241 protein-coding genes, 3 tRNA genes and 1 pseudogene (1 of these 245 cut by a window edge) are annotated in these 220081 nt (G+C 68.6%); 125 read left to right on the top strand and 120 right to left on the bottom strand.

The window, feature by feature from the left end:
• Positions 1 to 584 carry the 3' portion of an MFS transporter gene (locus ACFORO_RS23495; RefSeq protein WP_377868747.1) on the top strand. 334 nt of this gene lie to the left of the window's left edge, so 584 of the gene's 918 nt are visible here — the last part of the coding sequence; its start codon lies beyond the left edge, outside the window; the stop codon is at positions 582 to 584.
• On the opposite strand, the gene ACFORO_RS23490 is transcribed toward ACFORO_RS23495, so the two are convergent.
• Positions 507 to 1727: an MFS transporter gene (locus ACFORO_RS23490; protein WP_377868746.1), complete on the bottom strand. Its 1221-nt coding sequence runs from the start codon at positions 1725 to 1727 to the stop codon at positions 507 to 509. The genes ACFORO_RS23495 and ACFORO_RS23490 overlap by 78 nt on opposite strands.
• Positions 1728 to 1819: 92 nt before the next feature.
• Between ACFORO_RS23490 and ACFORO_RS23485 the strand changes: the two genes are divergently transcribed.
• Entirely contained in the window at positions 1820 to 2401 is a 582-nt protein-coding gene (locus tag ACFORO_RS23485; RefSeq protein WP_377868745.1) for a helix-turn-helix domain-containing protein, read from the top strand.
• On the opposite strand, the gene ACFORO_RS23480 is transcribed toward ACFORO_RS23485, so the two are convergent.
• Complete coding sequence (locus ACFORO_RS23480; RefSeq protein WP_344287762.1) at positions 2398 to 2943, bottom strand: TetR/AcrR family transcriptional regulator; 546 nt, start codon at positions 2941 to 2943, stop codon at positions 2398 to 2400. The two genes, ACFORO_RS23485 and ACFORO_RS23480, sit on opposite strands and share 4 nt — an antisense overlap.
• Before the next feature lie 183 nt (positions 2944 to 3126).
• Between ACFORO_RS23480 and ACFORO_RS23475 the strand changes: the two genes are divergently transcribed.
• The gene (locus ACFORO_RS23475) at positions 3127 to 3891 is read left to right on the top strand and encodes a nuclear transport factor 2 family protein (RefSeq protein WP_377868744.1); all 765 of its coding nucleotides are present in this window, start codon (positions 3127 to 3129) and stop codon (positions 3889 to 3891) included.
• 221 nt (positions 3892 to 4112) lie between these two features.
• Positions 4113 to 5153, top strand: coding sequence for an XRE family transcriptional regulator (locus ACFORO_RS23470; protein ID WP_377868743.1), 1041 nt, complete (start codon positions 4113 to 4115; stop codon positions 5151 to 5153).
• Positions 5154 to 5156: 3 nt separating this feature from the next.
• On the opposite strand, the gene ACFORO_RS23465 is transcribed toward ACFORO_RS23470, so the two are convergent.
• The 3 genes from ACFORO_RS23465 to ACFORO_RS23455 all read right to left on the bottom strand — a co-directional run bounded on the left by ACFORO_RS23465 (position 5157) and on the right by ACFORO_RS23455 (position 6881).
• Positions 5157 to 5942 (bottom strand): metal-dependent hydrolase, encoded by a 786-nt coding sequence (locus tag ACFORO_RS23465; RefSeq protein ID WP_354739054.1) that lies wholly within the window; start codon positions 5940 to 5942, stop codon positions 5157 to 5159.
• Between the two features lie 59 nt (positions 5943 to 6001).
• Positions 6002 to 6355, bottom strand: coding sequence for an STAS domain-containing protein (locus tag ACFORO_RS23460; protein ID WP_354738972.1), 354 nt, complete (start codon positions 6353 to 6355; stop codon positions 6002 to 6004).
• A gap of 220 nt (positions 6356 to 6575) precedes the next feature.
• Complete coding sequence (locus ACFORO_RS23455) at positions 6576 to 6881, bottom strand: WhiB family transcriptional regulator (RefSeq protein WP_009086013.1); 306 nt, start codon at positions 6879 to 6881, stop codon at positions 6576 to 6578.
• A gap of 147 nt (positions 6882 to 7028) precedes the next feature.
• On the opposite strand from ACFORO_RS23455, the gene ACFORO_RS23450 reads away from it, so the two are divergent.
• From ACFORO_RS23450 to ACFORO_RS23440, 3 genes are all read left to right on the top strand, one after another.
• Entirely contained in the window at positions 7029 to 7445 is a 417-nt protein-coding gene (locus tag ACFORO_RS23450) for an anti-sigma factor (protein WP_182893754.1), read from the top strand.
• Positions 7442 to 8218, top strand: a complete 777-nt coding sequence (locus ACFORO_RS23445) for a SigB/SigF/SigG family RNA polymerase sigma factor (protein WP_377868742.1) — start codon at positions 7442 to 7444, stop codon at positions 8216 to 8218. The genes ACFORO_RS23450 and ACFORO_RS23445 overlap by 4 nt, the downstream gene beginning before the upstream one ends.
• A 64-nt stretch (positions 8219 to 8282) precedes the next feature.
• Positions 8283 to 8702, top strand: a complete 420-nt coding sequence (locus tag ACFORO_RS23440) for an ATP-binding protein (RefSeq protein WP_354738976.1) — start codon at positions 8283 to 8285, stop codon at positions 8700 to 8702.
• Here the strand turns inward: ACFORO_RS23440 and ACFORO_RS23435 are convergent.
• Positions 8648 to 9166, bottom strand: a complete 519-nt coding sequence (locus tag ACFORO_RS23435) for a hypothetical protein (protein WP_377868741.1) — start codon at positions 9164 to 9166, stop codon at positions 8648 to 8650. The two genes, ACFORO_RS23440 and ACFORO_RS23435, sit on opposite strands and share 55 nt — an antisense overlap.
• 222 nt (positions 9167 to 9388) lie before the next feature.
• Here ACFORO_RS23435 and ACFORO_RS23430 point away from each other — a divergent pair, with 222 nt between their 5' ends.
• Positions 9389 to 10399, top strand: coding sequence for a helix-turn-helix domain-containing protein (locus ACFORO_RS23430; RefSeq protein ID WP_377868740.1), 1011 nt, complete (start codon positions 9389 to 9391; stop codon positions 10397 to 10399).
• Between the two features lie 28 nt (positions 10400 to 10427).
• Here the strand turns inward: ACFORO_RS23430 and ACFORO_RS23425 are convergent, their stop codons facing one another.
• The 3 genes from ACFORO_RS23425 to ACFORO_RS23415 form a co-directional block, all read right to left on the bottom strand.
• Complete coding sequence (locus ACFORO_RS23425; protein ID WP_377868739.1) at positions 10428 to 14144, bottom strand: S8 family peptidase; 3717 nt, start codon at positions 14142 to 14144, stop codon at positions 10428 to 10430.
• Positions 14145 to 14230: 86 nt separating this feature from the next.
• On the bottom strand, positions 14231 to 14884 hold the full coding sequence (locus ACFORO_RS23420) for an alpha/beta fold hydrolase (RefSeq protein ID WP_377868738.1): 654 nt from the start codon (positions 14882 to 14884) through the stop codon (positions 14231 to 14233).
• A gap of 13 nt (positions 14885 to 14897) precedes the next feature.
• Positions 14898 to 15557, bottom strand: coding sequence for an HNH endonuclease family protein (locus tag ACFORO_RS23415; RefSeq protein WP_344287735.1), 660 nt, complete (start codon positions 15555 to 15557; stop codon positions 14898 to 14900).
• 241 nt (positions 15558 to 15798) lie between these two features.
• Between ACFORO_RS23415 and ACFORO_RS23410 the strand changes: the two genes are divergently transcribed.
• From ACFORO_RS23410 to ACFORO_RS23390, 5 genes are all read left to right on the top strand, one after another.
• Entirely contained in the window at positions 15799 to 16836 is a 1038-nt protein-coding gene (locus ACFORO_RS23410) for a tetratricopeptide repeat protein (RefSeq protein WP_377868737.1), read from the top strand.
• Positions 16837 to 16911: 75 nt separating this feature from the next.
• On the top strand, positions 16912 to 17802 hold the full coding sequence (locus ACFORO_RS23405; RefSeq protein ID WP_377868736.1) for a hypothetical protein: 891 nt from the start codon (positions 16912 to 16914) through the stop codon (positions 17800 to 17802).
• A gap of 9 nt (positions 17803 to 17811) precedes the next feature.
• Positions 17812 to 18177 carry a glyoxalase gene (locus tag ACFORO_RS23400; protein ID WP_377868735.1) on the top strand — a complete coding sequence of 122 codons (366 nt, stop codon included), beginning with the start codon at positions 17812 to 17814 and terminating at the stop codon, positions 18175 to 18177.
• Positions 18178 to 18195: 18 nt separating this feature from the next.
• Positions 18196 to 18732 (top strand): helix-turn-helix domain-containing protein, encoded by a 537-nt coding sequence (locus tag ACFORO_RS23395; RefSeq protein WP_377868734.1) that lies wholly within the window; start codon positions 18196 to 18198, stop codon positions 18730 to 18732.
• A gap of 58 nt (positions 18733 to 18790) precedes the next feature.
• Positions 18791 to 19570, top strand: a complete 780-nt coding sequence (locus ACFORO_RS23390) for a class II aldolase/adducin family protein (RefSeq protein ID WP_377868733.1) — start codon at positions 18791 to 18793, stop codon at positions 19568 to 19570.
• A gap of 6 nt (positions 19571 to 19576) precedes the next feature.
• On the opposite strand, the gene ppk2 is transcribed toward ACFORO_RS23390, so the two are convergent.
• Entirely contained in the window at positions 19577 to 20467 is an 891-nt protein-coding gene (gene ppk2 / locus ACFORO_RS23385) for a polyphosphate kinase 2 (RefSeq protein ID WP_377868732.1), read from the bottom strand.
• A gap of 509 nt (positions 20468 to 20976) precedes the next feature.
• Here ppk2 and ACFORO_RS23380 point away from each other — a divergent pair.
• The 3 genes from ACFORO_RS23380 to ACFORO_RS23370 are packed head-to-tail and all read left to right on the top strand — an operon-like array spanning position 20977 to position 23187.
• A complete protein-coding gene (locus ACFORO_RS23380; RefSeq protein ID WP_377868731.1) occupies positions 20977 to 21216 on the top strand; it encodes a hypothetical protein in 240 nt (79 codons plus the stop codon).
• Complete coding sequence (locus ACFORO_RS23375) at positions 21213 to 21767, top strand: RNA polymerase sigma factor (protein ID WP_377868730.1); 555 nt, start codon at positions 21213 to 21215, stop codon at positions 21765 to 21767. The genes ACFORO_RS23380 and ACFORO_RS23375 overlap by 4 nt, the downstream gene beginning before the upstream one ends.
• A 1-nt stretch (position 21768) precedes the next feature.
• Positions 21769 to 23187: an EAL domain-containing protein gene (locus ACFORO_RS23370; protein WP_377868729.1), complete on the top strand. Its 1419-nt coding sequence runs from the start codon at positions 21769 to 21771 to the stop codon at positions 23185 to 23187.
• 3 nt (positions 23188 to 23190) lie between these two features.
• Here the strand turns inward: ACFORO_RS23370 and ACFORO_RS23365 are convergent, their stop codons facing one another.
• On the bottom strand, positions 23191 to 23790 hold the full coding sequence (locus ACFORO_RS23365; RefSeq protein ID WP_377868728.1) for a hypothetical protein: 600 nt from the start codon (positions 23788 to 23790) through the stop codon (positions 23191 to 23193).
• A gap of 79 nt (positions 23791 to 23869) precedes the next feature.
• Between ACFORO_RS23365 and ACFORO_RS23360 the strand changes: the two genes are divergently transcribed.
• Entirely contained in the window at positions 23870 to 24568 is a 699-nt protein-coding gene (locus ACFORO_RS23360; RefSeq protein WP_377868727.1) for a hypothetical protein, read from the top strand.
• Between the two features lie 172 nt (positions 24569 to 24740).
• Positions 24741 to 25298 carry a hypothetical protein gene (locus tag ACFORO_RS23355; protein WP_377868726.1) on the top strand — a complete coding sequence of 186 codons (558 nt, stop codon included), beginning with the start codon at positions 24741 to 24743 and terminating at the stop codon, positions 25296 to 25298.
• Between the two features lie 61 nt (positions 25299 to 25359).
• On the opposite strand, the gene ACFORO_RS23350 is transcribed toward ACFORO_RS23355, so the two are convergent.
• From ACFORO_RS23350 to ACFORO_RS23320, 7 genes are all read right to left on the bottom strand, one after another.
• Positions 25360 to 25433, bottom strand: a tRNA-Arg gene (locus ACFORO_RS23350).
• Between the two features lie 42 nt (positions 25434 to 25475).
• Positions 25476 to 25565, bottom strand: a tRNA-Ser gene (locus ACFORO_RS23345).
• A 66-nt stretch (positions 25566 to 25631) separates the two neighbouring features.
• Positions 25632 to 27341 (bottom strand): phosphatidylglycerol lysyltransferase domain-containing protein, encoded by a 1710-nt coding sequence (locus ACFORO_RS23340; RefSeq protein ID WP_377868725.1) that lies wholly within the window; start codon positions 27339 to 27341, stop codon positions 25632 to 25634.
• A 46-nt stretch (positions 27342 to 27387) separates the two neighbouring features.
• Positions 27388 to 29367 (bottom strand): acetoacetate--CoA ligase, encoded by a 1980-nt coding sequence (locus tag ACFORO_RS23335; protein WP_377868724.1) that lies wholly within the window; start codon positions 29365 to 29367, stop codon positions 27388 to 27390.
• The gene (locus tag ACFORO_RS23330; protein WP_377868723.1) at positions 29364 to 29972 is read right to left on the bottom strand and encodes a TetR/AcrR family transcriptional regulator; all 609 of its coding nucleotides are present in this window, start codon (positions 29970 to 29972) and stop codon (positions 29364 to 29366) included. Before ACFORO_RS23330 ends, ACFORO_RS23335 begins: the two co-directional genes overlap by 4 nt.
• 11 nt (positions 29973 to 29983) lie before the next feature.
• On the bottom strand, positions 29984 to 30874 hold the full coding sequence (locus ACFORO_RS23325; RefSeq protein WP_377868722.1) for a quinone oxidoreductase family protein: 891 nt from the start codon (positions 30872 to 30874) through the stop codon (positions 29984 to 29986).
• Between the two features lie 85 nt (positions 30875 to 30959).
• The gene (locus ACFORO_RS23320; protein WP_354739023.1) at positions 30960 to 31592 is read right to left on the bottom strand and encodes a dienelactone hydrolase family protein; all 633 of its coding nucleotides are present in this window, start codon (positions 31590 to 31592) and stop codon (positions 30960 to 30962) included.
• Between the two features lie 104 nt (positions 31593 to 31696).
• Between ACFORO_RS23320 and hisC the strand changes: the two genes are divergently transcribed.
• The gene (gene hisC, locus ACFORO_RS23315; protein ID WP_377868721.1) at positions 31697 to 32755 is read left to right on the top strand and encodes a histidinol-phosphate transaminase; all 1059 of its coding nucleotides are present in this window, start codon (positions 31697 to 31699) and stop codon (positions 32753 to 32755) included.
• On the opposite strand, the gene ACFORO_RS23310 is transcribed toward hisC, so the two are convergent.
• Together ACFORO_RS23310 and ACFORO_RS23305 are read right to left on the bottom strand one after the other, a co-directional pair.
• Positions 32748 to 33509, bottom strand: coding sequence for a sulfite exporter TauE/SafE family protein (locus tag ACFORO_RS23310; protein WP_377868720.1), 762 nt, complete (start codon positions 33507 to 33509; stop codon positions 32748 to 32750). The genes hisC and ACFORO_RS23310 overlap by 8 nt on opposite strands.
• 649 nt (positions 33510 to 34158) lie before the next feature.
• Positions 34159 to 34521, bottom strand: a complete 363-nt coding sequence (locus ACFORO_RS23305) for a VOC family protein (RefSeq protein WP_377868719.1) — start codon at positions 34519 to 34521, stop codon at positions 34159 to 34161.
• A gap of 77 nt (positions 34522 to 34598) precedes the next feature.
• Between ACFORO_RS23305 and ACFORO_RS23300 the strand changes: the two genes are divergently transcribed.
• Positions 34599 to 35297: a FadR/GntR family transcriptional regulator gene (locus ACFORO_RS23300; RefSeq protein ID WP_354739058.1), complete on the top strand. Its 699-nt coding sequence runs from the start codon at positions 34599 to 34601 to the stop codon at positions 35295 to 35297.
• Between the two features lies 1 nt (position 35298).
• Here ACFORO_RS23300 and ACFORO_RS23295 read toward each other — a convergent pair whose 3' ends face one another.
• Positions 35299 to 35703, bottom strand: a complete 405-nt coding sequence (locus tag ACFORO_RS23295; RefSeq protein ID WP_377868718.1) for a VOC family protein — start codon at positions 35701 to 35703, stop codon at positions 35299 to 35301.
• A gap of 82 nt (positions 35704 to 35785) precedes the next feature.
• On the opposite strand from ACFORO_RS23295, the gene ACFORO_RS23290 reads away from it, so the two are divergent.
• Positions 35786 to 36598: a class I SAM-dependent methyltransferase gene (locus ACFORO_RS23290; RefSeq protein WP_377868717.1), complete on the top strand. Its 813-nt coding sequence runs from the start codon at positions 35786 to 35788 to the stop codon at positions 36596 to 36598.
• A gap of 1 nt (position 36599) precedes the next feature.
• On the opposite strand, the gene ACFORO_RS23285 is transcribed toward ACFORO_RS23290, so the two are convergent.
• Positions 36600 to 37037: an AAA family ATPase gene (locus ACFORO_RS23285; RefSeq protein WP_377868716.1), complete on the bottom strand. Its 438-nt coding sequence runs from the start codon at positions 37035 to 37037 to the stop codon at positions 36600 to 36602.
• 5 nt (positions 37038 to 37042) lie between these two features.
• Positions 37043 to 37531: an FBP domain-containing protein gene (locus tag ACFORO_RS23280; protein WP_354739036.1), complete on the bottom strand. Its 489-nt coding sequence runs from the start codon at positions 37529 to 37531 to the stop codon at positions 37043 to 37045.
• A gap of 89 nt (positions 37532 to 37620) precedes the next feature.
• Here ACFORO_RS23280 and ACFORO_RS23275 point away from each other — a divergent pair, with 89 nt between their 5' ends.
• Positions 37621 to 39093 (top strand): adenylate/guanylate cyclase domain-containing protein, encoded by a 1473-nt coding sequence (locus tag ACFORO_RS23275; protein WP_377868789.1) that lies wholly within the window; start codon positions 37621 to 37623, stop codon positions 39091 to 39093.
• Here the strand turns inward: ACFORO_RS23275 and ACFORO_RS23270 are convergent.
• Positions 39090 to 39545 (bottom strand): MarR family winged helix-turn-helix transcriptional regulator, encoded by a 456-nt coding sequence (locus ACFORO_RS23270; RefSeq protein ID WP_377868715.1) that lies wholly within the window; start codon positions 39543 to 39545, stop codon positions 39090 to 39092. The two genes, ACFORO_RS23275 and ACFORO_RS23270, sit on opposite strands and share 4 nt — an antisense overlap.
• Positions 39546 to 39619: 74 nt before the next feature.
• Between ACFORO_RS23270 and ACFORO_RS23265 the strand changes: the two genes are divergently transcribed.
• Positions 39620 to 40810 carry an FAD-dependent monooxygenase gene (locus ACFORO_RS23265; protein ID WP_377868714.1) on the top strand — a complete coding sequence of 397 codons (1191 nt, stop codon included), beginning with the start codon at positions 39620 to 39622 and terminating at the stop codon, positions 40808 to 40810.
• 410 nt (positions 40811 to 41220) lie between these two features.
• Here the strand turns inward: ACFORO_RS23265 and ACFORO_RS23260 are convergent, their stop codons facing one another.
• Positions 41221 to 42219 (bottom strand): beta-ketoacyl-ACP synthase III, encoded by a 999-nt coding sequence (locus ACFORO_RS23260; RefSeq protein WP_354750867.1) that lies wholly within the window; start codon positions 42217 to 42219, stop codon positions 41221 to 41223.
• A gap of 204 nt (positions 42220 to 42423) precedes the next feature.
• On the opposite strand from ACFORO_RS23260, the gene ACFORO_RS23255 reads away from it, so the two are divergent.
• The 3 genes from ACFORO_RS23255 to ACFORO_RS23245 all read left to right on the top strand — a co-directional run bounded on the left by ACFORO_RS23255 (position 42424) and on the right by ACFORO_RS23245 (position 44308).
• A complete protein-coding gene (locus ACFORO_RS23255) occupies positions 42424 to 42894 on the top strand; it encodes an Lrp/AsnC family transcriptional regulator (RefSeq protein ID WP_344287678.1) in 471 nt (156 codons plus the stop codon).
• A gap of 165 nt (positions 42895 to 43059) precedes the next feature.
• On the top strand, positions 43060 to 43467 hold the full coding sequence (locus ACFORO_RS23250) for an SsgA family sporulation/cell division regulator (RefSeq protein ID WP_354750869.1): 408 nt from the start codon (positions 43060 to 43062) through the stop codon (positions 43465 to 43467).
• 208 nt (positions 43468 to 43675) lie between these two features.
• A complete protein-coding gene (locus tag ACFORO_RS23245) occupies positions 43676 to 44308 on the top strand; it encodes a DUF4232 domain-containing protein (RefSeq protein ID WP_377868713.1) in 633 nt (210 codons plus the stop codon).
• Between the two features lie 42 nt (positions 44309 to 44350).
• On the opposite strand, the gene ACFORO_RS23240 is transcribed toward ACFORO_RS23245, so the two are convergent.
• Positions 44351 to 45448, bottom strand: coding sequence for a S1 family peptidase (locus ACFORO_RS23240; protein WP_377868712.1), 1098 nt, complete (start codon positions 45446 to 45448; stop codon positions 44351 to 44353).
• Between the two features lie 388 nt (positions 45449 to 45836).
• On the opposite strand from ACFORO_RS23240, the gene ACFORO_RS23235 reads away from it, so the two are divergent.
• From ACFORO_RS23235 to ACFORO_RS23225, 3 genes are all read left to right on the top strand, one after another.
• Positions 45837 to 48608, top strand: coding sequence for an ATP-binding protein (locus ACFORO_RS23235; protein ID WP_377868711.1), 2772 nt, complete (start codon positions 45837 to 45839; stop codon positions 48606 to 48608).
• 90 nt (positions 48609 to 48698) lie between these two features.
• On the top strand, positions 48699 to 49373 hold the full coding sequence (locus tag ACFORO_RS23230) for a hypothetical protein (protein ID WP_344287670.1): 675 nt from the start codon (positions 48699 to 48701) through the stop codon (positions 49371 to 49373).
• Positions 49374 to 49416: 43 nt separating this feature from the next.
• Positions 49417 to 49737 (top strand): antibiotic biosynthesis monooxygenase family protein, encoded by a 321-nt coding sequence (locus ACFORO_RS23225; RefSeq protein ID WP_377868710.1) that lies wholly within the window; start codon positions 49417 to 49419, stop codon positions 49735 to 49737.
• A gap of 48 nt (positions 49738 to 49785) precedes the next feature.
• On the opposite strand, the gene ACFORO_RS23220 is transcribed toward ACFORO_RS23225, so the two are convergent.
• The 4 genes from ACFORO_RS23220 to ACFORO_RS23205 form a co-directional block, all read right to left on the bottom strand.
• Complete coding sequence (locus tag ACFORO_RS23220; protein WP_377868709.1) at positions 49786 to 50499, bottom strand: G1 family glutamic endopeptidase; 714 nt, start codon at positions 50497 to 50499, stop codon at positions 49786 to 49788.
• A 199-nt stretch (positions 50500 to 50698) separates the two neighbouring features.
• Positions 50699 to 51754, bottom strand: a complete 1056-nt coding sequence (locus ACFORO_RS23215) for an ABC transporter substrate-binding protein (RefSeq protein WP_354750877.1) — start codon at positions 51752 to 51754, stop codon at positions 50699 to 50701.
• 1 nt (position 51755) lies between these two features.
• Positions 51756 to 52634, bottom strand: a complete 879-nt coding sequence (locus ACFORO_RS23210; protein WP_377868708.1) for an ABC transporter permease — start codon at positions 52632 to 52634, stop codon at positions 51756 to 51758.
• Entirely contained in the window at positions 52624 to 53427 is an 804-nt protein-coding gene (locus ACFORO_RS23205) for an ABC transporter ATP-binding protein (protein WP_116200696.1), read from the bottom strand. Before ACFORO_RS23205 ends, ACFORO_RS23210 begins: the two co-directional genes overlap by 11 nt.
• 184 nt (positions 53428 to 53611) lie before the next feature.
• On the opposite strand from ACFORO_RS23205, the gene ACFORO_RS23200 reads away from it, so the two are divergent.
• Both ACFORO_RS23200 and ACFORO_RS23195 read left to right on the top strand, forming a co-directional pair.
• On the top strand, positions 53612 to 55204 hold the full coding sequence (locus ACFORO_RS23200) for a sensor histidine kinase (RefSeq protein ID WP_354750883.1): 1593 nt from the start codon (positions 53612 to 53614) through the stop codon (positions 55202 to 55204).
• Entirely contained in the window at positions 55201 to 55857 is a 657-nt protein-coding gene (locus tag ACFORO_RS23195) for a response regulator (RefSeq protein ID WP_344287659.1), read from the top strand. Before ACFORO_RS23200 ends, ACFORO_RS23195 begins: the two co-directional genes overlap by 4 nt.
• A gap of 50 nt (positions 55858 to 55907) precedes the next feature.
• Here the strand turns inward: ACFORO_RS23195 and ACFORO_RS23190 are convergent, their stop codons facing one another.
• Together ACFORO_RS23190 and ACFORO_RS23185 are read right to left on the bottom strand one after the other, a co-directional pair.
• Complete coding sequence (locus ACFORO_RS23190; RefSeq protein ID WP_377868707.1) at positions 55908 to 56564, bottom strand: hypothetical protein; 657 nt, start codon at positions 56562 to 56564, stop codon at positions 55908 to 55910.
• Between the two features lie 121 nt (positions 56565 to 56685).
• A complete protein-coding gene (locus tag ACFORO_RS23185) occupies positions 56686 to 57522 on the bottom strand; it encodes an SDR family NAD(P)-dependent oxidoreductase (protein WP_354750880.1) in 837 nt (278 codons plus the stop codon).
• A 66-nt stretch (positions 57523 to 57588) separates the two neighbouring features.
• Between ACFORO_RS23185 and ACFORO_RS23180 the strand changes: the two genes are divergently transcribed.
• The gene (locus ACFORO_RS23180) at positions 57589 to 58341 is read left to right on the top strand and encodes a trypsin-like serine peptidase (protein ID WP_377868706.1); all 753 of its coding nucleotides are present in this window, start codon (positions 57589 to 57591) and stop codon (positions 58339 to 58341) included.
• A 13-nt stretch (positions 58342 to 58354) separates the two neighbouring features.
• Positions 58355 to 58576 carry an RNA-binding S4 domain-containing protein gene (locus tag ACFORO_RS23175; RefSeq protein ID WP_354750882.1) on the top strand — a complete coding sequence of 74 codons (222 nt, stop codon included), beginning with the start codon at positions 58355 to 58357 and terminating at the stop codon, positions 58574 to 58576.
• A 453-nt stretch (positions 58577 to 59029) separates the two neighbouring features.
• On the opposite strand, the gene ACFORO_RS23170 is transcribed toward ACFORO_RS23175, so the two are convergent.
• On the bottom strand, positions 59030 to 59971 hold the full coding sequence (locus ACFORO_RS23170; protein ID WP_354743476.1) for an Ldh family oxidoreductase: 942 nt from the start codon (positions 59969 to 59971) through the stop codon (positions 59030 to 59032).
• 92 nt (positions 59972 to 60063) lie between these two features.
• Here ACFORO_RS23170 and ACFORO_RS23165 point away from each other — a divergent pair, with 92 nt between their 5' ends.
• Positions 60064 to 60345, top strand: coding sequence for a DUF2277 domain-containing protein (locus tag ACFORO_RS23165; RefSeq protein WP_354743478.1), 282 nt, complete (start codon positions 60064 to 60066; stop codon positions 60343 to 60345).
• Positions 60346 to 60353: 8 nt separating this feature from the next.
• On the opposite strand, the gene ACFORO_RS23160 is transcribed toward ACFORO_RS23165, so the two are convergent.
• From ACFORO_RS23160 to ACFORO_RS23150, 3 genes are all read right to left on the bottom strand, one after another.
• The gene (locus tag ACFORO_RS23160) at positions 60354 to 60566 is read right to left on the bottom strand and encodes a KTSC domain-containing protein (RefSeq protein WP_354743480.1); all 213 of its coding nucleotides are present in this window, start codon (positions 60564 to 60566) and stop codon (positions 60354 to 60356) included.
• A gap of 321 nt (positions 60567 to 60887) precedes the next feature.
• Positions 60888 to 61229: a hypothetical protein gene (locus ACFORO_RS23155; protein ID WP_377872917.1), complete on the bottom strand. Its 342-nt coding sequence runs from the start codon at positions 61227 to 61229 to the stop codon at positions 60888 to 60890.
• A 188-nt stretch (positions 61230 to 61417) separates the two neighbouring features.
• Complete coding sequence (locus ACFORO_RS23150; RefSeq protein ID WP_377872918.1) at positions 61418 to 61885, bottom strand: helix-turn-helix domain-containing protein; 468 nt, start codon at positions 61883 to 61885, stop codon at positions 61418 to 61420.
• A 165-nt stretch (positions 61886 to 62050) separates the two neighbouring features.
• Here ACFORO_RS23150 and ACFORO_RS23145 point away from each other — a divergent pair, with 165 nt between their 5' ends.
• The 9 genes from ACFORO_RS23145 to ACFORO_RS23105 all read left to right on the top strand — a co-directional run bounded on the left by ACFORO_RS23145 (position 62051) and on the right by ACFORO_RS23105 (position 66688).
• On the top strand, positions 62051 to 62311 hold the full coding sequence (locus ACFORO_RS23145) for a helix-turn-helix domain-containing protein (protein WP_377872919.1): 261 nt from the start codon (positions 62051 to 62053) through the stop codon (positions 62309 to 62311).
• On the top strand, positions 62308 to 63213 hold the full coding sequence (locus tag ACFORO_RS23140) for a YqaJ viral recombinase family nuclease (protein ID WP_377872920.1): 906 nt from the start codon (positions 62308 to 62310) through the stop codon (positions 63211 to 63213). Before ACFORO_RS23145 ends, ACFORO_RS23140 begins: the two co-directional genes overlap by 4 nt.
• Entirely contained in the window at positions 63210 to 64019 is an 810-nt protein-coding gene (locus tag ACFORO_RS23135) for a recombinase RecT (RefSeq protein ID WP_377872921.1), read from the top strand. Before ACFORO_RS23140 ends, ACFORO_RS23135 begins: the two co-directional genes overlap by 4 nt.
• The gene (locus ACFORO_RS23130; protein ID WP_377872922.1) at positions 64016 to 64384 is read left to right on the top strand and encodes a hypothetical protein; all 369 of its coding nucleotides are present in this window, start codon (positions 64016 to 64018) and stop codon (positions 64382 to 64384) included. The genes ACFORO_RS23135 and ACFORO_RS23130 overlap by 4 nt, the downstream gene beginning before the upstream one ends.
• Entirely contained in the window at positions 64381 to 64647 is a 267-nt protein-coding gene (locus ACFORO_RS23125) for a hypothetical protein (protein WP_377872923.1), read from the top strand. Before ACFORO_RS23130 ends, ACFORO_RS23125 begins: the two co-directional genes overlap by 4 nt.
• Complete coding sequence (locus ACFORO_RS23120; protein ID WP_377872924.1) at positions 64626 to 64964, top strand: hypothetical protein; 339 nt, start codon at positions 64626 to 64628, stop codon at positions 64962 to 64964. Before ACFORO_RS23125 ends, ACFORO_RS23120 begins: the two co-directional genes overlap by 22 nt.
• 91 nt (positions 64965 to 65055) lie before the next feature.
• Positions 65056 to 65292: a hypothetical protein gene (locus ACFORO_RS23115; RefSeq protein ID WP_377872925.1), complete on the top strand. Its 237-nt coding sequence runs from the start codon at positions 65056 to 65058 to the stop codon at positions 65290 to 65292.
• Complete coding sequence (locus tag ACFORO_RS23110; protein WP_377872926.1) at positions 65292 to 66176, top strand: helix-turn-helix domain-containing protein; 885 nt, start codon at positions 65292 to 65294, stop codon at positions 66174 to 66176. Before ACFORO_RS23115 ends, ACFORO_RS23110 begins: the two co-directional genes overlap by 1 nt.
• A complete protein-coding gene (locus ACFORO_RS23105) occupies positions 66173 to 66688 on the top strand; it encodes a zinc finger domain-containing protein (protein ID WP_377872927.1) in 516 nt (171 codons plus the stop codon). The genes ACFORO_RS23110 and ACFORO_RS23105 overlap by 4 nt, the downstream gene beginning before the upstream one ends.
• Here the strand turns inward: ACFORO_RS23105 and ACFORO_RS23100 are convergent.
• On the bottom strand, positions 66672 to 66926 hold the full coding sequence (locus ACFORO_RS23100; protein ID WP_377873047.1) for a hypothetical protein: 255 nt from the start codon (positions 66924 to 66926) through the stop codon (positions 66672 to 66674). The genes ACFORO_RS23105 and ACFORO_RS23100 overlap by 17 nt on opposite strands.
• Between ACFORO_RS23100 and ACFORO_RS23095 the strand changes: the two are divergent.
• The 8 genes and pseudogenes from ACFORO_RS23095 to ACFORO_RS23060 form a co-directional block, all read left to right on the top strand.
• Positions 66852 to 67316: pseudogene (locus ACFORO_RS23095) on the top strand (DNA cytosine methyltransferase); the annotation flags it as partial. The gene ACFORO_RS23100 and the pseudogene ACFORO_RS23095 overlap by 75 nt on opposite strands.
• On the top strand, positions 67204 to 68067 hold the full coding sequence (locus tag ACFORO_RS23090; protein WP_377873048.1) for a hypothetical protein: 864 nt from the start codon (positions 67204 to 67206) through the stop codon (positions 68065 to 68067). The pseudogene ACFORO_RS23095 and the gene ACFORO_RS23090, both read left to right, overlap by 113 nt.
• Before the next feature lie 20 nt (positions 68068 to 68087).
• Entirely contained in the window at positions 68088 to 68246 is a 159-nt protein-coding gene (locus ACFORO_RS23085; RefSeq protein ID WP_377873049.1) for a hypothetical protein, read from the top strand.
• Complete coding sequence (locus ACFORO_RS23080; protein ID WP_377873045.1) at positions 68246 to 68752, top strand: WhiB family transcriptional regulator; 507 nt, start codon at positions 68246 to 68248, stop codon at positions 68750 to 68752. Before ACFORO_RS23085 ends, ACFORO_RS23080 begins: the two co-directional genes overlap by 1 nt.
• 46 nt (positions 68753 to 68798) lie before the next feature.
• Positions 68799 to 69080, top strand: a complete 282-nt coding sequence (locus ACFORO_RS23075; protein ID WP_377872928.1) for a hypothetical protein — start codon at positions 68799 to 68801, stop codon at positions 69078 to 69080.
• A gap of 40 nt (positions 69081 to 69120) precedes the next feature.
• A complete protein-coding gene (locus tag ACFORO_RS23070) occupies positions 69121 to 69987 on the top strand; it encodes a hypothetical protein (RefSeq protein ID WP_377872929.1) in 867 nt (288 codons plus the stop codon).
• A 109-nt stretch (positions 69988 to 70096) separates the two neighbouring features.
• Positions 70097 to 70591: a helix-turn-helix domain-containing protein gene (locus tag ACFORO_RS23065; RefSeq protein ID WP_377872930.1), complete on the top strand. Its 495-nt coding sequence runs from the start codon at positions 70097 to 70099 to the stop codon at positions 70589 to 70591.
• A complete protein-coding gene (locus tag ACFORO_RS23060) occupies positions 70584 to 71846 on the top strand; it encodes a PBSX family phage terminase large subunit (RefSeq protein ID WP_377872931.1) in 1263 nt (420 codons plus the stop codon). Before ACFORO_RS23065 ends, ACFORO_RS23060 begins: the two co-directional genes overlap by 8 nt.
• On the opposite strand, the gene ACFORO_RS23055 is transcribed toward ACFORO_RS23060, so the two are convergent.
• A complete protein-coding gene (locus tag ACFORO_RS23055) occupies positions 71806 to 72084 on the bottom strand; it encodes a hypothetical protein (protein ID WP_377872932.1) in 279 nt (92 codons plus the stop codon). The two genes, ACFORO_RS23060 and ACFORO_RS23055, sit on opposite strands and share 41 nt — an antisense overlap.
• A 33-nt stretch (positions 72085 to 72117) precedes the next feature.
• Here ACFORO_RS23055 and ACFORO_RS23050 point away from each other — a divergent pair, with 33 nt between their 5' ends.
• Positions 72118 to 73716, top strand: a complete 1599-nt coding sequence (locus ACFORO_RS23050) for a phage portal protein (protein ID WP_377872933.1) — start codon at positions 72118 to 72120, stop codon at positions 73714 to 73716.
• A complete protein-coding gene (locus ACFORO_RS23045) occupies positions 73688 to 75565 on the top strand; it encodes a phage minor capsid protein (protein ID WP_377872934.1) in 1878 nt (625 codons plus the stop codon). Before ACFORO_RS23050 ends, ACFORO_RS23045 begins: the two co-directional genes overlap by 29 nt.
• 238 nt (positions 75566 to 75803) lie before the next feature.
• Here the strand turns inward: ACFORO_RS23045 and ACFORO_RS23040 are convergent, their stop codons facing one another.
• Together ACFORO_RS23040 and ACFORO_RS23035 are read right to left on the bottom strand one after the other, a co-directional pair.
• On the bottom strand, positions 75804 to 76085 hold the full coding sequence (locus ACFORO_RS23040; RefSeq protein ID WP_377872935.1) for a hypothetical protein: 282 nt from the start codon (positions 76083 to 76085) through the stop codon (positions 75804 to 75806).
• Positions 76082 to 76303, bottom strand: coding sequence for a hypothetical protein (locus tag ACFORO_RS23035; RefSeq protein ID WP_377872936.1), 222 nt, complete (start codon positions 76301 to 76303; stop codon positions 76082 to 76084). Before ACFORO_RS23035 ends, ACFORO_RS23040 begins: the two co-directional genes overlap by 4 nt.
• Positions 76304 to 76438: 135 nt before the next feature.
• Here ACFORO_RS23035 and ACFORO_RS23030 point away from each other — a divergent pair, with 135 nt between their 5' ends.
• From ACFORO_RS23030 to ACFORO_RS22930, 21 genes are all read left to right on the top strand, one after another.
• Positions 76439 to 77116, top strand: coding sequence for a hypothetical protein (locus tag ACFORO_RS23030; RefSeq protein WP_377872937.1), 678 nt, complete (start codon positions 76439 to 76441; stop codon positions 77114 to 77116).
• A gap of 17 nt (positions 77117 to 77133) precedes the next feature.
• A complete protein-coding gene (locus ACFORO_RS23025) occupies positions 77134 to 78138 on the top strand; it encodes a major capsid protein (protein WP_377872938.1) in 1005 nt (334 codons plus the stop codon).
• A complete protein-coding gene (locus tag ACFORO_RS23020) occupies positions 78138 to 78365 on the top strand; it encodes a hypothetical protein (protein ID WP_377872939.1) in 228 nt (75 codons plus the stop codon). The genes ACFORO_RS23025 and ACFORO_RS23020 overlap by 1 nt, the downstream gene beginning before the upstream one ends.
• Before the next feature lie 67 nt (positions 78366 to 78432).
• Positions 78433 to 78855: a hypothetical protein gene (locus ACFORO_RS23015; protein WP_377872940.1), complete on the top strand. Its 423-nt coding sequence runs from the start codon at positions 78433 to 78435 to the stop codon at positions 78853 to 78855.
• Positions 78846 to 79175: a hypothetical protein gene (locus ACFORO_RS23010; RefSeq protein WP_377872941.1), complete on the top strand. Its 330-nt coding sequence runs from the start codon at positions 78846 to 78848 to the stop codon at positions 79173 to 79175. Before ACFORO_RS23015 ends, ACFORO_RS23010 begins: the two co-directional genes overlap by 10 nt.
• A gap of 13 nt (positions 79176 to 79188) precedes the next feature.
• Positions 79189 to 79533, top strand: coding sequence for a hypothetical protein (locus ACFORO_RS23005; RefSeq protein WP_377872942.1), 345 nt, complete (start codon positions 79189 to 79191; stop codon positions 79531 to 79533).
• The gene (locus ACFORO_RS23000) at positions 79530 to 79958 is read left to right on the top strand and encodes a minor capsid protein (protein ID WP_377872943.1); all 429 of its coding nucleotides are present in this window, start codon (positions 79530 to 79532) and stop codon (positions 79956 to 79958) included. The genes ACFORO_RS23005 and ACFORO_RS23000 overlap by 4 nt, the downstream gene beginning before the upstream one ends.
• An 11-nt stretch (positions 79959 to 79969) precedes the next feature.
• On the top strand, positions 79970 to 80494 hold the full coding sequence (locus ACFORO_RS22995) for a phage tail tube protein (RefSeq protein ID WP_377872944.1): 525 nt from the start codon (positions 79970 to 79972) through the stop codon (positions 80492 to 80494).
• Positions 80494 to 81039, top strand: a complete 546-nt coding sequence (locus ACFORO_RS22990) for a DUF7426 family protein (protein WP_215548373.1) — start codon at positions 80494 to 80496, stop codon at positions 81037 to 81039. The genes ACFORO_RS22995 and ACFORO_RS22990 overlap by 1 nt, the downstream gene beginning before the upstream one ends.
• A gap of 186 nt (positions 81040 to 81225) precedes the next feature.
• Complete coding sequence (locus ACFORO_RS22985) at positions 81226 to 83631, top strand: phage tail protein (RefSeq protein WP_377872945.1); 2406 nt, start codon at positions 81226 to 81228, stop codon at positions 83629 to 83631.
• Positions 83631 to 84515, top strand: coding sequence for a hypothetical protein (locus ACFORO_RS22980; RefSeq protein WP_377872946.1), 885 nt, complete (start codon positions 83631 to 83633; stop codon positions 84513 to 84515). Before ACFORO_RS22985 ends, ACFORO_RS22980 begins: the two co-directional genes overlap by 1 nt.
• Positions 84516 to 84530: 15 nt before the next feature.
• A complete protein-coding gene (locus ACFORO_RS22975) occupies positions 84531 to 85730 on the top strand; it encodes a hypothetical protein (protein WP_377872947.1) in 1200 nt (399 codons plus the stop codon).
• Positions 85730 to 86860, top strand: coding sequence for a hypothetical protein (locus ACFORO_RS22970; protein WP_377872948.1), 1131 nt, complete (start codon positions 85730 to 85732; stop codon positions 86858 to 86860). The genes ACFORO_RS22975 and ACFORO_RS22970 overlap by 1 nt, the downstream gene beginning before the upstream one ends.
• The gene (locus ACFORO_RS22965; RefSeq protein WP_377872949.1) at positions 86860 to 87609 is read left to right on the top strand and encodes a hypothetical protein; all 750 of its coding nucleotides are present in this window, start codon (positions 86860 to 86862) and stop codon (positions 87607 to 87609) included. The genes ACFORO_RS22970 and ACFORO_RS22965 overlap by 1 nt, the downstream gene beginning before the upstream one ends.
• Before the next feature lie 36 nt (positions 87610 to 87645).
• Positions 87646 to 88023, top strand: a complete 378-nt coding sequence (locus ACFORO_RS22960) for a hypothetical protein (protein ID WP_377872950.1) — start codon at positions 87646 to 87648, stop codon at positions 88021 to 88023.
• Positions 88024 to 88049: 26 nt separating this feature from the next.
• Complete coding sequence (locus ACFORO_RS22955) at positions 88050 to 89042, top strand: glycoside hydrolase family 25 protein (protein WP_377872951.1); 993 nt, start codon at positions 88050 to 88052, stop codon at positions 89040 to 89042.
• Between the two features lie 2 nt (positions 89043 to 89044).
• Positions 89045 to 89353, top strand: coding sequence for a hypothetical protein (locus ACFORO_RS22950; RefSeq protein WP_377872952.1), 309 nt, complete (start codon positions 89045 to 89047; stop codon positions 89351 to 89353).
• 3 nt (positions 89354 to 89356) lie between these two features.
• Complete coding sequence (locus tag ACFORO_RS22945) at positions 89357 to 89707, top strand: hypothetical protein (RefSeq protein ID WP_377872953.1); 351 nt, start codon at positions 89357 to 89359, stop codon at positions 89705 to 89707.
• Positions 89694 to 89996 carry a hypothetical protein gene (locus tag ACFORO_RS22940; protein WP_377872954.1) on the top strand — a complete coding sequence of 101 codons (303 nt, stop codon included), beginning with the start codon at positions 89694 to 89696 and terminating at the stop codon, positions 89994 to 89996. The genes ACFORO_RS22945 and ACFORO_RS22940 overlap by 14 nt, the downstream gene beginning before the upstream one ends.
• Positions 89997 to 90007: 11 nt before the next feature.
• The gene (locus ACFORO_RS22935; RefSeq protein WP_377896626.1) at positions 90008 to 91051 is read left to right on the top strand and encodes a hypothetical protein; all 1044 of its coding nucleotides are present in this window, start codon (positions 90008 to 90010) and stop codon (positions 91049 to 91051) included.
• The gene (locus ACFORO_RS22930) at positions 91051 to 91668 is read left to right on the top strand and encodes a hypothetical protein (protein WP_377872957.1); all 618 of its coding nucleotides are present in this window, start codon (positions 91051 to 91053) and stop codon (positions 91666 to 91668) included. Before ACFORO_RS22935 ends, ACFORO_RS22930 begins: the two co-directional genes overlap by 1 nt.
• 8 nt (positions 91669 to 91676) lie before the next feature.
• On the opposite strand, the gene ACFORO_RS22925 is transcribed toward ACFORO_RS22930, so the two are convergent.
• The 6 genes from ACFORO_RS22925 to ACFORO_RS22900 all read right to left on the bottom strand — a co-directional run bounded on the left by ACFORO_RS22925 (position 91677) and on the right by ACFORO_RS22900 (position 96581).
• Positions 91677 to 92138 carry an NUDIX hydrolase gene (locus ACFORO_RS22925; RefSeq protein WP_377872958.1) on the bottom strand — a complete coding sequence of 154 codons (462 nt, stop codon included), beginning with the start codon at positions 92136 to 92138 and terminating at the stop codon, positions 91677 to 91679.
• Positions 92139 to 92218: 80 nt separating this feature from the next.
• Positions 92219 to 92860: a dTMP kinase gene (gene tmk, locus ACFORO_RS22920; protein ID WP_377872959.1), complete on the bottom strand. Its 642-nt coding sequence runs from the start codon at positions 92858 to 92860 to the stop codon at positions 92219 to 92221.
• Complete coding sequence (locus ACFORO_RS22915) at positions 92857 to 94317, bottom strand: B12-binding domain-containing radical SAM protein (protein WP_377872960.1); 1461 nt, start codon at positions 94315 to 94317, stop codon at positions 92857 to 92859. Before ACFORO_RS22915 ends, tmk begins: the two co-directional genes overlap by 4 nt.
• Positions 94295 to 95113 carry a hypothetical protein gene (locus tag ACFORO_RS22910; protein ID WP_377872961.1) on the bottom strand — a complete coding sequence of 273 codons (819 nt, stop codon included), beginning with the start codon at positions 95111 to 95113 and terminating at the stop codon, positions 94295 to 94297. The genes ACFORO_RS22915 and ACFORO_RS22910 overlap by 23 nt, the downstream gene beginning before the upstream one ends.
• Positions 95114 to 95187: 74 nt before the next feature.
• On the bottom strand, positions 95188 to 95574 hold the full coding sequence (locus tag ACFORO_RS22905; RefSeq protein WP_377872962.1) for a hypothetical protein: 387 nt from the start codon (positions 95572 to 95574) through the stop codon (positions 95188 to 95190).
• Between the two features lie 395 nt (positions 95575 to 95969).
• Positions 95970 to 96581, bottom strand: coding sequence for a hypothetical protein (locus tag ACFORO_RS22900; protein ID WP_377872963.1), 612 nt, complete (start codon positions 96579 to 96581; stop codon positions 95970 to 95972).
• Positions 96582 to 97247: 666 nt separating this feature from the next.
• Between ACFORO_RS22900 and ACFORO_RS22895 the strand changes: the two genes are divergently transcribed.
• Positions 97248 to 98264, top strand: a complete 1017-nt coding sequence (locus ACFORO_RS22895; RefSeq protein ID WP_377872964.1) for an XRE family transcriptional regulator — start codon at positions 97248 to 97250, stop codon at positions 98262 to 98264.
• Positions 98265 to 98267: 3 nt separating this feature from the next.
• On the opposite strand, the gene ACFORO_RS22890 is transcribed toward ACFORO_RS22895, so the two are convergent.
• Positions 98268 to 98825, bottom strand: coding sequence for an NUDIX hydrolase (locus ACFORO_RS22890; RefSeq protein WP_377872965.1), 558 nt, complete (start codon positions 98823 to 98825; stop codon positions 98268 to 98270).
• Positions 98826 to 98901: 76 nt separating this feature from the next.
• On the opposite strand from ACFORO_RS22890, the gene ACFORO_RS22885 reads away from it, so the two are divergent.
• Positions 98902 to 98990: transfer RNA gene (locus ACFORO_RS22885), tRNA-Ser, on the top strand.
• Between the two features lie 323 nt (positions 98991 to 99313).
• Here the strand turns inward: ACFORO_RS22885 and ACFORO_RS22880 are convergent.
• Positions 99314 to 100234 carry a tyrosine-type recombinase/integrase gene (locus tag ACFORO_RS22880; RefSeq protein WP_377872966.1) on the bottom strand — a complete coding sequence of 307 codons (921 nt, stop codon included), beginning with the start codon at positions 100232 to 100234 and terminating at the stop codon, positions 99314 to 99316.
• Positions 100235 to 100440: 206 nt separating this feature from the next.
• A complete protein-coding gene (locus ACFORO_RS22875) occupies positions 100441 to 100932 on the bottom strand; it encodes a MarR family winged helix-turn-helix transcriptional regulator (RefSeq protein ID WP_377872967.1) in 492 nt (163 codons plus the stop codon).
• Positions 100933 to 101446: 514 nt separating this feature from the next.
• Between ACFORO_RS22875 and ypfJ the strand changes: the two genes are divergently transcribed.
• The gene (gene ypfJ, locus ACFORO_RS22870) at positions 101447 to 102379 is read left to right on the top strand and encodes a KPN_02809 family neutral zinc metallopeptidase (protein ID WP_377872968.1); all 933 of its coding nucleotides are present in this window, start codon (positions 101447 to 101449) and stop codon (positions 102377 to 102379) included.
• Between the two features lie 20 nt (positions 102380 to 102399).
• Positions 102400 to 103377: an NAD(P)H-quinone oxidoreductase gene (locus tag ACFORO_RS22865; RefSeq protein ID WP_377872969.1), complete on the top strand. Its 978-nt coding sequence runs from the start codon at positions 102400 to 102402 to the stop codon at positions 103375 to 103377.
• Between the two features lie 55 nt (positions 103378 to 103432).
• Here ACFORO_RS22865 and ACFORO_RS22860 read toward each other — a convergent pair whose 3' ends face one another.
• Complete coding sequence (locus tag ACFORO_RS22860) at positions 103433 to 104632, bottom strand: cysteine desulfurase-like protein (protein WP_354743486.1); 1200 nt, start codon at positions 104630 to 104632, stop codon at positions 103433 to 103435.
• Positions 104633 to 104734: 102 nt separating this feature from the next.
• Between ACFORO_RS22860 and ACFORO_RS22855 the strand changes: the two genes are divergently transcribed.
• The gene (locus tag ACFORO_RS22855) at positions 104735 to 105316 is read left to right on the top strand and encodes a bacterial proteasome activator family protein (protein ID WP_354743488.1); all 582 of its coding nucleotides are present in this window, start codon (positions 104735 to 104737) and stop codon (positions 105314 to 105316) included.
• Positions 105317 to 105373: 57 nt separating this feature from the next.
• Here the strand turns inward: ACFORO_RS22855 and ACFORO_RS22850 are convergent, their stop codons facing one another.
• The 4 genes from ACFORO_RS22850 to ACFORO_RS22835 all read right to left on the bottom strand — a co-directional run bounded on the left by ACFORO_RS22850 (position 105374) and on the right by ACFORO_RS22835 (position 108847).
• Positions 105374 to 105853 carry an SMI1/KNR4 family protein gene (locus ACFORO_RS22850; protein WP_377872970.1) on the bottom strand — a complete coding sequence of 160 codons (480 nt, stop codon included), beginning with the start codon at positions 105851 to 105853 and terminating at the stop codon, positions 105374 to 105376.
• A gap of 99 nt (positions 105854 to 105952) precedes the next feature.
• Entirely contained in the window at positions 105953 to 107104 is a 1152-nt protein-coding gene (locus tag ACFORO_RS22845; protein ID WP_377872971.1) for an epoxide hydrolase family protein, read from the bottom strand.
• A gap of 43 nt (positions 107105 to 107147) precedes the next feature.
• Positions 107148 to 108113 (bottom strand): spore coat protein, encoded by a 966-nt coding sequence (locus tag ACFORO_RS22840; protein WP_377872972.1) that lies wholly within the window; start codon positions 108111 to 108113, stop codon positions 107148 to 107150.
• Entirely contained in the window at positions 108110 to 108847 is a 738-nt protein-coding gene (locus tag ACFORO_RS22835; protein ID WP_377872973.1) for a cytidylyltransferase domain-containing protein, read from the bottom strand. The genes ACFORO_RS22840 and ACFORO_RS22835 overlap by 4 nt, the downstream gene beginning before the upstream one ends.
• 63 nt (positions 108848 to 108910) lie before the next feature.
• Between ACFORO_RS22835 and pseB the strand changes: the two genes are divergently transcribed.
• Together pseB and ACFORO_RS22825 are read left to right on the top strand one after the other, a co-directional pair.
• A complete protein-coding gene (pseB, locus tag ACFORO_RS22830; RefSeq protein WP_182893700.1) occupies positions 108911 to 109894 on the top strand; it encodes a UDP-N-acetylglucosamine 4,6-dehydratase (inverting) in 984 nt (327 codons plus the stop codon).
• Entirely contained in the window at positions 109887 to 111023 is a 1137-nt protein-coding gene (locus ACFORO_RS22825; RefSeq protein ID WP_377872974.1) for a DegT/DnrJ/EryC1/StrS family aminotransferase, read from the top strand. The genes pseB and ACFORO_RS22825 overlap by 8 nt, the downstream gene beginning before the upstream one ends.
• Before the next feature lie 162 nt (positions 111024 to 111185).
• Here ACFORO_RS22825 and ACFORO_RS22820 read toward each other — a convergent pair whose 3' ends face one another.
• Genes ACFORO_RS22820 through ACFORO_RS22800 form a run of 5 tightly spaced genes read right to left on the bottom strand, consistent with a single transcriptional unit; the run spans position 111186 to position 114280 of the window.
• Positions 111186 to 111632 (bottom strand): DUF4345 domain-containing protein, encoded by a 447-nt coding sequence (locus tag ACFORO_RS22820; RefSeq protein ID WP_377872975.1) that lies wholly within the window; start codon positions 111630 to 111632, stop codon positions 111186 to 111188.
• Positions 111633 to 111642: 10 nt separating this feature from the next.
• The gene (pseI, locus tag ACFORO_RS22815; protein ID WP_370932554.1) at positions 111643 to 112692 is read right to left on the bottom strand and encodes a pseudaminic acid synthase; all 1050 of its coding nucleotides are present in this window, start codon (positions 112690 to 112692) and stop codon (positions 111643 to 111645) included.
• A gap of 23 nt (positions 112693 to 112715) precedes the next feature.
• Positions 112716 to 113177: a GNAT family N-acetyltransferase gene (locus tag ACFORO_RS22810; RefSeq protein ID WP_377872976.1), complete on the bottom strand. Its 462-nt coding sequence runs from the start codon at positions 113175 to 113177 to the stop codon at positions 112716 to 112718.
• On the bottom strand, positions 113174 to 113617 hold the full coding sequence (locus tag ACFORO_RS22805; protein ID WP_344281683.1) for a hypothetical protein: 444 nt from the start codon (positions 113615 to 113617) through the stop codon (positions 113174 to 113176). Before ACFORO_RS22805 ends, ACFORO_RS22810 begins: the two co-directional genes overlap by 4 nt.
• Positions 113618 to 113650: 33 nt before the next feature.
• A complete protein-coding gene (locus ACFORO_RS22800; RefSeq protein ID WP_377873046.1) occupies positions 113651 to 114280 on the bottom strand; it encodes a hypothetical protein in 630 nt (209 codons plus the stop codon).
• Positions 114281 to 114435: 155 nt separating this feature from the next.
• On the opposite strand from ACFORO_RS22800, the gene wzm reads away from it, so the two are divergent.
• The 4 genes from wzm to ACFORO_RS22780 all read left to right on the top strand — a co-directional run bounded on the left by wzm (position 114436) and on the right by ACFORO_RS22780 (position 118309).
• Entirely contained in the window at positions 114436 to 115389 is a 954-nt protein-coding gene (gene wzm, locus ACFORO_RS22795) for a galactan export ABC transporter permease subunit Wzm/RfbD (RefSeq protein WP_354743506.1), read from the top strand.
• Between the two features lie 3 nt (positions 115390 to 115392).
• Positions 115393 to 116208 carry a galactan export ABC transporter ATP-binding subunit Wzt/RfbE gene (gene wzt, locus ACFORO_RS22790; protein ID WP_344281688.1) on the top strand — a complete coding sequence of 272 codons (816 nt, stop codon included), beginning with the start codon at positions 115393 to 115395 and terminating at the stop codon, positions 116206 to 116208.
• Complete coding sequence (gene glfT1, locus ACFORO_RS22785; protein ID WP_344281691.1) at positions 116208 to 117116, top strand: galactofuranosyltransferase GlfT1; 909 nt, start codon at positions 116208 to 116210, stop codon at positions 117114 to 117116. The genes wzt and glfT1 overlap by 1 nt, the downstream gene beginning before the upstream one ends.
• Positions 117117 to 117214: 98 nt before the next feature.
• Positions 117215 to 118309: a toll/interleukin-1 receptor domain-containing protein gene (locus ACFORO_RS22780; RefSeq protein WP_377872977.1), complete on the top strand. Its 1095-nt coding sequence runs from the start codon at positions 117215 to 117217 to the stop codon at positions 118307 to 118309.
• Between the two features lie 58 nt (positions 118310 to 118367).
• On the opposite strand, the gene ACFORO_RS22775 is transcribed toward ACFORO_RS22780, so the two are convergent.
• The 4 genes from ACFORO_RS22775 to ACFORO_RS22760 all read right to left on the bottom strand — a co-directional run bounded on the left by ACFORO_RS22775 (position 118368) and on the right by ACFORO_RS22760 (position 121434).
• Complete coding sequence (locus tag ACFORO_RS22775) at positions 118368 to 119555, bottom strand: hypothetical protein (RefSeq protein ID WP_377872978.1); 1188 nt, start codon at positions 119553 to 119555, stop codon at positions 118368 to 118370.
• Entirely contained in the window at positions 119552 to 119974 is a 423-nt protein-coding gene (locus tag ACFORO_RS22770; RefSeq protein WP_377872979.1) for a hypothetical protein, read from the bottom strand. The genes ACFORO_RS22775 and ACFORO_RS22770 overlap by 4 nt, the downstream gene beginning before the upstream one ends.
• A gap of 32 nt (positions 119975 to 120006) precedes the next feature.
• Positions 120007 to 120774, bottom strand: coding sequence for an ESX secretion-associated protein EspG (locus ACFORO_RS22765; RefSeq protein ID WP_354743513.1), 768 nt, complete (start codon positions 120772 to 120774; stop codon positions 120007 to 120009).
• 81 nt (positions 120775 to 120855) lie between these two features.
• Positions 120856 to 121434: a TetR/AcrR family transcriptional regulator gene (locus tag ACFORO_RS22760; RefSeq protein WP_377872980.1), complete on the bottom strand. Its 579-nt coding sequence runs from the start codon at positions 121432 to 121434 to the stop codon at positions 120856 to 120858.
• A gap of 116 nt (positions 121435 to 121550) precedes the next feature.
• On the opposite strand from ACFORO_RS22760, the gene ACFORO_RS22755 reads away from it, so the two are divergent.
• Together ACFORO_RS22755 and ACFORO_RS22750 are read left to right on the top strand one after the other, a co-directional pair.
• Complete coding sequence (locus ACFORO_RS22755) at positions 121551 to 122390, top strand: NAD(P)H-binding protein (protein WP_377872981.1); 840 nt, start codon at positions 121551 to 121553, stop codon at positions 122388 to 122390.
• 78 nt (positions 122391 to 122468) lie between these two features.
• Positions 122469 to 122711: a hypothetical protein gene (locus ACFORO_RS22750; protein WP_344282872.1), complete on the top strand. Its 243-nt coding sequence runs from the start codon at positions 122469 to 122471 to the stop codon at positions 122709 to 122711.
• Here ACFORO_RS22750 and ACFORO_RS22745 read toward each other — a convergent pair.
• The 3 genes from ACFORO_RS22745 to ACFORO_RS22735 all read right to left on the bottom strand — a co-directional run bounded on the left by ACFORO_RS22745 (position 122708) and on the right by ACFORO_RS22735 (position 126163).
• Positions 122708 to 123706 carry an acyl-CoA dehydrogenase family protein gene (locus ACFORO_RS22745; RefSeq protein ID WP_377872982.1) on the bottom strand — a complete coding sequence of 333 codons (999 nt, stop codon included), beginning with the start codon at positions 123704 to 123706 and terminating at the stop codon, positions 122708 to 122710. The genes ACFORO_RS22750 and ACFORO_RS22745 overlap by 4 nt on opposite strands.
• A gap of 76 nt (positions 123707 to 123782) precedes the next feature.
• Positions 123783 to 125690: a glycosyltransferase gene (locus ACFORO_RS22740; RefSeq protein WP_377872983.1), complete on the bottom strand. Its 1908-nt coding sequence runs from the start codon at positions 125688 to 125690 to the stop codon at positions 123783 to 123785.
• Between the two features lie 5 nt (positions 125691 to 125695).
• Positions 125696 to 126163: a GtrA family protein gene (locus tag ACFORO_RS22735; RefSeq protein WP_377872984.1), complete on the bottom strand. Its 468-nt coding sequence runs from the start codon at positions 126161 to 126163 to the stop codon at positions 125696 to 125698.
• Positions 126164 to 126308: 145 nt separating this feature from the next.
• Here ACFORO_RS22735 and ACFORO_RS22730 point away from each other — a divergent pair, with 145 nt between their 5' ends.
• From ACFORO_RS22730 to ACFORO_RS22720, 3 genes are all read left to right on the top strand, one after another.
• Positions 126309 to 127682, top strand: a complete 1374-nt coding sequence (locus ACFORO_RS22730; RefSeq protein ID WP_377872985.1) for an FAD-binding protein — start codon at positions 126309 to 126311, stop codon at positions 127680 to 127682.
• Positions 127679 to 128434 carry a decaprenylphospho-beta-D-erythro-pentofuranosid-2-ulose 2-reductase gene (locus tag ACFORO_RS22725; protein WP_377872986.1) on the top strand — a complete coding sequence of 252 codons (756 nt, stop codon included), beginning with the start codon at positions 127679 to 127681 and terminating at the stop codon, positions 128432 to 128434. Before ACFORO_RS22730 ends, ACFORO_RS22725 begins: the two co-directional genes overlap by 4 nt.
• A 92-nt stretch (positions 128435 to 128526) precedes the next feature.
• Positions 128527 to 129177, top strand: a complete 651-nt coding sequence (locus tag ACFORO_RS22720; RefSeq protein WP_377872987.1) for a VC0807 family protein — start codon at positions 128527 to 128529, stop codon at positions 129175 to 129177.
• Here ACFORO_RS22720 and ACFORO_RS22715 read toward each other — a convergent pair.
• Positions 129174 to 129422, bottom strand: a complete 249-nt coding sequence (locus ACFORO_RS22715; RefSeq protein WP_354743528.1) for a helix-turn-helix domain-containing protein — start codon at positions 129420 to 129422, stop codon at positions 129174 to 129176. The two genes, ACFORO_RS22720 and ACFORO_RS22715, sit on opposite strands and share 4 nt — an antisense overlap.
• 182 nt (positions 129423 to 129604) lie before the next feature.
• Here ACFORO_RS22715 and ACFORO_RS22710 point away from each other — a divergent pair, with 182 nt between their 5' ends.
• From ACFORO_RS22710 to ACFORO_RS22695, 4 genes are read left to right on the top strand one after another with little or no spacing between them, the layout of a single operon-like run.
• Positions 129605 to 130003, top strand: a complete 399-nt coding sequence (locus tag ACFORO_RS22710; protein ID WP_377872988.1) for a hypothetical protein — start codon at positions 129605 to 129607, stop codon at positions 130001 to 130003.
• Positions 130000 to 130614: a DUF3558 domain-containing protein gene (locus ACFORO_RS22705; protein WP_377872989.1), complete on the top strand. Its 615-nt coding sequence runs from the start codon at positions 130000 to 130002 to the stop codon at positions 130612 to 130614. Before ACFORO_RS22710 ends, ACFORO_RS22705 begins: the two co-directional genes overlap by 4 nt.
• Position 130615: 1 nt before the next feature.
• Positions 130616 to 131908 (top strand): hypothetical protein, encoded by a 1293-nt coding sequence (locus ACFORO_RS22700; RefSeq protein WP_377872990.1) that lies wholly within the window; start codon positions 130616 to 130618, stop codon positions 131906 to 131908.
• The gene (locus ACFORO_RS22695; protein WP_377872991.1) at positions 131905 to 132615 is read left to right on the top strand and encodes an ESX secretion-associated protein EspG; all 711 of its coding nucleotides are present in this window, start codon (positions 131905 to 131907) and stop codon (positions 132613 to 132615) included. The genes ACFORO_RS22700 and ACFORO_RS22695 overlap by 4 nt, the downstream gene beginning before the upstream one ends.
• Here ACFORO_RS22695 and ACFORO_RS22690 read toward each other — a convergent pair whose 3' ends face one another.
• Positions 132616 to 132987 (bottom strand): MerR family transcriptional regulator, encoded by a 372-nt coding sequence (locus ACFORO_RS22690; RefSeq protein WP_377872992.1) that lies wholly within the window; start codon positions 132985 to 132987, stop codon positions 132616 to 132618. It abuts the gene before it with no gap.
• Between the two features lie 108 nt (positions 132988 to 133095).
• Between ACFORO_RS22690 and ACFORO_RS22685 the strand changes: the two genes are divergently transcribed.
• Positions 133096 to 133788 (top strand): SDR family oxidoreductase, encoded by a 693-nt coding sequence (locus ACFORO_RS22685; protein WP_377872993.1) that lies wholly within the window; start codon positions 133096 to 133098, stop codon positions 133786 to 133788.
• A gap of 36 nt (positions 133789 to 133824) precedes the next feature.
• Here the strand turns inward: ACFORO_RS22685 and ACFORO_RS22680 are convergent, their stop codons facing one another.
• The 4 genes from ACFORO_RS22680 to glf all read right to left on the bottom strand — a co-directional run bounded on the left by ACFORO_RS22680 (position 133825) and on the right by glf (position 137398).
• On the bottom strand, positions 133825 to 134499 hold the full coding sequence (locus ACFORO_RS22680) for a hypothetical protein (protein WP_377872994.1): 675 nt from the start codon (positions 134497 to 134499) through the stop codon (positions 133825 to 133827).
• Between the two features lie 115 nt (positions 134500 to 134614).
• Complete coding sequence (locus tag ACFORO_RS22675; protein ID WP_377872995.1) at positions 134615 to 135667, bottom strand: decaprenyl-phosphate phosphoribosyltransferase; 1053 nt, start codon at positions 135665 to 135667, stop codon at positions 134615 to 134617.
• Positions 135664 to 136182, bottom strand: a complete 519-nt coding sequence (locus ACFORO_RS22670) for a phosphatase PAP2 family protein (RefSeq protein ID WP_344281746.1) — start codon at positions 136180 to 136182, stop codon at positions 135664 to 135666. Before ACFORO_RS22670 ends, ACFORO_RS22675 begins: the two co-directional genes overlap by 4 nt.
• Complete coding sequence (gene glf, locus ACFORO_RS22665) at positions 136175 to 137398, bottom strand: UDP-galactopyranose mutase (RefSeq protein WP_377872996.1); 1224 nt, start codon at positions 137396 to 137398, stop codon at positions 136175 to 136177. Before glf ends, ACFORO_RS22670 begins: the two co-directional genes overlap by 8 nt.
• An 89-nt stretch (positions 137399 to 137487) precedes the next feature.
• Between glf and ACFORO_RS22660 the strand changes: the two genes are divergently transcribed.
• Positions 137488 to 139500, top strand: a complete 2013-nt coding sequence (locus tag ACFORO_RS22660) for a DUF6541 family protein (protein WP_377872997.1) — start codon at positions 137488 to 137490, stop codon at positions 139498 to 139500.
• A 39-nt stretch (positions 139501 to 139539) separates the two neighbouring features.
• On the opposite strand, the gene ACFORO_RS22655 is transcribed toward ACFORO_RS22660, so the two are convergent.
• Entirely contained in the window at positions 139540 to 140427 is an 888-nt protein-coding gene (locus ACFORO_RS22655) for an LLM class flavin-dependent oxidoreductase (protein WP_377872998.1), read from the bottom strand.
• 57 nt (positions 140428 to 140484) lie between these two features.
• Between ACFORO_RS22655 and ACFORO_RS22650 the strand changes: the two genes are divergently transcribed.
• Positions 140485 to 141309 (top strand): HAD family hydrolase, encoded by an 825-nt coding sequence (locus tag ACFORO_RS22650; RefSeq protein WP_377872999.1) that lies wholly within the window; start codon positions 140485 to 140487, stop codon positions 141307 to 141309.
• Between the two features lie 233 nt (positions 141310 to 141542).
• On the opposite strand, the gene ACFORO_RS22645 is transcribed toward ACFORO_RS22650, so the two are convergent.
• A complete protein-coding gene (locus tag ACFORO_RS22645; RefSeq protein ID WP_377873000.1) occupies positions 141543 to 142274 on the bottom strand; it encodes a lysophospholipid acyltransferase family protein in 732 nt (243 codons plus the stop codon).
• 64 nt (positions 142275 to 142338) lie between these two features.
• Positions 142339 to 143856 (bottom strand): hypothetical protein, encoded by a 1518-nt coding sequence (locus ACFORO_RS22640; protein WP_377873001.1) that lies wholly within the window; start codon positions 143854 to 143856, stop codon positions 142339 to 142341.
• Between the two features lie 223 nt (positions 143857 to 144079).
• Here ACFORO_RS22640 and ACFORO_RS22635 point away from each other — a divergent pair, with 223 nt between their 5' ends.
• The 3 genes from ACFORO_RS22635 to ACFORO_RS22625 all read left to right on the top strand — a co-directional run bounded on the left by ACFORO_RS22635 (position 144080) and on the right by ACFORO_RS22625 (position 149372).
• A complete protein-coding gene (locus ACFORO_RS22635) occupies positions 144080 to 145969 on the top strand; it encodes a DUF6541 family protein (RefSeq protein ID WP_377873002.1) in 1890 nt (629 codons plus the stop codon).
• Between the two features lie 278 nt (positions 145970 to 146247).
• Positions 146248 to 147786, top strand: coding sequence for a tachylectin-related carbohydrate-binding protein (locus ACFORO_RS22630; RefSeq protein ID WP_377873003.1), 1539 nt, complete (start codon positions 146248 to 146250; stop codon positions 147784 to 147786).
• 41 nt (positions 147787 to 147827) lie between these two features.
• Positions 147828 to 149372 carry a tachylectin-related carbohydrate-binding protein gene (locus ACFORO_RS22625; RefSeq protein ID WP_377873004.1) on the top strand — a complete coding sequence of 515 codons (1545 nt, stop codon included), beginning with the start codon at positions 147828 to 147830 and terminating at the stop codon, positions 149370 to 149372.
• A 66-nt stretch (positions 149373 to 149438) separates the two neighbouring features.
• Here ACFORO_RS22625 and ACFORO_RS22620 read toward each other — a convergent pair whose 3' ends face one another.
• From ACFORO_RS22620 to ACFORO_RS22585, 8 genes are all read right to left on the bottom strand, one after another.
• Complete coding sequence (locus ACFORO_RS22620) at positions 149439 to 150455, bottom strand: lysylphosphatidylglycerol synthase transmembrane domain-containing protein (protein WP_344281775.1); 1017 nt, start codon at positions 150453 to 150455, stop codon at positions 149439 to 149441.
• Between the two features lie 14 nt (positions 150456 to 150469).
• The gene (locus tag ACFORO_RS22615) at positions 150470 to 151714 is read right to left on the bottom strand and encodes an acyl-CoA reductase (protein ID WP_377873005.1); all 1245 of its coding nucleotides are present in this window, start codon (positions 151712 to 151714) and stop codon (positions 150470 to 150472) included.
• Positions 151711 to 152763 carry a LuxE/PaaK family acyltransferase gene (locus ACFORO_RS22610; RefSeq protein ID WP_377873006.1) on the bottom strand — a complete coding sequence of 351 codons (1053 nt, stop codon included), beginning with the start codon at positions 152761 to 152763 and terminating at the stop codon, positions 151711 to 151713. The genes ACFORO_RS22615 and ACFORO_RS22610 overlap by 4 nt, the downstream gene beginning before the upstream one ends.
• Positions 152760 to 154166: an AMP-binding protein gene (locus tag ACFORO_RS22605; RefSeq protein WP_377873007.1), complete on the bottom strand. Its 1407-nt coding sequence runs from the start codon at positions 154164 to 154166 to the stop codon at positions 152760 to 152762. Before ACFORO_RS22605 ends, ACFORO_RS22610 begins: the two co-directional genes overlap by 4 nt.
• Positions 154163 to 154897 carry an SDR family NAD(P)-dependent oxidoreductase gene (locus tag ACFORO_RS22600; RefSeq protein WP_354743569.1) on the bottom strand — a complete coding sequence of 245 codons (735 nt, stop codon included), beginning with the start codon at positions 154895 to 154897 and terminating at the stop codon, positions 154163 to 154165. The genes ACFORO_RS22605 and ACFORO_RS22600 overlap by 4 nt, the downstream gene beginning before the upstream one ends.
• Positions 154894 to 155133: an acyl carrier protein gene (locus tag ACFORO_RS22595; protein WP_344281790.1), complete on the bottom strand. Its 240-nt coding sequence runs from the start codon at positions 155131 to 155133 to the stop codon at positions 154894 to 154896. The genes ACFORO_RS22600 and ACFORO_RS22595 overlap by 4 nt, the downstream gene beginning before the upstream one ends.
• A gap of 66 nt (positions 155134 to 155199) precedes the next feature.
• Complete coding sequence (locus tag ACFORO_RS22590) at positions 155200 to 155793, bottom strand: HAD family hydrolase (RefSeq protein ID WP_377873008.1); 594 nt, start codon at positions 155791 to 155793, stop codon at positions 155200 to 155202.
• Complete coding sequence (locus tag ACFORO_RS22585) at positions 155772 to 156842, bottom strand: hypothetical protein (protein ID WP_344281796.1); 1071 nt, start codon at positions 156840 to 156842, stop codon at positions 155772 to 155774. The genes ACFORO_RS22590 and ACFORO_RS22585 overlap by 22 nt, the downstream gene beginning before the upstream one ends.
• Positions 156843 to 157032: 190 nt before the next feature.
• Here ACFORO_RS22585 and ACFORO_RS22580 point away from each other — a divergent pair, with 190 nt between their 5' ends.
• Both ACFORO_RS22580 and ACFORO_RS22575 read left to right on the top strand, forming a co-directional pair.
• Complete coding sequence (locus tag ACFORO_RS22580) at positions 157033 to 158139, top strand: DegT/DnrJ/EryC1/StrS family aminotransferase (RefSeq protein ID WP_354743573.1); 1107 nt, start codon at positions 157033 to 157035, stop codon at positions 158137 to 158139.
• The gene (locus tag ACFORO_RS22575; RefSeq protein WP_354743575.1) at positions 158136 to 159089 is read left to right on the top strand and encodes a Gfo/Idh/MocA family protein; all 954 of its coding nucleotides are present in this window, start codon (positions 158136 to 158138) and stop codon (positions 159087 to 159089) included. Before ACFORO_RS22580 ends, ACFORO_RS22575 begins: the two co-directional genes overlap by 4 nt.
• Here ACFORO_RS22575 and ACFORO_RS22570 read toward each other — a convergent pair whose 3' ends face one another.
• From ACFORO_RS22570 to ACFORO_RS22530, 9 genes are all read right to left on the bottom strand, one after another.
• Positions 159090 to 159827, bottom strand: a complete 738-nt coding sequence (locus ACFORO_RS22570) for a hypothetical protein (protein ID WP_354743577.1) — start codon at positions 159825 to 159827, stop codon at positions 159090 to 159092.
• On the bottom strand, positions 159824 to 160324 hold the full coding sequence (locus ACFORO_RS22565; protein ID WP_344281808.1) for a SigE family RNA polymerase sigma factor: 501 nt from the start codon (positions 160322 to 160324) through the stop codon (positions 159824 to 159826). Before ACFORO_RS22565 ends, ACFORO_RS22570 begins: the two co-directional genes overlap by 4 nt.
• Before the next feature lie 76 nt (positions 160325 to 160400).
• On the bottom strand, positions 160401 to 160610 hold the full coding sequence (locus ACFORO_RS22560) for a hypothetical protein (RefSeq protein WP_354743579.1): 210 nt from the start codon (positions 160608 to 160610) through the stop codon (positions 160401 to 160403).
• The gene (locus ACFORO_RS22555) at positions 160576 to 160866 is read right to left on the bottom strand and encodes a Uma2 family endonuclease (RefSeq protein ID WP_377873010.1); all 291 of its coding nucleotides are present in this window, start codon (positions 160864 to 160866) and stop codon (positions 160576 to 160578) included. The genes ACFORO_RS22560 and ACFORO_RS22555 overlap by 35 nt, the downstream gene beginning before the upstream one ends.
• An 8-nt stretch (positions 160867 to 160874) precedes the next feature.
• A complete protein-coding gene (locus tag ACFORO_RS22550) occupies positions 160875 to 161447 on the bottom strand; it encodes a Uma2 family endonuclease (RefSeq protein WP_354743581.1) in 573 nt (190 codons plus the stop codon).
• 84 nt (positions 161448 to 161531) lie between these two features.
• The gene (locus ACFORO_RS22545) at positions 161532 to 162149 is read right to left on the bottom strand and encodes an acyltransferase (protein WP_344281814.1); all 618 of its coding nucleotides are present in this window, start codon (positions 162147 to 162149) and stop codon (positions 161532 to 161534) included.
• The gene (locus ACFORO_RS22540; RefSeq protein ID WP_354743583.1) at positions 162149 to 163333 is read right to left on the bottom strand and encodes a glycosyltransferase family 4 protein; all 1185 of its coding nucleotides are present in this window, start codon (positions 163331 to 163333) and stop codon (positions 162149 to 162151) included. Before ACFORO_RS22540 ends, ACFORO_RS22545 begins: the two co-directional genes overlap by 1 nt.
• Before the next feature lie 70 nt (positions 163334 to 163403).
• Complete coding sequence (locus ACFORO_RS22535; RefSeq protein WP_354743585.1) at positions 163404 to 164333, bottom strand: NAD-dependent epimerase/dehydratase family protein; 930 nt, start codon at positions 164331 to 164333, stop codon at positions 163404 to 163406.
• 26 nt (positions 164334 to 164359) lie between these two features.
• Positions 164360 to 165508 (bottom strand): DegT/DnrJ/EryC1/StrS family aminotransferase, encoded by a 1149-nt coding sequence (locus ACFORO_RS22530; RefSeq protein WP_377873011.1) that lies wholly within the window; start codon positions 165506 to 165508, stop codon positions 164360 to 164362.
• A 114-nt stretch (positions 165509 to 165622) separates the two neighbouring features.
• Here ACFORO_RS22530 and ACFORO_RS22525 point away from each other — a divergent pair, with 114 nt between their 5' ends.
• Together ACFORO_RS22525 and lhgO are read left to right on the top strand one after the other, a co-directional pair.
• Positions 165623 to 168709 (top strand): BTAD domain-containing putative transcriptional regulator, encoded by a 3087-nt coding sequence (locus tag ACFORO_RS22525; protein WP_377873012.1) that lies wholly within the window; start codon positions 165623 to 165625, stop codon positions 168707 to 168709.
• Positions 168669 to 169955 (top strand): L-2-hydroxyglutarate oxidase, encoded by a 1287-nt coding sequence (gene lhgO, locus ACFORO_RS22520; protein ID WP_354743630.1) that lies wholly within the window; start codon positions 168669 to 168671, stop codon positions 169953 to 169955. Before ACFORO_RS22525 ends, lhgO begins: the two co-directional genes overlap by 41 nt.
• A 96-nt stretch (positions 169956 to 170051) precedes the next feature.
• On the opposite strand, the gene ACFORO_RS22515 is transcribed toward lhgO, so the two are convergent.
• Together ACFORO_RS22515 and serS are read right to left on the bottom strand one after the other, a co-directional pair.
• Positions 170052 to 171053 (bottom strand): DUF3558 family protein, encoded by a 1002-nt coding sequence (locus tag ACFORO_RS22515; RefSeq protein ID WP_377873013.1) that lies wholly within the window; start codon positions 171051 to 171053, stop codon positions 170052 to 170054.
• Positions 171054 to 171247: 194 nt separating this feature from the next.
• Positions 171248 to 172516, bottom strand: coding sequence for a serine--tRNA ligase (gene serS / locus ACFORO_RS22510; RefSeq protein ID WP_377873014.1), 1269 nt, complete (start codon positions 172514 to 172516; stop codon positions 171248 to 171250).
• Between the two features lie 152 nt (positions 172517 to 172668).
• Between serS and ACFORO_RS22505 the strand changes: the two genes are divergently transcribed.
• Positions 172669 to 173949, top strand: a complete 1281-nt coding sequence (locus tag ACFORO_RS22505) for an aspartate aminotransferase family protein (protein ID WP_377873015.1) — start codon at positions 172669 to 172671, stop codon at positions 173947 to 173949.
• Positions 173950 to 174253: 304 nt separating this feature from the next.
• Here ACFORO_RS22505 and ACFORO_RS22500 read toward each other — a convergent pair whose 3' ends face one another.
• From ACFORO_RS22500 to ACFORO_RS22485, 4 genes are read right to left on the bottom strand one after another with little or no spacing between them, the layout of a single operon-like run.
• The gene (locus tag ACFORO_RS22500) at positions 174254 to 175168 is read right to left on the bottom strand and encodes a haloalkane dehalogenase (RefSeq protein WP_354748598.1); all 915 of its coding nucleotides are present in this window, start codon (positions 175166 to 175168) and stop codon (positions 174254 to 174256) included.
• Positions 175169 to 175205: 37 nt separating this feature from the next.
• A complete protein-coding gene (locus ACFORO_RS22495; protein WP_344281850.1) occupies positions 175206 to 175658 on the bottom strand; it encodes a DUF350 domain-containing protein in 453 nt (150 codons plus the stop codon).
• 54 nt (positions 175659 to 175712) lie between these two features.
• A complete protein-coding gene (locus ACFORO_RS22490; protein ID WP_377874070.1) occupies positions 175713 to 176879 on the bottom strand; it encodes a glutathionylspermidine synthase family protein in 1167 nt (388 codons plus the stop codon).
• Positions 176880 to 177500, bottom strand: coding sequence for a hypothetical protein (locus ACFORO_RS22485; RefSeq protein WP_377874071.1), 621 nt, complete (start codon positions 177498 to 177500; stop codon positions 176880 to 176882).
• A 97-nt stretch (positions 177501 to 177597) separates the two neighbouring features.
• Between ACFORO_RS22485 and ACFORO_RS22480 the strand changes: the two genes are divergently transcribed.
• The 4 genes from ACFORO_RS22480 to ACFORO_RS22465 all read left to right on the top strand — a co-directional run bounded on the left by ACFORO_RS22480 (position 177598) and on the right by ACFORO_RS22465 (position 180843).
• The gene (locus ACFORO_RS22480) at positions 177598 to 178578 is read left to right on the top strand and encodes a septum formation family protein (RefSeq protein ID WP_377874072.1); all 981 of its coding nucleotides are present in this window, start codon (positions 177598 to 177600) and stop codon (positions 178576 to 178578) included.
• Between the two features lie 3 nt (positions 178579 to 178581).
• Positions 178582 to 178932 (top strand): metallopeptidase family protein, encoded by a 351-nt coding sequence (locus ACFORO_RS22475; protein ID WP_344281862.1) that lies wholly within the window; start codon positions 178582 to 178584, stop codon positions 178930 to 178932.
• Between the two features lie 153 nt (positions 178933 to 179085).
• Positions 179086 to 180327, top strand: coding sequence for an MFS transporter (locus ACFORO_RS22470; RefSeq protein WP_377874073.1), 1242 nt, complete (start codon positions 179086 to 179088; stop codon positions 180325 to 180327).
• 57 nt (positions 180328 to 180384) lie between these two features.
• Positions 180385 to 180843, top strand: coding sequence for a hypothetical protein (locus ACFORO_RS22465; RefSeq protein ID WP_377874074.1), 459 nt, complete (start codon positions 180385 to 180387; stop codon positions 180841 to 180843).
• A gap of 27 nt (positions 180844 to 180870) precedes the next feature.
• Here the strand turns inward: ACFORO_RS22465 and ACFORO_RS22460 are convergent, their stop codons facing one another.
• The 3 genes from ACFORO_RS22460 to pheA form a co-directional block, all read right to left on the bottom strand.
• Entirely contained in the window at positions 180871 to 181536 is a 666-nt protein-coding gene (locus ACFORO_RS22460) for a DUF4232 domain-containing protein (protein WP_377874075.1), read from the bottom strand.
• Between the two features lie 150 nt (positions 181537 to 181686).
• Positions 181687 to 182304, bottom strand: coding sequence for a histidine phosphatase family protein (locus tag ACFORO_RS22455; protein ID WP_377874076.1), 618 nt, complete (start codon positions 182302 to 182304; stop codon positions 181687 to 181689).
• Complete coding sequence (gene pheA, locus ACFORO_RS22450; protein WP_377874077.1) at positions 182301 to 183206, bottom strand: prephenate dehydratase; 906 nt, start codon at positions 183204 to 183206, stop codon at positions 182301 to 182303. Before pheA ends, ACFORO_RS22455 begins: the two co-directional genes overlap by 4 nt.
• Positions 183207 to 183304: 98 nt before the next feature.
• Here pheA and ACFORO_RS22445 point away from each other — a divergent pair, with 98 nt between their 5' ends.
• The 4 genes from ACFORO_RS22445 (at position 183305) to ACFORO_RS22430 (ending at position 186897) form a co-directional block, all read left to right on the top strand.
• Positions 183305 to 183928 carry a macro domain-containing protein gene (locus ACFORO_RS22445; protein ID WP_377874078.1) on the top strand — a complete coding sequence of 208 codons (624 nt, stop codon included), beginning with the start codon at positions 183305 to 183307 and terminating at the stop codon, positions 183926 to 183928.
• 133 nt (positions 183929 to 184061) lie between these two features.
• Positions 184062 to 184997, top strand: coding sequence for a type I pantothenate kinase (gene coaA, locus ACFORO_RS22440; RefSeq protein WP_354748620.1), 936 nt, complete (start codon positions 184062 to 184064; stop codon positions 184995 to 184997).
• Positions 184998 to 185159: 162 nt separating this feature from the next.
• On the top strand, positions 185160 to 185309 hold the full coding sequence (locus tag ACFORO_RS22435) for a hypothetical protein (protein ID WP_344281886.1): 150 nt from the start codon (positions 185160 to 185162) through the stop codon (positions 185307 to 185309).
• Positions 185310 to 185343: 34 nt separating this feature from the next.
• Positions 185344 to 186897 carry a hypothetical protein gene (locus ACFORO_RS22430; protein ID WP_377874079.1) on the top strand — a complete coding sequence of 518 codons (1554 nt, stop codon included), beginning with the start codon at positions 185344 to 185346 and terminating at the stop codon, positions 186895 to 186897.
• Here ACFORO_RS22430 and ACFORO_RS22425 read toward each other — a convergent pair.
• A complete protein-coding gene (locus ACFORO_RS22425) occupies positions 186894 to 187856 on the bottom strand; it encodes a hypothetical protein (RefSeq protein ID WP_377874080.1) in 963 nt (320 codons plus the stop codon). The two genes, ACFORO_RS22430 and ACFORO_RS22425, sit on opposite strands and share 4 nt — an antisense overlap.
• A 108-nt stretch (positions 187857 to 187964) precedes the next feature.
• Here ACFORO_RS22425 and ACFORO_RS22420 point away from each other — a divergent pair, with 108 nt between their 5' ends.
• The gene (locus tag ACFORO_RS22420; protein WP_354748625.1) at positions 187965 to 188285 is read left to right on the top strand and encodes a nucleotide pyrophosphohydrolase; all 321 of its coding nucleotides are present in this window, start codon (positions 187965 to 187967) and stop codon (positions 188283 to 188285) included.
• On the opposite strand, the gene ACFORO_RS22415 is transcribed toward ACFORO_RS22420, so the two are convergent.
• Positions 188274 to 189692 (bottom strand): 3'-5' exonuclease, encoded by a 1419-nt coding sequence (locus ACFORO_RS22415; protein ID WP_377874081.1) that lies wholly within the window; start codon positions 189690 to 189692, stop codon positions 188274 to 188276. The two genes, ACFORO_RS22420 and ACFORO_RS22415, sit on opposite strands and share 12 nt — an antisense overlap.
• Positions 189693 to 189885: 193 nt before the next feature.
• Between ACFORO_RS22415 and ACFORO_RS22410 the strand changes: the two genes are divergently transcribed.
• Both ACFORO_RS22410 and ACFORO_RS22405 read left to right on the top strand, forming a co-directional pair.
• Positions 189886 to 190719 (top strand): thermonuclease family protein, encoded by an 834-nt coding sequence (locus tag ACFORO_RS22410; protein WP_377874082.1) that lies wholly within the window; start codon positions 189886 to 189888, stop codon positions 190717 to 190719.
• Positions 190720 to 190780: 61 nt separating this feature from the next.
• A complete protein-coding gene (locus ACFORO_RS22405; RefSeq protein WP_354748631.1) occupies positions 190781 to 191407 on the top strand; it encodes a response regulator transcription factor in 627 nt (208 codons plus the stop codon).
• 1 nt (position 191408) lies between these two features.
• Here ACFORO_RS22405 and ACFORO_RS22400 read toward each other — a convergent pair whose 3' ends face one another.
• Positions 191409 to 192365 carry a helix-turn-helix transcriptional regulator gene (locus tag ACFORO_RS22400; RefSeq protein ID WP_377874083.1) on the bottom strand — a complete coding sequence of 319 codons (957 nt, stop codon included), beginning with the start codon at positions 192363 to 192365 and terminating at the stop codon, positions 191409 to 191411.
• Between the two features lie 59 nt (positions 192366 to 192424).
• Between ACFORO_RS22400 and ACFORO_RS22395 the strand changes: the two genes are divergently transcribed.
• Positions 192425 to 193564, top strand: coding sequence for an epoxide hydrolase family protein (locus tag ACFORO_RS22395; protein WP_377874084.1), 1140 nt, complete (start codon positions 192425 to 192427; stop codon positions 193562 to 193564).
• A gap of 1394 nt (positions 193565 to 194958) precedes the next feature.
• On the opposite strand, the gene ACFORO_RS22390 is transcribed toward ACFORO_RS22395, so the two are convergent.
• From ACFORO_RS22390 to cutA, 5 genes are all read right to left on the bottom strand, one after another.
• Entirely contained in the window at positions 194959 to 196140 is a 1182-nt protein-coding gene (locus ACFORO_RS22390; protein ID WP_377874085.1) for a GAF domain-containing sensor histidine kinase, read from the bottom strand.
• Positions 196141 to 196210: 70 nt separating this feature from the next.
• Positions 196211 to 199504 (bottom strand): thiol reductant ABC exporter subunit CydD, encoded by a 3294-nt coding sequence (gene cydD / locus ACFORO_RS22385; RefSeq protein ID WP_377874086.1) that lies wholly within the window; start codon positions 199502 to 199504, stop codon positions 196211 to 196213.
• Positions 199505 to 199554: 50 nt separating this feature from the next.
• Complete coding sequence (cydB, locus tag ACFORO_RS22380; protein ID WP_377874087.1) at positions 199555 to 200556, bottom strand: cytochrome d ubiquinol oxidase subunit II; 1002 nt, start codon at positions 200554 to 200556, stop codon at positions 199555 to 199557.
• A gap of 507 nt (positions 200557 to 201063) precedes the next feature.
• Entirely contained in the window at positions 201064 to 202581 is a 1518-nt protein-coding gene (locus ACFORO_RS22375) for a cytochrome ubiquinol oxidase subunit I (protein WP_377874088.1), read from the bottom strand.
• A gap of 132 nt (positions 202582 to 202713) precedes the next feature.
• A complete protein-coding gene (gene cutA / locus ACFORO_RS22370) occupies positions 202714 to 203034 on the bottom strand; it encodes a divalent-cation tolerance protein CutA (RefSeq protein ID WP_354748644.1) in 321 nt (106 codons plus the stop codon).
• 173 nt (positions 203035 to 203207) lie between these two features.
• Between cutA and ACFORO_RS22365 the strand changes: the two genes are divergently transcribed.
• Entirely contained in the window at positions 203208 to 203807 is a 600-nt protein-coding gene (locus ACFORO_RS22365) for a TMEM165/GDT1 family protein (RefSeq protein ID WP_377874089.1), read from the top strand.
• A 107-nt stretch (positions 203808 to 203914) separates the two neighbouring features.
• Positions 203915 to 204583, top strand: coding sequence for a DUF998 domain-containing protein (locus ACFORO_RS22360; RefSeq protein ID WP_377874090.1), 669 nt, complete (start codon positions 203915 to 203917; stop codon positions 204581 to 204583).
• On the opposite strand, the gene ACFORO_RS22355 is transcribed toward ACFORO_RS22360, so the two are convergent.
• Together ACFORO_RS22355 and ACFORO_RS22350 are read right to left on the bottom strand one after the other, a co-directional pair.
• A complete protein-coding gene (locus ACFORO_RS22355; RefSeq protein ID WP_354748650.1) occupies positions 204580 to 205215 on the bottom strand; it encodes a helix-turn-helix domain-containing protein in 636 nt (211 codons plus the stop codon). The genes ACFORO_RS22360 and ACFORO_RS22355 overlap by 4 nt on opposite strands.
• Positions 205212 to 206066, bottom strand: a complete 855-nt coding sequence (locus ACFORO_RS22350; RefSeq protein WP_377874136.1) for a hypothetical protein — start codon at positions 206064 to 206066, stop codon at positions 205212 to 205214. Before ACFORO_RS22350 ends, ACFORO_RS22355 begins: the two co-directional genes overlap by 4 nt.
• Positions 206067 to 206307: 241 nt before the next feature.
• On the opposite strand from ACFORO_RS22350, the gene ACFORO_RS22345 reads away from it, so the two are divergent.
• Positions 206308 to 207108 carry a DUF2470 domain-containing protein gene (locus ACFORO_RS22345; protein ID WP_377874091.1) on the top strand — a complete coding sequence of 267 codons (801 nt, stop codon included), beginning with the start codon at positions 206308 to 206310 and terminating at the stop codon, positions 207106 to 207108.
• 58 nt (positions 207109 to 207166) lie between these two features.
• Here the strand turns inward: ACFORO_RS22345 and ACFORO_RS22340 are convergent, their stop codons facing one another.
• A complete protein-coding gene (locus ACFORO_RS22340; RefSeq protein ID WP_377874092.1) occupies positions 207167 to 207634 on the bottom strand; it encodes a PPOX class F420-dependent oxidoreductase in 468 nt (155 codons plus the stop codon).
• Positions 207635 to 207656: 22 nt separating this feature from the next.
• On the opposite strand from ACFORO_RS22340, the gene ACFORO_RS22335 reads away from it, so the two are divergent.
• The 3 genes from ACFORO_RS22335 to ACFORO_RS22325 all read left to right on the top strand — a co-directional run bounded on the left by ACFORO_RS22335 (position 207657) and on the right by ACFORO_RS22325 (position 210462).
• A complete protein-coding gene (locus tag ACFORO_RS22335; RefSeq protein WP_377874093.1) occupies positions 207657 to 208490 on the top strand; it encodes a CPBP family intramembrane glutamic endopeptidase in 834 nt (277 codons plus the stop codon).
• A 61-nt stretch (positions 208491 to 208551) separates the two neighbouring features.
• Positions 208552 to 209748: an arginine deiminase gene (locus tag ACFORO_RS22330; RefSeq protein ID WP_377874137.1), complete on the top strand. Its 1197-nt coding sequence runs from the start codon at positions 208552 to 208554 to the stop codon at positions 209746 to 209748.
• A gap of 162 nt (positions 209749 to 209910) precedes the next feature.
• The gene (locus tag ACFORO_RS22325) at positions 209911 to 210462 is read left to right on the top strand and encodes a ferritin (RefSeq protein WP_344281950.1); all 552 of its coding nucleotides are present in this window, start codon (positions 209911 to 209913) and stop codon (positions 210460 to 210462) included.
• Between the two features lie 68 nt (positions 210463 to 210530).
• On the opposite strand, the gene ACFORO_RS22320 is transcribed toward ACFORO_RS22325, so the two are convergent.
• From ACFORO_RS22320 to ACFORO_RS22300, 5 genes are all read right to left on the bottom strand, one after another.
• Positions 210531 to 211115: a dihydrofolate reductase family protein gene (locus ACFORO_RS22320; protein ID WP_377874094.1), complete on the bottom strand. Its 585-nt coding sequence runs from the start codon at positions 211113 to 211115 to the stop codon at positions 210531 to 210533.
• Positions 211116 to 211211: 96 nt separating this feature from the next.
• Positions 211212 to 212039 carry a hypothetical protein gene (locus ACFORO_RS22315; protein ID WP_354748660.1) on the bottom strand — a complete coding sequence of 276 codons (828 nt, stop codon included), beginning with the start codon at positions 212037 to 212039 and terminating at the stop codon, positions 211212 to 211214.
• Positions 212036 to 212599: a SigE family RNA polymerase sigma factor gene (locus tag ACFORO_RS22310; protein WP_377874095.1), complete on the bottom strand. Its 564-nt coding sequence runs from the start codon at positions 212597 to 212599 to the stop codon at positions 212036 to 212038. The genes ACFORO_RS22315 and ACFORO_RS22310 overlap by 4 nt, the downstream gene beginning before the upstream one ends.
• 124 nt (positions 212600 to 212723) lie before the next feature.
• The gene (locus tag ACFORO_RS22305; RefSeq protein ID WP_377874096.1) at positions 212724 to 213077 is read right to left on the bottom strand and encodes a DUF952 domain-containing protein; all 354 of its coding nucleotides are present in this window, start codon (positions 213075 to 213077) and stop codon (positions 212724 to 212726) included.
• Between the two features lie 68 nt (positions 213078 to 213145).
• Positions 213146 to 214021 carry a DUF5926 family protein gene (locus ACFORO_RS22300; protein WP_377874097.1) on the bottom strand — a complete coding sequence of 292 codons (876 nt, stop codon included), beginning with the start codon at positions 214019 to 214021 and terminating at the stop codon, positions 213146 to 213148.
• 77 nt (positions 214022 to 214098) lie between these two features.
• Here ACFORO_RS22300 and ACFORO_RS22295 point away from each other — a divergent pair, with 77 nt between their 5' ends.
• Positions 214099 to 215253 (top strand): cytochrome P450, encoded by a 1155-nt coding sequence (locus ACFORO_RS22295; RefSeq protein WP_377874098.1) that lies wholly within the window; start codon positions 214099 to 214101, stop codon positions 215251 to 215253.
• A gap of 468 nt (positions 215254 to 215721) precedes the next feature.
• Here ACFORO_RS22295 and mca read toward each other — a convergent pair whose 3' ends face one another.
• A complete protein-coding gene (gene mca / locus ACFORO_RS22290) occupies positions 215722 to 216537 on the bottom strand; it encodes a mycothiol conjugate amidase Mca (protein ID WP_377874099.1) in 816 nt (271 codons plus the stop codon).
• Positions 216534 to 217874 (bottom strand): MDR family MFS transporter, encoded by a 1341-nt coding sequence (locus ACFORO_RS22285; protein ID WP_377874100.1) that lies wholly within the window; start codon positions 217872 to 217874, stop codon positions 216534 to 216536. The genes mca and ACFORO_RS22285 overlap by 4 nt, the downstream gene beginning before the upstream one ends.
• Before the next feature lie 101 nt (positions 217875 to 217975).
• Between ACFORO_RS22285 and ACFORO_RS22280 the strand changes: the two genes are divergently transcribed.
• Complete coding sequence (locus tag ACFORO_RS22280) at positions 217976 to 218578, top strand: TetR/AcrR family transcriptional regulator (protein ID WP_377874101.1); 603 nt, start codon at positions 217976 to 217978, stop codon at positions 218576 to 218578.
• Here the strand turns inward: ACFORO_RS22280 and ACFORO_RS22275 are convergent.
• Entirely contained in the window at positions 218575 to 219456 is an 882-nt protein-coding gene (locus tag ACFORO_RS22275; RefSeq protein WP_377874138.1) for a DUF4328 domain-containing protein, read from the bottom strand. The two genes, ACFORO_RS22280 and ACFORO_RS22275, sit on opposite strands and share 4 nt — an antisense overlap.
• Between the last annotated feature and the right edge of the window lie 625 nt (positions 219457 to 220081).

Genomic DNA, 220081 nt, shown 5'->3' with positions numbered 1-220081 from the left:
GGGCGATCACCGTCCACAGCGCCGTTTCGAGCCTGTTCCAGTCGATGTTCATGGCGGTCTCGGTGGTGTTCTCGGTCCGCGACCTGCACCTCGAACCGTTCATGATCGGATTGGTCAGCACGGTCTCGCTGACCGGAGCATTGCTGGCCAGCCTGGTCGCCCAACGGCTCGGTGCCCGCTTCGGCGCGGCGCGGGCGCTGTACATCGGCGGTGCCGTGTACAGCGTTTCGTTCCTGCCCAACGCTTTCGCGACGCCAGGATGGGGTGTCGCGTGGTACATCGCCGGTGGGATCGCGTCGAGTTTCGGGATCATCGTGCTCGGTGTTTTCGAGACGAGTTTCCGGCAGGCGATCACCCCGCACGAACTGCTCGGCCGGGTCTCGTCGGTGTCGCAGACGGTCATCTTCGGCATCGCCCCGCTCGGCAGCCTCCTCGGCGGCTTCATCGCCGAACTCACCACAACCCGGGTCACGCTGTACGTGTCCGGCATCGGAATCCTTGCGGCGTCAGCGATTCTGATCGCTTCGCCGCTTCGCAAGATGCGCGACCTGCCGCTCGCTGAGGGCACGGTCAAGAACGATTAGGGGAACCGCAAGCGCGGCGAGGACGGCTCCGATGAGGCTGACCCAGGTGAGGGATTGGGTGAGCGCGGCCGCTGCCAGGACGGGAGTGGCACTGATTCCCAGCTGAAAAGCCGACACCGTGGTCGCCCCGGCGAGCGTGGGAGCGTCGGCCGCGATGGCGAAGACGCGGCCGTAGATCGCGGGATTCACCACGAAAGCCGCGATCCCGAGAAGGAACACCGTGGGAATCACCGCCCACGCGCGGTCGATCGCGAAGACCATGCCGACCGAAAGCGCCACGATCGCGACAGCTCCGGCGAGGAGCGCGGCGTGCGGTCGCTGGTCGGAGACGCGGCCGCCGATGGACAGACCTGCGAAGGCGCCGATTCCGAAGAGCGCGAGGATCGCCGGGATCCACACCGTGGGGACGCCGGTGATCTCGGCGAGCATGGCCGAGAGGTAGTTGAACGTGATCATGTACGCCGCCGTGGTCAGGATCGTGATCCCGAAAATGCCCCAGAGCCGCGGTTCCCGAATCGTAGCCAGCTCTCGCGCCACGCTTGGTCGCGCCGCCGATCGGTTCGCCGCGGGGATGCCGAGCGAGCAGGCGACGATTCCGGCGAGCGTCAGTGCGACCACGGCCCAGAATCCGCCGCGCCACTGGGTGAAGTGGCTGAGCAAGGTGCCCGCCGGTCCGCCGGCGACCATGGCCACGCTCAGGCCGCTGACCACGACCCCCGAGGCGCGGGCGTTGCGGTCCGGGGTGACCAGGCTGATCGCGGTCACGGAAGCGACGGCGAAGAAACCGGCGTAGGCAACGCCCGAAACCGCCCGGCTCACCAGCAGGACCTGGTAGTCGCCCAGCAGCCCGGCGGCGACGCTGACCGCGAACACTCCTTGCGTGGCCAGCAGCGCGGTGCGCCGGGGCCAGCGCAAGCTGAGCGCGGCGAACGGCGGCCCGCCGAGGACGACACCGAGCGCGAACGCGGTGATGAGAAATCCGGCGGAGGACAGCGAAACCTGGAGATCGTCGGCCACTGCGGGGAGCACGCCCGCAAGAAGGAACTCGGCACTGCCCATCGCGAACAGGCTGAAGGCGAGCAGGTACACGCCGACGGGCAGCCGTGCGGAGCGCCGGGGTGTTTCGACAGTCTTGTTGGTCATTAAAAGCCACCTCCACGACCAGCATCGGAAGGCTCGACCGGAAGCGGCAAGAAACGTTGCCGTTTCCGGGACGCATTGGTTGACTGCGCCGCATGAGCGACCACCCCGCCGTCGACGGCGTGCTCGAGCAGATCGCGCCCCGGCTGCGGCGTGCCCGGGACAACCGGGGCGTCAGTCTCGCCGAGCTGTCACGGTCCACGGGCATCTCGACCAGCACGCTGTCCCGGCTGGAATCCGGGCAGCGCAAGCCGAGCCTCGAACTGCTGTTGCCGATCACCGCCGCGCTGGGCGTCCCGTTCGACGAGATCGTCGCCGCGCCCCGGATAGTCGACCCGCGCGTGCCCCAGCAGGCCGCCAAGCGGGACGGGCGCGTGCTGATCCCGCTGTCCCGGCACCAGGGAGAACTCCGTGCCTACAAACAGATCATCCCGGCACGCGACGAAGAGCCCCATCCGCGTAGCCACGACGGGCACGAATGGCTCTACGTACTTCGCGGGCGGCTACGCGTACGCCTGAGCGATCATGACTTCATCATGGGACACGGCGAAGCAGCCGAGTTCGACTGCCACATTCCGCACTGGTTCGGTGCCGCGGGCAAGGGCGACGTCGAAATCCTCAGCCTCTTCAGCAAATCCGGCGAACGCATCCACCTACGCGTCGGACGCCGCGACTAGACCTTGCGCAGACCGTCGAGCAGTACGCGCACGAGATGCCGACTGTCCGGCGTAAACCGCTCCACCGCAAGCGCGCCGACGATGAGCGCGCGCAGGTCTTCGCCGTCGATGTCGGCGCGTACAGCGCCTACGGCTTGCGCGCGCTCTAGCAGCGCGGTGAGATTCACGCGAAACCGCTCCGCCGCTTCGGCCTTGTACGCGGAACCGCTTGTCTCACCGAGTGCTTCGCAGATCGCACGGTTACGCGACGCCTGTTCGATGACGCGCGTGAAGTAGTCGTAGAACGCTTCGCCCGGCACGTCGGAGTCAATCAGCTCCTGCGCCTCGACGCCGTACTGCTCCAGCCGCTCCACCACGACAGCCTGGAACAGCGCTTCCTTGCTGGGAAAGTGCCGATAGACGGTGCCCGCACCGACGCCGGCCAGCCGCGCGATGTCGTCGAGCGGCACCGAGAGGCCGTCGACGGCGAAGGCCGCTTCGGCGGCAGCCAGCACCCGGGCGCGGTTCCTCCGCGCGTCCGCGCGGAGCGCAGGCTTCTCCACCGGCTGTCTCCTCTGCTTTCAAAGTGGTGCGGTCGTCCGATTCTTCCCTGGAACGATCGCCGCCGCTTCTGACCGTGTCCCAGATCTCCAGGCCGCCGTTGACAACCGGAGTACGAACTCCGTATTGTCGAACGCGGGTGCCCCGTTCCGATTATCCGCCCGTCTTCCCGAATGAGGTTTCTGATGCCCCGCACCGTGTCCGAAGTGGCCGAGATCGTCGCGAACGCGCTGAGCGCCTTCGACGCCGCGCCGTTCGCTGACGTCCTCGCCGAGGACGCCGTCTACGAAATCCCGTTCACCGGCCACCGCTCGGCCGGCCGGGACGCCGTGCTGGCCACGCTCGGCGCCGGCAGCACCGTCGCGGCCCGGATCGGCCTGGAGAAAGTCGAGGTCACCACTACCGAAACCGCGGACGGGTTCGCCGTCGAACTCGTCGCCGAGGGCCGCAATCCGCACAGCGGCCACCACTATCGGATCCCGTCGTCCGCCGGGCTGCTGACCGTGCGGAACGGCGAGATCACCCGGTACCGCGACTACCCGAACCACGGCGCGTCGAGCACGCTGCACGGGACGAAGGACGTGTTCCAGCGCTTCCTCGACGCGGCCGTCGACAACCGCTGGGACGACCTCGCCGACCTGTACTCCGAGGACGTCGTGATCGAAATCCCGTTCGCGCCGGCCGGCGTACCGAAGGTGACGCGCGACCGGGAGGAGTTGCGCAAACGCTTTCACGAGGCAGGACAGCGTCGCCGGATCACCAAGTCGGACCGGGTGGTCGTGCACGAGACCGGCGATCCGGAGGTGCTGGTGGCGGAGTACGACCTGCACGGGGAGTTCGAGGGCAAGCCGTACGTGTCGACCTACGCGATGGTGCTGACGGTGCGCGACGGGCGGATCGTGCACTCCCGGGACTACTCGGGCGCGCCGGTGTTTTCCGGGACGGAGTGAAGCTGAACCCGGCAGTCAATGAACGGCAAGTTCCCAGGCGTGGTTGCTGTGGGGCTGATCGAACCAGACGACATGCGCCTCAGTCGTGACAGTGAGTCCTCGGTCTGCCCGCTGAAGCGTTCGGCCTTGCGAGCGGGTCGGCCGAACGGCCTGCCTCCCCTGTGAGAACCGAATCCGCTCCTAGGGTGAGTCACGACCTGAGCCAGGAAAGGGATGATCCGGTGCGACGACGCGCATTCCTGCTCGCTGCGAGCGGCGGCATTGCCGGTACCGCGTTCAGCGCACCGCGCGCTTCGGCTGCCGACGGGATAGAAGTCGACCCGGCCGCATTCCTGACCCGTCGCCTCCAAGGCGTTCTCCTCGGCACCTCCCCAGCGGCCGAACCAATCCCGGTCGCCAGGCTTCAAGCCGTGTTGACGAGCGCGCAGGCTGACTTTCGCGCCTGTCGCTACCTGGAGCTGGCCGCACGGCTGCCCGAGTTGATCACCGCTGCCGAAGCAGCGCACGGACGAAGCAGTGCGCCGGCCTCGGCAGGCATCGTGACGCAGTCGTACAACCTCGCCACCCGTGCGTTGATCAAGTTGGAGGCCAGCGGCCTGGAGTGGATCTCCGCAGACCGGGCCATTCGCGCCGCGGCTGATGCGAACGACCCGTTGGCCTTGGCCGAAGCGCAGCGGCTGCTCGGTTCAGCATGCCGGCGGGCGGGCGACTACGGCCGGGCCCGGGAACTCACCCTGACCGCCGCCGATCAGCTGGACCTCCGCGGGAAGAGCCCCGAACCGAGGCATCTGGCCTTGTACGGGGTGCTGATGTGCTCGGCGGGCTACGCCGCCGCCCGGGCCAGCGACCACGACCGCGCCAGCGATCTCCTGAACGAGGCCAGTGCGACCGCGACCAGGCTCACCGACAGCTCAGCCCGGCAAGCGCTGGCCGCCAATGTGGTCAGCCACCGGGTCTCCGCCGAGTATGTGCTGGGCAACGCCGGTTCTGCCCTGCAGCACGCCCGCATCGCGCGGCTCGGCCAGTTCGCCGACACCGAACGACGTGCCCGGTTTCTCGTCGATGTCGCTCTGTGTTTCGCGCAATGGAACAAGCCCGACCGCGCATACCGGACCCTGCTGGCTGCCGAACGGACCGCGCCCGGTGAAGTCCGCACCCGCGCGGCTGTCCGCCACCTGGTCAGCGAGCTGCTGCAGCATCCCCGGCAGGCATCGCTGCCCGGTCTGCGTCAGCTCGCTATTCGGACTCACGCACTGGCCTAGGCACTACTGAGTCGCGGTCTGGGAAGCCCCCGGGGTGAACAAATGCTCCACCGTAGCCACGGTCCAATCCCACACCCCCGGCACCAGCAGCACCCCCACCAGCGCGAACACCGGGAACACCAGCCGCGTCTCCACCTTCTTCCCGGTGTGCAGCCGGAGCGGCTTCGGCGGGCGGAGTTCGTACCAGGTCTCCCCCGCGATCGGCAGCGGGAACAGGAACGGGCAGCCCGACTCGGTCAGCGAATCGCCGAGGCAATGGACGAAACAGCCCGCCGCGACGGCTGCCCCGAGCCAGCCGGAGATGTCCGCCAGCTGGGCCACCCGGTCGTCTGGCGCGGTGAAGTACCACCAGGCCACCGCGCCGCCGTAGGGCAGCAGCAGCCAGTCGCCGAGAGCGGCGACGGCGAGCAGGAGTCCGAACAACAGCACGCCCAGCACGGCCCAAGCTCCGCCGGCCGAACAGCCGGCGGAGGTAGCCGCGCCGAGGGCGACAGCGAACAGCAGGGTGTGCGAGAGGTGCCGGTGCGTGCCGGTCACCTTTTCGTCTCGCGGGCCCTTCGTCAGGGCGTATACAGCTGCAGACACTCGGCGCAGCAGCCAGGACAGCGCGCCGGTCAGCCAGCCGAAGAGGCGGGTCGCGCTGGCGCTGGGATGGTCAAGGTCCGGCAGCAGCGCGAACCCGGCCGTGGTGGCCGCGAAGACCACCGCCTGGTGCACCGTGCCGACGCCGACCGCGGGTGCCAGGGCGAGCCCCGCGCACCAGCCGGTCAGGGCGTGCGTGCGCCCCATCATGATGGTTATCCCCCAGGTCGCGGACCACTTTCAATCCGCGCGACCGTATCGGGAGATCAGGCCGGAGGTTCCTCCGACACGCTCAGGTGTTCGGCCACGCCGGTGAGCTCGATCACCCGGCTGACCGCCGGGCTCGGCACGACCTCGAGTTCGACGTGCTGTTCCCCGGCCTGCCGCTGGGCGTGCAGGACGACGTTCAGCGCCGAAGAATCGAAGAAGGTCACCCCGGTGAGGTCGGCAACCACGCGACGGGAATTCTTGTCCGCGATCAACCCGGCAAGAGCTTCCTGCAGCTGCGGGCTGGTGAGCAGATCGAGTTCACCCGTGACCACCACCCTCGGCTCGGCGGCCGCGGTGTCCAGCGTGATGCCGAATCCGGGCGGAGTGGCGTTCTGGTCGGCTGCGGGCATGCAGTTTCTCCTCGTCAGGCGCTGCTCCTGCGCCGGTACGCGCCTGTAGTACTCAAGCGGCAACCGTGTCACGGTCCCAAGCATCTGGAGACTCAACCCTAACCCAGTGGGTGACTGAGTCCGCGTCGGCACTTGGCTACACCTTGGTACGCGAGAGACCGGCGGACGCACAACACCCCGCGCACCGCAGGTGGGCGCGCGGGTCGTGGGGTCGGAGCGCTCAGGCGGACACCGTCTTGCGCTTCGCTCGCCGTTCGCGCATGAACAGCTCACGGCGCTCGATCTCGCCGAGCCCGCCCCAGATTCCGTACGGCTCTTCGACGGTCATCGCGTGCTTGCGGCACTGCGCCAGCACCGGGCAGGTGTGGCAGATCGCCTTCGCGCGGGACTCGCGGCGCTCGCGCGCGGAGCCGCGCTCATTGTCGGTATGGAAGAACAGGCTGCTGTCCGCCCCTCGGCACGAGCCTTGAAGCTGCCACTCCCACTCCTCGGCCACCACGTTCGGCAGTCGGCTCACGTCAGCCATGTCGTCCCCACCTTTCCCGGGATGCACTCGACCGCTACATGCCCGCCGGTCGCGGCGGTCAAACCCGGGTTTGGTTTGCTCACCCCCCGGGCATGTGGCAGATCGGGCACGAAAGACTGGCGTGGCACGCCGGAGAGAGGACAGCACGTGGAGGAGAACGCCCCGCTCGAGCGCGAGGACGCACAGCTCATCGAGGTGCGGACGGCGGCTATCCCGCACGTGGTGCCCACTCTGCGCACCATCGTCGCCGACATCGCCATGCGGCAGGACTTCGACCTGGACGCGGTCGAGGACCTGCGGATGGCTGTGGACGAGGCCTGTTCGATGCTGCTGCCCTCGGCCGCTGACGGCAAGCTGACCTGCGTGTTCTCCTGGCTCGAGGGCCGGATCGAGGTCACTGTGTCGGTGGTCTCCGACCGCGCCGACCACGGCGACGAGACCGGTCTGTCCTGGCAGCTGCTGACCGCGCTCGCGACCTCCGCGCGGCGCACCGTGACCCCGGCCAACGGCCGGTACCTCTCCCGGGTGCAACTGGTCCGGGAGAGTGAGGCGGCCAGCTCGTGACGAACCCCGCCGGCGGCGACAAGCCCACCGACGTGGCAGCACTGTTCCACGAGCTGACGCAGCTGCCCGACCGTTCGCCCCGCCGCGAGGAGATCCGGGACCGGCTGGTGCGCGAGCACCTCGAACTGGCGCGCAACCTCGCCCGGAAATTCCGCAACCGCGACGAGGCGATGGACGACCTCGTGCAGATCGCGACCGTCGGCCTCATCCACGCGGTGGACCGCTACGACCCCACGCAGGGCACGGACTTCCTGGCCTTCGCGGTGCCGACGATCTCCGGCGAACTGCGCCACCACTTCCGCGACAACAGCTGGTCGGTCCGGGTGCCGAGACGGCTCAAGGAACTCAACGCGACAATCTCGGCCGCGCGCGAGGAGCTGACCGTGCGGCTGTCCCGCGCGCCGAAGCCCAGTGAGATCGCGCGCCATCTCGGCGTGCCGATCGAGGACGTCTACGAGGGTCTGCGGGCCGGGCAGGGGCGTTACGGGGCCTCGCTGGACAACCTGCTGGAGAACTCCGCGCACACGCGCTTCGGCGCGCCGGACGCGAACCTCGGCCAGGCCGAACTGCGCGAGGCGCTGCGGCCGATGCTGGACAGTCTTCCCGAGCGCGAGCGCAAGATCGTGGCGTTGCGATTCGGGTCCGGGATGAGCCAGTCGGACATCGCGCGCCGCGTCGGGGTTTCGCAGATGCAGGTGTCCCGATTGCTGGCGGCGACGCTGAAAAAGCTGCGTACCGGACTGGCCGAGACTGACATCACCGAGGGCACCTGATTCGCCTTCGGCCGAGTTGGGTAAACACCACATGCGAGCACAGCGGTCGGGAGGTGCGAAAGCCATGACGACGTCGAGGATGCCAACCAGGAGCACCGGGGCGGCCGCCGCTACCGTGCGCCTGGAGCTCCCGGACGACGTCACCGCGCCCGCCATCGCGCGAGCCCAGGTCCGCGCCGCGCTCGCCCAGCTCGACGTTCCCGCCCAGGTGTGCGACGACGTGCTGCTGGCGACCTCCGAGCTCGTCACCAACGCCTTCGAGCACGGCGACCGGCCGGATCGGCTGGAGCTCCGGCTCGAGCACGGCGAACTGATGGTGCGGGTCTTCGACACTTCCGCCGCCATTCCGCAGCTGAAAGAACCGGCCGCCCCGTCCGCGGCGCGCAGCCGGGGACTGCAGCTGGTGCGCGCGCTGTCCCGGCGCTGGGGCTACGACCCGGCCGAGGGCGGGAAGTGCGTGTGGGCGGCGTTCGGCATCGGCTGACGACGCCCGCCCACCGCGAGCCCGGCCGCGCCGAGTGCGCCCAGTCCGACGCCGAGCCAGCCCGCGATCATCCGCGGCCGTTCGGCCGCCGCGCAGCCGTCCTCGCCGTGCGCCTCGGCGATCAGCCAGCCCTCCGGAGCGCTAAGCGCCGTGCCGCAGCCGATCCGGACGCTCGTGGTGTCGATCGGCGGATCGCCTTGGCCGAACATATTCGCCGGCAGTCCCAGCATCTGGTCGCTGCGCGTTCCGTAGATCGTCCGGACGTCGGTGGGGTTTCCGTTGCCGTCGAGGTAATAAAGGGCAGTCACCGGCAGCAGGAAGAACACGATCCCGGCGACGAAGGCCGCCGCGCTCGCGAGCCCGATCCACCGCGCCGGACGCCGGGCGAGGGCCGTCCGCGGTTCCCCGGGGAATGCCTGGTGAGCCGGGCCGGGGAACGGCGTGGGGCGGGGATCGTCGGTCATCGTCGAGCCTCCTGATCGGGAGTTGCCGACCCGGTTGTAGTCCGGTCCGCCGGGACGGGTCCCCGGCTCGCCCCGCGCCGCGAAAGTCCGTGAGGGGAACCCTGAGGGACTCTGATTCCCTCAGGGTTCCCCTCACGAACATCAAGCATTCGCACGCCAGCAGGGCGGCGCTGTCCGGTTTTGTCTCGTTCGCTCCCGTTGCCGGTGCCTTACGCTCGCCGGATGCTGGACGCAATCGGGGTGACTGGGGACGAGGAGCGGGTCTACCGGCTCCTCGTCGGGATGTTCGACGCCGGACCGCGTCAGGTGGCCGAGCAACTCGGGCTCAGCCCGGCGCAGGTGTCGGCGATCCTGCGTTCGCTGCACGCCAAGGGGCTGGTCAGCCTGGTCGCCGGGGATGAGCCGAAGTACGCGCCGTCGCCGCCGGACGTCGCGTTCGGGCCGTTGCTGATGCGCGGGCAGGAATCGCTGGAGTGGGCGCGCACCGCGGTGAGCCGGATGGCCGAGGAGTACCGCGGGGGCGCGCGGCGGCGGGACGCGACGCAGCTGGTCGAGGTGATCACCGGCAGCGCGGCGATCCGGCAGCAGCTGACGAACATCCAGGTCGGCGCCCGGCACGAGCTGCTGTGGTTCTGCCGGGCCGGGCACATCGCGATGGCGTCCGGCGAGAACGCCGACGAGTACGACGCGCTCGCCCGCGGCGTGCGGTACCGGGTCGTCTACGCGCGGGCGATGCTGGAAGAACCCGGCATGATCGAGAACGTCGCGCACGGGATCCGGCACGGCGAGGAGGCGCGGTCGTCGACCGTCGTTCCGGTGCGGCTGGCGATCGCCGACGGCACCATCGCGTTGTGCCCGCTGGTACAGAACCTCGACGGCTCCGGCGAACCGACCGCCGCGCTGATCCGCGACAGCAGCCTGCTGGCCGCGCTGATCGCGTTGTTCGAGAGCTATTGGGAACGCGCGTGGCCGCTGCGCGCGGACGGCACTCCGCAGGACGCCGAACGAACACCCGGCGGTTCCGGGCCGGATCGGGACGAGCTGCATCTGTTGTCGCTGCTGGTCGCGGGGGTCACCGACAAGGCGATCGCGACCCGGCTCGCGGTGAGCCAGCGGACCGTGCAGCGCCGGATCCACGACCTGATGACCCGGATGAACGTGCAGACCCGGATGCAGCTGGCGTGGGAGGTCAGCAGGCAGGGCTGGCTCGACGAGCCTGCGGCAGCCGGATAACCGCGAGGGTTATCCGGCTGCCTCTTTCTCAGGAGAGCCCGTAGGCCCGGATCACTGTCTGCTGCACCGCGTTCCCGTCGGCGTCGGACCCGTGCACGCGCAGGGAGACGAAGCCGTTGGTCCGGTCCAGCCGCGGATGGTCGACCACGGCGCGGAAACGGCCGTCGCCGATGCCGTCCACCCGCTTGACGTTCGTCCACGTGCGACCGTCGTCATAGGACACTTCGACGGTCAGCCGCGGATTCTTCGGCACTGCCATGCCGTCCTGGTTGCGGACGGTGAACTCGACCGGAAGCGAACGTCCGGCGCGCGCCTTCTGCGTCAGGTCCGTCTGCACGCCGTAATCCACCTGCAGCAACGGAAGCAGGTCCGTTTTGCCTTCGGCGGGCCGCTTCGACCCGAAGGTCCACGACGTTTCGGTGTGCGTGCCGTACGCCCAGTCCGGAGTGGACTTGGTCAGCGACAGGTCGAGCCGGTACTTCGCCGGGTCCGCCGAGGCCGGGAACTTGCCCCACGCCGCCGGGCCTTCCTTGACGAGATTTCCGTCCTGGTAAAGCTTCGCGCTCACCTGGTCCGGTTCGTCATCGCCGATACCCGATTCGGAAAACGCGTAATGCGACGTTTCCGGGTCGGCGAACTCCGGGATGCGGAAGGCGAACGTGTCGCCGGTGCGCGACGTTTCCAGTCCCGCGCCGCGCGGGATCGCCGGCCGGACCACCGGCGCGTACCAGTTTTCCGTCGCCCGCTGCCCGGCCTTGAACGTGTGCGGCTGTTCGAGCATGCCGACCGCGAGCGGCTGGAAAGTGTCCCAGCTGAGCTTGTTGTTCACCCGGTGCTGCCAGATCGTCTCGTCGGTCGAAACGATTTCCTCGCGGGCCGTTCCAGTGTGCGCGTACCGCTGGTACTGGTTGATCGCGGTCTTTTCCCAAGGCCGCCAACCGAAACGCTGTTCGGAAAGCCACTCGTCCTTGCCGGTCGCCCGGTAATTCGCGGTGACCGTCGCACTGTTGCGGTCGCTGACCTGATAGACGATCTTCTGCGGAATCTGGTCGTGCGTCACCTGCATGATGTCGTACAGGTACGGGCTCACCGGCGTGCCCTGCAGGAACATGCTGGTGAAACCGTATTGGGCGCGGTCAGCCAGCTTCATGCCTTGGTCGTTCGTGATCAGCACGGCGGGAATCGGCAGGCGATTGCCGCGCGGCTGCCAATGCCCGTACGTGTGCTCGTCGGGCAGGCTGACGACCATCACCATCGCGGCGCCAGCGGCAGCGGCCTGTTTTGCGGCGGTATCCGGGTTGGTGCCGTCCTTCGCGGGGGTCACCAACGCGATTTTCCCGCGCGCCTTGGCGTATTGTTCCGGTTTGTCGGCAGCGACCGGGACGACGCCCAGCCACTTGAACCCGGAAATCGCCGGGGACGACGCGTAGTAGAACAGTTCGGTCTTGATTCCCAGCCACGGCAACGTGGTCGCGGTCAGCATCGGCGCGGTGAGCTGCCACCGGGTGCCGAATTCGAACGTCCCGTTCTTCACCTTGTCCGTCGGCGTCACGTAGATGTGCCGGACGCCGGGGAATTCCATGACGTAGTTCGAGATCTTGCGCGAGCCGAATTCGCGGTGCGCGTAGCTGCTGATGATGTTTTCCAGCGTCGACGGCCGCGGCGTCTTGATCTCCACCGGCACCGCGCTCCGCGCGTCCATCACCAGGTTCAGGTCCCCGGTCAGGGAGAACTCGGGTTTGAGCACGATCGCGAGTTCCTCGTCCGGAGCCCGTCCGGTGTGGAACATCGCGCGGGCGTAGTAGGTGCCCTCCGGCAGTTCGGTGACGAACGGGTGATCGCTGACGACGTCCCGCACGATGTCGTAGCGCATGTCGTCGCCGAAGATCTGGAGATCCATCGGATACGCCTTGCCGTCGCGGCCGATGCCGGTGACGCTCACCTTGTGCTTCGGCGGTTCCTTCACCAGGCCGACCGTCGTGTGCACCGCGCCGACGAGAACGCTGCCGGTGTAGTTGCCCGGCACCAGCGCGGCCGAGTCGACGGTGATCGCGACCGTCGCGGTCCCGTTGGCCGGTACGTCCACAGTGGACTTTTCGAGCTTCACCGCGGCACCCGGCGTGGCACCGTCGCCACGGCGCAGGTCGAGCTTCGGGGTGATGGTGACCGGTGCGGAAGTCGTGTTGGTGTAAGTGATTTCCTTGCGCACCGGGCCACTGCCGCTGGTGACCGGGCCGAGGTTCAGCGTGCCGGTCGCGAAGACGCCGGGATGCACGGCCGCGGCAGCGACGTCCACTCGGCCGCCACCCTGCTGGAAGGCGTTAAGCCCCGCAGACGGTTTCGACGTACTGGCCAAGCCATCCTTGAGCTGCTGCGCGGTCCATTGTGGATACCGCTGCGCCAGAATCGCCGCCGCGCCAGCAACATGCGGCGTCGCCATCGACGTGCCGGACGCCGCGGTGTAGTACTGGTCCACCACTTCACCGAGCGAGGTGCCAGCCGCGCGCGCCGCGACGATTCCCACGCCGGGCGCGGTGATGTCCGGCTTCACGGCCTGGTCGCCCTGCCGCGGTCCCATGCTGGAGAACGGGGCCAATTCGTCCTTGCGGTCCACCGCACCGACGGTCAGCGCGGAATCCGCGGTGCCCGGCGCGCCGATGGTCGACGCGCCGTTCTGGCCGTCGTTGCCCGCGGCGACCACGAACAGCGCACCGGTGCGAGCAGTAAGTTCGTTGAGGCCGACGCTGAGATCGTCCGTGCCGTCGGTCGCGTCGCCGCCGAGGCTCATGTTGATCACCTTGGCGCCGGAGTTCGCGGCCCACTCCATCCCTTGCAGGACTTCGGAAGACGAGGCCGTGCCGTCGTCGCCGAGCACCTTGCCGACGTACAGCTTCGCGCCCGGAGCCGCGCCCTTGCGCGTGCCGCCCGCGGCCGCGCCGCTGCCCGCGATGGTCGCCGCGACGTGCGTGCCGTGGCCGAACCGGTCGATGACGTCCGGGCTGGTCGAGAAGTTTTCCGACTTCGCGACCTTGCCCGCGAGGTCCGGGTGATGGGGGTCGTAGCCGGTGTCGAGCACGGCCACCGCGACGCCGGATCCGTCGAACCCGGCCGCCCACGCCTCCGGCGCCCCGATCTGCGGGACACTGCGGTCGAGCGACGCGTGCACCTTGCGATCCAGGGTAATCCGTTCCACCGCACCGGAAGCCGCGCGCGGACCGGTGAAGGACTGCCAGAACTCGCCGGCGCGCTTCTTGTCTTCCCGCAACGCGCGGCCGTTCACACTGGGCAGTTCGGCGCCCTGCGCGGTGGCCGTGAACGCCGGCGCGGCCGCGATCGAGACACCCTTGGCGTAGTGCGCGATCATCGGCACCGTCGGGCTCGACTCATCGGCGTAGCCCTGCGCGATCAGGTCGGTGACGTTGAACAGCGCTTTGTCGAGGCGTTTGTCCGCCACGAGCGACACCGCGTCGGCCGGGATGACCTGCAGCTTTCCGTCCACTTCGGACTGCGTGAAGCGGATGTTCTCCCGCCCCTTGCCCGGTCGGACTGTCGCGATCTGCCGTCCGCCTTGGACGCTTTCGACTTGCACGACGTCACCGGTGAGCAAGGTGACCGTGTGCCGCTCACCGGGACCGGATGCCGGTGAACCGCTCGCAGGCTCGGCCGCCGCGGGCACCGCTTGGCCGAGTGTCGCGACCAGTGCGCCCGTGCAGCCGAGAGTGATGGCTCGTGATCTCCACGTCATCGCACAAGATTCGGGGCGAGCCGGGGTTCACGTCACTACCTCTCGGTGTCGCGGTTGTGACATGTCGCAACTGGGACAACGCCTGGTTAGCCAGCCACTGTCGCGTAATAGGCCATTAGGCGGTCTGCCAGTTCGTCCGGACGGCTCAGCAGCGCGAGATGGGATCCCGCCATCTCGTCCGCGTCGATCCCCAGCCGCTCGCGCGCGACGCGGCGCAGCAGGTCGGCGGAGAAGAACCGGTCGTCGCGGAAGAGCAGCACTTTTGTCGGCACGTCCGGCAAGCGCTCGCCCGGCCACGCCGCGCTGTACTCGGCGCTGTTCTGATCCCGGCCGCGGCGCTCGTTCTCCGCCGCCAGGTCGGCCGGGAGGTCCGCCATGAACTGCTCCGTGACGCTCAGCCCCTCGGCCGACTCGAAGCCGACATTTCCCCACCACTCGCCGGGAGCCTCGCCCGGCGCGGGCACCATCCCGGCGACGAACACGAGAAGCCGCGCGCCGACCCGTTCCGCCACGAGCGGCGCGGTGAACCCGCCGTAGGAATGACCGGCCACGACGACGTCCCGCGCATCGCCGATCGCCGAGACGACAGTGTCGGCGAAGTCGGCGAGCGTGGCCTGCGGGTTCTCGATCGGCAGATCCGGGGCCACGACGTCGTGCCCGGACGCCTTGAGCCGCTCGGCGACCAGGTGCCAGTCCCAGCCGCTGCCGCCGCCCCCGTGGATCAGTGCGAAAGTCGCCATGTCGCCCAGCTTGTCACGCAGGGCAGCGCTTGAGCATGTCCTGCAGCGCGTTCTTCTCCATGTCCGTGATCGTCAGCCCGTAGAAGTGCTTCACGGTGACCCAGTCGGTCGCGTACGTGCACCAGAACGACACCAGCGGCGGCTTCCACTCGTCCGGAGCCTTGTCGCTCTTCTGGCGGTTCACGCTCGCCGTCACCGCGAACAGCTGCGGCCGCGTGAGGTCGTTCGCGAACTGCTCGCGCTTCTCCTGCGTCCAGTCGCGCGCGCCGCTCACCCAGGCCTGGCCGAGCGGGACCATGTGGTCGATGTCGAGCTGAGTCGCCTTGGTCCAGGTCTGGCCGTCGTACACGCTGACCCAGGTGCCCGCCGTCGGCTTGCAGTCGCTGCCCGCCTTGACGTCCTTGCCCGCGCGCTTGAGGACGACCTCGCGCGTGTCGCAGCTGTCGCCCTGGCTGTCCCAGTGCTTGAACTTGTCTCGCGAATAGCCGGTCATATTGCCGCGGGCGCCGATTTTCAGCTCGGACAGCTGCTTCGTCGCGTCCGCCGCGGACGCCGGTGCGGCCTCGGACTTGGTGTCGCCGACTTCGCGCTGGCCGTACCAAAACCCGACGACAGCGATGAGCAGCACGACCGCGAGCAGCACGGTGCGCTTGGTGGGGAACGGCCGGGCCATGGTGCGCGGGATCCTCTCGGGCGGGGAGTTCGGGGAGCCGGAGTATGCCTGTCGCCGGGCCGGTAATCGCGCAGACACTCTCGGCAGTGCCCGAGGCGTGGCAAGGACCACGTCGGACCAGTTGTTGGCCGCCAACGAAAAAGACCTGATCAGCGGGGGTGGATAACGCTCCCGAAGGTGTCACGTCCGCGACGGGCGAAACGACTGTCTTGGCAGGGGGCCGGAAAGGAGCGGGTCCGAGATGCCCGGGCGGCTGCGGAAGTGGAACACACGCGTCGATGACTACCTGCGCCGGAAGGCGGCGGAGGGCGGCAACGTCGTCGCGATGGCGCGCGTCGCCGCTGACCTGCGCGAACGCGGCGATTCAGCGGAGGCCGAGGAGTGGTACCGCCGAGCCGCGGCGGGCGGCGACCGCATCGCCATGACCGCGCTGGCGCATCTGCTGGCCGAACGCGGCGCCGAGGACGAGGCCGCCCGCTGGTACCACGAAGCCGCCCAGGCCGGTGAGCCGCACGGGATGCTCGGCTACGCGCGGACCTGCGAAAACCAAGGTCACCTCAACGACGCCGAGCACTGGTATGCCGCCGCGTTCCAAGCCGGTGCGACGGAAGCGGCCGGGCTGCTCGGCCATTTGCTCGTCGAAGACGGCCGGTACTCCGATGCCGAGGGCTGGTGCCGCAACGCCGCGGAAGACGGCGACTCGACGGCGATGTTGGACCTCGGCCTGGTCCTGCGAGAACTCGGCGCGCCCGACGAGATGGCGCGCTGGTGGCGGGCCGCGGCGGACGCGGGCGAACTCTCCGCGACCTGCCTGCTGGGCCGGGAAGCCGAGCGGGCCAACCGAGAAGGCGACGCCGAACGGTGGTTCCGTCGCGGTGCGAAAGGCGGCCACATCGAGGCGAAGGTGCGGCTGGGGCTGCTGCTGCATCGCCGGGGCGACCTCGAAGAGGCGGAGAACTGGTACCTCGAAGCCGCCGAGGCGGGCGACGCGGCGGCGATGACCAACCTCGGCGTCCTCGCCCGCAACCGCCGCGACGACGGCGAGGCCGCGGCCTGGTACCGCAAGGCCGCCGAGCACGGCAGCATCCCCGCGCTCACCAACCTGGGACATCTCGCCGAATCCCGCAGCGACCTGGCACAGGCCGAACGCTGCTTCCGGGTCGCCGCCGAGACCGGCGACGTGCAGGGAATGCTGAGCCTCACCCGGATGCTGCGCGCCCGCGGCGCGACCGCCGAGGCCGACCACTGGCAGGCACTCGCCGCCGACCGTCCACAGTAGACACAGTTTTCCCGGGGTCGATCTCCGGGATCTTCCCGGATGTCCCCCAGCACGTGCGCGGCTAGCGTCGATCGGGTGTTCAGACGCGTGCTTCTCGCCGTCCTCGCCGGGATAGCGGTGTTCCTGGTGCCGTGGACCGTCTACCTCGGACTGACCCTGCCCGAGCACTTCGACACGAGTCAGTGGCGAGTCGCCTGGGTCGGCTTCGACATCGTCCTGCTGCTGTGTTTCGCCGCGTCCGTGCTGCTCGGGATGCGCCGAAGCCGCGCCGCCGTGCCGATGCTGGCCGCGACCGCCGCGCTGCTGTGCTGCGACGCCTGGTTCGACGTCGTCCTCGACTGGGGCGGCTCCGACCAGTGGGCCAGCCTCGGCACCGCGCTGCTCGCGGAAGTGCCGATCGCGGTGTTCCTGATGCTGCGTGCGCGCGCTCTGCTCGCCGGCAACGCTCGACCGCGGCCGCTGACCATGAACGACATCACGGTGCGCACGAACCCGAACTACCAGCGGGTGCTTCGGCTCCTGCCCGCCACTTCGGCCGAACTGCGCGCGCAACTCCCCTCGATCGACGTCCCGGCCGCGCTGCTCACCCTGACCCACGCCGGGTACACGCGGCGCACCCGCGACGGCCGCTGGCACCCCGTGCCGCAAAGCACGAACGAGGCGAAGCTGGAGGACTACCCCGAGGAGGACCGGCCGAGGCTGGCCGCCTACCTGGACGCGAAGTACGACCACGAAGTGCGTTTGATGGCCTGGGCGGTCGAGCACCGCGACACCTTCGACGACTGGACCGCCGGGAGCCGCGCCGGGATGCGCCTGAGCTACAAGGACTTGAAGGAGTTCGAGGCGGAGTACCTGGAACTGGTGCACCGCTACGCCGCCCGCAAACCCGGACCGTCCGACGAAGCGCGTGACCTGGCCGTGCGGTTCTACGCTTTCCCGGAACCGAAACCCGCTGAGCTGGCGTAGTTTCGAGGCATGATCCATCACGTGCAGGTCGCCTGCCCAGCGGGCGCGGAGGACGACGAGCGCGCGTTCTACACCGGTGTGCTCGGCTGGCCGGAACTGCCGAAACCGCCGCTGCTGGCGGCACGCGGCGGTTGCTGGTTCCGGGTTCCCGGCGTCGGCGGCCCGGACGGCGAACTGCACGTCGGTGTCGAGGCGGATTTCCGTCCGGCACTCAAGGCGCACCCGGCTTTCGTCGTCGACGTGGACGGCGTCGCAGCCGCGATCGAAGCCTCCGGACGGTCCGTGACCTGGGCCGATCCGGCGGAAATCCCCGGCAGGCGGCGGTTCCACACCTTCGACCCGGTCGGCAACCGGCTGGAGTTCCTCGCCGGCTGAGCCGCCTACAGTGTGGGGATGGGCCAGGAGGCGGAAGAAGCCGAGCAGCGGATCACGCGACGTTTGCGTGAGCTCCGCCTGGAACGCGGGCTCACGCTGGAGAAAGCCGCCGCCGCTGCGGACATCACCCCTGGCTACCTGTCGCGCGTCGAGAGCGGACAGCGCGTGCCCAGCCTCGGCACGCTCGTGGTGCTCGCGCGGGTGCTGGACGTCAGCGTCGCCGATCTCGCTGCTTCCGAGGAACGCCGGTCGCCGATCGTCCGGCGCGCGGACGCCATCACGTACGGCACCAGCGGCGCGTCCATGACCCACTTGTCCCCGCCGTCGTCTGGCGTTGAGGCGACACTGGTGACCCTGCGTGGCAAATCCGTCCCGCCGCGCCCCACTCAGCACCGCGGCGAAGAGTGGCTGCACGTGGTCAGCGGCCAGCTCGAACTGACCCTCTCCGGCGAAACCCACCTGCTCACGGCTGGTGACTCGGCCCAGTTCCCCGGCACCACCGAACACACCCTGCGCGGCGCCCCCGACGCGGAAGTGCTCGTCGTCATCGCTTGACACCCATTGTGCCTCAGAGGCACCCTTATTGCCAGACAGGCAATAGTGGGAGATGCTGATGACCGACGCCCCGGTAGCCGAACTCGACCTCGACACGCTGCCCGAGCAGCTGGATTCCGTCGCCGCCGAACGAGCGCAGCGCAAACGCCAGCTCGCCGTCGCCTTCCGCCTGTTCGCCCGGTACGGGTTCGACGAGGGCATCGCCGGGCATCTCACCGCGCGCGATCCCGAGTTCCCGAACCGGTTCTGGGTCAACCCGTACGCGGTGCACTTCTCCCGGATCAAGGTCAGCGACCTGCTTCTCCTTGACGAGAACGGAAAAGTGGTCGAAGGAACGCGGCGCACGAACAAGGCCGCGTTCGCGATCCACTCGACCATCCACGAGGCACGCGAGGACGTCGTCGCCGTCGCGCACGCACACACGATTCACGGCCGCACCTGGTCGGCGTTGAATCGTTTGCTGGACCCGATTGTCCAGGAATCCTGTGCCTTCTACGAAAACCACGTGCTTTTCGACGAGTACAAAGGCCTGGTCCTGGAGCGAGACGAAGGCGTGCGCATCGCCGCGCGGCTCGGGTCCAAACGCGCCGCGATCCTTCGCCACCACGGATTGCTGACCGTCGGACGCAGCGTCGGCGAGGCGGCGTGGTGGTTCATCACGATGGAACGCGCCTGCCAGATGCAACTTCTCGCCGAAGCCGCGGGTACGCCTCGCGTCATGACCGCTGAGGAAGCAACACTCGCCGCCCGCCAGTTCGGCAGCGCGAACATGGCGCGCAACAACTTCCGCCTGCTGGAGGACCTGATCGTCGAACAGGAACCGGACGTGCTGGACTGACCGGGTTCAGTCTCCGACCGCTTCCCGCCCGCGCTTCACGATCAGCGGATCCGGTTCCCCGACCACGTTCGCGTCCTTGCCCTCATACTCGAAGCGCGACAGGAAATAGCGCATCGCGTTGATCCGCGCGCGTTTCTTGTCGTTGCTCTTGATCGTGATCCACGGCGCGAGATCGTTGTCCGTGCGGACGAACATCGCTTCCTTGGCCGCGGTGTAGTCGTCCCACTTGTCGAGCGACTGCAGGTCCATCGGGGAGAGCTTCCACTGCCGCACCGGATCGACCTGCCGGATGATGAACCGCGTGCGCTGTTCGGCCTGCGTCACGGAAAACCAGAACTTCGTGACCGTGATCCCGCTCTCCACCAGCATTTCCTCGAACAGCGGCACCTGGTGCATGAACTGCTCGTACTGATCCGGCGAGCAAAACTCCATCACCTGCTCGACCCCGGCCCGGTTGTACCAGGACCGGTCGAACAACACCATCTCGCCCGCGGTCGGCAAATGCTGGACGTAGCGCTGGAAATACCACTGATGCGCTTCCCGGTCGCTGGGCTTGGCGAGCGCGACCGTCCGGGCGTGCCGCGGATTGAGGTGCTCCATGAACCGCTTGATGGTGCCGCCCTTGCCCGCGGCGTCACGCCCCTCGAAGAGAATGACGTGGCGGCTGCCGGTCTCGCTGATCGAGTTCTGCAGCTTGAGCAGTTCGACCTGCAGCAGGTATTTCGACTCGTCGTACTCCTCGCGCGGCATGCGCTCGGCGTACGGATAGTTCTCCCGCCAGGTGTCGACCGCCTTGCCGAACGCGTCGATCAACACGGGATCGTCGTCGTGATCCTCGCCGACCGAATGCCCGTCGATCTCGAGCCGATCGATGTACTCCCGCACGTCCCGCAACATGCGGCCGACCTTAAGCAGGGCAGGTGAACGGGAGGTGTCTAGACGACGGCCTGTCCCCATGCCCGGGACTTAAGGCGGCGCTGCGGGCGCGGTTTGCCCAGGTCGAAGGACTTGAGCCGGGTCAGACGTCCGTGAGGGGAACCCTGAGGGACTCAGAGTCCCTCAGGGTTCCCCTCACGGACGTCCAGCAAGCGGTCATATGGCCATAAGTCGGGCGTTCCGGCGGCACTGGCGTCCTTTGTGGACTGTCGGCGGGCGTGGGTCGCGCCGCTTAAGTCCCTGGCATTGCAACCTGTCCCTGTGCCGACCAATGGGAGAAAGGGAAACCTTGGCGGAATGCCAAGAGCGCGACCATTAACTGCCAGCATGCCCGTCCGCAACTGGCAACGGAAGACACACCACACATCCGAGTGATGTTTCCCTTCACTTAAGCAAGTTCCGACGTCTACCCAGCGATGGGTTTGGCCACCGGGCCTCACCCCGGTCCCCTCTGGAAGGGAGCCCAGCCGGTGTTCTACCTGGTGGTCGCAGCCGCTGCCTCGGCAGCGACGGCTGCCGCACGCCCGATGTGGTGCCTGTTTCGGTTATCGGCTTGCGTGCTGGTCCGCCTGGTCGAACAGAAACGGGCGGTGCGTCTCGCCGAAGCCGTGCTGGAAAGCGGTCGCGACGACGGTGACTGGCAGGTGCGCGCGGGCGGGCTGGACGTCTCGATCCGCCGCCGCGACCAGGACGAGGTCGGCGGAGAGTGACCGATCACGTTCCGCCGGGCGCGATCCAAGATCCTCGCGACGTCGCGGCGTTCACGCAGTTCGTGCGCGAACATCACTCGTCACTGCTGGGGCTGGCGCGCACGATCTATCCCACCGGCGACTACGAACTCGCGGTCAGCGACGGACTTCTGCGCTTGTGCAGGCACTGGCACTCCGTTACCGGTGATCGGGTCGCGTGGACGAAGACCGTAGTCCGAAGGCTGGCCATCGACCTGCGCCGGCGGAGCCGCGAGGAAGCCACGGAACTTCACGAGCACGATCCGCCGCTGTGGGCGGCCGCGACGCCGATCGACGGGCGGCTCGAACTGAACGAAGTACTGGAACTGCTGCCGACTCTGCCCCCGCGAGAACAGGCCGCGCTGCTGTGGAGCGCGTTCGGCTACCAGAACTCGGAAATCGCTGATCGGATGACCATCTCCGAAGCTTCCGTCCGATCTTATCTCGCTCATGCCCGGAAGCGCATTCGCGAAGGATTCAGCCGTCCTCCGCAGACACGCTCGAGCCGCCTCGCCACCGAGAAGGAGATCTAAAGTGGACAGTCGATCTTCTTCCGGTCCGCTCAACGCGATCAATCCCGGAGACCTTGGGCTTGCCGCGCTCGCCAGCGCGCTCTCCGCTCCGGTCAGCGAAGCCGAGCTTGCGTTTGTCCAGGCGATAAACGACGAACTCGCCGCGGAGTCACACTGGGGCCTGGTGCTCGTGGTTCGCCTGCCACACCACAGCGATCCGGAGAACGGACTTACCCCTGAGCTGACAGTCGAGTTGCATGAAGCCTTCTCCCGGCGAATAAAGGGCGTGCTCTACGAACACCCGAAGACAAGCGTGCACTCAGATGGCGCTGATCTGCTCGTGTACGTTCCCGACGCCGGCGCGGAACTGGATCTGACCACCGCCGCGGAGCAACTGTCCCCTGCCTTGAACGCACCCATGTCGCTCGACGACCAGACTGCCGTGTTCAAGCCACCGTTCGGAATCGCCGTCGCACGTCCTGGTTCAGACCTCGGCGAACGCGCCGCCACAGCCAGGACGGGCCTCCCGGACAAGGTAAAGATCCATTGGCCGAACGCACGCGGCACAAAGAACGTCTTACGGCCCGCCACGCTTCTCAGCCAAGCCAGGGAAGCCATCGCATCCGGCAGACACACAGTCCGCTACCAATTCATCGAGGACATCGGTTTCTCCGGCGCGATCGGTGTACGCGCGGTCGCGTGCTGGCTCGGCACCGCCAATACCCCGCATCCGCTGAGCGAGCTGAGTTCGCTCAGCGACTCGACCCAGCTGGCACCAGCCTTGTTCGACCTCGTGCTTCCCGAGATCTGCGAGACTCTCCGGACCTGGCGTGCTCAGCGGCGTGCCGCGGACCCGCTCCTGCTGCTCGAACTGCCGGTCAGCGTCGTGGCCGACCAGACCTTCGCCGACTCGCTGGCCGAGCACCTGCACCAGGTGCGGGTGCCCGCGCGAATGCTGCACCTCGGCATCCCGTGCGAAGCGCTCGCGTCTCCGCGGATCGACGAACAACTGTTCCGTCTGGCGGACACCGGAGTCAACCTGGCCTTGACCAACTACGGCACTCCCTCCACTCCGCTCTGTCCTCCCGACCGCCACCCGTGGTCGCTCGCTGTAATCCCGCGTTCGGGCGTCCCGGCCTCAGTGTTCGGACGGTCCTTGGACGAAGCGGATCGCCGTACCTTCAGCTGGCTGGAGAAAGCGGCGGAGCACCTCGACGCCCGGCTTGTCGTGGAGGGCGTCGAGCTTGCCCATGCGCGGAAATTGCTGCCCCGCGGTTGTTTGTACATGCCCTCCCGCGACCTGAAAGTCGCCCAGGCGCAGCTCGCGGGCACGGCGTGGAAAGGGCCGGGGCACGCTGAGCTGGTCCGGAAGCAGGCGCTGGCTGACCAACGCGCCGCGTCGGATTCGGATCCCGCTACTGTGCCCCGCCCTCGCGGCTGAGCCTTAGCCCAGGAACTTCAGCAAGTCCGCGTGCGCCGTCTCGGGTTGTGGCAGTTGCCAGACCCGCAGGCGGTGCAACTGCTCGACCGTGAGCGGTTTGGTGAAGTCCACTCCGTACTCTTCGCCGCTGATTCCGTTGAACCGCAGTCCTTCTGGCGGAAACCCAGTCCCGAGCACAACGAGATTCGCCTGATCGCTCACGGCAAGCCACGCCCCGGCGAAGTGCAGGACAGCCGCCTCGACCTTGGTGTCCCGCACCGTCCAGCGCACTCGCGGCCACTCCGCTCTGCGCTCGGCCTGTTCGGTGAGGTGCCGCCACACCGCCGCGCCGACGCGACTGCGGTCCGGCATCGTGCCTACCGGCTCAACGATGTTCATCAACTGCCCGAGCGGCCAGCGGAGTTCCAGCCGCGGTGTCGTTCCGACAAGCGCCGCCCGGTCGCCTTCTTCCGTCCGGTGTCCCAGCCAGTAGACCCCGCCGGTCGGAGTGCCGTCGACCGTCGCGATCCATCGGCGGTGCTGCTGCGGCCATTCGATATCGAAGACCTCGCCGCTCGCCGCGGCTGCGCCTTGTGCGGATCCGTCGAGCCGTTCTGCCTGCATAGCTGAAGTTTATTCGCCTCGGCGATATAGTCGGGCGGAGCCAGGTTACGGTGCCCGGTTCGCCGGGCGGAGGGCTGGGATGACCGACAACGAACCGCCCACGAATCCCTTCCCCGCGAGTGGTTACCCGCCGCCTGCGAAACCCCGGCGAACCGGCTGGATCGTCGGCGGGATCGCCGCGCTGGTGGCCGTGCTGGGAATCGGGATCGCCGTCGGCGTGGTCGCCGGACAGTCCTCGGAGCGCCCGCCGGAACCGGCCGCCGCGCCCGGTTATTCGATGGACCACGTCGGCAATGCCTGCGATCTCGTCGATCCCGCTCCGCTGCGGAAGTGGTCGCCCACCCCGAAAGGCCCGCCCGAGCACAAGGAACTCCGCCCGAGCAAGCTCGACGCAGGCAGTCTGAGCTGCCAGCTGCGCTACTCCAGCGGCAATTCCCTGGACACCGCCGAGGTCATCCTCGACGTCAACTTCACCAACGGAACCGCGCCGTCTTTCTATGACAACTGGAAACGCGGCAACGCCGCCAAGACCGGCGAGGGAAAGGCATCCGGCCCGATCACCGGAATCGGGAGCCAGGGCTTCTGGCACTCCGAGGTCTACGGCGATCTGGTCGCGGACACTCGCTACGTCCTTTGTGTACTGGACGGCAACGTCTCGGTCCGCGTCCGGCTCAACTTCAGCCGCAGCCGCGACGTCGCCCAGGTGCACCGCACCGAAGTCCAGCCGATCGCCGAAGCACAGGCCCGCAAGGCGTTGAGCGGGCTGAAAGGGAACTAGATTTTCCATGCAGCAACCCGGATACGGCTACCCGCGGCCGCCAAAACCCGGCCCCAAAACGGGATTGATCGTAGCCGGTGCGATCGGACTGGTCGTCATACTCGGCGTCGGAATCGCGATCGGCCTCTCCCTCAGCGGCAGCTCATCCCCTGTTAAAGCCCAACCGGCCCGGGTGACCCCGGCCCCGTCCGCCACGCCGTCGCCCACCGCGCCGCCGGGCAAGTACTCGATGAGCGCGATCTCCAACGCCTGCGACCTGCTGGACCCGAAACCGCTGGCGAAATGGTCCTCGACCCCGATCCCGCCGACCCACCGGGAAAACCAGCCAAGCGGCGGCTACGGCGGCGGCCTGACGTGCAGTCTCCGCTACACCAGCACCTCCGCGACCGACGGCGTCGCCACCAACGAGGCCGGAATCGGCGTCCAGGTCGAGTTCACGTCGGCGGGCGAGCCCCCGGCCTACGACAAGTGGAACACCGGCCCGTCGAAGGGCTGGACCGCCGGCACGACCGCCGGACTCGGCACGCGCAATTACTGGCGCGCCGGTGCGGTCACGGAGCCGGGGCCGGGTGCGAGTTACGTCGTCGGGGTGCAGGACAGCAATGTCTCGGTGGAGATCCAGGTTGCCGTCCACCGCGCCCCCGGCGAGGCCCCGCTGAAGATGGACGATCTTTCGTCGATCGCGCAATCCCAGACCCGCGCGGTGCTGGATCGGCTGAAGAAGGCGTAAATGCACAACGGTCCGGGAGCCAAAAGCTCCCGGACCGTTGTTTACTGTCTCGACCAGACAGTGCGCCCAAAGGGATTCGAACCCCTGACCTTCTGATCCGTAGTCAGATGCTCTATCCAGCTGAGCTATGGGCGCGTGTTCAGTTGTTAGCTTAGCACCTGCCGAAACAGGCACCAGCGGAGGCTCCGGGATTTGAACCCGGGAGGGGGGGTTACCCCCAACCGCATTAGCAGTGCGGCGCCATAGACCAGACTAGGCGAAGCCTCCTGGGTCCCAACGACCACTGCTCAGATAGGTTACACACCCCTCCGCCTCCTCCGGAAGGCACCCCCCTCAACGGTGCAGCACCCTCCGTAACCAGGGCGAACGGCCGCCGAGGCCCTCGGCCTCGAAGGTCGCGATGCCGACGCGCGGCAGGGACCCGACGCCCGGGTACACGAGGTAGCGCGGGACCCACCGGGGCTGGAACTTGGCGTTGAACCGGTAGAGGCTCTCGATCTGGATCCAGCGCGAGAAGAAGTGCAGGACCTTCGCCGAGAGGCGCGCGACCGGGCCCGCGCCGATGCGCTGGCCCTGTTCCATCAGGGCTCGGAAGGCGGCGAAGTTCAGTGACACCTGGTCAATGCCGTGCTCGCGGGAGTACAGCAGCAGCTCCGAGATCATCAGCTCGTTGACACCGTTGTCGACGGTGCGGTCCCGGCGCATCACGTCCAGTGACAAGCCCCGCTCGCCCCACGGCACGAACTGCAGCACGCCTCGCACGCGGCCGCCCTGTTCCGCGGTGACGATCACCGAACCGGGGTCGCCCATGCGGCCCAGCGCCATCGAGAATCCGCGTTCGGTCTCGGTGCCACGCCAGGTCGCGGCCAGGTGCACCAGCTCGGACAGCTCGCCGGGGCGCAAGTCCTCCGCCCGGCGCACCAAGACCTTGTAACCAGCCCGCTTCGTCCGCGACGCTGCCTGTCGCACGCCGCGCATCACGCGGCCCTCGAGCGTGAACGTCTTCGTGTCGACGACGGCCTCGTCGCCGATTTCCAGTACCTCCAGGCCAAACCGGGCCCACACCGTCGCGCCCAGCTCGGACGCGCCCATCGCGGCGGGCACCCAGGCGTTGCGCTGGCAGATGTCCAGGTACTCCTCGATCGCGCCGGGCCAGGCCTCGTGGTCGCCGAGCGGGTCGGCGGACGTCAGCGCGACCCCGGCGATCACGCGGAACGTGACGGCCGCCTTGCCGGTCTTGGAGAAGACCGCGAACTTGTCGCGGCGCAGCGCGAAGTAGCCCAGCGAGTCCCGTTCCCCGTGCTGCTTCAGCAACTCGTGCAGCCGCGCCAGTTCGTCGTCGGACAGTTCCGGCGCGGGTTCGGCCGAGCGCAGCAGGAAGTACGCCGACACCAGCACGCCGGTGATGCTGAAGACCAGCCCGATCGACGCGGACAGATCCTCGAACCACATCTCGTGGAACACTGCGGGCCCGCTGACGCCGGTGAGCGCGAGCGCGGACTGGGACAGCCGGTCGACGAAGCTCAACGGATCGAGCATCCGGACGGGCGCGACCGACAGCAGCGCGAAGTTGAGCACGAAACCGGCCAGCACCAGTTGCAGCAGCACTCGCAAAGCGCGCCAGCGGCCGACGGTCGGGTCCGGCCGGGCGATGAAGTACCGCCGCGTGCCGAGAAGTCCGGCGAGCAGCACCATGGACACGACACCGGCACCGAACACATGCCGAAGTCCGAGGTGTGACAACGCCAACAGCGCCGCGAAGCCGACCGCCAGTTGCCAGGCGCGGCGTTTGCGGCGGCGGAGCCCGGCGGCGAGCATGATCAGCAACACACCGGTGACCAGCGCCACAGCGGCCGCGGCAGTGGTGGCTTCGCTCGGCAGCTCCAGCCATTTGGCCACGTGCCCGCGCACGTCGCGGCCCACCGGTACGACCGTGGACACGACCGTCAGCAGGCCAGCGAGCCTGGTTATCCATGTGATCGCGACGACCGACGTGACGCCGGCCGCCTGCCAAGTGTGCTGCGCGCGTGTCCCCGTCACCACGCGTGCAACACGTACGGCCCTGCCATGCTTCCCCCCGTTGGCGCGTTCAGTGCGCGGCGAGCTCCACAAAGGGGGCCAGCGCGGCCGGGTTGGCCAGCGCGTCCCTGCTCACCGCCCTCTCCGGCGCGACTCCGGAGAGGATCCGCTTCACTGGTACTTCGCACTTCTTACCGTTCAACGTACGGGGAATCTCGGAAACGACCATGAACCGATCGGGTACGTGTCGTGGCGACAGTGCGTTGCGAAGCTCTTTCCGCAGGTCAGGCTCCACTTCTTCGAGCGTGGCACCGGCGGTGAGTACTACGAAACACAGCAGTTGCCCGTCGTCGTTGCCCGCCGCGGACGTGTCGATGACCAGCGAGTCGGCGACCTTGGCGAATCCTTCCGCGACCCGGTAGAACTCGGCGGTGCCCATCCGGACGCCGCCGCGGTTGAGCGTCGAATCGCTGCGGCCGTAGACCACCGCCGAACCGCGGCGGGTGATCCGGACCCAGTCGCCATGCCTCCAGATACCCGGATAAGTCTCGAAGTACGCCTCGCGCAGCCGGGATCCGTCCGGGTCGTTCCAGAACGAGACCGGCATCGACGGCATCGGCTCGGTGATCACCAGCTCGCCGACCTCCTCGACCACGGGCTCGCCGTCGTCGTCGAACGCCGCCGCGGCCACGCCGAGCGCGCGGCACGACAGTTCGCCGAGCCACACCGGCACGTCCGGCGCGGCCGCGACGATCGCCGCGCACAGGTCGGTGCCGCCGGAGACCGAGCAGATCTGCACGTCCCGGCCGATCGCGTCGGCGATCCAGCGGAATCCCTCCGAGGACAACGGCGAACCGGTCGAGCCGACCACGCGCAGCGCGCTGAGGTCGTAGCGCTCGGACGGGGCCAGGCCCGCTTTGAGGCAGCTCTGGATGAACGGCGCGGAGGTGCCGAAGTAGGTGACGCGGTGCTGTTCGGCCAGATGCCACAACGCGTTCAGGTCCGGATGGCCGGGACTGCCGTCGTACAGCACGATCGTCGCTCCGACGAGAAGCGCGGAGGCGACGAAGTTCCACATCATCCAGCCGGTGGTGGTGAACCAGAAGAACCGGTCGCCCGGCTCGAGCCCGCTTTGCAGGCCGAGCGCTTTGAAGTGCTCGACGACGATGCCGCCGTGGCCCTGCACGATGCCCTTCGGCAGCCCGGTCGTGCCCGAGGAGTACAGGATCCACAACGGATGCGCGAACTCCACCGGCTCGTACGCCAGTTCGCCGCCCGCGTGTTCGGCGAGCATCGCGTTCCAGTCGATGACGCCGTCGAGCGTCCCGTCTCCTAAGTATTTCACCAAAACGGTGGCTTCCAGCGACGGAATCTGTTCCCGCAGCTGCTGAACAGTGTCGCGGATGTCGAATTTCCGGCCGTTGTAGGCGTATCCGTTCACCGCGATGAGCACCTTCGGCTCGATCTGGGTGAACCGGTCGGCGATCGCACGGATCCCGAAGTCCGGGGAACAGGACGACCAGATCGCGCCGAGACTGGCGGTGGCGAGGAAAGCGATCAGCGTCTGCGGGCAGTTCGGCGCGAGCGCGACGACACGATCTCCTTTGCCGACACCGAAAGCACGCAACGCGGCCCGTGCGGCCGCGACGTGCGCGCGGAGGTCGCCGTAGGTGAATTGCTCGGCGAGGCCGTCCTCGCGGTGGAAGATCACCGCGAGTTCGTCGTCGGCCTTCGTCGCGCCGCCGACGCCAGGGCTGAGCGAGTGTTCGGCGTAGTTGAGCGTGCCGCCGTCGAACCATTTCGCGTCCGGCATCGCGCCGGACAAGACTTCCCGCGGCTGCTCGTGCCAGCGCACGCCGAAGAACTCCGCCACCGCGGTCCAGAACTCTGGAACTCGCTCGACGGAGTAGTGCCACAGGTCGTCGTAATCGGCCAGGTCGACGCCGCGCTCCTCGCGCAGCCACCGGCGGAAGGCTTCGATCTTCGCGTCAGCGACCCGGTTGGGGTCGGGTCGCCAAAGCACCTCGGGAACTGCGGCGTTCTCGGTCACCCGCCGATGCTAACCCCGGGATGCTCGCAAAGTCCTTTTTCGACCGCGCCCACCCCGGCCAGCAGCGCGCGGACGACGTCGAGGACGAACTCGCGCGTCAATTCCCGGTGCCCGAACAGCGCGCGGAACACGACGGGGGCGGCGAACAGGTCCAGCAGCAAGTCGACGTCCTGGCCGGGCCGCAGGTCCCCGCGCTCCCGCGCCTTGCCCAGGGACACGACGCAGGCCTCCCGGCGCGGGGCCCAGAACGTGGTCAGGAAGTCTTCCCGCAGTTCCGGGTCGTCCGCCAGATCGACGGTCAGCGCCGGGAGGACCCGGCCGAACACCGGGTCGGCCAGTCCGATCCGGAGGGCGTCGAGGTGGCCGACGAGATCGCAGCGGGTGCAGCCGGTGTCGATCTCCGCGACCCCGGTGCGCGCCTCGGCCAGCGCCGCGACCACCACGTGCTTCTGGCTTTTCCACCGGCGGCGGATGGCGGGTTTGGTGGTGCCCGCGCGCTGGGCGATGGCCTCCATGGTCAGCGCCGAATAGCCGGATTCGCGGACCAGTTCGCACACCGCGACCAGCACGGCGTGGTCGATCCGCTCGTCCCGTTGGCGCGCCATGGATTCTCCCGCTATTCGTTGAGCAGCACGACCTTACCGAACGATTTCCCGTGCTCCACGTACTGGAGGGCGGCCGCGGCCTCGCCGAGCGGGAACGTTCGGTCGCGCACCGCGGAAAGCTGACCGTCGGCGACGAGGGCGAGGACGCGGTCCCACGACTTCCGGCGTTCTTCCGGCGACACCGAGGTGAGACTGAACGCGAACAGCGTCGGCGACGTGTGGAAGTTGCTCATCAACGGCGCGAAGGCTTCCGGCTCCGGAATGCCTGCGGTCCCTCCACAAAGGACATAGCGGCCGTTGGGACGCAACAGTTCCAGGTGCTCGCGGACCTGCGGACCGGCCACGGTGTCGATGACGACGTCATAGGTCTCCCCGGGACGCTCGCGGGTCCGGTCGACGATTTTCGCGGCGCCGAGGGTCCGCAACCGTTCGCCGTACTCTGCCGAGGAGGTCACCGCGGTGACCTCGGCGCCGCGAGCGTGGGCGATCTGGGTCGCGAGCACGCCGATCCCGCCGCTCGCGCCGCGGACGAGCACCCGTTCGCCTCGGGCCACCGCGGTCCGCTGCACTGCTCCTTCCGCGACCATCGCGTTCACGCCCAAAGCGACCGCGTCGAATGGGTCGAGGCCCTCAGGCACGGGGTAAAGCTGATCGGTATCGGCCACGGCCTGCTCGGCGTAGCCGCCGGAAAGGACCAGCGCCAGCACCCGCTGGCCCTGTTTGGTCCGCCCGGCGATCTCGACGCCGGGCACCGAAGTGGCGCCGTTCCGCAGGTACATGAGGTCGACGTAGCCCACGCCGATCGCCTCGACCTCGACCACGGCTTGCCCTGGACCAGGAGCCGGGTCGGGTGTTTCGGCCAGGACGAGTCGCTGCTGGGGTTCGACGAGCACCGCTTTCACGGGTAGTTCCTCTCGCTAAAACGTTCCGTTCCGGATCGGAACGTTATTCGATCACGCAGCGACCCGTCAAGGGTGCTGCCGGAGATCAGCGGAGGTGCGCGTCGAACCAGTCGAGGGTGCGCTGCCAGGCCTCTTCGGCCGCGCTGGGATCGGCGTCGAAGCGGTGGTTCGCGCCCGGATAGCGCACGACGTTCGTCGCGACTTTCGCCGACGCCGCGGCCTCGCGCAGCTGCTCCACCTGAGCCTCGCCCGCTTCGTCGCCTGAGTCGCCGTACATGCCGAGCCACGGGCTGGTCACGCGGCCGGCGATTTCCAGCAGCTTCGGCAATTCCGCCACCGCCTGGCCGCCGACGCTCACCGCCGCGCCGAACTTGCGGTGCGAGGCGACCACCAGCGCCGCCGTGCCGCCGAGATCGAAGCCGACGACGCCGCGCAGGTCGGCTTCGACGCCGCGATCGGTGAGCCATTCGAGCGTGCGGTCGGTGGCGTCGAGGAGATCGCGCTGAGTGAGCTGTTCGCCGGACTCGATGTGCGGCGTGACGGTGAGCCAGCCTTCGCCGGCGAGGCTTTTGACCAGCAGGAGGACGCCGTCGGTGACCCCGTTGCCCTCGTGCAGGACCACCAGGCCGCCGCGGAGCGCGCCGTCGGGTTCGGCGAAGGTGAGGCGCAGTGTGCTGCCGTCGGTACGCTGGTGATCCACGGTGGTCGTCGACGTCATCGCCTCATGCAATCACCTCTGGGTGAACATTGGGAACCTTTCCCGATCCGCCGGGGCGAGATACGGTGACCCCGTCGTCCCGTGAAAACCGAGGAGTTCCGACGATGCCGTCCCTCGCCCCCCGCCCTGACCTCGATTCGTTGCCGAAGTACGTCCCTGGCCGGACGATCGAAGGGGCCATCAAGCTCGCGAGCAATGAGGTGCCCGGCGGTCCGCTGCCGAGCGTCCAGGCGGCGATCACGGCTGCGGTAACCGGGGTGAACCGGTACCCGGACAACGGATCCCAGGCTTTGCGCGAGCGGCTTTCGCGGCGGCTGGACGTTCCCGCCGAACGGCTCGCGATCGGCTGCGGCTCGGTTTCGTTGTGCCAGCAGATGATCCAGGCGCTGTGCGGTCCCGGCGACGAGGTGCTGTTCGGCTGGCGGTCGTTCGAGGCCTACCCGATCGTGGTCCAGGTGGCGCTCGCGACGGGCGTGAAGGTTCCGCTGACGCCGGAGCACGGGCTGGACCTCGACGCGATGCTGGCGCGGATCACCGACCGCACCAAGCTCGTGTTCGTCTGCAACCCCAACAACCCGACCGGCACCGTGCTGCACCGGGACGAGATCGAGCGGTTCCTCGAAGCCGTGCCGCCGCACGTGCTCGTGGTGCTGGACGAGGCGTACAAGGAATTCGTCACCGACCCCGAGGTGCCGGACGGCGTCGAATTCACGCGGACGCACAGCAATGTGGCGGTGCTGCGCACGTTCTCGAAGGCGTACGGGCTCGCCGGGCTGCGCGTCGGGTACGCGGTGGCTCCGGAGCCGATCGCGCAGGCGCTGCAGCAGGTGTACGTGGCGTTCTCGGTGAACAGCATCGCGCAGGTGGCCGCGATCGCGTCGCTCGACGCGGAGGACGAACTGCTCGCCCGGTGCCGGGAAATCATCTCCGAGCGCACCCGCGTGCGGGACTCGTTGGTGGAGATGGGTTACGAGATCCCGCCGACGCAGGCGAACTTCGTGTGGTTCCCGCTCAGCGATGCCACCGCGGCTTTCGCGGAGCACATGCTGGACCGGAAGCTGATCGTGCGCCCGTTCCCCGGCGAGGGCGCGCGGGTGACGATCGGGACGCCGGAGGAGAACGACCTGTTCCTGGCCGCGGCCAAGGAATTCCAGGCTATTTGAGGATCAGCTGCACGACCGCGGCGAGCCCGATCACAACGATCACGCCGCGCAACACGGTGGGCGGCAGCTTGCGGCCGATCTTGGCCCCGAGCTGCCCGCCGATCGTGGACCCGAGCGCGAGCAGCCCGATCACCGGCCAGCTCACCGGGGCGACGAACGCGTAAATCGTGCCCGCGACGATGTTCACCACGGCGGACAGCACGTTCTTGACGCCATTGAGCCGCTGCAACGGTTCGGACAGCAGCATGCCCATGACGGCCATCATCATCACGCCCTGCGCGGCGGTGAAGTAGCCGCCGTAGATGCCGATGACGAAGAGCAGCCCGAACAACAACGGCCCGGCGTGATGCTCGCGCCCGTTGGCCTCGCGGCGCTTCTGCACCCACTTCGAGACCTTCGGCTGAACGATCACGAGCACGACGGCCAGCCCGACGAGCACCGGCACGATCTTCTCGAAGGCGTCCTTGGGCAGCGTCAGGAGAAGGATGGTGCCGCCGATCGCCCCGAAAAACGAGGCGACCGCGAACCGCACCACCTGCGGCCAGTACCCGACGAGCTCGTGCCGGTAACCGTAGGCACCGCTGACCGTGCCCGGCGCGAGCCCGACCGCGTTCGAGGTCGTCGCGGTCACCGGCGGATACCCCAGCGCGACGAGCACCGGAAAGGTCACCAGCGTCCCGGACCCGACGACGGTGTTGATGGTCCCGGCCCACATCCCGGCAACGAAGATGACGACGGCATGCCACCAGGTCATAAAGCGATCACCCGCTGACCCTAAGCAGGAGCCTCGGTGCTCTGCGACGCGATGTGTCCGGTCAGACACTCGAAGGAACCGTCGGGGGCGGGCTGGGGAGTGAACGGAGGGCGCGCTGGGGGGCTCACAGCATGCCCGCGTGGCTAGCGCTTCGCCCGGCCTCACCGCTCAAAACGCAAAACTCGTTCCCCTCCGCAAGTGCTGAGGTGTGATCGCCGCTTAGGGTTCTTCAGCCGTGCTGACGCACGTGGCCAGGCCATGAGTCCAACCGCGTGCGACGTGTCAACTCGACACGCTTGTCCCACCGGAAAAGTCAAGCCATGAGACTTTTTTTAATATCAGCGCCGTGCGAAAGCTGCGCTGCTAGGCACGCTGCGAGCAAGGTGCTGAGAAGCTGGAAGAGATTGGGCCTCTCATGGAAGCCAGCCGACGCTGCGGCGATAGCGCCGACGGCCGCGATGACCGCGGACATGAGTCGTCGAAAGCCTTCGCTCTTCATCCTTCTGACCACCCGGCAGATAGTGCCATAAGGGCGGCCTTAGAAAGTGATGTACACCAAGACTGGGTATGTCCGTTTCTCGCTCCCGCCCGCTAAGACGGGCAGTCCAGCTGCCGCTAGGCGGACTCCTACTACCGCCGGTAGATCCTTCTAAACCCGGCGGCCGTCAGGCGAGTCAAAAACGCAAAACTCATTCCCCTCCGGATCAGCCATCACCTGCCACTCCCGCTCCCCTCCCCGCTCCGCCACCATCCGTGCCCCGGCCGCGCTCAACTCGGCCGGATCTCCCCACACGTCCAGGTGCATCCGGTTCTTCACTGTCTTACGTTCCGGCACCGGGTTCAGCCAGATCAGCGGTCCCTCGCCAGCAGGGTCGACGATCGCGACCGGCCACTCCGGCGAGCGTTCACCGGGCGGGCTTCGGCGGACGTACCCCAGCGCCGAGCACCACCAGTCCGCCAATGCTTGATGATCAAGAGCGTCCAGCGCCAGGTCTTTGAACTTCGCGGCCATGATCCCTCCCCAACCTCTCAACGATGGTGACACCCGCCACCGACAATTTCGCGCGGCTCGGGGCGCCACCTGCCAGGATGGGCGGCGTGGCACACGAAACCGACCAGGTCTGGAGCGCCACGGTCGACCATCTGCGCGCGATGATCGACTCGGGCGAGCTTCCGCCGGGCTCGCGCCTGCCCGCGGAACGCGCGCTCTGCGAGCAGCTCGGCATCAGCCGCGGGTCGTTGCGGCAGGCGTTGCGCGTCCTGGATTCGATCGGTTACGTCCAGATCCGCGCGGGGTCCGGCACCTACGTCCGCGAGCAGGGCACTGAAGAAAGCCCGTTGAGCAGCTGGTTTTCCGAGCACGAGCAGCTCGTGGAGAAGCTGTTCGACCTGCGCGCGACCGTCGAGCCGACGCTGGCCGAGCGGCTCGCGCGGCAGCACACGCCGCGCGTGGTGCAGCGGCTCGCGGACAACGTCGCGGAGATGGAGGAGGCTGCGGCGAACGGCGACATGTTGCGCGTCATCGCGACCGACGCCGAGTTCCACCGGGTGATCGCCGGCAACGCGGGCAGCGACGACGTGGCTGACCTGCTCCGTTCGGTGCTCGCCCTGGTCGGCGAGGAACGCCGGGCCGCGCTTCGGCTGCCTGGGCAGATCCGCAAGGCCGTGGCCGAGCATCGCGCGATCCTCGACGCCATCAGCCGTTCAGACGCCGCAGCCGCCCGCGAGATCACGCTGAAGCACTTGCTGGACGCGAAAACCTACGCCCACGACTACGCGTCTTCCTGAATCAGCACACGCAGAACTCATTGCCTTCCGGATCTTGAAGCACGGCGAAGCAGCCGCTCTCGTCTTCGATCGTGCGCAAGTGCACGGCACCGCGCTCGACCAACCTGGCTGCCTCGGCCTCGACCACGGCCCGCTCCGCCGAGCTGCCGCGCACGTCCAGGTGCAGCCGGTTCTTGCCGCGTTTCGGCTCAGGCACCCGGTGAAACAGCAATCGCGGGCCGAGCCCAGCCGGGTCGACGATCGCGCACCATGCCTCCGCGCCGCCCTCGACCGAGCGCGAGAACTCGGCCCAGGTCGACGCCCCGGCTGGCGGCGTTTCGACCGCATATCCCAGCGCCTCAGCCCAGAAGTCCGCCAGCCGTTCCGGTTCCGCACAATCGATCGCTATCTGCAGACGCTTCGCCATGCGTAAGGATGATGCCGCGCCCGTCAATCAGCGCTACAGTCTTCACAAGTTTATGAAGACTGTGACATCAAGGGGGCCGACCGTGGAGAAAGTGCACTTCACCGAGGAGAAAGCGACCAACCTCGGCACGCTGTACGCCCGTGCGCTCGACGCTCGCCGAAAGGACCCGATTCTCGGCGACACCGCGGCCGACGAAGCGGTCAAAAAGATCGACTACGACTTCCGCAAGCTCGGCGTCAACGAGAACGCCGCCGTCTCGGTCGCGATCCGGGCACGCGCGATCGACGAGATGGCGGGCAAATGGCTCGCCGAACACCCCGACGCGGTCGTCGTGCACCTCGGCTGCGGGATGGACACTCGCGTGTACCGGCTCGATCCGCCGCCGTCGGTCGAGTGGTTCGACGTGGACTATCCCGAGGTCGTCGACGTCCGCGGCCGGATTTACCCGGAGCGGCCGGGATACACGATGATCGGCTCCTCAGTCACCGATTTCGGCTGGCTCGACCAGGTTCCCGGCGACCGCGAGGCGCTGATCGTGGCCGAAGGGCTCACCATGTACCTCACCGCGGAGTCCGGCACCGAACTGGTCCGCAGGCTCGTCGGCAAGTTCCGCTCCGGCCGGATCGTGGTCGATTTCTTCAGCTCGCTCGGCATCAAGGCGCAGGCGATCAACCCGGTGGTCCGCCGCGCGGGCGCGACTTTGCATTGGGGCATCGACGATCCGCACGAACTGGAGCGCTACGGCCTCCGCATGGTGTCCTGTTTGGACGCGACAGACTGGGCGACCGACGACGCGCTGGCGAAGATCCCGACGGCGTCCCGGCTGGCGTTGCGCGCGTCGGCGCTGTTCCCGATGATCCGCAAGATGGGCCGCATCGCGGAGTGGGATTTCTGAACTAACCGACCTGGCGCAACACCACATCGGCGACCTCGGCCACCGACACAGTCGTCACCACCTCGAACGTCGCCGACGAACGCAGCAGCGGCTCCACCTCGTCCAGATACCCCAACGTCTCGGCCAGTTCGTCCGGATGTTTCCCATAAGGATTGCCGCTTCGCGTCGTCAACCGCTCGATCAGCACCTCGCGCGGCGCGCTGAGCAACACGACATCCGTGAACCGCGGATAGAACCGCGCTTGGTTCGAGACCGTGCCGGACACGAACAGCGGCCCCGGCGTCGACAACAACGCGGCGATCCGGTCTTCGCGCCAGAGCCCGTCTTCGCCGGTGTAGCCGCCATAATCCGTGTCGACTGTGCGATAGCCGCGCCGGGAAAGTTCGGCGAGCAGGCTGCTTTTGCCCACTCCGGACATCCCGGTCACCAGCACTCGCACGGCGGCTACCGGGTTTCCAGCACCCGCGCCACGAACCGGCCGACTTTCTCGCTCATCCGCTCGACGCGTTCCTCCTCCGAGAGCGTCTCCTTCGGCTGCGGCACCGCAGGCCGGAGCTCGCCACGGAGATACGCGCTGCACGCCAGGTCAGAGCACAAATATGTGCCCACCGTATTGCCGTCGCGACCGGGTTTTCCGGCCAGCCGGGCGGTGAACAGCGTGATGTCGGCCAGCGGATGCGTCGTGGAGCAGAACGCGCACATGTTGCTGCGCAGCCGCGATTTCGGCGGCGGCGCGGCGCGCAGCGACAGGCCGATCACCTCGTCGCCGTGCGACACGACGAGGTACGCCCGGCCGGGGGCCTTCACGTCGCGCCAGCCAAGGAAGTCGCGCTTCTCCCACGGAATGTCCGCCGGGAGCGTGACGGACTTGGCTTCCCCGCGGGAACAGTTGACGAACGAGGCGCGGATCTCGGCGGGGTCGAGCGGTTGCATGCGACCACGCTAACCACCGCCGCACCGCGACGGCGACGGCTTTTTTCGCTCCCGGACCCGCCACCCCATACGATCTGCTGGTGCGCACGATGATCGCGGGGAGGTTCCGGCTGGTTCTGCGCACCAGTCTGGGCTTCGCCGCGCTCGGCGTCGGATCGAGTGTCGCCGGCGCCGGAGTCGTCGCGTTGCTGCTGCTCCTGCAGGGGTTGCCGGAGGACGTCGACGACCGCGGCTGGGTGCTCGGCGTCACCGCGGCGGGAGTGGTCGCACTGGCACTGGTCGTCGGCACGCTCTGGACCGCCTACCTGCAACGCCGCACCGTGGTGTGGTTCACGATCGGCCGCCCGCCGACCGCGGACGAGGCCAAACGGGCACTGCGGCTGCCCTTCGACATGGCCGTGGTGAGCGGCACGCTCTGGCTGATCGGCGCGCTTGCGCTCGGCATCCTGGCTGGGGTCCTCGGCTCGATCGGCGACGCGGCGGGCATCGCGCTCACCATCGGACTCGGCGGGCTGACCACGGTCGGGCTCACCTATCTGGCCGCGGAATGGGTCGCGCGGCCGGTGATGACGATGGCGCTCGACGTGCTGCCGCCGCGCGGAACGCTGCCGGTCACCGTGCTGACGCGGCTAGTCGTCACCTGGGTGCTGGCCAGCGGCGTACCGCTGATCGGCGTGCTGCTGGTGACCACGCCGCCCGATCTCGGCCGCCACGGCAACCCGACGGCGAGCCTGATCGTGCTGTCCGTGACCGGCCTGACGACCGGCGCGATCGGCACCGCGCTCCTGTCCCGCGCCGTCGCCGCGCCGCTGCACCGGCTGCGGATCGCGCTGGACGGGATCGCGCGCGGACGCACGGACGTGCGCGTCGACGTGGACGATTCCAGCGAGATCGGGATGCTGCAGACGTCGGTCAACGACCTCGCCGCCGGTCTGCGCGAACAGGACCGGATGCGCGACCTTTTCGGCCGCCACGTCGGCACCGACGTCGCCCGGCACGCGCTCGAATACGGCGCTTCGCTCTCCGGCGACGTCCGCGAGGTCACCGCGCTGTTCGTGGACGTCGTCGACTCGACAGCGCTCGCGTCGCGCACTCCGCCGCAGGAATTGGTCGAGAAACTGAACCGGTTTTTCGCGAGTGTGGTGTCCGCGGTGGACGCTCGCGGCGGGCTGGTCAACAAGTTCCAGGGCGACGCCGCGCTGTGCGTTTTCGGCGCGCCGACCCGGCTGTCCGACGGCCCGACGATGGCGCTCGCCGCGGCCCGCGCGATCCGCGACGCGGTGGTGTCGGAAGGCGAGCTTGACCTGGGCATCGGTGTCGCGACCGGGCAGGTGTTCGCCGGGCAGCTTGGCGCGTCGAGCCGCCTGGAGTACACCGTGATCGGCGACGCGGTGAACGAAGCCGCGCGGCTCACCGAACACGCGAAAGCCGCGCCGTCGCGGGTGCTCGCCAGCGAAACGACAGTGAAGGCCGCGCTCGGCGGTGAACGGGAACACTGGCGGTTGCACGGCGAACTCCACCTCCGCGGCCGCCACCGCGAGACCCGGACCTGGACGACCTAGTACTCCCGCCCCTCGTTCATCGCCTCAGTAATCCGGGCGAGAAAGTCCCGCACCACAGCGTTTTCCGACTCGCTGAGCGTCCGCGACACCGCGTCCAGCTTCTCGATCGCCGGCCACCACACCGCCGCCGCGATCTCCCGAGCGGAATCGGTGACCGTGACCGCCACCCGCCGCCGATCCGTGTCGCTGCGAACGCGCGCGAGGTAACCGGCCGCTTCCATCCGGTCCACCAGCGTCGTCGCCGACGGGCCGCTGATCCCGAGGCGGCGACCCAATTCCACCGGCCCCATCGGCCCGTAGTGGTTGAGGAGCGCGATCGCGGTGAGGTCGTTCGCGTTCATCCCGACGCTCTTCGCCATCCGCGCCATCAGGTCGCGGCTGGCTTCGATGACGTCCCGCACCGCGAAGGTCGTCGCGTTCACGTTTTCGAGCGCTGCCTGGTTCTCGTCCACGCGACCCTCCTTGTCAGTAGAGAAACTAGTAGATAGATTAACTAGGTACTTGAGCAACGGCAAGGAGGGGAATCATGACCCGTCGCAGTCTTCTCATCTCCGGAGCCAGCATCGCCGGCCCCGCGCTCGCTTCCCGGCTCGCCCAGTCCGGCTGGGACGTCACCGTCGTCGAACGGTTCGACCAGTTGCGCGAGGAGGGCCAGAACGTCGACATCCGGGGCGTCGGCCGCCAGGTGCTGCGCAAGATGGGGCTGGAAGAAGCCGTCCGCGCCGCGCACACCGGCGAGGTCGGCACGCAGTTCGTGGACGAAAACGGACACGTCGTCGCCGAGTTCCGCGCCGGAGAAGGCGACTCCGGAGGCGGAACCGCGGAGATCGAAATCCTGCGTGGCCAGCTGTCGAGACTGCTGTACGAGCAGTCATCCGGCGAGACGACGTATCGATTCGGCGACCAGATCCAGGCCCTGCACGACGACGGCACCGGCGTGGACGTCGATTTCCAGAGCGGCCGAACCCAGCGCTTCGACGCCGTGGTCATCGCCGAAGGCCTGCGTTCCCGCACCCGCGCGATGCTGATGCCGGACGTGCGTCCGCATGAACTCGGGCTCTACACCGCGCACCTCGCGCTCCCCCGTATTTCCACCGATAACGCTTGGTGGCGCTCGATGTTCTGCGGCCGCGGGCGGATGTTGTTCCTGCGCCCGGACAACGTCGGCACGATGCGCGCCGGGCTGTTCTTCCTGTCCGACGTCCGCGGCCTGGACCGGCTCACGCCCGAAGACACGGTGTCCGTGCTGCGCAAGACGTACTCCGACGTCGGTTGGGAGGGGCCGCGCGTTCTGGCCGAAATGGACAACGGCTCGCTGTACCTGGAGGACGTCGGCCAGGCGAAACTGCCGACGTGGCACCAAGGCCGGGTCGTGTTGCTGGGCGACGCGGCTTATTGCGCTTCGCCGGTCAGCGGCATGGGCACGACGCTCGCCCTCACCGGCGCGTACATCCTGGCCGGAGAACTCACGGCGAACGAAGACCCACGCGCCGCGTTCGGCGAGTACGAGCGCCGGATGCGGCCGTTGGTCACCGAGGCGCAGCGGCTTTTCCCCGGCGCACCGCAGGTGACGATGCCGCGGGCGCAGGCGCATCGGACCGCGATCCACGCCGCGCTGCGGATGGCGAGCACCCCGCTGGCGCGGCGGCTGGGCAAGGTGGCGGGGAGGTTCGGGAAGCCTCGCTCGGAGGCGATCGCGCTGCCGGAGTACGCGTAGCTCGTGAGTGTTCATCGCGGTTCTAACCGGCGTAAACGCTCACGAGGCTGTGGCGCCCTGCGGGTTCGGGTTGCTCGGTCTTGCGCACCCCAATGTGGCATTGGGTGCGCTCAACGCACCGAACGCCACATTGGGTGCATCCCACGCACCCAATGCCACATTGGGGTTTTCTCCGTAGCGAGGTGTGCGCCGGGAGCGCTGTCGCGATGCCCGCCAGAGCGGTGCGAAGCATCGGCCGGGACCAGACGGCTTCGCGCTCCTGGTCAACGTCCGTGAAGGGCTCCTTGAGGGAATCTGATTCCTTCAAGGAGCCCTTCACGGACGTTGGTATCGCGCGCCGGGCCCATCGGCGGCAAGGACCCTGCGCCCCAGGCAGCCAGCACGGCGTCCGCGCTGACCGGGGTAGGCACTCACGACAGTTCAGGCCAGGTCAACACCGTCGAACCCCAGGTCAGCCCGGCCCCGAACGCCGTCAGCAGCACCTTGTGCCCCGGCGTCAGCGTCCCGTCGGCGACCGCGTCCGCGAGCGCCAGCGGGATCGACGCCGCGCTGGTGTTGCCGACCCGGTCGATGTTCGACACCACCGCGTCCGCGGGCATGCCGAGCTGCTTCGCGGTCGCCTGCAGGATGCGGATGTTGGCCTGGTGCCCGACGAACCGGTCGACGTCGCCGACCATCCAGCCCGCCTGTTCCAGCACCGCGCGCGAGGATTCCGCCATCCGCGCGCACGCCTGCCGGAACACGGCCGTGCCCTGCATGACCAGGTACCGGTCCTTCGGGTCCGCCGGCACGCGCTGCGCCGCACCGCCCGCCTCGACCCACAGCAGCTTGGCCAGTTCGCCCTCGCTGTGCAGGTCGAACGGGCCCAGCGCGCCGCGTTCGCCGGGGTCGCCCGCGCGCAGCAGGATCGCGCCGCCGCCGTCGCCGAAGATCGGCACCGTGGTGCGGTCGTCCGGGTCGACCAGCGAGGTGAAGACGTCCGCGCCGATCACCAGCACCCGCTCGGCGATCCCGCCCGCGATGAACCCGGCGGCGGTGGCGAGCGCGTAGATGAAGCCGCTGCACACCGCGTTGACGTCGAGCGCCAGCACCGTGCCGAGGCCGAGCCGGGCCGCTACCTGCGGCGCGGTGGCCGGGCACAGCTGGTCGGCGGTGGAGGTGGCGAGCACGACGGCGTCCGCGCGCCCGTCCGGGCCGAGCGCCGCCCGGCCCGCCTCCTCGGCGAGGTCCACTGTGGACTGGCCGGGGGCGACCCGGCGGCGCTCGCTGATCCCGGTGCGGGTGCGGATCCACTCGTCGGTGGTGTCCAGCCGGGCCGCGATCTCGTGGTTCGTCACGACCTGTTCGGGCAGCGCGCCGCCGATTCCGGCGACGACGGCGGCACGGTGGCGCGACCGGACAGCGCTCATGGCGGAACCTCCCAGACCGGCTTGTTGGCGGACGTCGCCGGTTGCCTCCCCTTGTATGGCCTACCCCTGGGTAGACCGGTCAGTTGTGTTCCACGTCACTAAGAGACCTCTTCCACATTCGCTCGATAGGAGGTATTGCGACCGGCGGTTCACCGGCGTGGTAATTGCGAGGCTTTTTGTCGGTGCGCCCGGTTAGCCTGAAGTGTGCGCACTCCCGACCTGGACCAGCTTGACCTCGCCATCCTCTCCTGCCTGCAGAACGACGCCCGCACGATCGCCGAGGTCATCGGGTCCAAAGTCGGCCTGTCCGCCGCGGCCGTGCAACGGCGGATCAAACGGCTGCGCGAAGCCGGAGTGATCGAGAAGGAGATCGCGGTGCTGTCCCCGGCCGCGCTCGGGCTGGACATGACGTTCGTCGTCATGGTCGAGATGGAGCGCGAGAGCATGGCGGTGCTCGACGGCTTCCGCGCCCAGGTCCTCGCCGACGACTGCGTCCAGCAGTGCTACTACGTCACCGGCACCGCGGACTTCGTCCTCGTGGTCACCTGCCCGGACATGGCGGCGTTCGAGACGTTCGCCCGGCGCACGTTCTTCGACAACCCCAACGTCCGGCACTTCACCACGAGCGTCGCGATGGACCGGGTCAAAGTAGGCCTCACGCTGCCGCTTTCCTGACCTGGGCGGAAACGCAAGGGTTCTGTGTCCGGCGTTACGTGCATCCGTCCTGATGCAACCGATCGCGTGAACGTCGGCCGAACGACGTCATGTGCCCCCGAGTCGATCATCTCCCTGCCGACCAGTTCGCGAGGCGCGAACGACCGGAGGACTCCAGGAGCAGCCGTGCACACCACCGACGCCGTACACCAGACCCAGTTCGTACTGCTGAACGAGAGCACTACGCCGGTGCTGTCCCGCCTCTCCTTCCACGTGTCGGAGCCTTACGCGGTCACCGTGGCGTTCCGGACCGAGCGCGGCCGGTGGATCGAGTGGACGTTCGCCCGCGAACTGCTCGTGACCGGGCTGGACGAGCCGACCGGGATCGGCGACGTGCGGATCCGGCCGGACCTGTCCGAGGACGAAGCCTTGCTGACGCTGGAAATCGAGTCGCCGGACGGCTACGCGTCGTTCGAGCTGGAGCGCGCCGACCTCGAGGCGTTCCTCGAATCTTCTTACGAGCTGGTGCCGCTCGGAGCCGAGAGCGAGCACTTCGACATCGACGGGCTGATCGAGGAGATCAGCAACGTGTGAGAAAAGACCTGCCGATCCCGCGGCAATGAGGACAGGGGCGGTTCGAGTGCGCTGGAGGCACTCGAGCCGCCTTTGTCGCATTTGGACCCACCGTAAGCCAGAACACAGTGGCGTCCGGAAAGACCGGCGCATAGTCCTCGTGATCTTGGGCATCAACCGGATGCCCGCGAAGCACGCGGGCGCGCGGTCACCCTAGGAGAAACCCCGGATGTCTCTCACCAAGCTCACCCGAGCTGCCGTCGGCTCGGCAGTCCTCGCGAGCGCCTTCGCCCTCGCGGCCTGCGGTTCCCCGGCGAATTCCGCCGCGCCGGCGGCTTCCTCGCCCGCCGCTCCCGCCTCCCCCGCCGCGGAGTCCAGCGCTCCGGCGAGCACCGCCAAGGAGAAGAAGCCGGACGCGCCGACGTCGCGGTGCACCACCGACGACCTGTCCGTGTCGCTGGGCGCGGCGAAACCGGCCGGCAGCCAGCTCGAGCTCCCGCTGACGTTCAAGAACACTTCGTCTCGCGCCTGTGACCTGCACGGGACTCCCGGGGTCGACCTGCACGGACCGGAGCACCCCGTCTACGGACCGGTCGACTCGCTGCTGCGGCGGGAAAACGGCCCGGCGCACAACATCCTCGCCCCGGGACGCACGGCGACCGCGAAGATCACCGTGCTCCCGTCCGACCCGAACCCCCCGGCGGAATCCCCGGCCTGGACCGCGCAGAGCCTCAGCACGATCCCGCCGGGCCAGACCAAGGCGCTCAAGGCGGCGTGGCCCTCGAACATCGCCATCACCCGCCAGGACGGCGCGACGCACCCGGGCACCTGGGTCGACGGAATCACCGCCGACCCGTCCTGACGCAGCGGGGAGTGCCCCGCGCGGGCACTCCCCTTTCGGACGTCAGCCCCGGACGAGCGTCGTGCCGGTCGCGGACAGCGCGACGTTCACCGGGTAGTAGTAGCTGTTGACGGTGTCGCCGCCGGAAACCATGCCCTGCGCCTGGTTTCCGCTGATGAACGAACCGCCGGAGTCGCCGTGGTCGGACCGGGCGTTGGTGAGCACCATGCCGGTCACGGTGCCCTCCTGGTAGCGCACGGTCTGGTTCTTGGCGCGGATCGTGCCGCAGGTCCAGCCAGTGGTGGAACCGGACTTGCAGACCGAAGCGCCGACCGCGGCCTCGGTGGAACCGGCGACGCGGGTGCCGTTGTTGATCTGGCCGACCGGGGTCCAGTTGCTGTTGACCCGGGCGGTCGCGTAGTCCGCGCCGGGGAAGCGGTAGGTGGAGAACTGCCCCATCGCGACCCGATTGGCCCCGGTCAGCGCGCCGCCGCCGGTGAGAGCCGCGCAGTGGCCGGCGGTCAGGAAGCCGCCGCTCACCGAGAATCCGACGGAGCAGCGGGACGAACCGCCGATGTAGTACGCGTCCCCGCCGAGCACGTTGTAGTGCGCCTTCGGCACCGCCGAGGTCTCAGTCACGCTCACCGCCGCAGTGTCCACACCGGACTGGCGGACGAACTGCTCCGCCGCGCCGCGCTGTCCCTTGAGGACAGTCAGGCTGATCCGGTTGCTCGCGGTGTCGATGCCCCAGCCGGTGACCGACTTCGGCGCGGCCTGCTCCTGAGCGTTGAGCTTCTGCACGGTCGAGTCGAGCTGCCGGGCGCTGAACCGGACGACCTGTGCCTCGGCGCCTGCCGCGCGTACCTGGCCGACGAGCGCCGCATCGGTCACCGCGACCACGGCCTTGCCGGTCGCCGCGTTGAAGCTCGTGCCGCTGAAACGCTCGCCGAGAGCCTTCTCCAGAGCCGCGCCGACCTTGGTCGCGGCCTCCTCGTTCGCGAGCCGGGCGAGTGCCTGGCCGTGGGTGAGGCCGAGGTCGCGCTGCATCGCCGGGACCATGTCGGGGTTGAGCGGGGCGGCGCTCGCGGCCGGGACACCGGCGAAGATCGCCGTCACCGCAGCGGCAGCGGTTGCGGCACCGAGGAATCTGATGGCTTTCATGCTTCTCCCTCGCGTTCGGTTCCCCCCGGCCTCGAAGGGTGCGGCGGTGGTCCAATCCACTGCAATAAGTGGCCGCGAGAATAGGTAGCGGAGCAATCCTTAAGTAGGGACTTGCGCGACTACCGAGCGTTCGCCGCCAGAGCGGGCGTCCGTGGGTTGTTCCGCTGAACCGGGCAACGCCGCAGGGTTTCGCACTCTTTGTGACCGCACGCCGGGATTTCTTCTGCCATTTGGTCACCGTACGAAGGCAGACGTGTGAGGAGCGTGCCCGAGCACCCGTCGAGAGTCGGTTTACCGCGCCCCGCGCACTGCTTAAGCTCCGGGCGAAACGGACAAGACGCGCACTGGGGAGGTCGTGATGTGGCCGGCCGTTCCGACATTGGTTTCCGTGCGTCCGCGTCCGGCGGCATTCGCCGGACGCGACCGCGAACTCGCCGCCGTCGCCGAGGTTCTCCGCCACCGGCCCGCCGCGGTGCTGGTCGAGGGCGCGCCGGGAATGGGCAAGACCCGGCTGCTCGCCGAACTCGCCGCCCGGCCGGAATTCTCCCGGATCCGCGTGCTGCGCGGCGCGTGCCCGCAGCTGGCCGAGCCTTTTCCGTACGGGCCGGTGCTGGAAGCGTTGCGCTCCGCCGGGAATCGGCTGGGGCCGCTGAGCCCGGTTGCCGGTGCGCTGCAACCGCTTCTGCCCGAGCTGGCCGACGTGCTGCCTCCGGCTCCGGAGCCGCTGCCGGACGCCGGTGCGCAACGGCATCGCGTGTTCCGCGCGTTCCGGGAACTGTTGATTGCCTGCGGGCCGACCGTCTTGCTCATCGACGATCTGCATCGCGCTGATCCCGGAACCGGTGACCTGCTGCGGTTTCTCGCGGTCGACTGGCCGCCGGACCTGGGCGTAGTCGCGACTTGCGGCACCGGGAACTCCAGCGTTCGCAGCGTTCCCGGGGTGCACAGCGCGCAGGTCACGCTCGGGCCGTTGGACTCCGCGGCGGTCTCCGCGATGGCTTGCGACCTTCTGGCTTTGCCTCGGCTCAACGCCGACTTCGCCGCGAAGCTGCACGATTACACCGCCGGGATTCCTTTTGTCGCAGAGGAAACTCTCCGCGCGCTGCGCGGTGTCGAACTGACCGAGTCGGCGCTGGACCGGCTGGAAGTTACTGTTGCGCTTCAGGAATCGGTGTCCAGGCAGTTGTCCGCGCTTCCGGAAGCCTCGGCGCAGCTTGCCAAAGCCGCGGCTGTGCTCAATGTTCCCGCCGAACTGTCGGTGCTGAACGAGCTGGCGGGGTTGGCCGAGGGCGAGATTGCGCTGTCCGGCTTGCTGGACGAGGTCGACGACAATCGCTACGGATTCCGGCATCCGTTCGCGCGCAAAGCAGTGTACGATGGCCTTAGCGCGCCTGAACGAAAACTCTTGCACACCAAGGCAATGCACCTGCCCGGGCAATCCCTGTCGCTGCTCGCCGCGCACGCCCACGCCGCCGGATGCGTCGAGGAATGGCGACAGTACGCCGAAGAAGCCGCCGACGAGGCGGTCGCGCACGGCGATACCGCACGCGCGATCGACTTGCTGCAGGCGATCGTCGCGAAGGCGGACGAGGACGCGGTCGGCCGGTTGGCGAAGAAGCTCAGCGACGTCGCGCTGCGCGTCTTCCGCCCGGATGTCCATCTGACGCTGGAAAAAGTGCTCGAAGACCGGCCGCTGCCGCCAGCCGTGCACGGGACGATCCGGCTCGCGCTGGGCATGCTGCTGGTCCGCGTCGCCGGTCGGCTGGAGCAGGGTCGCGCGGCGGTCGAACGCGCCGTCGCCGAACTGGCGGATCGGCCGGAACTTGCCGCGCGCGGGATCAATCTGCTCGCGCTGCCGTTCGACGGGCTCACGCCGCTGTCGTGGCACGAACAGTGGATGCGCCGCGCCCGGGAAGTCCACTCCGGACTGACCGATCCCGAGCTGCGGCTGACGCTCACCGGAGACCGGGTCGCGACCGCCTCGCACATCGGCGACGGTTCGGCGTGGGCGGAGTTCGAGGCGATGCCGGACACCGCGCCGAGCGTCGCCGAACGCGTGCAGCTGGCCCGGCTGTGGTGCAACCTCGCCGACGCGCAGTCGTGGTCCGGCCACCTCGACCGGACCGAACGCCTGGTCACCGAGGGCCTGCGCCGGGCTTCCGAAGCCGGCGCGCTGTACCCGAAAGGCCTGATCGAAGGCACCGAGGTGCGGCTTGCCTGGTTCCGCGGCAAATGGGACGGCCTGGCCGAGGCGACTGAAGACGTCCGTACGCGGCATCCTGCGCTGGGCGCGATCGTCATGGAGACGTCGCTGGTGCTGGGCGGCCTGGCCGCGGTGCGCGGTGAGTTCGCGGCGGCGCGAAGACACTTGGCCGACGCCTCGGCGCACCGTCCGGGCGAAGGCCCTATCCCCGTTGTCTTATGCGCGGCTTCGGTGTTGATCGGCGTGCACCTGTCGACCGACGACGTCGCCGCAGCCTGCGAAGCCGCCGATGTCGCCGTCGACGCCGCGCGCCGCAAAGGCGTCTGGGTCTGGGCAGCGTCACTCGTCCCAGCCGCCGCGGAGGCGTACACGCGCGCAGACCGTTGGCACGACGCCGACGCCTTTGTCGAAGAGTTCGCGCGCGGCATCGAAGACCGCGACGCTCCGCTCGCCGTAGCAGCCCTGCATGCTGGCCGCGCTGTCCTGACAAGCGCCCGCGCGAAGCATCTCGCGGCAGCAACGCTCTTCGACACCGCCGTCGACGCGTACGCAGAGCTGCCGATGCCGTACCTCGCCGCAGGCATGCGTGAACGCGCAGCACGCTGTCGCCTCGAAGCAGGCCAAGACGGTGCGACAGTCGCTCTCAGCGCAGCCGCAGCTGCGTACGTACAGCTAGGTGCCACGCGCGACGCTGGCCGCTGCCATCACGTGCTTCGCGAACACGGTGCCTGGGCACCGTCACAACGCGGCCGTCGCGGCTACGGTCGCGAACTGTCCCCGCGAGAGCGCGAAGTCGCCGAGATGCTCGCGGAGGGCCGAACGAACCGTCAAATCGCCGACGGTCTGTTCCTCTCACCGCGCACGGTGGAGCAGCACGTGGCGAAGGTGCTTCGCAAGCTAGGCGCGCGAAGCCGTACGGACGTCGCGAGGAAGCTGCCAAACGTTCCGTCACCCTGACGCCGGTTCGTCCTCTTCGACCGCCATGCCCCGCGACACGTCTATCGCTGCGACGCGCCAACCCGCTGCCCGCGCCCTACCGTTGTCCAGGTGGCTGATGAATCAGTGCCTGCCTGGCGGCGGGCGACCAAAGGCGAGACCCGATGGCCCGCGGCCGCCGTCGTCGTCGGGACGCTCGCGCTGCAGCTCGCCCTGCCCGACGAGATGGTGCTGCACCCGTGGTGGCTGCTGCCCTCGCTGACCGCCGTGCTGATCGTCGCGCTGCTGTTGCTCAACCCCGGTCGGCTGACCGAGTTCAACATCGTCGAGCGAATGGTCGCGCTGACCGCGCTCGCCGTCGTCAGCGTGCTCAACGGCGCGTCCGCGGTGCAGTTGGTGATCGGAATCGCACAGGGCGCACAACGCGGGCACGCGGTGCAGGTGCTGATCAGCGGCGTGGTCATCTACTGGACCAACATCGTCGTCTTCTCGCTCTGGTACTGGGAGTTCGACCGCGGCGGCCCGGCCAGGCGCGCGGCAGGCCGGGCGGACTTCCCCGACCTGCAGTTTCCGCAGATGAGCGACCCGTCGATGGCGAAGGCCGAATGGGAACCGCGGTACCTGGACTACCTCTACACCTCGTTCACCAACGCCACCGCGTTCAGCCCGACCGACGTCATGCCGCTGCGGATCTGGGCGAAAATGACCATGATGGTCCAGGCCGGAATCTCGCTGCTGCTCGCGCTGATGGTGTTCGCCTGGGCGGTCAACGGACTCCAAGGCTGAAACCCGCTAGCCCTGCCCTCACCCGCCCGGTATATCTCCGGCCATGGAGCTTCCCGAACCGCCCTACTACGCGGTGATCTTCACGTCCCGGCGCACCGACGGCGACCGCGGCTACGCCGAGCGCGCCGCCCACATGTCCGAACTCGCCGCCGAACAGCCCGGCTATCTCGCCCAGAACTCCGTGCGTGACGAGTCCGGGCTCGGCATCACCGTCTCGTACTGGAAGGACGAGGACTCCATCGCCGCGTGGCGCACGCACCTGGAGCACACCGAAACCCGCCGCCGGGGCCGCGCCGAGTGGTACACGGAATTCGATGTGCACGTCACCCGAGTCGAACGCGCTTACCGCTTCGAACGTCCGTGAAGGGAACCCTGAGGGACTCTGATTCCCTCAGGGTTCCCCTCACGACCTTTACTGCCGGGTCATGGAGAAGCTCTGGCCGTCCGAGCCGATCGCGCCGGGGGTCCAGGTCGCGCTGCCGCCGTCGTCCGCGTTGAGGCCCTGCGGGCTGGTGTCGGCGAGGTTCTTGCCGTCGAATTTGACGCCGTCGAACTTCACGCCGCCGTTGATCGCCGGGTACGAATCGGACGGCGATTCGATGATCGCCTCAGCCGACGAGTGCTGCGCGTTCAGCGACTGCGTGGTCGTCTTCGTCCAGCCCTGTGTGTCGTTCTTCAGGTCGAGTTTGTAGCTGTTGTTGCTGCGCGTGACCGTCGCGGTGATGTGGTCGCCCGCCTTCACCGGCGCCTCGCTCGCCGAGTAGTACACCGGCGCGGCCGGGTACATTTCGTACCACGCCTGGTATTGCGGGCTCCCGCTGGAACAATCGGTCGCGACGCCGGTCTGCTCCACAGAGGACGATCCGTCGCCGTCGATGCCCACCCACGGCGCGAACAGGTCGTTGCTGGAATTGCAGGTCGCCGACGGTTCGGTCCAGCCGGCGGTCGCGGTGGTGAAACTGCCGAAACTGACGTAGCCGCCCCAGTTTCCGCCCGAGTAGTGGTTCCCGTGGAAGTGCTTGCCGAAGGTGACGGGCCCGGCTCCCGCGCCGGCGACGAGGGTCGCGGCCGCGAACGCGCCGACCGCCAGCAATCCGAGGGGACGACGGAAAGATCGAGAACTCATGGGCATCCAATCTGGTCACGGGAGTGCCTGCGCGTACCAGTGTTGAATTTCACTCGCCCGAGTTGGTAGCTACTTTCGAAGGGTATTCACATCTCGGGAAATCTTCACCAAATGTCCCGATTCTCCTGTGTGTACACGGAAGTCCGTGCCCGCCCGCCTGGGGAGGCAGCGGGCCGGCACGGACTCCTTCCGAAGTGGACTACCGCGCCGTACGGGCGTGCGCGGCGTCCACGAACTGCGTGGTGTACGTCTTGGACAAATCGATCTTGTCCTTTTTGGGCTTGACGTTGCTGGAGGAAGCGCCGAGCACCTTCAAGACGTTCTGCGCGCCGGACGGGTCCATCCGGCCGTCCTTGGTGAACATCGGCAGACTGTCCTTGAGCGACTTGACGTACAACGCCTTGTCCCCGCCCGCGAACGACGGCGGCATCAGATCGGCCACCTGCTCCGCGGTGTGCGTGGAAAGCCACTTCAGCGAATTCACATACGCGTTGGCGAGTTTCTGCACGACGTCCGGATAACGCTTCACGATTTCGCAGCTCATGTACAGCGAACTCGCCGGGTACAGCCCGCCCAGCGCCGCCCGCGTGCCTTCCGGCGTGCGCATGTCGTACAGCACCTTGGCCTGCCCGGTGTTGGTCAACTGCGCGATGGTCGGGTCGGTCGTCATGCCCGCGTCGATCGAACCTTGTTGCATGGCAGAGATAAACGTCTGCCCCGCCCCGACCTTCACCGGCGTGTAATCCTTGCTGCCGACCCCGCCGCGGCTCGCGAGCGCCTTGGTGAGGAAGTCCGTCGACGAGCCCAGCGACGTGACGCCGAGGTTCTTGCCGCGGAAATCCGCACCGGACTTGATGTGCCCAGCCTTCGGCGTGGCGACCATTTCCGCTTCGCCGGGCACATTCGCGAACTGCACCACGCTGGTAATGCATTGGTCCTTGGCCTGCAGGTCGATCGTGTGGTCGTAGAATCCGACCACACCCTGCACCTCACCGGCCAGCAACGAGGTTTCCGCGTTGGCCCCGGACGGCTGGTCGAACAGTTCGACGTCCAGGCCCTGCTTCTCGTACTCGCCCAACTGCTTCGCGAGCTGGCCCGGCAGATAGATCACTTTGGACAGTCCGCCGACCATGATCTTGATGTGCGGCCGCCCGCCGTTGCCGAGGTCGATCTCCCGGGAATCCCGGCAGGCGCTCACCCCGGCCACGGTCACCAGCGCGGCCGCCGCGACCGCGAGTGTCCTCTTCAGCCGCATATCAGATATCCCGTCGTCCGTCGTCGGCCGACATCTGCGGACGCCAGCGGAGCAGTTTGCGCTCCGCGGAACCGATCAGCCATTCCGCGAACAACGCGACGACCATGATCACGAGCATCCCGGCGTAAACCCCGGCGGTGTCGAACGTGCCTTGCGCGTTGGCGATCAGGAAGCCCATACCCGCCTTGGCACCGGTGTACTCGCCGACGACCGCACCGATCAGCGCGAAGCCGAACGCGACGTGCAGCGACGAAAGAATCCACGACGTCGCGCTGGGCAGCACGATCGACTGCAGCACCTGCCACCGCGTCGCGCCAAGAATGCGGGCGTTGTCGATCAGGTTGCGGTCCACTTCCCGGGCACCGGTGAACGCGTTGAAGAACACCGCGAAGAATACGAGCACGAACACCGTCGCGACCTTCGAAGACAGCCCGAGGCCGAACCAGATCACGAACAGGGCGGCGAGCACGATACGCGGCATCGCGTTGGCTGCCTTGATAAACGGGGCCAGCACCTCAGCGAGATACGCGCTGCGACCAAGAATGACGCCGCAGATCACACCAGCGACCGCGCCGAGCACGAAACCGATAACGGCTTCTTCGACGGTCACCAGGATCTGGTACCAAATGGTCCCGAAGTCGGTCCCGGTGGTGAACCATTCGGTGAGCCGTTCCCAGATCTTCGACGGCATCGAATAGAAGAACGGGTCGATCCAGAACCGGCCCGCCACCTCCCACAACCCAAGCCAGGCAACGAGAATCGCCAGCCGCAGCAACCAGACGTTGCGCTTGTGCCGTCCGACGGAGCGCTTCGCGCGGGAAAGAATGTCTTGTTCGGTTTCGAAGACCGGCGTCGGCGCGGTCTGAGTCTCAAGCGACACCGGTCGCTCCCTTCTGGCGAGCCTTGTCGACCTCGCCGCGCAGCGATTCCCAGATGTCGGAGTAGATCTTGCGGAATTCCTCGGTCAGCCGGAGTTCCTCCACCTTGCGCGGACGCTCCAGCGGAATCTCGAAGACGTCCTTGACCGTCGCCGGGCTCGTGGTCAGCACGACCACCTTGTCCGCCAACGCGATCGCCTCGTCGAGGTCGTGCGTCACGAAGATCACCGCGGCACCGGTGCCGGACCACAGCCGGAGCAGTTCGTCCTGCATCAGCGCGCGAGTCTGGACGTCGAGCGCGGAGAACGGCTCGTCCATCAGCAGGATTTTCGGTTCGGTGACCAGCGTCTGCGCCAACGCGACACGCTTGCGCATACCGCCGGAAAGCTGGTGCGGGTAGTACTTCTCGAACCCGGCCAGACCGACGCGGCCGATCCAGTCCGCTGCCTTCTTCCGTGCGTCCTCTTTGGACACGCCGCGGAAGCGCGGTCCGGAAGCGACGTTGTCCAGCACCGAACGCCACGGCATCACCGCGTCGGTCTGGAACATGTAGCCGACGCCGTCCGGAATGGACTTCACGTCGGAGCCGTGCACGACGACCCGGCCCGCCGACGGCGGCTGCAACCCGGAGACCAGGGACAACGTGGTGGATTTGCCGCATCCGGTCGGCCCGACCACGGCGACGAACTCCCCCGGTTCGACGGTCATGGTCAGCTCGCGGACAGCGGTGTGGACAGAACCTGATCCGCTCGGGAACCTTTTGGTGGCGCCGATCAGTTCGATGAGTGGGGCCATCGAGGTGACTCCTTCGTCACGGTGGGGACTCGCTCGAGGCAGGTTAAGAGCGCGTTTCGCGGTGGAGAAGCTTGTCGACGTTCTGCGTGCGCTCTGCGCGTTCTCCACGTTTTGCTCGTTTAGCGCACAGCGCTGAGCTGGGGGTATGTTCCCTGGCATGCCGAAGTGGGCGCTCTTTCCGCGGATGCGGTTCACCCGTCAGGTGCTGCTGTTGCAGATCGGCGTGGTGGTCCTCGTCGTGGGCCTCGGCGTCGCGCTGATCAGCTGGCTCCTGCGCACGACGCTGACCGAACAGTACGGCGAGCGGGCGCTGGCGATCGCGAAATCAGTGGCGACGGAGCCGGTGGTGATCGCGGGCGCGGCGGCCCGGAAGCCCACACCGGAACTCCAGCAGCGAGTCGAAGCCGAGACGCAGACAGACGATGCGCTGTTGTTCGTGGTCATCACGGACGATCACGGCATCCGGCTGGCCCATCCGACGCTGTCCGAGATCGGCAAGAGGGTGAGCACGCCGTGGGAGGAGGTGATCGCGGGCAACGACGTGGTGAGCGAGTTCAACGCGGGCACCTTGGGGCCGTCCGTCCGCAGCAAGACCCCAATCAAGCAGGGCTCGCGGGTCGTCGGCGAGGTGAGCGTCGGCTACCGCATCGGAGAGCTGACCGGCGACTTCAACCGGCTGTTCGTCCTGACGGTGGTCTTCGGCGGCGGCGCTCTCCTGATCGGCGCGGGTGCGTCCGCCCTGCTCAACCGCCGCCTGCGCCGAGTAACCCACGGCCTCGAACCCCACGAACTGACCGAACTGCTCTACGAGCACGAAGCCGTCCTGCACGGCATCGGCGAAGGCGTCCTGGCTGTCGACGCGGAACATCGGGTGACCGTCCGCAACGACGAAGCCGAACGCCTCCTCGACATCCCGCTCCCAGTCGGCACTCCGCTGGAAGACCTGGACCTGTCCCCGCGAGTCCACAAGGCAGTCGCGGAAGGACGCCCGGTGGACAACCTCCTGGCCGTAGCCGGAAACCGAGTCCTGGTGATCAATTCCCGTGCCGTACAACGGGATGAACGCTCGCTCGGCACCGTGCTGACCTTCCGCGACCGCACCGACCTCGACACTCTCACCCGCGAACTCGACGGCATCCGCTCACTGTCCGACGGCCTGCGCGCGCAACGGCACGAGTTCGCGAACCGCCTGCACACGCTGTCCGGCCTGCTGCAGCTGGGCCACCACACCGAAGCCGAGGAATACCTGCAGACCCTCACCGAATCCACCGCCTCGCGCGCGGAACCGCTCGACGACCGGGTCACCGATCCGTACCTGCAAGCCCTGCTGGTCGCGAAAACCGAGCAGGCGCAAGAAAAAGGCATGGAGCTGCGACTGGCCGACGACGCCTGGGTCCCCGCCTCGGTGACCGACCCGATCGCCGCGGGCACCGTCATCGGCAACCTCGTCGACAACGCCCTGCACGCCGCCCGCATGGGCCCGCGCCGTCCAGCGTGGGTCGAAGTCGGCCTGCTCGCCGATGGTGCCGCTTTGCACGTGTCCGTTGTGGACAGCGGACCCGGAATTGACGAAACCCTGAGGGACAAGCTTTTCGACGAAGGAGTGTCCACAAAGCTCAGTCCGGGCCACGGACTGGGGTTGGCTCTGGCCCGCCAAGCCGCGCGGGCCCGCGACGGCGACGTGTGGCTCGCCGACCCCGGCGGCGCGACGACCGGCGCGTTGTTCGTCGCCAAACTTCCCGGCCTGCTGGACCGACCCGAGGAGACCGACGCATGATCCGCACCCTGATCGTGGACGACGATTTCCGCGTCGCCGGCGTGCACGCGGGATTCGTGTCGGAGGTGCCGGGATTCACCGTCGCCGGGGTCGCGCACACCGCCGCCGAAGCCCGCGCCCGCGTCCGGGAGCTGGCCCCGGACCTGGTGCTGCTGGACGTCTACCTGCCGGACGAGCCCGGCCTTTCCGTCCTGCCCGATCTGAAGACGGACACCATCGTGCTGTCCGCCGCCACCGACGCCGCGTCCATCGCCGCCGCGATCCGCGCCGGTGCGCTGAACTACCTGATCAAACCGTTCACGACGCGACAGCTGTCGGAACGGCTCACCTCGTACGCCCGCTATCGCAGCCTGGTCGCGACCGAACGTCCCCTGTCCCAAGACGACGTAGACCGGGCATTCCGCGCTCTGCACGACCAAGACCGCGCGGCGACGCCGAAGGGCCAGTCAAGCGCGACGGCGCGCCTGGTGTCGGAGCGGCTGCGCGGATCGCCGACACCGCTGTCGGCCGCCGAAGTGGCCCGCGAGCTCGGCATGGCCCGCGCCACGGCGCAGCGATATCTGACCGCGCTGGCGGAGTCCGGAGCAGTGGAGATGCGGCTTCGCTACGGCGCGACCGGGCGGCCGGAGCACGAATACGGCTGGATCGGCTGATGCCGTCGTGAGTGCTTGTCCCGGTGAGAACCGGGATGAACACTCACGACTCAGCGCCCGCCGGACATCCGCTGAGCCGCGTCGAACCACGGCTTCCAGTCGAGGAACTGGTCGATACCCACCCGCGGCGAGGTCTTGCTCGGAGCGGGCGTCCCGAGGTCCGCCCGCGGATCAGCCTGCTCCGGGGCCGCCGGAGCCGCCGTCTCGCGCGGCGTCGTCGGGCGGATCGGGTTGTGCCGCCGCACCGGGGTTTGGTGCGAGGGCACCGGGACGTACACCGTGACCGGCGGCGCGGTTTGCGTCACCGGCGGCGTGATCGTCTGCGGGACCGGGATCTGCTGCTCCGCGATCGGGACGCGCTGCTCGGCCTGCACGACGGCGTCGTCGGTGGACTGGCCGGGAAGCACGCCGGTGAAGAACCCGCCGGCGAGCCAGCCGAGTCCGACCAGGACGACCGCCACCCCGGTGCCGACCCACACCCGGGCCCGCCGCCGCGACGCCACCGCGCGCGGGCGTTGCTCGGCAGGCGCGCATCCGGCGATCACCGGGATCTGCTGGGTCGATTCACAGCTCGTCTCCGGTGCCGCTTCGTCCAGCAGCCGCGGCCCGCGCGGCATGCTCGCGGCGATGATTCCGGTGCGGTCGACCAGTTCCCCGGAGGCGCGGTCAGCGGGCGCGGCCAACCGGCGCTCGGCAAGGCGCAGCATCGAGGACTACCTCCGGGGTGCGGACACACGAGTGGACTGGCAGCATTCTGCGACATTCCCGAGGGGTTCGGCGAAAATGCAACTCCATCGAGTGATCAAGAATGCGGACAGTCGCGACGCGTTATCCGTTCCGCTCGACTCGCTTGAGCCCTTGGCGCGCCAAAACCGCGAGCGGGCGCTGGTATGCCGAACCGAGCACGCGCGGGATCGCGTCGATCACGTAGGCGTCCGCTCCGATGAGGATCCGCGCGGACCGCCTGCGCACGCCGCGCAGGATCGTCTCGGCCGCTTTCTTCGGTGTGGTGCGGGCGATTTTGTCGAATCCGGCCGCTGCCTTGGCTTGGTCGCCGCCGCCTCCGCCTCGGGCGTTGCGGGCGATGTTGGTCTTGATCCCGCCCGGGTGCACGCAGCTGACGCCGACCGGATGCCGCGCCGCGAGCATTTCTTCGCGCAGCGACTCGGTGAATCCGCGAACCGCGAACTTCGCCGCGTTGTAAGCACTCTGCGTAGGCACTCCGACGAATCCGAACACGCTGGAGATATTGACAACGTAGCCGTCGCCGGAGTCGATGAGGTGCGGCAGGAATGCCTTCGTCCCGTTCACGACGCCGCCGAGGTTGATGCCGAGCAGCCAGTCGAAATCCTCGAACGTCATGTCCTCGACGGTCGCCCCGAGCGCCACCCCGGCGTTGTTGACGACGAGGTTGACCCGTCCGTGCTCCCGCACGACGTCCTCGGCGTGAGCGAGCACCGCGGCCCGGTCGGCGACGTCGAGCGAATGGCCCCGCACCTCGGCGCCGCGTTCGCGAGCTTCGCGCACGGTGCCGTCGAGACCTTCGGCGTCGACATCGGACAGTTCGAGGAGAGCGCCGTGCAACGCGAGTTCGAGCGCCAGCGCCCGGCCGATGCCCGACCCCGCCCCGGTGATCACCGCGACTTTGTTCGAGAAGTCCTTCATAGTCTCCCCACCCTGGTCTCACCGCTTTCTCTGATACTAGTGACGAGGACCAGTACAGGAGGTGGCATGCGGCGCACGGTGATCGGGCTGCTCGCACTAATCAGTGCGAGCGGGACCATCGTGGCATGCGCTGAGCGCGCGTCGGACGAACCCGCGGTCGCGTCGTCGACCCCGACGAAGCCGATCCACGCGTCGATCGGCGCACTGTTCGTCGACGGCTCGCATTACTGCACCGCGAGCGTCGTGCACAGCCAGCGCGGAGACGAACTGCTCACCGCGGCACACTGCATCCACGACGGCGAAGGCGGCGGCTACCTGGCGAATGTCACCTTCGCCCCCGGCTTCCACGACGGCGTCGCGCCTTACGGGTACTGGCAAGTCGGCGGCGAACTCGTCGCTCAGGGTTGGATCGATTCGTCTGATCCGAACCTGGATGTCGGCTTCGCGACCGCACGCCAGGAGGGCTCCCCCGAACCCCTGGAAGCGGTGACCGGAGCCAACCAACTAGGCACGAACGGCCCCTTCGCCCGCCCAGTGACCGTGGCCGGCTACCCCGACGGCGTCGACGAGGTCGCCACCTGCGAAACCCACACCCAGCAGCAAGACGAACACCAGGTACGCGTCGACTGCCCCGGCTTCGCAACCGGCACCAGCGGCAGCCCACTGGTAGCGGACCCGTCCCCCGAGACGAAAACGGGCACCGTAGTAGGAGTGATCGGCGGCTACGAAGCAGGCGGGTACACGGACGACGTGTCGTACTCGAGCTATTTCGACGACCAGATCACCGATCTCTACAACCGGGCGACCACGATGCCGTGACATGATGCGCCCCATGAGCACGCGCGACGTCCCGATCACCGGGGAACCGATCCGGCTGGGCCAATTCCTGAAACTGGCCGACCTCGCGGACAACGGCTCGCACGCGAAAGACCTGATCGACGCGGAAGAAGTCACGGTGAACGGCGAGGTGGAAACCCGCCGAGGCCGCCAGCTGGCGGATGGCGACGTAGTCAGCGTCGGCACCGAGAACGCCCGCGTCTCCCTGGAGCACTGACCTCCGGCCCGACATCCGTGAGGGCCACCTTCACGGACTCAGAGTCCCTCAGGGTTCCCCTCACGACCATCGCCGGTCCGTGAGGGGCTCCTTCACGGAATCAGATTCCCTCAAGGAGCCCTTCACAGCCCACCCGCCCGCTCCGCTCGCCGCGATGCGCCCCAATGTGGCATTGGGTGCGTCCCACGCACCCAATGTGGCGTTCGGTGCATCTGACGCACCCAACGCCACATTGGGGCGCTAGCCCCAACCCGAAACCGCAGCCGGTGCACCCAACGATCGAGGCACCCAGACCCTCCCCCGCACCCCGATACGAAGCCTCCCTGCGGTCTGGGGGTGCTTGTCAAGGCATCTTTCCCGCCTTGACAAGCACCCCCAGACCGTCAGCACAATCAACCTTCGGGGTGCCTCACGCACGCCAGGGCCGATGTCGCCGCCAGGCGACGAGCCGCATCACCCCACAGTGGTCAACGGCGGCAACCCCACCTTCAACGCCAAAGAATCCAACTGCCTCCGCACCGCCCCAGACAACGGCACCCCCAACGCCCGGCACTGCTCCAAATACTGAGCCTCCCGCCACCCGGGATACCGAACCGGAGTCCCGCCCTCCCACCCGAGCATGCTCCCGAACACCGCACTGGCCGCCCGATAAAACCCATCAGCACTGCGCAACGTCGTAGGCGCGATCGCGAGCACCAGCAACCCGGTGTCATGCTCGTGATCAGCAACCCCGGACAACACCCCGGCCAGCACATCGACCATCAACGCAAACCCGGCAAACTGCGGATTGCGAGCGGTATCAGCAAGGTCGACGTCAAAAACGAACTCCGGATAAGCCCCGGCGGGAGCAGCCATCCCCAACGGATGAACCGGCTGATCGGCATACCCCCCAGCAGCCATGACAATCCCGATCATCCCGTGCGGCAACGCCCGCGCGGCATGATGCCCAACCCGCCCAAACGGCCCGACCCCACGCAACGACAGCAACCCGACCCCGAACCGCCCAGCCCGCTGCACGGCCCGATCCATCGCATCGCCAACCGCCCACAGCCCGGACGCGCGCCGATAGTCGACAAGCGCCGCAGCCCCGCGATCCGCGATCAGCAACGGCTGCGCACCAGGACTGACGAATCCGCTTTCGATCGCGGGCAGATGCACCCGAGTCAACTCCCCGACGCCAGTCTCCGGCGCGCCAGTGAGATCGCCGTGGCACAACGCCTCCGCCGCCGGACGCGCGCGTTCCTCGGGAAAGCCTTGTGCCATCAGGACAACGGAAACGAGCGTGACCAGTTCGTCGGCGGGGACGCGCTGCCAGGCCTGCTCGGGAATCGGGGTGTCGGCGGGAACTTCCGGGACGGGGCGGCTGAGCCGGGGGGCACGCGGTCTGAGGGGCACTTCATCAAGGTTGCCGGGCGATCTCGGACCCCGTCAACGAGGTTGGCCCTAGAGTGTGATGCGGTGAGCCGCAGAGACGTACCCTGAGGCACATGTGCCGAAACATCACGACGCTCCGCGGCCTGCAGCCCGCCGCCACCACGGACGAGATCGAAGCCGCGGCACGCCAGTACGTGCGCAAAGTGACCGGGGTGCAGTCCCTTTCGGACGCGACGCGCGAACCGTTCGAAGCGGCGGTCGCCGAAATCACCGAAATCACCGCGCGGCTGCTGGAAGAACTCCCGCAACGCCGCCAGCCGCCGGCGACCGTGCCGCCGCTGCGCCGCCCGGAGGTCCAGGCGAGGATCGCCCTGCGCGAGGCCAAGAAAGCCTGACGCCGCAATCACTCCACGGCTTGCCCAGGGAACTTCGGCTTGATCTCCCGGTTGAGGTAGCGCCCTGGGCTGTCGGCGGCCATCAGCGCGCGATGCACCCGCGCGGGCACGAGGTGGTAGCGGTAGACGCCGCCGTTGCGGAACCCGATTTCCAGCACCGACTTCGCGGCGTCGTAGCCGACGTCGCGAATGACGGAGGACTCCACGGGAACCCGGCGCACAGCACGGCCAGGGTACCCGCGCGACCGCCGGATACCGGTAGCCGAATCACGGTGGAACCGACACCGCGGATCAGGCCCGGCCCGCTGACCTTCGGCAGACCCGCCCCATCGAAGAAAACAGCCCCGGTCTCCCGCACGAACGCGGAACCCGGGGCCAGACACTCGAGGCGTCAAGCGGAAGCGGAGGGATTTGAACCCCCGGTAGGTTTCCCTACGGACGCTTTCAAGCTGAGCGGTACTTAGCGCTGTGCTCACCTGGCTCTTTGCAGCTTACCAGCGAACGAATGACCCCCAAGCGAGTGTAGTGGACTTGATCTTGAGTTATGCCTGCTGGAACCCCGGGAGGCTCCGAGCGGCGAACCGTCGAAGCTCTGCGAGGGGACGGCGAGCCCTTCCTCGTGTTCGCTTGCCGATCTCGCGGTACTCCCCGGCAGAGAGATCGAGCAACCGGACGTACAGCGTCCGCGCGTCCACGACGAGCTGTTCGGCGATCTCGCCGGCATTGTCCGACCAGAGCGCCGCGTCGGCGAGTTCGGCAACGGTGATCAGTCGCCGGGCTGCGACGGCGTGCACCTGCCGCTCGAGTCGCGTGTCGAGCCAACCCACACCGCAATAGCCGAGGACGTCGTCGCGTCGTTCGTGGTGGACGATTTCGTGAGCCACCGTGCACCGTGCCTCGACCTGATTCAAGATCGGGTTAAGCCGAATCAAGCCACCCCGGTAAGCGCCCCACCCGGCGACCGCAGGCGACACGATGACCTCGGCGCCGAGATGCTCGGCATGTCTGTACGGGTTGTACCGTCGGCCCCATTCCATGCGTGTTCCTCCCCAAACACGCAAGCGGTGGGAAGTCAGGCGCCGGTCTCCGGTCCGGGTTCGTCGGGCCGTTCGGCGTCGCTGAGCCACTCGCGTTCTTGTTGAACTCTCATCGGTTCTACGTCTGGGCTGTCGGCGACGAGATGGAGAGAGTTACCGGGGGTAGACGTGGGATGTTTCACGGGCGAACGGGGAACTTCCGAGGTAACGCGCTTGAACCTGATGTCGATCTCGTCGAGCAGCTCGCGCACTGAGTAGGCGGCGAGACCCTGCCTCGATTCCTCCACCGTGAGCAGGCCGGCACCGACGAGCAGGGGCACGAGAGGCTCGTCGAGCGCCTCGGCGACAGCTCGCGCGTTGCCGATCGTGGGTGGTGAGCCGCGGTTTCGCCAATCCGAGATGCGACTCTCGGACACGCCGGCCGCCCGGGACAGGTGCACCGGCTTCCAGCCTCGCCGGTCAAGTTGCGCTTGCAAGTACGTCCACCACTGCCCGTCAGCCATGACGCAATGTTACTTCCGCATACGGAACTAGCGGAACCCGACTTACGTCGTTCGTCCGAATACTTGCGCACACGGAAGCGTTGAAACGGCGTCCCATCTGCACGTATGGTCGATCTTCCCAGGGGTTAGGGATCTTCCACACACGGAAGCAGAGGGGAACTGTCTGTGACATCGCACGTCCGCATCCGACCGGATGCGCTGAGTAAGGTCGCGACCGCGAAGGGGTTGCGGTCGCGGTACGCGCTGGCGAAGGCCCTCGGCGTGAGTCAGTCGACCGTCGGGCGCGTGCTCGACGGCGAGCAGTGGCCGGGAAACGAGTTCATCGCCGCGACCATTAACGGGCTCGACATCCCGTTCGACACGGTGTTCGAGGTGACCGTCGGCGAGATCGCCTCGACGCACGAGCGCACGGGCGTAGTCGGATGAGCGCCGCCGCTGTCCGTGTCGGCACCTTCGAGCCCGGCACGGCCGAATGGTTCGCCGCTCGCGCGTCCGCGCTTGGGGGTTCCGAGGTCGCCGCCGTACTCGGGCTGTCGCCGTGGGAATCGCGTTTTTCGCTGTGGCATCGAAAGAAGGGAGCCGCGAGCGCAGCGGACGACAACGCTGTCATGCGGTGGGGTCGCTGGCTCGAGGACCCGATCGCCCGCGCATTCGCCGCGGCGCACCCCGAGTATCGGGTGCGCAGGTCCGGGACGTGGGCGAGCCGTGCGCGCCGGTGGCAGGTTGCAACGCCCGACCGGCTGTTGTCCAGCTTGACCGCTCGTGCGTTGCTCGAGGTCAAGACCGCGCACAACGCCGACGAGTGGGGCGAGCCGGGTACCGACGAGGTGCCGATCTACTACCGGACGCAAGCCCTGTGGCAGCTCGACACGCTCGGCTTGTCCCGCGCGCACATCGCCGTGTTGATCTCCGGCTCGGACTACCGCGAGTACGTCGTCGACTGGAACATCGCCGAGGTTTCCGTGCTCCGCGAAGCCGCCCGGGAATTCCTCGACACTCTCGAGCGCGACGAGCGCCCGGACATCGACGAGCACACCGCGACCTATCGCACGGTGCGCGCACTGCATCCGCTCATTGACGACGTCGAGGTCGAGATCGCCCCGACGCTGGCCGAGTGCTACCGCGCCGCGGTCGCAGAGCACAAGGCCGCCGAGGACGCCAAGCGCCGGGCGGCCGCCGAGGTGCTCGACGCGCTCGGCTCCGGCCGGCGCGCCGTGGTCGCTGGCGAGTCGATCGCCATCCGCGTACCGGGCACCGGCGACTCGCCGCCGTCGCTGCGCCCGTCTCCCATCCGTTCGACACCGCAGAAGGTGAGCGCCGCAGCATGACCACTCAGACCGTCACGTCGGCCGTCGCGCAGCAGCGGGACAGCTCGCCGGCCGCGCTGGTGCGCAAGTACCGCACGGACTTCGCAACGGTGCTCCCGAGTCACATCAAGCCCGAGACGTGGCTGCGCATCGCTACCGGTGCCCTGCGCCGGAGTCCGCAGCTTGCGCACGCCGCGGAGAAGAACCCGACGTCGTTGCTTGTCGCACTTCTCGACGCCGCGCGCAAGGGTCTCGAGCCAGGTACGGAGCAGTACTACCTAGTGCCGCGCAAGACCAAGCGCGGTCCCGAGGTCGTCGGCATCACCGGGTATCAGGGCGAGGTGGAACTCATGTACCGGGCCGGCGCGGTGTCGTCGGTCAAGGTCGAGGTGGTGCGCGAACACGACACGTTCGCCTACAACCCGGGCGAGCACGACCGGCCGGTGCACGAGATCAACTGGCGCGCCGACCGCGGCGACCTGGTCCTCGCCTACGCCTACGCGAAGATGCGCGACGGGGCGACGAGCAACGTCTCGGTGCTCTCCGCCGAGGACATCGCCGTCATTCTGTCCAAGGCCGAGGGCGCCGACTCGCCGTTCTCGCCGTGGCAGTGGAACCCCAAAGCGATGTGGCTCAAGTCGGCCGCGCACCAGCTCGCGAAGTGGGTGCCGACCAGCGCCGAACGCGTTTGGCAGCCCGACGGGCCATCGCCCGAGACGCCTCCGGCCGCGCCGGTCTCCCTGCCCACCGTCGAGGACGTCGTCGACGCCGAAGTCGTCGAGGACTGGCCAGCCGCGCCGACGGACGCCCCGGACGGTGAGCGATGACCGCGACCAGTGCGAAGGGGCTCGAGGTGATCGCCGACGAGCCGACCGAGGCACCGATGCGCGCCAAGGGTGGCGCGCCGGTGCTCTGGCGGCAAACGCGAACGCTGCTGCTCGCCGACGGGTCGACGACGTACGGGTGCCTGCATTGCGACTACACCTCGGACAACATGCACTCGATCCGGCCGCACCTGAACAAGCACCGGACCACACCGGCCGCCGAGGTCGAGGTCGACCCGCTCGACGGGCTCACTCTCGGCGAGATCCGGCAGCAGCTCGCCGCGGCCGACGAGTGGAAGGCGCGCGCGGTGCGCGCCGAGCAACACCTGTCGATGCTGCGCTCAGCCCTGCGAGAGGTGACCGCGTGACCGCGTCCGCGCTCGTACCGGCTGACCGCGTCGTCTTCTGCTGCGCCGAACACCTCGGCGCCGGCTGCTGCGACCCGACCGACTGCTCGCCTTGCTGCCCAATGTGCCCGATGTGCCCGGTGGTCGCGGTGCGGACGCCGGCGCAGCGGGTCTACGACATGTCCGGGCACCGCGAGCTACTCGCCGACCTGGCCGAGTGGGCTCGCGAGATCCGGTCGCGCGCGTGGGAAGGAACGAAGCCATGGCCGACCAGCTCGCCCTAGGGTTCGCCGACCGACACGACGGTCAAGAGGCGAACCTCGCCGCCGCGGTCGCCGTGAACCGCGACTACCGGGCCGCCGCTGAGGCAGTGCTCGCCGAGCTGGTTCGCGAAGGCCGGCCGTTCACCGCCGAGGACATTCGCAAGGCAGTCCCGAACGACGTCGAGCCGCACTCGCCGAACGTCCTTCCGTCCGTGCTCGGCACGTGGGCCGCCCGTCGGCTGATCATGCCGTGCGGCGAGTACCGAAGCCGCCGGCGAAGCCGGCGCGCCAGCCGTAACCGGGTGTGGATCGCCCGCGGCACCGCCTCGGCCACGTAGCCGACCACCCGCTCTATCCAACGAAGCACGTCACCGACCAGTGGCGGGCGCGGTGAAGCGCGCCCGCCACTGCACCGCCCCAGGGGGACCAGTGATCATCGAATTTCCCGGCACCAGGACCGCGGCCGCACCGGTGCGCAAGCTCGACGCGCTCGCCGTCGAGGCCGCACTCAACGGCCGACGCGCCTACGACGAGTTGCACCCGTGCGAGGTTTTCGAGGTCGTCCGGATCGCTCGCCGGCGCGGCGACACCCTCAACCAGGTCGCCGCGCTGCTCGACGTTGATTTCTTCGTGATCGCCGACGAGTACGACGCCGCGGGGGTCTGATGAGCGTTCAAGCCCTGCGTTGGGCCGCCGAGCAACAGGTCGGCGCCCCCATGCCGAAACTCGTGCTCTACGCCCTGGCCGAGCATGCCAATCGCGACGGCTACGCCACAACGTCACTTACCACGCTCGCGCGAGAGACCGAGGCGTCGCGCCGAACCGTGCAGCGCGGGCTCGACACGCTCGTCGAGCAACGGCTCATCGCCCGCACCCGACGCCAGCGCGGCACCGGCGCCGACACGTCCAGCGAGTACCGCCTCATGCTCAACCGACCCGGCGACGGTGCCACACCGACACCCCAAGGGGAGGGACACACCGACACCCCCGAGTGTCAGAACGACACTCCCCCCGTGCCAGAGCGACACACCGGGAGTGTCGGACAGGCACCCCACGCGGGTGTCACAGCGACACCCCAAGGTGAACCGGAACTACTGAACCGAACTACGGAACCGAGCCGTCACGCGCGCCCGCACACGCGAGGCACCACCACCGCGGCGGAACTCTCGGCGACCGCGTCTCGGCCCGACGCCTACCGGCTGGTGACGTCCTGGCGCGACCAGACCGGCGCCGCCTATCGGCCGGCGACGATTCGCGCGCTCGCCAAGCAGGTCGACGGCATTTTGCGCGACGGCGGCGCGCTGGTCCCGTTGCGAGCCGCGCTCGACGAGTGGGACCGCCGACCGGACGCTCGGCCCGGTCTGCTGCCACACCTGTACGACGACGCGGTCAAGGCCACCCGGCACGCCGAGCAGCCGTCGACCCGTTCCCCGACACCGCGTAGCGCCCGGGGCGAGAAGATCCGCGGGTGGCTCGCGCTCGCCGCCGAGTCAGCGCCGACCGATGGCGAGCCCGTCGAGCTGCTCGTCGCCAGCGGGGGCAACTCGTGAACCGCACGGAGGTCGCCGCGCTGCTCGGCGCGGCCTCGGCCGTCGACCCGAAAGTGCCGCAACCCGATCCGGACGTGCTCACCATGTGGGCCGGCATCCTCGACGACGTCCCGGCCGACGTCGCCGGCGCCGCGGTCCGCGAGCACTACCGGCACAACGGCGAGACCGTCATGCCGGCCGACATCGTCGAGTACTGGCGCGCGGTTCGTCGCGACGTCGCCGAGCGTCGGCACACCGCCGAGTTGCGAGCCCACGCCGCCGATCGTCGGCCCGATCTGCGCGCCATCCGCGACGGCATCGCCCGCGTCACCGCGGCGCTCGCCATCACCCGCGGAGTCGACCCCGAGCACGCCGAGGCCGAAGCCGAAGCCCGCCGCGCGTTCCTCGCTGTGCCGTGCACCTGGTGCAAAGCCCAACCGGGTGCACCGTGCACCGGCCCCGGCGGCAAGCCGCTCACCAAACAGGCCGCGCACGATGCGCGGCTCGCCGACGCGCTCACGTCCACACGCTGAACACCTCGGGGGATTCGATGAACAACAACGACGAGACCACGCACGCGACCGGTCGCCGGCGTCGCCGCGCGCACGCGCGCGTCTTCACCGGCTCGACGTATTCCGGCGGTGCCGCATGAGGATCGGTTCTCTGTTCAGTGGGTACGGCGGGCTCGACCTCGGTGTGCAGGCCGTACTCGGCGGCTCGGTCTCCTGGCACGCCGAGATCGACCCCGACGCTTCCCGGGTGCTCGAGCACCGCTGGCCCGGTGTGCCGAACCTCGGTGACATTGCCGCGGTCGACTGGTCGCAGGTCGACCCGGTCGACGCGCTCACCGGCGGGTTTCCCTGCCAGGACGTGAGCGCGGCGGGCAAGCGGGCCGGTCTGCGCCCCGGCACCCGCTCGGGGTTGTGGTCGCAGATGGCCTACGCCGTGAGCATCCTCCGTCCTCGGCTGGTCATCGCCGAGAACGTCCGGGGGTTGCTCAGTGCACCAGCCGCTAGCCACGTGGAACCGTGCCCGTGGTGTCTGGGAGATGACACAAGCCATGTTCTGCGGGCACTCGGCGCCGTACTTGGCGACCTGGCCGACCTCGGGTACGACGCGGCGTGGTGTGGCCTACGCGCTGCCGACGTGGGCGCCCCGCACGGGCGATTCCGCGTCTTCGTCGTTGCTGCCGACACCCACCTCGAGGGACGAGAAGGGACCGAACCAGCGCGGCGACGAGACGTGCCTACACGGGGCGTTACTTCCGACGCCACGGGCGAGCGACACAGGCACACCGGGCCGTCGGGCGGGGGAGGGCTTCACGCCGCCGCTGTCGCAGGCGATCAACGAGATGTTGCTGCCGACGCCGACCGCGTCGGACCGGTTCGGGCCGGGCAGCCATGGGGACGGAGGCGCGGACCTGCGCACGACGGTGCACCTGTTGCCCACCCCGACGGCGACGGACGCGAAGGCCAGCCGCAACGCGACCGCGAACCGATCGACGAGCGGACATCACGGCGGAACGACGCTCACCGACGCGACGCTGTTGCTCCCGACCCCGAAGGCATCCGACGGACGCAGCGGGAGCCCGAACTACAGGGACAGCAGGGGCGGGGCGACTCTGCCGTCGACGGCGTTCGCGCTACTGCCGACACCACGCACAGGGACGAAACGCACAAGCGTGCGATGGGCGCAACGGCCAGCCGAGCAGGGCGGCGCGTCGGGGGCGAGCCTCGAGCAGGCGCTCGAACTGGCGCAGGGCATCCTCCCGCACGAGTTCACGAGCTGGGAGGAAGTGCCGACCGCGTGGATTTCGGCGGCTACGAACCCGCCGTACAGCGATGGGAGCGCGCACTCGGGCGACTCGCCCCCGCACCCACCGCCGAGGGGAAGCGCGGCGCGCGAGTCCTGAATCCGGCGTTTGTCGAGTGGATGCAAGGCATTCCCGACGGGTGGGTGACCGGCGTCCCCGGCCTGTCCCGCAATGCCATGTTGCGGATGCTCGGCAACGGCGTCGTACCGCAGCAGGCCGCCGCCGCGCTGCCCTGGCTGCTCGACGTACTCGGCATCGCGCTCGACGAGGCCGCGTGATGCGCCTACCGGAGTGGCGCTCGCGCGCGGCCTGCCGCGGTCGCCTCGACCTCGATTTCATCGACCCCGCCGACGAGCAGGTCGACCGGTGCCGCGCCATCTGCGCCGAGTGCCCGGTGCGCGAGCTGTGTCTCGCCGACGCGCTCGCCTCTGGGGAGGCGTGGGGGATCTGGGGAGGGCTCGACGCCGACGAGCGCGCCAAGGTTGCCGAGCAGGACGGACACCCCGCGCCCGCAGTTCGACCGGCGCACGGCACGAACGCCCGGTACGCGAAACACCGGTGTCGCTGCAAAGCGTGCACCGCGGCGCACGCCGAGTACGAACGCGAACGCCGCGCCCGTCTCAGGGCTCGCCGCCGCGGAACGGCGCCGCGCGCGTACGTGCTCGTCGAGCCGGTTCGGTGCGGCCGCACATGGGCCGGTGCCGGTCAGTACGTGATAGCGCTTCCCGGTCTCCCCGTCCCGGCCGAGGCCGAACCCGACGAGCCGCTCGCCGCGGTCGCGTGAGCGACGCTCGCCGTAGTCTGTCCGAACTCGACATTGAGGGGATTCGTTGAGCGCACGCGCATTCGCCCGAAGCACACTGATCGCCGGTGACCCGGTGAACTGTCGTCACGAACACCCGCACAAGCCGGGGCGCGTGTGCCTGCTGGCACGAGCGCACGGCGGATTCATCGACGTTGAGCCGCACCGCTCGATCGAGGGCGACGAGTGGTTCGACGCGCTGTGCCGAGACTGCCGCGGGGCCGGCTCGGTCGACGGCGTCGACTGTGTGCCGTGTGCCGCCGGCGGATGGGTGCTTGTCGACCACACCGCGGACGACGCCGAAGCGTAGCGCATTAGTCGGTGACACCGTCGGCTCGATGCTCGAATGCGTGATCATCACGTGCGACGCCCCATTCTGCGCCAACGCAACCGCCGGGGGCGCGGTGTGCCTTTCCTGCCTCGGCCGGCTCCGTGCCGATCTGGTCGAGGTCGCCGAGCTGGTCGACGAACTCGAGGACACCGTCGCCCGGCTCGCGAACACCGGGCCGCCGCGGGTCGGCTCGCGCCCGGCCGAGACCGGGTTGCCGTTCAACGTCGGCGCCGCCGAGGTCCGCGACGTCGTGCGCAACGTGCTCTCGACGTGGGTGCGGGACTTGTGGGAGACGCACGGCCTACGCCAACCGGTGCCCACCGGCGAGACCGCGCCGGATGGCTCGCCGCTCACGGTCGCCGAGCTGGAACCGCTCGACCTCGACGACACCGTGCCCGAGATGGCCGCGTGGCTGCGCCGCCACCCGTCGTGGGTCGAGTACCACCCGGCCGGCGGCCAACTGGTCGACGAGATCGGCGACGCCGTCGAGCAGGTCCGCCGGGCCGTCGACCTGCCGCCGGCGCGCGTGTACTGCGGGCCGTGCCCGGACTGCTCGGCCGATCTGTACGCCCGACCCGAACGGGCCGTCGTCGCGTGCCGGGAATGCGGAATGCGACACGACGTCGAGGCTCGGCGCGAGAATCTGCTCGACGCCGCCCGCGACGTCGAGGCGACCGCGGCGGAGATCGCCCGCGCGTTGCCGAAACTGCTCGGCCGCGAACTGTCGGCGAACACGCTGCGCACGTGGGCGCGCACCGGCAAGCTCGACAAGCGCAAGCCCGACGAACACGGCCGACCGCGGTACCGCGTCGGCGACGTCATCGACCTTGCGCTCGTCACCCCCGCGCGAAAGCGTGTAACCCGCGAACCGGCCGGTTGTGCTTAAACTGGCGATTAGCAGCGGGTGAGCTGTACCCGCACCACGATCCGACAGCCCCGGACTACCTCCCCCTTCGGTCCGGGGCTGTCTGCTGCCCGGGGGCGAGGTGATCACCTTGCCACGCAATCTGATCACCGACGCCGACCGCGAACGCGTGCGCGAACTGCACGCCGAAGGCCGAACACGCAACGACATCGCCCGGGAGATCAGCCGCTCGCCATCCACGGTGACCGGCATCGCCCAAGCGCTCGGTCTGTCCTTCGACCGCTCGGCCACCGCCGCCGCAACGCACGCGCGCCAGGTCGACAACCGCGCCCGACGCACTGAGATCGTCGGCCGGCTCTACGGTCGCGCCGAGCGCATCCTCGGCCGGCTCGAGGCCGACCGGTACACGTTCACCGCGACCACGATCAACGGCATTGAGTCCAAGGTGCTCGACCACGTGCCAGCGCCAGACGAGAAGGCGCTCGCCTCGGCGATGTCGACGCATCTCAGCGCCGCGGCAAAGCTCGAGCAGGTCGACGCCGACACCGGCGCCGAGGGCGCGCGCTCGATGCTCGGCGGGCTCGCCGTCGCGCTCGGCATCGCGACCGGGCCGGCGAATGGGTGAGCCCGCGCTCGACCTGCCGCTCTCGCCGGCGCAAGTCGAGTCGATGCGCGAGTCGCGCGCGCGGGTGAACATCTGGTCGGGTGCCATCCGTTCGGGCAAGACCATCGCGAGTTTGTTGCGTTGGTTGATCTACGTCGCGCACGCGCCCCGCGGCGGACAGCTCGTCATCGTCGGGCGCACCCGCGACTCGGTCGCCCGCAACGTGTTCGCGCCGCTGCAAGACCCGACCCTGTTCGGCTCACTCGCCGACCACGTCAGCTACACCGCGGGCGCGCCGTCCGGTTGGATTCTCGGGCGGCAAGTGTTCGTGCTCGGCGCGTCGGACAGCAAGGCCGAGAAGGTGTTGCGCGGCTTGACCTGCGCCGGCGCATACGTCGACGAGGTCACCGTCGTTGCCCGCGAGTTCTTCAAGCAACTACTTGGCCGGATGAGCGTTCCCGGCGCGATGTTGTTCGGCACGACGAACCCGGATACTCCCGGCCACTGGCTGAAACACGACTACCTCGACCGGCTCGCCGAGCTGCCCGACTGGCGTTCGTTCGCGTTCACCCTCGACGACAACCCGTCGTTGTCCGCCGAGTACCGCGCGAGCATCCGCCGCGAGTACACCGGCTTGTGGTTCCGCCGATTCATCCTCGGCGAGTGGGTCGCCGCAGAGGGCGCCGTGTTCGACATGTGGGACCCCGATCGGCACGTCGTGCCGTGGGCCGATCTGCCCGACCTGCGGCGACTGCTCGCCGCCGGCGTCGACTACGGCACCACGAACGCAACCGCGGCGCTGGCGCTCGGCCTCGGCACCGACGACCGGCTGTACCTGGTTGACGAGTGGCGCCACGACCCCGCGCACGCCCGGACCCGGCTCACCGACTCCCAACTCGCCGCCGGCCTGCGCGAGTGGCTCGACCTCGACCACCACCCGCGCCAACAGGGCCGGCCCGAGTTCGTCGTCGTCGACCCTGCCGCCGCGAGCTTCCGGGTACAACTCCAGTCCGACGGCGTGCTTACCCAAGCCGCCGACAACGACGTCGCCTACGGCATCCGGACCCTGTCGAGCCTGCTCGCCGAGGACCGGTTGCGCGTGGCCGACCGGTGCCGCGGGTTCATCGCCGAGGTACCCGGCTACTCGTGGGACGACAAAGCGACCGCCGCCGGCGAAGACAAGCCGATCAAGATCGCTGATCACTCGCTCGACGGCGGCCGCTACGCCGTGACGACTACTGAGGCACTCTGGCGGCCTGCTCTCGCCGCCGCCTGAACAGCGGATACGCCTCCGGTCTGTCCTGCTTGTCCTGGGCGACCGACCACTCAGACAGAACCCATCCCGCGCGCTCGATCGCCTCAATCTGGATTGACCAGTCGGCGACCTCGCCAGACAAAAAGTGGTGCGTCGCCGGCCAGTTCAACCGGGCGGCAAAGAAAAAGCGGCCATCCTCGAATGCCTTGCGCGCTTCGTTGGCGACGTTATCCGCCTTGGCCTGCTTGATGAATCCCACGTTTCTCCCTGCTCTGGTGAAAGGGGGTGCGTCATGCCGTCTTCGTGGCCTCCCCCGCCGTTCGACGACGCGCACGCGCGTATGCGCGAGTGGGATGCCTGGTACACCGGTGATCCCGAGCGGCTCGTCGAGGTCTACACCGGCGAGCGCCGACGAGCCGTTACACCGCGGCTCCGGCCGTCGACCTACCGCGGCGGCCTGGTGGGCGGGCTCGCCCGGTTCTTCTGGGGCCGGCCGATCCCCGTCGGCCAGACCCGACAGCGGTTGCACGTGCCGCTCGCCGCAGACATCGCGACCGCGTCGGCCGACCTCCTGTTCTCCGAACCGCCGCGCATCGTCGTCGACGACACCGCGGCGCAGGCCCGCCTCGACCTCGCGCTCAACTCGCCGGCGATGCACTCGCGGTTGCTCGAGGCGGCCGAGATCGCCTCGGCGCTCGGCGGTGCCTACCTGCGCGTGGTCTGGGATGCCGACGTGGCCGAGCACGCGATGCTCGACGCCGTCCATGCCGACGCCGCAGTGCCCGAATGGCGTTGGGGCGAGCTTTCCGCTGTCACCTTCTACACGCGGGTGCGCGTCGACGGGCCGGCCGTGTGGCGCCACCTTGAGCGCTACGAACCGGGCCGGATCGTGCACGCACTGCACGTCGGCACCGAGACCGAACTCGGCCGCGCCGTGCCGCTCGACGAGGCCCCGGCGACCGAGTGGGCGGCACCGCTGGTCGACGCCGCGGGCAGCATCGCCACCGGCACCAACCGGCTCACCGCCGCCTACGTGCCCAACGTCCGCCCTAACCGCGTGTGGCGCGGCACCCCGCAGCTCGCGCCGCTGGGCCGCTCCGACTTCGACGGCGTAGAGCCGATGTTCGACGCGCTCGACGAGGTCTACACGAGCTGGATGCGCGACGTCCGGATCGCCAAGGCCCGGCTACTCGTGCCCACCGGGTACTTGCAGGACAACGGCGCGGGCAAGGGCGCGAGCTTCGACGAGGACCGCGAGGTCTACACCGAGTTGAACGCGCTGTCGCGCGGCGGCTCAGACACCCTCACGGTTTCAGCCCATCAGTTCGCGATCCGGGTAGCCGAGCACCGCGACACCGCCGAGGAGATCACCCGGACCGCCCTGCGGTCCGCCGGCTATTCGCTGGCGACGCTCGGCGACAACGACGGCGACGCCTCGATCACCGCAACCGAGGTCACCGCCCGCGAGAAACTGTCGAACCGCACGCGCGACAAGAAAGCGCGGTACTGGGCTTCCGGGCTCGCGCACATCGCCGCCGCGCTTGTCGAGGTCGATCGACACGCGTTCGGCGGCACGGCAACCGTTCCCGAGCTGCCCAAGGTCGAGTTTCCCGACCGGACGCAGCCGGACCCCGAGGCACTCGCGCGCACCGTGCAGGCACTCGGCGCGGCCGAGGCTGCCTCGACCGACGTGCGGGTGCGGATGGTTCACCCCGACTGGGACGACGACCAGGTGCGCGACGAGGTCGCCGCCATCCTCGCGGAGTCCGGCCGGACCGTGCCCGACCCAGCGACGTTCCGCGGGCTCGACCAGTTCCCCGACCCGCCGGCCCCCGGCGACAACGAGGTCGAGGGGGCCGCCGATGCCGTGGGAACCCCCGCCCGGAGTTGACCCGGCCGACGTCGTCGAGCAGCTCGCCGCGGACATCGTCGCTCTTTACACGCAGGCCGAGGCCCGGTTGCTCGGCGATATCGCCCGCCGCGTCCGCGCCGGTCAGGATGTGCCCGAGTGGGCCGCGCAGAAGGCGGCCGCGGCACGTGAGCTTCGGCTCGCTGCCGAGCGCATCGCGACACAGGTCACCGGGCAGGCAGGCCAGGCGGCCGCCGATTCCGTCTACGCCGCGTGGCAGGCTGGCGCCGAGCAAGGGCTCGCGCAGCTCGCCGACCTCGGCGCGCTGTCGTCCGGGCAACTCGAGCAGCTCGCCGGCGTGGTGCCCGGAATGCCGGCGGCCGCCATCCTCGCCGCGGACCTCACCAGCCGACTCGAGACGCTGCCGCTGCGCGTGCTGCGTTGGCAGCAGGACGCCTATCAAACGGCGGTCGCCGCGGCCGCGCCCGATCAGGTGCTCGGTACCGGCACGATCCACTCGGCGCAACGTGCCGCGTGGGATCGGCTTGTCTCGCAAGGGGTTACCGGGTTCGTTGACCGCGCCGGCCGCGACTGGAATCTCGCGAGCTACGTCGAGATGGCGGTGCGCACCGCGACCGCGCGTGCGTGGAACGACGGGCACCTCGCCCGCATGGCCGAGACCGGCGTCGAGCTGGTCACGATCACCCGCTCGCGCCATGCCTGCCGACTCTGTACCCGGTGGGAAGGACGGGTGTTGGCGCTGTCCGGTCCGACCGGTGAGCGCCAGGTCGAGCACACCCTCACCGACGAGACGGTCACCGTCGACGTCGCCGCCACCGTCGAGCAGGCGCGGCTCGAGGGGCTCATGCATCCGAACTGTCGACATCAGTTCGTGCCGTTCCTCCCCGGGGTGACCAAGCCCGACGAGATCCGCGAGCACGACGCGAAAGCCGAGCAGGACCGGGAAGACCTGCGCGCGCTCGAGCGCAAGGTGCGGCGGAACAAGCGCAAGGCCGCGGCCGCGCTCACCGACGACGAGCGCCAGGCTGCCGAGCGTCGGGTGCGCGAGACGCAAGCCGAGATCCGCGAGCACGTGAAGCGAACCGGACTCAACCGCAAGCGCTACCGCGAGCAAGTCAACCTCGGACACGGCGACCTCCGAGCCGCCGAACGCCGGCGCGACCAGCTCGCCGACCAGGTCGCCGAGGGCAGCGCCGAGCAGAACCGGCTCGACGCCATCTACGCCGAGCAGAACCGCCGGCGCGAGGCCGAACGCCTCGCCGCAGAAAAGGCCGCGGCCGTCGACGTGCGGGAGCTGTCCGACGAGCAACTCGCCGAACGGCTCGCCGAAGTCGGCGACGACGAGGACGCCGTCGCCCTAGTGCTCGCCGAACTGGACCGGCGCGAAGCCGACCAGCAGTACGCCGACGCAGTCGCCGACGACCCGGACCCCGAGAAGTGGGCCGAGGTCGACCGGCTCGTCGAGACCGGCCTCGACTACGAACAGGCGTACGCCGAGGTGTTCGACAAGGACGTCGAAAAGATGCGCCGAGAGGACGCCATCGCTCGACTTAGGCGCGAGGGCTACACCGGCCGCGGGTTCGACGAACTCGCGCGCGCCGCGTACGCCGAGCGGCTCGAACGCGACTACTTCGCTGCCGAGGCCGCTACAAACGGGTTCCTGCTCACGCAGGAAGGCCAGCGCAACGGACTCGACACGCGGAACCTGTGGCGCCAGAACGAGAACTACGCCCGCCGCTGGGCATCCGACGAACTAAAACAGTGGTGGGACGAAAACGGTAGGGTCACGTTCGACCAGTTCGCCGCCGAGTTGCTCGACGGCGGCAACGGAGAACGGTTCCGCACCGGGGGTGAGTCGTGGCTACAGTGACCGTCGAGCAAGTCCGCGCCGCCCGGGAACAGGGTTACGCTGCCGGTTACGGACTCGCACCACCGACGCCGAACCCTTACGCGCCAAGGCATACGCCCGAGTGGCTCGGCCCGCGAACGTCGGCCGAGCGCGTCCACCAGGAGAACGCCGAGCGGAGGCCTCTCGCGCTCGCGCGTGTGTGGCGACTGGCATATCAGAACGGGCAGGCCGCTTATGCGCGCGAACACTCCGCGACGAACTAGTCGGCTTGCTCGAGGCTGTTACCGCTTCCGGGCATACCTGCGCGCCACTGCCTGATCTCGGGCACGCGCTCGGCGTCCCACCCGGGTACGTCGTCGATCTCGACGTCTGGCTCCGGGAACGGGTGCAGCGAGTCGGCCGGGTACCGCTTGCGCCACTTGCTCACCGCCGAGCGGCTCACGCCGAGTCGCTCGCCGAGCGCCGCAGCTCCAATGAAATGACGGCCGGGCACCGCAGTCTTCTTCGCGGCGCCCGGCTTGGTGTCGCGTCGCTTATTCACGCGAGCACCACCCCGCCGAACAGCTCGTCGCGCACGTAGAACGACAGAGGGCCGACGGGTTCCGGCCACACGAACGGCACCGACTCGGCGACCGCGCGCTCGGCGGCGACCTCGGCGCACGCCTCCCAGATGTCGACCTGTCCCGGGACCTGGTCGGCGATGTGCTTGCGCATGGCCTCGGCCTCGAGCAGCGGCCCGACCTCGAAAAGTGCCTGCATTTCGTTCCCCTCTCCGAATGTCCGCGTTGTTGACACTCTATGGGCAATTCGTAGCGAGTGTCAACAACGTGGACACCTCCGTTTCCTCGGCCAGGCGCCGAGTTTTCCCATCCCACGACCGCCCAGGAGGCAACCGTGTCCGCACCCATCACCCCGACCGGCCCCGCTGGCGCACCCACTGGCGAACCGTCCGGCGAACCGAACGCCACCGGCCAGCCGTCCACCGACGAGCAGGCGTCGACGACCGGCCAGCCGAGCCCGCCGGCGCCGACCGATCCGGGTGCGGCCGCGGACGAACTCGCCGCGCTGGACCCGGTGACGCTGGCGAAGATGGTGCGCGATCTGCGCGCCGAGAACGCATCGGACCGCACGAGCGCGAAGACGAAGGCGGCCGACGAGGCGCGGCAGCAGCTCGCGCAGGACATCGGCAAGGCTCTCGGCCTGGTCGCCGGTGAGGATGACAAGGCGGACCCGGCGAAGCTTGCCGAGCAGGTCACCGCCGAGCAGCAGCGCGCCCGCGCCGCCGCGGTCGAGCTGGCCGTGTTCAAGTCCGCCGGCCCGCTCGGCGCCGACCCGGCCGCGCTGGTCGACTCGCGCGCGTTCCTCTCGGCGGTCGAGCAGCTCGACCCCACCGCGGCCGACTTCGCCGACAAGGTCGGCGCAGCGATCGCCAAGGCCGTGACCGACAACCCGAAGTTGCGCGCCGCCGGCCAGGTGCCGCCGCGCAGCAGCGGGCAGCACGCCGGCGGGTCCGGCGAGAAGCCCGCCGCGAAGTCGCTCACGGACGCCATTTCCCGCCACTACGGCAACTGAGCATCTAGGAGAGTTCCATGCCCGTGACCTTGGCCGAGGCCAAGAACAACGCACAGACCGACTACGACCCGGCCGTGATCGACGAATTCCGGAAAGAGTCGGCGATCCTCGACTCGCTGATCTTCGACGACGTCGTCAACCCCTCCGGCGGCGGCGCGACCCTCACCTACGGGTACCGGCGGCTGATCACGCAGCCGACCGCGGATTTCCGCGCGCTCAACTCCGAGTACGCGCCGCAGAACGTGACCACCGCACCGTTTTCGGTCAACCTGGCCGTGCTCGGTGGCGCGTTCGAGGTCGACCGGGTTATCGCCAAGATCGGCCCGGCCGCGTCCGCCGCGGTGTCGCTGAACATGTCGCAGAAGATCAAGGCCGCCAACACCCGGTTTCAGGATGCCGTGATCAACGGCGACACCGCCGTCGACACCAACGGTTTCGACGGGCTCGACAAGGCGCTCGTGGGCTCGACGACGGAGTTTCGCGCCGGTCAGGTCACCGACTGGACCGACTTCGACACCAACGCGCGCGCCGAGCACAAGGCGCTCGACGCCGTCGACGAGTTTCTCTCGCTGCTCGACGGCGCACCGTCGGTGATCATCGGCAACGCGAAGTCGCTCGCCCGGGTTCGAGCAGCAGCTCGGCGCGCGAGCATGTACACCCGCGACCCCGTCGAGGGGCTGCTCGGCGTCAACGGGCGCCCGGTGGTCCGGGAGACCTACGGCGGGGTACTGCTCGCCGACGCCGGCGCCAAGGCAGGCACGAACAACCCGATTGTGCCGATCCTCGGCCGGACCGTTGGTGGAACTGCGGCGACCGGGCTCACCGACCTCTACGCCTACCGCGTCGGGCTCGACGGGTTCCACGGCGTCGCGACCGTCGGCACGCAGCTCGTCGAGACGTGGCTGCCTGACTTCACCCTCCCGGGCGCGGTGAAAAAGGGCGAGGTCGAACTCGGCCCGGTCGCCATCGCGCTCAAAGCCACGAAGGCGGCCGCCGTCTTCCGCAACATCAAGGTGCAGTGATGCCACGACACACGATCGAAACCCCCGTCGACAGCTACACCGGCCACGTCGCCGGCGTCGACTTCCTCGAGGGCCGCGGCGAGACCAGCGACGAGAACGCGGTCGCCTACTTCCAGCGGCACGGCTACACCGTGACCCCGGTAGAGGACGACGGCAAGCCCGCCGAGCCGCCGGTCGCCGACCCGGACGACACGAAGCGCAGCCCTCGCCGGACGCCGGCGAAGTAGCCGCCGCGGCTGGTGCCCGTGCCCCGACCGGGCACCGGCCGCGGTTCCACCCAGGAAGGGGGCGGCAATGGCGCGCGTCTACGCAACCGCCGAGGACTACGCGAACTGGCTCGACCTCACCACCCCGCCCGACGGCATCGCCCGGTCGCTCGCGCGCGCGTCGCAGCTCGTCGACTGGCTGCTCGTAACCGCCGTCTACGCGACCGACCCCGCCGGATACCCGACCGACCCGGACAAGCGCGCCGCGGTCCGCGATGCCACATGCGCGACCGTCGCATGGTGGGAGGACACCGGCGACAACACCGGCGCGGCCGCCCGCTACACCTCCACCGGCATCGGGTCCGTCACCCTGTCGCGCGCGAACACGCCAGCCGCAGCAACCCCCGCCGGCGCGCAGGCCGCCCGGCTCGCGCCGGAGGCTATGCAGCTACTCGCCGACGCCGGCCTCGGCGACGGCCCGGTCGAGCAGGAGGTCGCCCGGTGGCGGTGACCATGCCAGCGTTCCTGCTCCCGCACACCGTGACCGTGAAGCCCTACGCCGGCACCGGCGCGTACGGTCCGAGCTTCGGTCGGCCGTTCACCATCCGCCGCGCCTACGTCGAGGACCGGCGCCGACTGGTTCGCGCGTCTGACGGGGCCGAGACCATCAGCGAAACGACCGTCGTCGTTCGCCCCGGCCCGGCGATTCCGGCCGGTTCCGAGGTGACCGTGTGGCCCGGCACGCCGGCCGCCCGCACGGCGACCGTCATCACCTCGAGCACGTTCGACCATCCCAGCGCGCCCGCGCACGTCGAGATCACGCTCACGTAGGGAGGTACCCGCCATGCGGCTCAAGACCGAGTTTCACTGGAAAGGCGACCTCATCCTCGAGGACTTCACCCGCGGCGCGGAGAAGGGCGTCAAGCTCGCCGCCGAGCACGTTCGCGGCGTCGCCGTGAACCGAGCGCCGAAGGACACCGGCGCGCTCCGCAACACCGGAACCGCGACTACCGACGGGCTCGACGGCGCCGTCTCGTTCGACACCGAGTACGCCGTGCGCCAGCACGAAGAGACCGCCTGGCACCACGAAGACGGCCAAGCGAAGTACCTCGAGACCGCGCTCGACGACGAGATCGACGTCGCCCGGCAGATCATCGCCGCGCAGATCCGCAAGGCGACCCGCTCGTGAGCTTCCTCGCCGAACTGGGCGAGATCCTCGCCCGCCACCTGGCCGAGGCAGGGGCCGGCGTCTACCGACCCGACGGGGTCTACCTACCCGGCGAGACCGGCATCGTGTTCGGCGCCGTACCGGCCGAGCCGGCCCGAGTGCTCGCGCTGCTGCTCTACCCGCTCACTGCCGATACGGACGCCGACGCCGAGTACGGCCTGCGCATCCGCTACCGCTCGGCCGGCCAGGACCCGCGCGACGCGCTCGAGCTGGTCGACGTCGCATTCGACGCGCTCGCCGGCGCCAGCGAGCAGCAACTCGGCCTCGCCGTCCACCTGATCACCCGCGAGACCTCAAACCCCAGCGGCAACGACCAGAACGGCCGCTACCTGCACACCGACACCTACCAGATTCGGGCGCATCACCCGACCCGTTACCGCCAATAGGAGGCGCCGCCATGGCCCTACGTTCCATGCTCGCGAGCGATTGGGCGCTCGAAGTCGACACCGCCGCGAGCGGTGCCACAGCCCCGCAGTGGACCCCCGTTCGCGGGTTGTCGAGCTTTTCGGAGTCCAGCGACGACAACACCGAGGATGACGCGACGAACGACGCGCCCGGGTGGGGTTCGGACGTCATCACGCAGAGGAAATGGAAGATCGAGGCCGAGGGCAAGCGCAAGCGCGACACCAAGGCCAGCACTTACACCCCCGATGCGGGGCAGGAGTTCATCCGCAAGGCCGCGCGCAAGGTTGGTTTCGAGGCCGACGTGCATGTGCGCTGGTACCGGCGCGATGGGTCGCCGGATGCGTCCGAGGGGTACGCGCAGGTGTCCGAGTTCGAGAAGGGCGGCAAGACGACCGACCTCGAGCCGTTCAACTTCACATTGCTGGGACAGGGCGCGCCGCTCGAAATCGCCAACCCCGTGACCGTCCCGCCTACCGGCGCTGCCGCGGCCGCCTCGACTGCGAACGGGGGTAAGTGATGGCGTATCGGGATCTCGACGAGCTGCTCGACGGTGGGCTCGAGCTGCCCATCGGCGGCAAGGTCTACGCGGTTCCGCCGGTGGACGCCGAGACCGGTCTGCGGTTGCAACGGCTGCACGACTGGATGTTCGGCGTTGCCGCCGCGGTCAAGGCGCACGAGGACGACCCCGACGCCGGCGAGCTGTCGGTGCCCGAGCCGGGCGGCGAGCTGCTGAGCGACGCGCAGGAAATCGACATGTACCGCAAGTCGCTCGGTACCGCCTACGACGAGATGCTCGCCGACGGTGTCGCGTGGCCGCGGTTCAAAGTCGCTGGCATGACGGCGTTTCTGCACCACACGCAGAGCGCCGAGGCTGCCGAGGCGTACTGGAACACCGGCGGCCGCCCGGAAGCCTCGGCGGGGAATCGGGCGAGCCGTCGAGCGGCGGCCCGATCGACCCCGCAACGGGCATCCGCGAGTGGTACGAGCCGGACACGGAAGGCGGCGCCGGCGACGGCCCGCAGTGGCGGCAAATCCTCGAGCGCTGGTCGCTCGTCGAGCTAGACCTGCACGAAATCTACGCCGTCGACCTCGAGGCGCCCGGCCTGCTGCGCGCCCGTTCGTGGCGTTGGCTGCGCATCCGCATCGCCGGCCTGTTCTCCACCGACGCCAGTCGGTTACGTCGCGCCCTGTACCCGGAGGCTGACCGCCCCCGCCCCTGACTGAGCAGCGGGCGGGGGGTGGTCCCCCGTGGCGCTCACCATCGGCGAGCTTGTCGGTTACCTCCGCATCGACGACAAGGGCGTCGCCGGCAAGCTCGCGCAGGCTCGCGCGAGGTTCGCCGCCGCGGCGCGCGACACCGACGTCTACGACAACGCGCTCGTGCGCGCGGGCAAGTCCGCGCGCGACATGGCGATGTCGGCCGGTGCGAGCGCACTCAAGATCGGTGCCCTTGCCGGCGCGGCAAACCTCGCCGGCGGCGCGCTCGGCGCCCTCGGCGGCGGGCTCGTCACCGCGTCCGGCGCGCTGCTGATCCTGCCGGGCGCCGCGGTCGCCGGCGGCGCCGCGCTGGTCTCGCTCAAGGTCGGCATGTCCGGCTTCGGCGACGCGATGAAGAACATCGACGACCCGAAGAAGTTCGCCGAGGCCACCGCGAAACTCGCCCCCGCGGCGCGCGACACCGCGAACGCCGTGCGCGAGCTAAAACCCGCGTGGGACTCGGTCAAGAACTCGGTACAGCAAGAGCTGTTCTCCGAGATGGGCTCGGTTGTTCGCCAGCTCGGCGGACAGTACATGCCGATTCTCAAGCGCGGCATGACCGACGTCGCCTCGAGCTTCGGTGTCGGCGCCGCCGGCCTGGCCGCGTTCCTGCGCGAGGCGCAGACCGGGCGCGACGTCACGACGATTTTCGACAACTCCTCGACCGCGGTGTCGAACCTAGCCGAGACTGCGCGCCCGCTCGCGCAGGTGTTCCGCGACGTGGCGACCGTCGGCTCGACCGTGTTCGCCGACCTCACCACCGGCGCAGGCTCGGCTGCCGAGCGGTTCGCCGCGTTCATCGCGCAGGCCCGACAGTCCGGGCAGCTCGAGGCGTGGATGCGCAACGGGCTCAACGCGCTACAGCAGCTCGGCCAGCTCGCCGGCAACGTCGGCGGCATCGTCGCCGCCGTCTTCCGGGCGATGTCGACGAACGGCGTGTCGACGCTCGACGTGCTCGTGCAGGCAACCGGCGCCGTGCGGGAGTTCCTCAACTCCGCGCAGGGCGCCACCCTGCTACAGCAGATTTTCGGCGGCATCGCCGCAGCCGGCCGCGGCTTGGCCCCTGTGTTCGCCGAGGTCGGCCGCGTGCTGGTGTCCGATGTCGGCCCGGCGATTGCCGTGCTCGGCCCGCAGCTCGGCGCCGCGCTCGCCTCCCTGGCACCCGCGGTCGCCCCGCTCGGTCGAGTGCTCGCCGCCCTGGCCCCGGTGGTCGGCGCGGTCGCGCAGAGCTTGGCCGGCGGGCTGGCCTCGGCGATCGTGGCGCTCGAACCGGCCGTCGTCGCACTCGCCCCCGGGCTCGCGACCCTGGCCGGCCAGATCGGCACCGTTCTCGCTACCGCGCTCCAGCTCGCCGGCCCCCTGCTCGCGTTGCTCGCCGGGTTCCTGTCCGACAACATGACGTGGCTAGGCCCGCTGGCTCTGGCTTTTGGCGCTGTCGCCGTCGCGACAGGTCCACTAGTGTCCATTGTGGGCGCTCTGTCGACCGCTTTTCGCGTAGCAACAACGGTTTTCAACGCGCTACGGGTCGCGATGCTGGCTAACCCGTTCCTCGCGATCGTGGCCGCGGTAGTCGCCCTGGCCGTCTTGATCATCTCGAATTGGGACACGATCAAGGCCGCCCTAGCGGCTGCTTGGGAGTGGATCAAGAGCACAGCGTCGGCCGTTTTTGGTGCTATAGCTGACTTTTTCTCCGGAATCTGGTCCACGATCACCGGCGCCGTCTCGGCCGCCTGGGACTTCATCACCGGACTCGTGTCCGGAGCGCTGAACTTTGTCCGCTCAACCATCCAAAATGGACTAAACGCCGTTTTAGGATTTTTTCGCAATATTTGGTCGAATGTGTCCAGCGCCGTCTCAAATGGAGTGTCGTCCGTGCTGTCGTTCGTAGGCAGCCTACCTGGCCGAGCGCTGTCGATGCTGGGCAACTTCGGCTCGCTGCTGATCTCGGTCGGCGGCGACCTGCTGCGCGGACTCTGGAACGGCATTTCCGGCGCCGCCGATTGGCTCTGGTCCAAGGTCAAGAGCTTCTTTGGCTCCCTGCTTCCCGGGTGGGTTAAGGACATGCTCGGTATCTCGAGCCCGTCGAAGGTGTTCGCCGACATCGGCCGTTGGATACCGCCCGGCCTCGCCGGCGGTATCGACAAGGCCGCCGGCGTCGCGACGCGCTCAGCATCCGACTTGGCTTCGCGCGTGTCCGCCACGATGGCGGACGGATTGAACACTCCCGCGCTCGCGTTCGCGGGCGCGACTGGAACGGGGTCCGGTGCGGCCGCCAGTACGTACGCGGCGACCGGGGCTCGCGCGACTGTCCACATTGACCAGTTCCACGCGACCCCGGCGCAGTCGCCGGCCGACATCGCCGGAGAGCTGGACTGGCTGAGTCGCGGGGGTGGGTAGTGGCTGCTGGGGACCTCATCACCCGCGATGGACAACTCGAGTGGCGCGGCGAGCTGCTCGGCGCCGGCACGGCCTACGGGTGGCGCGCTCTTGAGGGCTGGCTCGACCTGCCGCAGATGCGCGGCGGCGACGTCGACCGGCCCGGCCAACATGGCGCGTTCCCGGGGCAGTTGCTCGCGCAGTCCCGCACCGTCACCTACTCGTTTGTGATCTCGGCTCGGCGAGCCACCCGTGCGCAGTACGCGGCCGCGGTCGCCCGGTTGCGCGCCATCACCACACCGAGCGAGAACCCCGACGAGGAACCGCTCGTGATCCGGCTCGACGGTCGGCGCTGGCAGGCGCTCGCCCGGTGCACGCGCCGGTCGATGCCGACCGGGCTCGAGTACGACGTCGGCTACGTCGCCGGCGCGCTGCAATGGGTCGCCACCGATCCCCGGTTACTCGAGCTGCCCGGCTTCACTGCGTCGACGATGCTCGGCGCGACGGATTCCGGCGGGCTCGGCTTCCCGGTCCGCTTCCCGATGCCATTCGGCGCCGCTGCCCGCGGCGGAGTGATCACGTGGACGAACACCGGCACGGCCGAGGCGTGGCCGGTCTGGCGCATCGCCGGCCCGGTCCGCGGCCCGTCGATCACCCGGCGCGATACGGGGCAGGCGCTCGAGTTCGACCCGGATTGGTTCATTCCCACGGGGCAAGTCGTCGAGGTCGACACGCTCGCCCGAACCGTGTTGTTCGTCGGCAGCAACGTCTCGGCGTCCGACCGCTTGTTCACCCGGGGATGGTTCAGCTTCCCGCCCGGCCGAGAGACACAGGCCGTTTTCGCTTCTGCCGCACCGAGTTCCGACTCTCGCCTGTCGGTGACCGTGCACAGCACCGCCATGTGAGACGGAGGTTTCCTTATGCCCGAACGTAATTCGTGGGCTGTCGGCTCTACCGATAGACCGCTCATCAGCACCGAAGATGCCCGTCTCGCTGTATCCGCGCTGCTCATTCCCGGGGCGAACGCCATCACCGCCCGCAACGGCATCCGGCCCGCTCCGGGAACCCCCGGGCGCGTCCACGCGGCCGGCACGGCAAGCGGCTCGATCGTGGTCGAGCCGTTCCAAGGCGCTGTACGCGCTTCCCGCGGTATCGGCTCGTATCTGGTGTCGCTGGACTCGGCGAAGACCCTCGACGTGCTCGCCGTCCCCGCCGATCCGGCGAACGACCGGTACGACCTGGTGATCGCTCAGCAGTCCGACGAGTTCTACCTCGACGCCGCGACCCGGTTCGACGTCCGGCTCGTGCGTGGCACCGCCTCGGCGACGCCGAGCGACCCCGTCGTCGACGGCTCGCGCGACTGGTTCACCCTCGGCCGCGTCCGCGTCACCGCCGGCGCAAACAAGATCACCGACGCCATGATCGACCAGCTACCGCCCGGGTGGACGGTCGCCCTCGGCGGGCTGCTGCCCGTCGGTAGCGTCGCCGAGCGCAACGCCATCGCCGCGTATCCCGGGCAAGCGGTGCACCGGCTCGACAAGGGATGGACCGAGGTCTACGACGGCGCCGCGTGGCGTGTGCGCGGGCAGGTGACCGCGGCCGCGCTGTCCGACATCACCGACCCGTACCCCAGTCAACTCGCCGTGCTCGCCAACACTGGCCGGCTATACCGCTGGAACGGCGAAAAGTGGCTGTACGCCGCGATGCTCAGCGGCGCCACCCCCGGCGGCGACTGGACGATCACCACCAACCAGCCGACCTCGAACACGCCGACTCTGCTCACCTTCCCCCAGATCAACCGGCCGCCGGGCGGCATCACGCTCGCCGGAGGAGTGTTCACCATCGAAGAACCCGGTTGGTGGGATCTCTCGCTGAACTTGCGGTACACCATCGTGAACACCGACAAGTACGCCATGATCGGCGGCTCGTCGGCGGGGAACCTGTGGGCGAAAGACAGCGTTGCCGGGGGCGGCAACAACGTCTCGGCGTCTACCTCGAGGTGGCTCGACAAGGGCGCAACGGTCCGGTGCTACGGCTATTCCGGCACCGCTAGCGCGGTCACGAAGGAATCGCCCGACGACCTGATCAGCGGCTTTACCGCGGTGTGGCGGGGTCCGTGATGGCACTGCCTACCTACACCTATCTCGTCGCCGACCTGCGCACCGGCAACGTGCTCGACGAGCTACCGCTCTCCGGCGTCAAGTACAACCGGCCGTTGAACGACGCAGGGAAGTTCTCCGGCACGTGGGACCTGTCTCGGCACCCGTCGACGCGCCGACGCGACCCGTACGAGCTGACGATGCCGGCCCGGCGCGCGCTGTACGTCCTGCGCGATGACCGGCCGATGTGGGGCGGGCTCATCTGGACCCGCAAATACGACAGCAGCACCGGCGCCGTCGAGATTCAGGGCGCGGACTGGTGGAGCTACTTCGACCACCGCAAGGTGTTGCCGCTGCTGCCCGACCCGGTCGCCGTCGACCGCGTCGCGAAGCTCACCACCCGCTACAACGACACCGAGCAAAACGACATCGCGCGGCGCCTGGTGCAGCTCGCCCAATCGCACGCCGGCGGCGACATCCGCGTCGAGGTCGACGACTCGCAATCGTTCATCTACCGCGACCGCGAATACCCCGGGCACGCGCTCACCGACACCGGCGAGGCCCTGCGCCAGCTCTCGCGCGTCATCAACGGCCCCGACATCATGTTCGGCGTCGCCCCGGGCGTCGGCGGCCGCGTCCGTCGCATCATGCGCGTAGGCACGCCACGGCTCGGCCAGACCGGCACCGCGCACGTGTGGGAGACCGGCGGCAACATCCTCGGCTACGTCTGGCCGTCGGACGCTACGCGAATGGCAACGCGCACGTTCGCCACCGGCGACGGCATGGCCGAGGGAACCCCGATCGCCGTCGCCGAGGACACCGCGAAATACCCGGCGCACTGGCCGTTGCTCGAATCCGAACAGGGCTACTCGAGCGTGAGCGACGTCGAGACTCTGCGAGGCCACGCCGACGCCGACCAACTCGTCGCCCGGCTGCCCGTCGTGCTCCCGACGCTCACCGTGCGCGGCGACACCGCGCCCTACGTCGGCGAGTGGGACACCGGCGACGACGTCCGGGTCGTCATCCGCGACGAGTTCATGCGCCGCGGGCTCGACACCGCAATGCGGATCGTCGACGCGCAGTACGCGCCCGGTGAGTCCGTCGAAACCGTCACCATCACCATGAGCCCCCTAATCGAGGATGCCGCGTAATGCAGGTCAACCAGCCGTCAAACATCATCGACCGCGTCATCGCCCTTGAACGGGAGTTGGCCTCCGTGCGCAAGAAAGTCGGCTTGTCCTCGGCCGTCATCGCCCGCGGCGGCTTGACGCTCGTCGACGACAGCTACATCAAGGTGACCGACTCCGACGGCATCGAAATCCTCTACATCGGCCCGGATTCTCAAGGCAAGCAACGGTTTGTACTCCGCCGTGAAGGCGGAGCAACCCTCATGTACACGGCGGGCTCGGCACAGTTCGGTCGCGACTTCTGGGCGATGACCGACTCAACCGGACGCATCATCGTGTCCGACAACGCCGAGGTAGGCGCCGGCCTCGCACGCCCGTGGCTTCCCATCGTCATGTACCCGATGTTCATCACGCACACCTACAGTTCCGACCCCGCGCTCGGCGAGACCTTCGGCTATATGGACATCGACACCCGCAAGCTCAGCGGAGAAACCACGTTGTGGGAAGGCCGCGCGTCCGTCTCGCACCCGTGGGTCACGATCGATGGTGTCTGGGGCCAGTCCTTCGGCAAGCCGAACGTCACCTACCGGCTCAAGTTCGACGGCAAGGAAGTCGGTTCGTGGGACGCGAACGTCGGACCCGTTGTCAGCCAGCAAGGCCGTTTCAGCGTGGCCGAGTTCGTCGGTCGTGACTGGGTCGAAGTCACCTTGACCGCGTCGGCGTCCGGCGCCGGTGCTATCGCCTGCCAAGTCCTCGGCTGCTACTGCATGTAGCCCGAACTATCCCACACAGCAAGGAAATCCGAACCCGTGAACCTCGCCGATCTCGGTGTGCTCGACATCGCCGGGACGGCGGGTGTCGCCGTCGCCGCATACCTCGTCATCCGTCGCGTGTGGACAGCCGCACGCAACGCCGCCCGCGGCCTGCGCCGGCTCGGCCACTTCGCCGACGACTGGTTCGGCGAGCCCGAACGCAACGGCGTCGCCGCCCGGCCCGGCGTCATCGAACGCATTTCCGCCATCGAAACCGCCGGCGCCGCCACCCGCGACGACGTGCGCGACCTCGTCGAGCGCGTCGAACGGGTCGAGCACGAGTTGCGCCCCAACTCCGGCGCGAGCCTGCGCGACGCGATCGACCGCGTCGAGAACGCCGTCGCCGAGCCGCCCACCAACGGCCAGACCCGTTGACACATAACCCTTTTCGAGAGGTGACCATGCTCTACGGAATCGACATCAGCAACCACCAAGGCGGCGCGTTCGACCTACGCCGAACCCGTGCCGAGGGATTCGACTTCGCGTTCCTCAAGGCCACCGACGGCGCCGGATGGGTCGATCCGCAGTTCGGCCGCAACCTCGGCGAAGCGCGCGGCGCCGGCCTGCTCGTCGCCGCCTACCACTACCAGCGCGGCAACGCATCGGCCGCGGCACAGGTTGACACCATCACCCGCACCGTCCCGCGCGACGTGCCCGTGATTCCGGATGTGGAGAAGGACGGCGGAAACCTCGCGCTTACCCGCGACATCGTCGGCCGGCTCCGCGGTGCCGGCTACACCGTGCCGCTCGTCTACGTCCCGCGCTGGTACTGGCGAGACACCCTCGGCTCACCGCCGCTCGACGGCCTGCCGCCGCTGTGGTCGAGCCGATACCCGGACATGAACGGCGGGTACGCATCGCAGATTTACGCGCGCGTACCGGCGAACTACTGGGACGGCTACGGCGGCGCCGGCGTCGAGGTCTTGCAGTTCACCAGCTCGGCCACCGTCGCCGGACACACCCCGGTCGACGCGAACGCCTACCGCGGCACCCGCGACCAGCTCGCCGCCCTGCTCTCGTCCCGATCCAATCCACAGAAAGAGGTCGATATGCCCGCTATTCCCGTGTCCCTGCCCCACTCTGCCGACTGGAACTACGTTGCACTCCCGTTCGAGAGCAACGCCAACTCGACGGTAGTCGGCGACGCCTGGTTCACGATCTTCGCCGCGTGGGGTGAGGTCGAGTACGAAGTCGTCACCATCGGCGGCGGGCTCAAGCTCGTAGGACTGATCGGCACCGCGCCGACCGCCGGCCGTCTCGCCGACCGACAGCGGAATTTCTGGCAGGTGCCCAGCGGCCTCGAGGGAATCGCGCTCCGCTACCGGGCGCGCAACGCCAAGGGCGAGACGACGAACGGGCGCATTGGCTACTCGTTCCCGCAGAAGGGGAAGTGACCATGTCCGAACCGACCCCGCAGCACCAGCTCGGCGAGCGACTCGCCGCGTGGCTGCGCTCGGACCGCGTCACGTCGTGGGTGCGCACCGTCGTACCCGCGCTGTGGTCCGCCGGCGTCGCCTACCTCGTCGCGCTCGGCCTGCCCAACTGGCTCACCGAGCCGGCGAACGGGCTCGGCCAAACCGCCGCCGTTCCCGTCGTGCTCGGCGCCGTGTACGCCGGCCTGCGCTGGCTCGAGCCGCGGGTGCCGAGCTGGCTCGCGCGGTTCCTGCTCGGCTCGACCCGTCCACCCACCTACCGCCAGGAGTAACCCGTGTCCGCCCTGCACGACGACGTCGTGATCGAGAAGGGCGCCGAGTGGGGTCGAGCGTGGCCGGTCACCTCTGGTGGCCGGCCGCTCGACCTTTCCGGGTGGACGGTGCGCGCGCAGGTCCGCGAACGCATCGACGCCGGCGACGTGCTGCACGAGTGGTCGAGCGCGGTCGGCAACGCCAGCACCGCGGACTCGCGGGTCACGCTCACCGTGACCGCGGCGACCTCGCGCGCCTGGACGTGGCTCGCCGGCGTCTTCGACGTCCTGCTCATCGACCCCGGCGGCCGTGTCGCCCGGATCGTTGAGGGCACGGTGCGCGTGTCTCGGGGGGTGACCCGTGACAGCCCTTGAACCCGAAGCCGGTCCGCCGGTCGCTCTCGACTGGCTCGCCGTCGGCGCCCCCGTCGACACCGCCCCGCCGGGTGAACCGGGCGACGTCCTCGAGTTCGGCCACCGGCACGAGCAGACCATCGCCGCCCGGGTGTGGAACGTCGTTCACCAGCTCTCGTTCACCCCCGCCGGCGTGCACGTCGTCGAGTCCACCGGCGAGCCGCTGCTCGGCGTGGTCACCTACCCGGCCGCCGGACATGTCCGTATCGAGTTTTCCGCGCCGTGCTCCGGCGTGGCCTACCTGAGCTAGGAGCCCCGACCATGGCCGACTTGAAGTTCGGCACCCACACCGACCACGGACTCAACGAAGCCCGCAACCTGGTCGCGCACAAGGTCGCCAGCCTGCCCGCCGGTGCCGAGGCGCAGGTCATCTACCACAACGGCCGGTTGAAAGTCCGCGACGCCGCGGGCAACTGGATCGACCCAACCGCCCGTGCGAACCACACCGGAAATCAGCCGGCCTCGACCGTGTCCGACCTGCGCGCGACCGTCACCGGCTACCGGCTCGACGAGTTCGCCGCACCCACCGCGCCCGTCAACGTCGGCGCGCAGCGCATCACCAACGCCGCCCCGGGCTCGGCCGCCGGCGACCTCGCCACCTACGGGCAGCTCCAAGACGCCGTAGCGGCCGCGGCCGCCGGCGTCTCGTTCAAAGCCGCCGTGCGGCTGGCCACCACCGGCCCCGTGACCCGCTCCGGGCTCGCCGCCGTCGACGGCATCACCCCGAACGCCGACGACCGCGTACTCGTCAAGGCGCAGGCCGACCCGGTCGAGAACGGCATCTACCTCGCGAAGGCGGGCGTGTGGGCGCGCGCCACCGATGCCGACAGCCCCGGAGACCTGCGCGGCGGCGCCGTCGTCGCTGTCGAGGAAGGCGCCACGAACGGCGACCGGCTGTACCTGCTCACCACGAACGGCAGCATCACCCCGGGCGTAACCGGACAGACGTGGGCTGTCTACGGCACCGGGTCGGACGGCTTCACCCTCGCCGGCGCCGGCCTGCTCGCCGTCGGGGCGGACACGATCGCCGTCGGCGCCGGCCGAGGAATCGTCGTCACCGCCGACGCCGTCGCCGTCGACACGACCGTCGTCGCGCGCAAGGTCATCGCCGACGTGTCGCCGACCGCCGCCGGCGGGGTCGGCATCCGGCACGGCCTCGGAAATCAGTTCGTCGACGTCTCGGTCTACGACATCAGCGCCACCATTCCGACGCTCGTACTCACCGGCGTAGACCTCACCGACGCCGACAACGTCGCGTTGTACTTCGGCGCCGCCGGCACCTACCGAGTAGTGGTGGTCGGGTAGTGGCCGGCGCACTCGAGTACCGCGGCCCCGCGCCCGTCGACGGTGTCGACGTTGCCACGATGGGCCAGCTCCCCGCTGTCGAGGCACAGGCCACCGACACCACGCTCTACGGCGACCAGGTCTCGACGCTCCGACGCGCCGATGCCATCTGGGGCGAGACCCTCTCGCCCGGCTACCTCACCGTGTGGGCCACCATCGCCCCGCGCTCGATCGCCGCGAGCGTCGCGAAGTTCTGCGTCTACGCCGCGCACACCGGCCTCGCCGGGTTTGACTTCGGCGTCTACGTCGGCCCGAACCTCTCGAGCGTCGAGCGGAAGGCGACGGTAAGCGGGCTCGCGTGGATTGCCACCGTCGGCATGAAGTCGGTCAACCTCGGCACGCTCACCGTGAACCGCGGCGACGTCGTCGCCTTCGCGGGTCTCACCACGGGCAGCGGCACCGCGCCGAGACTCGCCTCGACCACTCCCGCCACCGGTGCCGGCGCGTCCGCGCTGCTTAACGAAACCCCCTACAGCGTGTACCGGTCCGGGCAGGCCGCGCCGTTGCCGACCACGCTCAATCTGAACGATGCCGTCTGGACCCGGGCGAATCAGAAGTTTTGGGGTTCGCTGCGCTGAACAGTCGCTCAGGCCAGAACCGGCCGCGGCTGCTCGGCCCAGCCGAGCAGGCCGAACGGGACGCCGTCGAGGTAGCCGCGGATGCCGGCGAGCGGGTACGGGATCACGTCGTCGGGCAGGCTGTCGAGCCGGAACCATTCGACGGCCGAGCACTTGTCGGGTTCGCGGTTGTGCGGCTCGCCGGACCAGCGGCGAGCCTCGAAGAACACGCCGAGCCGCGGCACCGGTCCGGAACCCGCGACGTGCACCGTGTGCGCGTGGCGCAGCTCGGCGGGGTCGATGCGCACGCCGACCTCTTCCTCGGCTTCGCGCGCGGCACCGGCCGGTAGCGACTCGCCGGCGTCGAGCTTTCCCGATGGTAGGTGCCACATGCCGCCGCCGTAGGTCCCGCGCCGCTGCGTAAGTAGCAGCTCGTCGCCACGGACAAGCAAAACGTGTACGTCAATGATGGTGTGCTGGCCGTCTGGCATCCGGCGAGATCCTCACGAGGTGACGTTGCAACTCTGCGAGCCCGCGGGTGCCGGAGGGCACGCCGCAGACCCGCCGGAGGCTACGCCGTCACCGCCGGCGCGTCGGGACGCTCCACCAGTTCGGCGATTCGTGCGGTGAGGTAGACGGCGACATCGACCGGGGACGCTTCTCCGGTGTCAACGGCGAGGACTGGATAGCCGCGCGCAGCAAGGCGCTTCGCAGCTTCCTCGTATAGGTCGGTCTCTTGTCTGCTCGAGCACTCGCCGGTGTGGAACCGATCGTGCGCGCCGCGAGCTGCGACTCGCGCCGCTGTGATCGCTGGCGGCGCCTGCAAGATGACGGCGAGGTCGGGTCGATCGGCCGCCGAGTTGACCGCCTCGACGTACGGCAACGGCACGCCGTCCATGCGTTGCAGCACGTAGGACGACGCGACGTAGCGGTCGCACACGACGATGAAACCGGCGTCGAGGTGCGGGCGCACCTCGGTCTCGAGGTGTTGATAGCGATCGGCGGCGACCAAACACGCAAGGGCGCGGCCGCGGTAGGTCTCGGTGTGGTGCCGAGCGATCTCGCCGAGCAACGCGCGCGACGGCTCGGTCGTGTCGTGCACCGGATACCCGCGCTTGCCGAGGTACTCGCGCAGCATCCGGGTTGTGGTGGTCTTGCCGACACCGGCCGGCCCGTCGAGGGTGACGAACACCCCTCGGCTCGAGTCATTCACGCGGCCGCCCTCCGGTCGTACTGCGCCCGGGAGACAGCGACCAGGTTGCGCCGGACGTAGTCGATCGGCGCCTCGCTCAACTGGATGTTGACAGAGAAATTGAACTCGTCGCGTTCGCGCATCGACTCGTCGACGCCATCCGAGGTGAGGTCAACGGCGGTGTAGTTGAGCAGTTGCTCGGCCGTGTACTTCCCGGACTTCATCAGCTCGCCCCAGTCAGGCGTACCGGGGTATGGGCGGTACTCGAACGCCGACGCGCGGAACCGGCCCGGCAAGGGTTCGGTGATGTCCCAGAGGTCGTGAACGAGCCGCACGGTGTCGTCGATCTCGGCACAGGTTTCGGTCGGAAACCCCACGATGAAATAGCCTTTGACGTTGATCCCGCGCTCGGTGAGTCGGCGGACCACCGTGCGCGCCATGTCCGGGGTGATGCGCTTGTCGATACGGGTCAACATGCGTTCGTTGCCCGACTCGACACCGAGCGCGACCTCGCGCAGGCCGTTCGCCGCGAGCGTGTCGAGCACGTCATCGCTCGCCCGGTGCAGCACGTTAATCCGGCCGGTGGCGTCCCATCTCGCCCAGTCGCCGACGTGGTCCGCGGTGAATGCGCGCATCATCGTGTCGATGACACGTCGGGCACCGAGGAACAGGTCGTCGACGAACCGGAAGGCGTTCACACCGGCCCCGCGAAGCTCGTACATCTCGTTGAGGATGTTGTGCGGCTCGCGCGTGCGAATGGTGATATCCGGGTTCGCCGACTTCGCCGCACCGCAGAACGAGCAGTTATAAGGACAGCCGCGGGCGCCGACCATGTTCGCCTCAAGCCGACCGTTGTCATGGTGCGGGTCCTGCACTAGGTATCCCCGGTCGACGAACGGCAGGTCGTTGATATCAGGCGCGAGGTAGTACCCGTTGTTTCCTACTCCGCCCGTGACTGGTGTGCGCATGATCGGGTCGATCCACATCACCCCGGGCAGTTCTGCCCGTCGTCGGTGGTCGTCGAGCAGAGCGGCGACCCGCGTTTCGCCTTCCCCGATCACCAATGCTTCGCACTGGCTCATCCGGCGGTCGCGCAGGATCTCGACCGGCATCGCTTTTGCCTGGTGCCCGCCGAGCATGAGCATGATGTCGCGGTCGAGCCGATCGGCGATTCGTGCGCTGATCTCGTACGTGGGCGCAAGCAGATTGAATCCGACCCACCGCGGTGCGGCCGCGTTCACCAGGCGGGCAGTCTGCTCGACTCCGAGTCCGTGCGCCTCGGCGTCGAGCACGCCGACGTTGAAACCCTGCGCGGCCGCGTAAGTCGCGATGTAGGCCATGCCCAGCACGGGCAGCGTGAAGTCGTTCACCCGCGGGCGTTCGCTGTAGTCGCGCAACGGCGCGTTGATGAACAGGGCGTCGATTTCGCGTGTCAGGTCGGCGCCGGCGATGAGGTCAGAGAGCAACTCCGGTTGCATGTCGAACTCCCCAAGCGAGGGTGAGCAGCGTCCACTCGGACAACTGCGCGCCGGCCATCGCCTGCCACAACCGCCCGAACTCAGGTTCGGGTTTCGGCCAGGAGACCGAAGGGGCGAGCTTGCCCGCCCAGGTGCGCACCGCGAGGTCGGCGAAGGGATAGAGGCTGTAGTCGTTGGTGACGTCGGCGGCAGTGGCGCCAGCCGTCCACGGGCCGATCCGGCGCACACTTTGCACAGCGGCGACGAGCTGCTCACCGGTCAAGCCGGCCCAGTCGTCCGCGGCTTTGAGGCTCGCCTCGGCGGCGGCACGTAGACCCCTGCGGAAGAACTTCATGCGCAGCACGTCGAACTCGGCGTCGGACAAGGCGAGCACCTTCTCAGGCGAGGGGAACAACCACGCCGGACCGGCTGCGGTGTCGTACCGCTCGCCGTAGGTTTCGCAGAACCGGCGGTAGTTCTCGCGTGCGTGCGCGGCCTTGATGACCTGACGGGTAACCGCTGTGCCGAGCGCTTCCCAGACGTCTGAGGTGCGCACGCGAGCGACCGGGCCGTCGGCCCGCAACGGGTCACACATCACCGCATCGCCTACCAGCGTCCGCGGGTCGATCGTGTCGACGACCGGTGCGACGTCGGTGTCGCCAGCAAGCTTGACGGCGTCGATCCGGTGCCCGCCGACGGGCACCGGCGTGCAGATCACCGACCACACCGAGCCAGCCGACCGGAGCACACGCCGAGCGCGCCCAGCGTCGTCACGCAGCCATCCGGGGTGGTCAAGCATCATGATCGGTTGCGACACGTTCGGCCCTTCTCTCGTTGGTTCCCGGCATTCTCGCGTGGGTGGCGCTCGCCCGAATCCGCACCGCGTGCGTGTCATGCGACCAACTCGAGTTTTCCGCTCACGCTTTGGTACTCGCCGTCTTGTTCCGCCCACGCGAAAACCGCGAACTCGGCGGTTTGGTCGATGAGGTGACGCCCCGACGTTCGCCAGTAGTATTTTAGATAAGGCCGAGCACCAACAGAATTGACATGGAAGTCGTCATCTTCACCTAAGCCGATACCGCATTGGTCGACAATCTCTCCACCCACAGGCGCGTAGACGATTTCCTCAACATCGGCATACTCAACAACGATGTAACGGTCACTGTCGGCGACATCGAGCGCATGTCGTCCTGTACTCGACGAGAAAACATAGCAACGCAGGAAAACCCCGACGAGCACCGCAAGTGCAAGCGTGACAACAGAACCGACGATAGTCACGAAAGGCATAAGAACCTCGCAGCTAGTAATTTGCCGAGAACTACGAACGAACTTCTATTCGCGCACTCGGCGGAATCCACAGATTTCCCGGCGTCGGTATCACAAGCCTTGGCGCATTAGGGTTAGACGGATGCGGCAGGCGATGTAGGATTTCGTCGACCACTTCCAGGACCGATCCGTCTTTAAACCAGACGACATGCTTACGGTCGGAGAAGTCGATTCCATTCTCAAGCCGGTGACGGCACGCCGTAGCGTCCTGTTCATCTCGAACGAGAACCTCGTCCATGTATGGCTCGTCCCAGCCAAGCGTAAACAACACGCTCTCTGGCTGACTCGGTGATCCAGCAAGGGGTATCGCCCGAAAACCACGAGAGACCAGTGCATCAATAGCATCGTTACTCGTCCGCATCTTCTACCCCCTTGAGCGCGACCGCATATACGCCAGCCGCCAGATTTAGGGCCTGCCACGCGATGCGGTGCAGCTTGACTGCGGGAAGTCCGATAAGCACCGCACCAGCCAACAGCGTTGCAATCAGAAAGACAGGCGAATATTCGCCAAGCACGACAACAATCGACGCTACGAAAAAAAGAACACCTAGAGTAAAGAATTTCCCGAAACTTGTCGCCCACCAATACGCAACCCGAATAGGTCGGCTCTCATAGGTGAGATGATGCCAAACGATCACACGATCGCGTTCGGGTATCTGCGCTCCGGCATGAGCGAAAACCTCACCAGTGAAGGCAACCTTCCGCCGAGCCGCAGCGTTGGAACGTGGCGGATACGGAGGGCCGGGGGGCTCACTCCCCGCATCCGCCACGAACTCGAGAGGGTCGCCGGACATGCCGCCCGGTTTCCGGCCGTTACGAGGTTTAGCCGACTCCTGCTCGTCCAGAAAGCGAGCACGGTCTCGACGAACCTGGCGCAAGTACGGGACCACGGCAGCAGCCACCGCAGCGCCAGCCACAGCCCCGACAACCGCTCGCACGACAACCTCGCCGGCGCTCACGCTGCGACCCACTCAACGGGGGTCGCGACGTAGTGCGACGTGGCGTTGTTACCGTGAGCTACCTCGTACATGCATTGAGCGTCCGCCGGAGACCGCCCGGGGAAAACGACAAGCGCGCATGAGATCCGGCAGGTACAGCGTCTTAACGCCGGATTCCATACATACCCCGCATGGAATTCATGACATAGCGTGGTGGGTCGCATACACTGCGCGGTGAACAGTGGACGAGGGGTGACCACAGTGCGGAGAGCAGCGCGAACGTGTGAAGCGTGCGGCGCACGACTGGCTCGCGACCGCGTAAGTGACTACTGCGGCTCCTGCACGCGCCGGCTGATCTCCCACGTTGCACAGCCCCAGCCTGAACCGTTCTGGGAAGCGGACAGCATCCGCACCGCGCTCAAGGCGCGTCACTTCGGCTGGTTCTTCGCGGCCTACCGCCAAGAACACAAGCCCCGCATCTCACAGGCCGCTCTCGGCCTGTGGCTCGACCTCACGCAAGCGCAGGTGAGCCGCCTCGAGGCTCCCGACGCCCGACCTCCGAGCGATCTGCACAAGCTCGAGCGTTGGGCCGCGGCTCTACACGTGCCGCGCTCGCTGCTCTGGTTCAACGTTTCCCATACCTCCGAAGAATCGGCCGAGCCCACAGTCGCGGTTAGCCTCGATGACGTGCAACGGCGACAGTTCTTCAAGACCGCAAGCGTAGGCGTCACGGCGATTGGCGCGTCCCTGCTCGGCTCGACCCCGGCGACCGCGTCCGGATCGACGAAGTCCCGAAGCACCGACGCCGAGATCGTCCGTCAAATGACGGAGACGTTCCGCCAGCTCGACAACCGGTTCGGTGGCGGACACAGCCGCGGGACGACCACGATCACCAGCTACTTGACCTCGAGCGTGACGCCGATGCTGAACGACACCAGCAGGACGACAGCCGCTCGAAACGAACTGTTCGCCGCCGCCGCTGAGCTACACCAGGTCGCGGGGTGGAGCGCTTACGACGTCGGTAACGCAGCGGACGGGCAACGGCACTTGCGCGACGCGTTGAAGCTGTCGCAGGACGCCGGCGACGATGCGCTCGAGGCCGAGATGCTCGCCGCCATGTCGCACCACGCGGCGTTCAACCGGTCCCGAGACGTCGCGGTCGACATGGCGCTCGCGTCCAGGCGAACGGCGAAGCGTTCCGGCCTGGTCGCGCTGCAAGCCGAGGCGGCCGTCTTGGAAGCTCACGGCCAGGCGCTCAAGGGCAACACCGGGGCGTGCTTCGCGGCGCTCGGTGAGGCCGAACGAGCTTTCGAGCGGTTCGTGCCTGGCTCCGGGCCGGCTTGGCTGAGCTACTTCGACAACGCCTACTTGTCGGCCAAGTTCGCCCACACCTTCCGCGACCTCGGCCACCTCGCGGAAGCTGAGCAGTTCGCCCGTCGGTCGCTCACCATGAGCGACGGGTACGACCGCGGTCGGTTGTTCAACACGGCACTTCTCTCGTCGATCCTGGCTGATCAAGGGCGCGTCGACGAAGCGTGCGCCGAGGCGACGAAGGCAGTGCGGATGAGCGAGAACGTTCGGTCGATCAGAGGTGGTGCCTATCTCGCCGACGTCGGTCGGCGTCTCGCTCCGTACCAGACCGACCGCCGGGTCGGGGCCGTCTACGCACAGATGAAGGCCGTAGGCGTTCCCACTCCGGCGTAGGGCTCAGCGGTAGAAGGCGAGGACGTGCAGTAGCGCGACCTGCGATGCCGCACCGACAATCTCGCCTTTGGTGATCCGGTCTCGGACCGTGTCGAGAGGAATCCATGCGACCCGCTCGGCCTCGTTGATGTCCTCCGGCTCGCCGATGTACTCAGACCTCCGAGCCACGTACAGCAAGTTCTCAGCGTCGGCACTGCCGACGATGGGCTGCAACGAGCCGAGCGGTTCGACGTCGAGGGGCCGCCAGCCCGTCTCTTCCTCGACCTCACGCGCCGCAGTCACCGCAGGATCTTCGTCCGGATTGACGTAGCCGCCGGGCAGCTCCCAGACCCACCGATCGATGATGAACCGGTGCCGCCACAGCATGAGCACCCGGTCTTGATCGTCAAGGACGGCCATCATCGCGGCCTTGCGAATGCGGAAAACCCACTGCTCAAAGGTCACGCCGTCGGGCAGTTCAACCGAGGCGATACTCACCCGATCGCGACGTGTGTCGTCGACGAGCCGCTCGCCGTGGATCTTCCAACGTGTCAGCTCTTGCCCGTCTGCTTCGGTAGCCACGTAGCGACATGCTACGGCCCCGTAGCCAACTCGGCGGCTGCTCACCGGCGATAGAGGATCGGCTACCCTCGTACTCGGTAGCGTGTCCGAGCGGCCGAAGGAACATGTCTTGAAAACATGCGAGGGTTCTGCCCTCCGCGGGTTCGAATCCCGCCGCTACCGCCAAACTTCGGTGACCAGCGCAAACTAGCCGCGGTCACTGCGGCTTCCGACGAGCGCGAGCACTGCGGAGCGCGAGCGCCGAGAAGTAGGCGCGGCGCGCCGACTCGGCCCTGAGCGCCCGCTCGCGCGGCGGCAGCACCCCCTCGGGGTCGACCTGCTTCTCGAATCGATCACGAGCGGCACGTCGAGCCGGAGCGGTGCGCGCCGAACGATCCGAGGTATTCGCCCACGAAGTGTGAGCAGCGATCTTCGCGCGCGTGGTGCGCTGCGCCGGTGTCATCCCCTCGGGCTCCATGACACCAGCACAGCGCACCGCGTGGCACCGACTAGACCCGGTCGCCGATGGCCATCTCACGGGCCGACTTGTGGGCACGTTCGCTTGCCGCGCTCGACCCGTACCGGCCGAGCATCTCGCGCGACTTCCACCCCATGATCCTCATGAGGTCGTTCTCGTTGCCGCCCTCTAGCTGCCAGTAGTGCGCGTAAGCGTGGCGGAACATGTGCGGGTGCACGTGCCCTATGCCGGCCTCCTTGGCTCGCCGAGCAACGATCGCTCGGACACCTTCGGGCGTGAGCCCGCCCTGCCCCGTCGCGCCGAGCCACAACGCCGGTAGAGCGGCCTGCGGGTGTCGATTCCGCACGCGCAGGTATCGGGCGATGGCTTGGCCGGTTTTCGCGCCGTACGGGATCGTGCGGAAGCGGCGCCCCTTGCCGAACACTTTCAGCTCGTCGTAATCCTGGTCGACATCGTCGAGGTTGAGCACAGAGACCTCTCGGCGCCGCCCGGCGGTGGCCCACAGGCACCGCAAGATGGCGTTGTCGCGCCGGTCAACGAAGTCGCGCCCGGGGCACGTTTCCAAAAGCGCGCCCATCATGTCCTGATACAGGATCGGGACATCCGGCGGTTCGTAGTGCGGCGCCTTCATCGTGGCCATGGGCGACCGATCAATTTCTTCTTCGGTCACCAACCAATTGAAGAAGGTACGCATCGTTCGGAACTGGTTGTGCGCGTTGCCGGGGCTCGTCGCGTCGAGGACTTTCTTCACGTAGTCGCGGAGCGCGGACGTAGGGATTTCCGTCGGCTCGTACGGCTCGTCGAGGGCCATCGCCCAAGTGCCCAACTGCCACAACACGCCAAGGTAGATCCTCACCGTGTTGTCTGATTTGTTGTCCGCCTCGAGGGAACGGCGCCACTCGCGCCCGAGCGTTCCCCACTCGCCGGGTGCGTACTTGTAGTCGTGCCTCATGCTCACCAACCTGGTCTCGTAGTGGCACCAGGCGAGCGTGTTGGAAGCGCTGTGCTCGCTCCCCGACGTACTGCAACTTGATCTTCTAACCGGCGTTCTAGCTGGTCAGAGGCTCAAATTTCTTCGGGTGGGGCTCTCGGTCGAGGCGGATTTCTCCACGCTCGCTTTCAAGGCGTCTGCATTCGGCCGCTCTGCCACGCTTCCTTCTAGGTCAGGGTATCGCGCCGTCCTTCGACGTCGTCCAGGTGTTCGAGGACCCTGGTGAACGCCATGCCCACCGCGGTCTGCTCGGCGGGCGTCAGCAGGTCGATCAGGTGCTCGCGGGCGCCGCGCACGTGCGTCGGCGCGGCTTCGTTCAGTACGCGCTGGCCGGCGTCGGTCAGTTCGGTCAGCACGCCTCGTTTGTCTTCCGGGTCCGGGCGGCGCGCGACCAGCCCGGCCACCTCCAGTTTGCCGATCTGGTGCGACAGCCTGCTCTTCGTCGAGCCCAGCTGCGCGGCCAGCTCCGTCATCCGCGTGCACCGGTCCGGAGCCAGGTTGAGGCAGACCAGGACCTCGTAATCGGCCAGCGAGATGCCGTGGCTTTCGGTCAGTTCGCGGTGCAGCCGCTGGCGCAGCCGCAGCGACGCGACGATGTAGGCCCGCCAGGCGTGCTGTTCGGCCGGGTCGAGCCAGCGCACGTCCTGGTCATCGCTCATGTCCGGAAGCGTAGAAGGCCGGTTTTGCCCCCGCAGTTTCGGCCCGGCGTGAAATTTCCGGGCGAACTTCCCCCAATGGAGGGTTACGAAAAGGTTGAGACTCGGCGCGAAGAAGCGCATCCTCGGGGGCAGCGGAGGGACGACGAGGATCCGCAGAGCGCGCCGAAGGGCACGCCGGACCCCGTTTCCCACCGGGAAAGGCCAGGTGGTGGCATGGCAGGTAGTTCCCGCGGTTGACCGCCCGCTGTGACCCCGCGATCGGCACGGCCCCGTTCCGGTTCGGTCGCGATTGCGAACAGCACGAGCACCCCGTGCGCTCCGGCATCGGCCACGCGCACCCGGCGTCGGTATGCCGCTGCTTCACTTCGCGGCCTCGGCACCGCGAAGGCAGCGCCGGACGCCTGCCCGCCGGTGGCCAACCGCTGTCAACGAAACCTCGGTAGTACCTGGGTGCGGCCCCCAGCGCAGGGGCCGCACCCAGCCTCGTTCCCGGCTTTGCGGCTACCCTTTCCGCGTGCGATTCGACGACAACGCGGATCTGGACTCCTCCGAGATCCAGGACATGCGCGGCAGCGGCGGAGGCGGCGGCATCGGCGGCCGGGTGGCCATCGGCGGCGGCGGGCTCGGCATCGTCGGCCTGGTCATCTACTTCCTGTTCTCCCAGTTCGGCGGCGGTCCCAGCACCGGCACGTCGCCCGCGGTGGGCGGGGTCGGGCTCGGCGACGTCCAGTCCGGGCAGCAGCTGGACTCCGGCACGCTCGCGAAGAAGTGCAAAACCGGCGCCGACGCGAACCGGGACCACGACTGCTCGATCGTCGCGATCGTCAACTCCATCCAGGACTACTGGACGCAGGAGTTCTCCCGTTCCGGCCAGACCTACCGCAAGGCGACCACGCGCTTCTTCACCGGCGGCGTGCGCACCGGCTGCGGCGGCGCGACGTCGGACACCGGCCCGTTCTACTGCCCGGCCGACTCCTACGTGTACATCGACCTGTCGTTCTTCAACGAGCTGAAGACCCGCTTCGGCGCGCAGGGCGGGCTGTTCACCGAGGCGTACGTGCTGGCCCACGAATACGGCCACCACGTGCAGAACCTCACCGGCACGTCCAAACGCGGCACCGGCACCGGGCCGACGTCCGGCTCGGTCCGGCTGGAACTGCAGGCCGACTGCTACGCCGGCGTCTGGGCCAACCACGCCAGCACGACCCCGACCAGCTCCGGGAAACCGCTGGTCCAGGACGTCACGAAGGACGACATCTCGCGCGCGCTGGACACCGCGTCCCGGATCGGCGACGACTACATCCAGAAGAACCTCGGCAACGGCCACGTCGACAAGTCGAGCTTCTCGCACGGCACGTCGGCGCAGCGCGAGAAGTGGTTCACCACCGGCTACCAGACCGGCCAGCCCGCACGCTGCAACACCTTCAGCACCAACGATCTCGGCTGACCCGGGATACAGTCGGGCGCATGCACGCGATCACTATCCGCGAACCCGGTGCCCCTGACGTGCTCGAATGGACCGAGGTCCCCGATCCGGAACCCGGTCCCGGCGAGGTCCTGCTGGACGTCACGGCCAGCGCGGTCAACCGAGCCGACCTGCTGCAGCGGCAAGGCAACTATCCGCCGCCGCCCGGGGCGAGCGACATCCTCGGGCTGGAATGCTCCGGCACGATCGCCGAGCTCGGCGAAGGTGTCGAGGGCTGGCAGATCGGCGACGAGGTGTGCGCGCTGCTCGCCGGCGGCGGGTACGCCGAGCGCGTCGCGGTCCCGGCCGGGCAGCTGCTGCCGGTGCCCGCCGAGGTCGAGACGGTCTCCGCGGCCGGGCTGCCCGAGGTGGCCTGCACGGTGTGGGCGAACGTCGTGATGCACGCGGGTCTCGGCGAGGGCCAGGTGCTGCTGGTGCACGGCGGCGCGGGCGGCATCGGCACGCACGCGATCCAGGTGGGCAAGGCACTCGGCGCGACCGTCGCGGTCACCGCGGGTTCGCCCGAGCGGCTCGAACGCTGCCGCCAGCTCGGCGCCGACCTCACGATCAACTACAAGGAACAGGATTTCGTCGAGGTGCTGCGCGCCGAGACGAAGGGCGCCGACGTCATCCTCGACAACATGGGCGCGAAATACCTGGACCGCAACGTCGACGCGCTCGCCGCCGACGGCCGCCTGGTCGTCATCGGCATGCAGGGCGGGATCAAGGGCGAGCTGAACATCGGCAAGCTGCTCGGAAAACGCGCGAGTGTCTACGCGGCCGGGCTGCGGTCGCGTCCGCTGGACCAGAAAGCGGCGATCGTCGCGGATGTCCGGAATCGGTTGTGGCCCTTGGTGGAACAGGGTTCGGTGCAGCCGATCGTCGGCGACGTGGTGCCGATGGCCGAGGCCGCGTCCGCGCATCGGCTGCTCGAGGAGGGCGCCATCTTCGGGAAGGTCCTGCTGGCCGCGAAGTCTTGACGCGGGTCTCGTGCGTGTTTATCGCGGTTCTCACCGGGATTAGCGCGCACGAGGGTCAGCGGAGTTCTTCGAGCACCCGCACCAGCTGGTTGATCTCGAACACGTTGGAGTAGTGCGCGAGCCCGATCCGCACCGCTCCGCCGACCTCGCCGACGCCCAGCGACGCGAAAACGCCGCTGGTGCCGTCGTCGGCGAAGGCGCACAGGCCTTGCGACGCCAGGTATTCGGCGACCTGGGACGATTTCGCCCCGGCCACGGCGAAGGCGAGCGCGGGGATCCGGCGCATCGCGTCGCCGATCACCATGATGTGCCGCAGCGAGCGCAGTTCCGTGGACAGCTGCGCGAGCAGGCCCGCGTGGTACGACTTGGCCGAGCCGAGCGACGTCACCAAGCGTTCGCGACGGGAGCCGGTCGCGGCGTCGTCCAGGCCGGCGAGGTAGTCGATCGAGGCGATGAGACCGGCCAGCAACGGGTACGCGTGCGGGCCGAGTTCGAGCCGCGCGGGACCGGTGGCGGCCGGGTCGAGCGACACCGACGAGATGCGCTCCAGCAGCTCCGGATCGCGGAACACGAGCGCGCCGACCGCCGGCCCGCCCCACGAGGGAGCGGAGACGACCATGACGTCGGCGCCGAGTTCTTGCAGGTCAAGGGGCACGAACGGGGCGGCGTAGGTCGCGTCGACCACCACGAGCGCGCCGACGCGCTTGGCGAATTCGATCACCGTCGGCACGTCCGGCCGGGTCCCGACGGACCCGGACGCCAGCGTCACCGACACCGCTTTCGTCCGCGCGGACACGAGGTTCTCGTACTGCCACGCGGGCAGTTCGCAGGTCTCGATGTCGATCTCGCTCCAGCGCACGACCGCGCCGACGCGTTTCGCGGCACGCCGCCAGGGCGCGATGTTGGCCTCTTCGTCGAGCCGGGAGACGACGACCTCGTCGCCGATCGTCCAGCGTTCGGCGAGCGCGTCCACGAGCCTGCGCAGCAGTACCGGCGCGCTCGGTCCGAGCACGACGGTAGCCGGGTCCGCCCCGACCAGATCGGCCACGGCCCGGCGGGCCGCGGTGACGATGCTTTCCGCCCGCTGGGAGGCCGGAAAGGCTCCGCCCGGCCCGGACACCGGCGCCCGCATCGCCGTCGAAACGGCCGAAGCGACCTGTTCGGGCACGAGCATTCCGGCGGCGCCGTCGAAGTGAATCCAGCCGTCGCCAAGCGCGGGGAACAGCCCACGGATACGAGCGACGTCGAACGCCATGGGGACACCGTACGGACGTGCGGTTTCGCGGTTGCCGCGGGGTTGGGCAGAACTGCCCGAACGGCCGCTAGGCTCGGGTCAGGACCGCCAACAGCGACGGGGATGGAGCACATGAGCGAGCCGAACTTCGGGGGAACGGGCGCGACCGGGGACGGAACGGACGCGCCGCACGTGGTGGTCGTCGGACCGGACGGGGTCCCGGTCGGCACCGCGCAGATCGCCCCCGACGGCGAGGACAACGAGACCGTCGGGGACCTGGTCGAGGAACCGGCCAAGGTGATGCGCATCGGCACCATGATCAAACAGCTGCTGGAAGAGGTCCGCGCCGCGCCGCTGGACGACGCCAGCCGCAACCGCGTCCGCGAGATCCACCAGACGTCGGTGCGCGAACTGGAGCAGGCCCTGGCGCCCGAACTGCGCGAGGAACTGGAACGGCTCGTGCGGCCGTTCACCGAGGACGAGACCCCTTCGGACGCCGAACTGCGGATCGCGCAGGCCCAGCTGGTCGGCTGGCTGGAGGGGCTGTTCCACGGCATCCAGACGGCGCTGTTCGCGCAGCAGATGGCCGCGCGGGTGCAACTGGAGCAGATGCGGCGTGGGCTGCCTGCTGGCTCGTCCGGGTCTGTTGGGCAGCCGGGTGAGGGGCACGGGCACGGGATTACTGGGACTGGGCAGTACCTCTAGGGGCGACTGCGGTCCGTCATCATCGCCTTGGTGATGGTGACGGACCGTCTCTTCTCATCAGTACTCGTCGTACATTCGCGGTTTTTCGTTGAGGTTCGAGTAAAGTCCCGGGTGCGTGAAGGAGCCGGAGAGGATATCGATGAGGAAGTCTTCGATACTTCCTTCGTAAGCACCCCAGTCTGGACCCGTGTTCTCCAAGAAGAAGATCTTCCCGTCGGGTTCAGCCGGGCTGACGGCATTCCAGAAGTACGCGTGCTCGTCGTCCACCGCCCACGGAATAAGACCGGGGTACTCCGGGTGGAACCGGTGTGGAAAGTAGTCCGGGAGCACCTCTCTGCCTTCGTGGAAGGACGAAATCGTAATCTCCAGCCGATCCTTGAACATCCCCAGGGACTCAGCGCTCTGGATCGGCGAGATGAAGTAGATGCGCCCGCCGAAAGCACCGGTCGGGAACGTGGCGGCCACGGCTTTGAAGTCTTCGGGAAAGGCAAACCCCATCGCCTCCTCGACCTCGGCCCAGGACAGTTCGCCGGCCACGCTTCCCGTCCAGTTCAGAAATTCAGCCAGCCGACCAGCAGCTTGCACGCTGACCGCCCCTCCCCACTCCGCACGTCCTACGACGGAGCCGCTTCTACCTCATCCCTGGTTCTCTGCGGAGAAGAACGCTCGAAGATCTCCGATCAGCAGGTCGGGTTCTTCGAGCGCCGGAAAGTGCCCGCCGCGCGGGAATTCCGTCCACCGCGCGATCCGGTCGGTGCGCTCGGCCAGGGATCGCAGCGGAAGGCCGATGTCGTCCGGGAACACCGCGACCGCAGTCGGCACGGTCGACGACGGCAGCGCCGCGCCCCACTGGACGTCCTGGTCGGCGTAGATCCGCGAGGACGACGCGGCGGTGCGGGTGAACCAGTAGATCGAGACGTTGGCTAGCAGATCGTCGCGGTCGATCAGGTCGTGGTCGGTGTTCGAAAAGGCACGGAACTTCTCGGCGATCCAGGCCAATTGCCCGGCCGGGGAGTCGGTGAGCCCGTACGCAAGCGTTTGCGGCTTGGTGGACTGGATGATCGCGTAGCCGATGCCCGTCTGCTGGAAGGCCCGCGCTTTCTCCAGCGACCGCTGCCCTTTCGCCAGCTCCGCCCCGCTGAGCCCGTCGAGGTCGGACTCGTCGCGCGCCACCGCGGACGGCAGCATCGTCACGTGCGCGCCGATGATCCGGTCGGGGAACTGGAGGCCGAGTTCGCGGGAGATCAACGCACCCCAGTCGCCGCCGTGCGTGCCGAACCTTTCGTACCCGAGGCGCGTCATCAACTCGGCCCAAGCACGCGCCGTCCGCGCCGGTCCCCAGCCGCGGTCGGGGGTCGGCCCGGAGAAGGCGAACCCGGGTACGGACGGAACGACGACGTGAAACGCGACGGCCGGGTCGCCGCCGTACGAGCGAGGGTCGGCGAGGGGGCCGATGAGGTCGAGGAATTCGACGATCGAGCCTGGCCAGCCGTGCGCGAGAAGGAGCGGGACGGCGTCCGGTTCGGGGGATTTGAGGTGCAGGAAGTGGACGTTGGCGCCGTCGATGGTGGTGGTGAACTGGGGGAAGCCGTTGATGCGTTCTTCCTGCGCCCGCCAGTCGAACCCGAGCCGCCAGCACTCGACGAGGTCCTGGACGGCGTCGACGGGGATGCCGAGGTCCCAGGCTGGGTCGGCGAAGGGGTCGGGCCAGCGGGTGTCGGCGAGGCGACGGGCGAGGTCGTCGAGGTCAGATTGCGGGATGTGGATCCGGAACGGGGTCTCGGTCATGGGGAGAAAGCTATGGGGAATTGAGGACAGATCCGGTCCTCGGTCAGAACCCGGCCAGAACGTCCAGCACCCGGTCCACTCCCCGACCGTCCACAGCAGACCGGCCAGCCGCCGCGAGCCGTGACCGCAGCGAAGCGTCCGACAACAGCTGTCGCAGCGTCTCCGTCGCCTCCGGCAGCCGCTCGCCCAAGGTATCCGCCGAACCCAAGCCGCACGCCAGACCTCGTTCCAGCGCCGCCTGGTACCCGGCTGCCTGGTTGTCCACCAGTCGCACCGCGGCCGTCGGCACCCCGAGGCAGCACAGCTCCAGGAACGTCACCCCGGACGCGCTGATCGCGACATCCGTCCCGGCGAGCAGGTCCAGCAACCCGGCGTGCGGCGCGGCGACCCGAATTGCCTGGCCATCCACAGTGGACGGCAAGGTCGGCGTGCCGCGGACCAAAGCGTCTGCCACGAACGGCAATCCCGTGTCGGCAAGCGCCTGGAGCAGCAGCGAAACCGTCGAAGCCCACTCGGCACCGCCGCCCAAAACCACCGTCACCCGCAACGGCGACGAAGTGCTCCGCCGAGAACGCGCGCGCAGCACGACGTCTCGAAGCGGCGTGTACTCCACCCCCCGCAGCAGCAAGCCCGAACCGTCCTCGGGCCGCGGACCCGGCGCGAAGCCCGAATCCACCACCACATCCGCCCGGCGGCGGCCGAACACATCGTCCTCAATGGACACTAGACGAGCCCCAGCGGCGTTGACCTCGGCGCGGACGTCGCCGATCCCGTAGTGGTCCACGAGCACCGCGTCGAAGCCGGAAACCAGGTCAGCCAAGGGAGAAACCGGCAACCGCGGTACCGACAGCTCGTCGAAGCGGGCGGCCAGCCACTCCGCGTTGGCCGTGGAGCCGGCGAAGTGCACGTCCCAGCCCCGCGCGACCGCGCGCTCGGCGTAGGCGACCGCCCGGGAGATGTGCCCGGCCCCGACGGTCGGCGAAGCGTCCGCCCGGAGCAGCAGCTTCACTGGCCGACCTTCTTCTGCTCGACGTGCGCGTTCAACGCCACCAAGTCCGGCCGCGACCTCAGCAGCGACACCACTGAACGCCACGAGCCCGGCGCGTCGCCCAGCTCGGCCACGAGAGCCGAGATCAGCTCCCAGTCCTCCGCCGTGTCCAAAGTGACGCGGAGGTCGTCGGCCGCCGGGCTGACCACGACACCGGTGCAGGAGTACCGGTCGGGCTGCCGGTAGATCGCCGACGTCACGTGCTCGCGGTCCGCCCCGGTCGCGGTCGCCACCTGCTCGGCCAGCACCGAGGCGCGCACCAGCTCCGCGTCGAAGCCGCGCGGCAGGGTGCGGACGAGCGTGGTCGAGACGTAGTCCAGCGACGGTTCGGCCCGCCACACCGCGACCAGCCGGCCGATCAGGGCCGGATCGAGCAGCGGGCAGTCCGCCGTGAGACGGATCACTGCGTCCGCCGGATGCTGCGACAACGCGAGCCCGAACCGGGCCACGACGTCGTCCAGCGGCCCCCGGACGACGTGCGCGCCGCACCGCTCCGCTTCGGCGGCGACCGCGTCGTCGGACACATCGTCCGAGGTCGCGACCACTACCTGGGCAACGCCAGGAGCGGCCGCCGCGGCACGGACGACCCAGCCCAGCACACTCCGCCCGGCGAGCGGCCGCAGCACCTTCCCCGGCAGCCGGGTGGACGACGACCGGGCCTGTATCACGGCGTTGACGCCGGGGCCTGCACGCATGGGTGACATGATGGCCTGCGGCGCCCCGCGCCGATCCACGAACCCCAATCGCGGAGGTCATCGATGTCCGAGCTGGATGGCTCCAGCATCCTGCTCACCGGCGGGACCGGCTCCTTCGGCAAGGCGTTCATCGCCTATGCGCTGGCCGAGCTCAACCCCAGCCGGCTCGTGGTGCTTTCCCGCGACGAGCTGAAGCAGTACGAGGCCCGGCAACTGTTCAACGACGACCCGCGGCTGCGCTGGTTCATCGGCGACGTGCGCGACCGCCGCCGCCTCGAACGCGCCATGCACGGCGTCGACTACGTGGTGCACGCCGCGGCGCTCAAGCAGGTCGACACCGGCGAGTACAACCCGTTCGAGTTCGTCCAGACGAACGTCACGGGCTCGCAGAACGTGATCGAAGCGGCGATCGACACCGGCGTGAAGAAGGTCGTCGCGCTGTCGACCGACAAGGCGTCCAGCCCGATCAACCTCTACGGCGCGACGAAGCTGTGCGCGGACCGGATGTTCATCAGCGGCAACCACTACGCGGCCGCGCACCCGACGCGGTTCTCCGTGGTGCGCTACGGCAACGTCATGGGCTCGCGCGGCAGCGTCATCCCGTTCTTCCGCAAGCTCGCCGAGCAGGGCGAGTCGCTGCCCATCACGCACAAGGAGATGACCCGGTTCTGGATCACGCTCCCGCAGGCCGTGCAGTTCGTGGTGGACTCGTTCGACCAGATGTCCGGCGGCGAGCTGTACGTGCCGCGGATCCCGAGCATGCGGCTGGTCGACCTCGCGCAGGCGATCGCGCCGGGTTCGCCGATGCACGAGGTCGGCGTGCGGCCGGGCGAGAAGCTGCACGAGGAGATGATCGCCCCCGACGACGCGCGGCGGACTCTCCGGCTGACCGACCGCTACGTCGTGCAGCCGCACCTCGCCGGCTGGGGCTACGAATCGCCCACCGCGGGGGAGCAGGTGCCCGAAGGCTTCGCGTACCGCTCGGACACCAACGACCTCTGGCTCGAGGCCGACGAACTCCGCGAACTGGTCGAGCAATATGCCTGAGTTTCTCCCGTACGGGCGCCAGTCCGTCAGCGAAGAAGACATCGAGGCTGTCGTCTCGGTCCTGCGCGGCGACTGGCTCACGACGGGTCCCGCAGTCGCGAAGTTCGAAGCTGACCTAGCGGAACACACTGGCGGCACGCCCGCCGTGGCCGTCACGTCCGGTACCGCGGCCTTGCACGTCGCGTACGCCGCAGCCGGAATCGGTGCGGGTGACGAGGTCGTGGCTTCGCCGATGACCTTCGTCGCCACCGCGGCGACTGCGGCTTTGCACGGCGCGAAAGTCGTGTTCGCGGACGTCGAGCCGGACACCGGCAACCTGTCCGTCGACGCCGCCGCGGCCGCGATCACCAGCCGCACCAAGGTGGTGGCCGCCGTCGACTACGCCGGACACCCCGCCGAACTGGACGCCCTGGCGAAGGTCGCGCACGACGCCGACGCTCTGTTGCTGGAAGACGCCGCACACTCCGTCGGCGGTTCCTGGCAGGGTCGACCGGTCGGCTCTCTTGCCGACCTGACCACGTTTTCCTTCTTCCCCACCAAAAACCTGACCACCGCTGAGGGTGGCGCGGTCGTCACCGGGTCCGAGGAGTTGCTGCAGCGCGCGCAAGCGTTCCGCAACCACGGCTTGGTCCGGGACAAATCGCGCCAGAGGTATCCCGACGAAGGCGCGTGGCACCAGGAAGTGCACGAGTTCGGCCTGAACTACCGGCTGCCGGATGTCCTGTGCGCCTTGGGAAGCAGCCAACTCACGCGGCTGACGGAGTTCAAGCTGCGGCGCGCTGAGATCCACGCGCGGTACAACGCGGCGCTCGCGGATGTCGAGGGGGTTCTGACGCCGCCTCGCCGCGAGGGCGCGGATCCGGTGTGGCATCTGTACCCGCTCCGGGTATTGGACGGCCGTCGGCGCGCGCTGTTCGACCACTTGCGGGGGCTGGGAATCGGGGTGCAGGTGAACTACATCCCGGCTTACTGGCATCCGGTGTTCGAGGACCTCGGCTATCGGCGGGGGTTGTGTCCGAATGCTGAGGCGTATTACGAGCAGGAGCTTTCGCTGCCGTTGTTCCCGTCGCTGAGTGACGCCGACGTGGACCGGGTGATCGACGGGGTGCGCGGGTTTTTCGGCAGCTGACTACGGATCAGAAGGCCAGAGGCCGAAATATTTGCCCTGCGGAGACAGTAAGCGCAGGGCAGCAGGGTTCACGCTAGGTCGCGATGGCCCCCGCCGCCTGACTCCGATTCCGGGTCAGTACCCGGTTTAGGCAGGTGACGTTCAGCCCAACGCCGAAGCGGCCTAGCTCCGGTCCGGCGCGGCCGCCAGCTCAGCGTTCGAGCTTTCCGCGCGCCGACCGTCCCGAATCACCTTCGCGTGCCACAACAACACCCCCGGCAACACAGCCAGCTCCAACACCGTCGCGGCCTGGAACACCGGATGCGGCACCCCAGCCCGCCGCGCCGACAGAAGTCGCGGCAAACCTCCCGCGGCAGCCGTCCCCAGCACAAGCCGCGTAGTCGCCGCGCGCTTCTCCGGGCGGCGGATCGACCACCACAGCGCGAACCCGGCCGCCGTCCAGAACGTGTTCACGAACCGGTACTCGCTGTCCACGCTGGGCGTCGTCGCGGCACCGCCCGGAGCGCGTTCCGGGCCGCCGAGGATGCCGTTCAGCCCGGAAGCTACCGGGATCGCGCCAAGCACTCCGAGCGTGGCCAGCAACGCCTTGCGGGACTTCTCGCCTGCCATACGAACGAGCCTAGATTAAATCCCAAGTCAATGCGGTGCCCTTGACCGCGTCCACCCGGAACGTCCGCCCCAGCACGTTCACGATCTCCGCCGGAGCGAGCCCGCCAGCAGGACGGATCGAGCGAACATTCTGCGCCGTCACCGGATCCCCGGCCCGAACGTCCTCCACCACGTACAGCGAACGCCGCAGCCGCAGCCCTTCCTTCTCGCTCTCGCGCGGGCCCAGCACCGGCGAACCGAGCGCTTCCCACGCCCGGTGGGTCTCCGTCACCAACGCGGCCAATTCCGCTGGCTCCAGCGAAAACTCCGAGTCGACCCCGCCGTCGCTGCGCGCGAGCGTCACGTGCTTCTCGATCGCCACCGCGCCCAACGCGACCGCGGCGACCGGTGCGCCGAGCCCCGGCGTGTGGTCCGACAATCCGACCAGCGTCCCGGTGAGCCCGGCGAGCAACGGCAACCCGCGCAGATTGCTTTCCGTCGGCGACGCGGGGTAGCTCGCCGTGCAGCCGAGCACGATCAGCTGGTCATTGCCAGCCGAACGAGCGGTGCGCACGGCCGCGTCGATCTCCGCGACGTTCGCCATCCCGGTCGAAATCACCAGCGGTTTGCCGGTGCGCGCGCACAGTTCGATCAGCGGCAGGTCGACGATCTCCGACGAGGCGATCTTGTACGCGGGCGCGTCCAGCGATTCCAGCAGTTCCACCGCGGTCGGGTCGAACGGGCTGGAGAACACTTCCAGGCCGCGTTCGCGGGCGCGGGCGAAGATCGGCTCGTGCCATTCCCAAGGGGTGTGCGCCTTTTCGTACAGTTTGTACAGATTTTCCCCGCCCCACAGGGAATGCCCGTCACCGATCCGGAACGCCGGGCCGTCGACGTCGACGGTGATCGTGTCCGGACGGTAGGTCTGCAGTTTCACCGCGTGCGCGCCGGAGTCGGCGATCGCGTCCACGATGGCCAGCGCGCGGTCCAGGTCGCCGTTGTGGTTGCCGGACATCTCCGCGATCACGAACGGCGGCCGCGCCGGGCCGAGCAGGTGCTTGCCGATGCGGACTTCGGACATGGGTGGCGTCCTTCCGGTGGGGGTCAGTGCAGAGTCTTGCGCAGCCGGCGGAAGCCGTCGGCAGGGGGCGCGACCTCCAGGTAACCAGCCCGCGCGAACAATGCCGCCGACGCCGCGTTCTCCTCGTGCACCGCGGCCAGCACGGCAACCGCGTCCGTCCGGGCCGCCAACGCCCGCTCCCCCGCTTCGAGCACCGGCCGCGCCAACCCGCGGCCGCGGCTTTCCGGCGCGAGCGTGATGCTTACCTCCCACTCGCGGTCGCCCTCGTCGTCGAACCGCACCGTGCCCACCGGTTTCCCGGCCTCCTCCAGCACGAGCAGGATCCGACCGGACGCCGCGAGCACACCGCGCAACCAGCGCAGGTGGCTGTCCAGATCGATCACCCCGGTCGACCGCGACGTCTGCCGGGTCGCCGCGTCGTTGCGCCAGGCCAGCAACAGCTCAGCGTCGGCCTCGGTCGCGTCGCGGGCGATGACGGACGTCACTGCGCAGGCGTGAGTTTCGCGTCCTCGAGGCGGCTCAACCTCTCCTCGTACCGGGCCATCCCGGCCAGCCGGACGCGGATCTGCGCGTGCTGCCGCTGGATCTCCTCGACCAGCGAACGCGCTTCGAGAGCCCCGGCGTCGTCCGTGCGCGGCGTCATCGCGAGCTTCTCCCGGAGCGTCTCCAGTTGCTCCTCCTGCGCGGCGACGTGCGGGATCATCCGGTCCAGCTCGCCGCGGATCCAGCGGAGGTCGCCGAGCGCGGTGTCCAGCTTCTCGTCGGTTTCGGCGAGCCGGCGGCGGTGGTCGACTGTGCAGTGCTCGAGCTCGTCGATGCGAGTCTCGAAGTCCTGGAGCACGCCGCGAGTCCGCTCATCGAGGCGGTAATCGACGATGCGGGCGATCCGGGAGCCGAACAGGTTTCTGAACATCTGGAAGGGCATGACGGGAGTTCCTTCGACGAGTGCCAGCGGGCTTCAGCGGAGCAAGGTGGTGGTGCCGGTGCGGGTCCACGACTCCAGCAGCCTGCCCTCGGCGGCGATCTGGTGCTCCGGTCCCACGATGCACGAATCCCCGGCAGCGTGCTCCCACGAGGTCTGTTCCGGGTTGTCGATGAACGAGAACCCGGTCAGCACCAGCTGCGCCTCGGGGAACGCGGTGCGGGCGATCCAGGCCGCGAGCGTACCCGTGGTCGACCAGGTGGGTTCGGTGCGCGTCGGCAGGCCGAGCGCGTCCGACAGGGGCAGCACGACGTCGCGGTTCGACACCGGGACGAACCCGAGGTCGGAGGGCCACCAGCCGGGCAGCGCCTCCGGCTCCCAGTGCAGGCGACCGGGCTCGACCAGCAGATACAGCCGGGTGCGGTAGTCGCGGAACACGTGCCGGGTGGCGCGCACGGCGCGGTTGAAGACGACCGTGTGCACCTTGCGGCCGGTGATGTCCGGTCCGTCCGGTTCGTCGGTGACGAACCCGTTGACCCGAATGACCAGGTCACAGTCGTCAACAGCCTTCGCGCGGGCCGGGTCCGGCTCCAGCGGCTGGTTGCCGACCACGGCGACCGAACGCGGGTCCGGCCGGTCCGCGTACGCCGAGAGGAGGTCGACCATGAGGCTCGCCGCACCGAGAGCAGCAGTCATAAGGGAAGAAACTACCAGGACACCAGGAGACACCCGCTCGCGTCGCCGGTATCCGCACCGGGGCCGCCGTGCGGTCGGGCCGGGGCGAGCCGAGGCCGGTGCGTCCCATCGGTACCCTCGTCCACGTGCATGCCACCAGCACGGTTCACGCAGCCGAACCCGATGTCTCGACTCCGGTTCCACCGTCGTCGGACAGCAAGACGTTCGCGCGTGCGATCGACGACATCAAGACCGGTTTCGCCGCCCGCGAGCTCTGGACCCATCTCGGCTGGCAGGACATCAAGCAGCGGTACCGGCGGTCCATCATCGGGCCGTTCTGGATCACCATCAGCCAGGGTGTCATCGCGCTCGGCCTCGGCCTGCTGTACTCGCAGCTGTTCCGCACGCCGATCGAGGTGTTCCTGCCCTACCTCTCCACCGGCTTCATCATCTGGGGCTTCATCCAGGGCTGCCTCACCGAAGGCATGGAAACGTTCATCGCGAACGAGGGGCTGATCAAACAGGTCCCCGCGCCGATCAGCGTGTACGTGCTGCGCACGATCTGGCGGCAGACGCTGCTGCTGGCGCACAACATGATCGTCTACGTCGTGCTGCTGATCATTTTCTTCTCGGCGCTCGATTCCCCGTATTCGCTCGGGTCGAAAGACGGCGTGTGCGTACCGGACAAGTTCTGTCACCCCGGCCTGAGCTGGAACATTTTCCTCGCCATTCCCGGGTTCGTGCTGCTCGCGCTCACCGCGGGCTGGGCCGCGCTGCTGCTCGGCATCATCTCGACGCGGTTCCGCGACATTCCGCAGCTGATCAACTCGCTGATCCAGCTGATGTTCTACGGCACCCCGATCGTCTGGCCGGTCGACCAGCTGCTGTCCGGCGGCGCGCGGGACGGTGCGTCGTGGGCGCTGCCGATCATCAAACTGAACCCGCTTTACCACTACATGCAGGTGGTGCGGTCGCCGCTCATCGGACAGGCGGTGAGCTGGACCAGCTGGGTCGTGGTCGGCGGGCTCACCGTGGTCGGGTGGGCGCTCGCCCTCGTCGCCATGCGCAATTACCGGTCCCGCGTCTCGTATTGGGTGTGACAGATGGTCAGCATTGACGTCCACAACGCGTACGTGGACTTCCCGATTTTCGACGCGAAGACGCGTTCGATGAAAAAGCGCGTGCTCGGCAAGGTCGGCGGCAAGATCAGCTCCGACCAGAAGGTGCCGATCATCGAGGCGCTGCACGACGTGTCGATCAGCCTCCGCGAGGGCGACCGGGTCGGTCTCGTCGGGCACAACGGCGCGGGCAAGTCCACGCTGCTGCGGCTGCTCGCCGGGATCTACGAGCCGACCCGCGGCTCGTCGCGGATCGTCGGCCGGATCGCGCCGGTGTTCGACCTCGGCATCGGCATGGACCCGGAGATCTCCGGCGTCGAGAACATCCTGATCCGCGGCCTTTTCCTCGGCATGAGCGCCAAGGAAATGGAGAAGCGGGTCGACGACATCGCGGAGTTCACCGAACTCGGCGACTACCTGCAGATGCCGCTGCGGACGTACTCCACCGGCATGCGGGTGCGGCTCGCGCTCGGCGTGGTGACCTCGATCGACCCGGAGATCCTGATCCTCGACGAGGGCATCGGCGCGGTCGACGCGGCGTTCCTCAACAAGGCCCGCGACCGGCTCAAGGACCTGGTCAAGCGCTCCGGCATCCTGGTGTTCGCGAACCACTCCGACGAGTTCCTCATGGAGCTGTGCGACACCGCGATCTGGATGGACGAGGGGCACGTCAAGAAGCAGGGTTCGCTGCGCGAGGTGCTCACCGAGTACAAGGGCCGCGACCCGTTCGAGAACATGAGCCAGGAAGGTCTCGAGCGCCTCGGCATCGAGCCCGCGACCACCACGAACGGCGGGGAATGATGACCGGCGAGACGCGAGAGCTGCCCGAGGGCGCCGTCGTCGGCGTGGTGGTCACGCGACACCGGCGCGAGCTGCTCGCGGACTCGCTGAAAATCATCGCCGCCCAGACCCGGCCGGTCGACCACCTCGTGGTGGTGGACAACGGACCGGACAAGTCCGCGCGGGACGTGGTCGAGGCCTACCCGCTGCCGTACACGTACCTGCCGTCGCACCGGAACCTCGGCGGCGCGGGCGGTTTCGCGCTCGGCATGCTGCACGCCCTGTCGCTCGGCGCGGACTGGGTCTGGCTCGCCGACGACGACGGCCGCCCCGCGGACGAGCACGTGCTCGAGATCCTGCTCGAGGAAGCCGAAAAACGCGGCCTCGCCGAGATTTCCCCGGTGGTCGCCAACATCGACGCCCCGGCGAAGCTGGCGTTCCCGCTGCGCCGCGGCCTCACCTGGAAGCGCTCGTCGGCCGAACTGGGCACGGACTTCCTGCCCGGCATCGCGTCCTTGATGAACGGCGCACTGTTCCGTTCGTCCACTTTGGACGTCACCGGCGTGCCCGACCTGCGCCTGTTCTTCCGCGGCGACGAGGTCGAACTGCACCGCCGCCTCGTCCGGTCCGGCCTGCCGTTCGGCACGTCGCTGCGCACGACCTACCTGCACCCCGACGGCTCGGACGAGTTCAAGCCGATGCTGGGCGGGAAATTCCACGCGCAGGACCCGGAGAACGAGGTCAAGCGGTATTACACGTACCGCAACCGCGGGTATTTGCTGTCGCAGCCGGGAATGCGGAAGATCGGGGCGCTGGAGGTTTTGCGCTTCGGCCTGTATTTCGTGGGCGTGAAGCGGGACCCGAAGGCGTTCCTGCAGTGGCTGAAGCTGGTCCGGCAGGGGCGGGCGGAGAAGTTTTACCGGTACTGAGGCCCCGGCGGCCCGACGCGGTTGCTGTCCAATTGACAGAACCTGGACAGTAACCGCGCGTCATTGTCTGTCATCGCACCCCGGAATACGTTCCCCTGGTGACCGACACGAATGAACCTCCTATCCGAATCTTTCTCAGCTACGCGCAGGCGGATGACGTCGTGCTCGATTTCATCGAGCCGTTTACGCAGTCGCTGAAACACATGGCGTTTACCGACCAGGGACGAACGCTCGAGATATTCGTTGACCGGGAAACGATCGGCTGGGGCGAGGACTGGCGCGAAGGAATCCGGCAAGGGATCGAAAGCGCAGCGATCTTCATGCCTATCGTGACTCGGCAATACTTCGAGCGCCCTTGGTGCCGAGACGAACTGCTGGCGTTCTACAGCGCGGCGGACCGGCTTCGCGCCACCGGACTCGTGCTTCCGGTCGTCCTGCTGGGCCATTCGTACATTTCTACCGAGAGCACTGACATCGCGTCCAGGATTATCGCGGAACGGCAGTACAAAGATCTCAAAGAGACGTGGACCGAAGGTCCTCAGTCCGCGATCTGGCGCCGAACGATGGTCAGCCTCGCCGCGCAACTGGTCGAAGCCGTCACGAGCGCCGAGCAGGCGCTTTCAACCGCCCCCGCCGGCTCGCCGGCTTCCGGCGAGCGTACCGGCGACGACGCGCCGGGAGCCGCGGAAGTCAGCGAGGCTCTTGAACTTTTCCAGCAAGAACTCGACCAGGCCATGCCGGACATGAAGGACACCATCGAACGGTTCTCGGCCATCTTGTCCAGCTCCACCCAACCGGTCACAGAAGCGTCGCCTCCGGAGGCTCGGCGGCTGCTCCTGGAAATAGCCGCCGAACTGCAGCCGCTCGGCATCGACTTCCAAAACCGGGCACGAAAGTTCGAGACGACGGTCCTCGAAACCGATCAGGTCATGCGGTCTTACGTTACGTATCTCAAAGAGAACGATATGCAGGAACAGCTCGAAAAAGAACGTCAGGCGATCGGGCCGGTCGAGGAAGTCACCGCACCGCTAGCCGACGCCGAAACAATCTTGAGCACGTTTCTGCTTCAAATGAAGCCGTTGGAAGCCATGAGCGCACCGCTGCGCAACTCGATCCGAGGGTTCCGGGACGGTACCAAAGCAGTGAGCAGCGCCCTCCGGATGATGCGGGGCTGGGGCACCATCGTGGACTGACCCAGCCAGTCCGTTGTGGACAGTGCGCTAACCCCACCGTCCACAACGGACATTCAAGCTATTCCCCGATAACCGGCGGCGCGGAGCGATGCCCGCTGCCGAACACCTCGTCGTCGTCCTCGATCTCCATCACGAACGCGGGCTGGTTGAGGCTGTCGTCGTACGGGCGGGCTCCGAAGCCCATGCCCGGGCGGGCCGGGGCGCCGCCCATGCCGCCGGCCGCGACATCGGCCGCTCCTGGTTCCATCGCGCCGTCGCCGGGGCCGAATGAGCCGCCGCCTCGGCCGACCTTGCTCTGGTGTTCCTCGTCGGCGCCGAAACCTCCGCCGCCACCGCCCATCATGCCGCCCATGGGCATCGCGCCCATGCCCATTCCGGCCGCTCCGGCGTTGCCGCCGCCCGGGGCCGACTGCGCGGCGGACGGGGCGTAACCGGCCGCCGTGGTCGCGCTGTCCGGCATCGCCTGGTGCACCGCGCCGGTGAACTGGCTCGGGCCGCTGACGGTCGGGGCGCTCGCGTGCCCAGCCACGGCACCGCCGCCAGCCGCGGCACCTGCCGAGGCCGAGCCAGCGTCAGCCGCAGCAGGAGCAGGGCTGGCCGGGGCAGCAGGAGCGGGAGCAGAAGCAGCGTCGTGGTGCTCCGGACCAGTCGGCATAGCCACCGCGGCACCGCCGCCAGAAGCGACGCCGAACTTCGGCGGGTGCGCGAAAGCCGGCTGCTTCGACCCTGTCTCGTGCAGCGAAGCGTCGTACTTCGACATCGTCTCCGCGGCCTGTTCGTGCGCGGAACGGCTGTCCTGCTGCTTCTTCAGCGTCGCGTCGATCTCATTGCTCATTTCGAGCGGACTCGCGTGCGACCATTTGTCGAATTCCTCGGACCAGTCGAACGGGACCGCGTCCGGCATCGAGTGCTTCGCCGCCTGCGCGGCGGACGCCTGCTCTTCGACGATCTGCGCGGCCAGTTTCGCATTCTGGCCATTCGCCTCGGCCCATTCGGCGAGGCTCACGAAATACGCCTGCGCACCGGCCGCGGCCTCGCCGCTCCAGGCGTGCGCGGCCTTCTTCACGGCCTCGCCCAGCTGCGTCGCGAAGTCCTCGAACGCTTTCTGCACCTCGGTGTACGCGTGCGACACCGACGAAACCTGCTCCACGTCGAGATTCGTCTCGACGTACGACTTCAGCTGCTGGTGCGGGTGCCCGAGGTAGTCGGCGTCCGACGGCGCGAGCCCCGGCTGCGGCGTGCTCATTCGGTGCTGCCCTTCACGGTGCGGTGGGAGTCGATGGCCTGGCTCTCGTTCTCGGTGTAGACCCCGCCGGCCCGCGCGAGGGCCTCGTCGGCCTCCTTCAGGATCCGGCCGAACTGGTCCAGCACGTCGAGGGCCGCGCCAGGCGCGTCAGAGCCGCTCTTGCGGTCGTGCTCGGCCACGGTGTGCCCGTACGGGTGGCTGCCGAGCTTCGGCGCGGTCGTCAACGCCTGGGTCTGCGGCTTGAGCCGTTCGAGGCGCGTGACCATGTCGGTGAGCGCTTTGCGCAGGTCACCGAGTGCGTCGCCGTCGATGCTGAACCCGTCGGCTTTCGCGGTCCCGGCCAGCTTGTGCGTTTCGGCCGCGGCTTCGGCGATGCCCTTGGCGTTCAGCCCGCCTGCCGCCAGCGGATCAGTGCTCATGCGCCGGAGTTTACCGACGCGAGCCGCTCCGGTCAGGCGTTTGCCGAATAGCCTTCAAGCTGGGTGAACAGTTGTTGGGCCAGACGGGCATTGTCTGCCGGCGCGTAGGTGAGCCAGCGGTTGCCGTCGCTGGAATCGCGCGTGCTGAGCAGGTAGCGGCCGAGTTCGGTGTCGAACCACGCGAGCGACGGCAGCGCCCGCTCGTGGCCGTTGCCGTCGCTCACGTACGGCGTGAACTGGCCGACCGCCAGCCGCGGCTTCTCGAAGATCCGCTGGACGGCCCTGAGCTGCGGATTGTGCGTGCGCGGGCCGCTGACCCCGGCGAACGGGTCGTACGCGTCGCCCCGCACCGGCTGCTTCGCCGGCCGCGCGACGGTCACCGACTGCCCCGCCGCGGCGGGCGTGAGCGGCAGCAGGTCGACGATCGCCGGGACGATGCCGGTCGGGCGGACCTCCTCGAAGGCGAACATCCCGTCGCGCTGGCAGACCAGCACCGCGAACTGCCCGTTGGACGCCACGCGCGCGAACAGCTGCTCGTCGCCGATCTTGGCCGCCGCAGACACCGCGAGGCCGGGCCGGGCGAACGTGGCGAGCGCGATCTGGACGTCGTCGTCGACGGTCCCGCGCCGCAGCAGGCCGCGGCTGTCGAGGTCGCGGAAGACGGCGTCGCGCACCGCGGCGCGTTCCTCGCCGGTGATGCCGATGTGCGGCACCACGAACGGCGCCGGCGCGCGGCCGAGACCGAGTTCCGCCAGCAGGAGATCCACCGCTGCCGGTGACAGCGTCAACGTGTACGGCACGACCCACCCCTAAATCCGGTCTCTCCCCGGCGAAACCGTAGTCCACTCCGCACCGTCGCGGCCATCGGCGCCAAGGGCGCGTCATCCGGAGCGCGGTGTTCGGATTCCGTTCAGGAAGTAGCCGGTGCGACGGTCGTAGGACTCACGCGGAGGTCGTTCGCCGTGTTTGAGGGCGAGGGCGGTCTCGACGACGAAGGCGTGGAGGTCACCCGCCGTGAACTCCGGCCGCACCGCACCGGCGGCCCGCGCCGCCGCGACGAGTTCTTCGTTGGCCTCACTCCCGACCCGGCAGATCTCCATGAGCTGCGGCGAGTTCGGATAGGTCTGCAGCAGGACGTCGTTGACGGAGGGCTGGCGATACTGGAGATCGCGCAGCGAGGTGACGTAGCAGTCGATCCGCTCGCCGATGTCGTCGGCGGTCCGCATGCGGTCGATGACCGCGAACAGCTCCGTCGCGACGACCTCTTCGATGACCGCCTCGATGAGTCCGATCCGGCCGCCGAACCGGTTGAAGATCGTGGCTTTGCTGACCCCCGCCGCCTTGGCGACCTCCTCCAGCGGGACCGTCAGGCCCCGCCCCTGGAAGGCGCCGATCGCAGCGGTTCGGATCTGCTCGGAATTGCGCTTGGCGTCGGCGCGCAGCCGGGATTCCGCAGGCACCGCGTTCCTCGTCTCTCAGTGTAAGTTGACTCGCCCGGTCAGCTTACCTAAAGTCGATGACGGAAGAAGTTGACCTACGTAGTCAACTTATGCTCCCGAGGAAGAGACCAGGAAAAATGATCGTTGTCACCGGCGCTACCGGCGGGCTGGGCAGTGCCACCGTCGAGCATCTCCTCAAGCGCGTACCGGCCGACCAGATCGGCGTCAGCGAGCGCGATCCGGCCAAGGCGCGGCACTTCGCCGACCGCGGCGTCCGCGTGCGACAGGGCTCCTACGAGGATCCGGGCGACTCTTTCGCCGGTGCCGAGCAGGTTCTGCTGATCTCTGGCAACGACCCCGCCGCCGACCTGGTCAGCCTGCACCGACGCGCCATCGACGCGGCCGTCGCGGCCGGAGCCCGGCGGATTCTCTACACGAGCCAGCACGGTGCCGCCCCCGGCAACCCGTATGGGCCGTCGGACCTCCACCTCGCCACCGAGGCGATCCTCGACGACTCCGGAATCGCCTGGACCGCACTGCGCAACGGTGCTTACGGCCCGCTCGACCAGGTGCTCGGCCCGTGGCAGCGGACCGGCGAGATCGCTCAGCCGGCAGACGGCCCCGTCCCGTACACCGACCGCGCGGACATCGCCGAGGCGACCGCGGCCCTCCTCGCCGGTGACCGCTCCGTCGACGGCCCCGTCACCCTCGCCGCTCCGACCGCCGTCACTTTCGACGATTTCGCCAAAATCGCTTCCGGCCTCACCGGTCGCACCGTCAATCGCGTGATCCTGGCCGACGAACAATGGGTTGCCGAACAGGTCGCGAACGGTGTTCCGGAGCAGGTGGCCCAGTTCATGCTCACCTGGTACCAGGCCACTCGGGCCGGTTATTTCGCCGAATCAGGCCCGCTGCTGGGCGAGCTTCTCGGGCGCGAGCCCCGCACTGTCGCGGACCGCCTCGCCGAAACCGGCTAGCGCGCTTCCGCTATGAGCGGATCCGCTGTCGGCGAACCGCTCTTGCCGCCGATGATCACCCACTGCTGCCATGGGTTCATGGCAGATCCCAAACCAGCACTGGTCCTGCACCTCTCGGCAGGCGGAGAGCCGCTGATCTTCCCGCTCACCGCCGACAGTTCCGAGACAGTCCAGGAAAAGCTCCCCGACCTACTCAAACACGGCGGCGTCCACTCTCTCGAAACCCGGGACGGCAACACTGTTTCGGTGAATTTCGTCCACGTGGCAGCCGCCTATGTCGACGATCTGAGCCGAAAGGGCAAATTCGGCCTGTCCGTTTAGCGACGGGCGAGTTCGAGCAGCCCGGCGCGGATCTCCGGTCTGCTCGCGGCCACAAGCAGGAACGTCGCCTCGCGCACCAGACGGCCGGCGTGCGCCCCGGGCAGCACCGCGCGACTGCCCGTCGCAGCAGCGAGCGCGCCCGCTGACCGGTACGCCAGGTCGGCACCGGCCGCGCGGGCTGCCGGGAGCGTGGCCGGGTCGGCGAGACCAGCGTTGAGGCGACGCCGGATTTCGTCCTGTTCGGAACGCAACGCCGTCGCCGTTTCCTCCTCGCCAGCGGCCTCGATCAAACTGGCGCAACGCTCGGCCAATCCAAGCGGCGCGCATCCGTTGAGCCGGGACGCGAAGATGCTGTCCGCCACGAACTTGTCGTAGCTAACCTGGGAGAAAACCGATTCGTCCGGAATGAAGTGATTGTCGAGCTTCAGCCGTACCGTCGCGGTGCCTTGCGCGGCCATGAGCGTCAACGGCTCGGCGACCAGGCTGTGCCCGACGATCGGCGACACCAAGGCATTGACCACCGTGTCGCCGTCGCGCCCGGACAAATGCAGTAGGTCAATCGCGTCCCAGCCGCTCACGAACGGCGCTTCACCGTCGAATCGATAGCCGCCGTCGACCCGCTGTACCCGGACTCGCGGCGGCGTCGGGATCACGCCCGCGCGCGCGACTCCCGCGCGCAGCCGTCCGCTGATCAGGTCCGGCAGATACCGCTCGCGCAGGTCCTCCCGGTCCGTTACGGCCAGCCCGGCGACGAGACCGTGGTGCTGCAGCCAGGTGAACGCGGTGCTCAGGCACCCGCCGGCCAGCGCTTCGAGCACCCCGACCAACTGGTCGAGGTCCACCCCGGAATCAGGTGCGGCGAGACCGTAGAAACCTTCCTCGGCGAGCGCGTCGAAATGCGACCGCGGCACCACGCCCAGCCGGTCCACCTCGGCGGCCGCGGGAAACAACAGGTCGTCGGCGAGAGCGCGCGCACGGGAAACCAGGTCGGCCATGAAACCAAGCTACCCAAAAAGACAAAAAGGGCGTCTCGCCGAACGCGAGACGCCCTTTTCAGACCAGCTCAGCCTGTCACAGCTCGTAGAGCCGCTTCCAGTTGTCGCGCGAGGTCAGTTCCGGCATGGCGCGCTTGTACTGCTCCTGCACGCCCGCGCCTTCCTTGCGCAGCCGGTTGATCACCTTCGCGCCGCGCTTGGCCAGATCGAACATCTTGACCTTGTCGTAGGTGCGCACGCGCACGCCTTCCTGCGACGCGTCGGTGACCACGGCGGTGTCGAACAGCGCGATGTGCCACCAGTGCGCCTCGTCGATCGGCACCGCGCCGAGCCCGAAGCGGCTGCGGCCGAGCGCCTTGTCGAGGATGCGCTTGATCAGCACGAGCCGCTGCATGCTCGGCCGCGGCGCGCTGTTGATGATGCCGATGTCGTTGGACGCGATGCCCGGCACGTCAGTGGCCTTGTGCCGCTTGGTCTCAGGGTAGGCGTCGCGGATCCGGCGGATCTCCTTCATCGCCTCGACGCCGCCGTCGCGCAGGACCTCCGGGCCCTCCAGGAAGTCCTCGACAGCCTTGATCAGCGTCGCGGACAGGCCGTACTGCATGCCGAGCAGGTAGCGCACCAGCTGCGCCATCAGCACGCGCGAGAGCAGGTTCAGGTTGAACGGCGAGTGCAGCGCGGCGGTGATGATCGAGTTGCGCAGGTTGAAGTACCGGTGCCACTCGTCCCAGTCCTTCCAGTGGAAGTCCGCGTGCCACACGCCGGCGCCCGGCAGGGTCACCGTGGGGAAGCCGTATTCGCGGGCGCGGTAGGAGTACTCCGCGTCGTCCCACTGGAAGAAGAACGGCAGCGGGTAGCCGATGGCCTTGACGACCTCGTACGGGATCAGGCACGACCACCAGCCGTTGTACCCGGCGTCGAGGCGGCGTTCCTGACGGTTCGGGTTGCCCTCCTCGTCGACGCCGAGCAGGTCCGCGGTGGACAGCGAGTGCTGCACCGGCTGCCCCGGCTCCAGCGTGTTCAGCCGGGCGTACTCGGCGCCGACGTGCAGCTGGTTCGGATGCAGCAGGTTGAGCATCTGGCCGCCGACGATGATCGGGTTGGCCGAGCGGTTGGAGAACGCCGTCATGCGCACGACGAGGTCCGGCTCGAGCAGCACGTCGTCGTCCATGAACAGCACGTTCGCGTGCTCGGTGGCGGTGTGCCCGGCCACCTCGTACAGGCCGCGGGTGAAGCCGCCCGCGCCGCCGAGGTTCGGCTGCTTGATGTAGTGCAGCTTCTCGCCGAGGTCCTTCGCGACCTGCTCGAAGCCCTCGCGCGACTCGACCAGGTCGCTGCCCTGGTCGGCGACGTAGATGGCGTCGAGGGTGTCCAGCGAGGACACGTCCGCGGCGAGCGCCTGGAGGTTCTTGAGGCAGTCGTCGGCGCGGTTCATCGTGCAGATGGTGACCGCGGTCGGGCGGATCGTCTCCGGCGCGTCGACGGTCCAGCGGACCTGCTCGACCCGCAGCGTCTGGCCGCCCTCGGTCTCGAGGTCGAGCCACAGCGCGCCGCCGTCGTAGAACTTGTCCAGCTTGCCGGTCAGCTCGACCTTGGCGCTCTTCGTGCCGGAGACCTGCTGCGCGTCGACCACGCGCGGGTCGCCGAGCATGTCGGAAGCGCCGAGCGACAGCAGCCCCTCGCCGGTGACGACGGCTTCGAGCTTCACCTCGGTCGCGGTGGTCCAGCGCTGCCAGTAGCTCGCCGGGAAGCGGCCGAAGTAGGTGTTGCCGGTGACCTTCGCGGACGGCTCCAGCGTCACGCTGCCGCGATCGCGCTGGGCGTTGCCCTGCAGGACCTCGGCGTACATGTCCTTGCTGACGATGGGAGCCGGCCCGGCGTACAGCCCGCGCTGGGCCGTGAGCCTGCCTTCGGGGGCGTGTTCGGCGAACCGCGTCTGGCCTGCGGGGGCCGCCTCCGCGACCGGGGCTGCTTTACCGGGCATCGAACTCAGTTCTCCTTTACCGGCCGTACACGGAACACGACCCACTTGAGCATCACGAAATTGATCACGGTGGCCGTCCCCTGGGACACGACCCAGGCGAGCGTGGCCTTCCACGCCATCTCCGGCAGCACGTTCAGCATGAGCCGATTCACGCCGATCGTCACGAGGAAGGTCACCGCGTACAGCAGAACGAACCCGCCGATCTGGGCGTTCCCGTCGCGCTTGCCCGCGGCGAAGGTGAAGCGGCGGTTCAAGAAGAACGCGGTGGTCGTGCCCACGATGAAACTGATCGCGCGCGCGATGTCCACCCACGGCGTGGCGTCCATGCCGACCGCACGCAGCAGCGAGTACGTGCCCAGGTCGAGCAGGGCGCAGAAGCCGCCGATCGCCGCGAAGCGGATCAGCTGGCCCAGCAGTCCGGGTCCCCCGGGCACCTGCTGCGCTTGGTCACTCTGCGGTTCTGTAGCCACCACTTGGAATACCTTCTCGGCCTATTGCGTCAGTGTCCGTATTACCCACTTCGACGCTCGGACGCTTGTGCCTTGATGCGCAAAGTGTAGAAGCGGGCACTTCAGGGTCACGTTCCGGGCGGTGTTCGGCGTGGCTACCCTGGTCCGCGTGACCCAAGCACCCGAGACACAGCGCCGCACGCTCACCGGCTGGGGCCGCACCGCCGGGACCGTCGCCGACGTGCTGAGCACGCGCGACGTCGAGGCTATCGCCCGAGCCGTCGCCTCCGCAGGCCCGCGCGGGGTCATCGCCCGCGGCCTCGGCCGGTCCTACGGCGACCCGGCGCAGAACGCGGGCGGCCTGGTCGTCGACATGACCGCGCTCGACCGCATCCACTCGATCGACCCGGACTCCGGCCTCGTCGACCTCGACGCCGGCGTCAGCCTCGACAAGCTGATGCGCGAGGCGCTGCCGTACGGCCTGTGGGTCCCGGTCCTGCCGGGCACCCGCCAGGTGACGATCGGCGGCGCGATCGCCAACGACATCCACGGCAAGAACCACCACTCGGCGGGCAGCTTCGGCAACCACGTGGTGTCGATGGACCTGCTCACCGCCGACGGATCCGTGCGCACGCTCACCCCGGAGGGCCCGGATTCGGAGCTGTTCTGGGCGACGGTGGCGGGAATCGGGCTCACCGGGATCATCGTCCGCGCCACCGTGCGGATGAAGAAGACGGAAACGGCGTACTTCTACGTGGACGCCGACCGCACCTCGAACCTCGACGAGACCCTCGGGCTCTTCACCGATGGTTCAGACCTCAACTACGACTACTCGATGTCGGTGCCGGACCTGATCTCGTCCGACAGCCGCCTCGGCCGCGCGACGTTCTCCCGCGGCTCGCTCGCGAAGCTCGACCAGCTGCCGCCGAAGCTCCGCAGCAACCCGCTGCGCTTCGACGCGCCGCAACTGCTGACGCTGCCCGACGTGTTCCCCAGCGGTCTGGTCAACAAGCTGACCTCGACCATGATGGGCAACCTGTGGCAGCAGACCGTGCCCAAGAAGGGCGCGCGCGGCAAGATCCAGAACCTGACGCAGTTCTACCACCCCCTCGACATGCTGAGCGAGTGGAACCGCGGCTACGGCAGCAAGGGCTTCCTGCAGTACCAGTTCTCCGTGCCGTTCGGCGCGGAAGACCAGCTCAAGGGCATCTGCCGGGCGATCTCGCGGTCCGGGCACTACTCGTTCCTGAACGTGTTCAAGCGGATGGGCGACTCGAACCCGTCCCCGATGTCCTGGCCGACGCCGGGCTGGATGCTGAGCGTCGATTTCCCGATCAAGAACGGGCTCAGCCGGTTCTGCGAGGAAATGGACGAGATGGTCCTGGACGCGAACGGCCGCCTGTACACCGCGAAGGACTCGCGCACCTCGCCCGAGACGTTCGCGAAGATGTACCCGCGGCTGGAGGAGTGGCGCAAGGTGCGCGCTTCCGTTGACCCCGAAGGCGTTTTCGCCTCTGACATGAGCCGGAGGCTCGCACTGTGATCGACGCGGTCGGTAACCCCCAGTCCCTGCTGCTGCTCGGCGGCACGTCCGACATCGCGCTGGCGATCGCGGAGAAGTACCTCGCGGAGAAGCCGCTGCGGGTCGTGCTGGCCGCCCGTCCTTCGCCGCGGCTGGAGGAAGCCGCGCAGCGCCTGAAGGATCGCGGCGCCGAAGTGTCCACTGTGGCCTTTGACGCGAAGGACCTGGCGTCGCACCCGAAGGTGCTGGACGAGGCGTTCGCCGGCGGCGACATCGACGTCGCGGTGGTCGCGTTCGGTCTGCTCGGCGAGGCCGAGGAGCTGTGGCAGGACCACGGCAAGGCCGTTGAACTGGCGATGGTCAACTACACCGCGGCGGTGTCGGTCGGCGTGGCGCTGTCGGAGAAGCTGAAGACCCAAGGCCACGGCAAGGTCATCGCGCTGTCGTCGGTGGCGGGCGAGCGGGTTCGCCGGTCGAACTTCGTGTACGGCTCGACCAAGGCCGGTTTCGACGGCTTCTACCTCGGTCTCGGCGAGGCGCTCGCGCCGCACGGCGTGCAGGTGACCGTCGTCCGGTCGGGCCAGGTCAAGACCAAGATGACCGCCGGGATGAAGGACGCTCCGCTGACCCGGACCGCCGAGCAGGTCGCCGACGTGGCGGTCGAGGCGGCGCGCAAGGGCAAGGAGCTCGTCTGGTCGCCGTCGGAGTTCCGGCTGGTGATGTCAATCCTGCGGCACGTGCCGCGGCCGATCTTCCGCAAGCTCCCGGTCTGACGTTTTCGCGGCCCGGCATCCACCGATCGGTGGATGCCGGGCTGACCGGCTCGACGATGTCCTGAGGGCGCCCGCGCGCCGAAACTCGGGGCATGGGGAACGAATTCCGCTCGTCGCTGGCCGCGCTGCTGATCGACCTCGGCGCGCCAGTCGGCGGCTATTACCTGCTTCGCGCCTTCGACGTCCCGCCGGTGTGGGCGCTGCTGCTCAGCGGCCTGCCACCCGCGCTGCGCGTGCTGTACACGCTGGTCACCCGGCGTCGCGTGGACGGGATCGGCCTGCTCGTCCTGATGTTCCTGGCCGTCGGTTTGGCCACCACGCTGATGACCGGCGACGCCCGGCTGATGCTCGTGCGCGGAGCCTGGTTCAGCACGCTGGCCGGTGTTTGGCTGCTCGCGAGCATGGTCGTCGGCCAGTACCCGACAACGTATCAAGCCGCCCGCGCCCTGTTGCCCGGCCGTGGCTCTCGGCTGGACTCGGCCTGGGACGAGCAGCCGTCGTTTCGCCGGGTGTGGCGAGCGCTGACGGTGGTGTGGGGCGTCGGCAGTTTGGTCCACAGTGGACTGAGCATCGGGATGGCCTACACCCTGCCGGTCGACGACGTTCCCGCGCTCGACGCCGGGCTGTCGATCGCGTTCTTCGTGGGACTGCAGGTGATCACGCAGATTCTGCTGATTCGCGAGGGCACGCTGCGCCAGGTGCTGCGGCCGTCCACAGTGGACATGCCGGCGAGCGAGGGCTAGTCCGAATCCGGCGGTGGACGCAAGCCGTCCACGAGCTTCGCCGGGTTCACGCCGAGCCCGGCGGCGAACTTGAGCAAATTGTGCAGGTTGATGTTGCGCAGGCCGCGCTCGACCTGACTCACGAACGTCCAGTGCACGCCGGCCGCCTCGGCCAGCTGCTCCTGATTGAGCCCGGCCGTGTTCCGAAACTCGCGCACGCGCTCGCCGACAATGCGCGCGGCGGCGGAGATCGGAGGCTTGGCCATGGTCAAGTAATCACACACGTCTAGCGCCGCCAAAACCAGAGCACAAATAGCTAGAGCAGTTGTGTCTAGAGCATATATGTCTAGTCTTCGAGCGCCTTTCCGAATCGCATCCACCGCGGGTGATTGATCGGCTACCGTGCTACCTGTAACCAATTGCCGACACCAGCGCTGAGGGGGCACAGGTGTGGGAGGACACGGCGTTCACGGTCGCGAGCGGACAGGCCAAGACGACCGCGCCGGACGGCTTCGTCCTGGAGCCCGATGAGGCAAAACAGCTGCTCAGCAAACTGCTCGCGGTGCGAGACAAGCTGATGGAGATGCGTCGGAAGGCGGTCAACCTGTGCGGAATGAAAGCTCCGTCGCAGGATCCGTCGACGCTCGCCGCACATGTGGCAATGGTCGGGGACGGCAAAAACGAACTAGGCGCCTACTCATACGGCGGAGGTCACATCGACCTTCAGATCGCCTACGTCGATGAATTCATCCAGCGCATCGCGGAGGCGCTCGGCATGACAAAATCAATCGATCAGCAGCAAGCTGGCCGCCTCAACAGTTTCAACAACCGGGGAACTACGGAATGAAACTCCGCATACCAATCGTCTTGCTCAGCTCCGCGGCCCTGCTCGCCGCTTGTTCGGGCACCACCGGCGGGAACCCGACTCCGGTGACGAGCAGCAGCTCGCTGCCGGGCAACGAGGTACCTCCCTACGGCGGTGCTCCGAAGGTCGAGAACCCGCTTCCCGACTCCGTGCTCTCCGGAAGCGCGTGCGACGCACTCAACTCGCAGCAGATCCACGTCAACTTTGGAGCCGACCTCGTCGGCAAGCCCGAAGACGGACCTCTCGGCCCTAAATGCACCTGGTCTGACCACCAGGGCGGCTCAATGCTGACAATCTTCTACACGACCAAGCAGCGAGAAGGCTTGAGCATCATCTACAAGCAGGTCAAGCCGCAGATGAAACGTTTCGACGTGCTTCCGCCCATCCAGGGCTTCCCCGCCGTCGCCTACGACCCGAAGCCAGGCCCGCGAACAGATGGGTGCCAAATAGCGGTCGGGCTCTCCGACACTCTCGAATTCGAGGTCGGACTTGACCTCGGCTTGTCCAACAGCGGCAAAGCTGACGCCTGTGGCCTCGCGGCCGACGTCACCGGAGATGTGGTTACCACGCTCAAGAAGAAAGCAGGCCGGTGACATGGGCTGGGTGGAGTCCACCAAGGCGCTGCTCGACAAGTACCAGCAGATGACGGTGCCGATCGAGGAGATCGTCCCGCAGGTCCAGGCAGGTCAGCCCGGCATCTGGCATGAGGGAAGTGACATCGCCAAGGGGCTGGCGCGTGATCAGGAAGCTGTCAGCCAGGACATCTCCCAGATTCTCGGCGGTCTCGAATCCGTCTGGAGCGGCACCGCGGCGGACAAAGTCTCGCAGCGGTTGCAGACGGTCCGTTCCTCGATGACCGATGCGCAGCAGACGTTCCACGACAACAGCGGCACGCACACCTCCGCGGCGTCGATGCTCGACAATCTGCGCAATCAGATGACGCCCATGTCGGCGGAACCGCTCACGAACGCGTTGCGAAGCGGGAAAAACCTGTTCGACTCCGACGTCATGGCCGAGATGCGGAACCACAACGCGGCCTCGGACAAGAATCTCCAGCTGTACCAGGAATTCACTCACCAGACCCAGGCGAATTCGGGGCAGCTCAAGTACGACTACGGCAAGATCGGCGCGTACGACGGCGGCGGCGTCACGGTCAACCAGCAGCCGGGCGGCCCTGACGCGGGCCGTCCGCCGGTCGGCAAGGGCGGGAAGGTCGGCGAGGACGGCAAGCCGGGCCCCGGCGGCGGGGAGCGGTGGACGGGAAGCACCGGTCCTGGCGTGACGGGTCCGGACAGCCAGAGCCCCGGCGTGAACGGGGCGGGCGGCAGTGGTCCGTACCCCGGCAACGGCAACCCCGGCAGTGGCAACCCGGGCAGCGGCGGCCACCAGCGGGTGCCGAATCCGTCCGACGCGACCAGCTCCTCCGGCTACCCCGGGCCGGGTGGTCCCGGTCAATCCGGCTTCGTCCCGCCTGGGTACACCGGGTACCAGCCCGGCGGGTCCGGCCCGAATTCCGGCGGCTCCAGCGGGTCCGGCCTCGGCTACACCCCGGGCATCGGTTTCGGCCCGGCCGGCGGCGGGAGCCAAGGCGGTGGGACGACACTCCGCGGGCCGGGCGGTAGTCCGGGCGCGGGTTCCCGTGCCGGCGCCGGGGAATTCGGTCCGCGAGGCAGCGGTGCCGGGACGGGCGCCGCACGCGGGGGCGCGGCCGGCGAGCGCGGCATGCCCGGGGCGGGGATGAGCGGCGGTCGTGGCGGCAAGAAGGAAGACGACGCCGAGCACAACCGCAAGTACGTCCTGGACACCGACGACATCTTCGCCGACGAGGAAGCGACCATCGATCCCGTCACCGGCCTCCGGTCGACGCCGCCCACCCTCGGCGCATGACCGGACTGGATCCGGTGGTGCGGCTGCCGACCGCGGTGCTGTCCACGGTGTGGGGCATGCTCGACCTCGGCGAATTGCACCCGATGCTCGGGGGCAAGCGGCTTTGGGTGAAAGACGGCGCGGACCGTCGGCTGCACGCCGACACCATCGAGTACCTCGCGGAACTCGGGCTCGCGCGCGACGAGGCGCCAACACCGTCCTTCCGGGCGACCTTGCGGCTGATCGCCTACGCCGAAAGCGAATACTTCGCGCACTCGCAATTCAGTACCGGGGTCGATCGCAGAGCACTAGTCGCACGGCGCGCGGCGGAAGCGGTGCTGGTGTCCGTGCAGGACGACGTGGCCGAGATCCGGCCGACTGCCCCGAACAGGCTGGCCACCGCGCTTTTCGACACGCTTCCGCCGATCCCCGGCGCGCCGGTGCGCTCGGTGTCAGTGACATCGGACGAGACGCCGGACCCGTTCGACGAAAGCGCCAGCGCCGAGTACCTCAATTCAGTCTTGGCTCAGCCCAGGGAAGCGGTACACCAGCTGTACGTCGGGCGCCGGGCAGGCGGCAGGCACCTCACCGGCGGCCCGATCTTCGCCTTGGACCTGGCAGCCGGCCGAGTCCTGACTTACCGGACCACCGGAGACCGGACCGAACTCATCCCCGGCGACCCGCGGGCGATCGTCAAGATTCTGAACGAAACATCCGGGGCGCTCTGATCATCGCCCCAGCACGACCGGGCAATGCGGATTCGGCGTCTCCGCCAATTCGATCATCGCTTCCAGCCGCTCCCGCGTGCGTTCGAGGCCGGAGATGTACTCGTCCAGCCGAGTTTTCTCCGTGCGCAACCGATCGCGCGACTCCGGCGTGCTGACGCCCGCGTGCAGGCACGGCATCAACTCGCGGATAGTCGCGCTGGACAGCCCAGCCGCGTAGAGCTGCTGAATCAGCCCCACCCACGACACCGCGTCCTCGCCGTACCGGCGCTGCCCGCCGGACGTGCGCGTCGACTCCAGCAGCCCCTGCTGCTCGTAGTAGCGCAGCGAACGCACGCTGACCCCGGCACGCTCCGCCACCTCTCCGATCCGCATCCGCAAACCTCCGCCGTGATCCGCACAACAAACACGAGAACCTGACACCGACGTCAGGATCCAGGATAGCTGTTGTCCCCTTCCGACGGCTTTTCCCAGGAGAACCTCATGCAGATCGCAGGCTCAACCGCGCTGGTCACCGGTGCCGGACGCGGACTCGGCACCTACTTCGTCCGCGCCCTGCTGGAGCGCGGCGCGGCGAAGGTCTACGCCACCGCTCGCCGCCCCGTCGACCTCGACGGTGCCGTGCCCTTGCGGCTGGACGTCACCGACCCCGGCTCGGTCGCCGCCGCCGCGGCCGCCGCCCCGGACGTCGACCTGCTGATCAACAACGCCGGAATCGCCAGCTTCACCGACCTGGTGACCGGCGACCTGGCCGAGATTCGCCGGGAAATGGAGACGAATTTCTTCGGCCCGCTGCAAGTAATCCGCGCATTCGCGCCAGGACTGAAAGATGGCGCGGTTTTGAACGTGCTGTCCGCGCTTTCCTGGGTGGCTTACCAGGGCTCGGCGGGATACGCGGCGTCGAAAGCGGCGGCGTGGAGCCTGACCAACTCGGTGCGGCTGGAACTGCTGGCTCAGCGCACGCTGGTCAGCGGCCTGGTCCTGGCCAGCACCGACACCGACATGATGGCGGGCTTCGACATCCCGAAGAACGATCCGGCCGAAGTCGTCCGGCTCGCGCTGGACGGCCTGGAAGCGGGGGAAATCGAGATCATCGCGGACGCCGACAGCGCGACCGCGAAAGCCGGGCTGTCCGCGCATCCGACGGTTTTGTACCCCGCCCTGCTGGGCGAATGAGGTCCTGAGGGCAGGGATTCTGCGCGAAAGGCTCGATCAATTCCCAGAGCCGGTGTTGCCGCCATTCCCGTTGCCGAACCCGGGGCCGTCGTTCTGGTTGCCGTTGTTCTGGTTGCCGCCGTTCTGGCCGTTCGGGACGCGGTGGCGCTGGCCGGGACCGCCGTCGGTGAAGCGGTGGCCGCCTTGGTGCTGGCTCATGCCGGGGTGGTGTGTCGCGGCCATGACGCCGCCGACGATTCCGCCGCCCACGGCCAGTCCCAGGACTCCCACCGCGACCAGTTGCGTCGCCCGGTGGGCCACGAACCGGCGGAAGCCGCTCTGCTTCGGCGGCGGCAGCGGCATGCCCCACGGGCCGGGCTGGGCGAATGCGCCGGGCTGAGGCGGCTGCTGAGCGGCCTGCTGACCCGCTTGAGCCGCCTGCTCGGCGGACGACGCGGGTTGGCCCGCCTGTTCGGCGGACGGACCGGGCTGGCCTGTCTGCTCGGCGGACGGCCCGGGCTGGTGCAGCTGGCTGGTCTGCTCGGCGGGCGGCACCGGCTGGCCCGGCTGCGTGGCTTCCTCAGCAGACCCCGGCTGACCAGCCGAAGCCGTGGAAGCCCCGCCCAGGTCCCCGGTCCGGCCGAACTGCTCGGTCGGCTGCTGCCCCGCGGGCCCGCCGGTCTCGCCAGCGCCCGAAGGCTCACTGGGCGAGGGGTTCTCGTTGTCGTTCATCGTCGGTCCTCCGGGCTGAGCGGGTGGGAGGCGGGGTGTCCCGGCTCCCACCCCTGAGGGTGACCGTCGATGCTGTGGAGAAGCTGAACCTCAGCTGTCTAAATCCGCGCGCCGTTCACAGGTAGAACGACAGGAACAGGGTCACGACCCAGGTCGCGCCGAGCACCTGCAGCACGCGGTCCTTCAGGGCGATCTCGTCCGGCGCGCCTGCCGTACCGCCGTCCACGTCGACCGCGTAGCGGAGCACCGCGATCACGAACGGGATCATCGACACCACGGCCCACACCGAGTTGTGCTCGGCCTGGCGGATCTCGAACGCCCACATGCAGTACGACATGATCAGGATCGCCGCGGACGTCGCCCACACGAAGCGCAGGTAGCTCGCCGAGTACTTCTTCAGCGACGAGCGGATCTTCGCCCCGGTGCGCTCGAACAGCATGATTTCCGCGTACCGCTTGCCCGCCACCATGAACAGCGAGCCGAACGCCGTGACGAGCAGGAACCACTGCGACATCGCGATGCCGCCCGCGACACCGCCCGCGACCGAGCGCATCAGGAAGCCCGAGCCGACGATCGCCAGGTCCACCACCGGCTGGTGCTTCAGCCCGAAGCAGTAGCCGAGCTGGACGGCTTCGTAGACCGCCAGCACGAGCGCCAGCCGCCAGTCCGCGGCGAACGACACGGCGAGACCGGCCAGGAAGAACACCACGGCGGACGCGTACGCCACCGGGACCGGCACGATGCCCGCCGCGATCGGGCGGTTGCGCTTGGTCGGGTGAGCCCGGTCGGACTCGACGTCGACGGCGTCGTTGATCAGGTAGACCGACGAGGCGGTGAGCGAGAACGCCACGAACGCGATCAGCGCGTCGATGACCAGCTCGGTCCGGTTCGTCGCCTTGGAGAACGCGAAGAACGGTGCCGCGAAGACGAGGACGTTCTTCACCCACTGCTTCGGCCGGGCGGTTTTGATCACTCCGAGCACGAGACCGAGCGGGCTCGGGCTGGCCGGGCTCGGGGTGGCCGGAGCCGGGACTTCGGCCTTTTCGGCCTGCTCGGTCTCCTCGACCTTCTCGGCCACGTCGGTCTTTTCGGCAGCCGGCTCGATCGCTTCCGCGGATTCGGCCGTACCGGACGCGTTTTCGGTTCGCTCGTCGGTCGTTTCGCTCATCGCTTCTTGGTCAGCTTCCGTCGGATCAGACCGCCGACGACGCCTCCCAGGGCGGCTCCGGCAAGAACGTCTGTCGGATAGTGAACGCCGAGCAGCAGCCTCGAGGCGAGCATCGGCGGTACCAGGGCGGGGACCAGGTTACGCCCGGTCAATCCGGAGTAGAGCACCGCCGCCGCTGTCGTCGACGTCGCGTGCGACGACGGGAAGCTCAGCTTGCTCGGCGTGCCGACCAGAACCTCCACGCTGGGATGGTCCGGACGGCGCCGCCGCACGACGCGCTTCACGGCGATCGACGCGGCGTGCGCGCCCACCACTCCGGCCGACGCGACCAGCCAGTCCTTGCGCCGGTCACGGTCCACCGCCGCTCCGAGCAAGCCCAGCGCGAACCATCCCGCGCTGTGCTCCCCGAACAGCGACATTCCCCGCGCGACCTGCACCGTGCCGGGCTTCTTCAGCACCTTTTGGGTGCGGGAGAGCACAGCTACTTCACCGCGCGGGGTGTCTTTCTCAAGCATCGATCGACCCGTCGATCGGCGCACCGTCGGTCAGGTGCGGGGCGATCTTGTTGTCGAACGCCGACAGCGCCGACCCGATCGCCATGTGCATGTCGAGGTACTTGTACGTGCCCAGCCGTCCGCCGAACAGCACGTTCTTCTCGCGCGCCTCGGTCTTCGCCAGCTCGCGGTAGCTTTCCAGCTTCTCGCGGTTCTCGGCGGTGTTGATCGGGTAGTACGGCTCGTCGTCTTCCTTCGCGAAACGCGAGTACTCGCGGAAGATGACCGTCTTGTCCTTCGGGTAGTCCCGCTCCGGGTGGAAGTGGCGGAACTCGATGATGCGGGTGTAGTCCACGTCGGCGTCGTTGTAGTTGACGACCGAGGTGCCCTGGTAGTCGCCGGTCTGCGCGACCTCGGACTCGAAGTCGACGGTGCGCCAGGTGAACCGGCCCGCCGAGTAGTCGAAGTAGCGGTCCAGCGGACCGGTGTAGACGGTCGGGGTGCCGGCCGGGATGTGCTCGCGCACGTCGAAGTAGTCGACGTTCAGCCGGATCTCGATGTTCTCGTGCTCGGCCATCTTCTCGAGCCACGCGGTGTAGCCGTTGACCGGCAGACCCTCGTACGTGTCGTTGAAGTACCGGTTGTCGAAGGTGTAGCGGACCGGCAGGCGGGTGATGATGTTCGCGCCGAGGTTCTTCGGGTCGTTTTCCCACTGCTTCGCGGTGTAGTCCCGGATGAACGCCTCGTAGAGGGGACGGCCGATCAGCGAGATCGCCTTCTCCTCGAGGTTCTGCGCGTCCTCGGTCCGGAACTCGGCGGCCTGCTTCGCGATGAGCTCGCGCGCCTCGTCCGGCGTGTGCGACTTGCCGAAGAATTGGTTGATCATGCCGAGGTTCATCGGCAGCGGGTAGACCTGCCCGTCGTGCTTGCCGAAGACCCGGTGCTGGTAGCCGGTGAACTCGGTGAAGCGGTTGACGTAGTCCCACACCCGCTTGTTGGACGTGTGGAAGAGGTGCGCGCCGTAGCGGTGCACCTCGATGCCCGTTTCGGGCTCGACCTCGGAGTAGGCGTTGCCCCCGAGGTGGTGGCGGCGCTCGAGGACCAGGACCTTCTTGCCCAGCTCGGCCGCGGCCCGTTCGGCGATGGTCAGGCCGAAGAAACCGGACCCGACGACGACGAGGTCGTAACCGCGAAAGTCGTCTTCAGTAATCTTGGCGGAGTTCGTGTGCTCGCTCACGGGCGCTCAGGGTACGCAGTCGTGCGACCGCCTCCCGAACCGACCTCGGCATCCCGCCGGGTTTTACCCGCACTACACAAGTGAGAAGCATGCCTGCACCAGACACCTTCTGGACTTATTTCGGCGCGGTCGCCACTTACCTGGCCGTGCTGATGGTCCCGGGCGGCATCATCGGGAGGGCCGCGGGAGTGCGCGGCTGGGCCCTGGCCGGACTAGCGCCGCTGCTCAGCTACGCCGTCACCGGCTTGGGCGGGCCGTGGCTGGCGGCCGTCGGCCTCCGCTACAACGTCCTCACCGCCGCGGCCTGCACGCTGCTGCTGGCGGGGATCGCGTGGGGGATCCGCAGACTGTGCCTCGTGCGCGGCTGGATCAAGCCCGGCGCGGAGGAGCCCCCGGTCGTCTGGAGCACTCGCGCGCACTGGTCGGTCGCCGCGTGCGTCGTGGTGGCCACCGCGCTGTCGATCGCCGTGGTGCTGTCCGCGCGCGGCGGGACGACGGCGGTCTTCCAGCGCTGGGACACCGTCTATCACGCGAACGGCATCCGCTACATCGCCGACACCGGCGACGGCTCGCTCATCGGCATGAGCAAGATCAACTGGTACCCGGACGGCTCGTTCTACCCGAACGGCTATCACCTGGTCGCCGCGCTGGTCTATCAGATCTCCGGCACGAGCATCCCGGTCACGCTGAACGCCGTGACCATGCCGGTCGCGGGCATCTTCGCGCTGTCGATGGTCGCTCTGGTCCGCCAGATGGGCGGCCGTGCGGTCTTCGCGGGCTGCGCGGCTCTCATCGCTGCCGCGGCCACCACGGGCGCGTATGAGTCGGTGTCGAGCGGACTGCTGCCGTACGCGCTGGGCGTGGTTCTGACACCGCTCATGGTGGTCTCGCTGCAACGCTTCCTCGTACGCCCGGGCGTCGACACCGGTCTAGTGCTCGCGCTCACCGTGGACGGCCTGCTTGTCGCGCATTCGAGCGCACTATTCGGCGGCACGCTCTTCGCGGCGCCACTGGTGCTGCAACGCTGGTATCGGTCGCTTCGCGGGCTTCAGGTGGACGGTGTGCCCGAGGGACGCAACGGGCTGCGCGTGATCGGCGGCGACATCGTGCGCACAGTGCCGGTCATGGTGATCGGGCTCGCGCTCGCCGCGCTGCAGATCCTGGGCGCGATCGGCTTCACCAACGGCGCGTACCCGTACCAGCCGTGGAATTCGGACCTGCCGGTCATGTCGGCGCTGAACATGCTCGCCACGTTCCAGCAGGTGCTGCACAAACCGCAGCTCTGGCTCACCGTGCTGCTGGTGGTCGGCGTGCTGAGCTTCCGCTCGCTCGGCAGGCTGCGCTGGCTGATGGTGTCCGCGATCGGGCTGTCCGGGCTGTTCGTGCTGGTCACGTCCTACGGCGCGTCGCCGCTGGTGATCTCGCTGTCGCGGCCGTGGTGGAACGACCGGTTCCGGCTGATGGCGCTGGCCGCGATCCCGCTGTGCCTGCTCGCCGGGCACGGCATGGCGGAGCTGCAGCGCTGGATCGCGCAGCTGATCCGCTCGGTCAGCTGGGCGAAGGCGCGACCGAAGGTGGTGTCCCGGCTCGGGGTCGCCGCGGCGGCGGTCGTCGTGGCCCTGACCGCGGTGTTCACCGGCGGTTTCTACCGGACCGCGAACGCCACCGCGGTGTCGTTCCTGTACTACAACGGGCCGGAGGGCGAGGTCACGCCGCCGGTCAGCCCGGACGAGATCGCGGCCATGGACTTCCTCGGCCGGATGGGCATCCCGCCGGAGGAGAAGGTGCTGAACGACCGGCTGGACGGCACGGCGTGGATGTACGCGCTGACCGGCGTGCATCCGGTGGCGGGCCACTACGACGGCGGCGGCCCGATCTCGCCGGACGCGGCGTACCTGGCGCTGCACTTCCGCGATTACGACCTCGACCTGCGCGTTCGCGAGGCGGTGCAGCGGCTGAAGGTGCACCACGTGCTGGTCGGCAGCGGCTCGATCGCCAAGGACGCGCCGCTGTCGGCCGGGCTGCGCGACCTCAGGGGCCGCGATTTCCTGCGCCTCGTGTACGACAACCCCGGCGCGCAGATCTACACGATCATCAAGTGAAACTCGTGACCGCGGCCTCCCCGCCGCGGTCACGAGGCATTACTCGGCCTTGAGGCCCGGAAGCACCTCTTCGACGACCTTTTCCAGCACCGACTCGTGGCCCTCATACGGCCCGCTCGAACGCGGCCAGTGCACGATGACGTCGGTGAAGCCCAGCCCACGGGCCCGTTCGGTGGCCTCGCGGAACGCCGCGACGCTGCTGAGCGAGAACACCGGCGCCGCGTCGAGGCTCAGGTACCGCTGGATGCCCGCCGGTTCGCGACCGGCCGCTTCGAGCCGCTGGTCGAACGTGCGGACCAGCTCCTCGATACCGGTCCACCATTCGTCGAGGGTGGATCCGCCGCGACCGGTGGTGACCCAGCCCGCCCCGAACCGCGCGGCCAGCGTCATCGTGCGCGGGCCGTTCGCCGCGACCAGGAACGGCAGCCGCGGGCGCTGCACCGTGCCGGGCAGATTCCGCGCGCCGCGCGCGGAGTAGTACTCGCCGGAGAAGTCGAAGTTGTCGGTCATCAGCAGCCCGTCGAGGGCTTCCACGAACTCGGTGAAACGGTCGACCCGCTGCCGCGCGGTCAGCTCCGGCGCGGCGAGCACCTGCGCGTCGTAGCGCGAACTGTCCACGCCCGCGCCGACGCCCAGCACGAAGCGCCCGTCGGACACGTCGTCCAGGGTGATCAGCTCGCGCGCGAACGGCACGGGATGCCGCGCGACCGGCGAGGCGACGAAGGTGCCCAGCCGGATCGTGGAGGTGACCATGGCCGCCGCGGTGAGGGTGGGCACGGCGGAGAACCACGGTCCGTCGACCAGCGATCGCCAGCCCAGATGGTCGTAGGTCCACGCGTGGTCGAAGCCGTACTCCTCGGCCGCGCGCCATTTCGGCTCGGCCGCCCACCAGCGGTCTTCAGGAAGAATTACGATGCCTGCTCGCACGAGGCCGACCGTAACGTCCAGCACTGACATTCGCTCGAACGGGCGGCGACCGGGAGAATGGGACGCGTGGAGAAACCCCGGTTGATCGCGTCCGATGTCGACGGCACCCTGCTCGGCCCCAGTGAAAAAGTGACGCCGCGCACGGTGGCGGTCGTCCAGCGGGTCCTGGCCGACGACGTGCCGTTCGTGCTGTCCACCGGCCGCCCGCCGCGCTGGATCGCGCCGATCGCACAGCCGCTCGGGCTGACCGGGTACGCGGTGTGCGCCAACGGAGCCGTGCTGCTCGACATCGGAGCCGATTCGGTGGTCGCGGTGCACGGCGAACTCGAGCCGCTCCTGCTGCACGACCTGGCCTCCGCGCTCGACAAGGCGCTGCCCGGCTGCCGGCTGGCCGCGGAACGGATCGGCACCGGATCGGTGGACCACGAACTGCGCAATTTCGTGATCGAGCCGGAGTACCACAACCCGTGGGGCGACGAGGAGAGCCGGATCGCGCCGCGCGCCGAGGTGCTCGGGAAAACCGCGATCAAGCTGCTGGTCAGCCGTCGGGGGATGGCGTCGGGAGAGATGGCCGAGGCGGTGAACGCGGTGCTCGACGGCGCGGTGGACGTCACGTACTCGTCCACCGGCGGGCTGATCGAACTGTCCGCGCACGGCGTGACCAAGGCGACCGGGCTCGCGGACATCGCCGAACGCTTCGACGTGCCCCAGTCGTCGGTGATCGCCTTCGGCGACATGCCCAACGACGTCGAGATGCTGCAGTGGGCCGGCCACGGCGTCGCGATGGCCAACGGACACCCGAAGGTGCTGGCCGTGGCGGACGAGGTGACCGGACCGGCCGCGGAGGACGGGGTGGCGCAGGTGCTGGAGCGCTGGTTCTAAACGCCCCCACGCGAGTTCAGGAGCGCGCGGAGGTTCTCGCCCCCGGTCAACGGTCCCGCCGCACACCCCACTGCTGAGAACACCCCAATGTGGCATTGGGTGCATCCCACGCACCCAATGTGGCGTTCGGTGCGTTCAGCGCACCCAATGTGGCGTTCGGTGCGTTCAGCGCACCCAATGTGGCGTTCGGTGCGTTCAGCGCACCCAAAGTGGCATTGGGGCGCGAGCAACGCTCAGGAGCGACGGTCGAGCGCCGCGGCCTCCTCCGGCGTCGGCGCGCTGCCGCCGAGATGCGCGGGCATCCACCAGCGTTCGGCGTCGCTTTCCGGGGCCTCCGGGTACTCCGCCTGCGCCTTCTCCAGCAGCTCCGACATCCGGGCGCGCAGGTCCGCCGTCAGCGCCTCGCACGAGTCGTCCGGGCCGGGGCTCATCGGCTCGCCGATCACCACCGAAATCGGCACGTGCCGGTGGGTGAGGTCCTTCGGACGGCCCTTCGTCCACAACCGCTGCGTGCCCCACAGCGCCATCGGGATCACCGGAACCCCCGCCTCGGCGGCCATCCGGACCGCGCCGGTCTTGATGTCCTTCACGGTGAACGACCGGCTGATCGTGGCCTCCGGGAAGACGCCGACGACCTCGCCCGCGCGCAGCCGCGCCACCGCCTCGTCGTAGGACGCCTGCCCGGCGGCGCGGTCCACCGGGATGTGGTGCATGCCGCGCATCAGCGGACCGGCGACCGGGTTGCTGAAGATCTCCTGCTTGGCCATGAACCGCACCAGCCGCTTGGCCGGACGGGCGCCGAGGCCGCAGTAGATGAAGTCCAGGTAGCTGACGTGCGTGCAGGCGAGCACCGCACCGCCGCGGGCGGGCACGTGCTCGGCGCCGGTCACCCGGAGGCGGTTGTCGAGCAGCCGGAACATCAGCCGCGCGGCAACCAGGACGGGCGGGTACACGAAGTCAGCCATGCGCCAAGGCTACGGGACCGTAGGTTTCCCGCCGGTAGGTCGCGCGGGTCGGCTCCGCCACACTTCAGGGGCAGGACACGTAGTGGAAGTCCGGGGCGCGGTCGAGCTCGTCGACGAGCCGGCTCGCGTCGTCGGCGCGCGGGTAGACCGAGATCCAGAACGGCGTCCCGGTACGCCGGAAGGTGGCGACGCGGTACCAGGCGGGCAGGTCGTCGGCACAATCCTGGCGGCTGGCATAGCCCGAACGGCCGGGCACGGCGAGCGTCGAGCGTTCCGCGTCGAGCCCGACCACCAGCACCTGCGAACCGGCGCGGCTCGCGAGCAGCCCCGGCGATCCGGCGCTCACGACGGACCCCGGCGGCAGGTAGCGAGCGAGCCAGTCGCCGACCTCGGCCAACTGCGCGCCCTGCGTGCTCCAGGCCTGCACACGCTCCAGCACTTCGGGGCTGAGCACGGAGACCGACACCGCGACCCCGGTAAGCGCCGCGGTGACCGCCGGGACCGCTCGGGAAACCGCCCGCGGCCTCGGCACCGGGGCGAGGACGCCGCATCCGGCCACCGCGACGACCGCCAGCAACGGCGGTACCGGCACGAGCAGCCGCCACGAGAGTCCCGGATCCTCCTCGAAGAGCACCACGAACGCGGTGTGCCCGACAGCGAGCGCCAGCAGCAGCCACAACGCGGGCCGGGCTTCCGCCGCGCGTCCCCGGTTCGCCACCAAGCCCGCCACGACCACGGCCGGGACGAGAAACCCCAAGTGCGCCAAGGCGAAGCCGCCCAGGTACGACCAGTCCGGTCCCGGCGGCAGACTCGCGTCGGGCACGAACCGGTCGTAATAGGTGATCCGCCAAGCCGTCCACGGAGCCAAGAAAACCAGCGCGCCCAGCACAAACCCGACCGGCGCCCACCAGGTGTGCCGCCCGCGCGCCGCCGCGAAAACGAGCCATCCCGCGCCGACGACAGCGAGCACGAGCCCTTCCGGCCGCGTCATCACCGCGCTGGCCACCAGCACCCCGGCGACCAACGGCCGGCCCGCCACCAACGCGTACGAGACACAAAGCACCAGCAACGCGAACATCGGCAGCTCAGTGCCCGAAAGCCCGTACACCGCGAGCCCGTTCGCCCCGGCGGTCAGCAACGCCGCCGCGACCCCGACCGCTCGCCGGGGCTCGACCCCGTCCGGCAACGCGAGCGCGGCAATGCGATTGGCGAGGAAATACGCCAGCACCACGCACGCCAACGCGGCCGCGCCGCTCAATACGACGGCCGCGGACGGCACTTCCGCACCGAATGCCCCACGCGGCAATGCGATCACGACGAGCCAGAGGAAATTCGCGTACGTTTCGCTGCGATCGCCAGTGTTGAAAACGGGCCCAACGCCGTCAGCGATGTTCTGCGCGTACCGGAAACTGACGTACGCGTCCTCGGTGGCGGTGGCGAACAACAGCTGATGCGACAACGAAAACGCGAGAACGAGAAGAAGAACCCCGACGCGCCACCGCCGGTCGTGTCCTATCCGCCGCCAAGCGGCGACGACCAGCGCGGCCAGCGCCAGCCATCCCCCCACGACCGCGTAAACCACGCGCCCCCAACCTCCCGCGCCCCTCACCCGTCCGGCCGACCCCTGGCGGACCGCTCCTCACCAGTTCCAGTCAAGCGCGCGGCCGCGCTCCGCCGACATCAGCCGTTCGGGTGTATATGGGTGACCGCTAGTCTGGGGCTTGATTCCAATCCGCCACGGCGGGGGCCGGCGGATGTCCCGTGACCTGAGGAAGACTGTGCCGAGCGAACCCACCCTGCTGTCCGTGGCAGTCAGCATCATCTGCTGTCTGCTCGTGCTCGGAATCCCCGGGCTCATCACCGGTCTCGCCGCCGGTCTGCGCGGCTGGCTGCTCGCCGGTCTGACGCCGCTGCTGAGCTACGCCATCGCCGGCCTCGCGGGTCCGTGGACGGCGGCGATCGGGCTGCCTTTCAACACCTGGACCTTGGCACTGACCACGGTGATCTTCGCGGCTGTCGCGTTCGGACTCCGGCGCCTCACCGTGCGCCGGTGGCCGCACGAGCCGGAACCGCGGTCCTGGGAGCCGCGGGCGAACTGGGCGGTCGGCGCGTGTGTCGTCCTCGCCACCGCGATCGGGTTCTACACCGCGGTTCATGGCATGGGTCACCTCGGCGCGATCGCGCAGGGCGGCGACGCGCCGTACGCCGCCAACGGCATCCGCTACATCGCCGAAAGCGGCGACGGCAGCCTCTTCGGCATGAGCAAGCTGAACTGGTACGGCGACGGTTCACCGCCCTTCTACCCCAACGCCTACCACCTGCTCGCCTCCGTGCAGTACACGCTCAGCGGCGGTTCGATCCCGCTGACCCTCGACGTGAACACCGCGCTGCTGCCGGGCTTGCTGGCGCTTTCGCTCGCGGTGATGGTGCGGGCGTTCCGCGGTCGCGCCGTGCTGGCCGGGGCTGTCGCGCTCGCGTCGGCCGCGCCGGTGATGGGCCTGTACGAGTCGATGAACCGCGGCCCGCTGTTCCCGTTCCTGGTGGGCATCGCGCTCACCCCGCTGGCCGCCGTGGTGCTGCGCCGCTACCTCGACCGGGTCGCGCTGGACACCGGCTTCGTGCTGATGCTCGGGGCGATCGGCCTGCTGTGCGTCCACTCGTCCGCGTTGTTCGGGGCGATCCTGTTCGCCGGGCCGCTGCTGGTGCAGCGCTGGATCGAGCGATGGCGTTCGATCGGCAAGGACCTGCTGGCGCTGCTGCCGATCGCGGCGGTGTCGGTTCTCGTGGCGTCGATGCAGCTGTTCGGCGCTTTGGGACAGGCGAGCAGCTGGGGCTATCTCGGCTGGCCGAGCGAGTGGCGCGCGACGACCGCGCTCGGCGCGCTGCTCGGATTCCAGCACTTCGAACCGCATCCGCAAATCTGGCTTTCGGCGGCGCTGCTCGTCGGTTTCATTTTCTTCTCGAGGCTGGGCGGCCTGCGCTGGATCGGGCTGACCGCGCTGATCACCGGCCTGCTCTACATGGCGGTGGCGTCCTCGGACTCGCCGCTGGTCATGGCGCTGTCGCGGCCGTGGTGGGACGACCCGTACCGGTTCATCACGATGGCGATCGTGCCGCTGTCGTTCATCGCGGGCCACGGCGTCGCCGCGCTGCACGAGTGGTTGAAGGAACGGTTGCCCTCGCGCGTTCCACCGGCCGCGCTCGCCGCGGTGGTGCTGCTCGCCTTTGTCGGGGTCACGAAGGGCCTGTACACCCGGACCAACAGCGAAGTGGTCGCTGGCGGCTATCACAGCCCCGACCCGCGCAACCAGAACATCACGCCCGGCGAGGAACGCTCGATGGTGGAGCTGGGCAAGCTGGCGAAGCCCGGCCAGTGGGCGATGAACGACCGGTACGACGGCACCCCGTGGACCTACGCGCTCAGCGGTGTCCGCACCGTCGCCGCCCACGACGACGGCTCCAACCCGCCGTCGGACGCGGTATTGCTCGCCGCGCACTTCCGCGACTACGAAACGAACCCGGCGGTTCGCGCCGCGGCGGAGCGGCTCAACGTCCACTGGGTGATCCTGGGCCGCCCGGCCGCGCCGCCGAAGCCCGCGTACGCGAATGAAGGCCTGATCGGACTGGACGGGCTGCCGTTCCTGAAAGAGGTCTACCGCAATGCGGACGCGGTGATTTACCAGCTGAATCGCTGAGCGTATTCGATTCCAGCGGCAGGATTTTCCGAAATCCTGCCGCTGGTTTTTTTATGGTGCCGTTTCCCGCTGACCGGCACAGTGTTCCGCGTCACGGTTCTTCCGGGTAATGCCTGCGCACGCCCATCGATAGTCAGTCCGGTCAATCGAAAAAGATTGGCTCGCGCGGACGACTTCGAGGGGGAAGCCAGCATCGACACAGTAGCCGAAATTGCGCCATTCAGTCTATGGACAACGCATCCGCAGTCAATTACCGCACGGTGAAGGAAGAAACGTCTGTGCCTCGAAGAACCAGCAGAATTCTGGCCCTTTCCGCCACCCTGGTCACCGGCAGCGTGCTCACCTCGCTCCCGGCACACGCGGTCTCCGGCGGAACCACCGTGCCCACGGGCACGTCCGGCTATCTCGCCCGCGTTTCCACTCCCACCAAGGCATGCTCGGCCGCGCTGATCGACCCGTCCTGGGTCATCACCTCGAAAGGCTGTCTGACCGCCGACGCCAACGGCGCTCCCACGGAAAACGCGACCATCAGCGTCGGCGCGGTCGACGTCAGCACCGGAGCCGGGACGAACGCCAAGGTCGTCCGCGTGGTCAGCCGCAGCGACCGCGACGTCGCGCTGGCGAAACTCGACAAGCCCGCCACCGGAATCACGCCGGTCGCGTTGGCCACCACCGCCCCGAAGAACGGCGACACCCTGCAGTTGGCCGGATTCGGCCGCACCGCAACAGAATGGGTCCCCGCCCGACCGTCCATCGCGTCGTTCTCGGTCTCGTCGGTGAACGCCACCGAGGTGTCGGCGACGTCCGCCAGCGGCTCAGACACCTGCCTTGGCGATTCAGGCGGACCGGCGCTGCGCACGGTGGGCGACAAGGTCGAGGTCGTGGCAGTCAACAGCCGGTCCTGGCAGCACGGTTGCCTCGCGGTCACCGAGACGCGCCAGGGCAGCACGGAAGCGCGGGTCGACGATCTCGCGGACTGGGTTCGGCAGAACACCGTCCCGACCCCGGTGAGCTGCCCGAACGGCGCGGTCATCTGGGACGACCTGTCCGACGGCAACCTGTATCGGCACATTCACAACGACCCGGCGAACGGCACCCCGAGCTGGACCGAGCCGACCAAGTCGAGCGGCAACGGCTGGTTCGGCCGTCCGATCGCGGGCAAGAACGGCGTCATCTGGGACATCCACCGTTCGAACGGCGCGGGCGACCCGTTCGGCAACGGCTCGCTGAAGATGTGGAAGTGGGACGGCACGAACCTGACCGGCGGCAAGCAGGTCGGCGACGGCTGGGCCCGCTACCTCACGCCGGAGTACCAGAACCGTGTCACCGTCGACCAGGCCGGCCGGATCTTCATGGTCGACGACCAGGGCCAGCTGCGCGTCTACATCTGGGATGACGCGGCCAACTGGTGGGTCAACGGAAGCGGCCAGGTCCTCGACACCGGCTGGACGAAGTACGACTCGATCACCGGAGCGGGCGACGGCGTGCTGTACGCCCGCACGCCGAACGGCGACCTGTACCGCTTCCAGTACGACTTCGCCGCGGCGAAGTGGACCCAGCGGGACAAGCTGGTCGGCACCGGATGGAACTGGTTCACCGGAATCTTCTCCCCCGGCGCGGACATCCTGTACGGCCGCGGCTCCTGGGGCCCGAGCCCTTGGGACGGCAAGAACAGCCCGATCCTGCGCTGGTACCGCTATTCCGCGAACACCGACAGCTGGCTGCCGGTGAACGCGAACGGCGTCAGCATCGCGACCGGCTGGAACACCGACCTGCACGCGACCGCGGCACCGGACTCGTGCCGGTTGGTCCCGTGAGCGACCACCGCCAGAGCCGATCCGGACCTCGGAGGACTCCGATGCACAGACAAACCACCAGACTCGCGACGCTGTCGTTCGCTCTGCTTACCGGCGGAACCCTCGCCGCCGTGCCCGCGAACGCAGTGTCCGGCGGCACCACCGTGCCCCTCGGCACGGCGAGCTACCTCGCCCGTGTCTCAACCCCCGCCAAGGCGTGCTCGGCCGCACTGATCGACCCGTCCTGGGTCATCACCTCGAAGGGTTGCCTGACCGCCGACGCCAACGGGACTCCGACGGAGAACGCGACGGTCAGCGTCGGCGCCGTCGACGTCAGCACCGGAGCCGGGACCACCGCCAAGATCGTCCGCGTGGTCAGCAGAACCGACCGCGACGTCGCGGTGGCAAAACTCGACAAGCCCGCCACCGGAATCACGCCGGTCCCGGTGAGCACCACCGCGCCGAAGAACGGAGAAACGCTCCAGCTGGCCGGTTTCGGCCGCACCGCAACCGAATGGGTCCCCGCGCGGCCGTCGACGGCGGCATTCGCCGTGTCGTCGGTGAACCCGACCGAAGCAGCGATGACCTCGGCCAACGGCGCGGACACCTGCCTCGGCGATTCGGGCGGACCGGCCCTGCGCACAGTGGGCGACAAGGTCGAGGTCGTGGCAGTCAACAGCCGGTCCTGGCAACACGGCTGCCTCGCGGTCACCGAAACCCGCCAGGGCAGCACGGAAGCCCGGGTCGACGACCTCGCCGACTGGATCCGGCAAAACACCGTCCCGACCCCGGTGAGCTGCCCGAATGGTGCCTCAATCTGGAGCGTGCGCACCGACGGCGGCCTGTATCACTACGTCCACAACACACCCGTCGACGGACGGGCGGGCTGGCAGGTGCCGTCCTCCGGGGTCGGCTCGGCCTGGTTCGGCCGCACCCTGGCCGGCACGAACAACACGGTCTGGGACATCCACCGCTCGAACGGGACGAGCGACCCGATCCCGAACGGAGCGCTCGCGCACTGGGTGTGGACGGCGAACGGCTGGTCCGACGGCTCCGTGATCGGAAGCGGATGGCAGCCGTACCTCGCCGCCGAAGGCAGCAACCGGGTCACCGTGGACACCACCGGCCGGATCATCGTCATCGATCCGCAGGGTCAGCTGCGCTTCTACCGCTGGGACAACACCGCTCGCAGCTGGGAAAACCCCAACGGGGAAACGATCGACACCGGCTGGGGCCGGTTCGACTCGATCACCGGCGCCGGTGACGGGGTGTTCTACGCCCGCACCCCCGCTGGTGCCCTGTACCGCTTCCAGTACGACTACGCCAGCCACACCTGGCTGCAACGCGACAAATCCGCGGGCACCGGCTGGCAAGGCTTCAGCGAGCTTTTCTCCCCCGGCGCCGACATCATCTACGGCCGAGGTTCCTACGGGCACAGCCCGTTCGACGGCAGTGTCGGCCCGGTTCTGCGGTGGTACCGGTACTCGCCCAACACCGACTCCTGGGGGCCCTCCGCCTCCGACGGCGGCGGCATCCCGGTCGGCACCGGCTGGAACACCGAGATCCACGTAACCGCGGCACCGGACTCGTGCCGGTTTGTCGCGTGAGCTGAATTTCTAGACATAAGAAAGGGGCCGTCCGAATCGGACGGCCCCTTTTCCTCAGCCTGAAAGTCAGGCCGCGTCAACAGCTTCCGTACGCCGAGCCGCCACCTTAGCCGCCAGCGCGGCAAATCCAGCCGTCAGCAAGTCGGCCACCGTGAACATCACTCGCGAAGCCACCGCGAACGCCGTTGCCTGGCCGACCGTCAAGCCGCTTGCCGTCAGCACCGCGACCTGGGCGACCTCGCGGACTCCGACCCCGCTGGGCAGGATGAACGCGAACGTGCCGACCGTCATCGCGACTGCCATCGCGCCGATGCACAGGATCAGGCCGTTGAAGCCGGGGGCGCCGACCGAGTTCGCCAGCAGCCACAGGTGCACGCCCTGGAACACCCAGGCGCCCATGGACGCGCCGAATGCCTTGAGCACCACGCCCCAGCCGAGCGGTTCGGCCAGCGGCGGGCGGCGCAGGATCTTCAGTACCAGCGACGTGCCCCAGGTCAGGATGCGCGGGTGCAGCAGCGCGAGACCGACCGGGATCAGCACGAACAGCCACATCGCGCGCGGGCTGTTGCTGAACAGCGCCGGGGCCGCGAGCAACGACACGACCAGCGCGGACACCACGCCGAGGCCGAGCTGGATCAGCGAGCCGGTGAAGATGCGGGCGCGGGCCAGGCCCGCTTTGCGGCCCAGCTCCATCTGCAGCAGGTACGCCCACACCGAACCGGGCACGTACTTGCCGAGCGAGCCGACCAGGCAGATCTGCGCGCCCCGGGCGTAGCCGACCGGCTTGTCGCCGAGGTGGTCGACCAGGATCTGCCAGCCCCACACGGACACGAGGATCGACACCATCAGCGCCACCAGGCTGAGCACCGACGACTGCCAGGCGACGTCGTCCAGCGTGCGCCAGAACTCGTCCCAGTTGGACGCCAGGCTCTTCGCCGCGAAGCCGATCACCAACAGGATGGCGACCCAGCGCACGACGTCGAGCACCCGCGCCTTGGTGGACTTGCGGGCTTTTCCGGTGGTCGGGGCGTCCTCAGTGGACGGGGCGTCGTCCCCCGGGCTCTGCGTACGAACGGTCGTCACTGCCTCTCAGCTCCTCAGGCCTGCACCGTGACCAGCCGGCTGAACTCGGACAGCAGATCGTAGCCGTCCCAGACCCCGGCGAACGTGAGGGCCGACCCGAAGGGCACGACCCGGTCCACCCCGCGTCCGGCGAGTGCCGTCACGAATCCGGTCAGTTCCTCGCGGGTGAACCCGAACTGGCTCACCGTCTGGTCTTTGCGCGCCACGATCGGCACCAATTCGTCCAGCGACGCCACCGAGGCGTTCGCGAACGTGCCCGCGCCCAGCCATTCGCGCGGCATCACCGCGGCGTCGGCCAGCTCGAGCGTCGCCAGCGCGTTGCCGTCGAAGCGGATCGACGACACCAGCCCGTCGACCGCCGCGCCGTACGCCGACACGCGCTTCTGCACGGCCATCGCCGGCTCGGTGACGTGTTGTTTCGCCACCAGCACCTGGGCGAGCAGCTCGCGGAACTCACTCCCGGCGGCCTGCGCGCCCGACGCGTCGCCGACCCAGAACACCGCGCGCGGCGACGAGCAGGCGGCCTGGTCGAACCAGTACGAGTCGTTGTAGAACCCCTCGGCGGCGGCCCGGCGCTGCTCCGGCGCGGCCTCCTGCCAACCGCGCACCGACGCGATCGCGAACGACGAGCGGTCCGGGAACGTGAGGTCGCGCGCGTGCGGGGCCAGCGGGTATTTCCGCAGCGCGGCCACGGAAGCGTCGCCGCCCCAGATCACCCGCAGGTCCGCGGCCAGCGACAACGCGCCGCTGACCTCGTCGCTGCGGTCGTAGGTGACCATGCGCTGGGTGGCCCGGATGGTGGCCGCGGTTTCCGGTGACACGTCTTTGAGCGCCGCGTTCAGCGCCTCCAGGACGGCCTCGGCGGCACCGGCCGAGCGCGAGGACACACGCACGACGTTGCTGTTGCCCGCCAACGCCGACAGCGCCCAGGAGTACACGAAAATGGTGTCCACATTGGCAGGCGGCACGTGGAAAACGAGCCCGCGCGGGAAGCGCAGCGAATCACCACTCGTTTCCAAAGTGGACAGTGATTTCGCGAGTTCTCCCTTGCGCAGGAAGAAACCCAGCGAGGCCAGCTCCGGGAAGCGGCGCGCCAGCGCGGGCGCGAGCAGCTTGCGCGCGAACTTGGTGACGAACTCGACCACCCGCGGATCGCCGACGGTCAGCCTGCCGCCGGAGGGTTCCTCGCGCAGTTCGTCCAGCAGCGCGTCGACCGAAACCGAGTCGCCCAGCGGAAAACGCTGTTCCAACGCACTCATGCGGCGGCTCCGGTGAACGTGTCCGAGCACCCGCGGGCCTCGGCCTTCGGCAGCCTGCCCAGCACGGAGAAGTGCTTGCCCGGCCAGTCGCCGTCGTCGATTCCGTTGTAGACGCCCAGGTCCTCGGTGAGCAGCACGTGTCCGGGGTACGACCGCGGCAGCGTGCTCACCACCTCGATGACGCCCGGCTTGCCGACCGGCTGCTCTTCCCACGTCTCCGGGTCGCGGATCACGACGTCGGCGAAATCGGGGCAGTACAAGGAGTTCCCGGACGGTCCTTCGAGGAACACGGTGCCGATCTGCTCGATCATCCCGTAGTAGTTGTGGATCCGGGTGAGGCCGGTGTCCTCGGCGAACCGGCGGCGGAACTCGCTGTTGTCGACCGCGCGGTCGATCAGCTTCTTCCATCCGCCGGAGTGGATGAGGATGCCGTTCGACAGGTCGAGCTTGTGCTCGCGGGCGACCTCGTACAGGTACTGCCACACCATGAAGGTGAAGCCGAAGATCAGGAACGGCCGATCCCCGTACTCGGCGAGGAACTTCCGCACGGCCTCGACGTCCGGCTTGTCGTTCTCGTCCAGCACGTAGGTGTGCTTGCGGCCGAAGTTCGCCATGCCGAGCACGCCCGCGCCGCGCGCGGAGAACGACCGGCGGTTCTTGATGATGCCGATGGTGTCGACCATCAGCATCGGCAGCCGCTCGCCGCCCAGCACCTCCTGCAGGGTGGCGCCGAGCTGCTTCGTCTGCGCCGCCGCCGCTTCCTTGTCCAGGTAGATCCGCGACGCACCCGCCCCGGTCGTTCCCGAGGACGTGAGGGTTTTGAAGACCTCGGCGTCCGGAATGGACTTCAGGTCGTGCGTCTTGAACATCCGCACCGGCAGCCACGGCAGGTCGGCGATCGAGCCGAACGACGCGTCCGGCGCGAACCCGAGCGAGGACAGGATGCGCTCGTACCCGGCGGAGTTCGCCCGGTGGTGCGCGGTCAGCTCCGCGAGCTCGGGAAGCAGCGCCGCCTCTCGCTCCGCCTGCGAGCGCGTGAACACACTCATACCCGTCCTTCCAGCGACCGGTAGTCGATCTTGCCGCTGGCCAGCAGCGGCACCGTGTCGATCGGACGCACGTCGAACCCGCTGGCGTGCAGGTGCAGCCGCTCCGCCAGCGCCCGGGACGCGTCCTTGCAGATCGCCTTCGCGCCGTCGCCCTCGGGCAGCTCGGCGAACAGCACGACCTTGTCGCCCGCGGCCACCGCGGCCACCACGTCGATGCCCACCGCGGCCGTGCGCACGGCCTGCTCCAGGTCGTCCAGGCTGACCCGGTTGCCGAAGACCTTGCCGATCCGCTTGAGCCTGCCGGTGATGTACAGATACCCCTCGTCGTCGAGATACCCGAGATCCCCGGTGGCCAGCGTTCCGCCGTATTCGTCGCCCGCGCTCAGCCCGGCTTCGTCCTCGGCATAACCCATCATCACGTTGGGTCCACGGTAAAGGACCTCACCGACAATTTTGGGATGCGTGGTTTCCTCGCCGTCGTCCCGGCGGATGGCGAACGCGCCGCCGGGCAGCGCCGGACCGGCCGAGCCGATCTTGTCCGCGAGCCGTTCGGCGGGCACCGTGGTCATCCGCGGGGACGCCTCGGTCTGGCCGTACATGACGTACATCCGGCCGCCGACCGCGAGCATCTTGTCGTTGAATTCCGCGACCAGCTCGTCCCGCAGTTTCCCGCCCGCCTGGGTCAGAGTGCGCAGGGTCGGATACTTGGCCGGATCGAACTTCAGCCGACGCAGCATTTCGTAGTGATAGGGCACGCCGGACAGCGAAGTCACGCCGTGTTCCTTCACCGCGTCCCAGAATCCGCGCCCCAAAACGCCAGAAGGTTCGATAACCACAGTCGCGCCGCGCAAAAGGTGCGAATTCAGCACCGAAAGGCCGTAGCTGTAGTGCAGCGGCAGGCAGGTCGGCGCGACCTCGTCCGCGTCGATCTCCAGCACCTGTGCGATGGCCTCGGCGTTGGCCAGCAGCCCTTCGCGAGACAGCCGGACGAGCTTCGGATTGCCGGTGGATCCGCTGGTCGGCAGCAATACTGCCAGGTCAGGATGCGGCTCGACGCCGTCGGCGGAGTCGCGCACCCAGTCGGAGCCGCGGGTGGTGTACCCGGACGGAGCGTCACCGGAGGCCGCGAGCACGGCCGCCGGACGGAACCGCTCGACCAGCCCGGTCAGCACGTCGGCGTCCAACGCCGGGTCGATCAGCGCGATCGCCCGGCCGCCCTCGAACGCGCCCAGGTAGGTCAGCACGCTGTCGAGGTCGACCGACATCCGCGCGAAAACGACGCCCACCGGCAGCGCGGCCAGCGCGTCCGTCTTCCGGCGCAGTTCGGCCGACAGTTCCACGTCGTCCAGCGTGCGGCCCCCGGCCACGTCGACCAGCCGGGAACCCGCGCCCACCAGAGTCACAGCACCAAGCCTCCGTCGATCCCCAGAACCTGCCCGGTCACGAACGACGCCTCGTCGCTCGCCAGGAACCGGATCACCGCCGCGACCTCCGCGGCCTGGCCGAGGCGGCCGAGCGGGGTCTTGGCGACGTTCGAGGCGCGGGCGTCCTCGCTCAGGCTTTCGGTGAGGGCGGTTTCGATCACCCCGGGGGCGACCGCGTTGACCCGGATGCCGGAGCGGCCGAGTTCCTTCGCCGCCGAGCGCGCGATGTTCGCGACCGCCGCCTTCGAGGCCGCGTAGACCGTCTGGCCCGCGCTGCCGTATTCGCCGACCACCGAGGCCAGCACCACGATCGCGCCGGTCTTCTTGCGCATCATGGCTCGCGCGGCCGCCTGCACGGTGTGCAGCGTGCCCGCGACGTTCGTGGACAGCGTCCGGTCGACGTCGTCCGGGCGGATCATGCCGAGCAGGCCGCCCTCCATGATCCCGGCGTTGGCGACCGCGACGTCCAGCTTGCCGTGCTCCTTGGTCACTTCCTTGACCAGTGCGGCGACGGCCTTCGCGTCGGTGATGTCGAGCGCGCGGCCGCTGACGGAGGGCCCGACCGAAGCGGCGGCCTCCTTGGCGGCGGTCTCGTCGCGGCCGGTGAGCACCACGGTGGCCCCGGCCTCGGCGAGCGCCCGGACGGTGGCCAGGCCGATGCCCCTGGTACCACCGGTGACCAGGGCGACCTTGCCCTCGAACGTGCTCACGCCTTCTCCTGCAGCTCCTTGACCATGTCCACGGCCACCTTGAAGCTGCTCATGTCGATGACCTGGTCGGTGTCGAATTCGATCTCGAACTCGTCCTCGATCGCCGCGATGAGAGCCATGTGGCCGACCGAGTCCCACGCCTCGATGTCGCGGTACTTGAGGTTCTCGACGTCGACCCCGTCGTCGAGCTGGAGAGCGTCGATGAAGACTTCCTTCAGCTTGTCCTGCACAGCCATGTCTACCCGGCACTTCCTTCTCGAATGGGGCTGGTGACCACTATCGACGGTACCAACCGTGGGATTTCAGCCCGCGCGTGCGGGCAGCAGTTCACGCAGCGTCTCGACGTAGTGGTCCGCGCCCTCGGGACGGAACTTCAGCGAGTCGTTGCGCACGATCACGCTGAGCACGCCCGCGGCGTGCGCGGCCTCTACGTCGTGGAAGGTGTCGCCGACGAGCACCGCCTCCTCCGGGGCCGCGCCGAAGTGCCGCAGCACCGCAGTCACGCCCTCGGGATCCGGCTTGAGCCGGCGGACGTCCTCCCGCCCTATGACGTGCAGGCCCCTGGCGAGGTTGCCCAGCGCGTCCTCGACGCACAGCCGTGAGTTCCTCGTCACGACCGCGAGCTGGTAGCCGGAAGGCAGCTCCGCCAGCAGTTCGCGCGCGCCGTCAGTGAATTCGCCCTGCGCCACGGAGGCGCGTTCGAACCGCGTCACGACGTCGAGCCGGGCGGTGTCGCCTTCGTCGAGCCAGCGCTGGAACAGCTCGCCGAGCCTGTCCTCAGCGGACAGTCCCAGCTCGGCGCGCAGGCCCCCGAAGTCGACCGGCAGCCGGAACAGCGTGCCGTCGAAGTCGAAGGCCAGCACCTTCCGCCCGGTCAGATCCGCTTCGACGCCCATTCGCCTTCCTTGACCAAGCGATAGCCCATGTCGATCATGCGGACCCAGTACAGGTCGTCGGGCAGCGGGTTGTAGACCTCGGGCCGCTCGGGCAACTCGTTGCCGAGGCCGAGCTGGATGTACATGTCGGGCATGTTCAGCCCGGCGTGCGCGAAGAAGTTGCTTGTGGTGAAGAAGCGGCCGACGTTGATCTCGGTGACCATCGGCACCCCGGCGGCGTTCTCCTTCATGTCCACGCAGAACACGCCGTGCGGCTTGTCGGACACCGCGCGCACCGCGGACTCGCCGATCTTGTTCACGTCGTCGCGGTTGACCGTCTTGGCCACCGACGGCGACGAGCTCTGCCCGCTCGGGGTCAGGTTGCCGAAGATGTATTCGATGCGGGAGCGCGCCTGCGAGGTGATCAGCTCGCCCTCGTGCCACAGGCTCTGCCACGCGAACTCCTCGCCCGGCAGGTATTCGCTGGCCATGAAGTCGCCGTAGTCGAGGCCGCGGAAACCGCGCCAGTAGTCGATCCAGGCGTCGCCCTGGTAGAAGGAGTTGATCGGGAGGCTGCCCCGGGAGCCGGCGCCGCGGATGGCGCGCAGCCAGACCCGCGGGTTGATCTTCAGCAGCTCCTCGAGCCCGCCCTTGAGGTCGTCCGGCGAGTCGATCTTGATGGCTTCGGGCACCGAGACGCCGTTCGCCTTCATGTGCGCGTTGAACGCCATCTTGTCGTGGCACAACGCGATCGCGCGCGCGTCCGGCAGGAACGTCGGCGCGTTCAGCTTGTCGCGGTTCTCCGCGAGGTAGCCGACCTCGACGTCCGGCTGCGGGTGCACGAAATCGATGCGCTCGGCTTCGATGACGCGGTTGATCGCGTCGGCGTACCCGGGGTCGCTGACCGGCGGGACCAGGTATTTGGCCTCGACGTCGAGAAGTTCGAGGTGGAAGGGCTTCACGTCAGTGCCGACGACCTCGTAGTCGTTTCCGGCGACCGCGAGCGCGTCCCGGAAGTTGTAGGCGGCGGATCCGCCGGCGCCGGTGATGAGGATTCGTGCGCTGCTCATTCGCGTGTTCTCAGCCTTACCTGTTCAGTTCCCGCCGGAGCCGGGACGGTAGCCGGAAGCCCACTTGTGGTCGGCGAGTATCGTGACGCCCGCGTCTGTGCTGACTGCACCGAACTCGGGGCTCGTGCCATGCCGAGGCAAGACTGTACCGGACGCGCCGAAAGTGCCCGCCGAGAGCGAGAGACTGCAGATGATCCCCATTACCGTGGTCGACGTCCGTGCTGCGGAGGACCTGGTCGTCGAAGTGCTGCGATCCGGCGCTATCGCCCAGGGCCCGATGGTAAAGCGTTTCGAGGACGCGTTCGCACACGTCTCCGGAACGAAACACGCCATCGCCGTGAACAACGGGACGACCGCGCTGGTCGCGTCACTGCAGGCACTTGACCTGCAGCCCGGAGACGAGGTCGTGACCTCGCCGTTCACCTTCGTCGCGACGCTGAACGCGATCCTGGAAGCCGGCGCGACCGTGCGGTTCGCCGACATCCGCCGCGACGATTTCGCGATCGACCCGGACGCCGTCGCGGCCGCCGTCGGCCCGCGCACCAAGGTGCTCATGCCGGTGCACCTGTACGGGCAGACCGCCGACATGGGCAAGCTCGCGCCGCTGGCCGCGGAGCACGGGCTGCACGTGGTCGAGGATTCCGCGCAGGCGGTCGGCGCCTCGTTCGAGGGCCGCAAGGCCGGCTCGTACGGCATCGGCTGCTTCTCGCTGTACGCGACGAAGAACGTGACCACTGCCGAGGGCGGCGTGATCACCACGGACGACGACGCGCTCGCCGACAAGCTGCGCGTGATGCGCAACCAGGGCATGAAGGCCCGCTACCAGTACGAGATGGCCGGCCACAACTACCGGATGACCGACCTGCACGCCGCCGTCGGCATCCCGCAGCTGGAGAAGCTCGACCAGCTCACCGCGGCGCGGCAGGCCAACGCGAAGCGGCTGTCCGAGGGCCTCGCCGGCACGCCGGGCCTCGAGGTGCCGCAGGTGCTGCCCGGCCGCGAACACGTGTGGCACCAGTACACCGTGCTGGTCGGCCCGCACGCGATGCTCTCGCGCGAGGAGTTCGCCTCCGCGCTGACCGAACGCGGCATCGGCAACGGGATCTACTACCCGAAGATCGTCTTCGACTACGAGTGCTACCGCGGGCACCCGCTGATCCCGGACGCCCGGGTCGAGGACTTCCCGGTGGCCGGAGCCGTTGCCGCGCAAGCGCTTTCGCTGCCGGTACACCCGCATCTGACCGAGTCCGAAGTGGACCAGATCATCGAAACTGTTCGCGAGGTACTCGGCGCATGACCCATCGCATCGCACTCGTCGGCACCGGCAACATGGGCTCGCTGCACGCGCGCGTCCTGTCGCAGAACGACCGGGTGGACCTGGCCCGCGTGATCGACCCGCGCGAGGAAGCGGGCCGCGCGGTCGCCGACCGCTACGAAACCCAGTGGACGCCGGAAATCGGCTCACTGTCCGATGTGGACGCTGTGGTGCTCGCCTCGGCCACCGAGGTGCATTACGAGCTGGCACAGGAGATTCTCGGCCAGGGCAAGCCCATGCTGGTCGAGAAGCCGGTGTGCAACAGCCTCGAGTTCTCGCAGGAAATCGTTGCCCTGTCGGCGAAAAAGGACGTCCCGCTGATGTGCGGGCTCCTGGAGCGCTACAACCCGGCCGTGATGACCGCGCGGGCGCTGGTGAACGAACCGGTGCACCTGATGGCGCGCCGGCACGGCCCGTACGCGCCGCGGATCAAGACCGGCGTCGCGTGGGACCTGCTGGTGCACGACGTCGACCTGGCGATCCAGTTCTTCGGCGGGGCCACGCCGGGCCGGGTCACCTCCAGCGCGGGGTATTTCCACCCGCAGTCGGTCACCGGGGCCGAGGACACCATCGAGACGGTGCTGTCTTTCCCCACCGGCCTGGCCACGGTGTCGGCTTCGCGGCTGGCGCAGCGCAAGGTCCGGTCGCTGATGGTGTCCGAACTGGACCGGATGGTCGAGATCGACCTGCTGCGCCGCGACGTGACGATCTACCGGCACATCTCGCACGATTCGGTCACCGCGGACGGTCTCGGCTACCGGCAGCAGACCGTGATCGAGATCCCGGAGCTGGTCACCGCGCGCGAGCCGCTGGCGACGCAGCTGGACCGGTTCGTGGATCTGCTGGAGGGCAAGGTCGACGCGGACGTCGAGCGCGCGCTGATCCTGCCGTCGCACGAGGTTGTGGCGCAGGTTCTGGCTGAGGCCGCCTGATTATTTGGTGAGGCGTTTGCCGTCCGCGGAGTACGCGACCAGCGGAGTCGCCCTCTCGGCGGACGGCACGTCGTCCTGGTCGAACCAGAACACGACCACCCCGGGGTCCTCGCTCCAGCGCGCCGTGTGCGCCGGGATCGTGCGACCGTCCACTGTGGTCTCGATGCGGGCGGCCGGACCGCTGAAATAGCCGTACACCGGCACCCAGATGTCCGCGACAGTCGTGCCGCCTGACGTCGCGTGGAAGCCGAAAGAGCGGTCCTTGCCGTCGGATTCGTTGGCGAGGTAGAGCGGACGCAGGTTTCCGTCCGGCTCGTACAAGCTGGCCATCACGCCGAATTGGACAGCCGGCAGGTTGTCCGGGTCGTCGATTTGCGTCGCGTAGAAGACAAGTTCCGCGCCGTCGGTGTAGGTGCCGGTGGAGATCACTTCGCCGAGCGGCCTCGATTCAGCCGACGTCGGCGCCGGGACCGGTGTCGACGAAGCCACACTCGTCACCATCGGCGGCGGTGCCGCCGCCGCGTGCACCTGCTCCGGCGCACCGCCCGGCGAACGCAACCAAGCCGCACCGAACACCACGGCGACCACAGCCACCGCCGCGCCCGACGACGTCAGAAACCGTCGCCTACGCCGAATCCGGCCGCCGTCTTTGATAATCCGGTCGAGATCGGGCTCAGCAAAGGGTTCCGCGGGCGCTTCCTGAAGCGCGGCGCGCAACCGGTCGAGTTCGTCGGTCACGCGCTCACCTCCCCGACGAGCGCATCGCCGTCGACGCGCAACTTCGCCAGCGCGCGGGAATTGGTGCTCTTGACGGTGCCGACGGACACGCCCAATTCCTCGGCGACCTGATGCTCCGGCAAATCGAAGAAATGCCGGAGCACGACTACCGCGCGTTCACGGGCGGTAAGCCGGGCCAATGCGTCGGAAAGCCATTCCCGATCCGCGACGGCGTGCGAGATGTCGGGAACCTTCGGCGGCTCCGGCATCTCCTCAGTGGCGTATTCGCGGATCGGCCGGCGCCAGATGTCGATGACGTGATTGGCCAGCACGCGGCGGGCGTAGGCGTAGGGATTCTTCCGCCGGACTCGGGGCCAGGCCGCGTAGGTGCGAGTGAAGGCGGTCTGCGCGGCGTCCTCGGCCTGGTGCCGGTCGCCGGTGAGCAGGTAGGCCGCGTGCGTGAGCCGGGCAGAACAGGACCGCACGAAGTCGGCGAACTCGTCGTCCCCGCGCACCATCCCACCCCTGTTTCCCGGTCTCGGCGTCACTGTCCAGGTTACGGGGGCGGGAGACGTGCGTCGATGTAATGGCTGGTCAGTCTTGTCTCAATGGCGACGCATGGTGTTCGGGGAGGTGCTCGGGGTCAGCGTTGGGCTCGACTTCCAACTCGACGCTGGCGGAATACTCGCCGAAATTCTCGTAATCACCGTCGATCAACCGGTACGCGATCATGCTCACCGGCGGATCCAAGTCAACGATCCAGTAATGCTCAATACCCGCATCTGCATACTCGAACAGCTTCACACTCTGGTCGACGTGCTTCGTACACGACGACATCCGGGACGCGGATCGTCAGCGGGCTCTCGCACAGGAGCAGCTCCGCCTCGGCACCGGCGCTCATCTCGGGACAGAGCTGCTCGTCGAGCAGGAACGCCAACCGCGTCACTGACCGCAGGTGAAACCACATCGGACGCGGCGACGGGACAAGAACCCCGTCAACGACCTCGACCCGAGCCTCTGGGTTCTCCGGAAAATCCGCCCAATCAGCAAGCGCCAGCAAGGCGAGAGTCAGCGCTGCGCGCGCGGATCGATCAACGAGTTCAGATCGAACTTCACCGGAACCCCCGCGATCTCCAGCTCCACCGCGCCCGAATACTCGCCGAAATTCTCGTAATCACCGTCGATCAACCGGTACGCGATCATGCTCACCGGCGGGTCCACATCGACGATCCAGTAATCCCCGATACCCGCATCGGCGTACTCAAACAGCTTCGCGCCCTGGTCGACGTCCTTGGTGGCAGGCGAAAGCACCTCGACCACCAACGAAACGTCGCCAGCCCCGATCCGCGGGATGTTCGCTTCGATGAGGTCCGACGGCGCGACCACCACGTCCGGCACCCGGACCGTCGGCGGGACGTCGGCCAGTACCGTCTCGAATTCTCCGACCGCCACCAACTCCGGCGGCAGCTGCATCGTCAGCAGATACGGCAATCTGCTGATGATCAGCTGGTGGAGCGACATCGGACGCGGCGACACTGACAGGACCCCTTCGACGACCTCGACCCGCACCTCCGGGTGCGCCGGAAGGTCCGCCCAGTCGTCAAGGGTCAGGAGGTGGTGAGGCCATTCAAGGACACTCATGACTTCTCCTTCACCGAAAGTGACTGAGAGCAGTGTCCCATGTTACCCGGAGCATCCGCCAGCGCGTGACGCACCGTGTCCGAATCACTTCCCGCTGAAGTCGCCCGACGGGGAGCCCCAGCCGGAAGGGTCGTCCGACAGCGCGCGGCGGCGGGCGTTTTCCTCGCGGACCCGCTTGACCTCCGACTCGATGTATTCCTCGTCGTAGCGCTGGAAGACCCGCGCCGGGTTGCCCGCTACCAGCGAGCGCGCCGGGACGTCCTTGGCGACCACCGAGTTCGGCTGCACCGTCGCGAAGTCACCGATCGTGACGCCGGGCATGATCACCACGAGGCCGCCGATGAAACAGCCCTTGCCGATTTTCACCGGCTTGCGTTCGATCAGGTCGCTGCCGGAATGGTTTTCCAGCGCCATGTTCGCGAGCCAGCTCGAATGCGTGAACACCAGGGTATTCAGCCCGATGCTGGTGTGTTCGCCGATTTCCAGCCCGCCGCTCGCGTCGAGGACCGCGCCCTCGCCGACCCAGCAGTGTTCGCCCATCGCGAGGTTGTCCGGGCTGACGATCTTGGCCCGTTCCCGCACGCGGCACGACTCCGGCAGGCCGAAGAACTTGGCCCGCTCGGCGTCGTTCATGTACTGCGTGACGAGGTCGTTCAGGATCATCGGGCGCAGCCGGTTGCTGCGCTCGTCGTCGAAGAACATCAGTTGTCCGCCACCAGTTTCGTGAGCACCCGCAGGTGTTCCTCGGTCACTACGTCCAGTCCGAAGTTGTCCCGGACCATCGACGCCTCCCGCTCCGCGATCCGCGCGCGTTCCTTCGGATCGTCCAAAAGGGACAGCACGGTGGTCGCGACCGCCTCGGAATCGTTGGGCCGCACCAGCAGGATGTTCTCGCCGTTGTGCAGTTCGATGCCGGGGTAGTTGTCCTCGGTGACCGACGCGATGGTCGCGGTTCCGGACAGCATCGCCTCGAGCGACGCGGTGCCGCAGCCGCCGTTGAGGTCGTGCGTGACGATGTCCGCGGCCGCGAAGTACGCGGGCACGTCCGCCTTCGGCACCGCGCCGGTGACGATCAGCGCGTCGGAAACGCCCAGTTCCTTGGCCCGCTGCTGGAAAGCGTCGTGGTACACCCGCCCGACGACCACCACGCGCAGTCCGGGGTGCCGCTCCAGGATCGCGGGCAGCGCCTCGATCAGCGGCAGCCGGTCGCGCAGCGGGATCACGTGCCCGAGCGACACGATCAGCGGCGCGTCCCCGATTTCCAGTTCCGCGCGCACGTCCTTGGTCACCGGCTTCGCGAAATGCCCGGTGTCCACCGCGATCGGGAAGTACTCGGAGTTGTCGTCGCTCGTGCCGTAGCGCTGGACGCAGTAGTCCACGCCCTGCTTGTCGAGGATGATGTAGCGCGGGCGCAGGTACTTCAGCACCGGGTTGACCAGCATCGCGTCGAGCGCGCGGAACACCCGGCCGTACATTTTGTTCTCGCTGATCAGCAGCGTGTGGATGGTGAGCAGAACGGGCAGCTTGTGCCGGCGCGCGTAGATGCCGACCATCCAGGACAGGTCGAAGAACTGTCCGTGCAGGTGCACCGCGTCCGGTTTGAACTCGTTCAGCAGCTTCCACAGCCGCCGCCAGTTGCCCGGCCGCATCGACGCGAACGTCATGTCGAAGTCGATCGACAGGCCGAGCTGCGGCATTTTCACCGCGGGCAGGCGCACGACGCGGTATCCGTCGCGCTCCTCTTCCGCCGGCGCGTCACCGTAGGCAGCGGTGATCGCCAGCACTTCGTTCCCGGCGGCCGCGTACTCGGCGGCCAGCGAAGCCGACATGTGCGCGCTTCCGCCCACTCGCGGCGGGAAGAAGTTGTTCACCACCACGATCCGCATGGGCTTTCCTTCTGCCGGGCCCGCAGTGCTCATTACGCATTCCCCTCGGAAGACGCGCCGACGGAAGTACTCACTCGGAGTCCCGCACCAAGGCGCGCATGCCCTCTTCGACGGTGATGGTCGGCTCCCAGCCGAGCACCTCGCGGGCGCGGGTGATGTCCGCGGCGCGGCGGGAGACGAGGACGTCGCGCTTGTTGAACACCGGCTCGACGTCGACGCCGACGGCCTCGATCAGGATCTTCGCCAGCGTGGCGATCGAGGTGTCGATGCCGGTGCCGATGTTGATCGGCAGGTTCGACTGCTCCGACTCCAGCGCCGCGACGACGCCCTTGGCGAGGTCGGTGACGTGCACGAAGTCCATCGACTGGTCGCCCGCGCCGTCGATGATCGGCGGCTGGCCGGCGCGCAGGCGCTGGATGAAGTGGTTGATGACCGAGGTGTAGTACGCCTCGATCTTCTGGCCGGGGCCGTACACGTTGAAGAAGCGCAGCGCGTTCCAGGAAAGGCCCTTGGTGCGCTCGTAGAAGCCCAGCATGTCCTCGCCCGCGCGCTTGGAGATGCAGTACGGGGTGAGCGGGTTCAGCTTGTCGTCCTCGTGCATCGGCAGCCGCTCCGGCTCGCCGTACACCGAGGCGGTGGAGGCGAACACCAGGCGCTCGACGCCCTCGTCGGCCGCGGCCGAGAAGACGTTGTTGTTGCCGACCATGTTGATGTCGATCGACTCGCCCGGGTCCGCGACCGACTTGTTGATCGACACCGTGGCGAAGTGGATCGCGTGCGTGCAGCCGCGGATGGCCTCGCGGACGCCGACGCCGTAGCGCACGTCCTTCTCGACCAGTTCGACCTTGCCGGTGGCGACGAACTCGTTGACGCGGTCACGGTCGCCGCGGGTCATGTTGTCGAAGATCCGGATCGTGTAATCCTTTTCCAGCAGGATCGGGATCACGTGCGAGGCGATGAAACCGCCGGCGCCGGTGAAGAAAACTTTCTTGTCGGACATGGGTTCTCCTCAGGAGGGTCGGCGGGTCAGGAAAGAGCGGACACGGCTTCGCGCACGGTGGCGACCACGCGCTCGACTTCGCTGTCGGTGAGTTCCGCGTGCATCGGGATCGCCAGCTGGCGGCGGAAAGCGTCGGCGGAGACGGGCAGCGGCTGCTGCTCGCCGTACACCGGCTGCAAGTGGGAGGCGTAGGTGCCGAAGTTGCACTGCACGCCCTGTTCGCGGATCCGCAGGGCCAGCGCGTCGCGGCTGATCTCCGGGGCCACCGTCATCAAGTACGCCTGCCACGGGTGCTCGCGGTCGGGCGCTTCGACCGGCACGGTCAGCGCGTCGACGTCCTCGAACGCCTCGTGGTAGCGCTTGGCCACCGAGCGGCGGGCGGAGAGCAGGTCGGGCAGCCGGTCGAGCTGCACGCCCATGATCGCGGCCTGGATGTCTGAGAGCCGGAAGTTCCAGCCGAGCTCGTGGAACGTCGGGATCGGCAGTTCCTGCGAACCCTCGCGGGTGAACGCCGGCTCGATGCCGTAGGTGTGGATCTTGCGCGCGTGCGCGATCAGGTCCTCGCGGTTCGAGACCAGCGCGCCACCCTCGCCCGCGGTGATGCCCTTGCGGCCGTGGAAGGAGAACGCGGCCAGGTCGGCGAGGCTGCCCGCCGGGCGGTTGCGGTAGGTCGCGCCGGCGGAGCAGGCGGCGTCCTCGAACAGCCACAGGCCGTGCTTGTCGGCGATCGCGCGGTACTCGTCGAAGTCGCCGGGCTGGCCCGCGACGTCGACGGCGAGGATGCCCACCGTGCGCGGCGTGATGAGCGCTTCGATCGCGGCCGGGTCGGCGCTGAAGATGTCCGGGCGGATGTCGGCGAAGACCGGCTTCGCGCCGGCCTGCAGCACGGCGTGGCCGGTCGCCGGGAAGGTGTAGTCGCCGACGATCACCTCGTCGCCGGGCTGGACGCCGAGCACCTTCAGGCCCAGGAACAGGGCGGAGCCGCAGTTGCTGGTGGTCAGAGCGTGCGCGGTGCCGGTGAGCTTCGCGAACCGCTCCTCGAAACGACGGCAGGCCGGGCCCGCGCCGGCGAGCCAGCCGGAACGGAACACTTCGGCGACGGCTGCGAGCTCTTCGTCGCCGACGGTCGGCTTCCCGAGCAGGACGGGTTCGCCCACTGTAGATCTCCTGTGCATCGGGGTGTCCCGCATTGCGCGGGGTCGCGCCAAAGTGTATAGAAGTCGCGCTCGACGCCTGTTTCGGGGACAGAACCCACGGGTAAACACCCGATCCGGGCATAGGCTCGCGGAATGCGGATCGGGGTATTGGGGGCCGTCGTCGCGTGGGACGGCGCGGGCGGGACGGTCGCCGTCGGCGGCCCGCGAGGCCGGGCACTGCTGGCCTTGCTCGCGGCGGACGCCGGGCGGTTCGTGTCCGCCGAGCGGCTCATCGACGGGCTCTACGGCGAGGACCCGCCGGACGGCGCGGCGAACGCGCTCCAATCGCAGGTCTCACGGCTGCGGAGCGCGCTGAAACTGCCGATCGAACTCACCTCGGCGGGGTACCGCCTCCGAATCGAACCGGACGAAGTGGACGCCCATCGGTTCGAACGACTGGCCGGTGAAGGCCGTCGCGAACTGGCCGCGGGCGACCCGACGCGGGCCAGCGATCTGCTCGGCGAGGCGCTGGCGTTGTGGCGCGGACCGGCGTTCGCGGACGTCCCGGCAGTGCCGTCGGTCGAGATGCAAACCACCCGGCTGGGCGAGCTGCGCGCCGAGGCAGCAGCCGACCGGGTCGACGCGGAAATCTCGCTCGGCCGCGCCGCGGACGTCCTCGACGAACTGCGTACCGCCGTCGCCGAGAACCCCCTGCGCGAACGGTCGCGGGCCCAGTTGGTGCGGGCCCTGCACGCGGCCGGTCGGACCGCCGAAGCACTGGCTGCGTTCGAGGACGCCCGCCGCACGCTCGCCGACGAACTGGGCGCGGACCCTGGTCCAGACCTCACCGAAGCGCATCTGGCCGCTTTGCGCGGCGAGTCCGCGAACGCCGCGACGCCGTTGCCCGCACAGCTCACCAGCTTCGTCGGCCGGGACGACGAACTGAAGCGGGTCGCGGATCTCCTGCGGCAGGCTCGGCTCGTCACGCTGCTGGGTCCGGGCGGGACCGGGAAGACCCGGCTGGCCATCGAAGCCGCGGCGGACGCGGGTCCGTGCGTCTTCGTGGAGCTGGCCCCGCACGTCGCCGACGACGTTCCGCAGGCCGTCCTCACCGCGCTCGGTCTGCGCGAGGGTGCTCGCGGTCGCCAGGATCCCGTCGAACGGCTTGTCTCGGCATTGCGCGACCAGGCGACGTTGCTGGTGCTGGACAACTGCGAGCACGTCATCGCCGCCGCAGCGCGGCTGGTCGCCCAGTTGTTGCCCGCCTGCCCCGGGCTGCGCGTCCTCGCGACGAGCCGGGAACCGCTCGGCATCACCGGTGAACAGCTCGCGCCGATCCCTCGCCTCGCCGTCCCGCCGCCCGGCGCACCCACCGTGGAGACCTATCCCGCGGTACGACTGTTCCTCGACCGCGCTCGGGCCAGCGACCCCGCGTTCCGGCTGACCGACGAAACCGCGGCCGACGTCGTGCGCATCTGCACCGCGCTCGACGGCCTCCCCCTCGCCCTGGAACTGGCCGCCGCCCGAGTGCGCACGCTGCCCGTCGCCGACATCGCCGCGCGACTCGACGACCGCTTCCAACTCCTCGCCCGAGGCAGCCGCACCGCCGACGAGCGGCACCGGTCGCTCCGCGGTGTCGTGGAGTGGAGCTGGGACCTCCTCGATGACGACGAACGCCGCCTCGCCCGCCGACTGACCGTCTTCACCGGCGGCGCGACGCTCGCGTACGCCGAGCAGGTGTGCGACGTCCCGGTCGACCTGCTCCCCGAACTCGCCGACAAGTCGCTCGTCGAACCTTCGAGCGGGCGCTACCGAATGCTGGAGACGATCCGCGCGTTCTGCGCGGAAAAGCTCGACGCCGCAGGCGAGACCGAACGCTTCCGGCACGCGCACGCACAAGCGTTCCTGCGGCTCGCCGAAGAAGCCGACCCGAAGCTGCGTACCGCGGAACAGCTCGACTGGCTGCGGAAAATCGCCGCCGAGTACGACAACATCGTGGCCGCGCTCCGATGGTCGGCCGCGGCGGATCCGTCGACTGCCCTGCGGATCGCCACCGCGCTGTCGATGTATTGGTGGCTGCGCGGACGACGTTACGAAGGCGCGGCGCTGTCGATGGAAATCGTGCGCCACTGCCAAGCGGCACCGCCGGAAGGACACCGCGAGCAATTCCTCATGTGCCTGCTGACCGCGATGGCCGGTGCCCCCGAAGCCGCCGAGACGGCGAACTACCGGTCCTATGTGGAGCAGTACCTAGTGGACAGTTCCTGGACCCCGGAGCATCCGATGATGCTCATGCTGTCCGGTGTCGTGCTCGGACCGCCGGAGGACGACGACGCGCGGCTTCGGCTGTCCGGGCTCGAAAACCACCCCGACCCGTGGCTCACCGCACTCGTGCCGATGGGCGACGGTCTGCGCTCGGTGCTCGCCGGGGAACTCGACGAAGCCGAACGCGGCCTGCGAGAAGGCGAAGCGCGTTATCGGGCGCTCGGCGAACGCTGGGGGCTGTCGATGGCGCTCGACCACCTGTCGCAGCTGCTGGTTTTGCGCGGCCGTCACGAGGAAGCGCTCGCCGCGATGACCGAGTCCCTGTCGCTCATGCAGACGCTCGGCGCGACCGACGACTACGCGGACCTGCTGTGCCGTCGCGGCGACAGCCGAGCGCTGCGCGGCGATCTCGACGGCGCGAAGGCGGACTACGAGCGAACCGTTGAGCTGGCCCACCGCACCGGCATGCCCGAGACGCGAGGCAGCGGTCACGTCGGCTTGTCCGGCCTCGCCCGCCGCTCTGGCGATCTGGCCGGCGCACGGGCGCTCGCCGAGCAAGCGCTTGCCGAATGCGCGGCGGACTCGTTCTCGGCCGCCATGGTGCGGGCACTCGCGTCGATCGCGCTCGGCTGGATCGACGTGGCCGAGCACCGCCCGGAGGACGCCCGTCGCCGGATGCGGCTGGGGGTCGAGACCGCGCGTCGTTGGCACGACCACGGGTCGCTGGCCACCGCGTTCGAGGGCGTCGCCGGGGTCTTCGCCGAGGAGGGCCGGTTCGCCGACGCCGCCGCGCTGCTCGGTGCGGCAGCCGCGGTGCGCGGGGCCGCCGTGCCCGGTCGGCACGATGTCGCGCAGGTCACCGCAGCCGCGGAGAAGGCGCTCGGAGCCGACGGGTTCACCGCCGCTTACACCGCCGGTAAGCAGCTCGAACCGCATCAACGGCTCGCGTTGGCCGGATTGTCCCCGGTTCAGTGAACGGGTACCACGCCGTCGGGGGGTACGCAGCGCCGCACCGGAGCGCGTAGCCTTCCCTGCCGTGCGGAACGTAGTTGTGATCGGTGGGGGAATCGTCGGGCTGTCGGTCGCGTGGGAGCTGTCCCAGCGCGGTCAGGACGTGACGGTGCTCGAAAAGGAAGCTCGCTGGGCTGCGCACCAGACCGGGCACAACTCCAATGTCGTGCACGCCGGGCTCTACTACAAGCCGGGCTCGTTCAAGGCGCGGATGTCGGTCGGCGGCAACCGGTCCATTGTGGATTTCGCCCGGCAGTACGGGGTGCCCGTGCAGGTGTGCGGCAAGCTCGTCGTGGCCACGCGGGAGGAGGAGATCCCCGCGCTGGACACGCTCGCCGAGCGGGCCGAGGCCAACGGCGTGCCCGCCAAGCGGATCACCCCCGCGGAGGCGCGCGAGTACGAGCCGGAGGTGTCCTGCGTCGCCGCGCTGCGCGTCGAGTCGACCGGGATCATCGACTTCCCGGCGGTGTGCGCGGCGCTCGTGCGGCTGCTCGACGAGGCGGACGCGGACCTGCGGCTGAACACGCCCGCGCTGGGCATCCGCCCGGCTCGCGGCGGCGGCGTCGAGGTGGCCACCGGTTCCGAGGTGCTGCACGCGGACGCGCTGGTCAACTGCGCCGGCCTGCACGCGGACCGCGTCGCCGAACTCGCCGGTCTCACGCCGAGCGCGCGCATCGTGCCGTTCCGCGGCGAGTACTACGAGCTGAAGCCGGAGCGTCGCCACCTCGTACGCGGCCTGATCTACCCGGTGCCGGACCCGACGCTGCCGTTCCTCGGCGTGCACCTGACCCGCATGCTCGACGGCAGCGTTCACGCCGGCCCGAACGCCGTGCTCGCGCTGCGCCGCGAGGGTTACCGCTGGGCGGACGTGTCGGTGAAGGATCTCGCCGACGTCGCCCGCTTCCCCGGCGCGTGGAAGCTCGCGCGCAAGTACGCCTACCCGACCGGCCTCGAAGAGGTGCTGCGGTCCTTCTCGAAGAAGCGCTTCGCCGCCAGCCTCGCGCAGCTCGTGCCCGCGGTCACCGAGGACGACATCGTGCGCCACGGTTCCGGTGTGCGGGCGCAGGCGCTGCGGCCGGACGGTTCCCTGGTGGACGACTTCCTCATCGAGTCCACAAAGGACCAGGTGCACGTGCTCAACGCGCCGAGCCCGGCGGCGACGAGCGCGCTGGAGATCGCCAAGTACATCGCCGACCAGGTAACCGACTGACGGCTGGCCAAATGCCGTGAAGGGCCCCTTGAAGGAATCAGATTCCCTCAAGGGGCCCTTCACGTCTCTTCAGCTGGAAAGTCCCATGTAGACGGTTCAGCCAGGCAGATTCCCCGACACCATCGGGATTCCGGCCTTGATCACGTCGCACGCCCTGTTCTTGTCCGCCAGCTGCCCGCTGACGATCTGGATCGAGGCGGTGTCCGAAACCGCGAGCCCGGCCGCGCAGATCACGCCGCCGGAATCGTTGAAGTTCGGGAACAGCGACCACTTCCGGCCGTTCGCGTCGATCTGCTCGGTCGGCGCGACGTCCATGCCGGGCCAGCGTTTCAGCGGCACGTCCGGGCCGACCCAGACCTCGAACGGCTTCTGCCCGCCGTCGCCGTCGGTGTCTTTCCACAGGCAGTAGGTCACGTTCGGCGAGATGACCTTGGAGCTGTCCAGCTCGCCGTTCGGCGCCATCTTCAGCTGCTGCGCCTGCTCCGGCTTCAGCAGCTGACACGGGTTGACCGACGCGAGCGGCCCGGTCGGCGCGGTGCCCTCCGGCGGGGTGCTCGGCGCGATCGGCGGCGCGGGCTGCCCGCCCGGCAGATGCGCGGCCGCCTGCGGAATCACCTTCTTCGCGCGCTCGCACGCCTGCGCTTCGTCCGAAAAGGACACGCTCACGAAGGCGAACGACTTCGGCCCGAGCGTCGTGTACAGGTCGCAGCTGCCGCCCATGAACCCGGCGTAGCGCGTCCACGGAAAACCGCCGAGCTGCACCGGGTCGGCCTTCTTGATGGCGCCCTGGAGGTAGTCGTCGAGGCTCAGGTCCACCGACCAGCCGACGGACATGACGATTGTGTGCTCGGTGTCCGTCGCGGTCCACAGGCACATCGCGGGCGCGCGCTGCGCCTTGCTGGCCTTCACCGACCGGCCGGGCGGCTTGTAGCCGAGCCCGGCGAGCTGCTTCGCGTCGAGCAGCGCGCACGGGTCGACGACCGGCGTGACCGGCCCCTGCCCCGGCACCGGCGAAGCCACGCCGCTCACCTGCTGCGTGCACCCGGCGAGCAGCATCGCGACCGCCGCCAGGGCGACCGCCGCTCCTTTGAACCTCATCAGCTGCCTCCTCCGAACCGCACCCTACTGACCAGTGCGGTTCGGCACCCGCGGAACCGGAAGGAACAACCCGACGATCACGGAACTCCGGGACTGGCCGCTGGCCTCCTGCTCCAGCGGACGTCCGTGAGGGGAACCCTGAGGGAATCAGATTCCCTCAGGGTTCCCCTCACGGACCAACGGAACTCGGCCGCTCAGCGCTTGACCGGCTCCAGCACCTCGAGCCCGCCGAGGAACGGACGCAGCGCCACCGGCACCCGGACCGAACCGTCGGGCTGCTGGTGGTTCTCCACGATCGCGACGATCCACCGCGTGGTCGCCAGCGTGCCGTTCAGCGTGGCGGCCGTCTGCGGTTTGCCGTTGTCGTCGCGGTAGCGGACCGACAGCCGCCGGGCCTGGAACGTGGTGCAGTTGGACGTCGACGTCAGCTCGCGGTAGGTCTCCTGCGTCGGGACCCACGCCTCGCAGTCGTACTTGCGGTAGGCGGACGTGCCGAGGTCGCCGGTCGCGGTGTCGATGACCCGGTACGGGACCTCGATCGCGGCCAGCATGTCCTCTTCCCAGCCCAGCAGCCGCTCGTGCTCGGACTCGGCGTCCTCTGGCTTGGCGAAGACGAACATCTCGACCTTGTCGAACTGGTGCACGCGGATGATGCCGCGGGTGTCCTTGCCGTACGACCCGGCCTCGCGGCGGTAGCAGGACGACCAGCCGGCGTAGCGGCGCGGACCGGAGCCGAGGTCGAGGATCTCGTCCGAGTGGTAGCCCGCGAGCGGGACCTCCGACGTGCCCACGAGGTACAGGTCGTCGTCGCGCAGCCGGTACACCTCCGACGAGTGCGCGCCGAGGAAGCCGGTGCCCGCCATGATCTCCGGGCGCACCAGCGACGGCGTGATCATCGGCGTGAAGCCGTTCGCCATCGAGCGCGCCACAGCCATGTTCAGCAGCGCGAGCTGCAGCTGCGCGCCCACGCCGGACAGGAAGTAGAACCGCGAGCCCGACACCTTCGCGCCACGCTCCATGTCGAGCGCGCCGAGGCCTTCCATCAGCTCGAGGTGGTCGCGCGGGGCGAAGTCGAACGACGGCACCTCGCCGACGGTCTTCAGCACCGCGAAGTCGTCCTCGCCGCCGATCGGCGCGTCCGGGTGCACCAGGTTCGGCAGGATGCGGAAGAGCTGGTCGAACTCCTCCGAGGCCTCGTTCTGCTCGATCTCAGCGGCCTTGACCTGCGCCGACAGGTCCTTGGCGCGGGCGAGCAGGGCGGGCTTCTCCTCCGGGGAGGCCTTCGGCACCTGCTTGGACACGGACTTCTGCTCGGCCCGCAGCTTGTCGGCGGTGGCGATCGCAGAGCGGCGGCGCGTGTCGAGGTCGAGCAGCTTGTCGACCACTCCCTCGTCCTCGCCACGGGCACGCTGCGACGCGCGCACGGCTTCCGGGTCTTCGCGCAGAGTCCTGGGGTCAATCACGCACCGAAGGGTAGTCGCAGGCCAGCCACGACTTCGACGCGGTTTCCCGTACACACTGTGCGGCGCCCCGAAGACAACCCGACAGTCTGATCGTTGTCGCCCGTTTCCCGCGCTCCCCATACTCGCTAGAACCCGGAGCGGAGGGAACTCACATGACCGACGACCTGCTCTCGCGCCACCGCGCGGTGCTCCCGTCCTGGATGTCCCTGCTGTACGACGAGCCGATCGAAATCGTGCACGCGCAGGATCGCCGGCTCACCGATTCCGCCGGCCGCACCTACCTCGACTTCTTCGCCGGCGTGCTCACCAACGCCATGGGCTACGACATCTCCGCGATCAGCGACGCCGTCCGCAAGCAGCTGGACACCGGCGTCCTGCACACCTCGACGCTGTACCTGATCCGCTCGCAGGTGGAGCTGGCCGAGCGGATCGCGGAGCGTTCCGGCATCCCGGACGCCAAGGTGTTCTTCACCAACTCCGGCAGCGAGGCCAACGACACCGCGCTGATGCTCGCCACCCAGTACCGCCGCAGCAACCAGGTACTGGCGATGCGGAACTCCTACCACGGCCGCTCGTTCGGCACGGTCGCGATCACCGGCAACCGCGGCTGGTCCGCGTCGTCCCTGAGCCCGATCAAGGTGAACTACGTCCACGGCGGCTACCGCTACCGCAGCCCCTTCCGGGACCTCCCCGACGCGGCCTACATCGACGCCTGCGTCGCCGACCTGGTCGAACTCCTGGAGACCGCCACCGCGGGCGATGTCGCCTGCCTGATCGCCGAGCCGATCCAGGGCGTCGGCGGCTTCAGCTCCCCGCCGGACGGCCTGTTCAAGGCGATGAAGGAGGTCCTGGACGACCACGGCATCCTCTTCGTCTCCGACGAGGTCCAGACCGGCTGGGGCCGCACCGGCGACCACTACTGGGGCATCCAGGCCCACGACGTGGTGCCGGACATGATGACCTTCGCGAAGGGCCTGGGGAACGGCCTGGCAGTAGGCGGAGTGGTCGCCCGAGGCGACGTCATGGACTGCTTCACAGCAGAGTCCTTCTCGACCTTCGGCGGCAACCCGGTGTCCATGCAGGGCGCGCTGGCCGTCCTGGACTACATCGACGACCACGACCTGCAAGCGAACTGCAAAGCCCGCGGCGACCAGCTGATGCGGGGCCTGCGCGCGGCGAACAGCCCCTTTGTCGGCGAGGTACGCGGCAAGGGTTTGATGATCGGCGTCGAACTGATCGAACCCGGCACCACGACGCCGAATACCGTTGCCGCGAAACAAATGCTGGAAGAAACAAAAAAGCGCGGCCTGCTCATCGGAAAAGGCGGCCTGCACAAAAACGTCCTGCGCATCGGACCGCCCATGACCCTCACCGAATCCGAAGCAGGCGAAGGCCTGCAAATCCTGCTCGACTCCCTCGCCGTCCTGTCCTGACCCGGCTTGCGCCCCAATGCCACATTGGGTGCGTCACATGCACCCAATGTGGCATTCGGTGCGCCACACGCACCCAACGCCACATTGGGGTTTCTCAGTAGTGCGGTGCGCGGCGGTCCTGGGCCAGGCATGTGGGTGCACCGGCTGGCGAGGCGAGTTGCGTGGCTCTGTCGTCGCGAAAGGTTCGTGAGGGGAACCCTGAGGGAATCAGAGTCCCTCAGGGTTCCCCTCACGGACCTCGGCATCGCGCGCCGAGAACCCCCGGCGCGCTACTGCGAAAACCTCATTGGCGAGCGAGGCGAGGTCAGCGGCGGACGAAGCGGGCCACGTGCTCGGCGAGCGTCTCCCCCGCGTCCTCCTGCACAAAGTGCCCGGCCCCACCAATCGTCGGGTGGTCCAGACCGGCCGCCCCGCGCATCGACCGCTGCAAAATCGGCCCCATCGCCCCGGTGATCGGATCCCCGTCCGAGAACGCGCACAAGAACGGCACGTCCAGCTCAGTCAACGTCGCCCAAGCCGCCCGGTTAGCCTCCGACGCCGGGTCATCCGGCCGAGTGGGAACCAACCCAGGCATGGCCCGAGGCCCGGCCTTGTACATCTCGTTCGGGAATGGCGCGTCATAAGCCGTCCGGACCTCTTCCGACAGCGGCGTCTGGCACCCAGCCTGCACACACCGCCCGACGTCGAGAATCTGCGCGCCCTCCACCGCCTCCCGGAACTTATGCCACACCGGCGGCATATCCACGTCCCCGGTAGGCAATCCGGTATTGGCCGCGACCACCCCGGCGAACCGCCCCGGGTTCTCGGCCACCAGCCGCAACCCGATCAACCCGCCCCAGTCCTGCCCCACGACCGTGACGCCGTTCAGCCCCAGCACGTCGAACGAGAACCGGCGCATCCACTCCACGTGCCGCGCATAGGTGTGGTCGACGATCTCCGCGGGCTTGTCCGACCGCCCGAACCCGACGAGGTCCGGCGCGATCGCCCGCAGCCCGGCGTCGGCGAGCACCGGGAGCATCTTCCGGTAGAGGAACGACCAGCTCGGCTCGCCGTGGAGCAGCAGAACCGGCGGCCCGTCGGCGGGTCCCGCCTCGACGTAGCCGACTCTGATCAGGCCGCCGTCCGGGTCGGACAGGTCGGTGTACTGAGGTTCGAACGCGAAGTCGGGCAGATCCGCAAACCGGTCTTCCGGCGTCCTGAGCAATCGCACGGTTCCCACGTTAGTGGGAACGGGACCGCGCGGCAGTGCGCGAACGCTACGAAATCGCTACCGCGACGACCAGCCCGAGCCCCAGGTGCGCCGCCGCGACGACGACGCTCGCCGGCGCGAACTTCTCGCTCTGGATCGTGGACCCGACATCGATCCGGGTCGCCCACTCCAGCAGCCGCACCGCCAGCACCTGCACGATGACCCCGATCAGGCCGTAGACCAGCGAGGTGATCAGCCCGGCGGTCAGGTCGCTCGCGGAGCTGTAGATCGCCACGACCACGATGAACGCCATCGACAGCAGCCCGGACGCGGTCACGATCACCGCGTTCGGCAGCCCGCGGGTGACGAGCTTCGACAGCTTGCCCGGCGTGGTGAAGTCGATCGCGTAGAAGCCGGCGAACATCAGCAGCAGGCCGACGATGCCGTACAGCAGGATCGCGCCGATGCCGCGCACGAGGTCGGAACCGAACGTTGCGGGCAGCGCGAGCGTCGTGGACACGGAGTCTCCCTGGATGGCCGAGTCAGCTCAGCAAATCGGACATCCAGGGTTTTATCACGACTCCGGAATCCGGTGCGGGACAAACGCCGCACCGTCGTCGGTGACAAGCCCGCTGGTCTCGCGGATCCCGAGGCCCGCCGACTGGTCGCCGACGATCCACGCGCCGAGCGCGGGCCGGTACCCGTCGAACTCCGGCAGCGGGTCGAACGCCTGGTAGACGTAGCCTTCCGCGCCGTACACGCCGTCCGTCTGCGTCTCGTACCCGGTGGCCACGATCTGCACGTTCGCACCCTCGCGGCCGAGCTTCGGCTTGCGCACGTACTCGGTGAGCAGGCCGGGGTCGTCAGCGAACGCGGGCAGCAGGTTCGGGTGCCCGGGATAGTTCTCCCACAGCACCGCGAGCAGCGTCTTGTTCGACAGCAGCATCTTCCACAGCGGTTCGACCCACAGCGTGCGCGGCATGGTCTCGATCGCGAACTTGCCGAACTCCTCGTCGACGACCCATTCCCACGGGTACAGCTTCACCACCGTGGACATCTGCGCCTCGGCGAGGTCGACGAACCGCTTGAGCACCGGGTCCCAGCCGATCTCCTCGATCGCGAGCCCGACCGTGTCGAGCCCGGCCTCGGCGGCGGTCTCCTGCAGGTACGCCGTGGTCACGTGGTCCTCGCCGCTCGGGTCGGCCGCGGACCAGGTGAAGTGCAGTTCGTTCGACGGCAGCTTGCCGCCGATCTCCGCCCAGCGCTCCACCAGCTTCTCGTGGATGGAGTTCCACTGGTCGTCTTCCGGGAAGACGTCGGTCTTCCAGTGCCACTGCAGCAGCGACGCCTCCAGCAGCGTGGTCGGCGTGTCCGCGTTGTACTCCAGCAGCTTGGCCGGCGATTTGCCGTCGTAGCGCAGGTCGAAGCGGCCGTAGACGTGCGGGTCCTGGCGCTTCCACGACTCCGCGATGTGCGGCCACACCCACTCCGGGATGCCGAAGCGCTGGTACTGCTCGGTGGTCACGACGTTGTCGACGGCCTCCAGGCACATCGAGTGCAGCAGTTCGACGTCCGCCTCGAGCGAGAGCACCTCGTCCATGTCGAAGACGTAGTGCACCGACTCGTCCCAGTACGGCCGCGGCTTGCCGGTGCCGTCGCGTGCCGGGGTGCCGTAGACCAGGCCCTGCTCTTCGACGATCCGCTGCCATTCGCGGCGCGGCTCCCGCCGGTCCCGATACACCTACGAGCCTCCGCTCTTGCCGGTCCCGCCGGTGCCTCCGGAGGTGCCGCTCTTGCCGCTGATGCCGAACCCGCCGCGCTGGACGCTGGTGCCCGACTTGGTCGAAACGTTGGTGTTGCCCGACGGCGCGGTGTAGCTGCCGCCGGCCACGTGCTGGCCGACGTTCCCGGTGCCGCCGTAGTTGTAGCGGTACTGGGTGAACCCGCCGCCCGACAGCGGGATGATCCAGAACCCGCCGCTGTAGTGCCCGTGGTTGGCGGTCACGTAGTCGTCAGAGCAGTATTTGTCGTCCTGGATGACCCCGTCGGACGTGACGCAGGACGCGGTGACCTCGGCGGGCTTCGCGATCGTGTAGAACGTCGCGACCAGCCCGACGAGACCGACAGTGACCCCGCTGCCGATCAGGATCTTGCGTTTCGTGGCCGCCTTCGCGTCCGCCGCCTCCCGCGCCGCGAGGGCTTCCTGCCGTTCGCGTTCCTGGTCGGCGATGGCCTGTTTGCGGGCCCGTTGTTCGGCCACCGAGGGCTGCCGCGGCTGCGTGCTCGCGTCCTGGAAACGCATCGAGCCCGGCTTCTTCTGCTCCTCGGTCGGCTGCGCGCCGCTGTTGTCGTCTTGCGTCATGTGCGCTCCGTAATCCCCCAGCACTGCAAACCCCGCGTTCCACCCTAATCGACCCGGCACACGCGCGGTTCATGCGGCGCGGGCATCATGGGTATCGATGTCTCAACGCTCGGAGCGGTTCCCTTCGCGTATGCAGACCCTGACCACCCGCGTGGTGATGGCCGGGGTGTTCTTCGGCGCGGTCATCGCGCTGGCCTTGAGCGTCGCCTTCTCCTGGACCGACACGCTCGCCGGCGGCGCCGGCGGCGGAGAGGGCAAGCTCAGCGAGGCCGCCCAGCAGGCGTTCCACTCGCCGCCGGGCACCTGCCTGACCTGGAACGCCAAGGACGCCTCGGACGCGCACGCGGTCCCGTGCGCCCAGCCGCACCTGTTCGAGGTCACCACCGTGGTCGACATCGGCGCGAAGTTCCCGCAGCAGGCTCCGTTCCCGAGCCTCGACCAGTGGCAGGACATCGCGCAGCAGCAGTGCAACAGCGACGTGCGGCCGTACCTCGGCCACGCGCTCGACCCGTACGGCAAGCTCACCACCAACCTGCTGCGGCCCACGTCGGCGCAGTGGTCCGGCGGCGACCGCCAGCTGCGCTGCGGCCTGCAGTTCGCCGGTCCGGGCGGCGGCCTGCAGCCCACCACCGGCGCGGCGAAGACCCAGGACCAGTCGATGGTGTGGGCCCCGGGCACCTGCCTCGCGCTGGCCGGCAAGGGCGTCGGCGACCCGGTCGATTGCGGCAAGCCGCACTCCTACGAAATGATCGCGACCCTCGACCTGGCCTCGCACTTCAAGGACGGCTACCCGAAGCTGGACGACCAGAAGTCCTGGCTCGACACCGAGTGCAACAAGGCCGCGAAGGACTACACCGGCAGCTCCGATCTCTCCTCGAAGAAGCTCACGCTGGGCTGGGACTCGCGCGAGCAGGAGAGCTGGGACGCCGGGTCCACCAAGGTCAACTGCAAGGTCGCGGCCACGCTGCAGGACGGCAGCGGGTTCCAGGCGGTCACCGGCAGCGTGAAGAGCGGGTCCTCCGGGTCGTCTGGCCAGCAGCAGAGCCCGCCGCCGAGTTCCGGTTCCGGCGGGAACTGAGCAGTGCCCGTCGAGATGAGCCAGGCCCGGTTCGAGGAACTCGTGGCCGACGCGCTCGACCAGGTGCCCGCGGAGTTCGCCGCGGCGATGGACAACGTCGTGGTGCTGGTCGAGGAGTTCAACGAGGAAGCGCCGGACATCCTCGGGCTCTACCACGGCATCGCGCTCACCGAGCGCACCAGCCACTACAGCGGCGCGCTGCCGGACCGGATCTCGATCTACCGGGAGCCGATCCTCGACATCTGCGACACCGAGGACGACGTCGTCGAGGAAGTCCTGATCACCGTCATGCACGAACTCGGCCACCACTTCGGCATCGACGACGAGCGGCTGCACGAACTCGGCTGGGGCTGATTCCGGCGGAACCCCGCCAGCCCGTTGCTCTTCCCTGCTCAACAACGCGGCGCCACCACGGAAAACACCGAAGGTCACCAAAGCGTCACGGAACGCGGCTGATCTCTTTAGACTGTCCTGATCAGGCAGTTTCCGGTTTTCGTGAGGTGGTTTGTGTCGCATCGGACGACGGACGGCCGGCTGCGCTGGCTGCTCGCTTCGAGCGGCACGTCGAACCTCGCCGACGGCATCGCCAAGGTCGCCTTCCCGCTCCTGGCCACCACGCTGACCCGCGATCCGGTGGAGATCGCCGCGCTGTCGGCCGTGCAGTTCCTGCCGTGGCTGCTGTTCGCGATCCCGGCGGGCACGCTCGTCGACCGGATCGACCGCAAGAAGGCGATGCTCGCCGCGAACGCGGTGCGCGCGCTGGTGGTCGCCGGGGTCACCGCGCTGCTCGCGTTCGGGTCGGTGGAGATCTGGACGATTTACGTGGCGTCGCTGCTCGTGGGCATCGCGGAGACGGTCGCGGAGAGCGCGGCGAACGTGCTGCCGCCCGCGCTGGTCGAGGCGGACCGGCTGGAGAGTGCCAACAGCAAGCTGCAGGCCTGCGAAATCGTTGGCCAGACGTTCCTCGGCGGCCCAGTCGGCAGCGCCACCTTCGCGATGTTCGCGGTCTTCCCGTTCCTGCTCTCCTCAGTCGGGTTCGCGGTCGGTGCCGCGGTACTGCTGGGCATGGCGGGCAGCTACCAGCCGAGGCAGGAGACCAAGTCGCACATCCGGGCGGACTTCGCGGACGGCTTCCGCTGGCTGCGGCGGCATTCGCTGCTGCTGCGGTTGCTCGCGATCGCCGGTCTGCTCAGCCTGATCAGCGAACTGGCCCAGGCGCAGCTGGTGCTGTACGCGCTGGAAGACCTGCATTTGTCCGACGCCACCTTCGGTGCTTTCGCGTTCGTCGGCGGTGCCGGTGGCCTGCTCGGAGCCGGGCTGACGCCGCGACTGGTCCGGCGCGTCGGACGGCGGACGGTCCTGGTCGGCGGGGTGTTGTTCTGCGCGCTCGGCTTCGGCGGCATGGGACTGGTGCGCCAGCCGGTGATGTCCGCGGTGCTGTTCGGCGTCTTCGCGGCGGCCGTGGTGGCGGTGAACGTCGTGCTCGCGACCGCGCGCCACACGCTCGTGCCGGGCGAGCTCCTCGGCCGGGTGCTCGGGGTCTGGCGGACGGTCGTCTGGGGCGCGATTCCGCTCGGCGCGCTGCTCGGCGGACTGCTCACGAAGCTGCTCGGTTCGGCGGGCGACACCTTCACCGCTTCCGGCGTCCTGCTGCTGTTCGTGACCGCCTATGCACTGTTCGCGCTGCGCGGCCGCCCGCTCGATGACAAAACGGCCTCGACCGGGGACGGAGCCCGTTCGCAGCAGTGATCCGGCGCGGTTTTGGTGCTGAAATAGCACCTCACCCCGGCCGCCCGGAGGTACGTGATGACTGCGCTCGACACTCCGCCGCTGCCGGACGACGACCGCGACACCGACCTTGAGTCGCCGCCTCCTGCCACACGCCGTCCGCTCGTCCTGGCCGCCGTCGCCGGGTTCGTGCTCGGCACCTGCGTGGTCGGACTGCTGTGGGGCCTGTCCGGCCAGCGCGCCGGAGCGAATGTCGACGCCGCGGCCGCGTGTGCCGCGTTCGCTCGCGCTGGGCACATCCCGGACACCACCGGGGGCGCCGACGCGGCGCAGTTCACCCGGATGTCCGACGATTCGGTGCACCGCGTCACCGGCGCGATGGAACTGGCCAAGGCGGCGGCGACCTTCGACGGCAACTACCAGCCGCTGGCCAAAAGCCTCGACGCGGTGAACAAGATGGTGCTCAGCAGCCGCTTCGACAACCGCGACCAGCAGGCCGCCGTCGTCCAGGCGGAACAGCTCTGCGCGCGGGGCTGACCCCACGCGCAGAGCTAGGTGCGCTGGTCAGGCCTTGTGCACGGTCTTCACGCCGAGCTGCTTGCCCGGGATCTTCGTGCCCGCGCAGCCAGTGCCCTCGAGCGGCACGAACTTCGACGCCGTCTCCTGCGGGAGATACACGCGCAGGCCCTTGACGGGAGTCGGCTTGCAGACGCTGGGGTCGAAGTTGAGCGCCTGCGCGAACTGCAGGTCCGCCGCTGCGGACTGGCCCGGAGCCAGCTTCACCGGCGCGCCCTTGGCACCGTCGCGCTCGGCGGGCTGCCCGATCTGGGCCCCGTTTTCCCCGCCGACATAGGACACGCCGGGGAAGCCCTGGATCGTGCACGGCGTGCCGCTGGTGTTCTTGATCAGCAGCGGCCGGTACTCCGAACCCGCGCCCGCGTCGCCGCCGCCGAGCGACAGGGAAACGTCGCCCGCCTTGCACAGGCCGTTGTCGGCGGGCGGCTTTTCGGCCGGTGCCGTGCCGCCGCTCGGCGCGGACGACGCGGAAGAAGGAGCGGACGACGCGGCGGACGAAGCCGACGACATCGGGCCGCTCGACGGGGTGTCCGAACTCGCCGGCCCGCTCGCGGCGGGAGCGCCCTGGCCGCACGCGGAAAGCAGCAGCGCCCCCGACGCGCCCACTGCGGACAGGAAGACCAGGGAAAACCACGGTTTCTTCGTGTTTGCCATCTCACTCGCCTCGCTGTACTGGTGAACGCCGAACTGGGTGGAACCTCTTCCGGAGGACGTGCCATGTCCGGACGGGGTTGCTCCGCATCCGGTGAGTTCCCCACCGGATGCGGCTTCACTCAGCGTTTCCCCGAGCGAGTGATCAACCACTCACGAAAGGCGGGTGTCCACCCACCGCACGCACTCCCATCCGTGGTCGCGGGCTTCCAGCTCGACGAACTTCGTATTCGGGATCAACGCCTCGTTCGCCAGCTCGGCGGGCACGTTGGCGGCCAGCCATTCCCCGGCGAGCCGGATCGCACCGCCGTGGCTGACGAGCACGACCACTCCGTCCGGCGAAGTTTCCTCGTGCTTGGCCCGCAGCTCGTTGGCCGCGCCGAGCATCCGGTCGCGCACCTGCGTGCCGGTCTCGCCGCCGGGGATCGAGACGTCCAATTCGCCCACTGTCCACGCCTTCACCACGCGCAGGTAGACGCCGATCGAGTCCATGTCGGTGTTGCCCTCGAGATCGCCGGCGTCGACCTCCTTGACGCCCTCGATCACCTGCACGTCGAACCCGAACGCCTCGGCCAGCGGCGCCGCAGTCTGCTGCGCCCGCACCGCCTCCGACGCGTAAACCGCCACGATCGGCTCGGATTTCAGTTCCTCGGCGAGGGCCGCGGCCTGCTCCCGGCCGAGTTCGGTGAGCGGCGGACCGGGCAGCGCGGTGTCCAGCGCGCGGCGGACGTTGCCCTCCGTCTGTCCATGCCGGACCAGCAGCAACCTCATGCGCCCTCTCCCTTCAGAACCGCGTCGACCCACGCCTGCGCGTCGAGGAAATCCTGGTTCCCCGCGCCGTCCTCGATCGTGGCCGCGACCTCGTCCGCCCTCGGGTACGAACCGAGGAAGCGCAGGTGAGAGCGTCGGCGCAGGGCGGTCATCGCGTCGATGATCCGGGGTTCGGCGACGTGGCCCTCGAAGTCGATGAAGAACCGGTACTCGCCGAAGTTGTTGCGGGTCGGCCGGGCGTCGATCCGGGTCAGGTTGATCCCGCGGCCGGCCAGTTCGACCAGCAGATCGGACAGCGTCCCGGTGCGGTTGACCGCGGCCGCGACGATCGACGTGCGGTCGGCTCCGGTGGGCGCGGGCAGTTCGCCGGGGCGGCGCACCATCAGGAACCGGGTCTGCGCGTCGCGGACGTCGGCGACGCCGGTCGCCAGCTCCTCCAGCGGGTAGTGCTCGATCGCGACCGGCGCGGACACCGCCGCGTCGAAATCGCCCTCGACCACGCCGACCGCCGCCGCCGCGGTGGACGACGAAGCGACCGGGGTGGCGTCCGGCAGGTTCGCCTCCAGCCATTCGCGCACCTGGGCGAGCGCGTGCGGATGGCTCGCCACGGTGCGGATTCCGCCGTCGCCCGGCCGTTTCAGTACGCTGAAGTGGATGGGCAGGATCGTCTCGGCCGTGGCGACGAGCGGGTCCCCGTCGCTGAGCCCGTCGAGCGTCGCGGGGACCACGCCCTCGACGGAGTTCTCGATCGGCACGCACGCGGCGTCCGCGGCACCGTCGCGGACGGCCTGCAGCGCCAGCCGGACGGTCTCGTAGGGGGTCAGGTCCTCGCCCGGCGCGAGCGCGCGGGCGGCCTGCTCGGTGAACGTGCCCTGAGGGCCGAAATACGCGATCCGCAACACGGGAGTCAGGCTAGCGACCGCGCGCGTGGCGCTTTTCACTCGGACAGCCGGTGGCTAAACCGGTTACGCCGGGTGGCGTTTTTTGCCATGCTGGAACGGTGACCGCCGACTCAGGCACACACGCCGGGCACGGGGAAGCCGTTTCGCCGGATCCTCCCCGAACGCCGGAATTGGTGCTGTGCGCCGTCGATGAACCGCTGGCCGCGGCGTGGAGCTCCGCCGTGGCGGACGTCGTCGGCTCCGTCCGGGTGCACCGCGGTTCGGTGCTCGACATCCCCGCGCAGGCGGTGGTCAGCCCGGCCAACTCCTACGGCTGGATGCGCGGCGGGATCGACGCGGTCTACGCGCGGGCGTTCCCCGGCATCGAGCAGAGCGTGCGCAGCGCGGTTTTGGCTTCTTACGGCGGTGAGCTGCCGATCGGCGAGTCGGTGATCGTCCCGACCCGCGAGTCCGAACCGGCGTGGCTGATCAGCGCGCCGACCATGCGCGATCCCGGCGAACGGCTGCCCGCCGACACCGTCCACCCGTACCTCGCGGCGCGCGCGGTGTTCCTGCAATGGCAGCGCGGGCAGCTGGATTCCGGCTCGGTCGCCTCGGCCGTGCGGACGATCGCGATGCCCGGTCTCGGCACCGGCGTCGGCGGCGTGGCCCCGGCCACGTGCGCCCGTCAGGTCGCCGCGGCGTGGCAGGAAGTATTCGGGGCCAACGGTCACCTTCGGTGATCGAATACCTCTCGGCTCAGGGGTGCGTGCATCACATCACAGCGCGTTCACGCGCGGTAAGCCCTACCGTTGATACGGCGTTACGGAAGTAGCGCAGACGGAGCCAGCGCAGGCGACGGCCGAGGAGTGTGCGATGCCCACACGGGTCCGTGAACTCAGCCCTTATGTAGAGCTGCACCGGGAACAGTGGCGGGAGCTGCGCAGCTCCACTCCGCTGCCGCTGACCGCGGACGAGCTGGTCCGGCTCCGCGGGCTCGGGGAACAGATCGATCTCGCCGAGGTCGCCGACGTGTACCTGCCGCTTTCGCGGCTGATCAACCTCCAGGTGAAGGCCCGGCAGCAGCTGTACGAGGCCACCACGACGTTCCTCGGCGAGGACTGCCGCAACACCAAAGCGCCGTTCGTGATCGGCGTCGCGGGCAGTGTCGCGGTCGGAAAGTCGACCACCGCCCGGATCCTGCGCACCCTGCTCGCCCGCTGGCCCGACCACCCGCGCGTCGACCTCGTGACGACCGACGGGTTCCTCTACCCGCGCGACGAGCTCACCCGGCGCGGGATCATGCACCGCAAGGGTTTCCCGGAAAGCTACGACCGGCGCGCGCTGCTGCGGTTCGTCACCGAGGTGAAGTCCGGGGCCGAGCGGGTGTCCGCGCCGGTGTACTCGCACCTCGCCTACGACATCCTCCCGGACCAGGAACAGGTCGTGGAGCGGCCGGACATCCTCATCATCGAGGGATTGAACGTCCTGCAGCCCGGACCGAGCCTGACCGTTTCGGACTTGTTCGACTTCTCGATTTACGTCGACGCGCACATCGACGACATCGAGCATTGGTACGTCGAGCGATTCCTGAAGCTGCGGCACACCGCGTTCGCCGACCCGGCGTCGCACTTCCACCACTTCGCCGGTTTGGACGACGACGAGGCCCGCGAAGAAGCGCGGCACCTCTGGCGCACCATCAACGAACCGAACCTGATGGAAAACATCAAGCCGACCCGTCCACGTGCGACTCTCGTGCTCCGCAAGGACGCCGACCACGCCATCAACCGTGTTCGACTGCGGAAACTCTGACTGTCACCCACACGCGTCCCACTGGTCTCCTTCTGCACAAGCGCCGGGCAATTGACCGATCGGCCAGCGTCTTCGTAACCACTTGGCCGATACCAGCGCACCGGTCCGCAAGCGACCCTGAAAGCAGCAGGATGTCGCACTTGACCTGCGAAGGAGGCCACGATGTTGACTATCGTCCTGACCTGGGTCGGCGCGGTATTGGGATTGACGCTGCTGGTCGCGATGGCCGCGGGGGCGTTCGTCGTCGACTTCGACGACGCGCTGCGCGAACGGCGCCTCAAGGCACGCGGCACGGCGGAGCCGACCAGCTGAGGCCTGAGCTTCGGGTCCAGGCAAGATGTGCGGCATGAGTCCGGTGAGCCGCGCGCGCAAGAAGAGTTCCCTACCCACCGCCCCCAGCGTCAACGGTCTGTTCAAGGACGTGCTGCGGGACTTCTCCGCGGTCGCGGCCGAGCCCGGTCCGTTCGACATCGACCTGCTCGGTTCCGAGGTCGTCGGGCAGTGGCGGGACGTCGTCGTGGAGGACGAACCGGAAAGCCAGCTCGGACTCGAGCTGATCGCGTTCGCACAGCGCAAGATCACGCCCGGCGCGGCGGCGCTGCTGGCCGCGCTGAAGGTGCTGGCCGAGTCCGAAGAGGAGCGTGCGGCGGCGGCCGAGGCGCTCGGCGTCGTGCTCGGCCGCGGCATCCCGGAGCCGGAGTGGGCCGCCGAGGTCGGGCAGGTCAGCGTCGGCGAATGCTGGCGCACCGGGGACGTTTACGGCGACGAGTCTTCGCTGCTGTGCGTCTTCTCCCGAGGCGACCACTCGCTCGGCCTGCTCGCGCTGCTGGACTTCACCGAGGGCGGCCGGGTGCGCGACCTGGTGGTCATCGAGGAGCCGCACGAGGTGCTCGCCGAAATGCACTCGCAGGTCGAGGAAGACGGCGAACTGGTCGTACTGGAAAAGATCGAACCCGCCGACGCGCACCGGCTGCTGGTTTCCGGAATCGCCGCCACGGACGCCCTGGACGAGCCGGACGTCGGCGAGGACTACACCCGATTCCACGCCATCGCGCTGACCTGGGCGCGTTCGCTGCCGGAACCCACTGAGGTTCCGCCGGTCGCCGAGTGGAGTGCCGAGCAGCGCGAGGGAGCCGTCACCCAGTTCCTCGCCGACACGAACCTGCCGGACGCCGACGCCGCCCGCGAAATCGCCAGCCTGCTGGTGGACCACGGCTGCCGGGTGGAACAGGCGAACCCGCTGCGCGTCGGTCCGGAGAAGCTGGCCCGGTTCCTGGAATCCCTGCTGGACGGCGAATACGAGCTGGAAGACGAGGACGCAGTCGCACCGGTCGTGCTGTCCTGGGCCGGCTGGGCCGCCGCTCGCGCCGGACTGTCCGAAATCGCCACCGCGGCGCTGCTGGAAGAAGTCACCGAATACCTCGGCGAGTACCTCTCGGACGACGACGAGGAAGAAGACTTCAGCGACTACCTCGACGGCACTGAGTCCGCCGAGGAAGCCCTGGAAGTGGTGGCACGCCGCCGTTTCGCAGTGCCCGAACTGTCCACAGTGATCGGTGACGAGGAACTGACCGACTTGGACCCGGGGGACCCGGAACAGCGCCGCCTGCTGGTGATCGGCGCGCACCCGGAGTACCACGAGTCGCTGGCCGCGGAAGAATTCGACGGCGCCGACGGCCTGCGTCTCGCGCTTGAGACGTCCATTGTGGACCAGATGTGGGACGACGAGCCCGCCGAGGTGTGGACCGCCGCGCAGAACCTGCTGCAGCGGGACCTTTCCCGTACCGAGGTCCTCGACCGCTTGGTGACTGTCCTAGAAGGACAGTTGACCGAAACCGAGGAAGAAGACCAGCTGGACTACGACCTCGACGCCTACCGCGCCGCCTTGGCCGAAATCTAGCTCTTCGGAAGCGCGATCCGGGCCGCCCGGATCTCCGCGAGCAATCGGGTTTTACGGCGGTGGACGTTCACCAGCTCGGCGACGTAGCCGGTGAACTCCTCCGCCGTGCCCGCTTGTTTGTGCAAGGTGCGCAGTTTTTTGAGGCACTGTGCTGCTTCCCGGTACGCGGCTGCTTCTTTTTGCGCGATCAGCTGCTCGATTCGCTCGCGGTACTCGGGGATGGAGTCTTCTTTTTGCGGGGCCGCTGCCTGCTGCGGTGCTTCTTTCCGCTGTGTCTTCTCTGCCTGCTGTGGCTTCTCCGCCGGTAGCTTCTCTGCGCGCAGTCGCGCCTCCGCCCGCGGCTTCTCTGCCGGTAGCCGCGCCTCTGCCAGTCGCCGCGTCCCTGCCCGCTGCGGAGTCAGCACCCGCGCCGCGTAAGCGATCGCCTCGCTGTGCCGCCCGGCCGCCCGCAACACCCGGACAATCTTGAGACTGACGTCCACCCGAGGCGGCTTGGCAGCGAGAATGGCGACCAGCCCGTCCACGTCCCCACTGGCCTCGGCGATCTCCTCCTGCAGCCGCTGCGCGATCTCGACCTTTTCGGACTGCTTGACGCGCAAGACTTCGTCCACAATGGACTTCATCCGCGCGAGCCCGGCCTCCCCGAGCGCCGCCGCGAAGTCAGCCACCGCGACCGCCCGCCCGCTGAATGCCGCCTCCAGCACCCAGTCCGCGAGCTGCCCCGCCTCCGGCGGCCGAGCCGCACAAGCCCGCGCATACAACGCGACCGCCTGGTCAAGCCGCTCCTCGAGGTCCGCCGCGAGGTCGCCGTGCTGCTCGAGCATGCCCACGATGTCGTCCACCGCCCGCCGCGCGAGCGGCGCGAGATCAGCGCGGCTGCCGGAGTCGAGCAGCCGCCGCACAGTATCGAGAACCGCACCGATTTTGGCGGTGTACTCGACCGGGTCGGGGACGCTCACGCGAACAGTCTGCCGTATGGCCCGTAACCGGCGTGTGGGCCAACGGCGTACTCTTTTCGGCCCAACCCGTACACCCCAGGTGAGCACTGCGCGTGATAGTCAGGTCCAGTGACCCTAGACGACCTGACCCAGCGCCTCCGCGACTTCGCCGCCGCCCGCGACTGGGAACCGTTCCACACCCCGAAAAACCTGACGATGGCCCTGTCCGGCGAAGCGGGCGAGCTGATCGCCCTGTTCCAGTGGCTGACGCCGGAGGAAGCCGCGAACTGGCGCGCGGACCCGACCCAGGAGTTCAACGTCCAAGACGAAATCGCCGACGTAATGCTGTACCTGGTCCGGCTCGCGGATGTGCTGGGAATCGACCTGCTGGAGGCAGCGAACGCGAAAGTGGACCGAAACGAGAAGAGGTTTCCTCCGCTAGCCCGGTGACCCGGCCGCGGTCCGCTTCGTCTCGTCGAGGTACCAGCCGCCGACCAGCGCACCGACCGCGAAGACGGCCAGAAAGATCCCCGGCCCCAGCCCGGCGCCGCCGAACATCGCGGCGACCGTGAGGACCATCAGGACGAACCCGATTCCGATCAGCACCCGCCCGACCAGCCGGCCACTGCCTGACGGTGCCTTCTGGTGCTTCGGCTGCGGGACCGGGGCGCTCTCGAAGCCCAACAGCACCGGAGCCTCGTCCAGCCGCGCGACGTGCGCGCCGAGTTCGAGCGCGCGGGAAAGCCGCGGTTCGGACTCGCGCACCCCCGAGTCGTACACCAGGTGCGTGACCGAGCCCGTCAGGTTCTTCGCCAGCTGGAACCCCTCCGACAGCACCCGTGCCCGCAATTGGTCCGCGTCCGCCGTCGCGCCGAGCACGAGGACCCTCGTCGGTTTGTGCCCGGCGGCGGTGACCTTGAGGTCCACCACCACTTCCAGCGCCCCGAGCGCCTCCGCGACCTGGCGCAGTTCGCGGTGCTCAGCGGAGGTGACCACGCCATCGGATTCCGCGACCTGGCGCAGCTCAGCGACGAAACCAGCATGCACCCGCCGGACCTCCGCCGCGGGCATCCCAGCCTCAGCCGCGAGGCCAGCGAGCGCGGAGACCTCCTCGTCGGTCAGGAATTGGTCGCCGACCGCTTCGGCGAGCAGATCGAGGTAAGCCTGCGCGACCGGTCCGCCGTCTCCTGCGGAAACCCGGTCCACCGCCTCGGCCATCCAGCCCTTCTCCGCACCGTCGACCGACCGGCGCAGGGCCGCCGCCCCAGCCGCGTATCGCGGCAGTTCCGGAAAACGCAGTGGTCGCGCCAGCCGCAACCCATGCGTCCCGACGAGAGCGATCATCGCCTGCGCGCACGCCCGGGCGGCCGGCTCGGCGAGGTAACCGGGGAAGTCCTCGATGCCGAAGGCGCGGGCGATAGTGGCGAGCCGGTAGTTGGGCAACGGCAACGTCGCCCGCGCGGTGTCCTTGAGCGAGATCCCCGGCAGCGGCGGCAGCCGGACGCCTAACTGGCTGATCTCCGCGAGGAGGCCATACACCGAGGACAGGTCGTGGGCCACGACAACGGCGCCTCGGCACAGATCGAACAACCGGCTGAGGATGTCGCCGAAAGCTGGTGCACCAGCCAGTTCCGCCGCGGTGATGCGATGCGGATTGCCCCGGTTCGGGTCGGCGGCGACGACCGTCGCGAACTCGCCGAGGAAGATTCCGTCCCCACGGAACCGGATCGCCGCGATCTCCAGGACGCGACCGGCGTGCAGCCCGGTCGTCTTCACCTCGATCGCGGTGAATTCCGTGCCGCTCGCGGGCACCTGCCCGGTCGGGGACAGGGACAGTCGTTCGATCAGCTCGGCCATCGTGGATGCGCTTTCTCCTGGACGGTTCCCCTAGCCATCGCGAGGAAGTCGCAAACCGTCACAGTCGCTGCGGAAAAATCTTGTTTTGTGACTGATCCGTGACTTCTTCCTTTCCCGGAAGACCTGGCGCGTAACGCTGACCGCCGCTTTTGCGAAGTCCATTCGGCACCCGCCTCAGGAAGAGGATTTTCGAATGCATCCCACGCCCGCGCCGCCGTCGCGCCCCAAGCTGAAATTCCCGACCTGGCTGACGGTCGTCCTCAGCGTCTTCGCGGTTCTCTTCATTCTGGGCGCGGTGTTCGGAAAGCCCGCGCCGACGCCTGAACCGGTTGCCGCGCCGGTCGCTCCGCCCCCGACGACCGCGGTGACCACCTCATCCTCTCCGGCACCGGTGACGTACACCGTGGACAAAATCACCGACGCCGCCAACCTCGACCTGGCCGGTTCGGACGGAAGCCATCGCACCGTGCGCATCCTCGGCCTCGAAGTGGCGACCGGCAACAACTGCTACGCCGCGGAAACCGTTACTTGGGCCAATAACAAGCTCGCCGGCGCGGCAGTAAAGATCACCACGGACACTACTGACGGCGTCTCACTCGCATTGACCGACGGCACCGACTACGCGACCGCGACCCTTTCGGCCGGGTACGCCCGACTGTCGGGGAACGTCGTCTCCGACTCTTTGCGCAACGCGTCAAACACGGCCCAGCAAGCGGCGGCTGGATTGTGGGCGGAACCCTGCAAGGGCATGATCACCGCGCCGATGCCGGTGCCTCCTGCGCCGACTCCGACGCCGACTCCGAAGAAGGACACGCCCGCGCCGCCACCAGCCCCGCGCGTGTCCGAGCAAGCCGCCCCGCCGCCTCCCCCGGTCGAGGACCAGCCGGAACCCGAACAGCCGAGCGCTGCGTACTACAAGAACTGCGCGGCCGCGAAAGCCGCTGGGGTCGCTCCGCTTCACCGCGGCGACCCGGGCTATCGCCCCGCGCTGGACCGCGACGGCGACGGAATCGCCTGCGAGCGGTAACTCCTGGTGTCGTGCGGCACCACCGGCAGACGAACCGCCCCACAGCCCGTAACCTGGACATATGCCGATTCAGGTGCTGCTGGTAGACGACCACGAACTCGTCCGGCGGGGCCTGCGCGACCTGCTCAGCGACGAGGCCGACCTGGAGGTGGTCGCCGAGGCCGGGAGCGTCGAGGAGGCGCTCGCGGTGGCCATGCACGTCGAGCCGGATGTCGCGGTCGTGGATGTTCGTCTTGGTGACGGCGATGGCATCACGCTCTGCCGCGAGCTGCGGTCCAAGCCCACTCCGCCGGCCTGTCTCATGCTCACCGCGTTCGACGACGAGGAAGCCATGGTAGGCGCGATCATGGCGGGCGCTTCGGGTTATCTGCTCAAGCAGGTTCGCGGCCAGGACGTGGTGAACGCGGTCCGCGAGGTCGCCGCCGGGCGGTCGCTGCTCGACCCGGTCAGCACCGCCCGCGTGCTCGACAAGCTGCGCCATCCGCCGACCGACGAGCTGGCCGCTCTCACCGATCGCGAGCGCGACGTGTTGGAGCTGATCGGGCAGGGGCTGTCGAACCGCGAGATCGCCGAACGTCTTTTCCTCGCCGAAAAGACGGTGAAGAACTACGTGACGTCCGTGCTCGCGAAGCTCGGCATGCAGCGCCGCACCCAGGCCGCGGCGTGGATTGCCCGGCGCGGCAAGTGAATCAGCTTCCCGCGACGGCGCGGCCGTAGCGTTCGGACAGCAACTGCAGCAACGGGACCAGCTCCGGCGGCGACTCGACGGTGAAGTCCATCATCAGCATTCCGATGTAAACAGCCACGGTGTCCAAACTGTCCGCGCCGGTGACGAGCACGCAACGGTTCTCGTCGATGGGCTCGACGACGCCGACCGTCGGATTGATCCGCGCCAGCACCTTCTCCGCCGGAGCGTCGATGCGCAGGCGCGCGTGCACGAGCCAGCCGCTCGCCGCGATCGTGCGCATCGCGAAGGCGGTGTAATCCCCGCCAGGCAAGGGATTCGGCTCGAACCGGCGGCGAGTCGGCATCCTCGGTTCCATCAGGTCGATGCGGTAGGTCGCCCAGCTGTCGTTCTGCGGATCGCGGGCGACCAGATACCAACGCCGCTGCCAGCTGAGCAACCGGTACGGCTCGACCAGCCGCGACTCGTCCGCGTAGTCGAACCGGAGCCATTCGACGTGCCGGATCGCCCGCGCGACCTCTTGCAGCACGGCGCTGTCGATCTCCGGATCGGGCGCGTCGGTGCCGACGTTCTCCGGACCGCGGTCGATCGTCGACCGCAGAGCGTCAACCGTCGGACGCAGCCGCGCTGGCAAAACCTGCTCGAGCTTCGCGAGCGCCCGCGTACCGGCCTCGTCGATTCCGGAGATGCCCGCCGCGGCCCGCAGGCCGACCGTGACCGCCACCGCCTCCTCGTCGTCCAGCAGGAGCGGAGGCAGCTTTCCGCCAGAGCCGAGCCGGTAGCCGCCGACGTTCCCGCGCGTCGCCTCGACGGGATAGCCCAGGTCGCGCAGCCGTTCGACGTCGTTCCGGATCGTCCGGGCCGAGACGCCCAGGCGTTCCGACAGCTCCCTGCCGCTCCGCCCGGCCGCGCTCTGAAGCAGTGCGAGAAACGCCAGCAACCGCGCCGTCGGATCGGCCATCGAAACTCCTTATTCTATTAGGAACTGATCCTACCTAATACCCTCCTAGTGTTCTTCTCATGACGAACGCGACCGCCTCCCTCGCCCTCCGCCCCTTCACCGTCGAGATCACCGACGCCGAACTCGCGGACCTGCACGACCGCCTCGCCCGCACCCGCCTGCCGCAGCCGTCGCCGACCGACGACTGGGACGCCGGCACCCCGAACGCCTACCTGCGGACGGCGATCGAGGCGTGGCGGAGCTTCGACTGGCGCGCCGCCGAAGCCCGGATCAACTCCTTCCCGCACTTCACCACCGAGATCGACGGCCAGACGTTCCACTTCATCCACGTCCGCTCCGCCCACCCCGGCGCGACGCCGCTGCTGCTCGCGCACACCTATCCCGGTTCGTCGGTCGACTACCTCGACCTGATCGACCGCCTCGTCGACCCGGTCGCTTACGGCGGCCGCGCCGAGGACGCCTTCGACGTCGTCGTCCCCGACGCGCCCGGCTACGGTTTCTCGCAGCCCGTCGCCGAATCCGGCTGGACAGTCGCCCGCGTCGCCGCCGCGTACGACCGGCTGATGCGCGGCCTCGGGTACGAGAGCTACGGAATCCACGGCTCGGACAACGGCGCGATGACCGCCCGGGAGCTCGGCTTGTTGAACCCGGAGGGCTTCCTCGGCCTGCACGTCCTGCAGCTGTTCTCGTTCCCGTCCGGCGACCCGGCAGAGTTCGAGCGCCTCGACCCGGCCGACCACGCCGGTCTCGCGCACATGCAATGGTTTCAATCAGTTGGTGGCTACAACACGATGAACGCCTCGCGTCCCCAAACGGTTTCCGTTGGCCTCAGTGACTCCCCGATCGGATTACTCGCCTACAGCGAGCTGTTCAACTCCTTCGGCAACGGGACTTCGCTGGTGCCACTGGAAAAGATCCTGCTGGAGGTGAGCGTGAACTGGTTCGCCAACGCCGCTTCCGGGATGAGCCGCAGCTACCTGGAGAACGCCCGCGCGGAGGCCGAACCGCGGGTGAGCGACGCGCGGACCGGCGTGGCGGTGTTCAAGGACGACTTCCAGACCATCAAGACCTTCGCCGAACGCGATAACACGAACATCGTGCACTGGAGCCGCTTCGAGGAAGGCGGTCACTTCGCGGCCCTGGAACGCCCCGACCTCCTCGCCGGCGACATTCGCGCTTTCTTCGCTGCCCGCGACTGACCCCTGCTGATTCCGCGCCCAAATCCCGTACGCATTGCTGCGTACGGGGTTCTCGGCGTCCCTGACGAAGCTGAGGGTAGCCGACTTCCGTTCATTGATTCACCCAATTGAGTGCCGAATAGATGTTCGATTTCTCGCTACCATGGGGAACGGCTCGGTGGCAGACGGGAAACGTGGGGAAGGAGCGTGCTCGATGACTCGTGAAGGCTGAATCTCTTGGTGCGCGGTGTGTTCACAGCGGTGGGTTCACAGCGGCGCGAGGTTGAGACAGCGTGTTTGCTGCGAGCGATTCAGGACAACTGCGGGACGCAGTGCGTTCGCTGCGATCCGAGTGGCAGGTCCGATTACGCCGGTTGCGAGGCGGTTTCGGCAGTGGGTTTGAGGTGGCTACCCGAAACAGCGCCAGGTCGCTGCAATGCTGGGTCGACATAGCATTGCGGCGCGGCACTTGGTCGCCGCGACATCGGGCTGCCGTGACGTTTCGGCGCGACGCTTGGTTGCCGCGACGCCGGGTTTCGGTGGTGTTTCGACGTGGCGTCTCGGCGCGAGACTAGGTGCCGCAATGCCGGACTGCCGTGACGCTTCGGCATGGCGTTTCGACGCGACGCTTGGTCGCCGCGGCGTTTCGGTGCGGCACCGAGGTCGCCGCAACATCGGCCGCTGCCATGCGTTTCGACGCGACGTCTCGGCATGACGCGTGACGGTGCGCAACACCTGGCTGCCGTGGCGTTTCGGCATGGCGTCTCGGCGCGACGCTTGGTCGCCGCAGCATTTCAGTGCGGCACTGAGGTCGCCGCAACATCGGGCCGCCGCCATGGCGTTTCGACGCGACGTCTCGACATGGCGTCTCGGCGCGAAGCTTGGTTGTCGCAACACCGGGCCGCCATGGCGTTCTCGGCATGGTATTTCGGCGCGGCACTGAGGTCGCCGCAACGCGGGGTCGACGACACAGTGCCGGGCTGCACAACACGATGCGGCGGCCAGGCCTGCGCAACGTGGCCGAGGTGAGCCCGACGCAAGACAGCTCGGTGCGATGTGGTTACCGCGACGCGCTCAGCGCGGCGCGGTAACCGCCACTCGCGCTCGGAGCGGGCGGGCTATTGCGCTGCACGCCATGGCGATGCGGCTACTGCGGTCGGTGCAGCGAACCGTCGCGGCGCAGTGGCCTCGTCGTCGTGTGGCGACCTCGTCGCGATGTGCGGCCTTGTCTTGCGGCGCGGTGGCTCCGTCGCGTCGCAGCGAACCGTCGCGACGTGGCGGCCTCCATGGCGGCCTCGTCTCGGACAACGTGGCGCGGCAGCTTCGATGCGGACGACGCGGTGGAACTGTCGCACTGGAACTGCGGCGAGCGCCCTCGCGACACGATCGCCAAAACCCCCTGCACCACAACGTGATCACCCCAGCGGCAGGTCAAACGCGACAAGCGTCCCCAAACTAGGCGAAGAATTGAGGAAAAACCGCCCACCAGCAGCATCAGCACGCTCGGCCAGATGCCGCAGCCCCCGGGTCGCGACCCCTTGCGGCACCCCGGATCCGTTATCCCGCACGCGAAGCTTCACGCCCTCAGCATCACGCGTCAGCGTCACTCGAGTCTCGCTCGCGCCGGAGTGTCGGACCACATTGGACAGTGCCTCGCGCAGCGCCGCACGGATGTGGTCGGCCCGCTCGGCCGGGATGTCGGCGAACTCGCCCGACAACTCCAGGGTCGGCGGATAACCGAGCAACTCGCCGGCGATGCGGACCTCGCCGCGCGCGGATTCGGCGAGGTCGGTCGGGGTGCCTGGGTCGTGGCGGGGCTCAGGCGAGCGCAGGGCGCGCACGGTGCCGCGGATTTCCTCGATGGTCTGGTCCAGCTGGTCGATCGCGTCGGACAGCCGGGCCCCGTCGGCCTGTGCGAAGCGTTTGCGCATGTTGCGGCGCACGCGGTCCAGCTGCATCCCGGTGCCGTAAAGCCGTTGCACGATCACGTCGTGCAGCTCACGGGCGATGCGTTCGCGCTCCTGGTACAGAGTCACGCGGTGTCGCGCGTTCGCGCCTTCCGCCAGCGCGAGTACGACACCAGCTTGCGCCGCGAACGCCGCGAGCATCTCGACTGTGCCCACGGAAAACGGCTCGCGTCCTTTCCGCCGATACACCGTGAGCGCGCCAAGCACCCGTCCGCCGGATCCGAATGGCGCGGCCGCGAACGGGCCGTATCCGCGCAGTTCGTCCGGCACATACGGCGCCGTGCGCGGATCGACGATGAAGTCCTCCGCCGCGATCGGCTCGCTGCCGCGCGCGACCTGGCCCGCCGCGGAGTCTGTCTCGAGCGTCAGCCCACGCAACTCCCCGACCGGTCCGCCTTCGACGTCGCCCGTCGGCACCTCTGCGAGCAAGCCGTCGACGCCATACGCCGCCTCGACCACGACGCGCCCGTCGTCGGCGCTGACCATTGCCAGGCCGAGGTCCGCGTCCGCGAGCTCAACAGCCCTGGCCACGACTGTTTCCAGCACCGCTTCGGGGTCGTCCCCGGACAGCGCGGTGCTGGTGATCTCCGTGGCCGCGGAGAGGGCGCGCGCGGCGAGTGTCGGGTCCATGAGCAACTCCGACCTTAGCGCGGAGCCCAGCCCCAGACCCGAAAGCGTGACCGTCACCAACAACCCTCCGTCACGCCGACACCCGCGGCAACGCCCGCCGCACGACGCGCCCGTCCCGAACCTCGAAAACAATGTCCGCTTGCAGCTCTTCATCCGCATTGTGCGTTACGTGCACAACCGTCCGTCCAGCAAGCTCCGCACGCAACGTCGCCCGCAACGCCCGCGCGGTGGGCTCGTCGAGGTGCGACGTCGGCTCGTCAAGCAACACCAACTCCGCCGACGGAGCCGCCAGCAACGCCCGTGCCAACGCCACCCGCTGCGCCTGCCCACCGGACAACCCGGCCCCGGCGCTGTCGAGCACGGTCGCCAAATCCAGGTCTGGCAACTCCGCCTGATCCAGCGCCCGACGCAAGTCCGACGTCTCCGCCAGCGGATCTGCGAGCCGCAAATTCTCCGCCACAGTCGTCGACACCAACATTGGCTCCTGCGGCGCCCAAGCCACCTTGCCCTGCGCGACAACCTCGCCCGCCCGAGGCCGAAGGAACCCCAGCAAGGCCGCCACCAGCGTCGACTTCCCGGCCCCGCTCGGCCCGACGACCGCTACATAAGCCCCGGTCGGCACGCTCAGATCGACACCCTTCATCACCGCCTCGCCGCCAGGCCAGCCCAGCTCAGCACCCCGCAACCGGACTGCGGCTGGGCCGTCGAGGCCTGGCTCGGACGCTGCCCGGTCATGCACGCCGACCGATCCAGCAACCGCTCCGCGCTCGAGCCCAGCAGCACCGGCCGAACCGTGCGAACGCCCGACCTCCGACTCGCCAACCACCGCACCAAGCCGAACCCGAGCCGCCCGCAGCGTGTCCCAATGCACCGCCGCCTGCGGGAGCAACGCCAGCACCTCCGCCAGTGCCAACGGCACCAGCGCCAGCAGCGGTGCCATCACGCCCGCCAACTCCCCGCGACCGACCGCCCCCGCGGCCAGCATCGTGCTGGCCACCGCAGCCGCCCCGGTCGCCAACGTGATCAGCGCTTCCGCCGCGCCCGCGCCGAACGCTTGCCGCCGGGTGTCGGTCGCCAGTTGGGTGTCCGTCGAGGCCAGGTCGCGGTGCCGCGAGGCCGCTCGGCCGTAAGCGAGCAACTCCGCAGCCGACGAAAACAGCACCAAAACCCGCGCCGCGACGTCACGGCGTCCGGCTGCGAGGGCCGAGGTCGCTCGACGTTCCAAGCGCAGCGCGACTGCCGGTGCCGCCAAACCCACGAGCACGGTCAAGGCCAGCACCAAACCGGCCGACGGCAGGACCATCGTCTGCACCGCGATAGCCCCGGCCGCGACCAGCCCGACCACGATCGGCGGCGATACGACTCGCGGCAGCAAATCCCGCACCGTGTCGACATCAGTCACCAGCCGACGCTGACTCTCCCCGGCTTCGAGGCTGCGCGCCGGGCCCAAGCGCACCAACGCATTCCACAGCCGAACGCGTAACCGTCCAGCGATCCGGAAGGCGGCGTCGTGCGTCACGAGCCGTTCGACGTACCGGAGTCCGGCCCGCCCCAGGCCGAACGCGCGAACCCCGACGACCGCGACGGTCAAAGTCAGAATCGGTGGCTGCAAGGACGCTTTGGCGATCAGCCAACCGGAAGTCGCGGTCAAGGCGATCCCGGCCAAGAGCGCCAAGGCACCCAAGAATGCGCCGGAGAAAAGCCGTCGGTCAAGCAGCATGCGCCAAGGAATCGGCCGCGCATCGGGACTGTCCGAAGTGGACTCAACGACCGAGGCAGGAGCTGAGTCCGCAATGGCTACTGCGGCAGAACGTTCGTGAGCAGCGATTACCGCCGCCGCACCGTTTTCGACAGCTCGCTCGACAGCGTCCAGCACTCGCCGCGCGTTGACGTCGTCCAGGTGCGCGGTCGGCTCGTCCAGCAGCAGCAACCACGCGCCGGACTGAACGCGCAGCAACGCCCGAGCCACGGCGACGCGCTGGCGTTGTCCCAAGGAAAGCCGGTCGACCGGACGGTCGGCGAGACCGTGCAAGCCCAGTTCGCCGAGCATCGCGTCGACGCCGGGACCGGCAAGTTCTTCCCGCACAGTGCCGCCGCTGAAAACCGGCGACTGCGGGACCCACGCGATGCCAGCGCGCCACCGTTCGAGGTCAGCTTCGGCGAGCGGGACGTCACCCGCCATGACCGACCCGTCATACGACGGCACGAAGCCCAGCAGCGTCGCCAAAGTTGTCGATTTTCCGCCACCGCTCGGTGCGCGCAACCAGACGATCTGGCCGCGCTGGACCGAGAAACTCTCGCCGTCCGGGGCGAATCCGCCGCGCCGGGCGACTTTTAGGTCCGACACAACCAACGATCCACAGGGCGCGGTGTGTGTTCCTTCTGCCGGGACCGGCTCCGCGAGCACCGCGGTCACCCGGCGGACCGCTTCCACCCCGTCCTCGCTCGCGTGGAATGCCGCGCCGACCGCGCGAATCGGCTGGTAGCACTCGGGAGCGAGGATGAGCACGCCGAGCCCGATCGCCAGCGGGAGCGATCCCGAGACGAGCCGGACGCCGATCACGACAGCCACCAGCGCGACCGACAGCGTCGCCGCGAGTTCCAGCACGAAGGCCGAGGAGAACGCGACTTTCAACGTCTTGAGCGTCGCGCGACGATGCCGTTCCGACAGTTTGCGCACGGTTTCGGCCTGCGCGTCAGCCCGCCGGAACGCGGTGAGCACCGGCAACGCCCGCACCAGTTCGAGCAGCAGACCGGACATCCGGTGCAACGCGTCCGTCGCGCCGGAAACGCGGTCGGCGGTGAATTTTCCGACCAGGACAGCGAACATCGGCAGCAACGGGACCGTCGCGGCGATGATCACCGCCGAGGGCCAGTCTGTCCACAGGATGGCCGCGCCTGCCGCGAGCGGGACGACCGCGGCGGTGACCAGCGCGGGGAGGTACTCGCGGAAGTAGGAGTCGAGTGCGTCGAGGCCGCGCGTGACGAGCGTCGTGAGTTCGCCGTGGCCGCGCCGGGCCAGCCATTCCGGGCCCAGGCGCAACGCGTGGTCGACGACGCGGGCGCGCAAGTCGCGTTGCGCGGTCGCGGCGGCGCGTGCGGAGACAACCCGCACCGCCCAGCTGGTGCCTGCCCGGCCCACGACGAGCGCGAACAGAACAGCCAACTGGACGGTGCGGCCCCCTTCCCCCAGCCCCCGGGAGACCACGTCCGCGAGAATGTCCGCTAGCAGAAAAGCTTGTCCGACAAGGAAAACCGCGTTCCCGAACGACAGCACCGCGACCAGGGCCATCGCTCGGCGCGCGGCCGGCCCCAAGGCCGAGAGCGCGCCGAGCGGACCCTTGCCCAGCCGCACTGGGTCCATGGGGGACCCGGTGGCGGAAAGGGGTGCGCGGCCGGGAAGTTCAGTCATGGTCAGTGCGCCGCCGGGATGTGCTGGACGCCGATGCGCTTGCGGAACACCCAGTAGGTCCAGCCCTGGTAGATCAGCACCGCCGGCGCGCCGAACGCGCCGACCCAGGTCATCACCGTCAGCGTGTAGTGACTGACCGCGGTGTTCATGACGGTCAGCGAGTGCGTCGGGTCCAATGTGGACGGAAGGACGTTCGGGTAGAGCGCGCCGAAGAAGGTCACCGCGGCGCCCGTGATGACGACCGCGAGCGCGGCGAACGCCTGCCCGTCGCGGTCGGCGTGGAGCCGCAGCCACGCCACCGCCGCGGCGAGGACGACGATCACGAGCGAGATGAGCGTCCACAGTTTGCCTTCGCGGACCTGGACGACCACCAGGAACGCGACCAGCGGCAGCAGTCCGACCGGGAGGATGCGCAGCGCCAGGGTGCGCGCACGTTCCCGCAGGTCACCGGTGGTTTTCAGGGCAAGGAACGCCGCGCCATGCACGAGCGAGAACCCGACGATCGCCACCGCGCCGAGGAGCGTGTCCCACCGGACCGACTCGAACGGCGACCCGACGCGGTTGCCCTGCGCGTCGAGCGGAAGGCCGAGCACGGTGGTCGCGAGCAGCAGCCCGACGCCCAGCGGCGGGACCCACGAACCGATGATGATCACGCGGTCCCAGACGCGCCGCCAGCGTTCGGAGTCGACCTTGCCGCGGTACTCGAACGCGACGCCGCGCCCGATGAGCGCGATGAGGACGATCAGCAGCGGGAGGTACGCGCCGGAGAAAAGCGACGCGTACCAGCCGGGGAACGCCGCGAAGGTCGCCCCGGCCGCGACGATCAGCCAGACCTCGTTGCCGTCCCAGACCGGCCCGATCGTGTTGACGAGGACGCGCCGCTCGGTGTTCGTTTTCCCGAGGACCGGCAGCAGCATCCCGACGCCGAAGTCGAATCCTTCGAGGAAGAGATACCCCAGCCAGAACAACGCGACGATCGCGAACCACAGCGTTTCGAGTGTCATCCCCACTCACCTCGTCCGGCGACTGCCGGCGTCATCCGGTCGGCCACCGGGTTGTCCCCACGATGGCCCTGAGTTATCCACAACCCAGCGAGTTGTCCACAGATTCGCTGTGGGTAACCCGCGAGAGCCACGACCCGATTACGCTGGGTACGGGGCGTCCCCCCGGTGAGGGTGGGGGCTGCGTACGCGCGGGGAGGGGTTGGGGCAAGAGTTCGCGGCGGTTGGTGCGGCCGGGCGGTGTGAGCTGGGGTGGGGGCGCTCGGTACCGCGGGTGGGGACGTGAGGTGGTGCGTCGCTGCGGCGGGCAGGTTCGCCGTGGGAGCGGCTTGTACGGCCGGGGCCGAGTCGAGTTTGCCCAGCGTCACGTTCATCTCCACCTCCGTCGTTTCCATCGCAGCAGCGGTCTCCTCCGGAGCGCCCGGACTCTCGGTCCAGGCCAGTGGAGCGGGCCGCGCCCAGACCCGGCCCTCCGGGTCTTCTGGCGGCACCCCGGCCCGCTCCACCGGGTCAGTAGGCGAACGAAAGCGCCTGGTCATCGGAACCATCGGAGTCCTCGGAATCATCAGAACCGCCGGAATCAGAAGGGGCAGCGGGCGGCATCACCGCGTCCACCCCGCCCCGTACGTACTTGCGCATCAGGTACAGCTCCACCACACCCAGCACCGCGTACAGCACCGTCAAAGAGATCAGCGACGTCAGCACCTCGCCGACCGTCAGCTTCGAAACCGCCTGCGCGGTGAACATCCACATGCCCTCGACGCCGGTCGGATTGGGCGCGACCACGAACGGCTGCCGCCCCATCTCCGTGAAGATCCAGCCCGCGCTGTTGCCGATGAACGGCGTCGCGATGCCGCCCAGCACCATCAGCGGGAACCAGCGTCCGCCGGGGATCCGGTCCCGCCGGGTGAGCCACAGGGCCAGCAGGCCGATGCCCGCCGAGATCGCGCCGAAACCGATCATGATCCGGAAGCCCCAGTACGTCACGGGCAGGCTGGGCACGTAGTCGATCGGCTTGCCCGCGAGCGAGCCGAGCGCCGGGTCGTTCGGGTAGTTCGTGCCGTATTTCGCCTGGTATTCCGAAACCAGGTTCTCCACGCCCTTGACCTCGGTCGAGAAGTCGTTGTGCGCCAAGAAAGAGAGCAACGCGGGCACGTTGAACGTCTTGACGTCCTCGCAGTTGGCGTTCGCCACGTCGCCGATCGCGATGATCGAGAAGCTCGCTGGCTTTTCCGTGTGGCACAACGCTTCCGCCGACGCCATCTTCATCGGCTGCTGCTCGAACATCAGCTTGCCCTGCGCGTCGCCGGTGATCGCCAGCACCGCGAACGCCACCACGCCGACCCAGCCGCCGAGGCGCAGCGACGAGCGCCAGACGTCGCGGTGTTCGTCCGATTCCGCGGCGCGCTTCCGCCACAGGTGCCATCCGGCCACGCCGACCAGGAACGCCGCCGCCACCGAAAACGCGCCGGCCAGCGTGTGCGGGATCGCGGCGAGTGCGGTGTTGTTCGTCAGCACCGCGCCGATCGAGTTCATCGTCGGCTTGCCGTTCACGAACTCGACGCCCACCGGGTGCTGCATCCACGAGTTCGCGGCGAGAATGAAGTACGCCGAAGCCATCGTGGCCAGCGAAAACGCCCAGGCGCAGGCCAGGTGGATCTTCTTGGGCAGCCGGTCCCAGCCGAAGATCCACAGGCCGAGGAAGACCGACTCGACGAAGAACGCGAGGAGGCCTTCCATCGCGAGCGGCGCGCCGAACACGTCGCCGACGAACCGGGAGTAGGCGCTCCAGCTCATCCCGAACTGGAACTCCTGCACGATCCCGGTGACGACGCCCATGGCGAAGTTGACGAGCAGCAGCTTGCCCCAAAACTTCGTCATCTTGAGGTGCCGCGGCTTGCCGGTGCGCACCCATGCCGTCTGCATAGCCGCGACCAGCACCGAAAGTCCGATGGTCAGCGGGACCATCAGGAAGTGGTAGACGGTGGTGATGCCGAACTGCCACCGCGCGAGCTCTAGGACATCCACGGGTTCGATCCTCCGCGCGGACACCCGCGCCAGCCAGTTCAACACGTCCTGAACCAGCCGGGACCAACGTCCCGCCGACCTGCCGAAACCCCGCGCGGAGAAAGAGCGGAGCTACCCCCGATCAGGTGGCGGCTAGCGCGTCTCCTCCACGAGCCACGACAGGTACCGCGGGCTGCCGCCGACGATCGGCGTGACGACGACCTCGGGCAGGTCGTAGGGATGCCGCACGTTCAGGAACTCCTCCAGCGCGCCGGACCGGTCCGCGGCCGTCTTGCACTCGACCCGCCATTCGGCCGCCGTCTGCACCTCGCCCTCCCACCGGAAAACGCTGGTGATCGGCCCCACGATCTGGGCGCACGCGGCGAGCCGGGCCTCGATGGCGCTCGCGGCGATGGTGCGCGCGGCGGCCTCGGAGTCGACGGTGGTGATGACGACGACGTGGTCAGCAGACATGACCCGCACCGTACCGCAGCCGGAAAACAGAATTCGGCGCACCGAAAAAAATAATCCGGCGAACCGGCGGCCAGCATTCTGCCGACCTTATCAGGCAATTCGCGAAACTCATCAGCTTGCGGTTTTCTGAATCTCCCCTTTATCGTTGCAGTGAAAGGGGTGAGCACGAACCCATGTCTCCCGCATTGATCGCTCTGTTCAGCGCGTTCGGCCTGGTACTGGCCGTCGAGCTGCCGGACAAGACGCTTGTCGCGGCCCTGGTGCTCACCACCCGTTTCCGCGCCTGGCCGGTATTCGCCGGAGTGTGCGTGGCGTTCGCCGTGCAATGCGTGATCGCGGTGGCTTTCGGCAGCCTGCTCACGCTCTTGCCGGAAACCCTTGTTTCGGTGCTGGTCGCCGCGATGTTCGGCGTCGGCGCGTTCCTGCTGCTGCGCGAGGGCTTCAGCGAAGGCAGCGAAGCGGGCGAGGACGCCTCCCGCTCCGGACCCGGGCCGGTTTCGTTCCTGCGCTCCGCGCTCACGTCGTTCGGCGTGCTCTTCGCCGCGGAGTGGGGCGACGCCTCGCAGTTGGCGACCGCCGGTCTCGTCGCCCGCCTCGGCAATCCGTTCGCGGTCGGGGTCGGCGCGTTCGTCGCGCTGGTGTCGGTGGCCGGGCTGGCGGTGTTCATCGGCTCCAAGATCCGCGACCGGATCCGGCCCAAGCTGATCCAGCGGGTCGCCGGGTTCGTGTTCGCCGGTTTCGCCGCGTTCGCGCTGGCCCAGCTGCTCTGGTAACCGCGGTTTCACAGGAACGCCAGGTAACCTCTTCGGAACCCCCGAACGAGGACCAGGTGAACCCCCGGTGACGCCATGGCCTCCGCCATGACCGCCGAGGAGCGCCCGTGCCGACCACCTCACGCGCCGCCGTTTCACCGGTGTCGCCGGTCCACGGCAGGCTCGCGCTGGTCGGCATCGGGGCGGCCGTGCTCATCGCGACGGACCTGCACCTGCGGCTCTCCGCGCAAATCAGCCCGATCTGGCAGACGCTCTCGGAGTACGTCTACGGCAGGCTCGGCGACCACTCCGCCGCGCGGCTGTTCACCGTCATGTGCCTGGCCCTCGCGCTGGGTTCGCTGGCGTTGCTGGCCGGGCTCGTCAAGGCTCGCCGTTCGCCCGCGGTCGTCCTCCTGCTCGGCGTCTGGTGCGCCGGCCTCACGATCTGCGCGACGGTCCCCGTCGACCCCAACGGTGAAGCCCGTTCCTTCGACGGTCAGCTGCACAACGCCGCCGCACTCACCGCGTTCCTCGCGCTCCCCACTGCCGCCTGGCTGCTGACCCGACGCGGCGGTCGCGCCTGCCCGTGGGAGCCGCGCCGCACGACCATCCGCTGGCTGGCCGCCGCGAGTTTCGCCAGCGTGGCGGTGGTGCTGGGCGGCTTCGTCTTCACCCTCATCACCGGACCCGCGCAGCAGGAAGTGACGCTCGGGCTGTTCGAGCGGCTGTTGTTCACGGTCGATCTGGCGCTGCTGCTGACGATGGTCCGCCCGCTCGTCGCCGCGTCCCGCCGCTAGGTCCGCAGCACCTCGGCCAGCTTCAAAGCCGCCGCTACCGCCAGCGGCCCGACCTCGTCCGAAGCCAACGGCTCCAGCGAAATCACCCCGACGCTCGCCCGCAGCCCAGGCACCCCGCGCACCGGCGCGGCAACCCCCGAAGCACCCGCCTCGATCTCGCCCGTCGAAACGACCCACTTGTCAGTGCCGCCGGGCCGCAATGCCATCGCCCGCCCGGCCGCACCGGCAGCGAGCGCGTGGCTGCTGCCGACCCGGTAAGCCACGTGATAACTCGTCCACGACGGCTCGACCACCGCGACCGCCTGCGCGTGATCGCCCTGCGCGACCGTCAGATGCGCCGTAGCGCCGACCTTCTCGGCCAGCTCACGCAACACCGGCCGCGCGGCCTCGCGCAGCTGTGGCAGCACCTGACCGGCCAGCCGCAGCACTCCGACGCCGAGCCGCACCTTCGTGCCGTCTCGCCAGATCAGGCCGCGTTCGGCCAACGGGACCAGCAGCCGGTACACCGCCGCGCGGCTCGCACCGATGGTCACCGCGAGCTCGGAGATGGTCGCCGCCTGCTCACCCGAATCGGCCACTGCCTGCAGCAGCGCCAGACCTCGGTCGAGGGTCAGCGACCCCTCCGTGCTCACAACAGCTCGAGTTCACCCAGGTCAGCCACCGGCTCGTCGAAGGACGCCGCCGCGTACGACCCGAAGAGCTCCCGCACCGCCTTGGCGGCCGGCTCCGGCAATGCGCGCGCCTCGTCGGCGAGGGCCTTGCCGTCGGTCGACTCCAGCGCTTCGCGGACGTCGCCGCCGGAGAGGCAGCGCGCCGACGCGACGAGCAGGTTCAGGAAGCCGTGATGCGTGAAGCCGGTCTCCGCGTCGACATGCCGGACCGCGCGGTGCAGACTGTTCGTCGCCTTGAACGACGCCCCCGGCGAGCCGCTGACCACGGACAGGAAGTCGGCGACCTCGTCGACGCTGGGGAAGTTCTCCCCCGCCTTGCCGCCGCAGCGGATCTTCGGCCAGCTGCCGTGCTCGATCACGTTGCGGACGCCGTCCAGCCAGCCGACGCCGCGGCGCGGTTCGACGACGCGGATGACGTCCTCGGGCACGAACTCCGAGACGCGTTCGAGCCACACCTCGTCGACGTCGGACGGGGCGGGCATCTCCACCATCCGCAGCGACAGCAGTTCGCTGCGCGATTCGACGATCGAGATCGCCTTCGGAACGCCGCCGAGCCCGGTGTCGATGATCAGCGACAGCGGCAGCGGCTCCTTGGGTTTGATCTTGATCAGCTCGGTGATCAGCTCGGGCAGCCGCGAGCCCTGGCACAGGAAAACCCCGAGTACCCCGGCGTGTTTCCCGCCGCGCGATGCGAAGTGCGCGCGAAGCGCCTCCGGCATCGCGACGTCCGCGGGCGGGAAGAGCGCCGAGTCGTCGACGAGCCGCGCGAACAGGGGAGGAATTCCACGGGGGCCGGGGGGCGTGAGTTCCACAGCGCTTGACACGACTGACACGCTAGTAGCGTACGGCAATAGGACAAAATCGTTCGCTCAGCGGACGCGTTCCGAGGCCCTCTCGATGACGGATCAACCGGCCCCCTCGACCGAATCCGCCCGGCCCCGCCGTTCTGCCGATCCCCTGACCAGCACTTTCCCGCCCCGTGGGTGATCTTCGCTCGCGCTCTTCCCTTGGCGCGGCAATTCAGGTTAGGCTCACCTAAGTAGGAGGTGAGCCGTGACCGAGGCACCCGTATCCGTGCGCCGCCCGCCCGCGCCGAACCCCGCCGAACGCGCCAAGACGATCGCGACCCGAGGCGGCCCGGCGACGATCATGCCGACCGTCGAAAGCGCCGGCTGCGAAGCCGAACGCGTAGAGCCAGTCCTGCATCACGTGCACCACAGCGGAAGCGTCAGCATTCTTCTGCCGGACGAGCACCCGATGGTGTGCGCGTCCCGGCAGGCTCAACGCGGCGAGCTCGCCGTCATGGTCGAGCTCGCCGACCACGCCCCGGTGGCGCTGCGGGAACCGGTCCGCGGCCTGCTGTGGATCACCGGATGGCTCCGGCCGCTGACGGCGGTGTCGGCCCGCGCCCGTGCGGTGTCGATCGCCGAGCAGCGGCCGGACCACCGGCTCCTCGACGTCGGCCACGGCCTCACGCTGCTCCGGCTGACCCCGGCGTCGCTGGTCCTGGCCGACGCGGAGGGCACGCATTCCCTGCGGCCGCACATGTTCAGCGCGGCCCCGCCGGACCCGTTCCACGACTACGAGGCCGACTGGCTGCGGCACCTGGAAAGCGACCATCCGGACGTGGTGGAGCAGCTGGCCCGGCACCTGCCCGCGAACCTGCGCGGCGGCCGGATCCGCCCGCTCGGACTCGACCGGTACGGCCTGCGCCTGCGCGTCGAATCGGCGGCGGGCGACCACGACGTCCGCCTCGCGTTCTCCCGGACGGTCGACAGCCCGCCGCAGCTGGCGGCGGAACTGCGGCGGCTGCTCGGCTGCCCGTTCCTCCGCCACCAGCACGGCGAAGCGTGACTGGTCGTGAAGGACTCCTTGAGGGAATCTGATTCCCCCAAGGAGTCCTTCACGGACCTCAGTCGTCCGCCAGCTCCGGAGGGAAGCCGCCGGTCGCGATCGGGCCCCAGCGTTCGATCGTGATCCGGATCAGGCTCTTGCCCTGTTTGCGCATCGCCTCGCGGTACTCGTCCCAGTTCGGGTGCTCGCCGGAGATGCTGCGGAAGTAGTCGACCAGCGGCTCGACCGAATCCGGCAGGTCGATCACCTCCGCGGTTCCGTCGACCTGCACCCACGGGCCGTTCCACTCGTCCGACAGCACGCACACCGACACCTGGGGGTTGCGCCGGAGGTTCACCGCCTTCGCGCGCTTCGGATACGTCGCGATGACGATCCGGCCCTCGTCGTCGACGCCGCACGTGTTCGGGGACAGCTGCGGCCGTCCGTCGGCGCGGGCGGTCACCAGGATCGCGTGGTGCCGCTGCTTGAGGAACGCGACCAGCTCGGCGCGCTCGACCTTCGTGTTGGTGGCGATAGTCCTCGGCATACCCCGACGGTAGCGTGCGTTCATGCGCACCACAGAGCGTTCCGGAGGGCCATCGGGCCTGCGATCGTGGCTCAATCCGGCACTTCCGGCGTTCCCGGCTCCGATCACCGACGCCCGCGAGCGGCGCGGCATCAAGATCGAGCTGGTCCTCGTCTTCGGCATCACCCTCGGGCTGTCCGGTGCGCGCAGTCTGCTGTCCCTTGTGGACTCTCTGCTGCGCCCGACCCCGTTGGCACAGCAGCAAGTCCAGCTCAACGTCCCGCGCGCCGCCGCGAGCTTGCTGGACCTGCTCCAGCAGCTGCTGAGCGCCGCGCAGCTGATCGGCTGGGGCGGGCTCGGGCTGTACCTGCTGTGGCGGGCCGGGCTGAAACTGCGGGAAATCGGGCTGAGCCGCCGCATCCGCTCCGACGCGCTCGTCACCGTCGGAATCGCCGCGCTGATCGGCATTCCCGGGCTCGCGCTGTACTTCATCTCGTATCACCTCGGCTTCAGCCTCGCGGTGCAACCGTCCACTTTGGGCGACACCTGGTGGCGGCCGATCGCGCTGACGCTTTCGGCGTTCGGCAACGCTTTCGCCGAGGAAGTGCTCGTGATCGGCTACCTTCTCACGCGGCTGCGCCAGCTCGGCGTGCGCGAGAACGCGTCGCTGTTCGGCGCGGCGGTACTTCGCGGTTCCTACCACCTTTACCAAGGGTTCGGCGGTTTCGTCGGCAACCTCGTGATGGGGCTGGTGTTCGGCCGCGTGTGGCAGCGGACCAACCGGCTGTGGCCGCTCATCGCCGCGCATACTTTGTTCGATGTGGTGTCCTTCGTCGGCTATTCGTTGCTGAAAGGCCGTCTTTCCTGGCTCCCGTGATGCCCGCTCATTAGGCTCGCACTTCGTGAGCGAGACGAGCGAGATGACCGCACCTCCCAGGGTGGACAGCGAAGTCGGGCCGCTGCGGGCAGTCCTGTTGCACCGGCCGGGAAACGAGCTGAAACGGCTCACCCCCCGCAACAACGACAAGCTCCTTTTCGACTCCATCCCGTGGGTGAGCCGCGCGCAGCAGGAACACGACGCCTTCGCCGACGTCCTGCGCGGCCGCGGCGTCGAAGTGCTGCTGCTGGCCGACGTTCTCCGCACCGCGCTGGAAGACCAGCGCGCGCACGCCGCCGGCGTCCACGCCGCGGTGGACGACCGGCGTCTCGGCAACGACCTCGCGGATTCGCTCAGGTCGCACCTGACGAGCGTCGACGCGCCCGCGCTCGCCGAGGTCCTGATGGCGGGCATGACGTTCGAGGAGCTGCCGTCCGCCGAGGGCGCGTCGCTGGTGCGGATGATGCACAACCCGCGCGACTTCGCCGTCGACCCGTTGCCCAACCTGCTCTTCACCCGCGATTCGTCGGCGTGGGTCGGCGACCGCGTCGCGATCTCGTCGCTGACCATGCCCGCGCGGCGGCGGGAAACGGCGCTGCTCGACCTGATTTACGCCTACCATCCGCGATTCCGCCACGCCGCCCGCGCTTACGGCGCGCATTCCGCGCCGATCGAAGGCGGTGACGTGATGCTGCTGGCCCCCGGTGTCGTCGCGATCGGCGTCGGCGAACGCACGACCCCGGCCGGCGCCGAATCGCTCGCCCGTTCCGTATTCGCCGACGGACTCGCGCATACCGTCGTCGCGGTGCCGATCGAACAATCGCGCGCGACGATGCATCTCGACACCGTATGCACGATGGTCGATGTCGACGCCGTCGTGATGTATCCGCTCGCGCGCGATTCCCTTACCGCGTTCACCATCAAGCCGACTGGCGACGGCGGCGTGAAAGTCGCCGGCCCGACGCCATTCCTCGAAGCCGCCGCGGAGGCGATGGAGATCGACCGGCTGCGGGTGATCGACACCGGCCTCGATCCGGTCACCGCGGAGCGCGAGCAGTGGGACGACGGCAACAACACGCTGGCCTTGGCCCCGGGCGTGGTCGTGGGGTACGAACGAAACGCGGAGACCAACGAACGGCTCACCGCGGCGGGCATCGAGGTGCTGCCGATCACCGGGTCCGAGCTGGGCTCCGGGCGCGGCGGCCCGCGCTGCATGTCGTGCCCGGTGCGCCGTGATCCCCCGCCGAAGCGGCACTGACCCCTGGACGGGCGAAGTTAGCCTTTCCTTAATAAGGGCAAACATATTAAGGGAAGGCTAACCAAAATAAGTGTTTCCTTCTTGAGGAATGGTAACCCTAATAGGGTGGAGATCACCAGCCAAAAGTGGAAAACAATCGGACATTGACGTACCGTGATGGACATGGCCGCTACGAAGAAAGAACCGCGCTCTAAGTTCTACGAACTGCTGCAGGCGCAGATCCACAACGAGTTCAACGCCTCCCAGCAGTACATCGCGCTCGCGGTCTGGTTCGACAACGAGGACCTTCCGCAGCTCGCGAAGCACTTCTACAAGCAGTCCGTCGAGGAGCGCAATCACGCGATGGCGCTCGTCCAGTACATGCTCGACCGGGACCACCACGTCGAGATCCCCGGCACCGGCCAGGTCCGCAACGACTTCTCCGCCCCGCTCGAGCTGATCGAGCTCGCACTGGAGCAGGAGAAGGAGGTCGCCGCCGACATCTCCGCGCTCGCGAAGGCCGCCCGGGCCGAGGAGGACTACATCAGCGAGCAGTTCACCCAGTGGTTCCTCAAGGAGCAGGTCGAGGAGATCTCCCAGATGTCGACGCTGGTCACGGTCGCGCGCCGCGCGGGTGACAACGTCTACGAGATCGAGAAGTTCCTGCACCGCGAGGCCGTCGGCGACGCCGGCGCGGACGCCGGGATGCCCCCGGTCGCGGGTGGCGCGCTGTAACGCTCGAGCACGTCCGGAAGCCCGGTTGTCCCCATTGTGGACAACCGGGCTTCCCCCTGTGGATAACTTCAGCGCCGCTCGTAGTGCGCGATGAGCACGCCGGTGGTGGTCGCGACGCTTCCGGTGAGCGTGAACTTGGTCAGCGGCGCGGGTCCCTCGAACAGCCGCGCGCCCTTGCCGAGCGTCAGCGGATGGATCAGCAACGTGTAGGTGTCGACCAGTCCGGCGGCGTGCAGCGAGCGCACGAGCGAAACGCTGCCGATGATTGCGAGATCCTTGCCGGGCAAGGCTTTCAGCTCAGCCACAGTCTCCACCGCCGAGCCGCGCAGCAGCACCGAGTTCTGCCAGGCACCGGCGTTGTCGAGGGTGGTGGAGACGACGTACTTCGTGGCCGCGTTCAGGTGCGAGGTGAACACGTTCCCGTCCGTGCGCGGGCCCCACGCGGTGGCGAAGTCCTCCCAGGTGCGCCGGCCGAACACCATGTCCCCAGGCCGGTCCATGCCTTTCCCCATCTCGCGCGCCAGAACGTCGTCGCCGTAGCCGTTGCCCCAGCCGCCCAGGTCGAACCCGTCCTGGGTGTCCTCATCGCCGCGACCGGGGCCTTGCACGACGCCGTCAAGGGTGGTGCTCAGGATGACGCTGATCGAACGCATCGGGAATGTCCTTCCGCTCTCCGCGGACCGCGAACCGGCCCGTCACCCGCTACACGAGCGGCGGGCGGCCAGATCGACATCGGCCCGGCGGAATTTTCAGCCGGCGCAGTCCTGCGTCTTCGCGCGGACCTCGATGGCCTGGACAGCCCCGTCCGAGTTCAGCGTGAAGTGATACGCGCCCTGGTCGCCGGTCGGCGACACGAGCGCGCTCCCCGACTCCGACGTGCCCGGATAGGTCGACGTGACCTGGTCCTTCGGCGTCCCGTCGCCTACGCCTTCCGGGGTGTGCGCGGCACCGTCGGGCTTCACCGCGACCACACCGTTGTCCTGCGACACGACAGCTGTCGCGGCGGGAACGCCAGCGCCGCTGACGTCGTAGTACGTGCAGCCAGCCGACTCTTTGACCGCCGTGAGCGTCATGCCCTGGCCCGTGAGCTGCTGCTCGGTCATGCCGAGCTTCACCGCGCCGAGGCCGTCCGCGGTCACCAACGCTCCGGAAGCGGCCTTCGTCGGCGTCGTCTGCGGCGGTGCCGATTTCGTGTGGTGCGGATGCGCGGGCGGCACCGGCGGTTCGGCCGTACCGTGCTCAGACGATTCGACCGGCGCTTGCACCTGCGTCGATTCGGCGCTCGAAGACGGCTCGGGTACCGAAGAAGGCACCGTGGGCCGGGTCGACGCGACCTGCTGCGCGGCGAAGTCAGTTGCCGCTGGCGGCGTGCGCAACTGCAGCACCACCAGCCCGGCCGACGCGACCGCGAGCACGCACGCCGCACCAGCCGCCGACGTCAGGACGCGCTGTCTGCGCCGCCGCCGGCGCGCGCCCGCCACGATGACCGACGCGGCGTCCTCGGTTGGTGCGACGGCCAGCCGGTCGTCGGCGAGGAGGGCGCGGAGGCGCTGTTCCAGATCCTCGGACTCGCTCACCCCGCGTCACCTCCTTCCTGGTTCTTCAGTTTCGCCCGCAAGGACGCGATGGCCTTGCTCGCTTGGCTTTTCACCGTCCCCTGGCTGATGTCCAGCGCCTTGGCGATTTCCACCTCGGACAGTCCTTCGTAGTACCGCAACACCATCACCGTGCGCTGCCGCGGCGGGAGGTCGCGCAGCGCCTGCCACAGCGGCTCGTGCTCGAACGGATCCTTCGGCGCGCTCGGGCTGGTCTCCGGCAGGTCCGCGACGAGGTTCTCCCGCCGCGTCCGGCGCCAGCGGCTGACGTGCGCGTTCGCCATCGAACGCCGTACGTAGGCCAGTGGGTCGCCGGTCTTCTGCTGCACGTACGACCAGCGTGCGCCCATCTTTTCGAGCACGGTCTGGACGAGGTCCGCGGCGTCGTGCGGGTTGCCGGTGAGCACGTGGCCGTAGCGGAGCAGGCCGGGCAGGGCCTCGCGGACGAAGTCGCCGAAGTCCGCGGTGGTGTTGACGGCTTCCGCCTGCGGCCCGGCCCACGGCGGATCTCCGCTCGCGAGGGGCAATGCGGCTGCTGTCACCGTATCGCCCCCTCCCCGGATGACCGCGTCGAGCGACGGTTCCTCGTCATCCCCACCACGCATGAGCGCCCCCCGGGGTTGTCCCGTCTCCGTCGCTACTTTCCGTAGCTGTGGACAACTGAGGTCAGCGCACGGAAAGCGACTCGGGCAGCTTCAAGGCACCGCCGGAGTCAGTGGGGAAATCGTGTACCGAGACCACAGCGTTTCGCGGGATCGGGCCGTAGATGTGCGGGAACTGGATTCCGCGCGGGTCCGGCGGCGCGCCGTCCTCCCAGCGGACGGGCGCGTCGACCAGCTTGGGGTCGATTTCCAGCAGCACCAGACCGGGCTGGCCGCGGAAAAGCGCGTTGGCGGGCAGCGCGACGGTGCCCGGGTCCGAGCAGTGGATGAATCCGGCGTCTTCGAGCGACGGCGCCCGGTATTCGCCGCCTTCGGGCACGGCGGCCCACTCGTCGCGGGTGCAGATGTGGAGGATCACGCTGTGATCGTCCCATCGACTTACCCACATGTGGACAACTCAGGTCGAGTTGTCCACATGTGGATATGTCAGCGGATGGTGAGCTGCCGCCCGATCAGCCCGTCGCGGGCGCGCCGCTCGGTGGCGTTGAGCGCCTCGGAGTCGAGCGACTTGAGCGCCTCGTCCAGCCGGGCGCCGAGCTGGTCCTTGGGCTCGGCCCACTCCCGGGCGTGCGCCTCGGGGTCGAGGTCCCACACCGGGACGAGCAGGCCGTGCGCGCGGAACGAACCGGCGTAGCGGGTGCCCTCGCCGAGCCCGAGCGTGCCGGCCGCAGACAGCCGCGCAAGCGCTTGCAGCAGCAGGTTCTCCGGTTCCGGGCGGACCCAGCGCAGGTGCGCCTTCTCGCCGGCGAGCACCCAGTACGCGCCGGAGCCGAGCCGGTCGGTGGGCATGATCGCGGCGTTGGCGCGCTCGAGGGACACCGCGACGTCGCCGGTCGCGTCCGCGTCCTCGGGCAGCCACCAGGCGAAGTCGGTGTGGAGGTCGACCTGCAGCTCCGCACTCGGCACGAGCAGGTCCTGGAGCCGGTTGTGCTCGTCCGGGTCGGTGGGCGACGTCGTGTCCGGCACCGACAGCACGTCGCCCGGTTCGGCGTCGAGCAGCCAGCGAAGCGCGCGGCCGAGGTCGCGGCTGATGTCGGAAGACCGCGTCTGCACCTGGAGGCCGAGGAATCGCTCGCCGTCCGAACGCACGAACGCCGCGGCGGCCATGGGCAGCACCGTGCCGAGCGTGACGTCGCCGCCGTCGGCGAGCGTGAGCTTCGCCGTGGCCGACGGGACGAACTCGCGCAACGCGATCAGCTCCGGCTCCGCCGCCAGACCCTCGAACGGCTGCCCGACGAAGACGTCGCGCACCTTCGGCTTGCGGTCCGGCTTGGGACCCTTCTTACGCGCGCCTTTACCCATTTCAGCCTCCTCGCGAACTCAAGGTCAGACGCTATCGAAGCGACCGGGTGCGCGGGCTCGCGGGTTAGAGTCTGCTCGTGTTCGACCCTCGCGATCCCGCCTTCCTCGCCGACCCGTATCCCGCGTTCGCCGCGCTGCGCGCCGAAGGCGAGGTGCACCAGCACGACGGCCTCGGCATCGCGATCACGGTTTCGCACGCCGCGTCCGCCGCTGTCCTCCGGCACCGCGGGCTCGGCCGAATCTGGACCGACGCACAGCCGCTGGAACGGTTCGCTTCGTTCAACCTGCTGCACCGCAACTCGTTGCTGGAGAACGAACCGCCCGCGCACAGCCGTCTGCGCCGCGTTATCGCGGGCGAGTTCGGCCGGGGTCACGTGCAACGGCTGCGCCCGATGGTCGCGGAACTCGCGGAGTCCATGGTGGACACTCTGGCCGCGAAAATCGCCGCCGACGGCAGCGCGGACCTGCTGGAGCACCTGGCGCAACCGTTGCCGGTCGCGGTAATCGCGGAGCTGCTAGGCGTCCCGACCTCGGACGGCTCGCAGCTGGTGACGTGGAGCAACGCCATCGTGAAGATGTACGAATACGGCCTTTCCGAGGATGGCCGCGACGCCGCCGAGCAAGCCGCCGCCGATTTCGTGGCCTACCTGCGCGACGTCGTCGCCGACTCCCCGCGCGGGATCGTCCGTGACCTGACCGCGAGCGAACTGACCCCTGACGAGGTCGTCGCCACCGCCGTCCTGCTCCTGATGGCGGGCCACGAGGCGACGGTGAACGTGATCGGCAATGGGGTGACCGCGTTGTTGACCCACCGCACGGAATGGGAGCGGCTGAGGTCCGACCCAACGTTACTCGACTCGGCTGTGGAAGAACTGATCCGCTTCGACTCGCCGTTGCAGCTGTTCGAGCGCACGGCGACTGAGGATGTGGAAATCGCCGGTCACCGGGTGGAGAAAGGCTCGAAGATCGGGGCGCTGCTGGGTGCCGCGGCGCGCGATCCGAAGGTGTTCGATGCCCCGGACACCCTCGATGTGGGCCGGTCGCCGAACGCCCACCTCGGGTTCGGGATGGGGATCCACTATTGCGTCGGGGCACCGCTGGCCCGGGTAGAAATCGCGGCGGCGTTGACGGCACTGACCAAGCGACTTCCGGAGTTGCGGCTGGCAGCGGTGCCGGAACGGCGGCCGGAGTTCGTGATCCGGGGGCTGCGGAGTTTGCCGGTGACTGCCTGAACTGCCCCGGGTTCGGGTGGTGAGTGCTGGATAATCGGATGGCGGCGGGCCGGAATCCGCTTCCCGAGCAGCACCGCTCACCACAAACCCGACCAGCACGCCTGCCGCCACGACGCGCTGCGCCCACCGAAGACGCCTTCAGGTCGCACCGGCCAGGCGAGACCCGCTTCCCAGCAGCGCAGGCACGCGAACCGCGAACGGACCAGCACGCCAACTCAACGCGCCACCTCTTTCGTCGGGCTGGCACCGGCCGCCGAATTCCCCGCCAGCTCAGTCACGCGAGCTGCGAACGGACCAGCACACCAACCCAACACCACCCGCCACCTCTTTCCTCGAACAGGCACCGGCCGCCAAGTTCCCCGCCAGCGCAGCCACGCGAACCGCGAACGGACCAGCACACCAACCCAACACCACCCGCCACCTCTTTCCTCGAACAGGCACCGGCCGCCGAATTCCCCGCCAGCGCACTCACCGCAAACCCGCGAACAGGTCGTCCTCCAGTCCGGTGCCGATCTCGACGTGACCGTTCGTGCGGGCCAGGTGGTAGTCCTCCCAGGGCCAGGCCTTGCGCTCGATCTCGCGCGAGTGCGCGAAAAACGGGTGCGCCGGATCCATCTGCGTGGCGTGCGCGCGCAACGCGGCATCCCGGGTCGCGAAGTGTTCTTCGCAGCGGATTCGGGTGGTCACGGTGAGCACGTCGGTCGGCGGGAGTTCTTCCAGGACCGGGCCCATCATCGACTCTTGGCCAGCGGCGAGGGTCGCCTCGTGCATGGCTTCGAACCAGGATCGGCTGAGGCTGGCCAGGTAGTAGAGCTTGCGCGGGGCGCCGTCGTCGGACTCGTCGAACGCGGCGGTCGTGACCTCGTGCGTGCGGATGTGGTCGGGGTGTGGATAACCGCCGGTTTCGTCGTAGGTGACCACTACCTGTGGACGGAATTCCCGCATCAGGTCCAGCAGCGGTTTTGTCGCTTCAGCTAGGGGGATCTCGGCGAAGCTTCCGGCGGGAGAAGGTTCCGTCAGGCCTGAGTCCTCGTGCCCCAGGAACGTTTGGCGGATGCCGAGAACCCTTGCCGCATCAGCCATTTCTCGGCGGCGGATGGCGGGTAAGTCCCGTCGGACGTCTTCTCGGTTCAAAGTTGGGTTGAGTACATCGCCGCGTTCGCCGCCGGTGCAGGTGGCTACTAGGACGTCTACGCCTTCGCGCGCGTAGCGGGCTAGGGTCGCGGCGCCTTTGCTTGATTCGTCATCAGGGTGGGCATGCACGGCCAGGAGTCGCAGCGTCATGCGCGGGTTCCTTTCGGGAAGAAGAGAGCGGGGATAAAGCTCAGCAGGGAGAGGCCTAGTGCCCAGGTGAAAGTGGTACCGAAGGCGGCGGGACCTGGTGGTTGCGCATGCAGGACGGCTACCAAAAGCGCCGTGCCCAGCGAGCCGCCGATCCGGTTGACGACGTTGATCGCGCTCGCCGCTCGGGGGATTTGGCTGCGTTCCAGCGAGGTGTACAACATCGTCATGCCGGGGGTGGTCGTCGCGCCTAGGCCGAACCCTCGGATCAGCAGCGAAACTGTCAACAGGGTCGGGCTTGGGGAATCGCCGAGTTGGGTGAAGGCGATGGTGCCTACCAGAGACAGTGCGATGCCAGTGAGCATTACTGTCCGGGAGCCGAAGCGGTCCAAAAGCTTTCCGCCCGCGATGAGGACGACGGCGGAGCCTAGGGCCTGCGGCGCTAGCAAGAGTCCGGCGGCGAGGGCGGACGTGTGCTGGATTTGTTGGTAGTAAAGCGGAAGCAGCAACATCGAGCTGTACAGCGACGCGCCCAGCAAGAAGGTGCTCGCGCTCGCGACAGTGAAAGCCTTGTGCGCGAACAACCTCAGATCCAGCAGCGGCGCTGGAACACGACGGGCGTGCCAGGCGTAGGCGATGAGCAGTACGGCACCGGCGATGGCGAAGGTGGTGGAGCCTTCGCCTAGGCCGTAGCCGAGTGCGCCGAGTCCTGGCGGGAGCAACAGCAGGCCGCGGACGTCCAGTGGGTCGCGCGCGCCGGTCGGTTTCTCGCGCGGCAGCACTCGGACGGCGAGCAGCAAGGTGGCGACGCCGAACGGGACGATCCCGAAGAACAGCCAGCGCCAGCCAAGATCCTGGACGAGCGCGCCGCCGAGCATCGGGCCCAGCACGGGCGCGACGGTGGCGGGCAACGTGACGACGCCGATCATCCGGCCCAGCCGAGGACCGGCTGCCTGCGCGAAAATCGCCTGGCCGACTGGTTGCATGAGACCGCCGCCGAGGCCGTGCAGCACGCGGAACGCGATCAGCGCCGGTGCGGACCAGGCGAAACCGCACAGCACCGTGCCCACCGTGAACAGCCCGACGGCCACGATCCACACCTGGCGGCCGCCGAATCGGTCGGCGAGCCAGCCGGACAACGGGATGGTGAGCGAGGCGGCCAGCAGGTACGCGCTCGCCACCCACTGCACGGTCGGCAGCGAACTGTCCAGGTCACGCGCCATCACGCCGATCCCGACCGACACGATCGTCGCGTCGAGGATCGACAGCACGGCGCCCAGGATCAGCACCCCGCCGAGCCTGCGAAGACCGGAATCGGAGACCGGAAGCCGCGTGGTCATCGAGTCAGGTCACCTCCTTCATTAGGTCGGACCTGAGATTAGGTCGAACCTAGTGAATGGGTCAAGCACAATTTTAGGTCGGACCTAGTACAGTGGCCGGGGTGAGCCTCAGGGAGCAGAAGAAGCTGGAGACCCGGCAGACGATCTCGGCGGTGGCGACGCGGCTGTTCATCCGGCGCGGGTTCGACCAGGTGACGATCGCCGAGGTCGCGGAGGCGGCACGCGTCGCCAAGATGACCGTGACGAATCACTTCAGCCGGAAGGAAGACCTGGTCTTCGACATCCGGACGGATTTCGTGGACTGGCCCGCGGACCTGGTCCGGGCCGATCCGGCGACGCCGGCGCTGGACGCCGTGCGGGACGGGTTCTTCGCGGAGCTGGACAAGACGAGCGCGCTGCTCGGGTTCGCGGACGTGTCTTTCGTGCGGATGGTGCGGCAGAGCGAACGCCTCACGTCCGCGCTCCGGGACATGCACGCCGACCGGGAAACCCAGCTCGTCGCCGCGCTGCTCGACCGGCATCCGGACCGCGAAATGCTGTCGCGGACGGCCGGGGCGCACCTCACGTCTGTGCTGCGCCTTCTTCTCGACGACGTCTGGCAGCTGACCTGGCAGGACGTCAATCCGGACGATCTGGTGGAGCAGATCCGGAACTCGGCGGCGGTCGCGTTCGGTCAGCTGGAACCGGCGCTCGGCGACCTTTAACGCGCGGCGCCGACCGGCCGCGCGGTCCGCAGCTCCGGCTCCGGCGCGCCCTCGATCTTGAGCACGCGAAGGTCGCGCAGCCGTTCCGGGGCGATCGGCATCAGCAGATGCGAGAACCGCCGGATCACCAGCGCGGTGACGATCGCGAGCGAGGCCGCGGCGAGGTCGGTGAGCGCGACCAGCAGGACGCTGTCCGCCATCGCCTGCACGCCCGGCCGGATGCGCCAGATGATCGTGACGACCAGCAGCACCCAGTTCGCCAGCCACGTGCCCCACCAGCCGAGCACGAGCCGCGACGGCTTCGGCCGCGCGTCGCGGGGACGGCGGAGCACGGCGTGCTCCAGTTCGCTGACCACGGACAACGCGAGCGGCAGGTTCACGATCGGCACCAGCACGCTCACGAGCACCTGCCAGACCGGCCGCGGCGGCGCTTCGCCGGCTTCGTCAGCGGCGGCTTGCCGGGCGACCAGCAGCCACCAGACCGAGAGCCCCGCTGGCAGCAGCGAAAAGATCGTGGTGAGCAGCCCGGCGAGCATCACGAAAGCATCGGAGAACCCGACGACGCTGGTGTTCAGCGCGGAATCGCGGCTTTCGACGAGGAGCGCGTATCGCCAGATCTCCGCCACCGCCGCGATCACCGCGAGGACGGCGAACGTCCAGAGGATCGTCGTGAGGCTCCGCGCGAGCACCGGAATCCGGTCGATCGAGCGGACCTCGCCGGACGCGGTGCCGGGCACGTTTGTCGGACGGCGCCAGGTGAGATTCGGGAAACCCCATCGCGGCGGCACCGGATAGGACGGCGGCCCGGAGTAGGGCGTCGCGGGCACGGCGCGGCGACGGCGGACGGCACTCGGCGGCGGAGAGGCGACCCAGCGCAGTTTGGCCGCTCGCTTCGGCTGGGTCGGCTGCGGCTGTTGCTGAGCCGGTCGGTGCACCGCGCCTTGCGGGGCGGCTGTGAACGGGCGCGCGTACCCCGGGTGCTGCTGATACGCCTGCGCCGGGTACTGCGGATGCGCGGGGTACTGCGGCTGGTACGGATTGGCGAACTGCTGGCCGGGATGCGCGGGCCCGGCTGGCGGCTGCGCCCAGTGGCCGGGGTGCGGAGGCATGCCCGGCTGCGCGGCACCGCCGGGATACGGCTGCGCGCCGGATTGCGGCGGCGGGCCCGGCTGGGCAAAGCCAGTGGGCTGCGCATTCGCACTGCCGGGCTGAGCGGCATACGACTGCGCAGAGCCAGTCGGCCCGGCACTCACGCCGCCGGGCTGAGCGGGATACGACACCGCAGGGCCAGCATTCACGCCACCAGGCTGAGCCGGATATGACTGCGCGGCGAACTGCTCGCGCCCAGTCGGCCCCGCGTCCACGCCGCCGGTCTGGCCAGGCTGAGGCTGCGAAGCCGAGCCAGCCGACCCGGAACCAGGCCCATTCCCCTGCGGCGGTCCGGCATGACCCGCGCCAGAACCCGGCTGCCCGTAAACCGCCCCCGGAGAACCGCCAGCGTCA

Source organism: Amycolatopsis halotolerans, from assembly GCF_042647905.1.
Lineage (GTDB): Bacteria > Actinomycetota > Actinomycetes > Mycobacteriales > Pseudonocardiaceae > Amycolatopsis > Amycolatopsis halotolerans.
This window is presented reverse-complemented; position numbering and strand designations above follow the sequence as displayed.

Bases quoted from the DNA above. Each gene is read 5' to 3' on its own strand.
- ACFORO_RS23490 (WP_377868746.1), bottom strand. From the start codon at position 1,727: ATGACCAACAAGACTGTCGAAACACCCCGGCGCTCCGCACGGCTGCCC.
- ACFORO_RS23485 (WP_377868745.1), top strand. From the start codon at position 1,820: ATGAGCGACCACCCCGCCGTCGACGGCGTGCTCGAGCAGATCGCGCCC.
- ACFORO_RS23475 (WP_377868744.1), top strand. From the start codon at position 3,127: ATGCCCCGCACCGTGTCCGAAGTGGCCGAGATCGTCGCGAACGCGCTG.
- ACFORO_RS23465 (WP_354739054.1), bottom strand. From the start codon at position 5,942: ATGGGGCGCACGCACGCCCTGACCGGCTGGTGCGCGGGGCTCGCCCTG.
- ACFORO_RS23460 (WP_354738972.1), bottom strand. From the start codon at position 6,355: ATGCCCGCAGCCGACCAGAACGCCACTCCGCCCGGATTCGGCATCACG.
- ACFORO_RS23455 (WP_009086013.1), bottom strand. From the start codon at position 6,881: ATGGCTGACGTGAGCCGACTGCCGAACGTGGTGGCCGAGGAGTGGGAG.
- ACFORO_RS23440 (WP_354738976.1), top strand. From the start codon at position 8,283: ATGACGACGTCGAGGATGCCAACCAGGAGCACCGGGGCGGCCGCCGCT.
- ACFORO_RS23435 (WP_377868741.1), bottom strand. From the start codon at position 9,166: ATGACCGACGATCCCCGCCCCACGCCGTTCCCCGGCCCGGCTCACCAG.
- ACFORO_RS23430 (WP_377868740.1), top strand. From the start codon at position 9,389: ATGCTGGACGCAATCGGGGTGACTGGGGACGAGGAGCGGGTCTACCGG.
- ACFORO_RS23425 (WP_377868739.1), bottom strand. From the start codon at position 14,144: ATGACGTGGAGATCACGAGCCATCACTCTCGGCTGCACGGGCGCACTG.
- ACFORO_RS23420 (WP_377868738.1), bottom strand. From the start codon at position 14,884: ATGGCGACTTTCGCACTGATCCACGGGGGCGGCGGCAGCGGCTGGGAC.
- ACFORO_RS23415 (WP_344287735.1), bottom strand. From the start codon at position 15,557: ATGGCCCGGCCGTTCCCCACCAAGCGCACCGTGCTGCTCGCGGTCGTG.
- ACFORO_RS23410 (WP_377868737.1), top strand. From the start codon at position 15,799: ATGCCCGGGCGGCTGCGGAAGTGGAACACACGCGTCGATGACTACCTG.
- ACFORO_RS23400 (WP_377868735.1), top strand. From the start codon at position 17,812: ATGATCCATCACGTGCAGGTCGCCTGCCCAGCGGGCGCGGAGGACGAC.
- ACFORO_RS23395 (WP_377868734.1), top strand. From the start codon at position 18,196: ATGGGCCAGGAGGCGGAAGAAGCCGAGCAGCGGATCACGCGACGTTTG.
- ACFORO_RS23390 (WP_377868733.1), top strand. From the start codon at position 18,791: ATGACCGACGCCCCGGTAGCCGAACTCGACCTCGACACGCTGCCCGAG.
- ppk2 (WP_377868732.1), bottom strand. From the start codon at position 20,467: ATGTTGCGGGACGTGCGGGAGTACATCGATCGGCTCGAGATCGACGGG.
- ACFORO_RS23365 (WP_377868728.1), bottom strand. From the start codon at position 23,790: ATGCAGGCAGAACGGCTCGACGGATCCGCACAAGGCGCAGCCGCGGCG.
- ACFORO_RS23360 (WP_377868727.1), top strand. From the start codon at position 23,870: ATGACCGACAACGAACCGCCCACGAATCCCTTCCCCGCGAGTGGTTAC.
- ACFORO_RS23330 (WP_377868723.1), bottom strand. From the start codon at position 29,972: ATGGCGCGCCAACGGGACGAGCGGATCGACCACGCCGTGCTGGTCGCG.
- ACFORO_RS23320 (WP_354739023.1), bottom strand. From the start codon at position 31,592: ATGACGTCGACGACCACCGTGGATCACCAGCGTACCGACGGCAGCACA.
- hisC (WP_377868721.1), top strand. From the start codon at position 31,697: ATGCCGTCCCTCGCCCCCCGCCCTGACCTCGATTCGTTGCCGAAGTAC.
- ACFORO_RS23310 (WP_377868720.1), bottom strand. From the start codon at position 33,509: ATGACCTGGTGGCATGCCGTCGTCATCTTCGTTGCCGGGATGTGGGCC.
- ACFORO_RS23305 (WP_377868719.1), bottom strand. From the start codon at position 34,521: ATGGCCGCGAAGTTCAAAGACCTGGCGCTGGACGCTCTTGATCATCAA.
- ACFORO_RS23300 (WP_354739058.1), top strand. From the start codon at position 34,599: ATGGGCGGCGTGGCACACGAAACCGACCAGGTCTGGAGCGCCACGGTC.
- ACFORO_RS23295 (WP_377868718.1), bottom strand. From the start codon at position 35,703: ATGGCGAAGCGTCTGCAGATAGCGATCGATTGTGCGGAACCGGAACGG.
- ACFORO_RS23280 (WP_354739036.1), bottom strand. From the start codon at position 37,531: ATGCAACCGCTCGACCCCGCCGAGATCCGCGCCTCGTTCGTCAACTGT.
- ACFORO_RS23275 (WP_377868789.1), top strand. From the start codon at position 37,621: ATGATCGCGGGGAGGTTCCGGCTGGTTCTGCGCACCAGTCTGGGCTTC.
- ACFORO_RS23265 (WP_377868714.1), top strand. From the start codon at position 39,620: ATGACCCGTCGCAGTCTTCTCATCTCCGGAGCCAGCATCGCCGGCCCC.
- ACFORO_RS23260 (WP_354750867.1), bottom strand. From the start codon at position 42,219: ATGAGCGCTGTCCGGTCGCGCCACCGTGCCGCCGTCGTCGCCGGAATC.
- ACFORO_RS23245 (WP_377868713.1), top strand. From the start codon at position 43,676: ATGTCTCTCACCAAGCTCACCCGAGCTGCCGTCGGCTCGGCAGTCCTC.
- ACFORO_RS23240 (WP_377868712.1), bottom strand. From the start codon at position 45,448: ATGAAAGCCATCAGATTCCTCGGTGCCGCAACCGCTGCCGCTGCGGTG.
- ACFORO_RS23225 (WP_377868710.1), top strand. From the start codon at position 49,417: ATGGAGCTTCCCGAACCGCCCTACTACGCGGTGATCTTCACGTCCCGG.
- ACFORO_RS23220 (WP_377868709.1), bottom strand. From the start codon at position 50,499: ATGAGTTCTCGATCTTTCCGTCGTCCCCTCGGATTGCTGGCGGTCGGC.
- ACFORO_RS23215 (WP_354750877.1), bottom strand. From the start codon at position 51,754: ATGCGGCTGAAGAGGACACTCGCGGTCGCGGCGGCCGCGCTGGTGACC.
- ACFORO_RS23205 (WP_116200696.1), bottom strand. From the start codon at position 53,427: ATGGCCCCACTCATCGAACTGATCGGCGCCACCAAAAGGTTCCCGAGC.
- ACFORO_RS23200 (WP_354750883.1), top strand. From the start codon at position 53,612: ATGCGGTTCACCCGTCAGGTGCTGCTGTTGCAGATCGGCGTGGTGGTC.
- ACFORO_RS23195 (WP_344287659.1), top strand. From the start codon at position 55,201: ATGATCCGCACCCTGATCGTGGACGACGATTTCCGCGTCGCCGGCGTG.
- ACFORO_RS23190 (WP_377868707.1), bottom strand. From the start codon at position 56,564: ATGCTGCGCCTTGCCGAGCGCCGGTTGGCCGCGCCCGCTGACCGCGCC.
- ACFORO_RS23185 (WP_354750880.1), bottom strand. From the start codon at position 57,522: ATGAAGGACTTCTCGAACAAAGTCGCGGTGATCACCGGGGCGGGGTCG.
- ACFORO_RS23180 (WP_377868706.1), top strand. From the start codon at position 57,589: ATGCGGCGCACGGTGATCGGGCTGCTCGCACTAATCAGTGCGAGCGGG.
- ACFORO_RS23175 (WP_354750882.1), top strand. From the start codon at position 58,355: ATGAGCACGCGCGACGTCCCGATCACCGGGGAACCGATCCGGCTGGGC.
- ACFORO_RS23165 (WP_354743478.1), top strand. From the start codon at position 60,064: ATGTGCCGAAACATCACGACGCTCCGCGGCCTGCAGCCCGCCGCCACC.
- ACFORO_RS23150 (WP_377872918.1), bottom strand. From the start codon at position 61,885: ATGGCTGACGGGCAGTGGTGGACGTACTTGCAAGCGCAACTTGACCGG.
- ACFORO_RS23140 (WP_377872920.1), top strand. From the start codon at position 62,308: ATGAGCGCCGCCGCTGTCCGTGTCGGCACCTTCGAGCCCGGCACGGCC.
- ACFORO_RS23135 (WP_377872921.1), top strand. From the start codon at position 63,210: ATGACCACTCAGACCGTCACGTCGGCCGTCGCGCAGCAGCGGGACAGC.
- ACFORO_RS23130 (WP_377872922.1), top strand. From the start codon at position 64,016: ATGACCGCGACCAGTGCGAAGGGGCTCGAGGTGATCGCCGACGAGCCG.
- ACFORO_RS23120 (WP_377872924.1), top strand. From the start codon at position 64,626: ATGGCCGACCAGCTCGCCCTAGGGTTCGCCGACCGACACGACGGTCAA.
- ACFORO_RS23110 (WP_377872926.1), top strand. From the start codon at position 65,292: ATGAGCGTTCAAGCCCTGCGTTGGGCCGCCGAGCAACAGGTCGGCGCC.
- ACFORO_RS23090 (WP_377873048.1), top strand. From the start codon at position 67,204: ATGACACAAGCCATGTTCTGCGGGCACTCGGCGCCGTACTTGGCGACC.
- ACFORO_RS23085 (WP_377873049.1), top strand. From the start codon at position 68,088: ATGCAAGGCATTCCCGACGGGTGGGTGACCGGCGTCCCCGGCCTGTCC.
- ACFORO_RS23080 (WP_377873045.1), top strand. From the start codon at position 68,246: ATGCGCCTACCGGAGTGGCGCTCGCGCGCGGCCTGCCGCGGTCGCCTC.
- ACFORO_RS23060 (WP_377872931.1), top strand. From the start codon at position 70,584: ATGGGTGAGCCCGCGCTCGACCTGCCGCTCTCGCCGGCGCAAGTCGAG.
- ACFORO_RS23050 (WP_377872933.1), top strand. From the start codon at position 72,118: ATGCCGTCTTCGTGGCCTCCCCCGCCGTTCGACGACGCGCACGCGCGT.
- ACFORO_RS23045 (WP_377872934.1), top strand. From the start codon at position 73,688: ATGCCGTGGGAACCCCCGCCCGGAGTTGACCCGGCCGACGTCGTCGAG.
- ACFORO_RS23035 (WP_377872936.1), bottom strand. From the start codon at position 76,303: ATGCAGGCACTTTTCGAGGTCGGGCCGCTGCTCGAGGCCGAGGCCATG.
- ACFORO_RS23025 (WP_377872938.1), top strand. From the start codon at position 77,134: ATGCCCGTGACCTTGGCCGAGGCCAAGAACAACGCACAGACCGACTAC.
- ACFORO_RS23020 (WP_377872939.1), top strand. From the start codon at position 78,138: ATGCCACGACACACGATCGAAACCCCCGTCGACAGCTACACCGGCCAC.
- ACFORO_RS23015 (WP_377872940.1), top strand. From the start codon at position 78,433: ATGGCGCGCGTCTACGCAACCGCCGAGGACTACGCGAACTGGCTCGAC.
- ACFORO_RS23005 (WP_377872942.1), top strand. From the start codon at position 79,189: ATGCGGCTCAAGACCGAGTTTCACTGGAAAGGCGACCTCATCCTCGAG.
- ACFORO_RS22995 (WP_377872944.1), top strand. From the start codon at position 79,970: ATGGCCCTACGTTCCATGCTCGCGAGCGATTGGGCGCTCGAAGTCGAC.
- ACFORO_RS22990 (WP_215548373.1), top strand. From the start codon at position 80,494: ATGGCGTATCGGGATCTCGACGAGCTGCTCGACGGTGGGCTCGAGCTG.
- ACFORO_RS22975 (WP_377872947.1), top strand. From the start codon at position 84,531: ATGCCCGAACGTAATTCGTGGGCTGTCGGCTCTACCGATAGACCGCTC.
- ACFORO_RS22970 (WP_377872948.1), top strand. From the start codon at position 85,730: ATGGCACTGCCTACCTACACCTATCTCGTCGCCGACCTGCGCACCGGC.
- ACFORO_RS22965 (WP_377872949.1), top strand. From the start codon at position 86,860: ATGCAGGTCAACCAGCCGTCAAACATCATCGACCGCGTCATCGCCCTT.
- ACFORO_RS22955 (WP_377872951.1), top strand. From the start codon at position 88,050: ATGCTCTACGGAATCGACATCAGCAACCACCAAGGCGGCGCGTTCGAC.
- ACFORO_RS22950 (WP_377872952.1), top strand. From the start codon at position 89,045: ATGTCCGAACCGACCCCGCAGCACCAGCTCGGCGAGCGACTCGCCGCG.
- ACFORO_RS22935 (WP_377896626.1), top strand. From the start codon at position 90,008: ATGGCCGACTTGAAGTTCGGCACCCACACCGACCACGGACTCAACGAA.
- ACFORO_RS22925 (WP_377872958.1), bottom strand. From the start codon at position 92,138: ATGCCAGACGGCCAGCACACCATCATTGACGTACACGTTTTGCTTGTC.
- ACFORO_RS22915 (WP_377872960.1), bottom strand. From the start codon at position 94,317: ATGCAACCGGAGTTGCTCTCTGACCTCATCGCCGGCGCCGACCTGACA.
- ACFORO_RS22880 (WP_377872966.1), bottom strand. From the start codon at position 100,234: ATGAGGCACGACTACAAGTACGCACCCGGCGAGTGGGGAACGCTCGGG.
- ACFORO_RS22875 (WP_377872967.1), bottom strand. From the start codon at position 100,932: ATGAGCGATGACCAGGACGTGCGCTGGCTCGACCCGGCCGAACAGCAC.
- ACFORO_RS22865 (WP_377872969.1), top strand. From the start codon at position 102,400: ATGCACGCGATCACTATCCGCGAACCCGGTGCCCCTGACGTGCTCGAA.
- ACFORO_RS22860 (WP_354743486.1), bottom strand. From the start codon at position 104,632: ATGGCGTTCGACGTCGCTCGTATCCGTGGGCTGTTCCCCGCGCTTGGC.
- ACFORO_RS22855 (WP_354743488.1), top strand. From the start codon at position 104,735: ATGGAGCACATGAGCGAGCCGAACTTCGGGGGAACGGGCGCGACCGGG.
- ACFORO_RS22845 (WP_377872971.1), bottom strand. From the start codon at position 107,104: ATGACCGAGACCCCGTTCCGGATCCACATCCCGCAATCTGACCTCGAC.
- ACFORO_RS22835 (WP_377872973.1), bottom strand. From the start codon at position 108,847: ATGCGTGCAGGCCCCGGCGTCAACGCCGTGATACAGGCCCGGTCGTCG.
- pseB (WP_182893700.1), top strand. From the start codon at position 108,911: ATGTCCGAGCTGGATGGCTCCAGCATCCTGCTCACCGGCGGGACCGGC.
- ACFORO_RS22825 (WP_377872974.1), top strand. From the start codon at position 109,887: ATGCCTGAGTTTCTCCCGTACGGGCGCCAGTCCGTCAGCGAAGAAGAC.
- ACFORO_RS22820 (WP_377872975.1), bottom strand. From the start codon at position 111,632: ATGGCAGGCGAGAAGTCCCGCAAGGCGTTGCTGGCCACGCTCGGAGTG.
- pseI (WP_370932554.1), bottom strand. From the start codon at position 112,692: ATGTCCGAAGTCCGCATCGGCAAGCACCTGCTCGGCCCGGCGCGGCCG.
- ACFORO_RS22805 (WP_344281683.1), bottom strand. From the start codon at position 113,617: ATGCCCTTCCAGATGTTCAGAAACCTGTTCGGCTCCCGGATCGCCCGC.
- ACFORO_RS22800 (WP_377873046.1), bottom strand. From the start codon at position 114,280: ATGGTCGACCTCCTCTCGGCGTACGCGGACCGGCCGGACCCGCGTTCG.
- wzt (WP_344281688.1), top strand. From the start codon at position 115,393: ATGGTCAGCATTGACGTCCACAACGCGTACGTGGACTTCCCGATTTTC.
- glfT1 (WP_344281691.1), top strand. From the start codon at position 116,208: ATGACCGGCGAGACGCGAGAGCTGCCCGAGGGCGCCGTCGTCGGCGTG.
- ACFORO_RS22775 (WP_377872978.1), bottom strand. From the start codon at position 119,555: ATGAGCACGCCGCAGCCGGGGCTCGCGCCGTCGGACGCCGACTACCTC.
- ACFORO_RS22770 (WP_377872979.1), bottom strand. From the start codon at position 119,974: ATGAGCACTGATCCGCTGGCGGCAGGCGGGCTGAACGCCAAGGGCATC.
- ACFORO_RS22755 (WP_377872981.1), top strand. From the start codon at position 121,551: ATGATCGTTGTCACCGGCGCTACCGGCGGGCTGGGCAGTGCCACCGTC.
- ACFORO_RS22750 (WP_344282872.1), top strand. From the start codon at position 122,469: ATGGCAGATCCCAAACCAGCACTGGTCCTGCACCTCTCGGCAGGCGGA.
- ACFORO_RS22745 (WP_377872982.1), bottom strand. From the start codon at position 123,706: ATGGCCGACCTGGTTTCCCGTGCGCGCGCTCTCGCCGACGACCTGTTG.
- ACFORO_RS22740 (WP_377872983.1), bottom strand. From the start codon at position 125,690: ATGCCCGGTAAAGCAGCCCCGGTCGCGGAGGCGGCCCCCGCAGGCCAG.
- ACFORO_RS22720 (WP_377872987.1), top strand. From the start codon at position 128,527: ATGGGGAACGAATTCCGCTCGTCGCTGGCCGCGCTGCTGATCGACCTC.
- ACFORO_RS22715 (WP_354743528.1), bottom strand. From the start codon at position 129,422: ATGGCCAAGCCTCCGATCTCCGCCGCCGCGCGCATTGTCGGCGAGCGC.
- ACFORO_RS22705 (WP_377872989.1), top strand. From the start codon at position 130,000: ATGAAACTCCGCATACCAATCGTCTTGCTCAGCTCCGCGGCCCTGCTC.
- ACFORO_RS22700 (WP_377872990.1), top strand. From the start codon at position 130,616: ATGGGCTGGGTGGAGTCCACCAAGGCGCTGCTCGACAAGTACCAGCAG.
- ACFORO_RS22695 (WP_377872991.1), top strand. From the start codon at position 131,905: ATGACCGGACTGGATCCGGTGGTGCGGCTGCCGACCGCGGTGCTGTCC.
- ACFORO_RS22690 (WP_377872992.1), bottom strand. From the start codon at position 132,987: ATGCGGATCGGAGAGGTGGCGGAGCGTGCCGGGGTCAGCGTGCGTTCG.
- ACFORO_RS22685 (WP_377872993.1), top strand. From the start codon at position 133,096: ATGCAGATCGCAGGCTCAACCGCGCTGGTCACCGGTGCCGGACGCGGA.
- ACFORO_RS22680 (WP_377872994.1), bottom strand. From the start codon at position 134,499: ATGAACGACAACGAGAACCCCTCGCCCAGTGAGCCTTCGGGCGCTGGC.
- ACFORO_RS22675 (WP_377872995.1), bottom strand. From the start codon at position 135,667: ATGAGCGAAACGACCGACGAGCGAACCGAAAACGCGTCCGGTACGGCC.
- ACFORO_RS22670 (WP_344281746.1), bottom strand. From the start codon at position 136,182: ATGCTTGAGAAAGACACCCCGCGCGGTGAAGTAGCTGTGCTCTCCCGC.
- ACFORO_RS22660 (WP_377872997.1), top strand. From the start codon at position 137,488: ATGCCTGCACCAGACACCTTCTGGACTTATTTCGGCGCGGTCGCCACT.
- ACFORO_RS22650 (WP_377872999.1), top strand. From the start codon at position 140,485: ATGGGACGCGTGGAGAAACCCCGGTTGATCGCGTCCGATGTCGACGGC.
- ACFORO_RS22645 (WP_377873000.1), bottom strand. From the start codon at position 142,274: ATGGCTGACTTCGTGTACCCGCCCGTCCTGGTTGCCGCGCGGCTGATG.
- ACFORO_RS22625 (WP_377873004.1), top strand. From the start codon at position 147,828: ATGCACAGACAAACCACCAGACTCGCGACGCTGTCGTTCGCTCTGCTT.
- ACFORO_RS22615 (WP_377873005.1), bottom strand. From the start codon at position 151,714: ATGAGTGCGTTGGAACAGCGTTTTCCGCTGGGCGACTCGGTTTCGGTC.
- ACFORO_RS22610 (WP_377873006.1), bottom strand. From the start codon at position 152,763: ATGAGTGTGTTCACGCGCTCGCAGGCGGAGCGAGAGGCGGCGCTGCTT.
- ACFORO_RS22595 (WP_344281790.1), bottom strand. From the start codon at position 155,133: ATGGCTGTGCAGGACAAGCTGAAGGAAGTCTTCATCGACGCTCTCCAG.
- ACFORO_RS22590 (WP_377873008.1), bottom strand. From the start codon at position 155,793: ATGGGCGTCGAAGCGGATCTGACCGGGCGGAAGGTGCTGGCCTTCGAC.
- ACFORO_RS22585 (WP_344281796.1), bottom strand. From the start codon at position 156,842: ATGAGCAGCGCACGAATCCTCATCACCGGCGCCGGCGGATCCGCCGCC.
- ACFORO_RS22580 (WP_354743573.1), top strand. From the start codon at position 157,033: ATGATCCCCATTACCGTGGTCGACGTCCGTGCTGCGGAGGACCTGGTC.
- ACFORO_RS22575 (WP_354743575.1), top strand. From the start codon at position 158,136: ATGACCCATCGCATCGCACTCGTCGGCACCGGCAACATGGGCTCGCTG.
- ACFORO_RS22565 (WP_344281808.1), bottom strand. From the start codon at position 160,324: ATGGTGCGCGGGGACGACGAGTTCGCCGACTTCGTGCGGTCCTGTTCT.
- ACFORO_RS22550 (WP_354743581.1), bottom strand. From the start codon at position 161,447: ATGAGTGTCCTTGAATGGCCTCACCACCTCCTGACCCTTGACGACTGG.
- ACFORO_RS22545 (WP_344281814.1), bottom strand. From the start codon at position 162,149: ATGTTCTTCGACGACGAGCGCAGCAACCGGCTGCGCCCGATGATCCTG.
- ACFORO_RS22540 (WP_354743583.1), bottom strand. From the start codon at position 163,333: ATGCGGATCGTGGTGGTGAACAACTTCTTCCCGCCGCGAGTGGGCGGA.
- ACFORO_RS22535 (WP_354743585.1), bottom strand. From the start codon at position 164,333: ATGTCCGACAAGAAAGTTTTCTTCACCGGCGCCGGCGGTTTCATCGCC.
- ACFORO_RS22530 (WP_377873011.1), bottom strand. From the start codon at position 165,508: ATGCACAGGAGATCTACAGTGGGCGAACCCGTCCTGCTCGGGAAGCCG.
- ACFORO_RS22525 (WP_377873012.1), top strand. From the start codon at position 165,623: ATGCGGATCGGGGTATTGGGGGCCGTCGTCGCGTGGGACGGCGCGGGC.
- ACFORO_RS22515 (WP_377873013.1), bottom strand. From the start codon at position 171,053: ATGAGGTTCAAAGGAGCGGCGGTCGCCCTGGCGGCGGTCGCGATGCTG.
- ACFORO_RS22505 (WP_377873015.1), top strand. From the start codon at position 172,669: ATGACCGACGACCTGCTCTCGCGCCACCGCGCGGTGCTCCCGTCCTGG.
- ACFORO_RS22485 (WP_377874071.1), bottom strand. From the start codon at position 177,500: ATGACGCAAGACGACAACAGCGGCGCGCAGCCGACCGAGGAGCAGAAG.
- ACFORO_RS22480 (WP_377874072.1), top strand. From the start codon at position 177,598: ATGTCTCAACGCTCGGAGCGGTTCCCTTCGCGTATGCAGACCCTGACC.
- ACFORO_RS22465 (WP_377874074.1), top strand. From the start codon at position 180,385: ATGACTGCGCTCGACACTCCGCCGCTGCCGGACGACGACCGCGACACC.
- ACFORO_RS22460 (WP_377874075.1), bottom strand. From the start codon at position 181,536: ATGGCAAACACGAAGAAACCGTGGTTTTCCCTGGTCTTCCTGTCCGCA.
- ACFORO_RS22455 (WP_377874076.1), bottom strand. From the start codon at position 182,304: ATGAGGTTGCTGCTGGTCCGGCATGGACAGACGGAGGGCAACGTCCGC.
- coaA (WP_354748620.1), top strand. From the start codon at position 184,062: ATGCCCACACGGGTCCGTGAACTCAGCCCTTATGTAGAGCTGCACCGG.
- ACFORO_RS22435 (WP_344281886.1), top strand. From the start codon at position 185,160: ATGTTGACTATCGTCCTGACCTGGGTCGGCGCGGTATTGGGATTGACG.
- ACFORO_RS22430 (WP_377874079.1), top strand. From the start codon at position 185,344: ATGAGTCCGGTGAGCCGCGCGCGCAAGAAGAGTTCCCTACCCACCGCC.
- ACFORO_RS22415 (WP_377874081.1), bottom strand. From the start codon at position 189,692: ATGGCCGAGCTGATCGAACGACTGTCCCTGTCCCCGACCGGGCAGGTG.
- ACFORO_RS22410 (WP_377874082.1), top strand. From the start codon at position 189,886: ATGCATCCCACGCCCGCGCCGCCGTCGCGCCCCAAGCTGAAATTCCCG.
- ACFORO_RS22405 (WP_354748631.1), top strand. From the start codon at position 190,781: ATGCCGATTCAGGTGCTGCTGGTAGACGACCACGAACTCGTCCGGCGG.
- ACFORO_RS22400 (WP_377874083.1), bottom strand. From the start codon at position 192,365: ATGGCCGATCCGACGGCGCGGTTGCTGGCGTTTCTCGCACTGCTTCAG.
- ACFORO_RS22395 (WP_377874084.1), top strand. From the start codon at position 192,425: ATGACGAACGCGACCGCCTCCCTCGCCCTCCGCCCCTTCACCGTCGAG.
- ACFORO_RS22390 (WP_377874085.1), bottom strand. From the start codon at position 196,140: ATGGACCCGACACTCGCCGCGCGCGCCCTCTCCGCGGCCACGGAGATC.
- cydD (WP_377874086.1), bottom strand. From the start codon at position 199,504: ATGGACCCAGTGCGGCTGGGCAAGGGTCCGCTCGGCGCGCTCTCGGCC.
- cydB (WP_377874087.1), bottom strand. From the start codon at position 200,556: ATGACACTCGAAACGCTGTGGTTCGCGATCGTCGCGTTGTTCTGGCTG.
- cutA (WP_354748644.1), bottom strand. From the start codon at position 203,034: ATGTCTGCTGACCACGTCGTCGTCATCACCACCGTCGACTCCGAGGCC.
- ACFORO_RS22365 (WP_377874089.1), top strand. From the start codon at position 203,208: ATGTCTCCCGCATTGATCGCTCTGTTCAGCGCGTTCGGCCTGGTACTG.
- ACFORO_RS22340 (WP_377874092.1), bottom strand. From the start codon at position 207,634: ATGCCGAGGACTATCGCCACCAACACGAAGGTCGAGCGCGCCGAGCTG.
- ACFORO_RS22335 (WP_377874093.1), top strand. From the start codon at position 207,657: ATGCGCACCACAGAGCGTTCCGGAGGGCCATCGGGCCTGCGATCGTGG.
- ACFORO_RS22325 (WP_344281950.1), top strand. From the start codon at position 209,911: ATGGCCGCTACGAAGAAAGAACCGCGCTCTAAGTTCTACGAACTGCTG.
- ACFORO_RS22320 (WP_377874094.1), bottom strand. From the start codon at position 211,115: ATGCGTTCGATCAGCGTCATCCTGAGCACCACCCTTGACGGCGTCGTG.
- ACFORO_RS22300 (WP_377874097.1), bottom strand. From the start codon at position 214,021: ATGGGTAAAGGCGCGCGTAAGAAGGGTCCCAAGCCGGACCGCAAGCCG.
- mca (WP_377874099.1), bottom strand. From the start codon at position 216,537: ATGACGCTGCGACTCCTGGCCGTGCATGCCCACCCTGATGACGAATCA.
- ACFORO_RS22285 (WP_377874100.1), bottom strand. From the start codon at position 217,874: ATGACCACGCGGCTTCCGGTCTCCGATTCCGGTCTTCGCAGGCTCGGC.